Origin of the sequence: Streptomyces sp. NBC_01485, assembly GCF_036227125.1 — a bacterium.
Taxonomy (GTDB): Bacteria; Actinomycetota; Actinomycetes; order Streptomycetales; family Streptomycetaceae; genus Streptomyces.
Map to the genome: position 1 here is coordinate 6,692,943 of NZ_CP109435.1, position 230,686 is coordinate 6,923,628.

Consider the following 230,686-nt stretch of genomic DNA (forward strand, 5'->3'; position numbering starts at 1 on the left):
ACCGGCTGCGCTTGTTCCCGCCGGGGGCGGGGGACGGGGTGGTCGCGCGATAATGGCCGTGCCACCAGCCATGGAGGAGCCGCGTGTACCGGATCGAGTTCACCGAGCGCGCCGCGACCCAACGCGACGCACTCCCCGAGGCCAGCCGCAGGCTGCTCGGCCGTGGCATGGCGAAGTTTGCCGAAGCCCCCTTCACGCCGGTGTCACAGGCGGTCGGCGGCGAGGACATCCGCGTGGTGTCCGTCGTGCCCGGGCTGACCGTCCGCTACCTGGTGCACCGGGCCTTCCTGATCCCGCTCTCGCTCGCGTTGCTCGATCAGTCACTCATCGACGAATGGACGAACGGTCGCCCGGCGCGACGCGGCCCGGAAAAGGGAGAACGATGTTCAACGCCTTCGAGGACCTCTTCGCGCCGGGCCGCAAGCACACCCGGGACGAGCAGAACCGGCTGGAGCTGACCCGGGAGGACGTCGGGGACGGTGATCCCGGGCGAGGGCCGATAGACCTCACGTCCGGGAAGGTCGTCGTACGGCCGCCCGAGGCCGAGGAGGAGGCGGAGGCGGCGGAGGAGGAAGCGGAGGACGGGTGACGGGGTTCAGGTCACCTGTAGCTCCAGGATCCGGTCGTCCTCCTTCTCCGGGTCGCCGCGGCCGTCCGTGTTGCTGGTCGTGACCCACAGTTTGTCGCCGCCCGCCGACACCACCGTGCGCAGCCGGCCGTACTCGCCGTCGAGGAAGGCCTGCGGGTCCGCCGAGGCCACCGTGCCCTTCAGCGGGACGCGCCACAGGCGCTGCCCCTTCAGCCCCGCCATCCAGATCGAGCCCTCGGCGTAGGCGATGCCGCTGGGAGAGGCGTCGTCGGTGTGCCACTGGGCTATCGGGTTCTGGAACTTCGTGTCCCCGGACTTGCCCTCCGCCGTCGGCCAGCCGTAGTCGCCGCCGGGCGCGATCGCGTTCAGCTCGTCCCACGTGTCCTGGCCGAACTCCGAGGCGAACAGGCGCTGTTCGGAGTCCCAGGCCAGCCCCTGCACATTGCGATGGCCGTACGAGTACACGGGGGAGTCCGGGAACGGGTTGCCGGCGGCCGGTTCGCCCTCCGGGGTCAGCCGCAGGATCTTGCCGCCGAGGGACTTCTTGTCCTGGGCCAGCCCCCGGTCGCCGCTCTCGCCCGTGCCGACGTAGAGCATCCCGTCCGGGCCGAACGCGATCCGGCCACCGTTGTGGATCATGCCCTTGGGGATGCCCTTGAACACTGTGTCGGGCGCCCCCAGTTGGTCCCCGGCGGGCCGCTTCGCGTCGTAGAGCATGCGGACGATCCGGTTGTCCGAGGCCGAGGTGAAGTAGGCGTAGACCATGTGGTCCGAGGCGTAGTCGGGGGAGAGCGCGAGGCCCAGCAGACCGCCCTCGCCGGCGGCGGAGACGCCCGGCACCTCGCCCAGCTCGGTCTTGCCGCCCGTCTTCTCGTCCACCCGCGTGATCGTCCCCTCGTCACGCGAGGCCACCAGCAGGCCGCCCTCGGGGAGCGGGGCGAGGCCCCAGGGGCTGTCCAGGCCCTCGGCGACCGTACGCACCACCTTGACCGTGCCCTTCGCGGGCGGGGTCTTCTCGGCGGCCGGTGAGGTCTGCGCGGCCGTACCGCCCGGAGACGCGCTGACGGACGCGCCCGGCGACTCCCCGGCGCCGGAGGAACCGGCGGAACAACCTGCCGTCACCAGCAGAGCACTCGCGCCCACGACGGCCAAGACGGCCGACACAGTTCGACGTTGCACGATCACGGTCCCTTCGAAGCGGCGGTCACGGCGGCCAAGTTGATCAAGGTGGCACCTGCAGCAGCAGGCTCGTTCGTTCCACCTGTCCTACGCCCCGCACGCCTCACGGGTTCCCGATCCGGCTCGATCCGACCCGAAAGCGGGACGCGGAGGCGAGAGACGGAAGCGGGACGCGAAGGCAGCGCTCGGAAGCGGGACCCGACAGCGGCGCTCGACAGCGGCGCTCACTCCCACGATCCCCGGGCCCCCGGCAGTTCCGCCACCTCCGTCAGGTCCTGCGGCGTCAGGCGCAGACCGGGCGCCTCCGCGTTCTCCGCCACCCAGCGCTCCTGCTTGGCGCCCGGGACCGGGACCACGTGCGGGCCCTGTGCCAGCACCCAGGCCAGGGCCACCTGCGCGGCCGTCACGGACTCGCCGTGCCGGGCGGCGACCCGACGCAGTCCGGCCACGATCGGCTGGTTCGCGGCCATCATCTCGGCGGTGAAACGGGGGTGCCGGGCCCGCATGTCGTCCGGCTCGAAGCCCTCGCCCGGGGTCAGCGTGCCGGTGAGGAAACCGTTGCCGAGCGGCATCGCCGCCACGAAGCCGACCCCGCGCGCCTCGCACCACGGCAGCAGCGCGTCCAGCGCCTCCGGAGACCACACCGACAGCTCCGCCTCCACCGCGCTCACCGGGAAGACCTGCTGGACCCGCCGCAACTGCCGAATCGTTCCGTCGTGCAGCCGCCCCCCGGCCCGGCGACCACCCCGCGCCCCCACCGCGCACAGCCCCAACGCCCGCACCTTGCCCGCCCGGACGAGCTCGGCCATCGCGCCCCAGGTCTCCTCGACCGGGACCTCGGGGTCCGCGCGGTGCAACTGGTAGAGGTCGATGACATCCGTCTGCAGGCGCCGCAGGGAAGCGTCGCAGGCCCGTTTCACGTACCCGGGGCGGCCGTTGGCCACGATGTGCTGCTCGCCGACGAGCAGCCCGACCTTCGTCGACACGAACACGTCCGCGCGCCGCTCCTTCAACACCCGCCCGAGCAACAGCTCGTTGGTGAACGGGCCGTACATGTCGGCGGTGTCCAGCAGGGACGAACCCGCGTCCAGCGCCCGGTGCACCGCCCTGAGCGACTCGTCGCCCCGCTGCCGCGACCCGCTGTACGCCCAGCTCATCGGCATGCACCCGAGACCGACGGCCCCCACTTCGAGCGTCCCCGCGCCGATCGTCCTGCGCTCCACCTGGCCGTGACCCTCCCTTTCCGACCCCCCAACCTAACCTCTGTCTCGACGCGCACCTGACATAGCCTCCGACCATGAACGCTGCTGACGCATGGCTCCCCCTCCCTCCGGAGGAGATCGAGGGTCTCCCCGAGGGGCTGAACTACCGCTTCTGGAACGGTGCGGCGGACTTTCCGGCGGATCCGGCCGACTGCGTCTTCTACGTCGTCCCCTACATGAAGCCGGCCGAGGTCGTACTGCGGCCCCTGTCCCACCTGAGCTCCGTCCAGGTCGTGCAGACGCTGTCGGCCGGCACCGACAGCGTGGAGCCGGGGCTTCGGCACCTGCGTCCCGGAGTGCGGCTCTGCAACGCGCGCGGGGTGCACGAGGCCAGCACCGCCGAGCTGACGCTCACCCTGGTCCTCGCGTCGCTGCGCGGGGTTCCCGACTTCGTGCGGGCCCAGGACCGGGGGGAGTGGCTCGGCGGGTTCCGGCCCGCGCTCGCCGACAAGAACGTGCTCATCGTCGGGTACGGATCGATCGGCGCCGCCATCGAGGACCGGCTCGTACCGTTCGAGGTGGCGCGGGTGGCGCGCGTCGCGCGCTCCTGGCGCACGACGGCGCGCGGCCCCGTGCATCCGATCACCGAACTGCCCGCCCTGCTCCCCGAGGCGGACGTCGTGATCGTGTCCACGCCCCTGAACGAGCACACGCTCGGCCTGGTGGACGCCGAGTTCCTGGCCCGCATGAAGGACGGCGCGCTGCTCGTCAACGTGGCCCGCGGTCCGGTCGTCGACACCAAGGCGCTGCTCGCCGAACTGGAGGGCGGCCGCCTCACCGCCGCCCTGGACGTCACCGACCCCGAACCCCTGCCCCAGGGGCACCCGTTGTGGACCGCGCCGGGCGTCCTCGTCAGCCCCCACGTCGGCGGACCCACCTCCGCCTTCCGGCCCCGAGCCGAACGACTGCTGGTGGACCAGTTGGGCCGATTCGTGAACCGGCGACCGCTGCGCAACGTGATCCTTACGACGGGCACGGCGAACGGCTCATGACGGCGGCCATGGCAGTCCTGTAGTCCGATTCGGGCACCCTCCGCAGTCCTCCGGACGCGCTCCGTACCTCGCCCGGGCGCATATGCCGATGATCGTCACGCAGCGTAGAGGAACTATGTCCCTGAGTGACGAGACTGGTGTATCGTCCCGACAGGGGCTGCGCCGTGCACGTTCGGCGTCAGGGATGGACATTGCAGACTTGTGAGGGGGGCGACGGGCGATGCACGGCCTATGGACGAACGATCCGACGCGGTGGAGCCGCCGACGGCGACCCTGGCACCCGGCCGCGTGCGGACACGGTCACGACACCCGCCACAGCCATCACCACCACAGGCGCGGCGGCCACCGCGGGCACGCGCGGCCGGTGCCCCGGGACCCGAGGAATCCGGGAGTGACGCGGACCGGGAGGAACCGGTGAGCTCGCCGCCGACCTCCACGACCCTCCTCGACGGAGCCCTGCGCACGCAGCCTCCGACGGGGACACCGCGCACCGCGCCGCCGTCCACCGGCGGCCTCGGATCGAACCTGGTCCACCAACTGCTGCTCGCCCTCGTGTGCGCCGGATACGCCGTCGGTTCCGCGCTCGGCTGGGGCTCCGACCAACTCGCGCTGATCATGGGCGACTTCGGGCTCGCCGGCGCGGCAGGCACCGCCGCCGTGTCGTGCTTCCTCTACGGGCGCACCCGACGCGTCCGCTTTCGACCCGCCTGGCTGCTGTTCTCGCTGTCCTCGGCGATGGCGGCCCTCGGCAACCTGGTCTGGGGGTGGTACGAGGTGGTCCTGGGGCGGCCCGTGCCCAGCCCCAGCTTCGCCGACCTGTTCTTCCTGTGCTTCGCGCCCCCCGCCATCGTGGGGCTGCTCGTGCTCGCCGCCCGGCCCATGACGAAGGCCGGCTGGGTCTGCCTGGCGCTGGACGCCTGGCTGATCGCCGGCTCACTGCTCACCCTCTCCTGGAGCCTCGCGCTCGCCCAGGCGGCGAAGTTCGACGGGCCGAGCGTGGCCCACGCGGCGCTGTCACTGGCGTACCCGATGCTCGACATCGCCCTGGTGAGCATGGTGCTCGTGCTGCACTTCAGGCGGTCGCCCATGAACCGCACGGCGGTCAACACGGCCGTCGGCGCGCTCGCGCTGACCGTGATGTGCGACGCCCTGTTCACCTCACCGCTGCTGCACAACAACTACCGCTCGGGGCAGCTCCTCGACGCGGGCTGGTTCGCCGGCTCGCTGCTCCTGGCGTACGCGCCCTGGGCCGCCTCCCGCCAGCAGCGGGCGGCGGCGGACGACGGGCACACGCGTGTGGTGCACGAGCACGTACCCGGCCAGCAGCGCACCGCAGGCCGCCCGCACGGGCCGTCGCAGCCCCCTGCCCACCCGTCCGCACAGACGGCAGGGCAGACGGGCGCCCAGGCGCCTCCCCAGGGAGGCGATCTCAGCCGGTATCCGGTCACCAGGCCCATCACCGGCTCCCTGGCCGCGCTCACGCCCTATCTCGCGGCCGCCGTCTGCACCCTGGGGATCCTCTACAACGTCCTCAACGGCCGCAGCGTCGACCGCGTGGTGCTGCTGACCGGCGGCGCGGTCGTGCTCGCCCTCGTGGTGCGGCAGGGGATCATGCTGCTCGACAACATCACCCTCACCCAGGAACTGGCGCAGAAGGAGAACCACTTCCGCTCCCTGGTGCAGGGCTCCAGCGACGTCATCATGATCGCCGCCCCCAGCGGCGTCCTGCGCTACGTCTCCCCGGCCGCCGCCGGCGTCTACGGACGGCCCGCCGAGGAGCTGGTGGGCACCGAGCTGGCCCAGCTCATCCACCCGGAGGACCTGGGCTGCGTGGTGCACGAGGTGCGCCGCTTCCTCGCCGCCAGCCCCCAGGACGAACCCACCACGCGCATCGAGTGCCGCTTCCGCTCCGGCGACGGGGGCACCTCCCGCTCGAGCGAAGCCGAGAGCGGGGGAGGCTGGCTCAACGTCGAGTCGACCGTCAACCGCCACCACGGCGGCCTGATCTTCAACAGCCGGGACGTGACGGAACGGGTGCGCCTCCAAGCGCAGCTCCAGCACAACGCCGAGCACGACCCGCTCACCGACCTGCCCAACCGCGCCCTGTTCACCCGGCGCGTCCAGCAGGCCCTGTCCGGCCGCCGCAGCTCCGACCGGGGCCCCGCCCTGCGCAACACGGCGGTCCTCTTCATCGACCTGGACGGCTTCAAGGCCGTCAACGACACCATCGGCCACGCCGCCGGGGACGAGCTGCTGGTGCAGGCCGCCCGCCGGCTCCAGGACGCGGTCCGGCAGGGCGACACCGCCTCCCGGCTGGGCGGCGACGAGTTCGCGGCCCTGATCGTCGGCGACGGCACCCGCGACCGGGCCGCCCGGGAACGCCACATACTGGACCTCGCCGACCGGCTCAGGCTCACCCTCTCCCAGCCGTACCTCATCGACGGCAACGAGGTGCGCGTCGCCGCGTCCATCGGCGTCGCCTTCGCCGAACCGGGCCTCGGCGCCGGCGAACTGCTGCGCAACGCCGACCTCGCCATGTACCGCGCCAAGGCGGGCGGCAAGGGCCGGGTCGAGCTGTACAAGCCGCAGATGCAGCAGGACGTCGTACGCAAGGCGGAGCTGGCCACGCGGCTGCGTGCCGCGCTGCACGACGGCGAGTTCGCGCTGCTGCACCAGCCGGTGGTGCGCCTGGAGGACGGCCGGATCTCGTCGGTCGCCGCGCACGCCCGCTGGCGCTCCTCCCAAGGGGTGCTCTTCACGCCCGCCGAGTTCCTGCGGGTCGCCGAGGACAGCGACAAGACGGCCGAGCTGGGCCGCTGGGTGCTGGAGGAGGCCGTCGAACAGGCCGCCGACCGGACCGCGAGCGGGCTGACCGTGCCGGTCGTCGTACGGGTCAGCGCCCGGCGGCTGCTGGACCGGTCGATGCCGCTGGGCTCCGTCGAGGCGCTGCTGACGCGGCACGGGCTGCCGTCCGGGTCGCTGGTGGTCGAACTGTCGGACACCGACCCCAGGGTGCCGCTGGACGAGCTGGAACGCCGTCTGGGGGCCTTGAAGCGCCTAGGCGTCCGTATCGTCCTCGACGGCTTCGGCAGCGGCTACGCGACGCTCACGGCGCTGCGCCGGCTCCCCGTCGACGTACTCAAACTCGACCGCTCGCTGGTCGAGGGGGTCGTCGAGTCCGCGCGGCTGCACAAGATCACCAGCGGGCTGCTGCGGATCGCCGGCGACCTCGGGCTCCAGTCCGTCGCCGAGGGGGTGGACCTGCCCGAGCAGGTCGTGGCGCTGCGCGCGATGGGCTGTACGCACGGGCAGGGCATGGCGTTCTCCGGGCCGCTCGACGAGTACCGGCTGCGCCGGGCCCTCGCGACCGGCCGCTACCCGATGCCGCACGGGCCCGCCGAGCCCGCGTTCGCGGGCGGCGGCGCGGGGGTGTACACCAGTGGTGTCACCGCCGTCCTGGGGAGCGGAAGCGCCCTTCGCTCACATAATGAGACGCCCGTCCCACCCGCTTGACAGCCGGTGCGCGCCAGAGGGAGGGTCAATGCCATGCGCACCCGAATTCTCGTACTTGGAAAGCGCGTCGGCTGACGCTGGTGACGTCCGGACGGACCCGGAACGCACAGCGACCCCACCCGGCGCGCTCCCCTCGCTTGCCTTTTGGCACGAGGGGTTTTTTGTTGCACAAAACCCGCACCACACCGCTGTAAGACCCCCGTACAACTCCCAGTACAACCCCCAGTACAACCCTCAGTAAAACCCTCAGCATCGAGAAGAGAATGACGATGACCGAGCAGGCCACCGGGGCCCATCCGCAGCCGCGGCCCCGATCCGGAGGACAGCACTCCGCGTCCGTCGAGCACGTGACGGGTGCGCAGTCCCTCATCCGTTCTCTCGAGGAGGTCGGCGCCGACACGGTATTCGGCATTCCCGGCGGTGCGATCCTTCCCGCCTACGACCCGCTGATGGACTCGACGCGGGTCCGGCACGTCCTGGTCCGGCACGAGCAGGGCGCGGGCCACGCGGCCACCGGCTACGCGCAGGCCACCGGCAGAGTCGGCGTCTGCATGGCGACGAGCGGCCCCGGCGCCACCAACCTGGTGACCCCGATCGCCGACGCCCACATGGACTCGGTGCCGCTCGTGGCGATCACCGGGCAGGTGGCGTCGAAGGCGATCGGCACGGACGCCTTCCAGGAGGCGGACATCGTCGGCATCACGATGCCGATCACCAAGCACAACTTCCTGGTCACCAAGGCCGAGGACATCCCGCGGGTCATCGCGCAGGCCTTCCACATCGCCTCCACCGGCCGTCCGGGACCGGTCCTGGTCGACATCGCCAAGGACGCCCTCCAGGCGAAGACCACGTTCTCCTGGCCGCCCACCATGGACCTGCCCGGCTACCGCCCGGTGACCAAGCCGCACGCCAAGCAGATCCGTGAGGCCGCCAAGCTGATCACCGCCGCCAAGCGGCCGATCCTGTACGTCGGCGGCGGTGTGATCAAGGCCGGCGCGACCGCCGAGCTGAAGGTGCTCGCCGAGCTGACCGGCGCGCCCGTCACCACCACGCTGATGGCGCTGGGCGCGTTCCCCGACAGCCACCCGCAGCACCTGGGCATGCCCGGCATGCACGGCTCGGTCGCCGCCGTCACCGGACTGCAGAAGGCCGACCTGATCATCGCCCTCGGCGCCCGCTTCGACGACCGCGTCACCGGCAGGCTCGACAGCTTCGCCCCGTACGCCAAGATCGTCCACGCGGACATCGACCCGGCGGAGATCGGCAAGAACCGCGCCGCCGACGTCCCGATCGTCGGGGACGCGCGCGAGGTCATCGCCGACCTGGTCCAGGCGGTCCAGAAGGAGCACAGCGAGGGCCAGCAGGGCGACTACAGCGCCTGGTGGAAGGACCTGTCCCGCTGGCGCGAGACCTACCCGCTCGGCTACGACCAGCCCGCCGACGGCTCGCTCGCCCCGCAGCAGGTCATCGAACGCATCGGACAGCTCGCCCCCGAAGGCACGATCTTCGCCGCGGGCGTCGGCCAGCACCAGATGTGGGCCGCGCACTTCGTCCAGTACGAGAAGCCCGCCACCTGGCTGAACTCCGGCGGCGCGGGCACGATGGGCTATGCGGTCCCGGCCGCGATGGGCGCCAAGGCCGGCCGCCCGGAGCGGACGGTCTGGGCGATCGACGGCGACGGCTGCTTCCAGATGACCAACCAGGAGCTCACCACCTGCTCCCTGAACAACATCCCGATCAAGGTCGCCATCATCAACAACGGCGCCCTGGGCATGGTCCGCCAGTGGCAGACCCTGTTCTACAACCAGCGCTACTCCAACACCGTGCTGCACAGCGGCCCCGAGGCCGACGGCAAGCAGCCGAGCGCCGGCACGCGCGTCCCCGACTTCGTGAAGCTGTCGGAGGCCATGGGCTGCCACGCGATCCGCTGCGAGTCCCCGGACGACCTCGACAAGGCCATCGAAGAGGCGAACTCGATCAACGACCGCCCGGTCGTCATCGACTTCATCGTCCACGAGGACGCGATGGTGTGGCCGATGGTCGCCGCAGGCACCTCCAACGACGAGATCCTGGCCGCCCGGGACGTCCGCCCCGACTTCGGCGACAACGAAGACGACTGAGCGAGAGAGACGTAAAGAAGACATGTCCAAGCACACGCTCTCCGTCCTGGTGGAGAACAAGCCGGGCATCCTGGCCCGGATCGCCGCCCTGTTCTCCCGCCGGGGCTTCAACATCGACTCGCTCGCCGTGGGCGTCACCGAGCACGCCGACATCTCCCGCATCACGATCGTGGTGAGCGTCGACGCCCTCCCGCTGGAGCAGGTCACCAAGCAGCTCAACAAGCTCGTCGAGGTGCTCAAGATCGTCGAACTGGAGCCGGGACAGGCCGTTCACCGCGAACTCGTTCTGGTGAAGGTGCGCGCCGACAACGAGACGCGCTCGCAGATCGTCGAGATCGTCCAGCTGTTCCGCGCCAAGACCGTCGACGTCTCCCCGGAGGCCGTGACCATCGAGGCCACCGGCGGCACCGACAAGCTCGCCGCCATGCTCAAGATGCTGGAGCCGTACGGGATCAAGGAACTGGTCCAGTCCGGCACGATCGCGATCGGCCGTGGCTCCCGTTCGATCACGGACCGGTCGCTGCGCGCGCTGGACCGGTCGGCGTAAGGATGGACGCGGGCGGTCGGGACGACACCGGCCGCCCGCGCACCGAGTACCACCCGTAGGCCGGGTACCGCCCGTATACCGAGACCGCGAGACTTCCCTTCCGCCCGCCGTCATACGGTGGGACGCAACACCTGCACCCCAAGGAGAGAACCCAAAGTGGCCGAGCTGTTCTACGACGCCGACGCCGACCTGTCCATCATCCAGGGCCGCAAGGTCGCGGTCATCGGATACGGCAGCCAGGGCCACGCCCACGCCCTGTCGCTCCGTGACTCCGGTGTCGACGTGCGGGTCGGTCTGCACGAGGGCTCCAAGTCCAAGGCCAAGGCCGAGGAGCAGGGCCTGCGCGTGGTGACCCCGGCCGAGGCCGCCGCCGAGGCCGACGTCATCATGATCCTCATCCCGGACCCGATCCAGGCCCAGGTCTACGAGGAGTCCATCGCCCCGAACCTCAGCGACGGCGACGCGCTGTTCTTCGCGCACGGCTTCAACGTCCGCTTCGGCTTCATCAAGGCCCCGGCCGGCGTCGACGTCGCCCTGGTCGCCCCGAAGGGCCCGGGCCACCTGGTCCGCCGCCAGTACGAGGAGGGCCGCGGCGTCCCCGCGATCGCCGCCGTCGAGCAGGACGCCACCGGCAACGCCTTCGCGCTCGCCCTGTCGTACGCGAAGGGCATCGGCGGCACCCGCGCCGGTGTCATCAAGACGACCTTCACCGAGGAGACCGAGACCGACCTGTTCGGTGAGCAGGCCGTGCTCTGCGGCGGTACGTCCGCGCTGGTCAAGGCGGGCTTCGAGACCTTGGTCGAGGCCGGCTACCAGCCGGAGATCGCCTACTTCGAGTGCCTGCACGAGCTGAAGCTGATCGTGGACCTCATGTACGAGGGCGGCCTGGAGAAGATGCGCTGGAGCGTCTCCGAGACCGCCGAGTGGGGCGACTACATCACCGGCCCGCGCATCATCACCGACGCCACCAAGGCCGAGATGAAGCAGATCCTCGCCGAGATCCAGGACGGCACCTTCGCCCAGAACTGGATGGACGAGTACCACGGCGGCCTGAAGAAGTACAACGAGTACAAGACGGCCGACTCCGAGCACCTGCTCGAGACCACCGGCAAGCAGCTCCGCAAGCTGATGAGCTGGGTGAACGACGAGGCGTAGGCCTTGCGGCCAGGGGGCCGGAGCACACCGCTCCGGCCCCCGGGTCATTCCGCCCGGCCACGTCCGGGTGATCCTTCCGCAGAGGCGTAAGGCGACCTCCGGTGCAGCACTACACTGCTGCACTACATACGCGTTCAGGCCCACAGCGTCGTGCGTCTTCCACGCGGCTAGCCCCTCCACCGCCTGCGGCCGTCGGGACGGCCGTCCGCACGCAATGGACTTGTGAGGACTCACGTGAGCTCGAAACCTGTCGTACTCATCGCTGAAGAGCTGTCGCCCGCGACCGTGGACGCGCTCGGCCCGGACTTCGAGATCCGGCACTGCAACGGCGCGGACCGGGCCGAACTGCTCCCCGCCATCGCCGACGTCGACGCGATCCTGATCCGCTCGGCCACCAAGGTCGACGCCGAGGCGATCGCCGCCGCGAAGAAGCTGAGGGTCGTCGCACGAGCCGGCGTCGGCCTGGACAACGTCGACGTCTCCGCCGCCACCAAGGCCGGCGTGATGGTCGTCAACGCCCCCACCTCGAACATCGTGACCGCCGCCGAGCTGGCCTGCGGTCTGCTGCTCGCCACCGCCCGCCACATCCCGCAGGCCAACGCGGCGCTGAAGAACGGCGAGTGGAAGCGCAGCAAGTACACGGGCGTGGAGCTGGCCGAGAAGACCCTCGGTGTCGTGGGTCTGGGCCGCATCGGCGCGCTCGTCGCGCAGCGCATGTCCGGCTTCGGCATGAAGGTCGTCGCCTACGACCCCTACGTGCAGCCCGCGCGCGCCGCGCAGATGGGCGTCAAGGTGCTGTCGCTGGACGAGCTGCTCGAGGTCGCCGACTTCATCACCGTCCACCTGCCGAAGACCCCCGAGACGGTCGGTCTGATCGGTGACGAGGCGCTGCGCAAGGTCAAGCCGAGCGTGCGGATCGTCAACGCGGCGCGCGGCGGGATCGTCGACGAGGAGGCGCTGTACTCGGCGCTGAAGGAGGGCCGGGTCGCCGGCGCTGGTCTCGACGTGTACACGAAGGAGCCCTGTACGGACTCCCCGCTGTTCGAGTTCGACCAGGTCGTCGCCACCCCGCACCTCGGCGCCTCGACCGACGAGGCGCAGGAGAAGGCCGGTATCGCGGTCGCGCGTTCCGTGCGGCTCGCCCTCGCCGGTGAGCTCGTGCCGGACGCGGTGAACGTCCAGGGCGGTGTCATCGCCGAGGACGTCAAGCCCGGTCTGCCGCTCGCCGAGCGCCTCGGCCGGATCTTCACCGCGCTCGCCGGTGAGGTCGCGGTCCGCCTCGACGTCGAGGTGTACGGCGAGATCACCCAGCACGATGTGAAGGTGCTGGAGCTGTCGGCCCTCAAGGGTGTCTTCGAGGACGTCGTCGACGAGACCGTGTCCTACGTCAACGCGCCGCTGTTCGCGCAGGAGCGCGGGGTCGAGGTGCGGCTGACGACCAGCTCGGAGTCGGCCGACCACCGGAACGTCGTGACCGTGCGCGGCACGCTCTCGGACGGCGAGGAGGTGTCGGTGTCCGGCACGCTGGCCGGTCCGAAGAACGTTCAGAAGATCGTCGCGGTCGGCGAGTACGACGTCGATCTCGCGCTCGCCGATCACATGGTCGTCCTCAAGTACGAGGACCGTCCGGGTGTCGTCGGCACCGTGGGGCGGGTCTTCGGTGAGGCGGGGATCAACATCGCCGGTATGCAGGTCGCACGCGCGGTCGCGGGTGGCGAGGCGCTGGCCGTGCTGACCGTCGACGACACGGTGCCGGTGGGTGTGCTGGCGGAGGTCGCCGAGGAGATCGGCGCGACGTCCGCTCGTGCGGTGAACCTCGTCTGAGGTCGCCGCCGTTCTGGGGGCTGCCGCCCCCAGGCCCCCGCTTCGGCCCTGAAGGGGCCTCGTCCTCGAACTCCCCCAGAGGGGGGACCCCCGGACGGGCTGAGTTTCTCAGCCCGTCCGCCGTTTGCGCGTTCCGTTTCTTCACGACCGTGCGGGCTGCCGGTGTAGGGACCGCCGCTTCGTGAGCACGGACTCCTGCGGAATCGTCGAATTCCGCGCGTGGTGAGCACTGCTCGTGGCCGCGGATCATGAGCAGAACGTCTCGCTGGGATTCCTCCGCGGTCGCTCTGAGTAGCGCCTGCCGTCATCGGCCTTCCGCCCGAGGTTCTGCGGCCGCCGGTGGAGGCATTCGCCGATTTCGTGCTGCACTCGCGCGAACGGGCCCGGAGGGCCGGGACTCGGCCTCGCAGCGATGCGACCATCGAGGGGCGCCGGCCATCGTGCGTGGCCTTGCCCTCTTCCTTGCCGACGAACGTGGCATGCCGGACTGGGCACTTGCCGACCTCCAAGACGTCGAAGCCTTCCCCGCCGGTCAGCCCAAGGACCGGCAGCGTCGACCGGTCGTGCTCGGACGACAAGGCAGCCCCCTCCGGCGACGTCGAACAGATGGCTCTGGGCAGCCAGACCTCCGAGAACACCGTTCCCGGGGCGACGAGACCCTCGCCGAGGCAGGTGGGAGCACAGCATCGACGGCCGCTGCATCCACTGGTGAGCCCCGGGACAACGGCAAGATCCGCTACAGCTGCCACCTCGCAGACTCATCTCCTCACCTCCTCCGCCTCAGGTACCGACTCCGCGTACCTGAGGCGGAGGCGGCGCGGGCAAGGGATCGGGACAGTGGAAGCCTCCTCAGCCGCACCGTGTCCGACGGGCGGCGGGACGTCATTGCCGATCGCTGCAGAAGGGCTGGCCCCGACATGTTCGCCACACAGAGGCGCGAGGTCGCACCGCTCTCGCCGGACCGTTTCGCGCCGAGAAGGGTCGCGGGATGTCTCGGCGCCGGACTCGCGCTGGGTGTCCTGACGAATCTGGCGCAGGGCTGGCTGCCGGGCAGCTGGAATCAGATCGCCAACTCGGGGGCGGTCTGGTCGGCGGTCGCCTTCGTCGCCGGCGCCCTGCTGGCGGACCGGGGCGTGCGGGTGGCGGTGGCCGGAGGGCTGGCCGCGGAGGTGGGGCTGGTCACCGGCTACTACGGGTTCGCCGAATTCGGCCGTGACGGCATGGGTACGCTGACCTACGTGCTGGTGTGGCTGGTCATGGCGGTCGTGGCCGGACCGCTGTTCGGCGCCGCCGGGGCCTGGTGGCGGCGCGGCAGCCTCAACCGCCGTATCGTCGGGGGCGCCGCATTGGCCGGAGCGATCGGCACGGAGGCCGCCCACTACGCCTTCGTGCTGAAGTACATGCCGCAGGCCTGGGTGTGTGCGGCGCTCATGGTGGCGTTGCCTCTGGCGATGGGGCGCGGCAACCGTGAGCGGGCGCTGACGCTGGCGGCAACCGTGTCACTGGCACTGTGCGCCTACGCGGTCGTCTACCAGGGTTTCCTCGGGTCGGTTGTGGGCTGACCGGCCCCGGCACGGGTGGAGAAACGGTGTGAGTGTCTCTTGGTTCCGGCGTGCTTGGGCTCCGGACGCGGCCGTCGGCCTCGCTGTCCTTCTCCTGGGGCTCCTGGAGGTGGCCTGGCGCGCTCCGTCCACGGTCGACGGCCGACAGCTCCTGCTGGTCGTGAGCGCCGCGACGGTGGTCGGCGGGAGCCGGCGCGCACCGGGTGCGGCGCTCGCGCTGGCCGCGCTGGTGAGCGTGGCCCAGGTGCTGGCCGCCGCCCCGTTCCTGCTCGTCCAGGTCGGCGAGGCGAGCGTGCTCTTTGGTTGTGTCCGGTGGGGGAACCGGGCGACGCTGTGGCTGAGCGGCCTGGCCGCCCCCCTCGCCGCCGGCCTGGTCCTGCTGCACGCCGCCGCGGGTGGCCCGCTGCCGATCACGGGGCCCCTCGGCGGGCTGAGTATCTGGCTCAGCCAATCCGGGGCGAACTGGGCGTACGTCGTGCTGGTCACCGCCGTGACGCTTCTGGGGCTGCCCTGGCTGGCCGGGCTGACGGTCCGCTTCGCGGAGCGCGCCCGAGCCGCGAAGCGGTCGCAGGAAGCCGCCGAGGCGGACACGGAACGCGCGCACGCCGAACGCTCCCAGGCCCAGGAGATCGCCGCGCTCCAGGAGGAGCAGGCGCGCCTGGCCAGGGATGTCCACGATGTCGTCGGCCACTCGCTGGCGGTGATCCTCGCGCAGGCCGAGTCGGCCCAGTACCTTCCCGACGACGAGGACGCACGGGACAACACGAAGAGGATCATGCAGAACATCGCGACATCGGCCCGTAGCTCCCTGCAGGACGTACGGCATGTGCTGACCGACGCCCCGGCGGACGCGGGCGGACGGGCGGGGCGCCTGGACGACATCCTGACCGGGGTGCGCGCGGGCGGCCAGGAAGTCATCCACACCGAGCACGGCACCGAACGTCCCCTGGCGCCCGATGTGCGGAACGTAGCGCTGCGCGTGCTGCAGGAATCGCTCACCAACGCCGTCAAGCACGGCCGCAGAAGTGTTCCGGTCCGTCTGGACCGCCACTGGCCGCAGCGGCCCGGGGAGCACGAACTGCGCATCCAGGTGCGGAACGCGATCGCCGCCGAGCCGAGGTCCGTCCCGTCCGCCGGGCTGGGGCTGGCGGGCATGCGGCAGCGCCTCGCCCTGGTGGGCGGCAGGCTCGACATCCAGCGGGGAACCGGCAGCGAAGGCGAGGAATTCCAGGTCACAGCGTGGATTCCGGTACGGACGGAGTCCCGATGAACCGGCTCGACGACTCCACCCGCGACATCCGGGTCCTGATCGTCGACGACCAGCGGCTCTTCCGCGAGGGCGTGCAGGTGATGGTGCAGGCCCAGCCGGACATGACCGTCGTCGGCACCGCCGCCGACGGACACGAAGCGGTCAGCCTCGTCGACGAGCGCCGGCCCGACGTGGTCCTCATGGACATTCGCATGCCGGGCATGGACGGCGTCGAGGCCACCCGGCAGATCTTCCTGCCCTCCCCCACCACCGGCCTCATCCGCCCGCTCCGGGTGGTGGTGCTGACCACGTTCAACCTCGACGACCGGGCCGCCACCGCCATCCGCCACGGCGCCAGTGGTTTCCTCCTCAAGGAAGCCACCCCGCAGCAGTTGTGCAACGCCATTCGCACCGTGCACGCGGGGCACGCGGTGCTCGCCCCCGCCGACCTCATCACCCTCATGGAACAGCAGGTCCGCGCCACGACCCCGGCACCGGCCGCCTTCGGCGCCCTGACGGACAAGGAGCGGGAGGTCTTCGTCGCCGTCGCCCAGGGACTGAGCAACGCCGAGATCGCACGCAGCGTCTTCGCCGGAGAGTCGACGGTCAAGACCCACGTCGGATCCATCCTGCGCAAGCTCGGCCTGCGCGACCGGGTGCAGATCGTGGTGTTCGCCCACGAGCACGGCCTCGTCTGACGACCCGAACCGGCCCAGCTCACTTCCGACCTTCCGACCTTCTGCACGGAGAGACGATGTGGATCGAATGGATGGAGAGCATCCTGGACGACATCCGATGCGCACGTCCCGCCACACGCGGAGCTGGACGAGGCGGCCCGTACGCTCGGCGGGCCCCTTCCCGACAGCGGGGCTGAACCCTTGATCGCCATGCGGAGGACGGTGGTTACTGAGAGCGGTCAGTGACCGCGGACCCGTGAAATTCCTCATCCATCAAACCGCGGAACCTAGAACCGTGCGGGCTGCCGGGGGAGTCGGGCCGCCTTCAGGGTCATGTGCAGCAGCAGGCGGTCCTCGCCGTCGTCCAGGTCCAGTCCCGTCAGTTGCTCGACGCGTGAGAGCCGGTAGTACAGCGTCTGCCGGTGGATCCCCAACTCCGCTGCCGTACGGCCCGCTTGGCCCGCACAGTCGAGGTACACCTCGGCCGTGCGGGCGAGTTCGCGGTGGGCGGGGGACAACAGCGTTCCCGCGGCGGGGTCTTGAGCGGCCTCCGGGGGCAGGGCGGTCAGCAGGCGGTACGGGCCGATGGACGCCCACCGGGCGACCGGGCCGAGCCGGGGCTCCGCCAGCGCCGCCCGCGCCGACGCCGACGCCTCCTCCCAGGCCGCGCCGACCTCCGCCAGACCGACCCGCCCGGCCGCGACTCCTGCGGCGATCCGTCCCGCCGCCGTCACTTGTGTCGACACCTCTCCCGCCGCCGTCTCCCCTGCCCGCTCCAGCAGCCGGGCCGCCGCCGACGTCGCCGGGGTGAGGGTGTCCGCCGCGCGCAGCCGGACCAGCAGGGCCAGGGACTGGGACGCCGTGCCCCACGGCACCGTGCACAGCGCCGTCGCGCCCGGCAGCGTACGGAGCGAGGGGGCGTCGTCCGGGTCGGCGGACGGCCATGGCGTCACGCACACCACCGTGTGCGGGCCGTCCGCGCGGGCGCCGAGCGCGGTGCGCAGCTCCGCCACCGCCATGTCCCGCTGCCAGCCGGGCTGCGCGGTCAGCACCGCCCGCAGCTCCCGGGTGAGGTCCGCGCCGTGCTGCGCCTCGTCGGCGAGCAGCGCGCCGATCCGGCCTGCCACCTCCATCGCCGCCGCCAGTCGGGCGTCCGACGGTCCGGGATCGTCGACGAGCAGCCAGACGTAGCCCAGGACCACCCCCCGATGGCGTACCGGCAGGCAGACGCGCCCCGTGTACACCCCGGCCTCGGGCGTCGGCGGGATCCGGACCGGGCCGCTCGCGCGTGTGATGCCGAAGCCCTCGAACCAGGTGCGGACGGCGGCCGTGGAACGCCGGGTCAGGATCGAGCGGGTGCGCACCGGGTCCAGCGCCGACGCGTCGAGCTCGCCCTCGCTGTCGTACACGGCGAAGGCGATCAGCTCGAAGTCGCGGTTCTCCAGGGTCGCGGGGGCGCCGAGCAGCTCGGAGAGCTCGTCGACCAGCTCCTGGTAGTCACCCCGGTGTTCCCTGTATTCGGACGTCACCGGGGCATTCTCCCCCATCCCCGCTGCCCTTCATACATCTGTCTGAGATCTGCGGCACGGATGCGTGACAGGTGTCGATGGCCGACGATCGGAGGGATCCTTAGGTTTCACGGTGGTTCTATCTGCTGGTTTGTGGAGGTGCCCCGTGCTGGGTCCCGTGATTCTCGCCGCGTCGCGCAGCGACCGGATGCGACGCCTGATCTCGGCGGCCCCGGTGACGAAACAGGTCGTCGACCGCTTCATCCCCGGTGAGTCGGTCGACGACGTCGTGCCGATCATCGAGCAGCTCACCGGGCAGGGGCTGGAGCTGACGATGGACGTCGTCGGCGAGGACATCACCACCCCCGAGCAGGCCGCCGCCGCCCGCGACGCCTATCTGGCGCTGATCGCCCGGCTCAAGGGGCTGGAGCTGGGCGAGCGGGTCGAGATGTCCGTCAAGCTGTCGATGTTCGGGCAGGTCCTCCCGTCGCCCACCACCGCCCTGTTCGAAGGGCCCTCCGGGCCCACCCCTACATTCCACGGCGGTCACGAGCTGGCTCTCGCCAACGTCCGCCCGGTCGTCGAGGCCGCCGCCGCCATCGGGACGACCGTCACGCTCGACGCCGAGGGCCACACCACCCTCGACTCGATGTTCGCCATCCACGAGGAACTGCGCCGGGACTTCCCGCAGACCGGCTGCGTCATCCAGGCCTACCTGTTCCGCACCGAGGCCGACGCCCGACGCCTCGCCGCGGCCGGCAGCCGGGTACGGCTCGTGAAGGGCGCGTACAAGGAGCCCGCCGAGGTCGCGTACCAGCAGAAACACGAGATCGACAAGGCGTACGTCCGGGTCCTGAGGACTCTGATGGAGGGCCTCGGGTACCCGATGATCGGGTCCCACGACCCGCGCCTCATCTCCATCGCCCAGGAACTCGCCCGGCGCGCCGGCCGCAAGCCCGACGAGTACGAGTTCCAGATGCTGTACGGCATCCGCAGCGACGAGCACCTCCGCCTCGCCGCCGAAGGCCACCGCATGCGCGTCTACACCGCCTACGGCACCGACTGGTACGGCTACTTCATGCGCCGTCTGGCCGAGAAGCCGGCGAACCTGCGCTTTTTCGCCCGCAGCATGCTCACCCGAGGTTGAAAGATGGCGCACGCACGGAGTCTCGGCCGGGGGTCCGGGGGGTGTCCCCCGGGAAGGCGCAGCATGCGCCGCCTGGCGGAGAAGCCGGCGAACCCGCGCTTCTTCGCACGCTCGACCCTCAGCAAGGGCTGAAGCCCGAACACCCGCTCAAGCACAAGGAGTTACGGACATCATGGACGCTGTGACCCAGGTCCCCACCCCCGTCAACGAGCCGGTGCACGGCTACGCGCCCGGCTCGCCCGAGCGGGCCCGGCTGGAGGTCAGGCTCAAGGAACTGGCCGAGAACCCGGTCGACCTGCCGATGACCATCGGCGGCGAGCGGCGCATGGGCGGCGGCGAGCGCTTCGACGTCGTACAGCCGCACAACCGCACGGCCCGCCTCGGCACGTACGCCGACGCGACGCAGGCCGACGCCCAGGACGCGATCGACGCGGCCCTCGCCGCCGCGCCCGCCTGGCGCGCCATGTCCTTCGACGACCGCGCCGCGATCATCCTGCGCGCCGCCGAACTGCTCGCCGGCCCCTGGCGCGAGACCCTCGCCGCGTCCACCATGCTCGGCCAGTCGAAGACCGCCCAGCAGGCCGAGATCGACTGCCCTTGCGAGCTGGTCGACTTCTGGCGTTTCAACGTCGCCTACGCCCGCCAGATCCTGGCCGAGCAGCCCCCGGCCAACTCCCCGGGCGTCTGGAACCGCCTCGACCACCGCCCGCTGGAAGGCTTCGTCTACGCGATCACGCCGTTCAACTTCACGGCGATCGCGGGCAACCTGCCGACCGCGCCCGCGCTGATGGGCAACGTGGTGGTCTGGAAGCCGTCCCCGACGCAGACCCACGCCGCCGTGCTGCTCATGCGGCTGCTGGAGGAGGCGGGGCTGCCCAAGGGCGTCATCAACCTGGTCACGGGTGACGGCATCGAGGTGTCGAAGGTCGCCCTCGAGCACCGCGACCTCGCCGGCATCCACTTCACCGGCTCGACGAAGACCTTCCAGTACCTGTGGAAGACGGTCGGCGCCAACATCGAGAAGTACCGCTCCTACCCGCGCCTGGTCGGCGAGACCGGCGGCAAGGACTTCGTCGTGGCCCACCCGAGCGCCGACCGGGCCGTACTGAAGACCGCCCTGACCAGGGGCGCCTTCGAGTACCAGGGCCAGAAGTGCTCCGCGACCTCCCGCGCCTACATCCCGGCGTCGATCTGGAACTCCGGCTTCAAGGAGGAGTTCGCGGCCGAGGTCGACCACCTGACCATGGGTGACGTCACCGACTTCGCCAACTTCATCGGCGCGGTCATCGACGAGCGCTCGTTCGCCAAGAACAAGGCGGCCATCGACCGCGCCAAGTCGGACCCGACCTGCACGATCGTCGCGGGCGGCTCCTACGACGACTCGGTCGGCTACTTCGTCCGCCCGACCGTCGTCGAGTGCACCGACCCGGGGAACGAGGTTTTCACCACCGAGTACTTCGGCCCGTTCCTCGCCGTGCACGTCTACGAGGACGAGCGGTACGACGAGATGCTGACGCAGATGGAGTCGGTGTCGGACTACGCGCTCACCGGTTCGGTCATCTCCCACGACCGTGCCGCCGCCGCGTACACGATGGAGAAACTGCGCTACGCGGCCGGCAACTTCTACATCAACGACAAGTCGACCGGCGCCGTCGTCGGCCAGCAGCCCTTCGGCGGCGGCCGTGCCTCCGGCACCGACGACAAGGCCGGTGCCCCGCAGAACCTGATGCGCTGGACCCTGACCCGCGCCATCAAGGAGACGCTGGTCCCGCCGACCGACTACACGTACCCGCACATGGGCTGACGGCTGACACCGCCTCACGCGCACAGCACCGCACCGAACGGGCCAGGTCTTCCGGACCTGGCCCGTCCGCATGTCCCCTGGGCAGACTCGCCCCAGGTGGACGGAGGACCGTGGACGGAGGACCCGGAGGGCTTCCGGGAAGCGGTGATCACGGCCCTCGGCGGGGGCGGTCGGCAACGCGCCGTCTCAGATAGTAGGAAGTCCGACTAACTGTAGAGACAGGCGCGCGCTCCTCCCTTACTTTTGTAGGAGCCGAACGTCTCGCTCGATCAAGCGAATGGCGGTCGTGAGCCGGACCCCGTGCAGGCAACCCCTGTGGCCCGCTCCCCGCCCCTTCCGGCGTCTCGCACCCCCTGTGTGCTCCCTCCGCACGCTCTCCGTGCTCCCTGACTTCGAAGGAGTCGATTCCCATGGCCGAGACGACCGCCCGCCGCCGAGTCCGTCACACCTCCCGCACCAGCGAGTCCGACCGCAAGAACGCCGCCGCCGCCCTCCAGCGGGCCCTGGACCGCCGCGACAACGGCGGCGAGACCGGCCACTGAGCCGCCCGCCCCGTGTGACGCCTGCCGTCCGCATGACACCTGACCGTCCGTCCGTATGGCGGACGGTCTGTGTCATCCCATGGGACGAGGAGTAGGGTTCCCGCATGTCTCGCAGCCTCAATCTCGCAGTGATCCCCGGTGACGGCATCGGCCAGGAGGTCGTGGCCGAAGGTCTCAAGGTCCTCTCCGCCGTCCTCCCGCAGGATGTGAAACTGGAGACCAAGGAGTACGACTTCGGCGCCCGGCGCTACCACGCCACCGGTGAGACCCTCACCGACGCCGACGCCGAGGCGCTCAGGCAGCACGACGCGATCCTGCTCGGCGCGATCGGCGACCCGAGCGTCCCGTCCGGTGTCCTGGAGCGGGGCTTCCTGCTCAAGCTGCGTTTCCTCTTCGACCACCACGTGAACCTGCGTCCGTCGAAGCTCCTCCCGGGTGTCGCCACCCCGCTGGCCGGCCAGCCCGAGATCGACTTCATCGTCGTCCGCGAGGGCACCGAGGGCCCGTACACCGGCAACGGCGGCACGATCCGCAAGGGCACCCCGCACGAGGTCGCCACCGAGGTCTCCGTGAACACGGCCTTCGGCGTCGAGCGCGTGGTCCGGGACGCCTTCGCCCGTGCCCAGGCCCGCCCCCGCAAGAAGCTCACGCTGGTCCACAAGAACAACGTGCTGGCCTTCGCCGGTCACCTGTGGACGAACGTCTTCAACAAGGTGGCCGAGGAGTTCCCCGACGTCACCACGGACTACATCCACGTGGACGCCGCGACGATCTACCTGGTCACGGACCCGGCCCGCTTCGACGTGATCGTCACCGACAACCTCTTCGGCGACATCATCACCGACCTCGCCGCGGCCGTCTCCGGCGGCATCGGCGTCGCCGCGAGCGGGAACATCAACCCGTCCGGCGAGTTCCCGTCCATGTTCGAGCCGGTGCACGGCTCGGCCCCGGACATCGCCGGCCAGGGCAAGGCCGACCCCACCGCCACGGTCCTGTCCGTCGCCCTGCTCCTGCGCCACCTCGGCTACGAGGCCGAGGCGGTCCGCATCGAGGACGCCGTCTCGGTCGACCTCGCGGAGCGCGGCTCGCTGCCCGCCCGCACCACCTCCGAGATCGGCGACGCGCTCTCCGTACGAGTAGCCCGCTGACCCGAGCTGCCAGAAGCCGTCGGGTCGCATCCGCGCCCGGCGGCTTCCGCATGTCCGCCACCGGGTGACACCATCATCCCCGGGTCGCATTCACGCCGTTTTCCTTCCCCCTGCCCCGCTTGCGATAATCGAACGCGGAGCCGCGGTATGAGGGAATGCTCGGACGTCCCAGGCACCGGCCATCGGCCACGGACCGTACGGACGTGAGCGCGGCCCGTCACTACACAACGGTGAAGGACAACCACTCATGACGACGCCCACGATCGAGCTCAAGCCATCCGCCAGCCCGCTCGCCGCCGCCGAGCGCGACGCGATCCTGGCGAACCCCGGCTTCGGCCGCCACTTCACCGACCACATGGTGACGATCAAGTGGACCGAGGGCCGCGGCTGGCACGACGGCCAGCTCGTCCCGTACGCGGCGATCCCGCTCGACCCGGCCACCAACGTCCTGCACTACGCGCAGGAGATCTTCGAGGGCCTGAAGGCCTACCGCCGTCCCGACGGCTCCGTCGCCACCTTCCGCCCCGACAAGAACGCCCTGCGCTTCCAGGCCTCCGCCCGCCGGCTGGCCATGCCCGAGCTGCCGGTCGAGACGTTCATCGAGGCCTGCGACGCGCTCGTCGGCCAGGACCAGGACTGGGTGCCCGCGCACGGCGGCGAGGAGTCCCTCTACCTGCGGCCCTTCATGATCGCGACCGAGGTCGGACTGGGCGTGAAGCCGGCCAACGAGTACCTGTTCATCGTCATCGCCTCCCCGGCTGGCGCCTACTTCCCGGGCGGGGTGAAGCCCGTCTCCATCTGGGTCTCCGAGGACCACGTCCGCGCCGTCCCCGGCGGCATGGGCGACGCCAAGACGGGCGGCAACTACGCGGCCTCCCTGCTCGCCCAGGCCGAGGCCGCCGCCCAGGGCTGTGCCCAGGTCTGCTACCTCGACGCGGTCGAGCGCACCTGGGTCGAGGAACTCGGCGGCATGAACCTGTACTTCGTGTACGGCGACAGGATCGTCACGCCCTCGCTGTCGGGCTCCATCCTGGAGGGCGTCACCCGCGACAGCCTCCTCACCGTCGCCCGCGACCTCGGCTACGAGGCCGAGGAGGGCCGCGTCTCCGTCGACCAGTGGCAGCGCGACTCCGAGAACGGCACGCTGACGGAGGTCTTCGCCTGCGGCACCGCCGCCGTGATCACCCCCGTCGGCACGGTCAAGCGCACCGGCGTCGAGTGGCGGCAGTCGGGCGGCGAGCCCGGCGAGGTCACCCTCAGGCTCCGCCGCGCCCTGCTGGACATCCAGCGCGGCACGGCCGAGGACAAGCACGGCTGGATGCACAAGCTGGGCTGAGCCCGGGTAACCCGGTACCTCGCCATCGGTGAGGGCCGTGGTCGTGGACCGGGTGTCCACGACCACGGCCCTCACCGCCCGCATCCTGAGACGCCCGGTTCGGTTCGTGGCGGCTTGTGCCAGACTGCCTCCGTGCTCTCGTTCGCCATGATTATTGGCAGCAGGCGCGCCGGTCCGCAGTGACCGCTCCGTACGACCAGGTACGAGCGGCCATCGTCGTCCTCGACCCGCGCGCAGACCTCTCGCACCCGCGAGAGGTTTTTCGCATTTCTGGCCCACCCACAGCCGGGAGCGAGAGCGCGAGGGACATGGGGGGATGGTGGAGCCGGTCATTCCGGTAACGACCGAGATCCGACACAGGAGCCTTCAGACCATGACCGCAACCAGCGAACCCGACGACTCGTTCCACGTCTTCGACACCACCCTGCGCGACGGTGCGCAGCGCGAGGGCATCAACCTCACCGTCGCCGACAAGCTGGCCATCGCCCGGCACCTGGACGACTTCGGGGTGGGCTTCATCGAGGGCGGCTGGCCCGGCGCCAACCCGCGCGACACCGAGTTCTTCGCCCGCGCCCGGCAGGAGATCGACTTCAAGCACGCCCGACTGGTCGCCTTCGGCGCGACCCGCCGGGCGGGCGCGCAGGCCGCGCAGGACCCGCAGGTCAAGGCGCTGCTGGACTCGGGTGCGGACGTGATCACCCTGGTCGCGAAGTCCCACGACCGGCATGTGGAGCTCGCCCTGCGCACGACGCTGGACGAGAACCTGGCGATGGTCAGCGACACCGTGTCCTTCCTCAAGGGCCAGGGCCGCCGGGTCTTCGTCGACTGCGAGCACTTCTTCGACGGCTACCGCGCGAACCCCGAGTACGCGAAGGCGGTCGTCCGGGCGGCGTCCGAGGCCGGCGCGGACGTGGTCATCCTGTGCGACACCAACGGCGGCATGCTCCCGGCGCAGATCCAGGCGGTCGTCTCCACGGTCCTCGCCGACACCGGCGCCCGCCTCGGCATCCACGCCCAGGACGACACCGGCTGCGCGGTGGCGAACACCCTGGCCGCGGTGGACGCGGGCGCCACGCACGTCCAGTGCACGGCGAACGGCTACGGCGAGCGGGTCGGCAACGCCAACCTGTTCCCGGTGGTCGCGGCCCTGGAGCTGAAGTACGGCATGAAGGTCCTGCCCGAGGGCCGGCTGCGGGAGATGACCCGGATCTCGCACGCGATCGCCGAGGTCGTCAACCTCACGCCGTCCACGCATCAGCCGTACGTGGGAGTCTCGGCCTTCGCCCACAAGGCGGGCCTGCACGCCTCGGCGATCAAGGTGGACCCCGACCTCTACCAGCACATCGACCCCGAGCAGGTCGGCAACACCATGCGGATGCTGGTCTCCGACATGGCCGGCCGCGCGTCCATCGAGCTCAAGGGCAAGGAACTCGGCGTCGATCTCGGCGACGACCGCGAGGTGGTCGGCCGGGTCGTGGCGCGGGTCAAGGAGCGCGAGCTCAAGGGCTACACGTACGAGGCGGCCGACGCCTCCTTCGAGCTCCTGCTGCGCGCCGAGGTCGAGGGCAGGCCGCTGAAGTACTTCGAGGTCGAGTCCTGGCGCGCCATCGTCGAGGACCGCCCCGACGGCACCCACGCCAACGAGGCCACGGTCAAACTGTGGGCCAAGGGCGAGCGCATCGTCGCTACGGCGGAGGGCAACGGCCCGGTCAACGCCCTGGACCGGTCCCTGCGGGTGGCCCTGGAGAAGATCTACCCGCAGCTGGCCAAGCTCGACCTGGTCGACTACAAGGTCCGCATCCTGGAGGGCGTCCACGGCACCCAGTCCACCACCCGCGTCCTGATCTCCACGACGGACGGCACGGGCGAGTGGTCCACGGTGGGCGTCGCCGAGAACGTCATCGCCGCGTCGTGGCAGGCCCTTGAGGACGCGTACACGTACGGCCTGCTGCGGGCGGGGGTGAACCCGGCGGAGTAGAAGCCGGGACTCGCCGTATGTCCCATTTGGTAGTGATTCAGGTAGCTTCGAGGTATGAAGGTCGTACTGCCGACCCGTCCTCCCCGAGGCCTCACCGGACCGCTGCTCGCGCTGGGGCTCGCACTGGCGCTCGCCGCCCTGACGGTCCTCACCGTCCTGACGTCGGCGGGCGCCCCGCGCGCCACCGCGGCCACTGCGGCCACCGTTGAGCTGACCAGCGTCTCGACCATCGCCGAGGCGCTGCGCAAGAGCCCGGTCTACGTCGACCCGGGGGTGAGCGCCCAACTGTCCCAGGCGGACGCGCACGCGCTCCAGCGGCAGATCGAGAGCGCCGACAAACCCCTGTTCATCGCCGTCCTGCCGGCCGGCTACCCCACGGCGAACCTGTTCCCGGACCTGCGCACGGCCACCGGCGTCACCGGCCTGTACGCGATCCGCCTCGGCGACCGTTTCGACGCCCGCGCCGACTCCTCCGTCATGCCGCGCACGGCTGTCCAGAATCTGGTCGGCAGCGTCCGCGGCGAGAGCGACGCCAAGACCCAGCTCTCCGACTTCACCGACCGCGCCCTGGCCAACCTGGGCGGCTCGGCCCCCGGGAGCTGGAGTTCCGCGGGCGGCGGCGACGGGATCTCGTCCACCGCGCTGATCGCCGCGGGCGCGGTCCTGGTGGCCGGCGGGGCGGGCGCGTACACCGTGGTACGGCGCAACCGCCGGCGTCACGTGGAGGAACAGCGCGCCGCCCTCGACCGGCTGCGGGTCGTCGTCGACGAGGACATCACGGCCTTCGGCGAGGAACTCGACCGCCTGGACTTCCACCCGGCCGAGCCGCGCGCCGACGACGCCATGCGCGCCGACTACGAACGCGCCCTGGACGCCTACGAACAGGCCAAGTCGTCGATGGCGGCGGCGACGCGACCGGAGGACGTCCGCGCCGTCACCGAGGCGCTGGAGGACGGCCGCTTCTCCCTTGCCCAGCTCGCCGCCCGCCGCGCGGCAACGCCGCTGCCCGAGCGCCGTCCGCCCTGCTTCTTCGACCCCCGCCACGGCCCCTCGACCACCGACGCCACCTGGACGCCGTCCGGCGGGGCCACGCGCGAGGTCCCGGTCTGCGCGGCGGACGCGACCCGCCTCGCCGACGGCCGCGACCCCGTCATCCGCGAGGTCGACAGCGACTACGGCCGCCGCCCCTACTGGGAGGCGGGCCCGGCCTACGGCCCCTGGGCGGGCGGGTACTTCGGCGGTGGCATCCTGCCCGGCCTCCTCGTCGGCACGATGCTCGGCTCCCTGATGGCCACCCCGTCCTACGCCTCCGACTACGGCACCGGCTACGGCGAGTTCGGCGGCGGCTACCAGGGCGGCGACGTCTCCGGCGCCGACTTCGACACCGGCGACTTCGGCGGCGGCTTCGGCGGAGGAGGGGACTTCGGCGGGGGTGGCGGGGGCGGGGACTTCGGCGGAGGGTTCTGAAACAGGCGGGGGCACGGGGTACGGGTACGGGCCCGGCGCTTGGCGGCGCCGGGCCCGTGGACGTCGTACGAGGTGGCTCGCGTGGCCTGTATGTCGTGCGGAGGTGGCCTACGCGGCGGCCGAGGCGCGCGTCAGAGTGAGGCCGCCGCCGAGGCTATGGCCGAGGCGAAGGTGGACACCTCGGAGTAGACGCCGGGGGCGTTGGCGCGGGCGCAGCCGATGCCCCAGCTCACGATGCCGACCTGGATCCACTCGTTGTTCGCGTCCCGGCGGAACATCGGGCCGCCCGAGTCGCCCTGGCAGGTGTCGGTGCCGCCGGCCGTGTACCCGGCGCAGATCTCGTCGTCGGCGACGAGGTCGCTGTAGCCGCTGAAGGCACGGCAGGCCGCGTCACTCACGAAGGGAACGGTGGCCTTGAGCAGGTAGCGCTGCTGGGCGCCGCCCTCGGTCGCGGAGCCCCAGCCGGCGATGGTGAAGGTGCCGGTGTTGTACTCCGTGGTCGTGGCGAGCTTCAGGGTGGACTGGGTGGTGATCGGCGAGGCGAGCTTGATGAGCGCCCAGTCCTTGCCGTTGCCGTTGTAGCCGGGCGCCCGGTACACGTACGTGGACTTGACCTGGACCCGGCCGCTGGTGGAGTTCAGGTCCACGACGCCGGCGGTGGCGGTGATGCTGGTGTTGGCGCCGGTCCCGCTGACGCAGTGCGCGGCGGTGAGCACGATCTGCTGCGTGTAGAGCGCACCGCCACAGCCCATGGACAAGCGGACCATGAACGGGAACTCGCCCTGCGCGGCACGGGTTCCGCCGACGACGGGCGAGGGCGCGGCCTGCGCGGCCGAGACGGGCTGGAGGCTGGCGACCGCGAGGGCGGCCGCGCCGACGACGGCGAATCTCTTGAGGGCGGTGAGGAGCTTCTTCAAGGCGCTGCCTTCCGTGGGGGGGATGGCTATGGCGTGTGCATGCCAACGCACACCGTGCACGCAAAGAAATACCCATGCGCTGGCATGGTCAGGTCAAGCCGGTTGCAGGATTATGGGAACGCCGCAGCCCCTCACACAAGGGTGCTGATTCAGCCACGCTGCTCGGCAAGCCGCCTCGCCTTCGCCGCCTCCTCCTCGGAACCGGCGTATGCGAAGCAGGCGGCGGCGGTTCTCAGGACGATCAACACCGGTTCGCGGCGGGCGAGTTCGGCCCGGTAGCGGCCGTAGAGGTCCTCGCCGCGCGGCTCGTCGCCGCCGAGCGCCCGCAGCAGCGACAGTACGGCGTGCTCGGAGGTCGCCGGGACGTCGTCGTACCCGCGCAGGTCCACGAAGAGCGCCCCGCCGGGGAACCAGCCCCGCTCCCGTGCCGTGTGCGCCACGTGCAGGGCGAGGGCGGTCTTGCCCACTCCGCCCAGACCCGCGACGGCGACGGCGACGACACCGGCACTGACGCCGACGCCGATGGATCTGCCGGGTCCGGCGGCCGGATCCAGTGCGTCCAGCAGTCGTCCGGCCTCGGTGTCGCGGCCCGTGAAGACGGCGGGCGCGCCCAGCAGGCTGGACACGGCACCACCGGATGACGGCGGGGGAGCGGCTCCCGACCTGGTCCCCGGCACGACTCCCAACCCGGTGACCGGCCCGAGGAACACGTTCCCCCGGAACTCGACGCGATCCCCGTCGCCCACCAGCCACCACCCCTCCCGCCGCCCGACTGTAGGACAGCGACTGACCTACTTCGCGTCTACGGTCGTCGTATGACCCCGGCAGCCGACCCCGAGACGCCCGCACCCCTTTCCTTCCCCTCCGCCCCCGCCCTCGACGCCTGGCTCGCCGCCCATCCGGCCCCGCACCCCGGTCTCTGGGTCGAGGTCGCCAGGAAGGGTTCCGGTCTGCAGTCCGTCACCGCCGGGGAGGTCAACGACGTCGCCCTGTGCCACGGCTGGATCACCGGGCAGCGCAAGGGGCTCGACGGGACCCGTTATATCCAGCGGATCACGCCCCGGCGGCCGGGCAGTCTCTGGTCGATGGTCAACGTGCGGCGGGTCGCGGAGCTGACCGCCGAGGGACGGATGCGTCCCGGCGGCCTCGCCGAGGTGGCGGCCGCGCGGGCGGACGGACGGTGGTCGGCGGCGTACGCCTCGCAGAAGGACGCCGCCGTCCCGGAGGAACTCGGGGCCGCGCTGGACGACAACCCGCGCGCCAAGGCGGTGTTCGACGCGCTGGGCAGGACGGACCGGTACCTCGTCATGCTCGACCTGCTGCGGGCCCGCACCCCACGGAGCCGTACGGCTCGACTGGCCGCCGCGATCGCCAAGTTGGAGGCGGCGGCCGGCGGCGCCGAGTGAGCGGCCGGTACTGCGTGAACCGCCGGTATTTCGTGGAATGACTGCCGGTACTTCGTGAACCGTCGGCGTTGCCTGAACCGATGTCAGTCCTGGACCGCTGCCTTCGCGAAGTCGAGCAGGGCCTCGAAGGCGAGCGCGCCGGGGTCGCCGTGCGCGTTCTCGGGCACGTGCATGTGTCCGCACACCCCCTTGAACGCGTTCCAGCGCTCCCCGCTCATCCGCTGACCGCCCCCGTTCCCCGCCGACTTCGGATACGCGGGCCACAGCGTCGGCCCGCGCAGCGGTACGTCGTGGTGGAGGTGCATCCACGCCAGGTACTGGGCGACGGCGCGCAGCGCCCACTCGGGGGCCTTCGGCCAGTAGATGTGGGCCTGGTCGCGGGCCTTCCACTTGGCGTGGATCCCGGGGTCGCAGGTGCCGACGAGTTCCGCCTGGCAGACGTTCAGGGTGTTCGTCTCGACGCCGCCGCGCAGGTTGGCCAGCGCGCGGGAGGAGACGTCGATGTCGAAGTGCTGGTACCACTTCAGCCGCCGGGCGGCGAAGTCCGGCACCGCCGTCAGGTTGGGCGCGACGGAGCCGCCCTGGTAGTCGGGCAGCGAGCGGCCCTCCGTCGTGTGCAGGACGACGACGTTGACCTCCATGCGGTCACCGCCGAAGTCGTCCTGGTACCAGTGGTCGCGGTTCGCGCCCGGGTAGGCCTGGGGTCCGGTCCTGGTGCTCATGCCTCGTGACTGTGACACAGGGCACAGCGCGGGGCCGGGAGCTGTTCGCTTCCGGCCCCTATCCGCCGCTTTCTTCCGTATTCGCCAACGTGTTTACGCGTTCTTGATCGCCGAGATGTCGAAGTTCAGCTTGATCTTGTCGGAGACCAGGACGCCGCCCGTCTCCAGCGCCGCGTTCCAGGTCAGGCCCCACTCCGAGCGCAGGATCTCCGCCCTGCCCTCGAAGCCGACGCGCTCGTTGCCGTACGGGTCCGTGGCGCTGCCGTTGAACTCCAGGTCGATGGTGAGCGGCTTGGTGACGCCGAGGATGCTCAGGTCGCCGGTGACGCGGTAGCCGTCGTCGCCGAGGGCCTGCGCCGAGGTGGAGCGGAAGGTCATCGCCGGGAACTCGTCGGTCTTGAAGAAGTCCGCGCTCTTCAGGTGGCCGTCACGGTCGGCGGACCCGGTGTCGACGCTGTCCATCCTGACGTCGATGGAGGCGGTGGACCGCGCCGGGTCGGTGCCGTCCAGGTGCAGTGAGCCGGTGAAGTCGCTGAACTTGCCCTTGACGTTCGTGACCATCGCGTGGCGGGCGACGAAGCCGATCGTCGAGTGCACCGGGTCGATCGAGTAGTCGCCGGTCAGGGTGGCGAGGCCGGGGGCCGCCGTGCCGGCATCGGTACCGGCGGTGGTCTCGGCGGTGGTCTCGTCCACGGTCTCGTCGGTGGTCCTGCGGCCGAAGATGCCCATGGTGTGCTCCTTGGGGAGGAGGAAGATCGCTGATGTTTAATATTCAACGACGTCAACACGGGCGACTGTGAATCCATTCCGTTCAATCTTCAACATCATCCGGAGCGTGTTCACCCCATTGCTCCACGCGATCACCGTCCTGCATGCTGTCGAACTGTGGAGGCAGCGACAGGACGCACACCGACGGTCTTCCATCTCTTCACCGTGCCCGTCCGCAAGGAGACCGAGGCGGCGCAGGAGGTACTGCGCGCCGCGGGCGTGGACCACACCGCTCTGCATCCCTCGGGCGGCACGTCCCAGGCCGAGGTGGTGCTGACGGGGACCGCCACGACCGACACCCTCGCCGAGGTCGTCGCGACGCTGCGGCACCGGCTGCGCCACGGCGTGGTGGTGCGCAGGGCGGGGCCTCGCGACCTCGTCGTCCGCTCCGACCCGGCCGTCGCGCACGGCCTGATCCTGGTCCGACGGCCGCACCGGGACGTGGAGATACGGGACGCCGCCGGACTGCGCCGCGCGCTGAACATCGTCCTCGCGGACGGACCGGACCAGTCGGGCACCGCGACGCCTGGCCCCGACCCCGAGGGAAGCCCCAGCCCCGACTCCAACACCAGCCCCGACCCCGGTCCCTTCGCGCCGAGCATCCTCTTCCGGGCGGCGCAGAACACGGCGCTGGCCGCCGACGCGATCCGGCTGTCGCGCGTCTTCGCCGACCCGGACTTCGTCCGCGGCGCACACCCCGACCGTGACCGTGACCTGCTCGACGACCCGGCCGCGCTGGTGGAGATCGCCTCCCGGCCGCGCGTCCTCCTCGACCTGCTCCTCTTCGCCCACGCCTTCTCCCGGACCGACGACGGCGACCCCCACGCGAGCGAACTGCGGGTGCCGGGTCTCGGCGAGGTCGAGCAGCTCGCCTCGACCGTGGAGGTCTTCGTCCAGCCGTCGACCGACCCGGAGACCAGGACGCTGGTCCGGCCGCTGCCGGACGGCGGCCGGGGATTCCTCATCGGCGTGCCGCCCCAGACCGCCGAGTTGATGGCCAACCTGTCCTGGGTCCTGCCCGCCCTCTTCCTCGCCGTCGAGGGCGGGGGAGAGGAAGGAGAAGGGGGGCGGGGACGGGGTGTGGGCGGCATCGGATCCGCCGCGCCGGACCGGGAACGGATCTGGACCGACGTGGACGGCTCGATCGCCTCGTACCTGAGATCCTGGCGCCCCGGACGCGGAGCCACCCTGCTGCCGCCCCGGCCGCTCATCCCGATGGCCATGCCGGAGGGGGAGGCCCGCCACGGCCCCGGCGACCCCTTCATGGTCTTCGACGCCTGCACCCTCTTTCTGATGGCCCGCGAACTCGGCCCGATCCTCTACGGCAGGCTGGACGACGAGACCGGTCCCGGCTTCCCGCTGCCGCCCTTCACCGCCGGACTTCCGCGCGAGGTGCGCCGCGAACTGGCGGCGGACTGCGGGGCGTACGTACTCACGATGAACGCGCTCCTCATCGGCGCGGGCGAGGACGGGCCGAGCGTGCCGGACATCGGCAACGTCAAGCGCCACTTCCACACCGGGCGGCTCAGCCGCTTCGGACGCACCCGGCGGCTGGAGGAACAGGCGCGCCGCGACGGCGGCCTGCTCCTGCGCTGTGTGCACCGCACCACGGAGGCCGTGCTCTGCTACTACGCCGTCGTGGACATGTTCGCCGCGCTCGCCCGAGTCCGCCGCGACGGCCCGCTCGCCCGCCACCTGGAGGGGATCGCCGACCGGCGCGAGGCGGTCTGCGCGTACATGCTCTGGGTCAAGCGGCACGCACTCCCGCAGGACTGGGGCGTACGCACCTGGCGCGACGGGGAGGAGGAGTGCTGGGACCGCCTCCAGGAGTACGTACGACACGTCCAGCAGCACCTGATCCCCCCGCTCGTCGAGGAGATCGAGGAGACCGACGAGTGAGCCACTCCATGAGCCGGCCACCGCGCCCGTCAATCCCTGTGTCCCACGGGAGTCGAGCCGTTACCGTGGGTGCATGGACGACATCACGGTCGGGGACGCGATCGACCACCTGCGCGCCGAGCTCACCGCCGCCCGGGACCGCGCGGCAGCGGACGGGATGCGGTTCGAACTCGGTGATATCTCACTGGAGTTCACCGTCGAGCTGCGCCGCGAGGACTCCGGGAAGGGTTCCGTCAAGGCCTGGGTGGTGTCGGGCGAGGCGGGCGTCACCCGGTCCGAGACGGCGACCCACCGGCTCGCGTTCACCCTGCGCGCGGTGGACCCGGACGGCCAAGGCGTCAGGATCGCCAACTCGGCCGCCACGACAGGGGGTTTGACGGGCGTCGGGGGCGCGCTGACACGCTGACATTCTGACGGGGTTCGCGCGCTGACATCTGACGGGGGTTCGCGCATGGAACTGGGGCGGATCGTTGCGGTCCTGCTGCCCGGCAATTCGGGGCACACCGGCAGCACTTCGGAATACACCGGTAACGGAAGCGGCTATCTGCTGGGCCCGCGACTGGTGTTGACGGCACGTCATGTTCTGGACGGCCGTGACTCCTGCGAGGTCCAGGTGCCCGGCGGCGGCACCGGACCCGTGCGGTGCGCGGTGGTCTGGCGGGGCGGGACGATCGGCGGCGCCGACGTCGACGCGGCCCTGCTGCTCGCCGAGACGGACGTGCGCGAGCCCGTGGCCCCGGTCCGCTGGGGCCGCCTCGTCACCGCCCGGCACCAGCCCTGCGACGTGGCCGGCTACCCCGAGGTGGGCCGGCGGGCCGACGGCAGCCTCGAACTCCAGCAGCCGCGCGCCACGCTCGCCCCCGGCACCGGCGCGCTCTCGCACCGCTACACCGTGGAACTTGCCAGCAGCCCGCCCCCCGACCCCGGCAGACGTACGCCGTCCCCCTGGAGCGGCCAGTCGGGCGCCGCCCTGTTCTGCGGCGCCCCGGCCCACGGGCTGCCGCTGCTGACCGGCGTGGTCGTGACCGACGTGACCGGCTGGGGACTGCCGCGCTGGGAGGCCGTGCCGGTGTACGCGCTGCTGGCCGACCCGGCGTTCACCGACCTGGTGACCCGGCACACGGCGGCCGCCCCCGTGTGGGAGCCGGTCGACCTCCAGGGCCTGGTCACTCCCGCCACCGGCTGGCAGGTCCGCTCCCCGGCGACGCTGCTGGATCAGCGCGCCGAGGTGGTCCGCTTCCACGGCCGCGAGGAACTCCTGCGGGAACTCGCCGACGAGTGGTGCGCCGCCGCCGAAGACGGCAGTCACGGTGACGGTGACAATGACGGCGGTGGAGTGCGGCTCGCCGTGGTCACCGGTCCGGGCGGTGCGGGCAAGTCCCGGCTGGCCCGGGAGCTGGCCGCCCGGATGCGTGACCGGCACGGCTGGGTCTGCGGCTGGCTCGACGACCGGGGTCCGGACGGCGACCACGGAGTGCTGGCCGAGGTCGACCGCCCCCTGATCCTGGTGGCCGACTACGCAGAACTGCGGATTCCCCAACTGACCGCCCTGCTCACGGTCTTGGACCGGCGCCCCGAGGGGCGCCCGCCGGTACGCCTGCTGCTGACCGCCCGTGGCCTCGGCGACGACACGGGCGGCTGGTGGGACCAGCTCAGGACCCGCACCCGCGAGACCCGCGCCCTCACCTACGACGCCGTCCACCGCGAACTGCCGCCGTTGACGGAGTTACCGGACCGCGCCGCCCACTACCGGGACGCGCTGGCCGACCTCGCCCGACGGCTCCCGCAGGCCCTGCCCCGGGCGCTGCGCGAAACCACCGGCGACTGGTCGGCCCGCGTCGGGCTCGTCGCCCCGAGGGATGTGAGCGCGCCCGGATACGGCTCCGCCCTCACCCTGCACATGACAGCCCTCACCGACCTTCTGGCGACGCATCCGGCGACCCGCCCGCCCGACCCGGACCTCCGCGTGGAGGAGCAACTCCTGCTGCACGAGCGCGCCTATTGGGAGGACAGCGCGGCGGGCCGCCCCGCGCTGACGGCCGCGGGGCCCGTGGCGCTGGCCGACGCGGTCGGCACGGCCGTCCTCACCGCCGGGGCCGAACCCGCCCTGGCCCGCCCGCTGTTGCGCACCTCGCCGGGGTTCCGTACGGCGGACGAGACCGTGGTGGGAGAGGGCGCCGGCTGGCTGGCCGAGATGTACCCGGCGCCCGCAGGCAGTTGCTGGGGCGCCCTCCAGCCGGACCGCCTCGGCGAGTACCACGTAGGCGAACGCACCAGAGCCGACCCGAACCTCATCGCCTCCCCCCTGGCCACACTGGCCGCCGACCATGCCGCACCAGGCCCGCCTGCCGGACCCGGCGCGTCCACTGCACCGGGAACGTCCGCCGGGCAGGCAACGCCCGCCGGACAGGGCGCGTCCGCCACACCGGCAACGCTCACCGCACCGGCAACGCCCACCCCACCGCAAACGCGCACCGCACCCGAAACCCCCACCCCACCTGGCCCGCCCACCGGCACCGACACCCTGCTCGCCGCCCTCGTCACCGTCTCCCGTACGGGCGAACTGCCCCGTCACTGGGAGCCGGTGGCCCGCGCCCTCGACATCGCCGTCACCCGCGCGCCGTCCCTCGCCGCGCGGGTCATGCAGGCCGCGACCCTGACGGACTGCCCGGACCCCCTGGTGGAAGCCCTCCACCGGCTCACCGACGCCCCCTCCACCGACCCCGGGCTCCTGCTGGAACTCCTCGACCGGCTCGGCGCGGGCCGCAGCCGGGTGCTGGCCGACTGGGCCACCCGCACCGCCGCCAGCGCCGCGCGGGCCCTGCCACCGGAACGCCGGGTCGGCGCGCTCGTCCACGAGGCCGTCTGGCGTCAGACGGCCGGAGACCACCTGGCGGCCGCCCGCCGCTGTGAGGAGGCCCTGCGGCTGCTGGAGTCCGGGCAGGCCCCCGCCACGCCCGCGGCCCTCGTCGAGGTCCTGACCCTGAAGGCCCGCTCGCAGCGCTGGACGAGCGACTTCGACCCGGCCCTCGTCACCCTGCGCGCGGCCGAGGACCTCGTGGAGAGCCTGCCGTCCGCGCCCGACCGGGCCCGGGCGAGCGCGGAGCTCCTCGGCGAACGCGCCCGGGTCCACGCCGGACGCGGCGAACTCGACGCCGCGCGACCCCTCCAGGAGCGCAGAGTGGCCCTCCTCGGCTCCCTCGCCGCCGCCACCGGCGACACCGCCCTCCTCGAACGCCTCGCGGACGCGGAGGCCGACCTCGCCCTCACCCTCAACCACCTCGGCAGGTTCCGGGAGGCCGCCGACGTCCTCTCGGAGACGACGGCCCAGTCGCTGCACCGGCTCACCGAGGAGAGCCCCGACGCCGTGGACCTCGACGCCCTGGGCAGCCTCGTGGGCCGCGCCAACCGGCTCAGGGCCATGGACCGCATGGAGGACTCCCTCAAGGTCGCGCGCGCCGCCCTCACCGTGGCCGACCGCCCGGAGAGCCTGGACACCCCCGTCGGCGCGGCCGGTCTGGCGGTCGTCCTGAACAACCTCGGCGCGACGCTGCTGGCCATGGACCGGCCGCAGGAGGCGCTGGAACCGCTCAGCCGCGGCCTCGCCATCCGCCGCGAACAGGCCGCGGACGCCGGCGAACCCACCGAGGCGCTGTGGAGCTCGCTGCTCCAGTACTCCGGCGTACTACAGGAGTTGGGGCGCTACGACGAGGCACTCGAGGTCGCCGAGGAGTGCCTCGCCGTCAGCACGGACCTGGTCCGCCGGAAACTGGTCGACCGGCGGCTGGAGGCACGGACCCAGCTCGTCCTGGCGGAGATGCTGTACGCGCCCGCCGCCGGGGGACAGATGGCCGACCACCGCGAGAACCTGCGCCGGGCGCTGAAGCTGATGAGCCGCGCCCTCTCGTACTACCGCCGCCCGCTGAAGAACCTGCCCGGAGACCATCTCACCGAGTACGCCGCGGCGTTGATGGCCGCGGTGAACCTGCACGCGATGCTCGGCCAGGACCGCACCCGGCGTCACCTGTCCCGCATCCTGCTCGCCGCACGACGGATCCTGACCCGCCACGACCCCGAGCAGCACGGCGACGACCTGGCGGACGCCCTGACCGACATCGCCCGCCGGGACCAGCAGGACGGCCGCACGGCCCACGCGGAGCGCGGCTACGCCGAGGCCGTCGCCGTCCGGCGCATGCTGCTGTCCCTGCGCGACGGCGCCGACGACCGGCTTCGCCTCGCCTCCGCCCTCGCCGGGTACGGCGGTCTGCTCTCCGTCGACGGCCGGCAGCGCGAGGCCCTGCCCCACCTGCGCGAGGCGCTCGCGCTGACCCTGGAGGCCGAGCCGGACGCCGAGCCCGGACAGTACGCGTTCACGCTCGCAACCTGCCACTACAATCTCGCGGACACTCTCCCGTGGACCGGGGCCTTCGACGAGGCGCTGCGGGAGGTCGAGGCGTCCCGGACCTCCCTGGCCCCGCTCGCCGCCCTCGAACCCGAGCTGTACGCCCGGGAGACGGCGGACTGCGACAACCTGCGGGCGGAGATCGTCAAGGCGGCACGGCACGGCCTGCCGGAGAGGCCCGGAAGGCGCCGACGGCGGTCCGGACGGAGGCGATGACGGCTCGGACGAAGGCGGTGACGGCCCGGACGGAGGCGATGACGGCACCGACATCGGGACTGCCGGACCGCCGTCCGGCCCTCCCGTTCACCCCGGGGAGGGCATATGCCAGCCCCGAATGTGAGCGGGGTCTCAGCCCCTCGCTTTGTCCGACCTCTACAAGCCCCAGGCCCTCTGAGCAGTCGGAACGCCTGCATGCCGACCTGGTTCTGTTCAGTGGTACCAGGAAAACGCGCCGGAGACTGTACGGAGTCGACGTCCCTCTTTCCTTGGCGGGCTTCGTAAGGTCGCTACATGACCGTTTTGGAAGAGACGACGGGTGAGCCGACCGGGGAACCCACGGACGCGCGCGGCCGCGTGGCCGAGCTGCACGAGATCCGTGCCCAGGCGCTGGCCGGCCCGAGCGAGAAGGCGACCCAGGCGCAGCACGCCAAGGGCAAGCTGACCGCCCGGGAGCGGATCGAGCTGCTGGTGGACCCGGGCTCCTTCCAGGAGGTCGAGCAACTGCGCAGGCACCGGGCGACCGGGTTCGGCCTGGAGACCAAGAAGCCGTTCACCGACGGCGTCATCACCGGCTGGGGCACGGTGGAGGGCCGTACGGTCTTCGTCTACGCCCATGACTTCCGCATCTTCGGCGGCGCGCTGGGCGAGGCCCACGCCACGAAGATCCACAAGATCATGGACATGGCCATCGCGGCCGGCGCCCCGCTGGTGTCGCTGAACGACGGCGCCGGCGCACGCATCCAGGAGGGCGTCAGCGCCCTCGCCGGGTACGGCGGCATCTTCCAGCGCAACACCAAGGCGTCCGGCGTCATCCCGCAGATCAGCGTGATGCTCGGCCCGTGCGCGGGCGGCGCGGCCTACAGCCCCGCCCTCACCGACTTCGTCTTCATGGTCCGCGAGACCTCGCAGATGTTCATCACCGGCCCGGACGTCGTCAAGGCGGTCACCGGCGAGGAGATCACCCAGAACGGCCTCGGCGGCGCCGACGTGCACGCCGAGACCTCCGGCGTCTGCCACTTCGCGTACGACGACGAGGAGACCTGCATCGCCGAGGTCCGCTACCTCCTCTCGCTGCTCCCGCAGAACAACCGCGAGAACCCCCCGCGCGTCGAGTCCACCGACCCGGCCGACCGCCGCAGCGACGTCCTGCTCGACCTGGTCCCGGCCGACGGCAACCGCCCGTACGACATGACCAAGGTCATCGAGGAGATCGTCGACGACGGCGAGTACGTCGAGATCCACGAGCGCTGGGCCCGCAACATCATCTGCGCGATGGCCCGCCTCGGCGGCCAGGTCGTCGGCATCGTGGCCAACCAGCCGCAGTCCCTCGCCGGTGTCCTGGACATCGAGGCCTCGGAAAAAGCTGCGCGCTTTGTCCAGATGTGTGACGCTTTCAATATCCCGATCGTCACCTTCCTGGACGTCCCCGGATTCCTCCCGGGCGTCGACCAGGAGCACGGCGGAATCATCCGCCACGGCGCGAAGCTCCTCTACGCCTACTGCAACGCGACCGTCCCCCGGATCTCCCTGATCCTCCGCAAGGCGTACGGAGGCGCTTACATCGTCATGGACAGCCAGTCCATCGGCGCCGACCTCACCTATGCCTGGCCGACGAACGAGATCGCCGTGATGGGCGCCGAAGGTGCCGCCAACGTCATCTTCCGGCGACAGATCGCCGAGGCCGAGGACCCCGAGGCCATGCGGGCCCGCATGGTCAAGGAGTACAAGTCCGAGCTGATGCACCCGTACTACGCGGCGGAGCGCGGCCTCGTCGACGACGTCATCGACCCCGCCGAGACCCGCGAGATCCTCATCCGGTCCCTCGCCATGCTCCACTCCAAGCACGCGGACCTGCCCTCGCGCAAGCACGGCAACCCCCCGCAGTAGTAACCCGGCGGATCCCTCGCGGTACCCCTGCGGAAACCTCATCCACGGAGACTGACACCCATGAACACTCCCGACATCCGCGTCGAGAAGGGCCACGCCGAGCCCGAGGAAGTCGCCGCCATCACGGCGATCCTCCTGGCCCGCGCCGCCGCCCGCTCCTCCGAGCCCACCCCGGCGCGCCACGGCCGCCCCAAGGCCGGCTGGCGCCGCCTGGAGCGCGAGGGCGGCTTCCGAGCCCCCCACAGCTGGCACTGAGCCTGCTTGTCCAATCGCCGGACGGACTCCGCGAGGAGCCCGTCCGGCGATTGCTGTCTTCGGACCGCTCGCGCGGCCAGGGCGGCAGGCTCGGCGGGTCTTCGAAGCTGAGCGGCGCGCGCGAGCCTCCGGGGACGGGTGGACGTGGCGCGAAAATGTGACACTCCAGCACCGAAGTGTCACATTTCTACAGGGAAGCCCCCCGGCCTTGGCGACCGATCCCCCGGCTCGGGGCGAACCCGGGCGGCACGGCCGGAGGTTCCGAAGTACGTTGACTCGCATCCGTTGCAGGCCACGTCGCGACCGTAGGACGGACTGATGTGGAAGGTGCTGGGGCGGGCACCTGTCAGTTACCGGCAGGTACTTTCTTGATCGCAGACAACAGTGCGGAGAGGCTCGCTCGGTTCACGGCCAGTATTTGGTCAGGGGCGTCGCTTTCGCGCAGGCGGAGGGTGTCGTCGGGGGCGGTGGCGAGGTTGAGGCAGTTTGCGCCCTCGGTGCTGTACGAGGACGTCTGCCAGATGTAGGCGTGCACAGGTATCCCTCACAAGTCCTTGGCGAGACAGCGGATGAAGTCGCGGCTCTTCTGGGGCGTGAGCGCGCACTCCTCCATGCGGTCGAGTACGGAGCGGTATCGATGCAACTGGGCTTCAGCATCGAGGAATTCGCAGCCGTGGTCGAAGTCGAGGAGGACTGTGTCCAGATGTGGGACAGGTCCTGACGCATAACTGATGGGCTGCCCCGAGGCCGGAAAGTGGACCTGCTCGAAGGGGACGACGAGGATACGGATGTTGTCGCGCTCTCCCATCTCGTTCAGGTGCAGAAGCTGGTCGCGCATCACGTCAGGGGAGCCCGCTCGGATCCGCAGGGCGGCTTCGTGGACGATCGCGGTGTAGAGGAGTGGCGACGCCCCGAAGAGGATCGCTTGACGCTTGATGCGGAACGAGACCCGGTGCTCGATCTCGTGTGGTCGCAGCGCGGGAACGCTCTGCCGGAAGGCCGCGCGCGCATGGTCGAGGGTCTGCACCAGCCCAGGCATGGTGACGACCACGCCAACCCGCATCCCGGTGGCGTCGGCCTCGAACTCGGCGACCTCGACAAGTGAGGGCGGGAGCAGTTCTCGGTACTCGTCCCACCAGCCCCGACCGCGACGCCCGGTCATCGCTGTCAACGCCTCGACCAGGTCGCTGTCGTCGCAGGAGTAGGCGAGTGCCAGTGTCCGTACGCGATCCTCGCTGACGCCGTGCCGTCCGGCTTCCATCATGCTCATTCGGGCCTGCTGCACGCCGATGCGCGCGGCACCTGCCGTAGAGCTCAGCCCAGCCCGCTCGCGGAGCTTGCGCAGCTCGGTTCCCAGGCGTCGCTGTCTCAGCGTGGGTGGGCCACTCGCTGCCACTACCTTCTCCTCTCCCTGCACGTGCGGGAGCGATGCACGTCCCTCACACGAGTGAAACGCATAGAACATACAAGGTTTTCGGCATAGGTCTATGCGCTTACGTCTATCGTTCTAATGCAGCAACTCCCGCAACGGACAGGAGAATTGCCATGACCACCGTATCCCCGGGCCTCCCGAAACCTGACCGCCTCGATGCCTTCACCGCCGAGATCCACGCCCTGGTCAACGCCACCGCCCCCCGCCTCTTCGCCGTGGTCGAGGAGTACGCCACCGAGGACGGTGACCGTGACGCCCACGTCGCCGCCTGGGGCCTCGCGCACGACGACGGAACCGCTCAAGTCGCCGCACTGGACGGCGGGTTCCGCATGTCCCTGCGCACCCCCGAGCGGGCCGCGCAGCTCATTTCCTTGCGCCCCGGCAGCGTAGGCAGCCTCGTGCGGCCGCAGGCGGAGTCGGGCACGGACGGCCTCTTTGCGTGACGTTCCGGACGGAGGTGGCCGTCGGCGTTCGCGCTCCGACTCGAACGCCGTCATCGCGCGTCCGGGGTGCGGGGCCCGGCCCGACCCCTCTAGCGTGGGCAGTCACTCACCCGCTCCTCGCCGGAGGTTGCCGATCATGGCCCGCGAAGTCGATCCGAACGCCTGCGAGAGAACGCCTGATGCCATTCGCGCGGCGCTTGAGCGGCGACCGGACTGGCTTCAGGGGTTCGAGCAGGAATGGCTCAGCGCCGCTGCCGACTTCGATCAGGGTGCCCTGGACGGCGTACTCGACAAGTGGTTGCCGTTTGCCTGCGCCTGCACGACCCCTGGCTATCTGGACGAGGTCGAGCAGGCCGTCAAGCGCATGACCGAAGATGACACCGAGGGGCTGGTCTTCCGGGACGAGGAGGGGCACCCCTTCGATGCCGCCGGCAACCCCCTCGATACGGGCAGGTGGGCGTGAGCGCGTACACGATCAGGTACGTGGACCGAGCCGCTCGGCGCAAGGCGGCCATGTCCGCACCTCAGCGGGCGGCGCTTGAGGGCCTGGAGAAGAGGATCAGCGTCAATCCGTTCGAACCGCCTGCCCAGAGCAACCGGGACAGCAGTTGGTCGGCGTCCTTTGCCGGGGGATTCATCACGTACGTGGTGTCGAACCGTCACGTAGTGATCAATGTGATCGACCTGGTCGCGATCTGAGCGCATGGTTTGAGACGCGAAGAGTGACCGATATCAACCCACGGTGACGTCCGGGCTGGACCAGAGCACCGCGCCGTTGGCACGATTCAGAGCAGTACACGAAATATCGCGCATATGACTGCGCAGACCCTGTGGCCGCCCTTTCGGGGGCGGCCACAGATGTGTTTCCGGGGAGGTTCGGTGCATCTCTGCACAGACGCAGACGCAGATGGGGGCGGCAGCCGGTGAATGGCTGCCGCCCCCATCTGATGCTCGGGGGAACCCGACTACCGCAGGCGCGCCATCAGCGCGTGCTCCACAAGAGTGATCAGCGCCGACTTCGCGTCGGCGCGGTGCCGGGCGTCCGTGGTGATGATCGGGGTGTCCGGGCCGATCTGCAGCGCCTCGCGCACCTCGTCCGGGTTGTACGGCTGGCTGCCGTCGAAGCCGTTGAGGGCGATCACGAAGGGCAGACCGCTGTTCTCGAAGTAGTCGACCGCGGGGAAGCAGTCGGCGAGACGACGGGTGTCCACCAGGACGATCGCGCCGATCGCGCCGCGCACCAGGTCGTCCCACATGAACCAGAAGCGGTCCTGGCCGGGCGTACCGAAGAGGTACAGGATCAGGTCCTGGTCCAGGGTGATACGGCCGAAGTCCATGGCGACCGTCGTGGTCGTCTTGTCCCCGGTGTGGGTGAGGTCGTCGATACCCGCCGACGCGGACGTCATGACGGCCTCGGTGCGCAGCGGATTGATCTCCGAAACAGCCCCGACGAACGTGGTCTTGCCCACGCCGAAGCCGCCCGCCACCACGATCTTCGCGGAAGTGGTGGAGCGGGACGGACCCCCGCTAGAGCTTGCGAAGTCCACTGAGCACCCTTTCGAGCAGTGTCACGGCTGGCTGGCCGCCGGCGCTCTCGTCGCCGCCGGGCTGATGAATGGCGACCAGGCCCGCCTCCGCCAAGTCGGCGACGAGGATCCTGGCCACGCCGAGAGGGATGGTCAGCAGCGCCGAGATCTCGGCGACCGACTTGATCTCACGGCAGAGGTTGCAGATCCGCTGATGCTCGGGCAGTTGGCCCTGCATCTGATGCGGCTGCGCGGTGGTGTGCACCAGCGCCTCGATGGCGAGCTGGTAACGCGGGCGGGTCCGGCCACCGGTCATGGCGTACGGACGCACCAGCGGGTTGTTCGCCGCCCCCGCGGGCGCCGGCTCGGGGCTGCGGCGATGCGGCTGAACGGGCTGGATACGCGGGGCGTACGGCTGGTCGTACGGCGACGGACCGGGGCCCTGCGGCGCGTACGGCCGCTGCTGGCTGGGCGCGGAGGGGAAGTTGTAACGGTTCGGGTTCTGGGAACCGTCGCCCTGGCCCTGGGCAGGGCCGTACGACCAGTTGCCCGAATGGGAACCGCCTGGGGGTGTTGCCACTTTCTCTCCTCCTCCGACTGTGCCTGGCACCCATAACGTGGAGCCGCGTCCCGAAACCCTACGGCCTCAGGACGCCAAAACGCACCGTCCGTCTGTTAGTTGAGAAGGCTGCCCTGGAGCTCCGCACGAAGGTCGGGCGTCAGCACCGAACCCGCGCGGTCCACCAGAAGGGCCATCTCGTACCCGATGAGACCGATGTCCGCCTCGGGGTGAGCGAGAACCGCGAGCGAGGAGCCGTCGGAGATGGACATGAGGAAGAGGAACCCCCGCTCCATCTCCACAACCGTCTGGTTCACGTGGCCTCCCTCGAAGATCCGGGAGGCGCCTGCCGTCAGGGACGTCAGACCGGAGGCGACGGCCGCGAGCTGGTCGGCACGGTCGCGCGGAAAGCCTTCGGACATGGCCAGCAGGAGTCCGTCGGCGGAGACCACCACCGTGTGGGACACCCCCGGGGTGTTGTCCACGAAGTTGGTGATCACCCAGTTCAGGTTCTGTGCCGCCTGGCTCATCGGGCTCACACTAACGCTCCTGGTTGTAGGTGCTGTCGGGACCGAGGCCCTGACCGTTCGTTTCACTGCTTCCTGCGTTGCGTCCCCGCTGGACGCCCCGACGCAGGTTGCTCAACCTGCCTCGGACGTCCTCCGGGGCGCGGGAGACCTGAGGGCCTCCCTGGGGGGTGCTCTCGGCGGCGCCCTCGACCAGATTGGCCTTGGGCACCCGCCGCGGCAGACCGGAGGAGGTGACCCCGCCCGCCTTGGGCTTCTTCAGAGCGGAGGCCTGCTGCCAGCGCTCGTCGTTCGACGAGCGCCAGGAGTCGCCGCCGCCGTTGCCATTGCTCTCCGCAGCGGGGGCCGGCGCCTCCTGCTTCGCGGGTCCCGAGCCGTTCGCACCGCTCGCGGCGGAGCCACGGCGGGGGAGACCGGCGTCGGTCAGCGCGTGGGAGGCGGAAGGGGTCGGTCCCGGACGGTCGAAGCCTACGCCGTTCCGCTCACCCGCGTCAGCGGCCTGCGCGGATTCCGCTTCCGGAGCGTACTGGTCCGGGTAACCGTTGCGGTAACCGTTGGTGTGGCCGTTCTGCTGGGGCCAGTCGTCCTGGTAGGGCTGCTGCTCCTGGTACGGCTGGAAGCCCTCGGGGGCGGCGGCGGGCGGCGCCGTCCGCTCCTCCTGGACGGGCTCCGCATACGCGGGGTCCGGGTAGCCGCCGTTCGACGGGAAGCCCTCGTTCTGCGGCAGTCCGCCGCCCGCGGAGTACCCGTCGGCCTGCGGCACACCGCCGTTCGGCGCGAAGTACTGATCGTCGTACGCCGGGCGCTGCTGCTCCTCGTACGCCGTCTGCTGGTCGTACGCCGCGGGCTGCCCGGCGTAGCCGGTCGCGTTGTTGTCGTATCCGTTGTGGCCCGCGTCGTACGACGGCTGCTGCGGCTGTTGCGGCTGCTGACGGGACGCGTCGAAGCCCTCGGCGGGCTGCTGCTGCACGGGCGGCTGACCGGGCTGACCCGGGGCCTCCAGGGCCGTACGGCGCTCCTCGCGCATCAGGGAGCGGCCCACCGGGTCCAGCTCGCGGATGTCGTCGGGGACCGCGTACTGGCTGTCGTCGAAGCCCAGCTCGGCGGCGGTGCGCATCGGCAGGCCGTTGCTGAAGTCCTCGCCGGCACCGCCGAAGTTCTGCTCCGGGATGATCTGCGAGACGGTGAACTCGTCGCGGTTGGGCTGGTGTTCGCCGCCACCGCCGCCGTGCGTGATCGCGTCGGGCAGCATGACCAGCGAGGTCGTGCCGGCCTGCTCGCCCGACGGGCGGAGCTGGACGCGGATGCCGTGCCGGTCGGACAGCCGGCCGACCACGAAGAGGCCCATGCGCTGCGAGATCGCGGCGTCCACCGTCGGCGGGTTGGCCAGCTTGTGGTTGATGTCCGCGAAGTCCTCGGGGGTGAGGCCGATGCCCTTGTCGTGGATCTCGATCATGACCCGGCCGTCGGGGAGACGGGTGGCCGTCACCCGGACCTTGGTCTGCGGGGAGGAGAACGTCGTGGCGTTCTCCAGCAGCTCGGCGAGCAGGTGCACGAGGTCGGTCACCGCGCGGCCGTGGATCTCGGCCTCCGGGACGCCCGACAGCTCGATGCGCTCGTACTGCTCCACCTCGGAGGAGGCGGCGCGCAGCACGTCGACCAGCGGGACCGGCTGGTCCCAGCGGCGGCCGGGCTCCTCGCCGGCGAGGACCAGGAGGTTCTCGCCGTTGCGGCGCATACGGGTCGCGAGGTGGTCCAGGCGGAAGAGGTTCTCCAACTGGTCCGGGTCGGCCTCGTTGTTCTCCAGGTCGGTGATCAGGGTCAGCTGGCCCTCGATCAGCGACTGGTTGCGGCGCGACAGGTTGGTGAAGATCGCGTTGATGTTGCCCCGCAGCAGGGCCTGCTCGGCGGCCAGCCGGACGGCCTCGCGGTGGACCTGGTCGAAGGCGCGGGCGACCTCGCCGATCTCGTCCGTGGTCGTGATCGGGATGGCCTGTACGCGGGTGTCGACCCGGCCCGGGTCGGTGCGGGAGAGCTGGTCGACCAGCATCGGCAGCCGCTGTTCGGCGATGCCGAAGGCCGCGTTGCGCAGTTGGCGCATCGCGCGGCTCATCTGGCGGGCCACGGCCCCGGCGAGGATGAACGCCAGCAGCAGGGCGACGACGACGGCCGCACCGGTGATGATCGCGGAGGTCTTGGCGTCAGCGGCGATGTCCGAGGCCTCGGTCACGGCCTTGTCGGCCATGTCCGACTCGATCTGCCGGTAGGCGTCGTACTTCAGCGTGGTGACCGCCCACCAGTTCTCCTTGCTGATGCCCTTCTCGGCGAGCGCGGCACGCTCGGCGCCCTCGGTCGTCTCCATCGTGGAGATGGCGCCGACCATCGTGATCGGGTCGGAGGGCGGCGGAACGTACTCCGGGTCCTGCAGCTTGGCCGCGGTGGCCTGCGCGGCGCCGTCGGCCTTGATCTTCGCCTCGGCGTCGTCCAGCTTCTTCGCGTCGGCCGCGGTGCCACCGCCGATGTACTCCTCGACGGCGATGCCCTCGAGGTAGGCGTACGAGGAGAGGGAGACCTTCTGCTTCGCGAAGTCGGCCTCCTCCGGACCCGGCTTGATCAGCAGGTGCATGCCGATCGAGCGCTCCAGGGACAGCGCGGCCTTCGTCAGCGAGATGGCGTAGACGGTACGGCCGTAGGAGGTGATGTTTCCGGTGCCCAGACCGAGCTCGTTGGAGAACTCCATCAGGGGGTGCGCGACCTGGGTGTAGCCCTCTTCGGTCTGCACGCCGTTGAGCTTGGCGGTGTAGGCGGCCGCCCGCAGCGGCGCCAGCTTGGTCTCCGCGGTGCGGAAGATCTGGAGCCGGCGCTGCAGACCGGCCTTCGCCGGCATGTCCTGCGCGGCCGCGTCGAAGGCGTTGGCGGCGGTGTCCGTGGCCTTGCGGGCCGAGGTGACCGTCGCGTCGTTCTGCTTGCCCGCGAGGAGGGGCGCGGCGGAGATGTCGCGCTCCTTGTAGATGGCGTCGCCGTAGCTCAGGGCGGCCCGCACCAGACGCGCGGTGTTCTCCGCGTCCTCGGCCTCCTGCCAGGTGTCGATCGAGCTCTTCACCTGGAAGCCGCCCATGACCAGGCCGACCATCACGGGTATGAGCAGGATCGCGTTCAGCCGGGTCGGCACCCGCCAGTTGCGCGGGGCGAGACGGCTGCCGCTCTTGGCGGGTGGTTCCGTCGGCTCCGAGCCGGGCGCGGTGGCGGTCGCCGCCCCGCGCGGCGGCGGGGTGAAGTTGCCCCGGGCCGCCGGCTCGGGACTTTTCTTGCTTCGCCTCACTCGACCAACAACCTCTCGGCGGTCGGCACCTTCGTCGTGCCGCAGTGTCTCAGAGCCCGGTCAGCACTCGACCATGAGTACGTCATTGACTATTGGGCAGTTCAGGCATTCCAGCACGCCGAGCAGCGCTCTTCCAAACATGCGAAACAGTTGGTTGGGCGTGATGTAAACCCCAGATAAAACGGTCAAACAGAACGAGCCCCACCATAAGGCGGGGCCTTCGTATGCACAGTGAGACCAAGTGACCGCGACGCGTGGCGGTGCGGGGAGATTCCTCTGCCGAAACGTTATGAACACCGGAGCCGACCGTGTCTAAGCCCACAGCCGGCTCCGAAGCGTCTACGACAACTGTCGTATGCGACAGACTACTTGAAAGTTACCGCAGCCGTGCCATCAGCGCATGCTCGACCAGCGTGATCAGCGCGCTCTTGGCATCCGAGCGGTGCCGGGCGTCCGTCGTGATGATCGGGGTGTCCGGGCCGATCTGCAGCGCCTCGCGCACCTCTTCGGGCTGGTACGGCTGCGAGCCGTCGAAGCCGTTGAGGGCGACGACGAACGGCAGACCGCTGTTCTCGAAGTAGTCGACCGCGGGGAAGCAGTCGGCCAGCCGCCGCGTGTCCACCAGGACGATCGCGCCGATCGCGCCGCGCACCAGGTCGTCCCACATGAACCAGAACCGGTCCTGACCCGGCGTACCGAACAGGTAGAGGATCAGGTCCTGGTCGAGCGTGATACGGCCGAAGTCCATGGCCACCGTGGTGGTGGTCTTGTCCCCGGTGTGCGTGAGGTCGTCGATGCCCGCGCTCGCGGACGTCATGACGGCCTCCGTACGCAGCGGGTTGATCTCGGAGACCGCTCCCACGAACGTGGTCTTGCCCACGCCGAAGCCGCCCGCCACCACGATCTTCGCCGAGGTGGTGGCACGGCCACCGTCAGAGCTTGCGAAGTCCACTGAGCACCCTTTCGAGCAGCGTCACGTCCGGAGCGCCGCCGTTGTTCTCGTCGCCACCCGGCTGGTGGATGGCCACCATTCCGGCCTCGGCGAGGTCCGCGACGAGGATCCGCGCCACACCCAGCGGCAGAGCCAGAAGAGCCGAGACCTCCGCGACCGACTTCACCTCACGGCACAGGTGGCAGATGCGCTGGTGCTCGGGGAGCAGGCCCATGAGCGCTGCCGGGTCGGCCGTGGTGCTGATCAGCGCCTCGATGGCGAGCTGATAGCGCGGCCTGGTCCGGCCACCGGTCATCGCGTACGGGCGCACCAGCGGCTGGTCACCCTCGTCCCCGTACGGCTCCGCGTACGGATCATGATGGGCGGTGGGCGGGGTCATGGATCCTCCGGGCGGGACAGCATTCTCGGTCAGTCGTGCCGCGCGTCGAGCCGGTGGGGGAGTGTGTCGGCCGGACGGTGATTTCGTGAGGTGGGTGGTACCGGGGCGGGTCAGTGGAGCAGACTGCCCTGGAGCTCGGCGCGCAGGTCGGGCGTGAGCACCGCGCCCGCACGGTCGACAAGGAGCGCCATCTCGTAGCCCACGAGGCCGATGTCGCACTCGGGGTGCGCGAGGACGGCGAGGGACGAGCCGTCCGAGACGGACATGAGGAAGAGGAAACCCCGCTCCATCTCGACGACGGTCTGCGCCACGCTGCCGCCCTCGAAGATCCGGGAGGCCCCGGCCGTCAGCGAGGTCAGCCCGGACGCGACGGCCGCCAACTGGTCGGCACGGTCGCGGGGGAAGCCCTCGGACATCGCGAGCAGGAGCCCGTCGGCGGACACCACGACGGTGTGGGACACCCCGGGGGTGTTGTCCACGAAGTTGGTGATCAACCAGTTCAGGTTCTGTGCCGCCTGGCTCATCTGGCTCAACTAGTGCTCCTGCTGGTGAGTGGGGTTCGGGAAGCTGCCGGTCTGGCCGTTGCCGACCTGACGACCCTGCGCGATACCCCGACGGAGATTGGTCAGCCGGCCGCGTACGTCGTCAGGCGCACGCGAGACCTGCGGACCGGTTTGGTGCTGTTGCTGCTGAGCCGTGCCCGGGACGAGGTTCGCCCGGGGCACCCGGCGCGGCAGGCCGGAGGTGGTGACGCCGCCCGCGGCGGGCTGCCTGACCCGCTCGGCCTGCCGGACGAGTTCGTCGTTCGGCGAGGTGCGCCAGGAGGAACTGGCGGCGGCGGGGCGCTGGGGAGCGGCCGGAGCCGGAGCCTGAGGCTGCTGCGGTGAAGCAGGAACCGGAGCCGGACCCGACGCCGACGGATCGCCCGGCTGCTGACCGTGGAACCAGTTGGTCTCCAGCGTGTCGTACAGCGGCGTACGGCCGTCACCGGGACCGGCCGGCGGCAGTGCCTCCAGGTCCGGACGCCCGGCCGGACGCGGCGGGATCGCCGGCTGCGGCGGATTGCCGTAGCCGTTCGGCTGCGCGGTGGGGAACTGGCCCGTGGACGAGGGGTCCTGGCGGCCGGGCAGCGCGTGCTGGCCGGTCGAGGAGCCGTCGTAGCCGGGCGTGGGGAACTGGCCTGTGGAGCCGTTGTCGTAGGCCTGCGGAGCGAACCGGTCCGGGCCCGTCGGAGCGTTCTGCCCGCCTGGGGCGCCGAAGACGTCGGAGCGGGTGAACCCGTTGTCGTCCGTCCGGCCGTTGGTGCCGGGGCGCTCGAACTGACCGGGGTCCGGGCGGCCGTTGGTGCCCGGACGCTGGAACTGGCCGGTGTCCTGACGTCCGTTGAGGCCCGCCTGGCCGTTGCCGTTGCCGTTGCCGTTGCTCACGGCCGGGAACTGGCTCGTGCTCTGCAGACCGTTGGCCGCGGGGCGGCCGAAGTCGGCGGGGCCCGAGGGACCCTGGCGCTGGTCGGGCCGGGGGATCGCCGGTATCTCGGCGGTGGCTCCGGGACCCTGCCGGTCGTCGATGCGCGGCATGCGCGACGTCTGGGCGACGTCCGGCTCGTCGTGGCCGCGCGGGGCGTCCAGCGGGGGCCGCGGTACCGGCGGCTGGGCGTTCTCGGCGCCCCAGCTCGCCGCGCGCGGCTGCGGGTTGCCGCCGGGCAGCTCGGCGCGCGGACCACCGCGCGGCGGCAACTGCGGCTGACGGCCGCGGCCGCCCTGCTCGGGCTGGTTGCCCCGCTGCTGCGGCGGACGTCCGCCGCCGAACATGTCCGTGCCCTGCTGGCCCGTACCGGCCGCCTGCATCCCCTGCGGCGCGCCCGGCGCCTGGCCGCCGAAGCCGGAGCCCGCGCCGGCCGGAGCCGGCCGGCCCCGCTGCTGCGGGGGAGAGGCCGGAGGCTGCTGCGGACCGCGCGGCGGCGGGCCGCCGGGACGGCCACCGCCGTCCCGGCCGGGCAGCGCGGCCCGGGGGCCCTGACCGGAGGAGAGCAGACCGCCGCCGCCGGGACCGGCGCCGAGGGGACCGCCCTGCGAGCCGTTCTGCGAGCCGTTCTGGCGACGCGCGGCGGCGACGCCCGCGGCGGCCTGCGCGGCGGCGGGACCGCCCACGCCGCCGCCCTGACCGGGCTGGGGCTTCTTGCCGCCCTGGGCGACGTCCACCGGCAGCATGACCAGCGCGGTCGTACCACCGGAGTCGGACGGGCGGAGCTGGATGCGGATGCCGTGGCGCTGCGACAGCCGGCCGACCACGAACAGACCCATGCGGCGGGAGACCGACACGTCCACGGTGGGCGGCGAGGCGAGCCGCTCGTTGATCGCGGCGAGGTCCTCGGGGGAGAGGCCGATGCCGGTGTCGTGGATCTCGATCAGCACGCGGCCGTCGGGCAGCGCGTGACCGGTGACCTTGACCTTGGTCTGGGGCGAGGAGAACGAGGTGGCGTTCTCCAGCAGCTCGGCGAGCAGGTGCACGAGGTCGTTGACGACCCGGCCGGCGACTTCGGTGGTCGGCACGGAGGACAGCTCGATGCGCTCGTACTGCTCCACCTCGGAGGCGGCGGCGCGCAGCACGTCGACCAGCGGGACCGGACGGGTCCAGCGGCGGCCGGGCTCCTCACCCGCGAGGACGAGGAGGTTCTCGCCGTTACGGCGCATGCGGGTCGCGAGATGGTCGAGCTTGAAGAGCGAGGACAGCTGGTCCGGGTCGGCCTCGCGGGACTCCAGTTCGGAGATGAGCGAGAGCTGACGCTGGATGAGGCCCTGGGAGCGGCGCGAGAGGTTGGTGAACATCGCGTTGACGTTGCCCCGCAGCAGGGCCTGCTCGGCGGCCAGTCGTACGGCCTCGCGGTGCACGTCGTCGAAGGCCGCGGCCACCCGGCCGATCTCGTCCTTGGAGTGCACACCGACCGACTCCACGGACGTGTCGACGTCCTGCGGGTCGGACTCGGAGAGCTGCTTGACCAGCTCGGGCAGCCGGTCCTGGGCGACCTTGGTGGCGGTCTCCTGGAGGCGGCGCAGTGAGCGGATCATGGACCGGGCGACGACGAACGCGCCGACCAGGGACACACCGAGCACGAGCAGGATGAGCGCACCGGAGATGATCGCCTCGCGCTCCGACTCGGCGCGCAGCTCACGCGCCTTCTGCTCCATGTCCTCGAGCAGCGTGTGCTCGATGTTGTTCATCTGAGTGATCTTGGTGGTGCTGTCGTCGATCCAGTCCTGGTACGACCGCTTGTCCAGCGACTGCAGACCGGTGGGGGAGCTCAGCGCACGGGTGGCGTAGGTGTTCGCCTCCTCGATGACCGGGTTGCCCTTGTCGATGGGCTGCAGCAGTTCCTCGGCGCCGTCGTCGCCGTAGATGCTGCGGAAACTCGCGAGTTCGGAGTCCTGGTTCTCGAGCGCGGCCTCGGCGTACTGCCGGTCGTTCTCCTTGAGGTCGCCGTAGACGGTGTTGCCGACGGGCAGCGCGGCCGCGAGCACGGCGCGCTGGACGGAGGCGTACTCCTTGGCGGAGGAGAAGGCGGCCAGGGCACGCGTGCGCTGGATCATCTCCGGGTTGTTCGTGGCCTGCGCCATGTCCTGCGAGAGGTCGAGCAGGCCGGTGATGAGGCGGTGGTAGGCCTCGACCGTCTGGGTGGAGTTGCCCTTGTCCGCGTAGGCCGTGGTGCGGACCTTGGCGAGGCTGCCCAGGTCGCTGAGGAGGCCGACGAGGCTGTCGCGGACACCCTGGAGGTTGCCGTCCCTGCTGGCGCCGTCGATCTCCTCCGAGGCGTCCTGGAAGGCGATGACGGCCTTGTCGGTCTTGTCCCGGTAGCCCTTGACGGCGAAGTCGGTCGCCTTCGCGCCGTGCGCCAGCGGGCCCGCGGAGCGGTCGCGCTCGTTCTGGAGCTGCACGGCCAGTTCGGTGGCCTGCTTGGTCATGTCCGTCAGCAGCTTCATGTTGTCGAGCTGCTGGATGTCGTCCATCGACTGGTTGATGCGCAGTCCGCCCAGCGTGGTGGCCGCGACCACGGGCAGGGTCAGCAGTGCCACCAGACGCGTGGAGATACGCCAGTTGCGCAGCGCGACGCGTGGACCGGGGCTGGGGGCGCTGGTCGGCGGCTTGGCCGTCGGAGTCGCGGTGAGAGGACTCGACGACGCGGACACGCCGGGGCGCCCTGGGCGCTCACCGCCGTCGCCGGACGGTGCCGGGCCCGGGTTCTGGGCGTGCTGGGGCGAGGAGCCGACTGCCATCGGGCCGGTCCCGCCGCGCGGCTCCGGCTTGGCCGAAGCGCTGCCATCCCTCTTGAAACGTCCCTGCACTAGCGTCGCAACCTCTGGACCAGGCGCCCCTCCGCGTGAACGGAAGGACGGTGTCGGCGTGTTGAGGGGCGCCCTGAAATGCGCCCCCCGAATGGTCGTGAGTGACCGGCGCTGGCTCCCCCTGCTCTCGCCGCCACCAGGCGCGCTGTGCGCCCCATGTGCGCCGGCTCGATCCCGCGGCGGTCCGAGGAATTCCAGCACAGTGCAGGATCTCCAACAAGGCCCGTCCGTCAGGCTGTGACAACCGTGACACCACGTAAGGGTCAAGTTACGGGATGTGGAGGGGGATGCTACGTAAGGGGGACATAAGCGGGCGAAGTGAGAGGGTGCGGGGGGTGTCCCAGTCGCCATGATCAGGAGCGGAATGCACGCTTCAGGGGTGCAATGTCCGTTTCTTAATGGTCGGTTCAAGGCCTGAATTGACCCATTTGCCCATGGAGTCGTGAGTAAACTCACACGCCGATCATGCGACCTTCACGCGTTCACCGGGAATCGCGTGTTTAGCCTGACGCTTTACAGGGATGGCAAACCCGACAAGCCGCGCTTGTGCGAAGGCCCTTGACGGCTTCCCCGGCGCCCCGAAACGACAGGGTCAAGTACAACAGTGAAGACGACGACGATGTTCCACAAGATCGCCAACCCGCGGCGCACGACGCTGGCGCACCTCAAGGACGCCGACGAACTGCAACTCCCGGAGCAGCGGGAGCACTCCGTCGAACTGCCCGCCCAGACCGCCAACCCCAAGCGCACCATCCTCATGGAGATCCCGGTCGCGGCCGCCGTCGCGGAGTAGATCTTCACGCGCAGAAGTAGATCTTCACGCGAAGAGTAGATCTTCAAACGGAGATACGGGTACCGGCCGCCGAATGCTCAAGGCGCCGGCCCACGGATGTACGGATGGCAAGGGCGTCCCCGGCCGGGGACGCCCTTCCGCGTTAGCCTGGGGCGTCACACCAGCCAGCTCAGTGTCAGTCTCCGTATTCAGTTTCAGTCAAGGGGCCAACCAACCCGTGCGCATCGCCAGGTTCTCCATCGACGGGAACGTCGCCTTCGGCGCGGTCGAGGGCGACAAGCCGGACGAGCTCGTCCTCGACATCATCAAGGGCATCCCGTTCGCGGACTTCGAGCTCTCCGGCACCAGGGTGCCGCTGAGCAAGGTCCGACTGCTCCCGCCCGTGCTGCCCAACAAGGTCGTGGCCTTCGGCCGCAACTACGCCGAGCACGCGCGCGAGCTGGGCAACGAGGTGCCCGACGCCCCGTTCGCCTTCTTCAAGCCGTCCACCTCGGTGATCGGCCCCGGCGACGCCATCCAGTACCCCTCCTTCTCCGAGGAGCTCCACCACGAGGCCGAGCTCGCCGTGGTCATCGGCCGCATGTGCCGCGAGGTCCCGCGCGACCGCGTCGCGGACGTCATCCTCGGCTACACCTGCGCCAACGACGTCACCGCGCGGGACGTGCAGAAGCGCGAGAAGCAGTGGGCCCGGGCCAAGGGCTTCGACACGTCCTGCCCGCTCGGCCCCTGGGTGGAGACGGACCTCGACCTCGCCACCGCGTCCGACCTCACCGTCCAGCTCACGGTCAACGGCGAACAACGCCAGCTCGGCCGCACCAGCGAGATGATCCACTCCATCGAGGATCTGATCGTCAACATCTCCGAGGCCATGACGCTGCTCCCCGGCGACGTGATCCTCACGGGCACCCCGGCAGGGGTCGGCCCCCTGGCTGTCGGCGACGAGGTCGCCGTCACCATCGAAGGCATCGGCACTCTCACCAACAAGGTTGTCAAGCGTGGCTAGCGCACCCGGCTCCCCCGTACGCGTCCGTTTCTGTCCCTCGCCCACCGGTAACCCCCACGTGGGCCTGGTCCGCACCGCCCTGTTCAACTGGGCGTTCGCCAAGCACCACCAGGGCACACTGGTCTTCCGCATCGAGGACACCGACGCGGCCCGCGACTCCGAGGAGTCCTACCACCAGCTCCTGGACTCCCTGCGCTGGCTCGGCTTCGACTGGGACGAGGGCCCCGAGATCGGCGGCCCGCACGCGCCCTACCGCCAGTCGCAGCGCATGGACGTCTACAAGGACGTCGCCGAGAAGCTCCTCGCCGCCGGCCACGCCTACCGCTGCTACTGCTCCCAGGAGGAGCTGGACACCCGCCGCGACGCCGCCCGCGCCGCCGGCAAGCCCTCCGGCTACGACGGCCACTGCCGCGACCTGAGCACCGGGCAGGTGACGGAGTACGAGGCCCAGGGCCGCACCCCGATCGTCCGCTTCCGCATGCCCGACGAGACGATCACCTTCACGGACCTGGTCCGCGGCGAGCTGACGTTCACCCCGGAGAACGTCCCGGACTTCGGCATCGTCCGCGCGAACGGCGCCCCGCTGTACACACTGGTCAACCCGGTGGACGACGCGCTGATGGAGATCACGCACGTCCTGCGCGGCGAGGACCTGCTGTCCTCCACCCCGCGCCAGATCGCCCTGTACAAGGCGCTGACCGAGCTGGGCATCGCCAAGTACACCCCGCAGTTCGGCCACCTGCCGTACGTGATGGGCGAGGGCAACAAGAAGCTGTCGAAGCGGGACCCGGAGTCCTCGCTCAACCTCTACCGCGAGCGCGGCTTCCTCCCCGAGGGCCTGCTCAACTACCTCTCCCTGCTGGGCTGGTCGCTCTCGGCCGACCAGGACATCTTCACGATGGACGAGATGGTCGCCGCCTTCGAGATCGCGGACGTCAACCCCAACCCGGCGCGCTTCGACCTGAAGAAGTGCGAGGCGATCAACGCCGACCACATCCGCCTGCTCGACGTGAAGGACTTCACGGAGCGCTGCGCACCCTGGCTGAAGGCCCCCTTCGCCCCCTGGGCCCCGGCGGACTTCGACGAGGCCAAGTGGCACGCGATCGCCCCGCACGCCCAGACCCGCCTGAAGGTCCTCTCGGAGATCACCGACAACGTCGACTTCCTCTTCCTCCCCGAGCCCGTCCTCGACGAGGCTTCGTGGACGAAGGCGATGAAGGAGGGCAGCGACGCGCTGCTCACGACGGCCCGCGAAAAGCTGGAGTCGGCCGACTGGACCTCCGCCGAGTCCCTCAAGGAGGCCGTCCTTGCCGCCGGCGAGACCCACGGCCTCAAACTCGGCAAGGCCCAGGCCCCCGTCCGCGTAGCCGTCACGGGCCGCACGGTAGGCCTCCCCCTCTTCGAGTCCCTGGAGACCCTGGGCAAGGAGAAGACACTGACCCGCATCGACGCGGCCCTGGCCAAGCTGGCGGCGTAACCCCGCAACACGCGTGAGGGGCGGCACCCGGAACTCCGGGTGCCGCCCCTCACGCGATTGTTCAGACGGCGTCGTTCTCATCGATGAGGTAGTGGTTCTCATCGAAGAGCCACACCACGACCACGACCATGATCGCGCCGGCCACCACGTACTCCAGCATCACGCCGGGGGCCACGTAGGCCTTGCGTAGATTCTCGTCCGGGCCCAGTGGCGCGGTCGAGGTCTTGCGGAACGGGTCGCGGGCCAGTATCCGCACGGCCTTGTCCAGCTGAGCCTGGCGTGAACCGGGCAGCGTGTCATAGGCCGCACGGGCCTCGACTGTGAACTGGATTCGGTACTCGGTCATGCCCCCAGTGTGCCAGCCCGCGATACGGTCAAGGACATGAGCATCCTCGCCGTCGTCTGGGACGTTGACGACACTCTCTTCGACTACACGACCGCCGACCGGGAGGGCATGCGGGCGCATCTCGTGGCCGAGGGGCTGATGGCCGGGTACGGCGGTGCCGAGGAGGCGCTCGACCGGTGGCGGGAGGTCACCGACCAGCAGTGGGCGCGGTTCTCGGCGGGCGGGATCACCTTCGAGGACCAGCGCCGCGACCGGGTACGGGTGTTCCTGGGGCGCCCGGAGCTGACCGACGCGGAGGTCGACGTCTGGTTCCGGCGCTACCTCGGTCACTACGAGGCCGCCTGGTCCCTCTTCCCCGACGTCCTGCCCGCCCTGGACGTGCTCGCCGCCAGTCACCGCCACGCGGTGCTCTCCAACTCCAGCATCCACGTCCAGGACCACAAGCTGCGCGTCCTCGGCGTCCACGACCGCTTCGAGGCCATCCTGTGCGCCGCGGAGCTCGGCGTCTCCAAGCCGGAGGCCGGCGCGTTCCTCGCGGCCTGCGAGGCACTGTCCCTGCCTCCGCACCAGGTGGCCTACGTCGGCGACCATCCGGAGATCGACGGACGGGGCGCGGCCGACGCCGGACTGCTCTCCGTATGGATCGACCGCTACGGCGGCACGGCGACCGTGGAGGTGCCTGAGGGACGGCATCGGATCGCCACCCTCGCCGAACTCCCCGCGCTCCTCGGCGCGGATACCCGTTTTGGAGCGCAGTCCACCTTCGGGTAATGTTCTTCCTGCGCCGCCGGAGTGCGGGCCGAAAGGCCGGAGCCGGGGGAGCGAAACTAGAACAAGATCCCCAGCGGGGCTTGAGTTCCAGTGGCCTATGGTGTAATTGGCAGCACGACTGATTCTGGTTCAGTTAGTCTTGGTTCGAGTCCAGGTAGGCCAGCTCGCAGAGCTCATCTGCGCACGTGGAGGCCAACTCCACAAAGCCCCCGTTGTGTAGCGGCCTAGCACGCTGCCCTCTCAAGGCAGTAGCGCCGGTTCGAATCCGGTCGGGGGTACTGGTTCCGATCATCTCGGGACTGCTAGGGCCCCCGTTGTGTAGCGGCCTAGCACGCCGCCCTCTCAAGGCGGTAGCGCCGGTTCGAATCCGGTCGGGGGTACGCATTGGTTTAAACCACATTGGTCTATGGTGTAATTGGCAACACTACGGTTTCTGGTACCGTCATTCTTGGTTCGAGTCCAGGTAGACCAGCTCCAACCTGCGGAAACGCAGTGTTCAGGCCCCCGTTGTGTAGCGGCCTAGCACGCCGCCCTCTCAAGGCGGTAGCGCCGGTTCGAATCCGGTCGGGGGTACGTGATCGGAAAGCCTCTCGCTTCGGCGGGAGGCTTTCCGCGTTTCAACCGGACGTAGGACAGGGGTAGTTCGGCGTCCCTGCGTGGCTGAGTCATGCGTAGCCGAGTGGGGGAGAAGGCTGCCGCGGCGTTGAGGCTGCCCTGTTCCCTCGTCCCTCGGTGTGCGTCAGCCCGTGCGGCGCAGTGCCTCCGACAGGCGGCCCGCCGCGTCGATGACCGCCTGCGCGTGCATGCGGCCCGGATGACGGGTCAGCCGCTCGATGGGGCCCGACACGGAGACGGCGGCCACCACGCGGTTGGAGGGACCTCGCACAGGAGCCGAGACGGACGCGACGCCCGGCTCGCGCTCGCCGATGGACTGCGCCCAGCCCCGGCGTCGTACGCCCGACAGGGCCGTCGCCGTGAAGCGGGCGCCCTGGAGGCCGCGGTGCAGGCGCTCCGGCTCCTCCCAGGCCATCAGGATCTGCGCGGAGGAGCCCGCCTTCATCGTGAGCGTGGAGCCGACCGGGACCGTGTCCCGAAGGCCGGACAGGCGTTCCGCCGCGGCCACGCAGATACGCATGTCGCCCTGGCGGCGGTAGAGCTGCGCGCTCTCACCCGTGATGTCACGAAGGTGCGTGAGCACCGGGCCCGCGGTGGCCAGGAGGCGGTCCTCGCCGGCGGCCGCGGCCAGCTCGGCCAGCCGGGGGCCCAGGATGAAACGGCCCTGCATGTCGCGCGCCACCAAACGGTGATGTTCCAAAGCCACGGCCAGACGGTGGGCCGTGGGTCGTGCGAGTCCGGTGGCAGCGACCAAGCCTGCGAGGGTGGCCGGACCGGACTCCAGGGCGCTCAGGACAAGGGCTGCCTTGTCCAGGACGCCGACGCCGCTACTGTTGTCCATGAAACGATACTCCCGTCTCACTCTGTGAAACGCAAGTTCAATTTCCCGTGAGACGCGCAACCCTTGGATACATGGCGGCCCGAAGACCGACGGGCCTGGCGGCGGGTGCCCGGACACGGGGCGTGGGCGTCGCCTCCACAAGATCTCTAGTTGGGCCGGTGCGCCATTTGCCGGCCGGAGGGAAAGCGATGGGTAGGACACTCGCGGAGAAGGTCTGGGACGACCACGTCGTCCGGCGCGCGGAGGGCGAGCCCGACCTCCTCTTCATCGATCTGCACCTGCTGCACGAGGTGACCAGCCCGCAGGCCTTCGACGGTCTCCGTCAGGCGGGCCGCCCGGTGCGCCGTCTCGACCTCACCATCGCCACCGAGGATCACAACACCCCGACCCTCGACATCGACAAGCCCATCGCGGACCCGGTCTCCCGCGCGCAGCTGGAGACCCTGCGCAAGAACTGCGCCGAGTTCGGGGTGCGGCTGCATCCCCTCGGCGACGTCGAGCAGGGCGTCGTGCACGTCGTCGGTCCGCAGCTGGGTCTGACCCAGCCCGGCATGACCGTCGTCTGCGGCGACTCCCACACCTCCACGCACGGCGCGTTCGGCGCGCTGGCGTTCGGCATCGGCACCTCGCAGGTCGAGCACGTGCTGGCCACCCAGACGCTGCCGCTGGCCCGCCCCAAGACCATGGCGATCACGGTCGACGGCGAGCTGCCCGACGCCGTCACCGCCAAGGACCTGATCCTCGCGATCATCGCCAGGATCGGCACCGGCGGCGGCCAGGGGTACATCCTGGAATACCGCGGCCCCGCCATCGAGAAGCTCTCGATGGAGGCCCGGATGACCATCTGCAACATGTCGATCGAGGCCGGCGCCCGCGCGGGCATGATCGCCCCCGACGAGACGACCTTCGAATACATCAAGGGCCGCGCCCACGCCCCCGAGGGCGATGACTGGGACGCCGCGGTCGCGTACTGGAAGACGCTGAAGACGGACGACGACGCCGAGTTCGACGCCGAGGTCGTCATCGACGGCGCCGCGCTCTCGCCGTTCGTCACCTGGGGCACCAACCCCGGCCAGGGCGCGCCGCTTTCGGCGGACGTCCCCGACCCCGCATCGTACGAAGACGCATCGGAGCGCCACGCCGCCGAAAAGGCCCTGGAATACATGGGGTTGACGGCCGGGCAGCCGCTGCGCTCCATCAACGTGGACACCGTCTTCGTAGGTTCGTGCACCAACGGCCGCATCGAGGACCTGCGCGCCGCCGCCGCGATCGTCGAGGGCCGCAAAGTCGCCGACGGCGTGCGGATGCTGGTCGTCCCCGGCTCGGTCCGGGTCGGGCTCCAGGCCGTCTCCGAAGGCCTGGACGTCGTCTTCAAGGACGCCGGCGCCGAATGGCGGCACGCGGGCTGCTCGATGTGCCTGGGCATGAACCCCGACCAGCTGGCCCCGGGCGAGCGCTCCGCGTCCACCTCCAACCGCAACTTCGAGGGCCGCCAGGGCAAGGGCGGTCGTACGCACCTGGTGTCGCCGCAGGTCGCGGCCGCCACGGCCGTCCTGGGCCACCTCGCCTCCCCGGCCGACCTGTCCGACGCCGAGACCCGTACGCCCGCTGGAGTCTGAGAAGCCATGGAAGCATTCACCACGCACACCGGCCGGGCCGTCCCGCTGCGCCGCTCCAACGTCGACACCGACCAGATCATCCCTGCTCACTGGCTCAAGAAGGTCACGCGGGACGGGTTCGAGGACGGGCTGTTCGAGGCCTGGCGCAAGGACGGGACGTTCATCCTCAACCGGCCCGAGCGGCAGGGGGCCACGGTCCTGGTCGCCGGCCCCGACTTCGGCACCGGCTCCTCCCGTGAACACGCCGTCTGGGCGCTGCAGAACTACGGCTTCAAGACCGTGATCTCGTCCCGCTTCGCCGACATCTTCCGCGGCAACTCGCTGAAGAACGGCCTGCTCACGGTGGTGATCGAGCAGAAGATCGTGGACGCGCTGTGGGAGCTTACGGAGAAGGACCCGCAGGCCGAGATTACCGTCGACCTCCACGCCCGCGAGGTGCGCGCCGAGGGCATCACCGCGTCCTTCGAGCTGGACGAGAACTCCCGCTGGCGGCTGCTGAACGGGCTGGACGACATCTCCATCACCCTCCAGAACGAGGGCGACATCTCCACGTACGAGGCCAAGCGGCCGTCGTACAAGCCGAGGACGCTCCAGGCCTGACCCCGGGGCCTGCGAGCAGGCCCCGGGCAAGTCGAGTTTCGGCCAGCGCGACACCCCCGCCGTACCCCCGATCGGACCGATCGGGGGTACGGCTGTTTCTGCACCCGTTCGGCCCCGGGAACCTTCGCCGTTTCTCCCAACTTCCCACGTTAGGAAGGGTGTTGCCTGGGTACGCGCACTGTGTGGGGATGACCGCCGGAAGTGCCCGGACGGCCGTTCGGGGCGGCAGTTGCCCCCTGGGCGGGCGACAACTCGCCCCAGATGGCACAATCTGTGCATGGAACACGACGGCCAACTCGAGCTCTATACGGCGGTCGCGAACCAACTCAAGGAAGCGCACACAACGGTGCGCGCACTGCAAGTCCCGGAGGGCGTACGGATGGCGCTGACCCGGAAGCTGCTGGTCATTACGGCCGCGGCCAAGCACGATCTCGCCGATGCGGCAAGGCGTCTGGAGCGGTTCATGGCGGACCTGGACGACGGGCGAATGCCCGAAGAAGAACGCTGATCGCCTCCGGAGCAGCCGATTTCGTTGCGGCACAAGGGTGATTAGCCCGTTTCGTGTTTGATTTGCGGTATATATCTGCCTAACGTGCGAAAAAGCTTGAACAGTTTCGTTCTGGCTAATGTCTCCGAAGGGGAAGACGTGAACAAGGCGCAGCTCGTAGAAGCGATTGCCGACAAGGTGGGCGGCCGTCAGCAGGCCGCCGAGGCGGTCGACGCGGTCCTGGACGCCATCGTCCGCGCGACCGTCGCCGGAGACCGGGTCTCGGTCACCGGCTTCGGTTCGTTCGAGAAGGTCGACCGGCCGGCCCGTTACGCCCGCAACCCGCAGACGGGTGAGCGGGTTCGGGTCAAGAAGACGTCCGTGCCGCGTTTCCGTGCGGGCCAGGGTTTCAAGGACCTGGTGAGCGGCTCGAAGAAGCTCCCGCGCGGTGGCGAGGTCGCCGTCAAGAAGGCCCCCAAGGGCAGCCTGACCGGCGGTGCTTCCGCGACGGTCAAGAAGGCCGTCGCGAAGAAGGCCGCCCCGTCGACGAGGGCCGCCGCCGCGAAGCGGACCACCGCCGCCGCCAAGAAGACGACCGCGACCGCGAAGAAGACCACGGCCACGGCCAAGAAGGTCACCGCGAAGAAGGCCACCAGCAAGACGGCGGCGGCGAAGAAGACGACCACCGCGAAGTCGGCCGCCGCCAAGAAGACGGCGGCCAAGAAGGCCCCGGCGCAGAAGGCGACGGCCAAGAAGGCCCCGGCCAAGAAGTCGACCGCGCGCAAGACCACCGCCAAGAAGGCCACCGCCGCCCGCTAGACACCAGGCAGCGGGGGCACTCACGCGCCGGGCCGGACTCCCTCAGGAGTCCGGCCCGCGGCGTTCTCAGAACGTCTGCAGCGTCACGAGGGTGATCCGGGGGCCGTCCTTCGCATCCTCGGCCGCCGCCACCTCGATCCGTACCCGTTGTCCGGGCCGCAGCAGCCGCAGCCCGCCCGCGTCGAAGGCCGGCGCGTCGAAGGGCAGCGGGGTGCCGTCGTCCAACAGCACCTGTCCGCTGCGCGTGTCGGGGTCGTACGTGTATGCGGTCGCCTGCATGGCGGCAGCCTACTGCTCCGCGATCAGCAGGCGCGCGGCCGCCGCGGCCGTTCGGGGACCCACGCCGAGGGAGAGGGCCGTGCGCAGATCTTCGCCGGTGTCCACGTCCTGGCGTACGGAATCCACCGCGTCGAGAAGGAGTTCCACCGCTCCGGAAGCGCGGTGGCGGGCGCGGGAATCCGTACCGAATGCGGGGAGCAATTCACGGCCGGGGGCCACAGTGAGAAGCGTGGTGCCGATTGCGGCCGCGTCCGCGAGAAAAGCGCGGGGGAATTCCGCGGCCGCGTCCAGGACCCGGGCCAATTCCGCCGGACGCAGCGCCGGCAGATCCGCGTTGAGGGCCGCGAGCGCGGAATCGGGACGGAGTGCGCGTACGGCCGCCGCGCCGTGCGTCAGGGCGGAGTTCAGGCCCGTGCGCGGCTCGTCGGCGACGATGCGGGCGCCCAGGGCGGCCAGGGTGCGTCCGGCCAGGGCGTCGTCCGTGACGACGGCCACATCCCGCACCGCGGGCGAGGCCAGCGCGGCCGCCACGGTGTCCTCGGCGAAAGCGAGGGCGAGGCCGGGGCGCAGCCCGTCGGCGGCGGTGTCCGCGAGTCTGCTCTTGGCCAGCGCCAAGGGCTTCAGGGGTATGACCAAGGTCCACTGCACCGGAGTACCGTTCCTCTCTTGTCGCGGCCATTGTCACCCGGCCCATTCGCCGCTCGGGCGGGCGGGCGTACCGTGTTCTCGACAGACCGGCGGCCCGGGGCGACACTTGTGCGGCCCCAGGCCCGGGAGCAGGCCTTGGGAAGTCCTAGAGGAAGGTGTTCGGGTGCCCCGCCGCAGAATCGGCTTCTGGTACCGCTTCGCAGCGGTCCTCTGCAAACCCTGGCTGGTGGTTCTGATCAAGCGGGACTGGCACGGAATGGAGCACATTCCGGCCGAGGGCGGATTTATCACCGCGGTGAACCACAATTCACACGTCGACCCCTTCGCGTACGCGCACTTCCAGTACAACACCGGACGGGTGCCGCGATTCCTGGCGAAGAGCGCCCTGTTCAGGGACGGGTTCGTCGGCGCCGCGATGCGCGGCACCGGGCAGATCCCCGTCTACCGCGAGTCCACGGACGCGCTGAGCGCCTTCCGCGCCGCGATCGAGGCCGTGGAGCGCGGCGAGTGCGTCGCGTTCTACCCCGAGGGCACCCTCACCCGCGACCCCGACGGCTGGCCCATGACCGCCAAGACCGGTGCCGCGCGCGTCGCCCTGCAGACCAGGTGCCCGGTGATCCCGGTCGCCCAGTGGGGCGTCAACGAACTGCTCCCGCCCTACGCAAAGAAGCCCGACGTCCTGCCGCGCAAGACCCATCATGTACTCGCGGGGCCGCCGGTGGACCTCTCGCGGTTCTACGGCAGGGAGATGACCCCGGAGCTCCTGAAGGAGGCGACGGAGGTCATCATGGCGACCGTCACCGCGCTGCTGGAGGAGATCCGGGGCGAGAAGGCACCCGAGACGCCCTACGACCCGCGCCTGGAGCGGATCGAGCAGCGCCGCCGCACCCGCGCGGAGACCAGCGCGGAGACCAGTGCGGAGCACGGCGCGGGGACGGGTGCGGAGATCAGTCACGAGGGGGAGAACAGCAAGTGAGCAAGTCCGTGAAGGCGGCCGTCTTCGGTACCGGATCCTGGGGGACCGCCTTCGGCACGGTCCTCGCCGACGCGGGCTGCGAGGTGACGCTGTGGGCGCGCCGCCCCGAGCTGGCCGACGCGGTCAACTCCACGCGCAGCAACCCCGACTACCTCCCCGGCATCGAACTCCCGCGCAACCTGCGCGCCACCGCCGACCCGGCCGAGGCGGCCCGCGACGCCGACTTCACCGTCCTCGCGATCCCCTCGCAGACCCTGCGCGCCAACCTCGCCGACTGGACGCCGCTGCTCGCCCCGGACACGGTTCTGGTGTCGCTGATGAAGGGCGTCGAGCTGGGTACGACCATGCGGATGAGCGAGGTCATCGAGGACGTCGCCAAGGTGGGCCATGACCGCATCGCCGTGGTCACCGGGCCCAACCTCGCCAAGGAGATCGCCTCCCGCAGGCCGGCCGCGGCCGTGGTCGCCTGCACCGACGAGGCCGTCGCGCGCAAGCTCCAGGCGGCCTGCCACACGCCGTACTTCCGCCCGTACACCAACACCGACGTGGTGGGCTGCGAGCTGGGCGGCGCGGTGAAGAACGTCATCGGCCTCGCGGTCGGCATCGCGGACGGCATGGGGCTCGGCGACAACGCCAAGGGCTCGCTGATCACGCGCGGCCTCGCCGAGACCACCCGGCTGGGCCTGGCGATGGGCGCGGACCCGCTCACCTTCGCCGGCCTCGCCGGCCTCGGCGACCTGGTGGCGACCTGCTCCTCGCCGCTGTCGCGCAACCACACCTTCGGCACCAACCTCGGCAAGGGCATGACCCTTCAGGAGACCATCGCGGTCACCCGGCAGACCGCCGAGGGCGTCAAGTCCTGCGAGTCCGTGCTGGATCTGGCCCGCCGGCACGGCGTCGACATGCCGATCACCGAGACGGTCGTCGGCATCGTCCACGAGGGCAAGCCTCCGGTGGTCGCTCTCAAGGAGCTGATGTCGCGCAGCGCGAAGCCGGAACGACGCTGAGCGAACCCGCCGCAGCCCGGGAGACAGGCGGGTGGACAGACGCTGACTCCCGGCCCTACCACCGGGTACTCTCAAGCCGATATGAGCACCGAGAACCTCCCCCAGAGCCCTCAGCAGCCCATCCGCAAGCCGCGGGTGGCCGTCGTCTTCGGCGGCCGCAGCTCCGAGCACGGGATCTCCGTGGTCACCGCGGGCGCGGTCCTCAGGGCCATCGACCGGACCAAGTACGAGGTCCTGCCGATCGGCATCACGCGCGAGGGCCGCTGGTTCCTCACCGCCGACGAGCCCGACCGGATGGCGATCACCGACCGCCGTACGCCCGACGTCGAGGAACTCGCCGAGTCGCGGGACGGCGGCGTGGTGCTCCCCGTCGACCCCGCGAACCGTGAAGTCGTCTACTACGAGGCCGGATCGGTGCCGAAGGCGCTCGGCGAGGTCGACGTCGTCTTCCCGGTGCTGCACGGCCCCTACGGCGAGGACGGCACCCTGCAGGGCCTGCTGGAGCTCTCCGGTGTGCCGTACGTGGGGTCGGGTGTGCTCGCCTCGGCCGTCGGCCAGGACAAGGAGTACATGAAGCGGGTGTTCACCTCCTTCGGGCTCAAGGTCGGCCCGTACGTGGTGATCCGGCCGCGCGAGTGGGAGCGGGACGAGTCGGCCGCCCGCAGGAAGATCGTCGACTTCGCGGGCGAGCACGGCTGGCCGCTCTTCGTGAAGCCCGCGCGCGCGGGTTCGTCCATCGGCATCACCAAGGTCGACGGCCTCGCCGGGCTCGACGAGGCGATCGCCGAGGCCCAGCGGCACGACCCGAAGATCCTGGTGGAGGCGGCGCTGCGGGGCCGCGAGATCGAGTGCGGCGTCCTGGAGTTCGAGGACGGCCCGCGCGCCTCCGTCCCGGCCGAGATCCCGCCGCCGGACGCGCACGCGTACTACGACTTCGACGCCAAGTACATCGACTCGACCCCGGGGATCGTCCCGGCGCCGCTCACGCCCGAGGAGACGGCGGACGTACGGCGTCTCGCGGTGGACGCCTTCGAGGCGGCGTCCTGCGAGGGCCTGGTGCGCGCGGACTTCTTCCTCACGGAGGACGGCGAGTTCGTCATCAACGAGATCAACACGATGCCCGGCTTCACGCCGATCTCGATGTACCCGCAGATGTGGCAGGCGGCCGGGATCGCCTACCCGGAGCTGGTGGACCGCCTGGTGCAGGCGGCGCTGCGCAGGTCGACGGGGCTGCGTTGATCCTGGGCTGATCCGGGGCGGATCCGGTGTTGATCTTGATCCGCCGTTGCTCAGGTGTTGATCGGGTGTCGGTCTAGTCGGCGATCCCTTCGGGGATCGCCTTCTTGACGGCGGGGGCCAGGTCGACGAGCGGCGCCATGCCGTTTGCCGTGCGGTCCTTGGGGATCGTCACCTCGACGTACGCCCGGCGCAGGGTCGTGGTGAACCGGAACGACCCGCCGTCCTGCTTCTCCAGCAGCCACCCCACCCCGTTCACCTCGACTCCGTCGGCCTCCGGGTCGAGCATCTTCTCGGGTTGTTCGACACCGCAGCGCAGTATGATCGCCGGGTTCCCCCAGCCCGAGGTCAGCGCGGACGCGGGCGAGGGATCCCGGCGGCCGAGATCGTCCACGGTGGACGGCAGCGCCTTGTCCAGGTTCCGGCACAGCTCGGTGACCGCCGCCGACGGACTGGGAACCGCCGCCGACGTGTCACCGTCTGCTGAGGAGCAGCCCGCCGCGGCGAGCAGCAGGGCGAGCGCGGGCAGGCCGATGGGCCGGTGACGGAAAAGGTTCACCGGCCAAGGTTAGACGGGGGCTACAGATGCACGACCGGGCAGGTCAGGGTGCGGGTGATCCCGTCCACCTGCTGGACCTTGGCGACCACCATGCGGCCGAGGTCGTCCACCGTGTCGGCCTGGGCCCGCACGATCACGTCGTAGGGTCCCGTCACGTCCTCGGCCTGGACGACGCCAGGAATCTTGCCGATCTCCTCGGCGACGGTCGACGCTTTGCCGACCTCGGTCTGGATCAGGATGTACGCCTGTACCACGGAACCTCCAGGGCGGCCACGAGGATCATGTGGGGAAAAGGAACGCCACGGTATCGCGTCGCCGCTCGCCACGGGGAGACCCGCGCGGCCCACGACTCGCGCGCCGGGGTGCAGGCACGACAGAAGTTGACGGCTCTCTCGACCGTATCGAGGACACTGGTTATGCGCGACCGGGCACGGACAGGTACAGAAGGGGCCAAAGGGCAATGAAGGGCACTGTTGGTGAGCTCGGCGAGTTCGGGCTCATCAGGGAGCTCACCTCCCGTCTCACCACCACCCCCGCGGTCCGGGTCGGCCCCGGCGACGACGCCGCGGTGGTCGCCGCGCCCGACCGGCGGGTCGTGGCCAGCACCGACATCCTGCTGGAGGGCCGGCACTTCCGCCGCGACTGGTCCACGGCCTACGACGTCGGCCGCAAGGCCGCCGCGCAGAACCTCGCCGACATCGCCGCCATGGGCGCGGTGCCGACGGCCCTGCTGCTCGGCCTCGTCGTGCCCGCCGAACTGCCGGTCACCTGGCCGTCCGAGCTGATGGACGGGCTGCGGGACGAGTGTCATGTCGCCGGCGCCTCCGTGGTCGGCGGCGACGTCGTACGCGGCGACACGATCATGGTGTCGATCACCGCGCTCGGCGATCTGCGCAACCAGGAACCGGTCACCCGGGGCGGCGCCCAGCCCGGCGACCTCGTCGCGGTGACCGGCTGGCTGGGCTGGTCGGCGGCCGGGTACGCGGTCCTCTCCCGCGGCTTCCGCTCGCCCCGCGCCTTCGTCGAGGCCCACCGCCGCCCCGAGCCGCCGTACCACGCGGGTCCGGCGGCGGCCGGGCTCGGCGCGACGGCGATGTGCGACGTCAGCGACGGGCTCATCGCCGACCTCGGGCACATCGCCGAGGCCAGCAAGGTCCGCATCGACATCCGTTCCGGCGCGATCGACATCCCGACGCAGATGTACGACATCGGGCAGGCCGTCGGCGTCGACCCCATCCAGTGGGTGCTCACCGGGGGAGAGGACCACGCGATCGTGGCGACGTTCCCGCCGGACGTGAAGCTGCCCGCCCGCTGGAAGGTGATCGGCGAGGTCCTCAACCCGTCCGCCCTGCCTCAGGTGACGGTCGACGGGGCGCCCTGGACCGCCAAGGGCGGCTGGGACCACTTCGGAGACATGGAGCAGTGACTCCCAGGGTCTTGACGGTGGCCGGCTCCGACTCCGGTGGCGGGGCCGGGATCCAGGCCGACCTGAAGACGATGCTCGCGCTCGGCGTGCACGGCATGAGCGTGCTCACTGCGGTCACCGCGCAGAACTCCCTTGGTGTACAGGGGGCTTGGGAGCTGCCGGTGGAGGCGGTGCGGGCCCAGTACCGCAGTGTCGTCGACGACATCGGCGTCCAGGCGGTGAAGACGGGCATGCTCGCCTCCGCCGAACTCGTGGAGGCGGTCGCCGAGTTGATCGCCGGCATGGACGCTCCCGTGGTCGTCGACCCGGTCGGCGTCTCCAAGCACGGTGACCCGCTGCTGGCGGCCTCCGCGCTGGACTCCGTACGCACGAAGCTGCTGCCGGCCGCGACCGTCGCCACCCCGAACCTCGACGAGGTCGCCCAACTGACGGGCGTACGGGTCGAGTCGGAGGAACAGTTGCGGGACGCGGCGTCCGCGGTGCTGGCCTACGGGCCACGGTGGGTGCTGGTCAAGGGCGGCCATCTCCCCGGTGACGCCGTGGACCTGCTGACGGACGGCGCCGAGGAGCACTGGCTGCGGGCCCCGAGGTACGACAACCGTCACACGCACGGCACGGGCTGCACCCTCGCGTCCGCGATCGCGTCGCACCTGGCGAAGGGGCGGTCCGTCCCGGAGGCGGTGAGGGCGGCCAAAGCGTACGTCACCGGGGCGATCGCCGCCGGGTTCGCACTCGGCGCGGGGATCGGCCCCGTGGATCATGGGTGGGATCTCACGCGGGGTACGTCCTGAGCCACGGGGTACGCCTCAACGAGAAACGGGCACAGCAGAAAGCCGGTCCACACGAGGTGGACCGGCTCTATGCAGCGAACCAGCAGTGGCCGCGCACTTAGCTGTGCGTCAGCGCGAGACCTTGCCGGCCTTGATGCACGAGGTACAAGCGTTCACGCGCTTCGGCGTCCCACTGACCACGGTACGGACGCGCTGGATGTTCGGGTTCCAGCGACGGGACGTACGGCGGTGCGAGTGCGAGATGCTGTTGCCGAAGCCCGGCCCCTTGCCGCAGACGTCGCAGTTGGCAGCCACGGGTCACTCCAAAGACTTCAGATGCACTTACGGTTGATCCCGGCACGCCGGGATCAGGATCGTAGGATCTGAAGTGACGGTGCCAGGGGGAGAGCCCGATGGGATCGGGCAACCGGAGCAGCATACAACGACTGCGCCAGTAGAACGAAACTACCATGGCTGCTCAGGGCCCCCGGACCGGCCCCCACCCCACGTGACCCCACCTGACCACTCCTGTTTCCGGTGGACACCGCCCCGGGGTCTACGCTGCGACCAGTCCAGCCGCTCAAGGAGGCGCAGGTGGCGCAGGTGCCGCAGACATTCTTCGATGCTCTCGCGGTGCGCACCTGGTGCGGCCTCGCGCTCACGGCGCTGGGCCGGGCGCGCGAGGAGATCGACGCGATCAACGTCTACCCGGTCGCGGACGGGGACACCGGCACCAACCTGTACCTGACCGTCGAGTCGGCGGCGGCCGCCGTCGAGGCCGTGTTCGCCGGGTACGAGGGCTACGGGGCCCATGAGGGCTACGAGGCTTACGAGGGCGGTTCCGTGCCCGCCGGGAAGCCCTCCCTCGCCGACGCCGCGCGCGCGATGGCGCACGGTGCGCTCATAGGGGCGCGCGGGAACTCGGGGACGATCCTCGCGCAGTTGCTGCGCGGCATGGCCCAGGTGCTCGCCGCCGAGGGTGAGGCCCCTCACGCCGGCGGGGACGGGCTGCGGCTGGCCCTTCGGCGCGCGGCCGACTCCGCCCGCCAGGCCGTCGCGCACCCCGTGGAGGGCACCGTCCTGTCGGTCGCCTCGGCCGCCGCCGACGCGGCCGGGGGAGCGGAGGGCGACTGCGGGACGGTGGCTCGGGCGGCCTACCAAGGGGCGTGCGCGGCGCTCGCCGCGACCCCGGGGCAGTTGGCCGTCCTGGAGCAGGCCGGCGTCGTGGACGCGGGCGGGCGGGGGCTGGTGGCGGTTCTCGGGGCACTGGTGGAGACGTTCACGGGGGAGGCGCCGGGGCTTTCCGGCTCCCATGCGGGCCCCCACGCGCGCGTGCAGGTCGTTCAGGGGCTCGGCCTGGCGGCGGACCGCGTCGAGGACTGCGTCGACGGGCCGGACGGCGAGGGCGGTCCCGCGTTCGAGGTGATCTACCTCCTGGAGGCGGGGGACGCGGCCGTCGCGCGGCTGCGGCAGCGGCTGGACGCCCTGGGCGACTCGCTCGTCGTGGTCGGCGGCGACGGCCTGTGGAACGTCCATGTGCACGTGGACGACGCGGGCGCCGCCGTCGAGGCGGGCGTCGAGGCCGGCCGGCCCTACCGGATCCGCATCACGCACTTCGGCGTCGGCGACGCGCACGCGCGCGGGGGTGAGCGGCCGCCCCGTGAACGCGTCCAGCGCGCGGTCGTCGCCGTCGTGCCCGGCGAGGGCCTGGCCGGGCTGTACGCCGAGGCCGGCGCCACCACCGTGCTCGCGCGCCCGGGGGAGCCGCCCGCCAGCGGGGAGCTCGTGGAGGCCGTACGACGGGCCCACGCGCGCGAGGTCGTGCTCCTGCCCAACGACGCCGATCTGCGGCACACCGCCGCCGCGGCCGCCGAGCAGGCCCGCACGGAGGGCATCCGGGTGGCGCTGATCCCGACCCGCTCCGCGGTCCAGGGGATCGCCGCGCTCGCCGTGCACGAACCGGACCGCCGCTTCGACGAGGACGTCGTCTCGATGACCTCGGCGGCCGGCGCCACCCGCTACGCCGAGGTCGTCGTCGCCGAGCGCCAGTCGTGGACCATGGCCGGCATCTGCCAGGCCGGCGACGTCCTCGGGCTCATCGACGGCGACGTGGCCGTCATCGGCTCCGACGTCACCGCCACCGCCGAGGTCGTCCTGAACCGCATGCTGGCGGCGGGCGGCGAACTCGTCACCCTCGTGCTCGGCGACGAGGCCCCCGAAGGCGTCGCCGAGCGCCTGGAGGCACGGGTGCGGGAGGCGTATCTCGCCGTGGACACGGTGGTGTACCGGGGCGGGCGGCAGGGGGCGCTGGTGCTGGTCGGGGTGGAGTAGGCCGGGGGCGGAGTCCCGGATGGAGTAGGTAGAGGGCGGGCGGAGCGGGGTTCGGGAGGATCGTTCAACAATCCCTCCGCCCGCTCCAACCCTCATAGGGACCGTTCAGCGATCCTTTTGCTCCTCCGTCGCCTGCAACAACTGCTCCGCCTCGGCCCGCCGCGCCCGAGCCGTCTCGCCGTCCCCCTCGTCGCCCTCCTCGGCGTCGGGAGCGGCGTCCGCGTAGGCCCTCAGCACCGCACGCGCGCGTGCCGCCGCTTCCCTGGGGCGTCCGAGGTCGGTCTCCAGCCAGCCCGCGGCCAGCTCGGCGCCGGTCCGGGCGGGCAGGGCGCTGTCGCCCAGGGCGACGAACACCGCGACGGCCTCGGACATCTGGGACAGCGCCTCGTCCAGGGCGGCCCGGATCGAGTCGTCGTCGGCGTCGTCGGCGGCGGAACGGGCGAGCAGGTCCCCGAACTGGCGGTGAGTGTGGCCGAGTTCGGCGACGAGCCGCAGGCGCGCCTCGTCGTCGTCCGCCGCGTCGAACGCGTCCGCGCACTGCTCCACGGCGCTCGTCATCAGGTCGCGCGCCGCCTGCGTACCGTCCTCGGTGCGCAACGCGAGCCACGCGCGGGCGCGCAGGGAGCGGACCAGCCCGTGGACGTTGCCGAGGCCGCGCCACAGCTCGCCCGCGCGGGCGTAGGCCTGGTCCGCCTCGGTGTGCAGGCCGGCCTGGCCGAGCGACTCGGCGGCCAGGTGGGCGAGGGTCGCGTGGTCGTGCTGCTCGGGCCAGTGCCGGGCGAGCTCGGCGGCCTGCAGCCGGCGTTCGGCGGCGTCCCGGTGTTCCCCGAGCTCGCTCAGACAGTCACCGAGCCACCACTGCGTCTGGACGACCGCGCCGTCGCCGTGCGTCTCGGCCGTCAGGTCCGCGAGCGCCGACTCCAGCACCTCCGCGGCCTCGGCCCAGCGGCCCAGCCGCACCAGGAACCCGCCGAGCTGGTGCCGCGCCCACGCGCCGAACGTCGGGCCCACGCCCGCCTCGTCGGCCCAGTGAGCCGCCTCCAGGGCGTGTTCCGCGGCCTCCTCGGCCTGTCCCCGGCCCCCGACGACCTCGGCGAGCTGGAGGTGCAGCTGGGCCCGCCCGACCGCCTCCAGGAACGGCCCGCCGTGCTCCAGGGCCGCCCGCAGCGCCCGCTCCGCCTCCGCCATGTCGCCCAGTTGATGGGCGAGACCGGCCAACCGGGCCTCGTACTCCACGGCGAACCACGGCAGACCCGCCTCGACGAACTCCGCAGCGGCCCGCGCGAACCGCTCCGCGCCCGCCTCCGGATCCCCGGAGCACGTCGCGAGCTCGGCGAGCATCGCGTGGCCCTCGGCGACCCGGGCGGCCAGCCGTACGTCGTTGCCGGTCCGCCCGTCCACCAGCGCCAGCAGCTCCCGTACGGCCGCCTCCGCCTGGGTCAGAACCGTGTCCGCCAGCGGGCCGTCGGCCTCGTGGACGCGCCGCATCAGGATGCGCGCCCGTCCCATCAGCACGCCCGCCGCCTGCGGCACCTCCGTACCGCCGTCGGCGTACAGCGCGAGGACCTCGTCGTACGGGTCGGCGACCGCCGCGAGCGCCTCGTCGACCTCACCGGCCAGCGCACGGACGTACGCCGCACGCGCGCGTGCCGCCAGCGCCTCGCCGGGGTCACCGGCCTCCGCGTACAGCCCGGCGGCCCGCTCGAACGTTTCCGCGCCCTCCGGGCCCAGCCCGATCGCCTCGTGGTCGGCGATCTCCGCGCGGTCACGCGCCGCCAGCTCCACGCCTTCCGACTCTTCGGCCAGCCGCGCCACCCGCGCCCACGCCTCGACGGCGTGCGGCTGCAGGGTGTCCGACAGCCGCCGGGCCTCGACGAGCAGAGCCGCCAGGTCCGGTTCGGCGGCCTCCGGGGCCGGAGCCGGTGCCGGTGCCGGAGACGCCGTGGCGGCCGCGGCGGAGGCCGGGCGGGCCGCCCGTACCCCCAGGGGCAACCGCTCCACCAGGGGCCGCTGCGTCATACGCGCGCGTGCCCGCTCGCTGACGTGCGCCGTGCCGTTGCGCTCGTCGAAGCGCGCGGCCAGCGCGAGGGCCTCCACGCGCGCGTGCGCCGCGAGTTCGTCGGCCGTCCACTCCCGCCCGGCTGCCCCGGGCACCCGCTGACCGCCGAGCCCGAGCTCCGACAGGCGGTCCATGAGCAGCACCACGACGCTCAGGAACTCCAGCCTGCTGCGCGGCTGCCCCTCGTCCGTGAAGAACGCCGGCCGCTCCGCCAGCAGCTCCAGGCCGCGCGCCTCGTTGCCGGTCAGCGCGCAGAACTCGACGTGGTCGGCGTAGGCGCCCCGCATGCTCTCCATGGGCCGCACCAGCCGGAAACCCCGCAGATGGTGCGCGCGGGCCTCCTCCAGGCGGCCCAGCCGCAACAGCGGCAGCAGGGACGACGCGAGCACCGTGTGCGGCTCGTGCGCGCACGTGTACTCGCCCTCCAGGACCGGCGCCCACACCTCCAGCGCCACCGCGTCCCGGCCCCGCTCCGCCTGCCACCAGCCCTGCCCGTGCAGTTCGCACGCGTGGCAGTCGGCCATGGTGTCCCGGTCCGCCGCCAGCCAGGCGGCGAACGCCCGCTCGGCCCGCTCCACGTCCCCCACGTGCGCCGCTACGCTGAACTCGGCGCTGCGCACCGCCCGTTCGGAGTGCCCGGCGAGCCGGTAGCGGTGCTCCATCTCGCCGAGCCACTTCTCCACCGCCGCCAGCGGCACGTGCGGCTGGTCGAGCATGCCGGCCGACACCCACTTGAAGACCCAGTGCAGCGAGTGCGTCTCGTACTCGTCGAAGTCCCCGGGCCGCTCGTCCCACAGGCGCAGCAGCCGCGCGAACGGGACGAACATCTTCGCCTTCTCGGAGCTGTAGTTGTAGACCTTCAGCTGGTGCCCGAGCGCCTCGATCACGGCGAGCGGGACGCCCATCTTCTCCGCCTCCAGCAGCAACTGCTCCGCGCGCGCGTTGCGGGCCGGCCCCTCCGGCTGCTCGCCGTTCTCCGCCATCGCCCGGCGGAGGGAGTCGAAATCCGTGATCTCACTCATCAGTGGCCCCCTGCTGCCCCTCTGTCGACTCCCCGTGCCCCGACCGCCCGTGTGCGGACTCCCCGTGCGTCGCCCACTCCAGGAGGCCGATGAACGCCCGGTTCAGCAGCGCCGAGTCCGCGGGCCGCAGCGGGCGTTGCGCCATCAGCAGCGCCTGCCCGTACAGCGACTCCGTGGCGGTGCCGATCAGTTCGGGATCGTTCAACCCACTGATCCGCCGGATCAGCGGGTTGAGATGGTTGAGCACCAGACGCGCGCGCGGGGCGCTCCCGCGCAGCGAGCCCAGGATGCCCGCCCACAGGTCGTCGGCCTCCTCGGCGGCCTGCGCGCGCGCCTGCTCGTGCCGGGCCGCCCGGTCGTCGAGATGCAGCGCGGGCACCGACAACGGATGGAAGGCCCGAAGGGCGACGTCACAGCCCAGCGGTTCGAGCTTCGCCCGCGCGGCCGCCAGGAAGCCCGCCAGCGCCAGTTCGTCGGCCGGGTCGACGCCGTCCAGGTGGGCGGTCACGGTGTCCGCGTCCAGCTCGGCGACCACCGTCCCAGGCCGCACCGACGGCAGCGCCTCGACCAGCTCGCTGTCGTACGTGTAACCGCCGTTGATCACCCCGACGCCCTGCGCGGACGCGATCGGCGCGACCTGCCGGTACTCCTCCACGGTCCGCGTGAAGTGCACCACCGGGTGCCGCTGCGCGAACTCCTCCAGCGACAGCCGCCCGTCGGTCGTCTCGAAGGGCAGCCACGGCAGCATCGTGCGCAGCATCTCCTTGTCGTGCCGCGCCAGCGACTTCACGCCCAGGTGGTGCACCGCCAGGAAGGCCGCGAGCCGCTCGGGATCACCGGCGGCCAGACCCGTCAGCCACGACCGGATCCTCTCCCCGAGCGCCTCCCGCACCGCGGCCAGCGTCTCGTCCTCGTACAGCGACTCCCGCGAGGCCGTCGGCCGCAGACTGTCGGTGTCCAGGACGCAGCGCACGAAGAACGCCCAGTCGGGCAGCAGTTGTTCGCCCCGCTCGGTCAGCAGCATGCCCTTGAGATGCACCCGGTGACCGGCGCGCTGGGCCGGGCTGACCGCCGACGGCAGCACGTACGCCACCCCGCGGATCCCCGCCAGCGGCACGTTCAGCTCGACCGAGTCCAACGGCGTGAAACCGAACAGCTCATGACAGTGCCGGGCCAGCGCCACCCGCCGGTTCGCGGGGGAGGCGTACGCCCGGTCCCAGGGCGCGGGCAGATCGGTGACCGCCTCCTCCCCGACCCGGACGTCGTACGGCAGCAGCGACCCGAACTCCCGGGCCAGCGCCAGCACCCGCGACTCGGCGAGCCACTCCCCGGCACCGGCCCGCGCCACCAGATGCACGGTGGTGCCCGGCTCGGGCCGCGCCTCGTGGGGCAGCGTCCGCACGGTGTACGAACCGTCGTCGCGCGCCGTCCACTCCACGGGCGGCGCGTCCGGCGTACGGGCGCTGCGGCTGACCACACGGATCCGCTCGGCGACCACGAAACAGGCCAGCAGCCCGATGCCGAACTGGCCGAGGAAGTCCGAACGGACGTCCTGGAGCCCCTCAGCACGCTTGGAACTGCGCCCGATCGTGGCCAGCAGGCTGTGCACGTCGGCCTCGGTGAGCCCGACGCCGGAGTCCTCCACCCGCAGCCGGCCGTCCGCCGCGAACAGCCGCACCCGCGTCGGGGCGTCGGGTTCCTCGGTCCGCCGGGCGGTGATGGCGTCCACGGCGTTCTGCAGCAGTTCGCGCAGGTAGACCCGGGGACTGGAGTAGAGGTGATGGGACAGCAGGTCCACGAGACCACGCAGGTCGACCTGGAACGTGTGAGGTGACGGAGATGCCTGGGATGCCTGTGAGGTCTGGGAGTCCATCGCTGCAGCGCCGCGGGCTGGGGGAGGAGCACGGCGCGGGGTCGGGCGGTCCCGGTGGGGCGGTGACCGCGGATGATGGCCGGAGCGCGTCATCCTAGAGCCCGAACGAGCCGTCTGACCAGGTCTTTCAGGACACATATGCGGCAATGTCAGTGGCGTGGTGTGCAATGGATCTCGTGCCCGCACTGGAAGAAGCGCTGAAGCAACCACTCAAGTCGGTGCTCGGCCCCGCCACCGCGAAGGTGATGGCCGAGCACCTCGGCCTGCACACCGTCGGCGACCTCCTGCACCACTACCCCCGCAGATACGAGGAGCGCGGCCAGCTCACCCACCTCGCCGACCTCCCCATGGACGAGCACGTCACCGTGGTCGCCCAGGTCGCCGACGCCCGCCTGCACAGCTTCGCCTCCGCCAAGGCCCCCAGAGGCAAGGGCCAGCGCCTGGAGGTGACGATCACCGACGGCAGTGGCCGACTACAGCTGGTCTTCTTCGGCAGCGGTGTCCACAAGCCCCACAAGGACCTTCTGCCGGGCACCCGCGCGATGTTCTCGGGCAAGGTCTCGGTCTTCAACCGCCGCCTCCAACTGGCCCACCCGGCCTACGAACTGCTGCGCGCGGACACCGCGGACACCGAGGACGCCGAGGATTCCGTCGAGACCTGGGCCGGCGCCCTCATCCCGATCTACCCCGCCACCGCCAAACTGGAGTCCTGGAAGATCGGCAAGGCCGTCCAGACGGTCCTGCCCAGCGCCCAGGAGGCCGTCGACCCCCTCCCGGACTCACTGCGCGACGGCCGCGGCCTGGTCTCCCTCCCCGAGGCCCTCCTCAAGATCCACCGCCCGCACACCAAGGCCGACATCGCCGACGCCCGCACCCGCCTGAAGTGGGACGAGGCCTTCGTCCTCCAGGTCGCCCTGGCCCGCCGACGCCACGCCGACACCCAACTCCCGGCCGTACCGCGCAGACCCGCCCCCGACGGCCTCCTCACCGCCTTCGACGCCCGGCTGCCCTTCACCCTCACGGATGGCCAGCGGAAGGTCTCCAGGGAGATCTTCGACGACCTGGCGACGGACCACCCGATGCACCGCCTCCTTCAGGGCGAGGTCGGATCGGGCAAGACCCTGGTGGCCCTGCGCGCCATGCTCGCCGTCGTCGACGCCGGGGGCCAGGCCGCCATGCTCGCCCCCACCGAGGTCCTCGCCCAGCAGCACCACCGCTCCGTCGTCGAGATGATGGGCGAGCTGGCCGAGGGCGGGATGCTCGGCGGATCCGACCAGGCCACCAAGGTCGTGCTGCTGACCGGTTCCATGGGCATGGCCGCACGGCGGCAGGCACTGCTCGACCTGGTCACCGGAGAGGCCGGCATCGTGATCGGCACGCACGCGTTGATCGAGGACAAGGTCCAGTTCCACGACCTCGGACTGGTCGTGGTCGACGAACAGCACCGCTTCGGCGTCGAGCAGCGCGACGCCCTGCGCGGCAAGGGCAAACAGCCCCCGCACCTGCTCGTCATGACCGCCACCCCCATCCCGCGCACGGTCGCCATGACCGTCTTCGGCGACCTGGAGACGTCCGTCCTCGACCAGCTCCCGGCCGGCCGCTCGCCCATCGCCAGCCATGTCGTCCCGGCCGCCGACAAGCCCCACTTCCTGGCCCGCGCCTGGGAGCGCGTCCGCGAGGAGGTGTCCAACGGCCATCAGGCGTACGTCGTCTGCCCCCGCATCGGCGACGAGGAGGACGACCCGAAGAAGGCCGCCAAGACCAAGAAGAAGCCCGCAGAGGCAGAATCCGAGGCCGGGGCCGACAAGCGTCCCCCGCTCGCCGTCCTCGACGTGGCCGACCAACTCGTGCAAGGCCCGCTCCAGGGCCTCAGGGTCGAGGTCCTCTACGGCCGTATGCCCCCCGACGACAAGGACGCCGCCATGCGCCGCTTCGCCGCGGGCGACACCGACGTCCTGGTCGCCACGACCGTCATCGAGGTCGGCGTCAACGTCCCGAACGCCACCGCGATGGTGATCATGGACGCCGACCGCTTCGGCGTCTCCCAGTTGCACCAACTCCGGGGCCGGGTGGGGCGCGGCTCCGCCCCCGGCCTCTGCCTGCTGGTCACGGAGATGCCCGAGGCCTCCCCCGCCCGCCAGCGCCTCAACGCGGTCGCCGCCACCCTCGACGGCTTCGAGCTCTCCCGCATCGACCTCGAACAACGCCGCGAGGGCGACGTCCTGGGCCAGGCCCAGTCCGGCGCCCGCACGTCGCTGCGCGTGCTCGCCGTCATCGAGGACGAGGAGGTCATCGCGGAGGCGAGGCAGGAGGCGGCGCGGGTGGTCGCGTCCGACCCGGAGCTGGCCGCCTACCCGGGCCTGCGCACAGCCCTGGACGCCCTCCTGGACGAGGAAAGGGAGCAGTACCTGGAAAAGGGGTGAGCGGACCTGCCCACGGGCGCGACAGGCCACAATGGACCTGAAACGCACCCCACGACCAAGGACCCGAGATGACCCGCGTGATCGCCGGCGCAGCCGGTGGGCGCCGCCTGGCGGTCCCGCCGGGCAACGGAACCCGTCCCACCTCCGACCGCGCCCGCGAGGGCCTCTTCTCCACCTGGCAGTCCCTGCTGGGCGGCGGCCCCCTTGCAGGCGAACGCGTCCTGGACCTGTACGCGGGCTCCGGCGCCGTAGGCCTGGAGGCCCTCTCCCGAGGCGCGAGCCACACCCTGCTGGTCGAGGCCGACGCCCGCGCGGCCCGCACCATCCGGGAGAACGTGAAGAGCCTCGCCCTCCCCGGCGCCGAGGTCCGCGCGGGCAAGGCCCGACAGGTCATCCAGGCGGAGCCCACCGCACCGTACGACCTCGTCTTCCTCGACCCCCCGTACGCCGTCTCGGACGACGATCTTCGGGAGATTCTGCTCACACTCCGCGCGGGGGGCTGGCTCACGGCCGAAGCACTCGTCACCGTGGAGCGCAGCACCAGGGGCGGAGAGTTCCACTGGCCGGACGGTTTCGAAGGCCTCAGGGCCCGTCGCTACGGCGAGGGAACGTTTTGGTACGGTCGCGCCGCCGCTACGTGCGAAGCCGCACGATGACCGGACCGGAGAGCGAGGGATCACCAGTGCGCCGCGCCGTCTGTCCCGGGTCGTTCGACCCGATCACCAACGGACACCTCGACATCATTTCCCGTGCCTCCCGTCTGTACGACGAGGTCTATGTCGCGGTCATGATCAACAAGTCCAAGAAGGGCCTGTTCGAGATCGACGAGCGGATCGACCTGATCCGCCAGGTCACCGCCGAGTACGGCAACGTCCGGGTCGAGGCCTTTCACGGCCTCCTCGTCGACTTCTGCAAGCAGCGCGAGATCCCCGCCATCGTCAAGGGCCTGCGCGCGGTCAGCGACTTCGACTACGAACTGCAGATGGCCCAGATGAACAACGGGCTGTCCGGCGTCGAGACGCTGTTCGTGCCCACCAACCCCACCTACAGCTTCCTCTCCTCCTCCCTGGTGAAGGAGGTCGCCACCTGGGGCGGAGACGTCTCCCACCTCGTTCCGGCGATCGTCCTGGAGGCGCTCAACGAGCGCCTGCGCGAGGACTGATGGGGCTACAGTCGTTCCGTCCGTCTCCAACACAGGTGTAGAGAGTGGCGAGCAACCGGTGGACGTGCAGAAGAAGCTCGACGAGATCGTCACGGCGGTCTCCAGTGCCCGGTCGATGCCGATGTCGGCCTCGTGCGTGGTCAACCGCGCGGATCTGCTCGCCCTGCTCGAAGAGGTCCGCGCGGCCCTGCCCGACTCGCTCGCCCAGGCCCAGGAACTGATCGGCGGCCGCGAGCAGATGGTCGAGCAGGCCCGCCAGGAGGCCGAGCGGATCATCTCCACCGCGCACACCGAGCGCGGCTCCCTGATCTCCGACACCGAGATCGCCCGCCGCTCCCAGTCCGAGGCCGACCGCATCCTCGCCGAGGCCCGCAAGGAGGCCGACGACGTCCGCGCGGAGGCCGACGAGTACGTCGACTCCAAGCTCGCCAACTTCGAGGTCGTCCTCACCAAGACGCTCGGCTCCGTCGGCCGCGGCCGCGAGAAGCTCCTCGGCACCGGTCCCGGCGTCGACGAGAACGGCTACGAGGACGAGGACGCCCCCGAGCGCAGCCACGACCCGGAGACCCTGCGCCGCGACGCCGACTCCTACGTCGACACCAAGCTGGGCGCCTTCGAGGCGGTCCTCGCCAAGACCCTGGACGCGGTCGGCCGCGGCCGCCAGAAGCTGCACGGCCGCCTCGCCTCGGACGACCTCGGCGCCCTCGCCGACGACACCACGACCTTCCAGCACTCCTCCGACGCCGACTACCTCGCCGACCTGACCGCCCTCGCCGAGCGGGACGCGGCGGCCGGACAGCCCGTCCAGCAGCCGTACGAGCAGCCGCAGGAGGCCTACGCCTTCCAGCAGCAGCCGGACCCGTACGCCGGCGGCTACGGGCAGCAGCAGGGCTACGGCCGGCAGGACGCGTACGGCTACCAGCAGCAGGCCGACCCCTACGCGTACCAGGGCTACGACACCCAGCAGGCCCCCTACGACCCCCACCAGGCCGCGCAACAGCCTCAGCAGTCCCAGCAGGACCAGCAGCCCCAACAGGCCCAGCAGGGGTACGCCCTCGACGAGACCAGTCTCTTCGACACGGGCATGATCAGCGCCGAACAACTGCGCGCCTACGAGCAGGGACGCGGTCTGTAGCGACCTGCCGGAACGGGGTTGTCCACACCCGATTGGGCTGTGGGCGCAAGCTCCAGTATCCTGGCTCTTCGGTCGTGTGTACGTCCGCGATCACCGCTGCCCGGGAACACCGAAGGGCGGCGTCCCCCGAGCTCAGCAGATCGAAAGCAGGAATGGCCCTGAACGCCCGCCTCGACCACCGCAAGCCTCTCGTGTTCGACACGCACGAGCTGGGGCGGCGTCCTGGTGCGCAGCAGCGCCTGACCCGCGAGATCGACGCACCCCGGGATCTCGGGATCCAGGGAGTCGTCGGAGTGCCGGAAGGCGCCCCGCTGGAACTCGAGCTCCGACTCGAGTCGGTCATGGAAGGGGTGCTCGTCACGGGCACCGCCCGTGCATCGGCGGAGGGGGAGTGCGTAAGGTGTCTGGAGCCGCTGGAGCTGGAGCTCGAAGCGGACTTCCAGGAGATGTTCTCGTACCCTGACGCCGACGACCGGGGCCGCCCCAAAGCGGAGCCGGTCGACGACGCCGAGGAAGACGAGGACAGGCTCTTCATCGAGGACGGCCTGTTCGACCTCGAACCCGTGCTGCGCGATGCGGTGGTGCTCGCACTGCCGATGCAGCCGGTGTGCCAGGACGACTGCCTGGGCCTGTGCTCCGAGTGCGGAGAGCGGCTCACGGACGCCCCGGACCACCACCACGACGCCGTCGACATCCGATGGGCGGCACTGCAGGGACTCGCCGGTTCACCTGAAGACGGCGAGAAGGACGAGATGAGCGGCGAAGCGCAAAGAGCAGCACGCGCCGCCGAGAAGCAGGAGAAGTAGCCGTGGCTGTTCCGAAGCGGAAGATGTCGCGCAGCAACACGCGCCACCGCCGGTCGCAGTGGAAGGCTGCGGTCCCCACCCTGGTTGCGTGCGAGCGCTGCCACGAGCCCAAGCTGCAGCACATCGCGTGCCCGTCTTGCGGCACCTATAACAAGCGCCAGGTCCTCGAGGTCTGAGCGGCTGGTGAGAGGCTCCATGTCTGACGCCAAAGAAGTTGGTCCCCGCCTTCGCGGGGGTGGTCCGGCGGACACGGCCTCGTCCCACACGCTTCTGGAAGGGCGGCTCGGCTATCAGCTCGAGTCCGCCCTTCTGGTGCGTGCGCTGACCCACCGTTCCTTCGCGTACGAGAACGGCGGCCTGCCGACGAACGAGCGGCTGGAGTTCCTCGGGGACTCCGTGCTCGGCCTCGTCGTCACGGACACGCTGTACCGCACCCACCCCGACCTGCCCGAAGGCCAACTGGCCAAGCTGCGGGCCGCGGTGGTCAACTCACGTGCGCTGGCGGAGGTCGGTCGTGGCCTCGACCTGGGCTCCTTCATCCGGCTCGGCCGCGGTGAAGAGGGCACGGGCGGCCGGGACAAGGCGTCCATCCTCGCCGACACCCTTGAAGCGGTGATCGGCGCGGTCTATCTCGATCAGGGCCTCGACGCGGCCTCCGAACTGGTGCACCGCCTGTTCGACCCGCTGATCGAGAAGTCCTCGAACCTCGGTGCCGGCCTGGACTGGAAGACCAGTCTCCAGGAGCTCACCGCGACCGAAGGCCTCGGTGTCCCCGAGTACCTGGTCACGGAGACCGGCCCCGACCACGAGAAGACCTTCACTGCTGCCGCCCGCGTCGGAGGCGTCTCGTACGGCACCGGCACCGGCCGCAGCAAGAAGGAGGCGGAGCAACAGGCCGCCGAGTCCGCATGGCGGTCCATCCGGGCCGCGGCGGACGAGCGAGCCGAGGCGGCAGAGGCGGCCCCGGCCGTCGAGCCCGCCGAAGCCAGCCCGGACCCCGAGTCCGCCTCCGCCTGACCAACAGCAGTAGCAAGTAGCACATCGGTACGAGACGAACGCCCGCCTCCACTGGGAGGCGGGCGTTCCGTACGGGGGATCCCATGCCCGAGTTGCCCGAGGTCGAGGTCGTCCGGCGCGGTCTGGAGCGGTGGGTCGCCCATCGCACCGTCGCCGACGCCGAAGTGCTGCACCCGCGCGCCGTACGCCGTCACATAGCCGGCGCCGACGACTTCGCGCACCGCCTCAAGGGCCACCGCATCGGCATCCCGAGCCGCCGCGGCAAGTACCTGTGGCTGCCGCTGGAGGACACGCACCAGGCGGTCCTGGCCCACCTCGGCATGAGCGGCCAGCTCCTGGTCCAGCCGCACGAGGCCCCCGACGAGAAGCACCTGCGCATCCGCGTCCGCTTCGCCGACGAGGTGGACACCGAACTGCGCTTCGTCGACCAGCGCACCTTCGGCGGCCTGTCCCTGCACGACACCACCCCGGACGGCCTGCCGGACGTCATCGGGCACATCGCCCGCGACCCCCTCGACCCGCTGTTCGACGACGAGGCCTTCCACCAGGCACTCCGCCGCAAGCGCACCACCATCAAGCGGGCCCTGCTCGACCAGTCGCTGATCAGCGGCGTCGGCAACATCTACGCGGACGAGGCCCTGTGGCGCGCCCGCCTGCACTACGAACGCCCGACCGCGAACTTCACCCGCCCGCGCACCCTCGAACTCCTCGGCCATGTCCGGGACGTGATGAACGCGGCCCTCGCCGTCGGCGGCACCAGCTTCGACAGCCTGTACGTCAACGTCAACGGCGAGTCGGGCTACTTCGACCGGTCCCTGGACGCTTACGGCCGGGAGGGCCTGCCCTGCAAGCGATGTGCCACGCCGATGCGCCGCCGCCCGTGGATGAACCGGTCCAGCTACTTCTGCCCGAAGTGTCAGCGGACGCCGCGCGTCCCGTCGTAGCGCTCGCGGGCGGCCAGGACGTCGTCCATACGACCCTCCAGGCAGTGGATGAGGGACAGCAGCCGCTCGGCGACCTCACGGCCGAGCGGGGTCAGCTCGTAGTCCACGCGGGGCGGGTTGGTCGGCTGCGCCTCGCGGTGCACCAGGCCGTCGCGCTCCAGGGCGTGCAGCGTCTGGGACAGCATCTTCTCGCTCACGCCGTCGACCCGGCGGCGCAGCTCGTTGAAGCGCAGCGAGCCCTCGTGCAGCGCCCCGAGCGTGAGTCCGCCCCAGCGGCCCGTGATGTGCTCGAGCGTGCCACGCGAGGGGCAGGCCTTGGCGAACACGTCGTACGGGAGGTCCATGTCCTCCGTGGGCTCCTGGGTGCTGGTCATGACACAAGCGTACGCGAAGGCAGCGCTAACCAACAGGTTGCACTAACTATAAGTTAGTGCTTTCCTTTGGTGGTCGTACTTGAGCTGCCCATTTCAAGGAGTTCGCATGTCCACCGCTGTTGTCTCCGTCGCCTTCCACTCCGGCTACGGCCACACCGCCGTCCTCGCCGAGGCGGTCCGCGCCGGTGCCGCCGACGCCGGTGCCGAGGTGCACCTGATCGACGTCGCGGAGATCACCGAGGAGCAGTGGACGCTGCTCGACGGCTCGGACGCGATCGTGTTCGGCTCGCCGACCTACATGGGTACCGCCTCCGGCGCCTTCCATGTCTTCGCGGAGGCGACCTCCGCGCGCTGGGCCACCCAGGCGTGGCAGGACAAGCTCGCCGCCGGCTTCACCAACTCCGGCTCCAAGAACGGCGACAAGCTGCACACGCTGCAGTTCTTCCAGATCCTGGCCGGGCAGCTCGGCATGCACTGGGTCAACCTCGGCCTGATGCCCGGCTGGAACAGCAGCACCGGCTCCGAGCACGACCTCAACCGGCTCGGCGTGTCCCTCGGCGCGGCCGCGCAGACCGACGTCGACGCGGGCCCGGAGGGCGTTCACAAGGCCGACGCGGCGACGGCGGAGCACCTGGGCCGGCGGGTCGCCGAGACCGCGAAGGTCTTCGTGGCCGGCCGGACCCAGGCTGCATGATCGTTTCTGCGGAGTCTTCTCCGCAGGCCTAGTAGCCGAAGTCCTGCGTCCACCAGGGTCCGCCGGACCCGAAGTGGACACCGACGCCCAGCGTCTTGAAGTCGCAGTTCAGGATGTTCGCCTTGTGGCCGGGGCTGTTCATCCAGGCCTCCATGACCGCGGCCGCGTCGGACTGGCCCCGGGCTATGTTCTCGCCGCCGAGGTCGGATATCCCGGCCTTGGCCGCCCGGTCCCAGGGGCTCGCCCCGTCCGGGTCGGTGTGGTCGAAGAAGCCCCGCGCGGCCATGTCGTCGCTGAACCTCTCGGCCAGCTCCGACAGCGCGCTGTTCGCGGAGAGGGCGCTGCAGCCGACCTTGGACCGCTCCGCGTTGACGAGCTTCAGCACCTCGGCCGCGGCCTGCGCCTCGGCCGAGACCGTCACCGGCGCCGGCGCCGCGGCCCGCTCCGGAGCCTTGGTGGCCGTCCTCGACTTGGACGGAGTGACCGCAGGGGCCGCCTTCCGCTCCTTCGAAGGCGTGGGCTTCGGCTTCTGGGGCGCCGCCGTCTTGGACGGCGACGCCGACGGCGATGGTGACGCCGACGGGGTGGAGGTGGAGGGCGTGGGCGAGGCGGACGGTGAGGCCGAGCGGCCGGCGTCGCGGCTGGTCGACGTGGAGCCGCGCTCGTCGTCGGCGGAGCCGGACGTGCCGCCCTGCTCGGCGGGCGAGTTGGTCGGCGAGTCTGCGGCCTGCACCTTTTCGCCGGGGCCGCTGCCGCCGCCGAGCCGGTAGCTGTCGAGACCGGGCACCACGCCCGTGGCCACCGCGACGGTGCCGAGGGCGACCGCCGCGGACACGCCGAGCAGGCCCGTCTTGACCGGCGTGACGACTCTCCTCTTCCGGCGGCGGTTCGCACCGGCCTGGCCGGACGCCGTCCGCGGGGCGCCGCCGCCGGGCGTGAACCCGTCGGCCGCGAACACCATGGTGTCGGCGCGGTTCCCGTCCCGCGTCGAGAACAGGTACTCCTGGCTCTTCGTGACGGAGTCGGCGTACGCCTCCGGGTTCAGATACGGCGCGATCCCCGCCGTGGGGTGGTCTCCCGCGTACGAGTCCTGCGGGTTGTGGCTGTCCGCGTGCGAGCCGTGCGTCTGTGTGACCCCCGTGGCGCGGCTCTTGGCGGCGCGGCCGGCGGCGGAGCGTCGGTGGCGTCCCATGTCCTTGCCTTCCTCGTCACAAGCGGTGTTCCCACGGTCGGCCCGGGACCTGGGGCGACGCGCGCCTCCTGGTCCGTCTGGTCAACCCAACTCACCCGATCGAGTGAGTTTCATATGAGAATCATTGGGTGGGGACGGTACCCCATGGTTCTGAGGGGGGAAGGGCTCCGAGCGACTTTGCCCGGTTAGGTTGCACCCATGAACGAGGATGTACGACTGGTGGCCTGGGTGCGCGGACACGTGCAGGGCGTGGGATTCCGCTGGTTCACGCGGGCGAAGGCGCTGGAGATCGGCGGCCTGAGTGGCTTTGCTCTCAATTTGGCCGACGGACGGGTCCAGGTGGTCGCGGAAGGGGCCCGCGAGGGCTGCGAGGGGCTGCTCGGCTGGCTCCTGGGTGACGACACGCCCGGGTACGTGGACGGAGTCACCGAGATCTGGGACACACCGCGCGGCGGTTACGACGGCTTCGCGATCCGCTGAGGACTCCGCGTGAAGCAGCCGTCGCCGGGCCCGGGGACATGCCGCCGGCACCTGCCCGCAGTGGAAAGGGCCAGGTGGTTGCCAAGAACTGCTTGCGGTGGGAGGCTCCGCACGCAAGGATGATCGCCACGCCTCGAGGTCCCCGCAGGAGTCGCAGCGCCGCCGTTTCGGCCGCGTGCCACCGGGATGCCCGCCAATACGGGGCGTGATCGTGTTGACCGTCAAACTTTTTGGTGAGACGCTGAAAGCACCCCGCGCACCTTAGCTGTTTGGCATGGATGAACGTCAGCACCAACAAAGATCCTGCCAACACCGCGGGTGCGAATCCCTCACGACCCACACCGCTTCGGTCGGTCACTCAGTGTGGAGGACCATCCATCATGGCAAAGGCGCTTCTCGGTTACGTCGGCGGCTCCGACCCGCGACTCCTCTCCGAGATGCGACGGCTCCAGCAGCGCGTACAGGATCTGGAATCCGAGCTCGGACGGATCCAGGCCGAGAACGACGCGCTGACGGCTGCCGCTTCTCACGAATCGCTTCTGGAGAGCATCGACGCACGCCAGGCGGAGCCTGCGCTCACCTGATCGCTGCACCGCCGCACAACGGCACGCAGTGGTCGGGCGGCACGCATCAGCCGCGTCGAAACCGCTAAGTTCTAAGAGTTTGCAAGGGACGCTTCGGCGTCCCTTCTTTCTTTCTCGCTCTTCGATGCTCTTACTTGATCTTTCCTGCCCTGTTTCCCCGCCAGTTCCCCGCCAAGTCTTTCGTTCGGCTTTCGCTCCCCCGCGCACCCTTTCAGTCTCTTAACGTTTGGTGTGCCCTGCGCGTTCATGGGTGAAACCGCGGCTTCATGGAGTGAGACATTCCCGGAAGGTAGAGTCCAGCGCCGTGCACCTCAAGGCCCTGACCCTCCGGGGGTTCAAGTCGTTCGCTTCCGCGACCACGCTCCGGTTCGAACCGGGGATCACGTGCGTCGTCGGACCGAACGGCTCGGGCAAGTCCAACGTCGTCGACGCGCTCAGCTGGGTCATGGGCGAGCAGGGCGCCAAGTCGCTGCGCGGCGGCAAGATGGAGGACGTCATCTTCGCCGGCACCACCGGGCGCCCCCCGCTGGGCCGCGCCGAGGTGTCCCTGACCATCGACAACTCCGACGGGGCGCTGCCCATCGAGTACGCCGAGGTCACCATCACGCGGATCATGTTCCGCAACGGCGGCAGCGAGTACCAGATCAACGGCGACACCTGTCGCCTCCTCGACATCCAGGACCTGCTGTCCGACTCCGGCATCGGCCGCGAGATGCACGTCATCGTCGGCCAGGGCCAGCTCGACTCCGTCCTGCACGCCGACCCCATGGGCCGCCGCGCCTTCATCGAGGAGGCCGCGGGCGTCCTCAAGCATCGCAAACGCAAGGAGAAGGCGCTCCGCAAGCTGGACGCGATGCAGGCCAACCTCGCACGCGTGCAGGACCTGACGGACGAACTCCGGCGCCAGCTCAAGCCCCTGGGCCGCCAGGCCGCCGTCGCCCGCCGGGCCGCCGTCATCCAGGCGGACCTGAGGGACGCCCGGCTCCGAATGCTGGCCGACGATCTCGTACGGCTGCGGGAGGCGCTCCAGACCGAGGTGGCCGACGAGGCCGCCCTCAAGGGGCGCAAGGAAGCCGCCGAGCAGGAGCTGAGGAAGGCCCTCCAGCGCGAAGCGCTTCTGGAGGACGAGGTCCGGCAGCTCACGCCACGCCTCCAGCAGGCCCAGCAGACCTGGTACGAGCTGTCCCAGCTCGCCGAACGCGTCCGGGGCACGATCTCGCTCGCCGACGCGCGCGTGAAGAGCGCCACCTCCACGCCCCCGGAGGAGCGGCGCGGCCGTGACCCCGAGGACATGGAGCGGGAGGCCGCCCGGGTCCGCGAGCAGGAGGCCGAGTTGGAGGCCGCTCTCGAAGCGGCCCAGCACGCCCTGGACGACACCGTCGCCCACCGCGCCGACCTGGAGCGGGAACTCGCCGTCGAGGAACGACGACTGAAGGACGTCGCCCGGGCCATCGCCGACCGCCGCGAGGGCCTGGCCCGGCTGAACGGCCAGGTCAACGCGGCCCGTTCGCGCGCTGCCTCCGCCCAGGCCGAGATCGACCGCCTGGCCGCCGCCCGCGACGAGGCCCAGGAACGGGCCGGCACCGCGCAGGAGGAGTACGAGGCCCTGAAGGCGGAGGTCGACGGCCTCGACGCCGGTGACCAGGAGCTGGGCGAACAGCACGAGACGGCCAAGCGGCGGCTCACCGAGGCGGAGGCCGCCCTCACCGCCGCCCGGGAGGCGGCCACGGCGGCCGAACGCAGCCGCGCCGCGACCCAGGCCCGCCACGAGACCCTGGCGCTGGGCCTGCGCCGCAAGGACGGCACGGGCGCGCTGCTCGGCGCCCGCGATCGCCTGAACGGCCTGCTGGGCCCGGCCGCCGAACTGCTGACGGTGACCCCGGGATACGAGCTCCCGCTCGCGGCGGCCTTCGGAGCCGCGGCCGACGCGATCGCGGTGACGACACCCGCGTCAGCGGCCGAAGCCATCCGCCTGCTCCGCAAACAGGACGCGGGCCGAGCCGCACTGCTGCTGGCGGGAGCTCCGGAGGACCGGGACCCCGGTTCCACCATGCTCACGCCCACGTCACCCGGTGCCGACGGGACTCGCTTCGCCGCCGCCGATCTCGTTCGAGGCCCCGCTGAGCTGATGCCCGCCGTGCGGCGGCTGTTGCGGGGGATCGTCGTCGTCGGGACGCTGGAGGACGCCGAGGAACTGGTGTACGCCCGACCGGAGTTGACCGCCGTCACCGCCGAAGGCGACCTGCTCGGGGCGCACTTCGCGCACGGCGGGTCGGCCGGGGCGCCCAGTCTCCTTGAGGTGCAGGCGTCCGTCGACGAGGCCGCCGTCGCACTCGAGGAACTGGCCGTGCGGTGCGAGGAGTTGACTCGGGCGCAGCAGGTGGCGGGGGAGCGGCGCAAGGAAAGTGCCGCGCTCGTCGAGGAGTTGGGGGAGCGGCGGCGGGCCGCCGACCGGGAGAAGTCGGCCGTGGCCCAGCAGCTCGGGCGGCTCGCGGGACAGGCGAGGGGCGCGGCCGGCGAGGCCGAGCGGTCCACAGCGGCGGCGGTGCGGGCGCAGGAAGCGCTCGATGGAGCCGTGGAAGAGGCGGAGGAGCTGGCTGAGCGGCTGGCCGTCGCCGAGGAGTTGCCGGTCGAGGAGGAGCCCGACACCTCCGTGCGGGACCGGCTCGCCGCCGACGGGGCCAACGCGCGGCAGACCGAGATGGAGGCGCGGCTCCAGGCCCGTACGCACGAGGAGCGGGTCAGGGGGCTGGCCGGACGGGCCGACTCGCTGGACCGGGCCGCGCGGGCGGAACGCGAGGCACGCGCGCGTGCCGAGCAGCGGCGGGCGCGGCTGCGGCACGAGGCGGCCGTCGCGGAGGCCGTGGGCTCCGGCGCACGGCAGTTGCTCGCGCACGTCGAGGTGTCCCTCGGGCGGGCCGAGGGGGAGCGGGTCGCCGCCGACGCCGCCAAGGCGCGGCGCGAACGGGAACTGGCCGCCGCCCGCACCGGCGGACGCGAACTCAAGGCCGAGCTCGACAAGTTGACCGACTCGGTGCACCGGGGCGAGGTGCTCGGCGCCGAGAAGCGGATGCGGATCGAGCAGTTGGAGACCAAGGCGCTGGAGGAGCTGGGCGTGGAGCCCGCGGGGCTGGTCTCCGAGTACGGGCCGCATCAGCTCGTGCCGCCCTCCCCGCCCGCCGAGGGCGAGGTGCTGCCGGAGGACCCCGAGGATCCGCGCAACCAGCCGAGGCCGTTCGTGCGGGCCGAGCAGGAGAAGCGGCTGAAGACGGCCGAGCGGGCGTATCAGCAGCTCGGCAAGGTGAACCCGCTCGCCCTGGAGGAGTTCTCCGCGCTGGAGGAACGTCACAAGTTCCTCAGTGAGCAGTTGGAGGACCTCAAGAAGACCCGAACCGACCTGCTTCAGGTGGTGAAGGAGGTCGACGAGCGCGTCGAGCAGGTCTTCACCGAGGCGTTCCGGGACACGGCGAGGCAGTTCGAGGGGGTCTTCAGCCGGCTCTTCCCGGGTGGGGAGGGGCGGCTCGTCCTGACCGATCCCGACAACATGCTCACCACGGGCGTGGACGTGGAGGCCCGGCCCCCGGGCAAGAAGGTCAAGCGGCTCAGCCTGCTCTCCGGCGGCGAGCGGTCGCTGACCGCCGTCGCGATGCTGGTGGCGATCTTCAAGGCCCGGCCCAGCCCGTTCTACGTCATGGACGAGGTCGAGGCCGCCCTCGACGACGCCAACCTCCAGCGGCTCATCCGGATCATGGAGGAGCTCCAGGAGTCCTCGCAGCTCATCGTGATCACGCACCAGAAGCGCACGATGGAGGTCGCCGACGCGCTGTACGGCGTGTCCATGCAGGGCGACGGTGTCTCGAAGGTGATCAGCCAGCGACTGCGCTGAGGCATATCACTTCAAGAAGTGAACGAATGTGGCACTTCTGTGTCTGAGATCTCACTTTTCCTCACGTTTGACTTTGAGACTTGAAGGCATAGTCTCGGCAACGTTGTTTTTACCTTCAGGTACCACGTATCTGGCAGGTCGACCCCCGTCGGCAGCGTTGCCGGCGGCCCGAGGAGTTGAACGTGACCAGCGCGGAGCAGGCACAAACGTCAGGAGCCGGGACGGCTCACCCCCCGAGCCGGGGCAGCACGTCGTCGCAGAACAGCCGCAGACTCCGCCACCCCTCATCCACCGGCATCCCGCCCGCGAGCGGATGCAGTACGAGGTTGTCGAGCTCCTGCGCCACACACTCGTCCGGCGTGAGAATCCGGTACACGCCCTCCTCCCGGAGTTCCCCGACCGTCGTCGCCCCCGACTTCACCGCCGAGCGGATGTCGCCGGACTGCCAGGAGGCGTACGTCCGTGCCTCGTGCAGGAAGTGGCCGCCGTACTCGGCCCACGCCCGGTCCGGATCCTCGGCGAGGTGCAGCAGCGGCGTCTCGGCGCCCGGCATCATCGTCCAGCCGTCCGTCCCGTACTCCACCAGCCGCTCCTTGTAGTACGCCTCCAGCTCCGGAAGGTGCGCGCTCGGGAAGAACGGCAGGCCGAACCGGGCGGCCCGACGGGCGGCGGCCCTGGAGGAACCGCCGACCAGGAGCAGGGGGTGCGGATCGGACCCGGGGCGCGGGGTGACCCGTACCGTACGGCCCCGGTACTCGAACTCCTCGCCGGTCCAGGCCTTGAGCAGGGTGTCCAGGAGCTCGTCCTGAAGGCGCCCGCGGCGCTTCCAGTCCACCCCGGCCCACGCGTACTCCTCGGGCCGGTACCCGATCCCGGCGACCGTGACCAGCCGCCCGCCGCTGAGCAGATCGAGCACGGCGATGTCCTCGGCGAGCCGCAGCGGGTCGTGCAACGGGCCGATCGCCGCCGAGACGGTCACCGCCAGCCGGCGGGTCGCCCCGAGCACCGCGCCCGCGAAGGCGAACGGCGACGGCAGCCAGTTGTTCTCGACGCCGTGATGCTCCTCGGTCTGCGCGACGGCGACCCCGCGCTCGTCGGCGTACCGGGCCATCTCCAGCGCGGCCCGGTACCGGACGCCGAGCTCGGCGGGGCTCGCGCCGGGGGCGACGAGGTTGAAACGGACGACGCTGACGGGCATGGGAGGCCCCCTTCGCCGGGCGGGTCGGGTGCTGACGCAGGGGGACGTTAGCTGACGAGGCGTCAGGTCACCAGAGGCGGGGAACGCCCGCACGAGGGGGAGCGGCATGCCGCCGTTCGGACGTGTGGCCACCCGCCCCGCCGGAGAGGGGTCACGCATACTGGGACGCGTTATGGAAATCGTCATCCTTGCTGTAGTCATCGCCGTGGTCGTGCTCGGTGTGCTGGGCGGGCTCGTCGTCGGCAGCCGACGGAAGAAGTCGCTGCCCCCGCCGCCCCCCACCGCGCCCGACATCACCGCCCCGCCGGCCGAGCCGCACGTCGGCGACGAGGCCGAGACGCCGCGCGACGAACCGCGCCGCACGATCGAGGAGGTGGATCTCCCCGACGGCGGCCCGACCGGCGTCGCCGTCGAGGAACCGCCCACCGCCGAGGCCCCCGGGATCGAGATCCCGGAGCCCACCGAGGGGCGGCTGATCCGCCTCCGCGCCCGTCTCTCCCGCTCGCAGAACGCCCTCGGCAAGGGCCTGCTCACGCTGCTCTCGCGCGAGCACCTCGACGAGGACACCTGGGAGGAGATCGAGGACACGCTGCTCACCGCCGACGTCGGCGTGACCCCCACCCAGGAACTGGTCGAGCGGCTGCGCGCGCGCGTCAAGGTGCTCGGCACCCGCACCCCCGACGAACTGCGCGCACTGCTGCGCGAGGAGCTGCTCAAGCTCGTCGGCACCGACGTCGACCGCACGGTGAAGACCGAGCCCGAGGAGCGCAAGCCGGGCATCGTGATGGTCGTCGGGGTCAACGGCACCGGCAAGACCACCACCACCGGCAAGCTCGCGCGCGTGCTCGTCGCCGACGGCCGGACCGTCGTCCTGGGCGCCGCCGACACCTTCCGCGCCGCCGCCGCCGACCAGCTCCAGACCTGGGGCGACCGGGTCGGCGCCCACACCGTGCGCGGCCCCGAGGCCGGCGACCCCGCCTCCGTCGCGTTCGACGCGGTGAAGGAGGGCAAGGCGATGGGCGTCGACGTCGTCCTCATCGACACCGCCGGCCGCCTGCACACCAAGACCGGGCTCATGGACGAGCTCGGCAAGGTCAAGCGCGTCGTCGAGAAGCACGCCCCGCTCGACGAGATCCTGCTCGTCCTCGACGCCACCACCGGGCAGAACGGCCTCGTCCAGGCCCGGGTGTTCGCCGAGGTCGTCGACATCACCGGCATCGTCCTGACCAAGCTGGACGGTACGGCGAAGGGCGGCATCGTGGTCGCGGTCCAGCGCGAGCTGGGCGTACCGGTCAAGCTCATCGGACTCGGCGAGGGCGCGGACGACCTGGCGCCGTTCGACCCGGAGGCGTTCGTCGACGCCCTGATCGGCGACTGACACAGGTACTGGTTCCGGCATCCGCCCGAATCCGGTGTCTGCCGCGAGGAAGCGCCCGCCCCCAGGTGCAGTGGGGAGCGGGCGCTTCGCCGTGTACGACCCCGAGGCCGGCGCGACCTACGCGCGTGAGCGGTGCGCCAGATACGCCAGCGTGCCCAGCAGCAGCCGGGCCTCCGGCGGGCGGGTCGCCGAGTCCAGGGCCGGTGGGCGCAGCCAGCGGGCCGGGCCGAGGCCGCCGCGGTCGGAGGGCGGGGCCGTGAGGTACGTACCGGGGCCGAGGCCGCGCAGATCGAGGGCGGCCGGGTCGTCCCAGCCCATGCGGTAGAGGAGGCCGGTGAGCCCGGCGGCGGCGCCGGGGGCGACGAAGAACTGGGTGCGGCCCTCGGGGGTGGCGGTGACCGGGCCGAGGGGCAGGCCCATGCGCTCCAGGCGGACCAGGGCGCGACGGCCGGCGGGCTCGGCGACCTCGATCACGTCGAACGCGCGCCCCACGGGCAGCATGATCGCGGCGCCCGGGAACTCCGACCAGGTCCTCGTCACGTCGTCGAGGGTGGCGCCGGCGGGGACCCGCGGGGCGAACTCCAGGGGGTGCGCGCCGGGTTCGCGGCAGGTGGGGCGTCCGCACGAGCAGACGCCCGCCGCGGCCCGTGCGCCCGGCACCGCGTCCCAGCCCCACAGCCCCGTGAACTCGGCGACGGCGGTGCACTCGGACGAGCGACCGCGCCTGCGCGCGCCGGAGCGGATCTCGCGAATGCCGCCGATCGTGAAGCCCATGCCCCCTCCAACGGGTCCGGCGCGCCGATGGTTACGCAGCGGTGACAATCATGACTCTCCGTACTTCCGCTGCCCGGTGGGCGCCCGATCCAGGCAGCGCCCTGAAGTGCTCCGGGTGGTGTGTCCGGCTGCGCGCGCCCCCGAGTGCTTCGCTCCGCTCACTCGCGGCCATCTCCTGTCAAGTGAATCGCGTGCAGGTCATCGGGAGTTCATTCGAAGGGGTGGCGAATGGTGGCGTTTCAGGGATCGCCGTGGCTGGAGCCGTGATCGTAGGATTACTTTGAGTGTGCGGGTCCTGGAGGCACATGCGCTTGCGGGTATGCCGGAGGCAAGTCGGCTTTCCGTTCGAAGGGTGACAAGTCCCGGACGGCGGGCTCTATTTACCGGCATTCTGATAGGGCTTGGCGCACTCAGTGACAAGTGGTCTCAGGGATGGGGGCGTTCCAGTGAGCGGCAACGACGGAAGCGGAAACAACGCTACGGGCGCGGACAAGCGTCCGAACGAGCTGCTCACGTCGTGGTTCGTGCGCAGCGGCTGGTCGAAGGGCGAACTGGCCCGTCAAGTCAACCGCCGGGCCCGTCAGTTGGGCGCCAACCACATCTCCACCGACACCTCACGCGTGCGCCGCTGGCTGGACGGCGAGAACCCCCGCGAGCCCATCCCCAGGATCCTGTCCGAGCTGTTCTCCGAGCGGTTCGGCTGCGTCGTCTCCGTCGAGGACCTCGGGCTGCGCGCGGCGCGCCAGGCACCCTCCGTGACCGGCGTCGACCTGCCGTGGACCGCCCCGCAGACGGTGGCCCAGCTCAGCGAGTTCTCGCGCAGCGACCTCATGCTGGCGCGGCGCGGCTTCCTCGGGACCTCGCTCGCCCTGTGCGCGGGGCCGACCCTCATCGAGCCCATGCAGCGCTGGCTCGTCCCCTCCCCGCCCGCCCCGCGCGAGGACCCGGACTCGGTGCCCACCAGCCGGGCGCGCGGCCGGCTCTCCGGGCCCGAGCTGGACCTGCTGGAGTCCACCACCACGATGTTCCGGCAGTGGGACGCGCAGTGCGGCGGCGGACTGCGCCGCAAGGCGGTCGTCGGACAACTGCACGAGGTGACCGACCTCCTCCAGGAGCCCCACCCCGAGTCCACCGCGAGGAGGCTCTTCAAGGTCGCCGCAGAGCTGGCGGAGCTCGCCGGCTGGATGAGTTACGACGTCGGGCTCCAGCCGACCGCGCAGAAGTACTTCGTCCTCGCCCTGCACGCCGCCAAGGAGGCCGGCGACCGGCCGCTCGGCTCGTACGTGCTGTCCAACATGAGCCGCCAGATGATCCACCTCGGCCGGCCCGAGGACGCGCTGGAGCTGATCCACCTCGCGCAGTACGGCAGCCGCGACTGCGCCAGCCCGCGCACCCAGTCCATGCTGTATGCGATGGAGGCCCGCGCCTTCGCCAACATGGGGCAGCCCGGGCGGTGCAAGCGGGCTGTGCGGATGGCCGAGGACACCTTCGCCGAGGCGGACGAGTGGGACGAGCCGGACCCCGACTGGATCCGCTTCTTCTCCGAGGCCGAGCTGTACGGCGAGAACAGCCACTCCTTCCGCGACCTCGCCTACGTCGCCGGCCGCAGCCCCACGTACGCCTCGCTGGCCGAGCCCCTGATGCGCAAGGCCGTGCGGTTGTTCACCGACGACGCCGACCACCAGCGGTCGTACGTGCTGAACCTGATCGGCATGGCCACCGTCCATCTGCTCCAGCGCGAGCCCGAGCAGAGCGCCGCCCTCGCCACCAAGGCCATGCAGGAGGCCAAGAAGGTGCGCTCCGAGCGCGTCAACACTCGTATTCGAAAGACCGTGGACAGCGCCGTCCGCGAGTTCGGGGATCTCTCCGAGGTCATCGACCTCACCGAGCGGCTCACCATCGAGCTGCCGGAGACGGCCGAAGCGGTCTGAGCCGGCCGATCCACCGAGCGAAACCCCAGAACCCCGGCCGCGGCCGGCCCTCCCGAACTGCCCGACTCGGCTCCCCCATGCCAGGTCATCGGAAGGCCGGCCGCGGCCGGTCCGCGTGGCGCCCACCCGAAGGTTGCGCCACGATAACGATCGATTCCGCCGGTATCCGGCAGTTCATCGACGCGTAACACACGAGGCGCCTTCGTCACGGCGGCGAAACAATGAGGGGCCTCCACCGAAACCGCGCTGCGCCAATCTCAGGGCGCATAACCGGCCCACCCCTCACAACCCGCTCTGGCTTCGCCCGCACGGGGCCGTACTACGACGAGGAGACGCCGATGGCACCAGCCATCACGCTTGCCGCGGAGGCACCCAAGCTGTCCTCCGCGAACACAGGCTTCATGCTCATCTGTTCCGCCCTGGTGCTGATCATGACCCCGGGCCTCGCCTTCTTCTACGGCGGCATGGTCCGCGTCAAGAGCACGCTGAACATGCTGATGATGAGCTTCATCAGCATCGGGATCGTCACCATCCTGTGGGTGCTGTACGGCTTCTCCCTCGCCTTCGGTACCGACTCCGGCAGCCTCATCGGCTGGAACTCCGACTGGGTCGGCCTCAGCGACATCGGCCTGACGGACCTCTGGCCCGGATACACCATCCCGGTCTTCGTCTTCATGGTCTTCCAGATGATGTTCGCCATCATCACGCCCGCCCTGATCAGCGGTGCCCTCGCGGACCGCGTCAAGTTCTCGGCCTGGGCGCTGTTCGTCGCCCTGTGGGTCACGGTCGTCTACTTCCCGGTCGCGCACTGGGTCTGGGGCACCGGCGGCTGGGCCTTCGAGCTGGGCGTCATCGACTTCGCCGGCGGTACGGCGGTCCACATCAACGCCGGTGCCGCGGCCCTCGGCGTGATCCTGGTCATCGGCAAGCGCGTCGGCTTCAAGAAGGACCCGATGCGCCCGCACAGCCTGCCGCTGGTCATGCTCGGCGCCGGTCTGCTGTGGTTCGGCTGGTTCGGCTTCAACGCCGGCTCGTGGCTCGGCAACGACGACGGCGTCGGCGCGCTGATGTTCGTCAACACGCAGGTCGCCACGGCCGCCGCCATGCTCGCCTGGCTCGTCTACGAGAAGATCCGCCACGGCGCGTTCACCACGCTGGGCGCGGCCTCCGGCGCGGTCGCCGGTCTGGTCGCCATCACCCCCTCGGGCGGTGCGGTCTCCCCGCTCGGCGCGATCGCCGTCGGCGCCATCGCCGGTGTGCTGTGCGCCATGGCCGTCGGCCTGAAGTACAAGTTCGGCTACGACGACTCGCTCGACGTCGTCGGCGTCCACCTCGTCGGCGGTGTCGTCGGCTCCCTGCTGATCGGCCTCTTCGCCAGCGGCAAGGGCCAGTCCGCGGTGGAGGGCCTCTTCTACGGCGGAGGCATGACCCAGTTCTGGAAGCAGTGCGCCGGCGTCTTCGCGGTCCTCGGCTACTCCCTGATCGCCTCCGCGATCCTCGCCTTCCTCCTCGACAAGACCATCGGCATGCGGGTCTCCGAGGACGACGAGGTGGCCGGCATCGACCAGGCCGAGCACGCCGAGACCGCATACGACTTCAGCGGAGCGGGCGGCGGCATCGTAGGCGGCTCGATCTCCTCCCACACCGCAACGGCGAGCAAGAAGGTGGACGCATGAAGCTCATCACCGCCGTCGTGAAGCCCCACCGGCTCGACGAGATCAAGGAGGCCCTCCAGGCCTTCGGCGTCCACGGTCTGACGGTCACCGAAGCGAGCGGCTACGGTCGTCAGCGGGGACACACCGAGGTCTACCGCGGTGCCGAGTACACCGTGGACCTCGTCCCCAAGATCCGCATCGAGGTGCTGGCCGAGGACGACGACGCCGAAGGACTGATCGACGTCATCGTCAAGGCGGCCCGCACCGGCAAGATCGGTGACGGCAAGGTCTGGTCCCTCCCGGTCGAGACCGCCGTCCGGGTCCGCACCGGCGAGCGCGGCCCGGACGCGCTCTGACGGCAGAACAGAACAGGAGTCGCTGGGTGACGAGTACGGACGTGCGCATGGATGCAGAGGACTCGGGACCCAGCGGCTACGCGGCGGCCCGGCTGCGCCTCCTCACCGAGGGGGCGCGGTCCGGGCCGCCGCGCCGTGCCGCTCTCGCCGAACTGACCGACGACTGGCTGACCGGCCTCTTCACGGCGGGCACCGAAGACCTGAAGGGCGTCTCCCTGGTCGCCGTCGGCGGCTACGGCCGCGGCGAGCTGTCCCCGCGCAGCGACCTCGACCTCCTCCTGTTGCACGACGGCGCCGAGGCCAAGGCGGTCGCCGCCCTCGCCGACCGCCTCTGGTACCCGGTCTGGGACCTCGGCCTCGCCCTCGACCACTCCGTCCGCACCCCGGCCGAGGCCCGCAGGACGTCCGCGGAGGACCTGAAAGTCCAACTCGGCCTCCTGGACGCCCGCCACCTCGCCGGCGACCCGGCCCTGACGGCCGGACTGCGTACGGCCGTCCTCGCCGACTGGCGCAACCAGGCCCCCAAGCGCCTCCCCGAACTGCTCGAACTGTGCACCGAGCGCGCCGAACGCCAGGGCGAGCTGCAGTACCTCCTGGAACCCGACCTGAAGGAGGCGCGCGGCGGGCTCAGGGACGCCACCGCGCTGCGCGCCGTCGCCGCCTCCTGGCTCGCCGACGCGCCCCGCGAGGGCCTCGACGACGCCCGCCGCCGCCTCCTCGACGTCCGGGACGCCCTGCACCTGGCCACCGGCCGCGCCACCGACCGGCTCGCGCTCCAGGAACAGGACCAGGTCGCCGCCGAACTCGGCCTCCTCGACGCCGACACGCTGCTGCGGCAGGTGTACGAAGCGGCGCGGGTCATCTCGTACGCCAGTGACGTCACCTGGCGTGAGGTGGGGCGCGTCCTGCGCTCGCGCGCCGTCAGGCCGCGCCTGCGCGCCATGCTGGGCGGCGGCGCCAAGCCCGCCACCGAGCGGTCCCCGCTGGCCGAAGGCGTGGTGGAGCAGGACGGCGAGGTGGTACTCGCCCGCGCCGCACGCCCCGAACGCGACCCCGTGCTCCCCCTGCGCGCAGCAGCCGCCGCCGCGCAGGCCGGCCTCCCGCTCTCCCTGCACGCCGTACGCCGTCTCGCGGCCACCGTGCGCCCCCTGCCCACGCCCTGGCCCGCCGAGGCCCGCGAACAGCTCGTGACCCTGCTCGGCTCCGGCCGGCCCACCATCGAGGTCTGGGAGGCCCTGGAGGCCGAAGGCCTGATCACGCGCCTGCTGCCCGACTGGGAGCGGGTACGCTGCCGGCCGCAGCGCAACGCCGTGCACATCTGGACCGTCGACCGGCACCTCATCGAGACCGCCGTCCGCGCCTCCGAGTTCACCCGCCGCGTCAGCCGCCCCGACCTCCTCCTCGTCGCCGCGCTGCTGCACGACATCGGCAAGGGCTGGCCCGGCGACCACTCGGTCGCGGGCGAGATCATCGCCAAGGACGTCGCCGCCCGCATCGGCTTCGACCGCGCCGACGTCGCGGTCCTCTCCACGCTCGTACGGCAGCACCTGCTGCTCATCGAGACGGCCACCCGGCGCGACCTGGAGGACCCGGCCACGGTCCGCTCGGTCGCCGAGGCGGTCGGCTCGCAGAGCACCCTGGAGCTGCTGCACGCGCTCACCGAGGCGGACGCGCTGGCCACCGGGCCCGCCGCCTGGTCCTCCTGGCGGGGTTCGCTCGTGGCGGACCTGGTCAAGCGGGTCGCGGCGGTCCTCGCCGGGGACGCGCCCGAGGAACCCGCCGCCGCCGCGCCCACCGCCGAACAGGAACGGCTGGCCATCGAGGCGATGGCCACCGGCAGCCCGGTGCTGTCCCTGCGCGCGCAGACCGAGCCGCCCGCCGACTCCGTCGGCGACCAGCCGGCCGGCGACCCCGAGCCGCTCGGCGTGGAACTCCTCATCGCGGTGCCCGACCAGGAGGGCGTGCTGCCCGCCGTGGCCGGCGTGCTCGCCATGCACCGGCTGACCGTCCGCACGGCCGAACTGCGCGCCCTGGACCTCCCGGCCGGAGTCGAGGGCACCGTCCTGCTGCTGAACTGGCGGGTCGCCGCCGAGTACGGCTCCCTGCCCCAGGCCGCCCGGCTGCGCGCCGACCTCGTCCGCGCCCTGGACGGCTCGCTGGACATCGCCGGCCGGCTCGCCGAGCGCGACGCGGCCTACCCGCGCCGCCGGGGCGTGGTCGCACCGCCGCCGCGCGTCACGGTCGCCTCCGCGGCCTCCCGGCACGCCACGGTCATCGAGGTCCGCGCGCAGGACGCCCCGGGCCTCCTGTTCCGGATCGGCCGCGCCCTGGAGGACGAGGGCCTGCGGGTCCGCAGCATGCACGTCTCCACCCTGGGCGCGAACGCCGTCGACGCCTTCTACGTGACCGGTGGCAAGGGCCTGCCCTTGCCGGGTGAGGAGGCGACGGCCACGGCGCGGAAGCTGGAGGAGCTCCTGCGGGCGTGACCTCGCGGTCGCGTTATGCGTTGAGCGGATGTGCTCCCCGCTGGTGCGGGGGTGGTCCGGTGGCTGCCAGCCGGTCGGACAGCGTATCCATTTTGTCCCCGCCGACGCGGGGTTCCGTCCCCGTCCGCTGAATACAGCGGGCGGGGACGATTTGCTTGTGGGGCCGGATACCCTGGAGGGCAGCCCAAACTGTCGCCGACCCCAAGGACCGACGCCGCCGTGTTCGATACTCTCTCCGACCGCCTCAGCAATACTTTCAAGTCCCTCCGGGGCAAAGGCAGGCTGTCCGAGGCGGACATCGACGCCACGGCCCGTGAAATCCGCATCGCGCTCCTCGAAGCGGACGTCGCCCTGCCGGTCGTGCGCACGTTCATCAAGAACGTCAAGGAGCGCTCCCTCGGCTCCGACGTCTCCAAGGCGCTGAATCCGGCCCAGCAGGTCCTGAAGATCGTCAACGACGAACTCGTCACGATCCTCGGCGGCGAGACCCGCCGTCTCCGCTTCGCCAAGCAGCCCCCCACCGTGCTCATGCTGGCCGGTCTCCAGGGTGCCGGTAAGACCACCCTCGCGGGCAAGCTCGGCCTCTGGCTGAAGGAGCAGGGCCACTCGCCGCTCCTGGTCGCCGCCGACCTCCAGCGCCCCAACGCCGTCAACCAGCTCAGCGTCGTCGCGCAGCGCGCCGGCGTGGCCGTGTACGCCCCGCAGCCCGGTAACGGCGTCGGTGACCCGGTCCAGGTCGCCAGGGACTCGATCGAGTTCGCGAAGACCAAGGTCCACGACATCGTCATCGTGGACACCGCAGGCCGCCTCGGCATCGACGCCGAGCTGATGCAGCAGGCAGCCGACATCAGGGACGCGGTCAGCCCCGACGAGATCCTCTTCGTCGTCGACGCGATGATCGGCCAGGACGCCGTGAACACGGCCGAGGCCTTCCGGGACGGCGTCGGGTTCGACGGTGTCGTGCTGTCGAAGCTCGACGGCGACGCCCGTGGTGGCGCGGCCCTGTCGATCGCCTCCGTGACCGGCAAGCCGATCATGTTCGCCTCGAACGGCGAGAAGCTCGACGAGTTCGACGCCTTCCACCCCGACCGGATGGCCTCCCGCATCCTCGACATGGGTGACCTGCTCACCCTGATCGAGCAGGCGGAGAAGACGTTCAGTCAGGAAGAGGCCGAGAAGATGGCCTCCAAGCTGGCGTCCAAGAAGGGCCAGGACTTCACCCTGGACGACTTCCTGGCCCAGATGGAGCAGGTCCGCAAGATGGGCTCGATCTCCAAGCTGCTCGGCATGCTGCCCGGCATGGGCCAGATCAAGGACCAGATCGCCAACCTCGACGAGCGGGACGTCGACCGCACGGCCGCGATCATCAAGTCGATGACCCCGGCCGAGCGCCACGAGCCGACGATCATCAACGGCTCCCGCCGCGCCCGTATCGCCAAGGGCTCCGGCGTCGAGGTCAGCGCGGTGAAGGGCCTGGTCGAGCGGTTCTTCGAGGCCCGCAAGATGATGTCCCGAATGGCCCAGGGCGGCGGCATGCCCGGCATGCCGGGGATCCCGGGCATGGGCGGCGGCCCCGGCCGGCAGAAGAAGCAGCCCAAGCAGGCCAAGGGCAAGCAGCGCTCCGGCAACCCGATGAAGCGCAAGCAGCAGGAGCTGGAGGACGCCCAGCGCCGCGAGGCCCAGGCCCAGGGCGGCAACGCGCTCGGGCTGCCGCAGCAGGGCGCCCAGGACTTCGAGCTGCCGGACGAGTTCAAGAAGTTCATGGGCTGAGTGCTCGAGCGCCTCAGCGCGTGAGTACGTCGTCGAGGGCGCCCTTCCCCGGAAGGGCGCCCTCCGCGTCTCCGCTGGTCTTTCTGCGCGTGCCGGTGCTCGAAGGGTGTCGTAACGTCCCGATATGACCAACCCTGCGCCGCCGCGGAAGTCGCCGGACAAGCCCTGGCGTACCGAGGGCACTCCCGAGGAGCCGCCGAAGCCGTCCCAGGGCGGGCGGCGGATACGCGGTGGCTGGTGGGGCCTGATCCTCACCGCGGTGCTCGTGTTCCTGGTCGCCAACCTGGCCCTGTGGCTCTTCAACGAGGGCGACGAGCCGACGATCTCGTACACCGAGTTCAGCAAGCAGGTCGACGCGGGCAACGTCAGCAAGATCTACGCCAAGGGCGACGCGATCCAGGGGCAGCTGAAGAAGTCGCGCAAGAACCCCGACGGCGGCGACTCGTACACCAAGTTCAACACCCAGCGGCCGTCCTTCGCGGACGACCAGATCTGGCAGGAGCTGACCAGGAACAACGTCACGGTCACGGCCGAGCCGGTCGTCCAGCACCGCAGTGTTCTGGCCAACCTGCTGATCTCGCTGGCGCCGATGGTGCTGCTCGTCGTGGTGTGGGTGGTCGTCGCGCGGCGGATGCGGGCGGGCGGACTGGGCGGCGCGGGCGGCATGCTCGGCCGCAAGGCGCCGCCCAAGCCGGTCGAGCTGGAGCCGGGACAGCCCCGGACGACGTTCGACGACGTGGCCGGCATCGACGAGGTCCAGGGCGAGCTGCACGACGTCGTCGACTTCCTGAAGAACCCCGACGCCTATCGCAGGATGGGCGCCAAGATGCCCCGGGGCGTGCTGCTGGCGGGCCCGCCGGGCACCGGCAAGACACTGCTCGCGCGGGCGGTGGCCGGGGAGGCGGGGGTGCCCTTCTTCTCGGCCTCGGCGTCCGAGTTCATCGAGATGATCGTGGGCGTGGGCGCGTCCCGCGTGCGCGAGCTGTTCGCGGAGGCCCGCAAGGTGGCGCCGTCGATCATCTTCATCGACGAGATCGACACCATCGGACGGGCCCGGGGCGGGGGAGGGACCGTGGGCGGCCACGACGAGCGCGAGCAGACCCTCAACCAGATCCTCACCGAGATGGACGGCTTCTCCGGCTCGGAGGGCGTCATCGTCGTCGCGGCGACGAACCGCGCCGACGTCCTGGACCCGGCCCTGACCCGGCCGGGCCGCTTCGACCGGGTGGTCATGGTCTCGCCCCCGGACCGCCGCGGCCGGAAGGCGATCCTGGAGATCCACACCCGCGAGATCCCGCTCGCCGGTGACGTCGACCTGGCCCAGGTGGCCCGTACGACACCGGGCATGACCGGCGCCGAGCTGGCCAACCTCGCCAACGAGGCCGCCCTCCTCGCCGTCAAGCGCCAGCAGGACCAGGTGACCCGGGCCGACCTCTCCGAGGCCCTGGAGAAGGTCCAGCTCGGCGCGGAACGGCCGCTGGTGATGCCCGAGGAGGAGCGCCGCAGGACCGCCTACCACGAGAGCGGCCACGCCCTGCTGGGCATGCTCCAGCCCGGCGCCGACCCCGTCCGCAAGATCACCATCGTGCCGCGCGGGCGGGCCCTCGGCGTGACGCTGTCGACGCCGGACGCGGAGCGGTACGCGTACACGGAGGAGTACCTGCGCGGCCGGATCATCGGCGCGCTCGGCGGGATGGCGGCCGAGCACGTGGTCTACGGGGTCGTCACGACCGGCGCGGAGAACGACCTGGAGCAGGTCACCAACATCGTGCGCGGGATGGTCGCCCGCTGGGGCATGAGCGAGCGCGTCGGCCGTCTGTCGGCGCTGCCGGGCGACGTCCAGCAGGCCTACGGGCTCGCCGCCGCGCCCGCGACCCTCGACGTCATCGACCACGAGATGCGGCGCATCGTCGACGAGTGCTACGAGGAGGCCTGCCGCAAACTCCGCGACCACCGCGGCCAGTTGGACGACCTGGCCCAGGCCCTCCTGGCGAACGAGACGCTGGAGGAGGCGGACGCCTACCGGATCGCGGGCATCCCGCGGACGAGCAAGGACGACACGTGACTCCTCGGGCGCGCCCACGTGTTGGAGGACTACGCGTTGGCGGACTACGCGTTGGGGAACTTCCAGACGAACGGCTCCCCGTCCTCCTCCGACCAGTGCACCTCGATGCTCTTGGCGGTGGCCGGCACCAGGTACGACTCGCAGAAGACGTGGCTCTCGCCCTGCTTCCAGCTCTCGACGTCGTAGGGGTCCTCGCAGCCGGCGACACCGTCCTCCGAGGCGCCGATCAGGATCGAGCCGCGCTGACCGTCGGCCCAGACGGTCGTGCCGTCGTTCGCGTCGGAGGAGTCGCTGAGCGCCGGACCGGCCTGGTGCGTGAACTTCACGTGCGCGATCGCGAGCACCATGCCCTTGGCGTCCTTCGGGTCCGACACCACCTTCTGCGCCTCGGCCTCGGTGCCGACGTCGACCTTCTGCGCCGCGATCTCGTACGTCACGTCGCCCGGCTCCTCCGCGACCTTCCCCGTGACGCTCTCGCCGGTCGCCACCTCGCCGCCGCCGGCGGACGTCGACGCGGAGGCGGAGGCCGAGGCCGACCCGCCGGCCGACGGCGAGGAGTCGGCCGCTGCGGTGGCGGCGCCCTTCGCGTCGGCGTCGTCGCTCCCGTTGCACGCGCTGAGGGTGAGGGCGAGAACGGCGACGGGCGCGACGAGACGCAGCGCGGTCTTGCGGTGCAGCACAACAGCTCCTGTATGCAGATGTGAGGTCTCCCCCGGACGGTTCGACAGGCTATGGGGGCGGTGTGCTGGTCAGCGAAGCGAGAGGCACCCCGCTTCGCTTTCTTCACACCATTCACACGTGCATTTCCAGGAACTTCCTTACCTGTTGTCAGGGCGTGCGCGCGATCAGGTAACGGAAGACGTTCGGCATCCACACCGTCCCGTCCGCTCGTCGGTAGGGGTGCAGTGCCTCCGTCAGCTCCTTGTCGACCTGGGCCTGGTCGGTCGCCGTGACCGCCGCGTCGAACAGGCCCGTGGACAGCAGGCCCTTGAGGGCGCTCTCCACGTCGGCGTACCCGAAGGGGCAGGCCACCCGCCCCGATCCGTCCGGCTTCAGCCCGGCCCGCCGGGCGACCTCCTCCAGGTCGTCGCGCAGGGCGGGGCGCAGCCGGACCGGGCCGCTGCGCAGCGGATCGGCGAGCTTGGCCGCGACCCGCAACACCGCGGACGTGGCGCAGCGTTCGGGGGGACCCCAGCCGACCAGCACCACGGGCGCCCCGCGCGCGGCGAGCGGCGTCGAGGCCGTGAGCAGCCCGGCGAGCCCGTCCGCGTCGCCCGCGAGACACCCGATCGGCTCGAAGGCGGTCACCAGGTCGTACGCGGGCGTCTCCGCGTCGGCCGCGTCCTGCGGTGACCGGCGGATGAGCCGGATACGGCCATGATCTGCGCCGGTTCCGCCGCCTCGGGTGTCTGCACGCGCGTGTGCGGGGCGCTCGTTCGCCCGCTCCTCCCTGGGCAGCAGCCGCTCGCGGGCGAGGGCCAGCCGTTCGGGGGAGGAGGTCTCGACGCCCGTGAGCGTGGCCGCGCCCCTGGAGGCAGCCATCAGCAGGGCGAGTCCGGAGCCGCAGCCGAGTGCCAGGAGCCGGGTGCCGCCCCCCACATCCAGCCGTTCGTAGACGGCCTCGTAGAGCGGGACCAGCATCCGCTCCTGGATCTCCGACCAGTCACGCGCGCGTGCGCCCGGGTCCGCGCGGGGTGTCGACCCCGCATGAGGCAGGTGCTGCCGCACGAGCACAGGTGTCATGGATAAGCGCCCCAATCCGCCGAGAGTTGCCGCAGTAACCGATCAGGTGGCCCCCGTGCAGTGCGCTCGCACTTCCCCCGTATGCCAGGTAACTCCCCGTTCGCGACCGCGTCCAGGGGTCTCGGGCCGCTGCTTGTGGGCTGGCTCTGCCTGTGGCCAGAATTCACATTCCGGCAACGTGGAGCCGTACCATCACGCCATGGAAAAGGCTCCCGTTCTCACCCCACGGGTGCGCGGCACGACGGTGATCCGGGTGTACGGCCGCTGTCCGTCCGATGTCTCGCCGCCGAGGACGGGTCGGTGCCCGACCACGGGGACGCTCCCGGTAACGTCGCGATCGTCGCGCGCGCTGACCGAGACGGCGCCCCGCGCCTGAGAGCGCGGCTGAAACGCCTCTTGCGCCCCCGCGGAACATCCGTGCCCCGGCGCGCCGGACATGGTCTACGCGCCGGGTCGTACCGAGGACTACGTAGGACTACGCACCAGCTTGGTACGAGCTGTGAGGCTTCTCCGCAGATCAGCGCACCCGCCCTCGTCCGGACGCATCAGTGCCAACTGACGGGTACGTGCAAATTATTTGGGATGCCCCGGAATAGGAACACAGGGGCACTCCCGCTCGTTGTCATTACGTGAGCACGACACAGACACCACCAGTTCTCGCCGCAGAGCTGGCAGAGGCGTGGGCCGACATTCAGCGGTACCACCCCGAACTGCCGGATCTCGCCGCGCCAGAGTCCCTGATCGGGGAGTCGTCGTCCGCCTGCGGTCACGAGCTCTCCTTCGAGCGACTGCTTCACGAGGCAGTCCATGGCATCGCCGCCGCCCGAGGCGTCCGCGACACCTCCCGTGCCGGCCGCTACCACAACCGCAGATTCCTCGCGATCGCCGAGGAAATGGGCCTGGACCACCCCGAGGAACCCCACCCCAGCAGTGGCTTCTCGCTGGTCACGCTCAACCCCGAGGCCAAGCGTCGCTACCGGCCGACCATCGAGCGCCTCCAGCGGGCCCTCAAGGCCCACCTGGCGGCCACCTCCTCCGACACCACCCGCAGCTTCCGCGGCCCCGCGGCCCGGCACGGCTCCTCCGGCGGAGGCGTCCGCGTCAAGGCCGTGTGCGACTGCGGACGCAATGTGCGGGTCGTGCCGTCGGTCCTGGCCCAGGCGCCGATCGTGTGCGGGGGCTGCGGCAAGCCGTTCCGGATCCCGGAGATCGCCGGCGCGGCCTAGTCACGGCGGTCGTGCACCGGCATCTCGTGGCTGCCGGTTCAGCGTGGTGCGGGGCGCCGTCGGTCGACGGCTCCCCGCAGGCGCCGGGCGCCCCTCACGCATGCCCGGAAACCACCCGCGGCCGGAAGGGCCCCGTGCGGTGTGGCACAATGGCTAGCTGTACTCGACAGTCGCACAGGACCCCTCTCTCCTCCGGCTGACGCGTCCATCGGGCACTCGGGTACCGCAACCCCACGCGGCAATCTCGCCGTGCCCAATCACGTCAAAATCAGGAGAGTTTCACTCCCGTGGCAGTCAAGATCAAGCTGAAGCGTCTGGGCAAGATCCGTGCGCCTCACTACCGCATCGTCATCGCCGACTCCCGCACCCGTCGTGACGGCCGTGCGATCGAGGAGATCGGCAAGTACCAGCCGACGTACCACCCGTCGATCATCGAGGTCGACGCCGACCGTGTGGCGTACTGGCTGGGTGTCGGCGCGCAGCCGACCGAGCCGGTTCTCGCCATTCTGAAGAAGACCGGCGACTGGCAGAAGTTCAAGGGCGAGCCCGCCCCGGCGCCGCTGCTCGTCGCCGAGCCGAAGAAGGCCCGCCCGCTGTTCGAGGCCCTCGGTGGCGACGACTCGGGCAAGGGTGAGGCCATCACCCAGAAGAAGAAGGCTGAGAAGAAGGACGAGGCTGCGGCTGAGTCCTCTGAGCCGACCGAGGCCTGAGCAGCATGCTCGAAGAGGCGCTTGAGCACCTCGTGAAGGGCATCGTCGACAACCCCGACGATGTGCAGGTCGCCTCGCGCGACCTGCGCCGCGGTCGCGTGCTCGAGGTCCGGGTCCACCCGGACGACCTCGGCAAGGTGATCGGCCGCAACGGCCGCACCGCACGCGCTCTGCGCACCGTCGTGGGCGCCATCGGCGGCCGGGGCGTCCGCGTCGACCTCGTCGACGTGGACCACGTCCGCTGACGCGTTTCGCAGCACCGGCTCGGGCCGGGGAGGGCCACTGGGCCGTCCCCGGCCCGTAGTCGTTACGACAGGAGATCCAGAGAAGTGCAGTTGGTTGTCGCTCGCATCGGCCGCGCCCATGGCATCAAGGGCGAGGTCACCGTCGAGGTCCGTACGGACGAGCCGGAACTCCGGCTCGGCCCCGGTGCCGTGCTGGCCACCGATCCGGCCGCCACCGGCCCGCTCACCATCGAGACCGGCCGCGTCCATAGCGGCCGCCTCCTGCTGCGCTTCGAGGGCGTACGCGACCGCACCGCCGCCGAGGCCCTGCGCAACACCCTCCTGATCGCCGACGTCGATCCGGAGGAGCTGCCGGAGGACGAGGACGAGTACTACGACCACCAGCTGATGGACCTGGACGTGGTCACCAAGGACGGCGCCGAGGTCGGCCGGATCACCGAGATCTCGCACCTGCCCTCCCAGGACCTGTTCATCGTCGAGCGGCCCGACGGCACCGAGGTGATGATCCCGTTCGTCGAGGCGATCGTCGTCGAGATCGACCTCGAGGAGCAGCGGGCCGTCATCGACCCGCCGCCGGGACTGATCGACGACCAGGCGGAGGTCGCCTCCGAACGGGACGCGGCCGAAGGCGAGGGCACGGCGTGATGCGCCTCGACGTCGTCACGATCTTCCCCGAGTACCTCGACCCGCTGAACGTCTCCCTCGTCGGCAAGGCACGCGCGCGTGGCCGGCTGGACGTGCGGGTGCACGACCTTCGGGAGTGGACGTACGACCGGCACAACACGGTCGACGACACCCCGTACGGCGGCGGACCCGGCATGGTCATGAAGACCGACCCCTGGGGCGATGCCCTCGACTCCGTCCTCGCCGACGGCTACGAGCGGGGCGCGCACGCCCCCGCGATCGTCGTGCCGACGCCCAGCGGCCGCCCCTTCACCCAGGAGCTGGCCGTCGAGCTCTCCGAGCGCCCCTGGCTGATCTTCACGCCGGCCCGCTACGAGGGCATCGACCGGCGTGTCATCGACGAGTACGCCACCCGGATCCCCGTCTACGAGGTCTCCATCGGCGACTACGTCCTGGCCGGCGGCGAGGCCGCCGTCCTGGTCGTCACCGAGGCCGTGGCGCGGCTGCTGCCCGGGGTGCTCGGCAACGCCGAGTCCCACCGCGACGACTCCTTCGCCCCCGGCGCCATGGCCAACCTCCTGGAGGGCCCCGTCTACACCAAGCCGCCCGCCTGGCGCGACCGGGAGATCCCCGAGGTGCTGCTGAGCGGCCACCACGGGAAGATCGCCCGCTGGCGGCGCGACGAGGCGCTGCGCCGCACGACGGCCAACCGGCCCGACCTGATCGCGCGCTGCGAGCCCAGGACCTTCGACAAGAAGGACCGCGAGATGCTCTCCATCCTGGGCTGGGCGCCCGACCCGGAGGGTGAGCCGTACGGCCGATTTTGGCGCAGGACCGAGGGCATGGAAGAATAGGTCGCTGTTGTGCGCCGTCCGGTGTGCGCCCCTGCCGCAGGGGGACACGACGCCCGCCTCGACGGGCACACGGCACTCAATCCCCGAACTTCTAGTTCCGTTGATGACCTGTGGCATCAGCGAAGAAAGCAGACGAAATGTCTCACCTGCTCGACTCCGTCGACGCCGCGTCGCTGCGCACCGACGTCCCGGCCTTCCGCCCGGGCGACACCGTCAACGTCCACGTGCGCGTCATCGAGGGCAACCGCTCCCGTGTGCAGCAGTTCAAGGGCGTTGTGATCCGCCGCCAGGGCTCCGGTGTCCGCGAGACCTTCTCGGTCCGCAAGGTCTCCTTCTCCGTCGGCGTCGAGCGCACCTTCCCGGTGCACACCCCGATCGTCGAGAAGATCGAGCTCGTCACCCGCGGTGACGTGCGTCGCGCGAAGCTGTACTACCTCCGTGAGCTGCGCGGCAAGGCCGCGAAGATCAAGGAGAAGCGCGACAACTGAGCGCCCTGAGGGGTTCATGACGGGGCCGGATAACATCTGGCCCCGATGGACACCGAAGCTCAGCAGCCGACGGAGCGCGACCGCTCCTCCAGCCCTTCCGTTTCCGCGGACGCCTCCCAGGAGGCCCCGGACACCGAAGGACCGGAGGGACGGTCGCGTTTCGCGTTGGCGGGGCGCTTCACCCAGTGGCTCCCGGGCGGCCGGATCAGCCTCTCCCTGCTGGTCTGCCTGCTGTTCTTGCTGCTCCTGAACGCCTTCGTGGCGCAACCGTTCCAGATTCCCAGCGGATCCATGGAGAACGGATTGAGGATCGGCGACCGGGTTCTCGTAAATAAGTTGGCGTACCGTTTCGGTGCCGAGCCGCGGCGCGGCGACGTCATTGTGTTCGACGGCACCGGGTACTTCGGGAACTCCGACTACATCAAGCGCGTAGTGGGTGTAGGGGGAGATCACGTGGTCTGCTGCGACAAGGAGGGGAGGATCCAGGTGAACGGGCGGTCGGTCGACGAGTCGACGTTCCTGTATCCCGGTGACGGTCCGTCCACGGTGGACTTCGACGTGGTCGTGCCCCCGGGCACCCTCTTCGTCCTCGGTGACCACCGCAGTCACTCCAGCGACTCCCGGGACCACCTGGGCTCACCGGGCGGCGGCATGATCCCCGTCGACGACGTGATCGGCCGCGCCGACTGGATCGTCTGGCCCTCTGCGCATCTCACCGGCCTGACCCGCCCGAGCGCCTACGCGCGCGTGCCCGGCGCGGAGGGGGTCCATGGGTAACCGCGGCAAACCGCGCGGCGTTCCCGACTCCGCCGCGGAGCAGCTTCTGCCCACCGGCGTCCGGCGCACGGCCGGCTCGTCGTCCGGCGCCGGCCGTTCGCGCGCGGAGCGGCGCAAGCTGCAGCGCAAGGTCAAGCGCAAGCGCAGGCGCTCGGCCGTCCGGGAGATACCGCTCCTGGTCGGTGTCGCCGTGCTGATAGCGCTGGTCCTGAAGACGTTCCTGGTGCAGGCCTTCGTGATCCCGTCCGGGTCCATGGAGCAGACGATCCGGATCGGCGACCGGGTCCTGGTCGACAAGTTCACCCCGTGGTTCGGCTCCAAGCCCACGCGGGGGGACGTCGTCGTCTTCAAGGACCCCGGCGGCTGGCTCGCCGACGAGCAGACCGGCACCAAGAAGGAGGACCCGGTCGTCGTCAAGCAGGTCAAGGAAGGGCTCACCTTCATCGGTCTGCTGCCGTCGGACAACGAGAAGGACCTCATCAAGCGGGTGGTCGGGGTCGGCGGTGACCGTGTCGTGTGTTGTGACACACAGGGGCGGGTGACCGTCAACGGGGCCCCCCTCGAAGAGGGGGCCTATCTGTACCCCGGCAACGAGCCCTCCAGCACGGCGTTCGACATCACCGTCCCGCAGGGGCGGCTGTGGGTGATGGGCGACCACCGGGCCAACTCCGCGGACTCCAGGGCCCATCAGAACACCGACTACGGGGGCACCGTCTCGGAGAGCGAGGTGGTGGGCCGGGCCATGGTCATCGCCTGGCCGGTGGGGCACGTGGTCCGTCTCAAGGAACCGCAAACTTTCTCTTCCGTGACCGGCTCGACCGCCACGGCGACCGCGTCCGCCCGGCAGTCGCATAGGGTTGCACCCGGCGATCCGAACGGATCGATTCGACAACTCCCGAGCCCTGCGGAACTCCCGCTCGTTATGGGAGTGGTGGGTCTGCGTCGTATGTGGGGCAGGCAGCGGCACGGAGTAAGGAGTTGGCGTGGGGGATGTGGCGGTTGGCGCACGGTCCGGGCACGACGGCGAGGATCACCGCGGGCGGTCCGTGGAAGCAGCCGACCCGGCCGCGGACGGCGCCGTGACCTCAGGGAATGACCCGGTGGCAGGCGGCGAGGGTCCGCCGGCGGACGAGCCGCCCCGTTCCGGTGGTGAGGGTTCGGGCGGCGACTCGACCCCGAAGGCGAAGAAGCCGCGCTCCTTCTGGAAGGAGCTGCCGATCCTGATCGGCATCGCGCTCGTCCTCGCGTTGCTGATCAAGACGTTCCTGGTGCAGGCGTTCTCCATTCCGTCGGCCTCCATGGAGAACACGCTCAAGGTGGGCGACCGGGTCCTCGTCGACAAACTGACCCCGTGGTTCGGCTCCGAGCCGGAGCGCGGCGAGGTCATCGTCTTCCACGACCCCGCCGACTGGCTGGCCGGCGAGAACACCGCCGATCCGAACGCCTTCCAGACCTTCCTCAGCTGGATCGGCCTGATGCCGTCCGCGGAGGAGAAGGACCTGATCAAGCGGGTCGTCGGCGTCGGCGGCGACACCGTCTCCTGCAAGGGCACCGGCCCGCTCACGGTCAACGGCAAGGCGCTCAACGAGCCGTACGTGTACCCCGGCAACACCCCGTGCAGCCAGGACGACCAGGGCGGCCAGTTCACGGTGAAGGTCCCCAAGGGCTCCGTCTGGGTCATGGGCGACCACCGCCAGAACTCGCGCGACTCGCGCTACAACCAGTCGGACAAGAACCACGGCATGGTGCCCGTCAACCAGGTCGTCGGGCGCGCCATCGTCAAGGCGTGGCCGCTCAACCACTGGGGCACGCTGCCCGTGCCGGACACCTTCGACCAGACCGGCCTGGGCAACCAGTCCTCGGCATCCGCGGCCCTGACGGTCGCCCCGCAGGGCCTCGCCCTCGCCGGGGTCGTGCCGGTGGTCCTGTGGCGCCGTCGGCGCACCGAGGACTCCGAGGTCCGCTGACCTTCCGGCCTTCACTCGGCAAACCCTTTCCCAAGCTTGTGACCACGCTCGGGCACATGATCGGCGAAGACGGCCGAAGCCCGGGCAAGTCCGGGGAAGAGGGGCTGACCCGGTTCGGTACCGCCGGGTAGGGTGCGGACCCATGGGTGGCGAGAGCACGACGCGTACGGCCCCGCACAGTGGCGGTGGCACCAGCAGTGGCCCGGTGGGCAGCCGGACCGGACAGCGACTGTCCGGCCTGGCCGTCGCACTGGGCCTCGTGCTGTTCCTCGGCGGGTTCGCCTGGGGGGCCCTCATCTACCGGCCGTACACCGTGCCCACCAGCTCCATGAGTCCGACGATCGGCTCCGGCGACCGGGTGCTGGCGCAGCGGATCGACGGCGGCGAGGTGCGCCGCGGGGACGTCGTCGTCTTCAGCGACAAGACGTGGGTGAGCAACGCGCTCGTCGTCAAGCGGGTGGTCGCGGTCGGCGGCGACACCGTCTCCTGCTGCACCGACGGCAAGCTGACCGTCAACGGCAAGCAGATCGCAGAACCGTATCTGCCCGCGGGCAGCCTGGCCGAGATCAAGAACTTCCCGACCGTGAAGGTCCCCGAGGGCAGGCTCTTCCTGCTCGGCGACGAGCGGCAGGGCTCCCTGGACTCCACCGCCCACCTCACGGACGCGGCCCAGGGAACCGTCGCGCGCAGCGCCGTCACGGCCCGCGTCGACGCCGTCGTCTATCCCATGAACGGCATGCTGAAACGCCCCACGGGCTTCGAGGCGCTCGGCGCCCTCTCCGAGCCGGGTCCGCTGCGGACGATCGGCTGGCTGATCGTCGCCGGTGTCGTGCTGATCCTCGGCGGCGCCGCGTACGGCCCGGTCGCCAAGCGGACGTCCGGCCGTCGTACCCGCCCCCAGCCGGAGCCGGCCGGTGTCGGCTGAGCCGGCGGACGGGCCGGCGGGCGGGAGCGTCGACTCGTACGAGGGCGGGCTGCGCAAGGTCGCCCGGGTCGTCCTCCTCGACCCGCAGGACCGCATCCTGCTGCTGCACGGCCACGAGCCGGACGACCCGGCCGACGACTGGTGGTTCACGCCGGGCGGCGGGGTGGAGGGCGACGAGACCCGTGCGCAGGCCGCGCTGCGGGAACTCGCCGAGGAGACCGGCATCACCGAGGTCGAACTCGGGCCGGTGCTGTGGCGGCGGACGTGCTCCTTCCCGTTCGCGGGCCGCCGCTGGGACCAGGACGAGTGGTACTACCTGGCCCGTACCACCGTGACCGCGACCCGGGCCACGGCCTTGACCGAGCTGGAGCGGCGCACTGTCGCCGGAGCGCGTTGGTGGACGTGTCGGGAACTGACCCAGGCACATGAGACGGTGTATCCGACCAGACTCGCCGAGCTGCTGCGCACGCTGCTCGACGAAGGTCCCCCGGCAGGACCCGTAACCCTTGACACGGAAATCGTCTAGAGGCGCACGGGACTGGCGCACAATGGGTGGATCGCACGGCTGAAGGGGAACATGCCATGAGCGCCGAGGACCTCGAGAAGTACGAGACCGAGATGGAGCTGAAGCTCTACCGGGAGTACCGCGATGTCGTCGGTCTGTTCAAATACGTGATCGAGACCGAGCGGCGCTTCTACCTCACCAACGACTACGAGATGCAGGTGCACTCGGTCCAGGGAGAGGTGTTCTTCGAGGTGTCGATGGCCGATGCCTGGGTGTGGGACATGTACCGGCCGGCCCGGTTCGTGAAGCAGGTGCGGGTGCTCACGTTCAAGGACGTGAACATCGAGGAGCTGAACAAGAGCGATCTGGAGCTTCCGGGGAGCTGAGGCCCGTAGCCGTGCGCTCGTGCGGGTGACGGAGTTTTCCACAGCCGCCGAGTTCTCCACCAAGATCCTTTTCGTGGCGGCGGATGCGTGAACGTGGGTGCCGGAGGTGGTGCCCGCATGAGCACGAACACGAACCCGAACACGGATCTGGCCCGAGGCGCACTCGGCAGGTACGGCGAGGAGCTGGCCGCACGACGGCTGGCCGAGGCCGGGATGACGGTCCTGGAGCGCAACTGGCGCTGTGGCAGGACCGGTGAGATCGACATCGTCGCGAGGGACGGCGACGTCCTGGTCGTCTGCGAGGTGAAGACCCGCAGGGGCGGCGGATTCCAGCACCCGATGGCGGCGGTGACACCGGAGAAGGCCGAACGTCTGCGCGGCCTCGCCGGGCGGTGGATCCAGGCGCACGGGGGAGCCCCGCCGGGCGGTGTCCGCATCGACCTGATCGGTGTCGTCCTGCCCCGCCGCGGCGCGGCCGTCGTCGAGCACGCGCGGGGGGTGGCCTGAGATGGGGTTCGCGCGTACGTGCTCGGTGGCGCTGGTGGGCGTCGAGGGGGTCGTCGTCGAGGTGCAGGCCGACCTCGAACCGGGCGTGGCGGCCTTCACGCTGGTGGGGCTGCCGGACAAGAGCCTGAGCGAGAGCCGGGACCGGGTGCGGGCGGCGGTGGTGAACTCGGGCGGCGAGTGGCCGCAGAAGAAACTCACCGTGGGACTCAGCCCGGCCTCGGTGCCGAAGAGTGGAAGCGGCTTCGATCTGGCCATCGCCAGCGCCGTGCTCGGCGCGGCCGAACGGATCGACCCACGGGTGCTCGCCGACATCGTGATGATCGGGGAACTGGGCCTGGACGGGCGGGTGCGCCCGGTCCGGGGCATCCTCCCCGCGGTGCTGGCCGCCGCCGAGGCCGGATACGAACAGGTGGTCGTGCCCGAGTGCGCCGCGGCCGAGGCGTCGCTCGTGCCGGGCATCTCCGTGCTCGGGGTGCGCAGCCTGCGGCAGCTGATCGCCGTCCTCGCCGACGAGCCCGTCCCCGAGGAGGAGCCGGACGAGGCGGGCCGCCCGGATCCGCTCCTGGCCGGCCTGCGGATGCCCGGCACCGGCGCGGCCACCGGCATGCACAGCATGGGCGCCGCCCAGCAGGACCAGGGGCACGACCTCGCGGACGTGGTCGGGCAGAGCGCGGCGCGGACCGCGGTGGAGGTCGCCGCGGCGGGCGGACACCACCTGTTCCTGGAGGGACCGCCCGGCGCGGGCAAGACGATGCTCGCGGAGCGGCTTCCGGCCGTGCTGCCCCGGCTGAGCCGGGAGGAGTCGCTCGAGGTCACGGCCGTCCACTCGGTGGCCGGGCTGCTGCCACCCGGCAAGCCCCTCATCGACGTGCCCCCGTACTGCGCCCCGCACCACTCGGCCACCATGCAGTCGCTGGTCGGGGGCGGGGCGGGGTTCGCCCGACCCGGAGCCGTCTCGCTGGCCCATCGGGGCGTGCTCTTCCTCGACGAGACCCCCGAGTTCGGCAGCCACGCCCTCGACGCCCTGCGGCAGCCGCTGGAAGCGGGGCACGTGGTGATCGCGCGCAGTGCGGGGGTGGTGCGGTTCCCGGCGCGGTTCCTGATGGTGCTGGCGGCCAACCCGTGCCCCTGCGGCCGGTTCTCGCAGCGGGACGCCGCCTGCGAGTGTCCGACCTCGGTGGTCCGCCGCTATCAGGCGCGGCTCTCCGGCCCGCTGCTCGACCGGGTCGACCTGCGGGTCGTGGTCGATCCGGTCGGCCGGGCCGAGCTGGCGCACCGCGGTCCCGGGGGCGACTCCACGGCGACCGTCGCCGACCGGGTCCGGGACGCCCGGGAACGCGCGGCGGCCCGGCTGGCGGGCACCGGGTGGCGGACCAACAGCGAGATCCCCGGCCGTGAGCTGCGCAACCGCTGGCATGCCGCGATCGGCGCCATGGACGAGGCGGAGCGGAACCTCGAGCGAGGGATGCTGACCGCCCGGGGGCTCGATCGGGTGCTGCGCGTCGCCTGGACCGTCGCCGACCTGGCCGGTCACGACCGGCCCGACGTCAGGGACGTGACCCTGGCCCTGCAACTGCGCACGGGGGTGCCGCACGGGGTGCCGATGGCCATCGGGGCCCGGACGTGAACGGCGGCGGCGACCCGGCCGACGAGCGGCTCGCCCGGGTCTTTCTCGGGCGGGTCATCGAGCCCGGCGACGAGGTGGGCGGGTATTGGGTGCGGGAGCGGGGCGTCCTGGAGGTGGTGCGGCGGTTGCGGGGTGACGGCGAGATGTTGCCCGGGGTGACCGCGCGGCGGTGGGCCGGGTTGCGGGCGCGCGCCGGGCGGGCCGAGCCGGAACGGGACCTGGCCGTCGCGGAGGAGGCCGGGGTGCGGTTCGTGTGCCCGGGGGACACCGAGTGGCCGGGCCCGCTGGACGAGCTCGGGGACGCCCGGCCGCTGGGACTCTGGGTGCGGGGGCGGCCCAGTCTGCGGATGTGGGCGCTGCGGTCGGTCGCGGTCGTCGGCGCCCGCGCCTGCACCCAGTACGGCGCCCACATGGCCACCACGCTCGCCTGCGGCCTCGCCGAACGCGGGTGGGTGGTCGTCTCCGGCGGGGCCTACGGCATCGACGGGGCCGCCCACCGGGGCGCCCTCGGCACGGGCGGCGCCACCGTCGCCGTCCTCGCCTGCGGAGTCGACCAGCCCTACCCGCGAGGCCACACCCAGTTGATCAACCGGATCGCGGAACAGGGCCTGGTGGTCGGGGAGTTGCCGCCCGGCGACCATCCGACGCCGAGCCGGTTCATCCTGCGGAACCGGGTGATCGCCGCCCTCACCCGGGGCACGGTCGTCGTCGAGGCGGCGTACCGCAGCGGCTCGCTGGTCACCGCGCGGGCGGCGCAGCGGTTGGGGCGGCACACGATGGGGGTGCCGGGGCCGGCGACCAGTGGCCTCTCCGCAGGCGTGCACGAGCTGCTGCGGGGCGAAGCCGTGCTGGTCACCGACGCCGCGGAGGTCGTCGAACTGGTCGGTGACATGGGCGAGCTGGCCCCGGACCGGCGCGGGCCGGTGCTGCCGCGCGACCTGCTGGAGCCGGCCGCCCGGCGCGTCCTGGCCGCGCTCCCCGCCCGCAGACCCGCGGCGGTCGACGAGATCGCCCGCGAGGCCCGCACCACACCGGACGACGCGATCGCGAGACTGTACGAACTCAGAGCGCTCGGCTACGTCGAACGACACGGCGACGGCTGGAAGTTGACACGCCAGGCGATGGTCTCCGTTCGAGAAGGCCGGCGCCCGTGTTGACCCAGGGTGTTCGGCCGTCCGGGGGAACGCCGAAAGCCTTGGGAATCCCGGCAGTTGACCCATCCCGGTGATCACCCACAGCGACTGGTGTGACCCTGGAGTGCGTCCAGCGGAACGTATCTGCGTACCCGCCCCGCCACGCCCTTCGCGCACCGCGACACTCCAGTCACGCTACGCTCACGAGGATTCCGGCACAGACCGGCACCTCTGCACCACGCGGTACCCACCTCGCACACTTCACGGCAGAACGGCACAAGGCGACGAATGCCCCAGCACACCTCCGGGTCCGACCGGGCGGCGATCCCCCCAGCCGCCCGCGACGGTGGCAGCGTGCGGCCGCCCGCTCCCTCGACGCTCGACGAGCTGTGGCGGTCGTACAAGGCGACGGGGGACGAGCGGCTGCGGGAGCAGCTGATCCTGCACTACTCGCCGCTGGTGAAGTACGTGGCGGGACGGGTGAGCGTCGGTCTGCCGCCCAACGTGGAGCAGGCCGACTTCGTGTCCTCCGGGGTCTTCGGGCTGATCGACGCGATCGAGAAGTTCGACATCGACCGGGAGATCAAGTTCGAGACGTACGCGATCACCCGGATCCGGGGCGCGATGATCGACGAACTGCGGGCGCTGGACTGGATCCCGCGGTCGGTGCGGCAGAAGGCGCGCAACGTCGAGCGGGCCTACGCCACGCTGGAGGCGCGGTTGCGGCGGACGCCGTCGGAGTGCGAGGTGGCCGCCGAACTGGGCATCGCGGTGGACGAACTGCACGCCGTGTTCAGCCAGTTGTCGCTGGCCAACGTGGTGGCGCTGGAGGAGCTGCTGCACGTCGGGGGTGAGGGCGGCGACCGGCTGAGCCTGATGGACACCCTCGAGGACACCGCCGCGGACAACCCCGTGGAGGTGGCCGAGGACCGGGAGCTCAGGCGGTTCCTCGCGCGGGCGATCAACACGCTGCCCGACCGGGAGAAGACGGTCGTCACGCTGTACTACTACGAGGGCCTGACGCTCGCCGAGATCGGGAACGTGCTGGGCGTGACCGAGAGCAGGGTCAGTCAGATCCACACCAAGTCCGTGCTCCAGTTGCGCGCGAAACTCGCGAGCTTCGGCCGCTGACCGGCCGGATGCGGGCCGGATGTGGGCCCGATGAGGGCGGGACGGGGCACGGATAGGGGCCGGTCCCTCCCACTGGGGCTGGCGCGTCCGTAGAGTGGTTGACGTGCCAAGGATTCGAGCGGCCTCCGTGGCCGAGCACCGGTCGATGCAGCGTGCCGCCCTGCTGGACGCGGCACGCTCCCTGTTGTCCGAGGGCGGTACGGAGGCGTTGACCTTCCCGGCCCTCGCCGAGCGGACGGGCCTCGCGCGCTCGTCCGTGTACGAGTACTTCAGGTCGCGGGCCGCCGTGGTCGAGGAACTGTGCGAGGTCGACTTTCCCGTCTGGGCGGCGGAGGTCGAGACGGCCATGGCCGCCGCCGACGGGGCGGAGGCCAAGGTCGAGGCGTATGTGCGGCGGCAGCTCGCGTTGGTGGGCGACCGCCGGCACCGGGCCGTCGTGGCGATCTCGGCGAGCGAGCTGGACGCGGGCGCCCGGGAGAAGATCCGGGCGGCGCACGGCGGGCTCGTGACGATGATCGGGGAGGCGCTGGCGGAGCTGGGACACACCGAGCCCCGGCTCGCGGCGATGCTGTTGCAGGGCGTCGTGGACGCGGCGGTACGGCGGATCGAGCTGGGAGCGGCGGAGGACCCTTCGGCGATCACGGACGCGGCGGTGGGGATGGTGCTGCGGGGAGTCCGCGGCTGAGTCAGGGCAGGGACACGGGCAGGGGCAGAGGCACGCCGAGCACCGGCAGCAGTCGGGACGGGCCCCTCCGCAGGAGCCACGGGGGCAGCAGCGACAGCGGGTCCAGGTAGGCCTCGCCTCTCAGCAGCCCCCAGTGCACACAGGTCCCCGCGCAGTGCCCGCCCATCCCTTCCACCGTGCCGACGATCTGGCCCGGGGCCACCTCGTCGCCCTTGCGCACCGACGCCCGTACCGGCTCGTAGGTCGTCCGCAGGGGTGGCAGGCCCGTCGCCGTCAGTTCCACCGACACGACGCCCCTGCCCGCCACCCGGCCCGCGAAGGACACGCGGCCGGCCGCCACCGACCGGACCGGGGCGCCCGGCGGCGCCGCCAGGTCGACGCCCCGGTGGCCGCGGGCGTACGCCGTCGCCGGCGGTTCCCAGCCGCGGACCACCGCCGGACGCGTGCCCACCGGCCACGCCCGGCCGATCGCCGGGACGGGAGAGACGGACGAAGAGGGAGACGGAGGGGGCGTGAGGGCGCGCGGTGGGGCCTGCGGGTCCGCCCACGCCACGGACGTCAGGATCGCGGTCAGCGTGATCAATGTGATCAGCGTGATCGACAGGAGCAGCGCCAGGCCGCCGAGGCGGCGCTGCGCGTGCAGGTATCGCTTCGCATACTTCGCATACATGGGAAGACCGTTCCGCGCCTCGCCGATCACCGCCGGGGCCTGTGGACAACTCACCGGTTGTGGACAGCGGCGTCACCCGGTGCCTCGCGGGTCCCGTACACTTCTTCTGGCGATCCGGGTCACCGGGTCGACTTCGCACGCCCCGGTATCGGGGTCCGGCCACGGTCGGTCTCCCGGTATCCGCGCCCCTCGGTCCTTCGTGGCTCGGCGCACAGTGGGCGTCAGGCGCGGGAGCCGTCCGGTTCCCGCGGTACAACCGAGAACCCGAGGAGAACGGCCATGGCCGTCGTCACGATGCGGGAGCTGCTGGAAAGCGGCGTCCACTTCGGTCACCAGACCCGTCGCTGGAACCCGAAGATGAAGCGCTTCATCTTCACCGAGCGCAACGGCATCTACATCATCGACCTGCTCCAGTCGCTGTCGTACATCGACCGCGCCTTCGAGTTCGTCAAGGAGACCGTCGCCCACGGCGGCACGGTCATGTTCGTCGGCACGAAGAAGCAGGCGCAGGAGGCCATCGCCGAGCAGGCCACCCGCGTCGGCATGCCCTACGTCAACCAGCGCTGGCTGGGCGGCATGCTCACCAACTTCTCCACCGTCTACAAGCGTCTGCAGCGCCTCAAGGAGCTCGAGCTCATCGACTTCGAGGACGTCGCCGCCTCGGGTCTGACGAAGAAGGAGCTCCTGGTCCTCTCCCGCGAGAAGGCCAAGCTGGAGAAGACCCTCGGTGGTATCCGCGAGATGTCCAAGGTGCCCAGCGCCGTCTGGATCGTGGACACCAAGAAGGAGCACATCGCGGTCGGTGAGGCCCGGAAGCTCAACATCCCGGTCGTCGCCATCCTCGACACCAACTGCGACCCCGACGAGGTCGACTACAAGATCCCGGGCAACGACGACGCGATCCGCTCCGTCACCCTGCTCACCCGCGTGATCGCCGACGCCGTCGCGGAGGGCCTCATCTCCCGTTCCCGCGTCGCCACCGGTGACAAGGGCGAGAAGGCCGCCGCCGAGCCGCTCGCCGAGTGGGAGCGCGACCTGCTCGAGGGCGAGAAGAAGGCGGACTCCGGCGAGGCCGCCGAGACCGTCGAGGCCGCTGAGAAGCCGGCCGACGCCGAGGCCGCCGCTGTCGAGGCTCCGGCCGAGGAAGCCCCCGCCGCCGAGGAAGCCCCCGCCGCCGAGGAAGCCCCCGCTGCTGAGGCTCCCGCCGCCGAGGAAGCCCCCGTCGCCGAGGCCGCTCCGGCCGCCGAGGGCGAGCAGGCCTGAGTCAGGCCGTGGGCCGTGCGGACGCCTCGGCGACCGTACGGCCGTAGGGACGAAGTGACGGCGGGAGGCGTCGAGTACGCCGCCCGCCGTTCACCCACAGCCCCCAGATCTTCGTAGATCTTCGAGACTTCGAACTCCGAGAGAGATTCACAGATCATGGCGAACTACACCGCCGCCGACGTCAAGAAGCTCCGTGAGCTCACCGGCGCCGGCATGATGGACTGCAAGAAGGCGCTGGACGAGGCCGAGGGCAACGTCGAGAAGGCCGTCGAGGCGCTCCGGATCAAGGGCCAGAAGGGCGTCGCCAAGCGCGAGGGCCGCTCCGCCGAGAACGGCGCTGTCGTCTCGATCATCGCCGACGACAACTCCTCCGGTGTCATCGTCGAGCTGAAGTGCGAGACGGACTTCGTCGCCAAGGGTGACAAGTTCCAGGCCGTCGCCAACACGATCGCCGAGCACGTCGCCAAGTCCTCCCCGGCCGACATCGAGGCGCTCCTCGCCTCCGAGATCGAGCCCGGCAAGACCGTCCAGGCGTTCGTGGACGAGGCCAACGCCAACCTCGGCGAGAAGATCGTGCTGGACCGCTTCGCGCAGTTCACCGACGGCTTCGTGACCGCGTACATGCACCGCACGATGCCCGACCTGCCGCCGCAGATCGGTGTCCTCGTGGAGCTGGACAAGCAGACCGACGAGGCCGCTGCCGTCGCCAAGGGCATCGCCCAGCACATCGCCGCCTTCGCGCCGAAGTACCTCTCCAAGGAGGACGTGCCGGCCGACGTCGTCGAGTCCGAGCGCCGCGTCGCCGAGGAGACCACCCGCGCCGAGGGCAAGCCCGAGGCCGCCCTGCCGAAGATCGTCGAGGGTCGCCTCAACGGCTTCTTCAAGGACGCCACGCTGCTCGGTCAGCCGTACGCGCTCGACAACAAGAAGTCCGTCCAGAAGGTTCTGGACGAGGCCGGTGTCACCCTGAAGCGCTTCTCGCGCATCAAGGTCGGCATCTGAGTCCGTACCGCGACGGACGCCCGGTCCCGATAGGGTCGGTAGCAGTCGTCCGGGTACGCCGTCACGCGGGTGACGGACGACAGCAGATCTGACGAGGAGGCCATTGCCGCGCATGGGATGCGTTCGACACCCCACCGGCAATGGCCTTCTCGTATGTGCACCATGAGGAGAACGCCATGACCACCAAGGACCAGAAGAGCGACGACGGCAAGGTGAGCGGCCGGTTTCTGCTGAAGCTGTCCGGAGAGGCCTTCGCCGGTGGCGGCGGCCTGGGCGTCGACCCCAACGTGGTGCACAAGATCGCCCGTGAGATCGCCGCCGTCGTCCGGGACGGCGCCGAGATCGCGGTCGTCATCGGCGGCGGCAACTTCTTCCGCGGCGCCGAGTTGCAGGTGCGCGGCATGGACCGGGCCCGCTCGGACTACATGGGCATGCTCGGCACGGTCATGAACTGCCTCGCCCTCCAGGACTTCCTGGAGAAGGAGGGCATCGACAGCCGGGTGCAGACCGCCATCACCATGGGCCAGGTCGCCGAGCCGTACATCCCGCTGCGCGCCGTGCGCCACCTGGAGAAGGGCCGCGTCGTCATCTTCGGCGCCGGCATGGGCATGCCGTACTTCTCCACCGACACCACCGCCGCCCAGCGCGCCCTGGAGATCGACGCCGAGGCGCTGCTGATGGGCAAGAACGGCGTGGACGGCGTCTACGACTCCGACCCGAAGACCAACCCGACGGCCGTCAAGTACGACGCCCTCAGCTACGGCGAGGTCATCACGCGCGAGCTGAAGGTCGCCGACGCCACCGCCGTCACGCTGTGCCGCGACAACAAACTGCCGATCCTCGTCTTCGAGCTCCTGGCCGAGGGCAATATCGCTCGCGCCGTCAAGGGTGAGAAGATCGGCACGCTTGTGGGTGAGCAGGGCAGCCGGTCCTGACCGGCCAACCCCCGGTTCATCACCGGTAGAACCCCGGTTTCGTACGACAACACCTGACCGGGGGACGGACCCTGGTCGGGGGATGGACAATGTCCTGCCGGTCGGGAACCGTGCAGGAAGAAGACGCGACGCAGCCGGCCGCCGCCACCGACAGGGAACCGCAGCCGGGCCTACTCAAGACACGCAGGAGCAAGTGGTGATCGAAGAGACCCTCCTCGAGGCCGAGGAGAAGATGGAGAAGGCGGTCGTGGTCGCCAAGGAGGACTTCGCCGCGATCCGCACCGGTCGTGCGCACCCGGCGATGTTCAACAAGATCGTGGCCGACTACTACGGCGCGCTGACGCCGATCAACCAGCTGGCTTCGTTCTCCGTGCCGGAGCCGCGCATGGCGGTCGTGACGCCGTTCGACAAGAGCGCGCTGCGCAACATCGAGCAGGCGATCCGGGACTCGGACCTGGGCGTCAACCCGAGCAACGACGGCAACATCATCCGCGTGACGTTCCCGGAGCTGACCCAGGACCGCCGCAAGGAGTACATCAAGGTCGCCAAGACCAAGGCCGAGGACTCCAAGATCTCGATCCGGTCCATCCGCCGCAAGGCCAAGGAGACGATCGACAAGCTCGTCAAGGACGGCGAGGTCGGCGAGGACGAGGGCCGTCGTGCGGAGAAGGAGCTCGACGACACCACCGCGAAGTACGTCGCCCAGGTGGACGAGCTCCTGAAGCACAAGGAAGCGGAGCTGCTCGAGGTCTGATGAACGACTCTTCCTGGGGCTCACCGCCACACGCCGGGTCGCGGGCCGGGTACTGGGGGCCCGTCGACCAGGGGCCCGTACAGGGAGCCGCCCCGGCGGGTCCCGCGTACGATGCGCCTGAGGCGCAGCAGACTCGCCCCATGCCCATCGTCCCCGACGTACCCGCACACGGCGGTGACCAGGATGACGACCGGGGGGCCGCTCGGCTGGGCGGTCCCTTGTTCCCAGACGAGACCTACGGCGGCGCCGCCCACGCCGGCGCCGCCTACGGTGACGACACCCCGTCGGCACAGCCCGCTGCGGCAGTGCCGCAGAATCCGGAGCCCATGCCCGACGCCTCTCACCCGGCGCCCGCACCGCAGAAGAAGAGTGCGGGCCGAGACCTGGGCGCGGCCATAGGGGTCGGGGTCGGGCTCGGTGCGGTGATCGTGGCGTCGCTGTTCGTCGTCAAGGCCGTGTTCATCGGCGTGATAGCGGTCGCCGTCGTGGTGGGTCTGTGGGAACTGACCAGCAGGCTCCAGGAGCGCAAGGGCATCAAGGCGCCGCTCGTGCCGCTCGCGGTCGGCGGTGCGGCGATGGTCGTCGCCGGATACGTCCGGGGTCCCGAGGGCGCCTGGGTCGCGATGGCCCTCACCGCGCTGGCGGTGCTGGTCTGGCGGATGACGGAACCGCCCGAGGGCTACCTCAAGGACGTCACGGCCGGTGTCTTCGCCGCCTTCTACGTCCCGTTCCTGGCCACGTTCGTCGCCCTGATGCTCACCGCCGACGACGGGGCGTTGCGCGTCATGACGTTCCTGCTGCTGACGGTCGTCAGCGACACGGGCGCGTACGCCGTCGGCTGGCGCTTCGGCCGGACCAAGCTCGCCCCGCGCATCAGTCCCGGCAAGACCCGCGAGGGCCTGCTGGGCGCGGTGGCGTTCGCCATGGTCGCCGGTGCGCTGCTGATGGAGTTCGTGATCGACGACGGCACCTGGTGGCAGGGCCTGCTGCTGGGCCTCGCCGTCGCGGCCAGCGCCACGCTCGGCGACCTGGGCGAGTCCATGATCAAGCGGGACCTGGGCATCAAGGACATGGGCACGCTGCTCCCGGGCCACGGCGGCATCATGGACCGGCTGGACTCCCTGCTGCCGACGGCTCCCGTGGTGTGGCTGCTGCTCGTCCTGTTCGTGGGTTCCGGCTGACCTGCTCGTACACGCGCTGCGCGACGGCCCCCGTCCTTCCAGGGCGGGGGCCCGTCGCCGTTCGGTGAAGTCGCCGTATGGTGAAAGAGCGGGGAAATCCATTCGGGGGGACCCCTGGAAGGGGGCGGGCTTTCATGTCCGACTTCCGTGAAACGATCGACGTCGACCGCAGCCCCGAGGACGTCTGGGCGTATGTCATCGACCCCTCCCACCTGCCGGAATGGCAGCAGAGCGCGGTCTCGGCGGAGCCGCTCGACCCCGGGCCGACCGGCGTCGGCTCCCGGCTGCGGATCACCCGGCACGTCGGCCGCCGCCGGGACATGCCGATGACCATGAAGTACACCGAGTTCGACCCACCGCACGCCTGGGCCATGGAGGGCGTCGACGGTCCCATCCGCGGCCACTTCCGCGGCGAGATCACCCCGCTCGACGACGGCCGCCGCTCCCGCGTGACCATGGACCTCGACTTCGAGGGCCACGGCATCGGCAAGGTCCTCCTGCCCCTCGTCGTCCGCCCCCAGGTCCGCAAGGAGCTGCCGCACAACGAACGACTGCTGAAGGACCGGCTGGAGCACCGGGCCGCGTAGGCCTGTCGGCGGTAGGGTCCCGTCTCATGGGGCAGGCACGCTTGGGGGACGACGGCACGTACTACGGCGATCTGCCGTGCCGCTGGTGCGCAGCACTGCTGACGCAGGACGGCAGGCGCAAGCCTCGCCTGTACTGCGGCGGCTGGCATCGCACGAAGGCCTACGGCACCTGGGTTTTCGCGGTGATCGGCGGGCTGTTCTGAGGCGGCCGGGGCATCGGAGTGGATCTGCGACACTGGTGAAGCTATGCCTAAGCCCGGAGAACTCACCTTTGTCGCCCCCCGCGGAGCCCAGAAGCCGCCGCGGCACCTCGCCGACCTCTCGCCCGCCGAGCGGAAGGAGGTCGTGGCGGAGATCGGGGAGAAGCCGTTCCGTGCGAAGCAGCTCTCGCAGCACTACTTCGCTCGCTACGCGCACGACCCGGCCGAGTGGACGGACATTCCCGCCGGTGCGCGCGAGAAGCTGCGCGAGGCGTTGCTGCCGGACCTGATGTCGGTCGTACGGCATCTGTCGACGGACGAGGGAACCACCCGCAAGACGCTGTGGCGGCTGTTCGACGGCACGCTCGTGGAGTCGGTGCTGATGCGCTACCCGGACCGGGTGACGATGTGCATCAGCTCGCAGGCCGGATGCGGGATGAACTGCCCGTTCTGCGCGACCGGGCAGGCGGGGCTGGACCGGAATCTCTCGACCGCCGAGATCGTGCACCAGATCGTCGACGGGATGCGGGCGCTGCGGGACGGGGACGTGCCCGGCGGGCCCGCGCGGCTGTCCAACATCGTCTTCATGGGGATGGGCGAGCCGCTCGCCAACTACAAGCGCGTCGTGGGTGCGATTCGCGCGCTCACCGACCCGGCGCCGGACGGGGTCGGCCTCTCGCAGCGGGGCATCACGGTGTCGACGGTGGGGCTCGTGCCCGCCATCCACCGGTTCACCGACGAGGGCTTCAAGTGCCGGCTCGCGATCTCCCTGCACGCCCCCGACGACGAGCTGCGCGACACCCTCGTCCCCGTGAACACGCGGTGGAAGGTGCGCGAGGTGCTGGACGCCGGGTTCGCGTACACCGAGCGGTCCGGGCGCCGGCTGTCCATCGAGTACGCCCTGATCCGGGACATCAACGACCAGGCCTGGCGTGGCGACCGGCTCGGGCGACTGCTCCGCGGCAAGCCCGTGCACGTCAACCTCATCCCGCTCAACCCGACCCCGGGCTCGAAGTGGACGGCCTCCCGGCCCGAGGACGAGAAGGCGTTCGTCGAGGCGATCGCCGCGCACGGGGTCCCCGTCACCGTCCGCGACACCCGTGGTCAGGAGATCGACGGGGCGTGCGGTCAGCTCGCCGCCACCGAGCGGTAGTCTGAGAACCGTACACACGTACACACATCTTCATATTCCGACAGGGGAGCGCCACAGCGCTGAGAGTGCGGCATCCAGGCCCGCAGACCCTCTGAACCTCGCCCAGGTCATTCTGGGTAGGAAGTTCGGTCATCACTCGAGCTGTTGCGCCCTGCCCGGCGTCCGTCCCGTGCGGACGGACGCCGGGCAGGGCAGCGTCTCTTCCTGGTCGACCCAGGAGGAAAACCAAGTGCACAACAAGACCATCGCGGCCGTGGCCGGAGCCGTCGGGCTCGGTCTGGTCACGCTGTCCGCGTGCGGTTCGACGGACGGCAAGGAGGCGGCGGCGGAGTCCAAGACCGTCACCCTGGTCAGCCACGACTCGTGGGCCGTCTCCAAGAGCGTGCTCGCCGACTTCGAGAAGCAGTCCGGCTACCAGGTGAAGGTCCTCAAGGACGGCGACGCCGGCCAGGCCGTCAACAAGGCCATCCTCACCAAGGACAACCCGCAGGGCGACGTCTTCTTCGGCGTCGACAACACCCTGCTCTCCCGGGCGCTCGACAACGGGCTCTTCCAGCCGTACGAGGCGAAGGGCGCCGATCTGATCCTGCCGCAGTACCGGGTCGACCAGAGCAAGCACCGGGTCACGCCCATCGACTCCGGCGACATCTGCGTCAACTACGACAAGGCGTACTTCAGCGCGCACAAGCTGACCCCGCCCGCCTCCTTCGACGACCTCGTCAAGCCCGAGTACAAGAACCTCCTCGTCACCGAGAACGCCTCCACCTCCTCGCCCGGTCTCGGTTTCCTGCTCGGCACCGCCGCCAAGTACGGCGATGGGGGCACCTCCCGCTCGAGCGAAGCCGAGAGTGGGGGAGGCTGGCAGGGCTACTGGAAGAAGCTCAAGGCGAACGGCGTGAAGGTCGTCGACGGCTGGGAGCAGGCCTACAACGAGGAGTTCTCGGGGTCCGCCGGGGGCAAGAAGGCCAAGGCGGACCGGCCGCTCGTCGTGTCGTACGCCTCCTCGCCGCCCGCCGAGGTGATCTACGGCGACCCGAAGCCGGCCACCGCCCCGACCGGGGTCGCGACCGGCACCTGCTTCCGGCAGGTCGAGTTCGCGGGGCTGCTGAGCAACGCGGCCAACGGCAAGGGCGGCAAGGCGCTCATCGACTTCCTGATCACCAAGAAGTTCCAGGAGGACATGCCGCTCAACATGTTCGTGTACCCGGTGGTGAAGGGCGCGGCCGTGCCCGCCGAGTTCACGGCGTACGGGCCCGCCGCCAAGGATCCCGAGACCATGGACCCCGCGAAGATCGCCGACAACCGTGACGACTGGGTCAAGTCATGGACCTCGCTCGTACTGAAGTAGCCCCCGAGAAGGGTGCCAAGGGGAGTGCGGCGGCTCGGCTCGGTCTGCTGGTCGTGCCCGTCGCGTTCTTCGCGGTGTTCTTCGCCTACCCGGTCGCCGCGATCGTCGCCCGTGGACTGCGGACGGACGGCGGCTGGCAGTTCGGGCGGCTGTGGGACGTGCTCGGGCAGTCCGACATCCGGCACGTGCTGTGGTTCACCACCTGGCAGGCGTTCGCGTCCACCGCGCTCACGCTCCTGGTCGCGCTGCCCGGCGCGTACGTGTTCGCGCGGCTCGACTTCCCGGGCAAGCAGGTGCTGCGCGCCGTCGTCACCGTCCCGTTCGTGCTGCCGACTGTCGTCGTCGGTACGGCGTTCCTGGCGCTCGTCGGGCGTGGCGGACTGCTCGACGAGCTGTGGGGCGTACGGCTGGACACCACCGTGTGGGCGATCCTGCTCGCGCACGTCTTCTTCAACTACGCGGTCGTCGTACGGACCGTGGGCGGGCTGTGGTCGCAGCTCGACCCGCGGCAGGAGGAGGCGGCGCGGATGCTGGGCGCGTCCCGGCTGCGGGCCTGGCGCTCGGTCACGCTGCCGGCGCTCGGGCCCGCCGTGGCCGCCGCCGCGCTGATGGTGTTCCTCTTCACCTTCACCTCCTTCGGTGTGGTGCAGATCCTCGGCGGCCCCACCTTCTCCACCCTCGAAGTGGAGATCTACCGGCAGACCTCCGAGATCTTCGACCTGTCCACGGCCGCCGTCCTCACGATCGTCCAGTTCGCGGCCGTCGGCGCGATCCTCGCCGTGCACGCCCGGGCCGTACGGCGGCGGGAGACCGCGCTGCGGCTGGTGGACGCCTCCGTGACGGCGCGGCGGCCGCGCGGGGCCGGGCAGTGGGCGCTGCTCGCCGGGGTGCTCGCGAGCATCGCCGTGCTGCTGGTGCTGCCGCTCGCGGTGCTGGTGCAGCGGTCCCTCGACGCACCCGACTTCGCCTACTACCGGGCGCTGACCAGCGACGACGGCAACATCTTCCTCGTCCCGCCGATAGAGGCGATCGGCAACTCGCTGCAGTACGCGGTCGTCGCGACCGCGATCGCCGTGCTCGTCGGCGGGCTCGCCGCGGCCGCCCTCACCCGCCGGGACGCCGGGGCGCTGGTCCGTGGCTTCGACGCACTGCTGATGCTGCCGCTCGGCGTCTCCGCCGTGACCGTCGGCTTCGGGTTCCTGATCGCGCTGGACGAGCCTCCGCTGAACCTGCGCGGTACGTGGATCCTCGTTCCCCTCGCCCAGGCGCTGGTCGGGGTTCCCTTCGTCGTACGGACCATGCTGCCGGTGCTGCGGGCGGTCGACCAGCGGCTGCGCGAGGCGGCGGCGGTGCTCGGGGCGTCACCGTGGCGGGTGTGGCGGGAGGTGGACCTGCCGATGGTGCGGCGGGCGCTGCTGGTCGCGGCCGGGTTCGCGTTCGCGGTGTCGCTGGGGGAGTTCGGGGCGACCGTGTTCATCGCGCGGCCCGACAACCCGACGCTGCCGGTCGCAGTGGCGCGACTGCTCGGGCGGGCCGGTGAGCTCAACTACGGCCAGGCGATGGCCCTTTCGACGATTCTGATGGTGGTGTGCGCGGTGGCCCTGCTGGTGCTGGAGCGGCTGCGGACCGACCGGACGGGGGAGTTCTAGATGCTGCTGGAACTGGCGGGCGCGACCGTGCGGTTCGGTGGGCGGGCCGTGCTCGACGCCGTCGATCTGGCCGTCGCCGAGCACGAGGTGGTGTGTGTGCTCGGGCCCAGCGGCAGTGGCAAGTCGACGCTGCTGCGGGCGGTCGCCGGACTGCAACCCCTGGACTCCGGGCGGGTGTTGCTCGACGGGCGCGACCAGACGGGTGTGCCCGCGCACAAGCGGGAGCTCGGGCTGATGTTCCAGGACCATCAGCTCTTCCCGCAGCGGGACGTGGGCGGCAACGTGGCCTTCGGGCTGCGGATGCGGGCTGCCTCCGCACAGGAACAGGCGGCGCGGGTACGGGAGTTGCTCGACCTCGTCGGGCTGCCCGGCGCCGCTCGCCGGGCCGTGGCCGCGCTCTCCGGCGGGGAGCAGCAGCGGGTGGCGCTGGCCCGGGCGCTGGCGCCCCGGCCCCGGCTGCTGATGCTGGACGAGCCGCTCGGCCAGCTCGACCGGTCGCTGCGGGAGCGGCTGGTCGTCGAACTCCGGGAACTCTTCGGCCGGTTGGGGACCACCGTCCTCGCGGTCACGCACGACCAGGGCGAGGCGTTCGCGCTCGCCGACCGGGTCGTGGTGATGCGGGACGGGCGGATCGCCCAGTCCGGTACGCCACTTGAGGTGTGGCAGCGGCCGGCGGACGCGTTCGTGGCCCGCTTCCTCGGCTTCGACAACGTGGTCGAGGCGACCGTCACCGGGGAGGTCGCGGTCACGCCGTGGGGCAAGGTGCCGGTGCCGGCCGGGTCCGGGCAGGGGGCGCGCACACTGCTCGTCCGGCCCGCCGGTGTGCGCCTGGTGGGCGCGGAGGAGGGCCTGCGCTGCACGGTCGCCGCCCGCACCTTCCGGGGCACCCATGTCGCCGTGCACCTCCAGCCGGAGGGCGCACCGAGGCTCGAGGCGGCGTGCACGCTGCGGGACGCGCCGGAGGTCGGGGACACGGTCGGGGTGTCCTTCGACGCGGCCGAAATCGTCGTACTGGACTGACCGACCGCCCCTTACGGGAACGACGCCCTGCACGGGACGTGCGTGTGGCCCGCCCCTGTGGATGCTCTCCAGGGGACGGGCCACACGTGCGTACGTTTCGTTCTGCCGGTCAGCGGTTGCTGGATCCACGGCGACGTATGCCGAAGAACACCGCGCCACCGCCTACGACGACCAGGGCGCCCGCGATGCCGACGATCAGGCCGGTGTTGGAGTTGGCGCCGGTCTCGGCGAGGTTGGACTCCTGGGCCGCGGCCGAGGGGGCGTTGCTCGCGGAGGGCACGGGCGCGGCGCTGGCGCTCGCCGACTCCGTGCCCGAGTCCGAGACGGACGGGCTCGGGGCGGCGGTGTCGGCCGGCGGCGGAGCGGTGTCCGACGGGGTCGAGGAGGGGGTGCCGGACGGCGTGTTCGACGGTGTGCCGGACGGGGTGGTGGTGTCGTCGGCCGTGCAGGCCTTGGACGGGGTGGTCAGGTTCGGGCTGATGTCCTCGTCGACGGTCTTCTTGCCCACCGTGGCCTTGACGTGGATCCGGTAGATCGCGCCCGGCTCCCAGTCCTCGGCGAAGGAGATGGTGACGCCCTTCTTCGAGCCCTTGACGGTCTGGGCCTCGCCGACCTGCCGGAGGTCGGCGCCGTTGTTCTCGAGGAAGACCGTGACCTCGGCCGCGGTGTGCGAGCGGTCCTTGTCGGTGACGGTGATGAGGCCCTTCGCGCCGTCACAGGCGGCGGAGGCGGAGAAATCACTGATATCGCAGGCCAGCGCGGTGCCGGCGGCGCTGAACGCGAGGGCGGCGGAAGCGGCGGTGACGCCGAGCATGCGCACCGAACGAGCGGCGGTACGGCGGGAAAGGGACACGTTTGTCCTTTACGGGAAGCGCAACTGCGGGGGGTGGAGGGGAGGATGGCGTCCCCGGTGAGCGGGTGCGTCACCATCCCCAGCAGACTCACAGGTCTATAAGCGTTCCATAAGCAGTGTCAATGCGGGGACGCTTCTGACCGGTTGGCTTTGCCCGCTTATTAAGCACCGAGACGTTTCAACGCGTCCGGTGCCTCCTCGATCCGGTCAACGAGGGCGATACGGGACTCCAGTGACCGCTCCCGGGCGAGTGACCGCAAGAGCGGCCAGGCGGGGAGGCGTTGCGTCCAGTGCTCGCGGTCCACGAGGACCATCGGGGTCGGCTCGCCCCGCGACTCGTAGGAGTTGGGCGTCGCGTTGTCGAAGATCTCCTGGACGGTTCCGGCGGCGCCCGGCAGGAACACCACGCCTGCGGTGCAGCGGGCCAGCTGGCCGTCGAAGCGGGCCAGCTGGCCGTCGATGGGGGCACCTCCCCGCGCGAGCGAAGCCGAGCGTGGGGGAGAAGCCGAGAGTGGGTGAGGGTGAGGGTGCCGTGGTCGCGGACCACCTCGTCGAACTCGGCGAGGGACTCGATCTCACGGTCGTGGGAACCGTCGAACCGCTGGGCGGGTGTCGTCGGATGCATCCGCCCATGCCAGGCACCGCCGTGCGGTGAGCCGGTCCGGAGTCCTGATCAGCCTGCGATGGTAGCCGGGTCCATCCAGATGATCTCCCAGGTGTGGCCGTCGAGGTCGTCGAAGGAGCGGCCGTACATGAAGCCCATGTCCTGGGTCTCGCCGCTGGGCGTGCCGCCCAGCGTGAGCGCCTTGTCGACCAGCTCGTCGACCTTCTCGCGGCTCTCGGCGCTGAGGGCGACCAGGACCTCGCTGGTCGTCGTGGCGTCCGCGATCTCCTTCTTGGTGAAGGTCGAGTAGAACGGCTTGATGAGGAGCATCGCGACGATCGTGTCGCTGATCACCACGGAGGTCGCGTTGTCGTCGCTGAACTGCGGGTTGATCGTGTAGCCGAGCTCCGTGAAGAACTTCTTCGAGGCGTCGAGGTCGTTCACGGGCAGGTTCACGAAGATCATCTGCTGGTAGGCCGTGCTGGTCATCGGGTCTCTCCGAGGGGTTCGTGGTGCTGGTGTGCGCCGGTGTGTGCTGTTCGGTGGGGTAGACCCGGGGGTCGAGCGGAACTCATCGGTGGGCGGGAGATCTTTTCGAACGGGATCTCAGGGGGCCCTGGCGGGATCACCGCGGGGGCTCACCGGGTCAGGGGGAGTGCCGCCAGTTCGGCCACGACGAGGGTGAGCGGGACGAACAGGGTCAGGAGGGCGCCGGTGCGCAGGGCGGCGGCGCTGCGCAGCGTCCTGGCCGGGGCGCCGAGGCGCAGGAGGGCGGCGGTGGTGTCGGCGCGGGACTGCCGCGCCTCCACGGCCGCCGTCAGCAGCGTGGCGACGGTGCAGCCCGCGACGACCACGGCGCCGAGGGTGGTGAGCGGGCCGAAGGACGGGTCGGCCGGGTCGTACAGCGCGGCCATCGTGTACGCGCCGGAGGCCACCGCGCAGACCACGCCCAGCGGACGGCCGATGCGGGACGCCTCCTGCATCAGGCCGCGGCCGGCGAGGAGGCGGAGGGCACCGGGGCGGGCCGCTTGCAGCAGGCGGCCGCTGAGGTGGGTGAGGCCGGGGCCGGCCAGGGCGAGGCCCACGGCGGTGAGGGTCCAGCCGAGGAGGACCGCGGCGGGGCCGGTGAGGAGGCCGCCGGGGAGGGGGAAGGCGGTCGGGTGCGCCATGCGGTTCGCGTACGCCTCCACGGCCAGCCCGGCGGCGAGGAGGGCTGTGCCCCAGGGGAGCGCGAGGGGGTTGGGGAGGTGGGGCCGCGATTCCTGCGTGCCGTCGGCGGGGGCCTGGAGGCGGAGTGCGCCGGCCGGGGTCTCCTGCGTGCCGTCGGCCGGGTCTGAGGGGTGGGTCGCGCTGAGCGCCGCTTGCGGGGTGTCGTCCGTCTTCGTGCCGGGGGCCGCCCCGGCGGCAGGACCGCTCGCCGGCTCCGCCTGCTGCAGGCGGGCTCCGAACCTGCCGTACGCGCCGAACCGTTCTCCCGCCGCCCTCCTCCCGTACGCGCCGAAGCTGCCGAACATTCTCGGGGTCGCCCGGGCTGCCACCTGGGTGTCCCTGGGGCGGAGCATCAGGGCCACCGCGATCGACGACGTGGCCGGGACGAGGGCCAGGAGGGTCAGGGATCCCGGTAGCGGGAGGGGCTGGTCGGCGGCCAGGAAGTCGCGTGCCGCTCCGTCGAACGGCATGCCCGTGAGGTCGCCGCGCAGGTGGAGGAAGACGAGGAGGGCCAGCGCGGAGCCGAGGAGGGTGGAGAGGGCCGTCGTCGTCGCCGAGACGGCCATCAGGCGGGTCGGGCCCAGGCCGATCGCCGCCAGGCCGGGGCGGGGACGGGTGCCGGGGTCCGTGCGGGCGACCGCGAGGGCGAAGTAGACCGTCGCCGCCAGGGGGACCGTGCACCAGCCGAGGCGTAGGAGCGAGGCGGCGGGTGTGTCGGGGTGGGTCAGGGCGCGGCCGAGGGTGCACAGGAGGAGGAAGCCGGTGCCCGCCGAGGCCGTCGCCACCAGGAGGCGGCGGAGCTGGACGGCGGGGTGGGCGCTGCGCGTCAGACGGAGAGCGAGCACGCGGCCCCCCGGCCTTGCTGCTCCGTGACCGGGGGCAGGTGGAGCGTCCTCACCCGGCGCCCGTCCAGCAGCGGCACCGTGCGGTCGGCGAGGGCCGCGGTCTCCGGGTCGTGGGTGGCCAGCACCACGGTGATGCCGTGGGAGCGGGCCGCCGTCGTCAGGGTGCGCAGGACGTGGGACCGGTCCGCGCGGTGGAGGGGGGCCGTCGGCTCGTCCGCGAAGAGGACGGAGGGGGCGGGAGCGAGCGCCCGCGTGATGCAGACGCGCTGGCGTTCCGCCTGGGTGAGTTCGTGCGGGCGGCTGCGGGCCCGGTCGCCGATGTCGAGGCGCTCCAGCCACTCCAGGGCGGCGACCTTGGCCCGGCGGCGGCTGGTGCCGCGCAGCATCAGGGGGAGGGCCGCGTTCTCCCAGACGTTGAGTTCGGGGACGAGGACCGGTACCGGGTCGATCCAGCCGAAGCGGTCGCGGCGCAGCCGTTCGCGGGCCATCGGGCCCATCGTGTGCACGGGGACGCTGTTGAACCAGACCTCGCCGCGCTGGGCGGGCACCAGGCCGGACAGACAGTGCAGCAGGGTCGTCTTGCCGCTGCCGCGCGGCCCGCTGACGGCGAGGATCTCGCCCTCCCGCACGCCCAGCGAGACGCCGGCCAGGCCGGGCGAGCCGTCGCGGTGCGTGAAGTGCAGGGAGCGTGCCCAGAGCACGTCGTTGTCCGGCGGGGCCTCCATGGGCGAACACCTCGGTTCAGATCCGTAGTTCCCGTGCAGATCCCCCGTCCGGGGGAACGACGGGGGAACGAAGGCAGGGCCGATCGGTCACGAGCACGCTAAGGACGTCGTGGCGGGCATCCGGACAGCACACGGCCCCGGGCCGCCGTTTCTCACTCGAACGGCAGACACCGGGGCCGGTGTTGATCACAGAGTCAGTTGATCACAGCTTCGCGTCGCAGCTCCGTGTCACAGCTTCGTCCATGCCTCCGTGAGGGTGGCGCGGAGGATCTGCTCGATCTCGTCGAACGTCTCCTGGGTGGAGATCAGCGGCGGGGCGAGCTGGACGACCGGGTCGCCGCGGTCGTCGGCACGGCAGTACAGGCCGTTGTCGTAGAGCGCCTTGGAGAGGAAGCCGTACAGGACGCGCTCGGTCTCGGCGGCGTCGAAGGACTCCTTCGTCGCCTTGTCCTTGACGAGCTCGATGCCGTAGAAGAAGCCGTTGCCGCGGACGTCGCCGACGATCGGCAGGTCGTGCAGCTTCTGGAGGGTCGACAGGAACGCGCCCTCGTTGTCGAGGACGTGCTGGTTGAGGCCCTCGCGTTCGAACAGGTCGAGGTTGGCGAGGGCGACCGCCGCGGAGACCGGGTGGCCGCCGAAGGTGTAGCCGTGCAGGAAGGTGTTGTCGCCCTTGTAGAACGGCTCGGCCAGCCGGTCGCTGATGACGCAGGCGCCGATGGGGGAGTAGCCGGACGTCATGCCCTTGGCGCAGGTGATCATGTCCGGGACGTAGCCGAACTTGTCGCAGCCGAACATCGTGCCGAGGCGGCCGAAGGCGCAGATGACCTCGTCGGAGACGAGCAGGACGTCGTACTGGTCGCAGATCTCGCGCACGCGCCGGAAGTAGCCGGGCGGGGGCGGGAAGCAGCCGCCGGCGTTCTGGACCGGCTCCAGGAAGACCGCGGCGACCGTGTCCGGGCCCTCGAAGAGGATCTGCTGCTCGATCTGGTCGGCGGCCCAGCGGCCGTACGCCTCGGGGTCGTCGCCGTGGATCGGGGCGCGGTAGATGTTGGTGTTCGGGACCTTGTGCGCGCCCGGGACGAGCGGCTCGAAGGGGGCCTTGAGGGCCGGCAGGCCGGTGATGGACAGGGCGCCCTGCGGGGTGCCGTGGTAGGCGACCGCACGCGAGACGACCTTGTACTTGCCGGGCTTGCCGGTCAGCTTGAAGTACTGCTTGGCGAGCTTCCAGGCGGTCTCGACGGCCTCGCCGCCGCCGGTGGTGAAGAAGACCTTGTTGAGGTCGCCCGGCGCGTGGTGCGCGAGACGTTCCGCCAGCTCGACGGCCTTGGGGTGGGCGTAGGACCACACCGGGAAGAACGCCAGCTCCTGCGCCTGCTTGAAGGCGGCCTCGGCGAGCTCGACGCGGCCGTGACCGGCCTGGACCACGAACAGGCCCGCGAGACCGTCGAGGTAGCGCTTGCCCTTGTCGTCGTAGATGTAGGCGCCCTCGCCCCGGACGATCGTCGGAACCGGGGCGTTCTCGTACGAGGACATGCGGGTGAAGTGCATCCACAGGTGGTCGTACGCGGTGCGGCTGAGGTCCTTGCTCACGGTTATCGGGTCCTCAAGGTCGTCAGGTTGCCCAGGGTCATCGGGTTCCCCACATGTAGGTCTGCTTCTTCAGCTTCAGGTAGACGAAACTCTCGGTGGAGCGCACGCCGGGCAGGGCGCGGATGCGTCTGTTGATGACGTCCAGCAGGTGGTCGTCGTCCTCGCAGACGATCTCGGCGAGGACGTCGAACGAGCCCGCGGTCATCACCACGTACTCGACCTCCGCCATGTCGGTCAGGGCTTCCGCTATGGACTCGACGTCGCCCTCGACATGGATCCCGACCATCGCCTGCCGGCGGAAACCCACGGTGAGCGGGTCCGTGACGGCGACGATCTGCATCACGCCCTGGTCGAGCAGCTTCTGGACGCGCTGGCGCACGGCCGCCTCGGAGAGGCCGACGGCCTTGCCGATCGCGGCGTACGGCCGGCGGCCGTCCTCCTGGAGCTGCTCGATGATGGCGAGGCTGACGGCATCCAGCGGGGACGTGCTGCCGTTCCTGGACTCGCGGGAGTCCCTGTGCTCTGCGCTTCGACTGGCCACGGCCTCACTGTGCACGACGTCTCGACCGTTCCGCAAGGCTGGGGCGATGAAATTCGTTGTCTATGAGAGCTGTATCTGCGGAATCCGCAGTTCTGGTGCGGACGGGGGTGTTGAAAACGTGGGTGCGCGGATTAGGGTGGGTGTCTCAGTCAATGGACACCCCCCAACCGTCAGAAACTGACAGGAGGCCGGCAGTGAGCACCGAGCTGCGTCGTCTGCGCAACTACATCGCGGGTGAGTTCCGGGACGCCGCCGACGGGCGGACCACCGAGGTGGTCAACCCCGTGACGGGCGAGGCGTACGCGACCGCGCCGCTGTCCGGCCCGGCGGACGTCGACGCCGCGATGGCGGCCGCCGCCAAGGCCTTCCCGGGCTGGCGCGACACCACCCCGGCCGAGCGGCAGCGGGCCCTCCTCAAGATCGCGGACGCTTTCGAGGAGCGCGCCGAGGACCTCATCGCGGCCGAGGTGGAGAACACGGGCAAGCCGATCGGGCTGACCCGCTCCGAGGAGATCCCGCCGATGGTCGACCAGATCCGCTTCTTCGCGGGCGCGGCCCGGATGCTGGAGGGGCGCAGCGCCGGCGAGTACATGGACGGGATGACGTCCATCGTGCGCCGTGAGCCGGTCGGGGTCTGCGCGCAGGTCGCGCCGTGGAACTACCCGATGATGATGGCCGTGTGGAAGTTCGCCCCGGCGATCGCGGCGGGCAACACGGTGGTGCTGAAGCCGTCGGACACGACGCCCGCCTCCACCGTCCTGATCGCCGACATCGTCGGCTCGATCCTGCCCACGGGCGTCTTCAACGTCGTGACCGGCGACCGTGACACCGGCCGGCTGATGGTCGAGCACCCGACCCCGGCGATGGCCTCCATCACCGGCTCGGTGCGCGCGGGCATGTCGGTGGCCGAGTCGGCGTCCAGGGACCTCAAGCGCGTCCACCTGGAGCTGGGCGGCAAGGCGCCGGTCGTCGTGTTCGAGGACACCGACATCGCCAAGGCCGTCGAGGACATCTCCGTGGCGGGCTACTTCAACGCCGGCCAGGACTGTACGGCCGCCGCCCGGGTCCTCGTCCAGGAGTCGATCCACGACGAGTTCGTGGCCGCGCTGGCGAAGGCCGCGGCGGAGACGAAGACCGGGCAGCCGGACGACGAGGACGTGCTCTACGGCCCGCTCAACAACCCGAACCAGCTCGAGCAGGTCACCGGGTTCATCGAGCGGCTGCCCGCCCACGCCAAGGTCGAGGCGGGGGGCCAACGCGTCGGCGACAAGGGCTACTTCTACGCCGCGACCGTCGTCTCCGGGCTGAAGCAGGACGACGAGATCATCCAGAACGAGGTCTTCGGACCGGTCATCACCGTCCAGTCCTTCACGGACGAGGACCAGGCGGTGGAGTGGGCCAACGGCGTCGAGTACGCCCTCGCCTCCTCGGTGTGGACCAAGGACCACGGCCGCGCGATGCGCATGTCCAAGAAGCTCGACTTCGGCTGCGTGTGGATCAACACCCACATCCCGCTGGTCGCCGAGATGCCCCACGGCGGCTTCAAGAAGTCCGGCTACGGCAAGGACCTCTCGTCGTACGGCTTCGACGACTACACGCGCATCAAGCATGTGATGACGTCCCTGGACGCGTAGCGCTCCGCGCGTCATGCTCCCCGCGGAGCGCTCCCTGACCGGCGCTCCGCGGGCGGCCGTTCGACGCGTTCCCTGGCTTTGCCATCTCTTTACAACCTGTTGCGTCGCTGCGTCGTCTCTCCCCCCGATCCGTCAACGGACCGATGAAAGAGAGCGATTCATGCGACTCATATCCCGAACGGGCTTTGCCGCACTGGCAGTTGCGGGTGCCGCCCTGATGGTGGGCGCGAGCCCCGCGCTCGCCGACGGGACCCCGTCCGCCGTGCCCAGCGCCGCCCCCACGACGGACTCGGGCACGGACGCCACCCCCGCCACCAGCATGGCCCCGACCCCGGCCACGGACACCGAGCCCGGCCCGACCACCGCCCCGAGCCAGGTCGGCACCGTGCCGAGGGGTGCCGCCGACACCGGCGTCGGGGAGCCGTCCGACAGCAACGGCGCGGTGATCGGCGGCGGCGCGGTCGCGGCGTTCGCGGCGGCCGGCACGGCCTTCTACGTCGTACGGCGCCGGAGGGCGACCGGCGCATGATCTCGCTCTCCAGGCGCGCCGTGGCCCTCTCGGCCCTCGCGGTGCTGCTGCTCACGGGCTGCGCCGGCAACTCGGCCGACCCGGTCGCCACGACCGGCGCGGGTACGCCGGGCGCGTCCTCCGCTTCCTCGGGCTCCTCCGCTTCCTCGGCCCCCTCCGCCCAGGCGGCGCGGCCCCTAGCGCGGTCGGTGCCGGTCGGGCTGCGGATTCCGGTCATCGGGGTCGACACCTCGGTCATGCGGCTGGGGCTGGCCGCCGACGGCACTGTGCAGGTGCCTCCCGTCGAGCGGCACGACCGGGCGGGGTGGTACGAGCAGTCGCCGACCCCGGGGCAGACCGGGCCGTCGGTGATCCTCGCCCACGTCACGGTCGGCCAGTACGGCGACGGCGTGTTCCGGCACCTCGACCGGCTGCGCCGGGGCGACCGGATCACGGCGCGCCTGGAGAACGGCACGACGGCCGAGTTCGCCGTCACCGACGTGAGCACCGTCGACAAGGCGGAGTTCCCGACCGAGAAGGTCTACGGGAACGTGGACCGGCCGGAACTGCGTCTCATCACGTGCGGCGGACCCCGTACCGGCGACGGATACCGCGACAACGTGATCGTCTTCGCCGCGCTGAGCACCGGGTCGACCGCTGGTTCGGGCACCGGGTCCGGTGCCGCCTCGAGTTCCGCGGGAGAACGTTGAAACGGTCACACACGCGCGAGAGGGCGGCGTCCGAACTGTTCGCCGCCCTCTACCCACGTCTCGCCGGCTGGTGCCGCCGGCTCGTCGACGACGACGAGACGGCGCACGAGATCGCCTCGGAGGCGTTCACCCGCCTCTGGGCCCGCTGGACGACCGTGGCGGAGCCGCAGGGCTTCCTCTTCGTCACCGCCGCCAACCTGGTCCGCGACCACTGGCGCAAGCTCGAACGGGAGCGCCGGGCCGTGCGCCGGGCCACCGTCGAGGCCGCCGTCGCCCCGCACGCCGAGACGGCCGACCCCTCGGTGCGGATGCTCGTGCAGTCGCTGCCCGACCGGCTGCGCGTGCCGATCCTGCTGCACTACTACGCTGACATGCCGATCAGGGAGGTGTCCGTGCTGACCGGGCGCAAGGAAGGAACCGTCAAGGCCGACCTGCACGCGGCTCGCGAGATGCTCCGCGCCCAACTGAGGAGAAGCCTTGATCACACCCGCTGACGACTTCGACGACGGCCCGGACCTCGACCCGGACGACCCGCTCACCGTCGTCCTGCGGCCCGCCTCCGGCCACCTCGGCCCGCCGCCCGGCCGGTACGAGGAGATCCGCCGCGGCGCGGCCCGCCGCCGGCTGGTGCGCGTCGCGGCCGGGGTCGGCGCGACCTGCGCCGTCGCCGCGCTCGCCGTCCTGCTGCCGCTGCGCCTGACGGGGTCCGACGCACCCGCGGGCCCGGCGGTCCCACTCGCCCCGCCGCCGGCGAGCGGCCCGTCGAACGGGCCGTCGACCGTGCCGTCGACCGGGCCCGCGCCCACCCCCCCGGCCGGCACCGAGGGCTTTACGCGGGCCCCCACGCCGGACCCTTCGGAGGGGGTGGACACCACCGTCCCGGCCCCCGGTTCCTCGACTGCCCCCACCGGCACCGTTGCCCCCACCTTCGCGGAAACCCCCAGCGGGGAACCGACGCAGACCGCGCGGGACACGACCTCGACCCAGCCGGGTACGCCGTCGGCCGAGCCGAGTACGCCGTCGTCCACCCCGTGAAGTTCCGTTCCGCGTAGGGGAGTTGCCGACGGTTTCCCCTGCGGGAGACGAAAAAGTGTTATCCGGGAGCCGTCCAGGCCGTCCCCTCGGGTGTGATCTCCGACATTGCCAACAACGGGGGGTCGGCTGAGAGGGTGCGGGCATGAGGACGTACGTCGACGCAGAGGCCGCCCGGCACTGGCGTGCCACCGTCGCCGACGCGCAGGCCGGCGACCGGCAGGCGCTGGACGAGCTGGTCGCGGGCTGGCTGCCGCTGGTCTACAACATCGTCGGCCGCGCCCTGAACGGCCACGCCGACGTCGACGACGTCGTCCAGGAGACCATGCTGCGCGCCGTCGACAACCTCGGCTCGCTGCGCGACCCCGACAGCTTCCGCTCCTGGCTGGTCGCCATCGCCATGCGGCAGATACGCGACCGCGCCCGCCGCCGGACGACGCAGCGCCTCGACGAGAGCGTGCCGCAGGACGACGCCGCCGACTTCGCCGAACTCACCGTGCTCCGGCTCCAGTTGGAGGGCCAGCGGCGCGAGGTCGCGGAGGCGGTGCGCTGGCTGGACGACGAGGACCGGCAGTTGCTGTCCCTGTGGTGGCTGGAGGTCGCGGGCGAACTCACCCGCCGTGAGCTGGCCGCCGCCGTCGGCATCAGCCGGCAGCACGCCGCGGTGCGCGTCCAGCGGGTGAAGGAACGGCTGGAGGTCTCCCGGGGCATCGTGCGCGCCCTCGACGGCGCCTGCCCCGACCTGCGCGACCTGACCGCCCGCTGGAGTGGCCCCCCCGACTCCGTGTGGCGCAAGCGGCTGGCCCGGCACGTCCGTGCCTGCGGCTACTGCGGCGACACCGGCGAGTCCGTCGTCCCGGCGGAACGGCTGCTCGTCGGGATCGCGCTGGTGCCGGTCCCGGCCGGCTTCACGATCTCCCTGGCCCTCGGCGGCAAGACGGCCGCCGCGGCCACCGGCACCGCCTCCGCCGGCTGGTCCGCGAAGGTGCTGGCCGCGCTGACCAAGCCGGCCGTCGCGGTCACGGCCGGCGCGACCCTCGCCGCGGGCGGCGCCTACGTCGTCGTCAGGCCCCCCGACGACCGGCCCTCGCGGACGGCCGTCGTCCCCACGGCGGCGAGCGCGCCCGCGACCACGCCGTCGAGGTCCGCCGCTTCCCCCACGGCTTCTGCCACGGCCGCCGCCTCCGCCTCGCCGTCGCCGTCCCCCTCGCCGTCGGCGAGCGAGGCGAAGACGGGCCGGTACGGCAGTGTCGTCGACGCCGTCGACAGCGCGCCCGGCCGGGACGCGCCGCCCGCCGCCCTGCCGCAGCGGCCCGCGCCCGGCGTCACCAGCAGCGGCGGCGCGCACGCCACCATGAACCACCGCGGGGACAGCGTGACGCTCAGCGGCCGGGGCTATGTCCTGGTGCGCTGGCAGATATCGCCGCAGTACCGCGCCGGCGGCCTGGTCATGCCGGCCTGGACCGGCCTCAAGGGCAAGCTCTTCCACGTGGCCTCGGGCGGCGGCCGCCGCATGGACGACCCTGTCAGCGCCACCGACGCCACCGCCACCGGCATGGGCGGCACGGCCACCGGCTACACGGTCCTGCCGGCCGGCGCCCAGCAGATGTGGCAGAACGAGTACTTCTACCTCGCCGGCACCGTCACCCTCACCGTGAACGAGCGGGGCGCCGACTACGGCCTCAACGTCTTCCCGACCACCTGGGACGCCGTGGAGAAGGACCTCACGACCGGCCCCGACCGGGGCGCGACGCGCTACGGCCTCGTCCGCGACACCGGCGGCGACGACACCCCGGTCCCGCAGTACGCCACCCGCGAGACCCCGGCCGACCCGGCGACGGTGGCGCAGCGCTCACGCGTGTAGCAGGGCCGTCAGGACGTCGATGCGGTTGGTGGTGATCGAGTCGACGCCCAGGTCGACGAGCCGGCGCAGGGAACGGCGGGTGTCGGGGGTCCAGACGGAGAGCAGGTAGCCGTCGCGGTGGACACGGGCGGCCAGGTCGCGGTCGACGAGGGAGAAGCGGTAGTTCAGCCAGCGCGGCCGTACCGCCGCGAGGAGGGCGGGGCGCGGGGGCGCCAGGCTGGTGCGGGTCAGGGCGATCTCGGCGGACGGGTCGGCCGCGCGGACGGCGAGCATCTCGGCGGCGCCCGCACAGTAGTAGGCGCGGTCGGCCGCCCCCGCCTCCCGTACGACGTCCACGATCCGGCGCGCCGTCCGCACGTCCCGCGTGCCCGGCAGGTCCAGCATCACCCGGCTGCCGTCGGTCGCCGCGAGCGCCTCCGCGAGGGTCGGCACCGCGCCCGCCGTCAGCCCGCGCACCTCGGCGGCGGACAGCGAACGCAGCGGCCGGTCCAGTTCCCACAGCCGCTTCAGCGTCTCGTCGTGCAGCAGCACGGGCACGCCGTCCCGGGTGAGGCGTACGTCGAACTCGACGGCGTCCGCGCCCTGGTCGAGCGCGGAACGCAGCGAGTCGAGCGTGTTCTCACGGAAGCGGTACGGGTCGCCGCGATGGGCCACGGCAGTGAGCGTCTGCATGGGCCCATTGTGACGTCAGGGGGCGAGCCGTTCTGCTGCGGAGGTGTTCGGGTAGCCGCCGGTGCAGGTGTCCGTGTAGGTGTCGATCTCGTCCCTGATGCGGGCCTTGCCGGCCTCGTCCAGGAAGGACGCCTCGACGGCGTTCTTCGCGAGGCCGGCGACGCCGCGCTCGTCGAGGCCGAGGAGGCGGGCGGCGACGGCGTACTCGTTGTCGAGGTCGGTGCCGAACATCGGCGGGTCGTCGGAGTTGACCGTGACGAGGACGCCGGCCCGCACGAACTCCTTGATCGGGTGCTCGTCGAGGGTGCGGACCGCGCGCGTGGCGATGTTCGAGGTCGGGCACACCTCCAGGGCGATGCGGTGCTCGGCGAGATGCGCGAGCAGCTTCTCGTCCTGCGCGGAGCTGGTGCCGTGCCCGATGCGCTCGGCGCGCAGATGGGTCAGCGCGTCCCACACCGTCTGCGGGCCGGTGGTCTCGCCGGCGTGCGGCACCGACCGCAGGCCGGCGGCGATCGCCCGGTCGAAGTACGGCTTGAACTGCGGGCGCGGTACGCCGATCTCGGGGCCGCCGAGCCCGAACGAGACCAGCCCCTCGGGGCGGATCCGGTCGTCGGTGGCGAGCCGCGCCGTCTCCTCGGCGGCATCGAGGCCGGCCTCGCCGGGGATGTCGAAGCACCAGCGCAGCACGGTCCCGAACTCCGCCTCGGCCGCCTTGCGGGCGTCCTCGATCGCGTCCATGAAGGCGAGTTCGCCGATGCCGCGCCGGGTGGAGGAGAACGGGGTGATGGTCAGCTCGGCGTACCGCACCTGCTGGCGCGCCAGGTCCCGGGCGACCTCGTACGTCAGCAGCCGGACGTCCTCCGGGGTGCGGATCAGGTCGACGACGGACAGGTACACGTCGATGAAGTGGGCGAAGTCCGTGAACTGGAAGTAGTCGACCAGGGCCTCGGGGTCGGTGGGCACCTTGGAGTCGGGGTGCCGGGCGGCCAGCTCGGAGACGATGCGGGGGGAGGCGGAGCCGACGTGGTGGACGTGCAGTTCGGCCTTGGGCAGCCCCGCGATGAAGGCGTGCAGGTCACGGGCGCCGCTCGGATCGGCGGCGGCAGTCGCTGCCACTGCGGAGGCGTCGAGGCGGTCGGTCATGGGGTCCTCCCCGGGACGGCGCCCCGGGCCGAGCGGGCCTGACGGGACGCGGGTGATCGGCTGATCGATGAGTCGGGATCATCGTAGGCGGAGGCCTGGGAGGCGGAGGCCTGGGAGACCGCCGCCCGCCTCGAACGACACGGGCCGTAGCATGACGGAAGGCTTGGCAGAGGGTGACAGCCAGAGGGTGACAGAGGGGATCCACGCATGTCCGACGAGGCGACCGGCCCGCAGGACGCGGCTCCCAGGGTGCCGTTGGACAAGAACACGGGGGACACGGGCGCGGACAACACGGGCGCGGCGGATAGTGCTGCCGGTGCTGCCGGTGCTGCCGGTGCTGCCGGTGCTGCCGGTGCTGCCGGTGCTGCCGGTGCTGCCGGGACTGCCGGGGACGCCGGGACTGCCGGTTCGCCCGTCGCGTCGAACCCCTGGGCCGCCCCGGGCGACGGCGCGCGGAGTGGCAGCGGACCCGGCCACACCGTCGCCGCGAACGAACCGCCGGCCTCGCCGCACCAGGCACCCCCGTCCGTCCACGACCAGCGGACGGTCACCTCACTGCCCTGGGCCGACCCCTACGGCGGCCCGCTCGGCTCCTTCCCGCCTCCCGGCCAGGGCGGTGCGGTCCCTCCGCCGCCCATCGCCCCCGACGGTCCCGGGCAGATCCCGTACGGCTATCCCGGCGGCTACGGGTACGGCTCCCCGTCCCAGCCCCAGGCCCCCTACGGGAGCGGCGCTCCGGGCCCCTACGGCTGGCCCGGGTACGGGGCGGGGGACAGTAACGGGATGGGTGTCGCCGGGCTCGTGCTCGGGATCATCTCGGCCATCGTCTTCTGCCTGTGGCCGCTGGCGATCGTCCTCGGCATCCTGGGCGTCGTCTTCGGCGCGCTCGGCCGTGGCAGGGCCGGACGCGGTGAGGCCTCGAACCCCGGCCAGGCACTGGCCGGCATCATCTGCGGATGCGCGGGCATCGTGCTCGGCATCGGCATGGGCGTACTGGTGCTCGTGGCCCCCTGAGACCTGACCAACCCAGGCAGGTGCCGACCGGTCTCAGCCCCTCCGCTCAGGCCCCGTTCAGTCCCCGGCCCGGGCAACCCGCTCAGGCACCCGTCTCAAGCCCCCGTCTCCGTCTCAAGCCCCCGTCTCCGTCTCAAGCCCCCGTCTCCGCCCCCGTCCTCAACCGCTCCCGTGCCTCCATCAGGGCGAAGCCCAGCAGGTTCGCTCCCCGCCAGCGCTGCGGGTTCATCGCCGCCTCGTCGTCCGCCGCCATGCCGATGCCCCACACGCGGTCCATCGGGCTTGCCTCCACCAGTACACGCCGGCCCGTGCCCAGCAGGAACGCCCGCAGTGCGGGGTCCGAGGCGAATTTGTGGGTGCTGCCCTCGACCACGATCCGGAACCGTTCCCGCTCCCAGGTCGCCTCGTCGAAGCCGCGGACCAGGCGGCCCTCCTTCTTCGCCTGGGCGGGGGAACCGGCGGCCAGCGCCCGCCGCTCCGCCTCCGGGTCCGCGAAGAGCCGCGCCTTGCCGGCCATCATCCAGTGCTCGGCCGTCGCGTAGGCGACCCCGTCGACCACGAACGGTGACGGCCACCACTGGCTCAGACAGCTTGCGCCCACTTGGCCGTCGGGGCGCGGCCGGTGTCCCCAGAAGTGCAGATACTTGATCCGAGCCCCCGCCTGGACCTCCCTGACCAGGGCATCCCGCCCATCGATCTTCTCCATGCCCGCCAGCATGGCAGGCACCACTGACACCGCGTCCCGCCTTTTCCGCCCCCACTCGACACCCGGTCGCCCCTCGTCGACAGATTCCGTCGTGTAACCAAAAGGCAACAACGGAATCACTTGTTGGAGTGCCCTTGCTCTGTCAGGATCGTCAATCAAATCAGGCTGGAGCTACGTCACCCGCCCCCGCGCACAGCGGGGCGAAGGCGGAGGAGAGCGACATGCAGGACCGGTTCCCCGCGCAGGAACGTTTCACGGACGGCACCCGGTACATCGCGGGATCCCTGATCATCAGCGAGATGCCCCACGGCGGTTACCGGGCCTCCTGCTTCGGCAAGGACATGCCAGCGTATTCGTTCGAGGAGTACACCCAGGTAAAGCACGTTATGTTCGATAACACGGCGATGGCTCGCAAGCCCTGGCACCGCACCATCTTCGGAGACGCGTAAGCGACGACTCATCAGCGACGACGAATCGGCCGCCGACCACGGCCGGACCTCCCGAAGGGGCATCACGCGCATGAAGCAGTACGAGCCCGACCGTCTGAGCCCGGCCCAAGTGGCCGCCATACGGCGCAGCTTCCGCAGTGGCAGGGCGGCCCTGACCCGCCGTTCGCTGCTGCGTGCCTCCGCCGGCGGCGCGGTCACCCTGGGCGGCCTCGGCGCACTGAGCGGCTGCGGGATCCCCGCGGCCGGCAAGACCTCGGGCGGCACGTCCGCCGAGGACCACTCGGCGAAGGAGAAGACCGTCACCTTCTCCAACTGGACCGAGTACATGGACGTCGACGACAGCGGCAAGCACCACCCCACCCTCGACGCCTTCACCAAGCGCACCGGCATCAAGGTCAAGTACACCGAGGACATCAACGACAACAACGAGTTCTTCGGCAAGATCAAACCGCAGCTCGCCGCGGGCCAGGACACCGGCCGCGACCTCATCGTCCTCACCGACTGGCTGGCCGGCCGCCTCATCCGCCTGGGGTGGGTCCAGAAACTGGACGCGTCCAACCTCCCGCACGCCTACGCCAACCTCTCGGAGCAGTTCCGCAGCCCGGACTGGGACCCGGGCCGCGCCTACTCGTACCCCTGGCAGGGCATCTCCACGGTCATCGCCTACAACAAGAAGGCGCTGGACGGCGTAGAGGTGAAGTCGGTCTCCGACCTGCTCGACAACCCCAGGCTCAAGGGCCGCGTCGGCTTCCTCACCGAGATGCGCGACACCATGGGCATGACCCTGCTGGACATGGGCAAGGACCCGGCGAAGTTCACCGACGACGACTACGACGCGGCCGTCGCCCGCCTCCAGAAGGGCGTCGACGCCGGCCAGATCCGCCGCTTCACCGGCAACGACTACACCTCCGACCTGACCAGCGGCGACTTCGCGGCCTGCCTCGCCTGGGCCGGGGACGTCGTCCAGCTCAAGGCGGACAGTCCCGACGTCGACTTCGTCATCCCCGCCAGCGGCTATCTGACGTCCAGCGACAACATGCTGATCCCCAACAAGGCGCGTCACAAGACGAACGCAGAGCGGCTCATGGACTACTACTACGAGCCGGAGCCGGCCGCCCAGCTCGCCGCGTACATCAACTACGTCTGCCCCGTCGACGGCGTGAAGGACGCGCTTGCGAAGATCGACAAGGAGGCGGCGGACAACCCGCTGATCATCCCCGACAAGGCCATGCAGGCGAAGTCCCGCGCCTTCCGCTCCCTGAGCGCGGAGGAAGAGACCGCCTACGAGGCGAAGTTCGCGAAGCTCACTGGGGCGTGACGACGATGAAGACGACCGACAGCGGCAGTGGCGGCGGCGATGTCCGCCTCGCCGGCATCAGCAAGACCTACGGCTCCTTCACCGCCGTCCACCCGATGGACCTGACCGTCCCGCACGGCTCCTTCTTCGCCCTGCTGGGCGCCTCCGGCTGCGGCAAGACCACCACCCTGCGCATGATCGCCGGCCTGGAGGAACTCTCCTCCGGCACCGTGCACCTCGGCGACCAGGACGTCACGGCCCTCCCGCCGTACAAGCGCCCGGTGAACACCGTCTTCCAGTCGTACGCCCTCTTCCCGCACCTCGACGTCTTCGAGAACGTCGCCTTCGGCCTGCGCCGCCGTGGCATCAAGGGCGTGAAGAAGCAGGTCGAGGACATGCTGGAGCTCGTCCAGCTCGGCGAGCAGGCGCGCAAGAAACCGCACCAGCTCTCCGGCGGCCAGCAGCAGCGCGTCGCCGTGGCCCGCGCCCTCATCAACCAGCCCAAGGTGCTCCTCCTCGACGAGCCCCTCGGCGCCCTCGACCTCAAGCTGCGCCGCCAGATGCAGCTGGAGCTCAAGCGCATCCAGAACGAGGTCGGCATCACCTTCGTGCACGTCACGCACGACCAGGAGGAGGCCATGACGATGGCCGACACGGTCGCCGTGATGAACGCGGGCCGCGTCGAACAGCTCGGCTCGCCGACCGACCTCTACGAGAACCCGCACACCACGTTCGTCGCCAACTTCCTCGGCACGTCCAACCTGATCGAGGCCGAGGTCGACGCCAAGAGCGGCGACGACATCGTCCTGAAGGCGGGCGGCGGCAAGCTCGTCCTGCCCGAGGCCCGCTGCTCGGCGCCCACGCGGACCGGGGGCAAGGTGCTGGTCGGCGTCCGCCCGGAGAAGATCACCCTCACCCACGCCGACGACGCGGGCGGGATCCCCGAGGGCCGCAACCGCATCACCGGGCGGATCGCCCACTCGTCGTTCATCGGCGTCTCCACGCAGTACGTCATCGACAGCGCGGTCTGCCCCGAGTTCGAGGTCTACGCCCAGAACATCGACCGCGATGCCCGGCTGGTGCCCGGCGCCGACGTCGTCCTGCACTGGAACCCGGCCCACACCTTCGGCCTGGACGCGGCGCAGGACATCGACGCCGGCATCCAGGAAGAGGCGGCGGTCTGAGATGGCGACGCTCACCGAGGCACCCCCGCCGCTCTCCCCGACGGCCCCCGCGAAGGCGCCGCCGCGCAGGCGAGGGCGCTGGACGCCGTACTGGCTGCTGCTGCCCGGGCTGCTCTGGCTGATCGTGTTCTTCGCGCTGCCGATGCTCTACCAGGCCTCCACGTCCGTGCAGACGGGCTCCCTGGAGGAGGGCTACAAGGTCACCTGGCACTTCGCGACCTACTGGGACGCGCTGACCGAGTACTGGCCGCAGTTCCTGCGCTCGGTCCTCTACGCCGGTGCCGCCACGATCCTGTGCCTGGTCCTCGGCTACCCGCTGGCCTACCTGATCGCCTTCCGCGCGGGCCGCTGGCGCAACCTGATCATGATTCTGGTGATCGCGCCGTTCTTCACCAGCTTCCTGATCCGCACCCTCGCCTGGAAGACGATCCTCGCGGACGGCGGCCCGGTCGTCGAAGTGCTCAACACGCTGCACGTCCTGGACGTCACCAGCTGGCTCGGCTGGACCTCCGGCGACCGGGTCCTGGCGACGCCGCTCGCGGTGGTGTGCGGTCTGACGTACAACTTCCTGCCGTTCATGGTCCTGCCGCTGTACTCCTCGCTGGAGCGCATCGACGTGCGGCTGCACGAGGCGTCGGGCGACCTGTACGCGAGGCCGAGCACCACCTTCCGCAAGGTCACCTTCCCGCTGTCGATGCCCGGCGTGGTCGCCGGGACGCTCCTGACCTTCATCCCGGCGGCCGGCGACTACGTCAACGCCGAACTCCTCGGCTCGACCGACACCCGCATGATCGGAAACGTCATCCAGACGCAGTTCCTGCGCGTCCTGGACTATCCGACGGCGGCCGCCCTTTCCTTCATTCTCATGGCCGCGATCCTACTCATGGTCACTTTCTACATCCGCAGGTCCGGGACGGAGGAGCTGGTCTGAATGCCTTTCGTCAACGCACTTCTCAACTGGCTCAAGCGCTATTTCGTGGTCATCGCGGGACTTCTCACGCTCGGCTATCTCCTGCTGCCGAACATCGTCGTCACGGTGTTCTCCTTCAACAAACCGAAGGGCCGCTTCAACTACCAGTGGCAGCAGTTCTCCACGGACGCCTGGAAAGACCCGTGCGGGGTCTCCGGACTGTGCGGCTCGCTCTCGCTCAGCCTCCAGATCGCCATCTGGGCGACGATCGGCGCGACCCTCCTCGGCGCGATGATCGCCTTCGCGCTGGTCCGCTACCGCTTCCGCGCGCGGGGCGCCGTCAACTCGCTGATCTTCCTGCCGATGGCGATGCCCGAGGTCGTCATGGCGGCCTCGCTGCTCACTCTGTTCCTCAATCTGGGTGCACAGTTGGGATTCTGGACGATCCTCATCGCGCACATCATGTTCTGCCTCAGCTTCGTCGTGACGGCCGTCAAGGCCCGCGTCATGTCGATGGACCCGCGCCTGGAACAGGCCGCCCAGGACCTCTACGCCGGACCGGCGCAGACCTTCCTGCGCGTCACCCTGCCCATCGCCGCCCCCGGAATCGCCGCGGGCGCGCTGCTCGCCTTCGCGCTCTCCTTCGACGATTTCATCATCACCAATTTCAACGCGGGCTCGACCGTCACCTTTCCCATGTTCGTCTGGGGTTCGGCACAGCGCGGAACGCCCGTCCAGATCAACGTCATCGGCACGGCCATGTTCCTGGTCGCCGTCCTGCTGGTCCTGACCTCGATGGTCATCGGAAACCGCCGACACCGGTACAAGGCATAGGGCATAAGGCGGCGCCATGAACCGGTGGATCACCTCTCTCTCCGACGCCCAGCCGGTCCCGTACTGGCTGGAAGACCCGGACAAGCCCCACCCCGAGCCCGCGCTCACCGGCGCCGAGACCTGCGATCTGCTGGTCGTCGGCGGCGGCTACAGCGGGCTGTGGACCGCGCTCGTCGCCAAGGAGCGCGAACCGCTGCGGGACGTGGTGCTGGTGGAGGGCCGCGAGGTGGGCTGGGCCGCCTCGGGCCGCAACGGAGGCTTCTGCGCGGCCTCCCTCACCCACGGGCTGCCCAACGGACTGGCCCGCTGGCCGGACGAGATCCACCGGCTCCAGGAGCTGGGCGCGCGCAACCTCGACGAGATCGAGGCGGCGATCGCCCGGCACGGCATCGCCTGCGACTTCGAGCGCACCGGCGGGATCGACGTCGCCACCGAGACCTACCAGGCGTGGGAACTGCGCGACTGGTACGAGGAGCTCGACCGCAGGGGCCTTGCCGACGGCCTGGAGTTCCTCGACGCCGACGCGGTCCGCGCGCAGGTCGCCTCGCCCACCTTCGAGGCGGGACTGTACGACCGCGCGGGCGTGGCCATGCTGCACCCCGCCAAGCTGGCCTGGGGCCTGAAGCGGGCGTGCCTCCGGCTCGGCGTCCGCGTCCACGAGCACACGCCCGCGCTGGACCTGAAGCCGTACGGCGCCGGGATGGCCGTCCGCACCCCCTACGGGCAGGTCCGGGCCCGGCAGGTCGCGCTCGGCACGAACATCTTCCCCAGCCTGGTCAGACGGGTGCGGGCGTACACCGTCCCGGTCTACGACTACGCGCTGATGACCGAACCGCTGACCGCCGCCCAGCTCGACTCGGTCGGCTGGAAGAACCGGCAGGGCCTCGGGGACTCCGCCAACCGGTTCCACTACTTCCGGCTCTCCGCCGACCAACGGATCCTGTGGGGCGGCTACGACGCGGTCTACCCCTACGGGGGCCGGGTGCGCGCCGAGTACGACGACCGGCCGCAGACGTACGCCAAGCTCGCCGGGCACTTCTTCGGCTGCTTCCCGCAGTTGGAGGGCGTCCGCTTCACGCACGCGTGGGGCGGGGCGATCGACACCTGCTCGCGCTTCTCGGCGTTCTTCGGGACGGCGCACCACGGGAAGGTGGCGTACGCGGCCGGGTACACCGGCCTGGGTGTCGGGGCCACCCGGTTCGGCGCCGAGGTGATGCTGGACCTGCTGTCGGGAGAGCGCACCGAGCGGACGTCGCTGGAGATGGTCCGCAAGAAGCCGCTGCCCTTCCCGCCCGAGCCGTTCGCCTGGACCGGCATCGCCCTCACCAAGTGGTCGCTGGCCCGCGCCGACGCGCACGGCGGGCGGCGCAACCTGTGGCTGAAGACGATGGACCGGCTGGGGCTGGGCTTCGACAGCTGACGCGTCCGGTACCGCCGACAGTCGCGGTGTGACCTGGTTCACCCCTACGGGTCGCCCGAACCCGCGTAATGCTCGCCGTGCAGCGCCCTCTCCCCCTCGTGACGCGACCGCGTCCACGAGTGAAAGGGAGGACTTCACATGGCTGGGGCGAAGACGGCTGTCGAATGGCTGGCATCCGTCGCACCGGATCCCGAGGCATGCCGCCGGGAATGGGAGCGCAACCCCCTGGGGGTGGCGCTGCTGCCCGCGGGCAAGGCCTGGGACGTACTCATCCTGCCGGGCGAACTCGGCTATCCCACCCTCGACGTACTGACCCGGTTCCTCGATCAGCCGGGCCCCGTGCTCGTCGACTTCGGAGACAGCCGCATGGGCTTCTTCGTGGCGCCGGGCACGGCCGCCCGCTGGCTCGGCACCGGCATCCGCACGGCCGGGGCCGGCACCTGGATCGTCGTGCCGTACCCGGGCCGCTCGACCAGGGGCGTGCGCTGGCTGGTCCCGCCGGACGGCTCCGGCACCCTGACCGACCCGGCGCTCCTCGAACTGGCGATGCACGAGGCGGCGGCGGGACTCGCCGGGGGAGGGAACGGCTGACCGACCGGAACAGCCCGTTACCGTCCCCGGCCACCGACCTGGTCGGGGCCAGCGCGGTAACGCCGTAGATCCCTTCGCAGGTCCCTTTCACGTCGGCCGTCCGTGCGGCCGACGCGGACCTCCGCGGTCCCATCGGCCTGCCGTCCGTCCGGCATGCGGCCTGTTCAGCCGGGCAGTCCGTCAGTCCGTCGACGTGGCCTTCAACGCGAGCCACAGCTCCATCCGGACGTCCGGGTCGTCCAGCGAACGCCCGAGGATCTCCTCGACCCGCCGCATCCGGTAGCGCAGGGTGTGCCGGTGGACGCCCAGGTCGGCCGCCGCCGCGTCCCACTGCCCGTGCCGGGAGAGCCACGCCCGCAGGGAGGCCACCAGGTCGCCGCGGCCGGTCGCGTCGTGCTCGTGCAGGGCGCGCAGCAGGCCGTCCGCGAACGCCTTCACCGCGTCGTCCGCGAGGAGGGGCAGCACGGAGCCCGCCGCGAGCCGCTCGTGCTCCACGAGGACCCGGCCCCGGCGCCGCGCCACGGACAGCGCCTGCTCGGCCTGCTTGTACGCCGCTGCCGCCGCGATCGGCCCGGCCGGCGCCGACAGGCCGACGACCAGGTGGCTGTCGTTCGCCGCCTCGCCGTCCGCGCGCGTTCCCTCCAGCGACGTCGCGTACCGCGCGCCCGCCGCCACGGTCGCGCCCCCGTCCGTGGCCAGCACCACCAGCCGCGCGCCCTGGGGCACCACGAGCACGGCCTCCCCGGCCCGCGCGGCCGCCGACTCGACGACCTCGACGAGAGCGCCGAAGGGGTCACCGGCCGCGTCGGCCGGAGGCGAGGCTGATGCCGAGGCCGACTCGGCGACGATCACCCGGAACGGGGCGTCGAGCAGTTCGCCGTACAGGTCCCCGGCGACGGCGCGCGCGTGGTCCGGTTCGCCCGCCAGCAGCATGCGCAGCACCGCCGCGCCGATCCGCTGCTGCGCCTCCTGGAGGGAGCGGGAGCGTTCCGTGGCGAGGGTGAGCAGGGCGATCGCCGAGTGGACGGCGTACCGCTCGGCGGTGCCGAGCGCCGCCGCCGTGCCGACGGCGAGCGCGGCGCGGGGGCGGCGGCCGGTGCCCAGGGAGTGCAGTTCGACGCGGTCGTCATGGCGGTCGTCGGCCCCGGAGTGCTCGCTTCCGCCGCCGCCCCCGACGACCGCCGAGGCCGGGGCCGGCCGCTCCCGCAGCCGCTCCACGTCCGCAGTGAGCCGCGCGGCCCGCCGGCCCGCCCACTCCGGCGCGGCTCCCACGACGGCGCCCGAGGCGTCGTACAGCGCCGCCCACCCGTCGACCTGGGCGGCGAGCGCCCCGAGCAGCCCCTCGGGGCCGTCCGTCAGCGCCTGCTTCGTCAGCTCGCGCTGGGCCGCGAACCCGTCCGTCACCGCCCGGTACTGGTCGGCCGCGATCGCCGCCGACACCGCCTTGCTGATCGCGAGGAACGGCGTACGGCGCGGTACCTCCAGCAGCGGCAGGCCCTCCTCCTCGGCCGCGTCCACCAGCGCCTCCGGGATCTCCTCGTAGGTGACGCCGACGGCGAAGCCCAGCCCCACCACCCCCGCCTTGACCAGCCGCTTCACATAGCGCCGCATGGCCTCCGGGTCCTCCGCGTCCAGCTTCAGCGCGGTGATCAGCAGCAGCTCCCCGCCCTCCATGTACGGCACGGGGTCCGCGAGTTCGCTGACATGCGCCCAGCGCACCGGCACGTCCAGCCGGTCCCCGCCCGCCCGCACGGTCAGCTTCAGCGCGGAGTGGTGGAGCAGCGAGGCGAGCGTGGGAGGCATACGGCCTTCAGGTCTAAGAGTCGAGAAGAGAGGCGATCTGTGAGAGGCGATCTGCGGTGGTGATCTTTTGGCCGCCTCGTATGAACGGCCCGTGTCGATTCTGCCTCACTGGAGGAGAAGCCGGACGTGGCTTCAGCCCCGCAGATCCACCAGCAGCGGCGGCGCGTGTTCGCCCCGCACGCTCGTCAGGGACAGCACCGCGTGGCCGGGGGGCACCTCGTGCGCCAACCGGGACGCCGACCACCGCTCCCGTTCGACCTGGCGCACGGTCACCGCGTCCGTGGTCACCGCCTTGCCGGTCACCAGCTTGCGCAGGGCGTGGATGGCGCGGGTCATCGGCTGGTCGGCGAAGACGGTGTGCTTGGCGACCTCCGTGGTCTCCACCCACTCGGTGCCCCAGCTCTGCGCGAACCTGCTGCCGTCCCAGGTGGTGACGCCGGCGAACGCCATCCGGCAGCCGACGGCCCCGTACAGCGGCCCGTGCAGCGCCTCGGGGACGTCGCCGACCGTGCGCAGGGCGAGCACCACGCCCGCGTTCTGCGAGCGCAGCCGCTGGAGCCGGCGCACCGACCCGTCGGTGACCGTCCCCGTCGCGTCGTCCAGGACCAGACAGGCGAAGTGGCCGCGCCGCTCCCGTACGACGGTGTGGAACTGGGCGAGCACCAGCCGGGTGATCAGCCGGGCGGCCTCCTCGTGGCCCCGCTCGGGCAGGTCGATACGGACCCGCAGCGGGTGGTGGGCGACGGCGCGCAGCGAGAACGTCCGGTGCGCGTCGCCGCCACCGCCGAAGAACTCCGCGAACACCGGACGGCTGAGCAGCGCCAGCCGGTCGGCGAGGGCCCGGCCCGGGTCGCCCGGCGTCCCCGTCTGACGGACGCGCGCCTCCAGCTCGCGGCGCATCACCTCGTCACCGGCCACCGCCTCCCGCAGCGCGGCCAGCGCCGCCGGCTCGCCCTCCAGGAGTTCGCGCAGCTCGGGGAGGGTGGGGAAGCGGCCGTGCGCGGTCCGGTAGGGGCCGAGCAGTTGGGCGAGAGCGGTGGTGGCGCCCTGGCCGCTCACCGTGTCGAGGTCGCCGACCAGAGCCTCGGCGAGGATCGCGGCGGCCTCGTCCGGGTCGTCGGACTCTGCGTACGGGTCGAGGTCGTGCACGGACGACGGGTCGCCGATCCGGACGATCACGTCGAACGCGGAGTCGGCGCCCAGCGGGCCGCTGCCGGGCGACGACACCGCGACGACCGCGCACGCCCCGGTGAGCGCCTGCAGGGCCAGCGCCTCCGTCAGCGGTTCGAGCAGCGTCCGCGTCTTGCCCGAGCCGGACGGGCCGACGGCCAGCAGCGAGGTGCCCAGCACGTCCGGGCCGAGCGCGGCGCCCGCGTCGTGATAGGTCACCGGCGTGCGCTCGGCGGCCACCCAGCGGCCGATGCGCACCTGCCCGGCGAGCAGGTCGTGCCGGGCGGTGCGCCGGGGCAGGTCGCGGGCGCCGGACGGGTGGGTCCAGGCCGCCCCGCCCTGCCGCAGCACGGTGTCCCGGAAGTCGGGCAGCCCCGCCGTCCACGCCCGCCGCACCCGCGCGCAGTCCACGTCGTTCATCCGCCCGCCGGCCACCTCCCCGGTCAGCAGCTCGGCCGCCTCGTACTGCCCGGCGTCCCGCAGCTCGGGCCACTGGGCGAGGGGCCGCTCGGCGGCGGTGCCGGCGGCCGCCGCAGGGTTGCGACGGGCGGCGAGTCGTTCCTTCACGTACGGCCACCAGCCGCCGACCTTCGCGAACGGCCACACCACGAGCAGGGCCATGACCGCGTAGAGGGCGTTCACGAACAGGGGGGAGCGGAAGAGGTCGTAGCCGCCGGAGACCAGGGCGACGAGGGCGAAGACCGGTTGCTCGACCGGCAGCGGGTCCCAGCCGAGACCGAGGGCCTCGGGGAAGACGAAGCTCAGGGCGGCAAGCGCGCACAGCAGGGCGAGCGCGGCGCGGGCGGGCTGCGTCCGGCGGCCGACGAAGTGCCGTACGGTGTCCGGCCAACTGCCCAGCCGGCCCATGCCGCAGACGAGGACGGCGAAGAAGACGCCGTCGTAGAGGATGCGGGCCTCCTCGCCCTGCCAGCTCTTCGCGGAGGCGATCGTGCCGCCCCACCACCAGTCGCCCGGGGTGAACAGCCGCAGCAGCGTGAACTGGTACGGCACCGCGCCCTGCCGCCACAGCGACCACAGCACGAGCGCCACCACCAGCGGCACCAGCATGCCCACCACCGTCACCGGCGCCAGCCGCTCCGCCGGCCGGGCGCCCTTCGGCAGGCGGTAGCCGAAGCGCCAGATGCCGGGCTTCGCGGCGGGCCGCTCCTCGTTCAGCCACTCGGCGGCGGCGGAGGAGAAGGGTTTCGCGGCCGGGGCGTGCGCCGGCCGTGGCGGCACCTGTGCGGGCCCCGCCGGGCGCGGCACCGGATTCGCCTGCGTGCCCCGGACGTCCCGCGTCCCGTCGCTGTCCATCGCCCCTGCCCCCTGAGCAGCCGTTCCGTCCACCATCAGCGAGTCAATCTAACGCGCCCGCAAGGGGAGTTCACCGCTTACGCGGCCGGGCCCGCGACGAGCACCGGCCGGCCCGCACTGTCCACGGCGGACAACCGGCTTCGCCGACACCGCCCACATGGAGCATGCCCACCTTCCGTCCCCGGTCCTAGCCTGCGACAAAAGAGGTAAGAGTCCGCAAGGCCGTACACCCCCAGGAGCCCCTCATGACCGCCCTTCCGCAGGAGCGCCGCGTCGTCACCGCCATCCCCGGCCCGAAGTCGCAGGAACTGCAGGCCCGCCGTCTCGCCGCGGTCGCGGCCGGGGTGGGCTCGGTGCTCCCCGTCTTCACCACGCGCGCGGGCGGCGGCATCATCGAGGACGTCGACGGCAACCGCCTGATCGACTTCGGCTCCGGCATCGCGGTGACGTCCGTCGGCGCGTCCGCCGAGGCCGTCGTCCGCCGGGCCACCGCCCAGCTCGCCGACTTCACCCACACCTGCTTCATGGTCACGCCCTACGAGGGCTACGTCGAGGTCGCCGAGGCGCTCGCCGAACTCACCCCGGGCGACCACGCCAAGAAGTCCGCGCTGTTCAACAGCGGCGCCGAGGCCGTCGAGAACGCCGTCAAGATCGCCCGTTCGTACACCAAGCGCCAGGCGGTCGTCGTCTTCGACCACGGCTACCACGGCCGGACGAACCTCACGATGGCCCTGACGGCGAAGAACATGCCGTACAAGCACGGCTTCGGCCCGTTCGCCCCCGAGGTCTACCGCGTCCCGGTGGCATACGGCTACCGCTGGCTGACCGGCCCCGAGAACGCCGGCGCCGAGGCCTCCGCCCAGGCGATCGACATGATCAACAAGCAGATCGGCGCCGACAACGTGGCCGCGATCATCATCGAGCCGCTGCTCGGCGAGGGCGGCTTCATCGAGCCCGCCAAGGGCTTCCTTCCGGCCATCAGCAAGTTCGCGTCCGACAACGGCATCGTCTTCGTCGCCGACGAGATCCAGTCGGGCTTCTGCCGCACCGGCCAGTGGTTCGCCTGCGAGGACGAGGGCATCGTCCCGGACCTGATCACGACGGCCAAGGGCATCGCGGGCGGTCTGCCCCTCGCCGCGGTGACCGGCCGCGCCGAGATCATGGACGCCGCGCACGCGGGCGGCCTGGGCGGCACCTACGGCGGAAACCCGGTGGCCTGCGCGGGCGCGCTCGGCGCGATCGAGACGATGAAGGAGCTGGACCTCAACGCCCGGGCGAAGGCGATCGAGGCGACGATGAAGGCCCGGCTGACCGCCATGGCCGAGAAGTTCGACGTCATCGGCGATGTGCGCGGACGCGGCGCGATGATCGCCATCGAGCTGGTCAAGGACCGTACGACGAAGGAGCCGAACGCCGAGGCGACGGCCGCGCTCGCCAAGGCCTGCCACCAGGAAGGCCTGCTGGTCCTGACCTGCGGCACCTACGGCAACGTGCTGCGCTTCCTGCCGCCGCTGGTCATCGGCGAGGACCTCCTGAACGAGGGCCTCGACATCATCGAGCAGGCCTTCACCCGCATCTGAGCCGTGACGGCGGCTGTGTGAAGAAGGTGTGCGGGGTGGATGGGGGGACGGGATTCCACCTGTCGCCCCGCCTGCCACTGCCGTACGTTCTACCCAGATGAGAGATACACCCCGCCCGCAGGAAACCGCGGACGGAACCCAGGCCGGGGCCTCCCCAGCTTCGACCTGGTCGTGCCCTCGCGCACACAACCGGAGCTCCGGCTCCGGATCTCCACACCGATCGGACGGTCGCCCGCCCCAAACCCCCCGGGGCGGCCGACGTTTCCGGTCTGGACGGCCACCCCGGAACCACCCCCCCTGTTCCGGGGTGGCCGACCTCCTCCTCGGGCACAGCCCACGGAAACCAGACCTCGGACCCAGTCCGGGGTCTTTTTTCCACCCGGCATACAATACGATACGTCTCGTCTCGCTCCCCCTCGCCTGGTTCTCGGAGGACCCATGGAACGCTTCGTCGACGCCGCACCCGGCATCCGCCTCTGGGCTCAGGCCGAAGGCCCCGCCGACGCACCCCCACTCCTGCTGATCATGGGCGCACAGGCGTCCGGGCTCGGCTGGCCGGACGAGTTCGTGGACCTCCTGGCCGCCCGCCATCATGTGATCCGCTACGACCACCGCGACACCGGCCGCTCCACCTGGGCGTACGACGAGCACCCGTACCCGATCGCCGCGCTCGCCGAGGACGCGGTCAAGGTCCTGGACGCCTTCGGGGCCGACCGGGCGCACGTCGTCGGCATGTCGCTGGGCGGCATGCTCGCCCAACTCCTCCTCGCCGACCACCCCGAACGGCTGCGCACCGCCACCCTGATCGGCACCGGCGCCCTCAGCGACACCGCCTACCGGGCGCCGGACGGCACCGAAGTCCCCGCGTCCGACCTCCCCGGCCCCGCGCCCCAACTGCTGGAACTGTGGGCCCGACCGGCGCAGGACACCCCGGACCCGGAGGCGGACCCGGAAGCCGAACTGGACCGGCGGGTCGAGCACTGGCGGCTGCTCGGCGGCGACGGGATCCCCTTCGACGCCGAGTACACCCGCGCCCTCGAACGCCGGATCGTCGCGCACACCGGACACCACCGCACCAGCACCGCGCACGTACGCGCGGACACCTCGGGTCTGCTCCGCAGCGAGCGGCTCGCCCGCAACGACGTTCCGACGCTCGTCGTCCACGCCCCGGCCGAGCCCGTCTACCCGCCGCCGCACGCCCAGCACCTCGCCCAGGTGATCCGGAACGCCCGGTCGGTCGAGATCCCCGGCATGGGCCACGCCCTGCCGCGCCCGGTGCACGCCCCACTGGCCGCCGCGATCCTGGACCACACGGCCCAGGCCCCGAGCACCCGGACCCCGGTTCGCGGGGGCGGCCGCTGCTGACAAGCTGGGCCCATGTCGTCCCGCCCCGGCCGCCCCTTCCGCACGCTCCTCACCCTCCTGCTGGGCCTGCCCGCACTGCTCTTCGTGCTGATCACCTGGCAGGTCGCCGTCGACGGGCCGCTGCTGCGCCCGGACGAGCGCCTCAGCAGCGCCCTCGTCCACCCCGGCCGGGCCTGCGAACTGCTGGCCGACCTGGGCGATGTGCAGGTCGCGGTGCCCGCCCTGGTGCTGGTCGCGGGGTATACGGCCTGGCGGGGGAGGGCGGCGGGCGGGGCGCGGTGGTGGGTGCCGTCAGTCGCCGCGCTCGGACTGATGGCGCTGGTGCCGCTGATCGTCGTCCCCCTGAAGGAGTGGACCGACCGGCCCGGTACGCCCGCCGTGCCGCCGGCCACCGGCTACTACCCCTCCGGGCACACGGCCACGGCGGCCGTCGCCTACGGATCGGCGGTGCTGGTCCTGCTGCCGTGGCTGCGCACGGCGTACGCCCGCCGGGCGGCCGTCGCCACCGGCGCGCTCCTTGTCCTGGCCGTGTCGTTCGGGCTGGTCCGGCGGGGCTACCACTGGCCGCTGGACGTGGTGGCGAGCTGGTGTCTGTGCACAACGCTGCTGGGGGCACTGTGGCTCTTCCTCAACCGGAACCCGGAGCGGGAGCGGCTGCGGACGGCAGCGGGGCGACCGTGCCAAACCGGCGCACCCCCGCCACCCACCCGTACGACACGGACAAGCGACCCTTCGGCTTCCCGCCCCTACCGTGGAGCACGGAAAACTCAGGACACCCCCTAAGCGGAAGGGCCGGGACTCGCCAAATGACTTCCACCCATGCCTTCTGGCTCGCCGGCCGCCAGGTCACCGGCGAGGACAGCTTCGACGTCACGTCCCCGTGGGACGGCCGGCTCGTCGGCAAGGTCAGTGTGCCGACGGACGCGCAGGTCGAGGAGGCCGTGGCCGCCGCGTACGCCGTACGGGACGAGTTCGCCGCCACCCCCGCCCACGTCCGCGCCGCCGCTCTCGACCACGTGAGCCGTCGCCTCGTCGAGCGCACGGAGGAGATCGCGCAGCTCATCTCCGCCGAGAACGGCAAGCCGGTCAAGTGGGCGCGGGGCGAGGTCGGGCGCGCGGTCTCCGTGTTCCGGTTCGCCGCCGAGGAGGCCCGGCGGTTCAACGGCGGCGAGGCCCAGCGACTCGACACCGACCTCGGCGGTCAGGGCCGGCTCGCGCTCACCCGGCGCTTCCCCAAGGGTGTCGTCCTCGGCATCGCGCCCTTCAACTTCCCCCTCAACCTGTGCGCCCACAAGATCGCCCCGGCGATCGCGGCCGGTGCGCCGATCATCCTGAAGCCCGCCCCGGCGACCCCGCTCTCCGGCCTGGTCATCGGTGACCTGCTCGCCGAGACCGAGCTGCCCGCCGGCTCCTGGAGCATCCTGCCGGTCGCCAACGACCGCATGCCCGCCCTCGTCCAGGACGAGCGGCTGCCGGTCATCTCCTTCACGGGCTCCGAGAAGGTCGGCTACGCGATCATGGACTCGGTGCCGCGCAAGCACTGCACCCTGGAGCTGGGCGGCAACGGCGCGGCCGTCGTCCTCGGCGACTGGGCGAGCGACGCCGACCTCGACTGGGCCGCGACCCGCATCGCGACCTTCTCCAACTACCAGGGCGGCCAGTCCTGCATCTCCGTGCAGCGGGTCGTCGCGGACGCCACCGTGTACGACCGGCTGCTGCCGCGCATCGTCGCCGCCGTCGAGGCCCAGGTCACCGGAGACCCCGCCGACGGCGCGACCGACGTCGGGCCACTGGTCAGCGAGGACGCGGCCAAGCGCGTCGAGACGTGGGTGGACGAGGCCGTCGCGGCCGGCGCGGCCCTCCTCGCCGGAGGCAAGCGCGACGGCGCCTCCTACGCGCCGACCGTCCTCACCGACGTGCCGGCGGACACCAAGGTCGCCTGCGAGGAGGTCTTCGGGCCGGTCCTCACCGTGACGAAGGTGAACGGCGAGGCCGAGGCCTTCGCGGCCGTCAACTCCTCCAAGTACGGCCTCCAGGCAGGCGTGTTCACGCACGACGTCCAGGTCGCCTTCCGCGCCCACCGCGCGCTGGAGGTCGGCGGTGTCGTCGTCGGCGACGTCCCCTCCTACCGCGCCGACCAGATGCCGTACGGCGGCGCGAAGCAGTCGGGCGTGGGCCGCGAGGGCGTGAAGTTCGCGATGGACGACTACACGTACGAGCGGGTGCTGGTCCTGACCGGCCTCGCACTCTGATCGGGCTCGCGCTCTTCCTGGACCAACCCTCTAGCTAATGGGAACCGTTTTCATATAGGCTTTCTCGAAGAGGCCCGGCACCGATGCCTTCCGGTGCCGGGCTCCTTCATGCCGGCCGCCTCCAGCCCCTCAACCGGAGAAGCCGACGCGCGCGAGCCGCAGCGGTCCGCGCAGCCTGAGGCGCAGGTCGTGGACGCCGTCGGCGGCGAAGGGCGCGTCGAGGTCGACGTAGTCGTACGGCCCCGGGGTGGGCGTGGCGACGGTCAGCGTGGCCAGGGTCGGGCCGCCGCCGAGCGACAACTCGACCGTGCCCGATCCGGCCACGGTCACCCTCACGCCCATCGTGGCCGCGCCGAAGTCGCAGGCCCGGTAGACCAGTTCGCCCGTCCCGCCCGCCACCGGCGTCACCGAGTCGCCCGACACCTTCGTACGGTCGACGATCTCCGTGCCGCTCTGCTCGTCGAAGTCGGCGGCCCCCAGACCGCGCCGGCGGACCGGGCGCGGGGCCGACGGCTCGCCCTCCAGGGTGACGGTCGTCCGCAGCCGGACGTCCGTGCTGGACGCGCCGACCAGCAGGTCGTACGGGCCGGACTCCAGACGCCACCGGCCGTGCGCCACGTCCCAGAACGCGAAGGCGGACAGCGGGACCTCGAAGGACAGCTCCGCCCGCGCGCCGGGGGCGAGCCGCACCCGGCGGTGGTCGAGCAGCTCGCGGCGCGGCCGGGTGACCGACGGATCCACGGCGCGGGTGTAGAGCTGGGCGACCTCGTCGGCCGTCACGTCCCCGGTGTTGGTGACCGTGAAGGAGACGTGCGCCGCGTCGCCCTCGACGCGCACCGCAAGGTCGGCGTAGGAGAACGACGCGTACGACAGGCCGTGCCCGAACGGGAACAGCGGGGTGCCCTCGAAGTAGAGGTACGTCTGACGGGCGCCGATCACGTCGTAGTCGAGGAGGCCGGGCAGGTCGGCGTCGTCGGCGTACCAGGTCTGGGGGAGACGTCCGGCGGGGGAGACGTCACCGGCCAGGACGCGTGCGAGGGCGGTGCCCGCGGCCTGGCCGCCGTGCGCCGTCCACAGCGCGGCGGCCGGCGGACCCGGCTCGATCGCGTACGGGTACGCCGACACCAGCGCCAGCACCGTGTGCGGGTTCGCCGCCCGGGCCGCCGCGAGCAGCCGCTCCTGCTGGGACGGCAGCCGCAGCGTCGTACGGTCTTCGGTCTCCCGGCCGTTGAGGTGCGGGTCGTTGCCCGCCACGACCACGACCACGTCGGCCTCGGCGGCGACCCTGGCCACGGCGTCCTCACCGCGCTCGGTGACGACGACCTCGAAGACCTCGGGATTCTCGTTCTCCTCGTTCTCGGCGGCAACCCGCACGCCGTCGGCGGCGACACGGACATGGCGGCCCGTTCCCAAGTGCCGCAGGAGGTGACCGTGTTCACGGGGTTCGAGACGGAACGTCTCCTGGACGATCCAGCCGCCGGGCTGGTCGGCGGAGGCGCGCAGGAAGCCGTCCTCGGCGACGGAGAGATAGCGGCCGTCGGGCGCGCGCAGCGTCAGCACGTCCTCACCCCAGTCGACGAGCGCGAACTCCGTGCCGGCGACGTCGTCCGTGGTGAGCGGGGGAAGGTCCGTACGGCCGGCGAGCAGCGCCGGATCCAAGGCACCCTCCGTCCCACGCACCCCGCCCTCCTCCTCAGAGCCGGCGAGGACCTTCAGGAACGCTCCCGTGGAGGTCTTCACCACCACCCGGTCCACGCCCTCCGCGAACTCGACCCGCTCGGCGCCGAACCGCTCGTACAGCCCCTCCAGGGGAGTGGAGCGGTGGATCAGCGTGCCGCTGTACCAGTCGAGCTTGCACTCGTCGGCGAGCAGCCCGACCACCGCGATCCGGGTGTCCGCCGCCAGCGGCAGCACACCGTCGTTGCGCAGCAGCACGATCGCCTGCTCGGCGGCCTCCCCGGCGAGGGCGCGGTGCGCCGGGGTGTCGAACTCGCCGGTGCCCGCGTACGGGTCGTAGTGCGGGTCGAACTCGCCCAGCCGGAACCGGACCGAGAGCTGACGGCGCACCGCCGCGTCGACGTCGGCCTCGGTCAGCAGCCCCTGTTCCAGGGCGCCTTGGACCCGGGCGACGATCTTCGAGCCGTCGGTGCCGTGGTCGGTGAAGCTGTCCACGCCGGCGATCAGCGAGGCCGCCGTCGCCTCCTCGTGGGTGTCGAAGTAGTGCTCGGAGTCGGCCAGGTTGGAGGGCGCGCCCGCATCCGAGCAGACGAACAGATCCTCGTCCGTCCAGGTCCGCAGGTGCTCGCGCAGATACGGCGAGACGTGGTTGGGGCGGCCGTTGACCAGGTTGTACGCGGGCATCACCCCGGCCACCGCGCCCGCCTCGACCGCGCCGCGGAAGGCGCGCAGATCGTACTCGTGCAGCACGCGCGGGCGGACCGAGGACGAGGTGACGTCCCGGCCCGTCTCGTTGTTGTGGGCCAGCCAGTGCTTGAGGACCGGGGCCGTGCGCCAGTACGTCGGATGATCGCCGCGCAGCCCGTGCGTGTAGGCGGTGGCGATGGCGGAGGTCAGCCGGGGGTCCTCGGAGTAGCCCTCCTCGTTACGTCCCCACAGCGGGTGGCGCAGCAGGTTGACCGTGGGGGACCAGACGTTGAGGCCGACGCGTTCGTCGCGGGCGCGCATCGCCCGGACCTCCTTGGACACCGCCTCGCCGACCCGGCGCACGAGCTCGGTGTTCCAGGTCGCGCCCAGCCCCACGGCCTGCGGGAACACCGTGGCCGGACCCATCCAGGCGACGCCGTGCAGCGCCTCCTGGCCGGTGCGGAACGCGGCGATGCCGAGCCGCTCGACGGCGGGTGCGAACTGGTGGAGGAAGGAGACCTTCTCGTCCGGGGTCAGCCGCGACAGCAGATCGTCGATGCGCTTCGCGAAGGGCAGTTGCGGATCGCGGAAAGGCGGCGTGGGCGTCGTGTGTGCGGTCACTTGGAGATCCCTTTGCGGTGGAGCGAGAAGGTCCTTTCGAAGCGCTTCGATGCTCATTCGACACATGGGTGGGTGTCAAGAGGACTTCACCGCAATTTCAGGCAGTACATGCGAACACGTCACCCTCCATACCTCGGAGGAATCTTGGAAGCGGCCCTTGTGCACCCCAGGGCGTTCACTTAGCCTCGCAGCAACATCGAAGCGCTTCGACTGAAAAGGGACGACACCCGGCGCCGACACCGAGGGGGCTGCGCGTTGTGGTCGACTGCGGGCCCGTCGTGGCTGTTCGCGCAGTTCCCCGCGCCCCTGGGGGACGCAGTCCCGGGCCCGTCGAGGCACCGCTGTTCTCCGGCCGGCCCGGCGCGGCACCCCACCACGCCCGCGGTCGCCAGTACCCACCCACAAGCCGTAGCCGCAGGGCACCCGCCGAGCCCGGCAAACCCAGGCCCACGAACCCCACCGGGGAGTCCGTCTGATGCCGAACCGGAAACCGACCCCGAACCCTGCCCCGAACCTGGGCGATGCCACGCGCGGCCGCATCCTCTTCGGCGGCGACTACAACCCCGAGCAGTGGCCCGAGGAGACCTGGCACGAGGACGTCCGCCTCATGAAGGACGCCGGCGTCAACTCCGTCACGCTCGGCGTCTTCTCCTGGACGAAGCTCGAACCCGAGCCGGGCGCACGGGAGTTCGGCTGGCTGGACCGGCTGATGGACCTCATGCACGCGAACGGCATCGGCGTCGTCCTCGCCACCCCCACCTCCGCCCCGCCCCCGTGGCTGGGCCGACTGCACCCGGACACCCTGCCCCGCGACGAGAACGGCGACGTCGAGTGGTGGGGCGGCAGGCAGCACTTCTCGCACTCCAGCGCCACCTACCGCCGCTACGCCGCCGCCATCACCGAGGACCTGGCCGCCCGCTACGGCGGCCACCCCGCGCTCACGATGTGGCACATCAACAACGAGTACTGCACCGCCGACCACGGCGACGAGGCGGCTGCCGCCTTCCGCCGCTGGCTGCGCGCGAAGTACGGCACCCTCGACGCCCTCAACACCGCCTGGGGCACGGCGTTCTGGAGCCAGGGCTACGACAGTTGGGACGGCATCCTGCCCGCCCGCCGCCCCCACTACCTGAAGAACCCCACCCAGGTGCTCGACTTCCGGCGCTTCACCTCCGACGCGCTCCTGGAGTGCTACGTCGCCGAACGCGACATCGTCGCCCGGCACACCCCGCACATCCCGGTCACCACCAACTTCATGCCGCTCTTCATAGGCCAGGACGCCTGGCGCTGGGCCGAGGAGGAGGACGTCGTCTCCGTCGACCTCTACCCCGACCCACGCGACCCCCTCGGCACCCTCGGTTCCCAACACGGCGCTCTCGTCCAGGACTTGACCCGCTCCCAGGCCCGCGGCGGCCCCTGGATGCTGATGGAACAGGCGGCCGGCCCGGTCAACTGGCGCGGGGTGAACCACCCCAAGCCGCGCGGCCTCAACCGCCTCTGGTCCCTCCAGGCCGTGGCCCGCGGCGCGGACGCCGTCTGCTACTTCCAGTGGCGCCAGTCCCGGCAGGGAGCGGAGAAGTTCCACTCCGGGATGGTCGGCCACGCGGGCGAACAGGGCCGCAGCTACCAGGAGGTGAAGCGGCTGGGAGCCGAACTGGCTCGCATCAGCAGCGAGGTGACGAACAGTCACATCATCGCGGACATCGCGATCCTGCACGACTGGCACGCCTGGTGGGCCGGTGCCCAGGACGGCCGCCCCTCCACCCACGTCGACCACGCGGCCGTCCTGCACGCCTGGCACCGCGCCCTGTGGGAGGCCCGCCACACCACCGACTTCGCCCACCCCGAACACGACCTCACCGGCTACAAGCTGGTCGTCGTCCCGCAGTTGTACGCGATGACGGACGCGGCGATCGACAACCTCCTCGCCTACGTCCACGGCGGCGGCACCCTCGTGGCCGGCTTCCTGACCGGGGTTGCCGACGAGGACGACCGGGTCCGCCCCGGCGGCATGGACGCCCGGCTGCGCGACCTGTTCGGCATCCGCACCCTGCACGAATGGTGGCCGCTGGAGGCGGGGGAGAGCATCGAGACCGACGGCTTCCGCGCGACCCTGTGGTCGGAGGAGCTGGAAGCGGCCGAACCGGACGCGGTGGAAACCGTCTACAAAGGCGGCGAACTCGACGGACTGCCGGCCGTCCTGCGCAAGGACCGCGCCTGGTACGTCTCCACCCTCCCCGAGCCCGACGCCTTCCGCGCGCTGCTCGCCCGCATCGCCGCCGACGCGGGCGCCCGCCCCGTCCTCGAAGGCCTCCCGCCCGGCGTCGAGGCCGTACGCCGGGGCGACCTCCTCTTCCTGCTCCACCACGGCCGGGACCCGATCACCGTCCAACTCCCCGGAGCCCACCACGACTTGCTGACCGGGACGACCATCACCGACGAAGTCACCCTCGGCCGCTACGGCGTGGTGGTGTTGCGCGCATGACCAACGCCGCGTCACCCGCGCCCCCCGCACACCCCGTGCACGGAACCTTCGAGTACCAGCCCGCCGTCCGCTGGGAGGACGCCTTCCTCAGCGGCAACGGCCACCACGGCACCCTCACGTTCGGCGACCCGTACGACGACCGGGTCATCGTCACCCACCACACCCTGGTCCGCCCCAACGGCGCCGAACACGCCCGCCCGCCCGAGCTCGCGGCCGAACTCCCCGCCCTCCAGGACAAGTTGCTGGCCGGCGAGTGGGAGGCGGCCGAAGCCTTCACCGACCACCGGCCCCTGCAGTGGGTCCAGCCCTTCCACCCGGCCTTCCAGATCCGGCTGACCCGGGCACCCTCGGACGAGCCGCGCCGCTACCGCCACTACCGCCGCTCCGTCGACTTCGCCACCGGCGAGACCAGCGCCGCCTGCGTGGACGTCACCAGCCGGCTCTTCGTCTCGCGCGCCGACGACGTGATCGTCCAGCAGGTCACCGGCCTCGACCTGGACGTATCGCTCGACCACCGGCTCCCGGGCGCGCCCGCCGACCTCGCCGTCGGCCACGGCTCCGTCCGTACCCCGGACGGCGCCCTGCTCACCCTGCGCGCCCGCTACCCCGACAGCGACCGCGCCTACACGGGCGTGACCCTCGTCGTCGCCACCGGCGGCCGCACCCAGCTCATCCAGTCAGGTGTGCGGGTCACCGGCGCGGAGTCCGTACTGCTGCTCACCCGCGTGCGCCGCCACACCGGCGAACTCGACGTCACCGCGGAGCAGCGCGCCCTGGGCGGCGACCTGCCGCACTGCTACGACGACCTGCTCGACCGCCACCTCCCCCTGCACCGCGCCGCCTACGACCGCGTCACGCTCGACCTGCACGCCGACCCGGGCGAACGCGGCCTCCCCGGCTCCGAGCTGCTGGAACGCCCCCGCGGCACCGCCCTCCTGGAGCGCCTCTTCGCCGCCGGCCGCTACCACCTCCTGTCCTCCTCCGGCCTCAACCCGCCCCGCCTGCCCGGCCTGTGGACCGGCGACTGGGACACCGCCTGGGCCGGGGCCTTCACCCACGACGCCAACCTCAACCTCCAGACCGCCTCGGCCACCTCCGCCGCACTCCCCGAAGTGACCGACGCCCTGGCCTCCCTGATCCACCGTCAGTTCGACGACTGGCGGGAGAACGCCCGCGCGGTCTTCGGCGCCCGGGGCGCGGTCGCGTCCGCGCACAGCGACGGCGAGTCCGGGCTGACGTACCACTTCAGCCGCGAGTACCCGCTGCACCTGTGGACCGCCGGCGCCGACTGGCTGCTCAAACCCCTCGTCGACCACGACGAGACACGAGGCGCACGCGACCCGCGCACCGCCGCCGCCCTCGCCGAAGTAGCCCGTTTCTACGAGGACTTCCTCACCCGCACCGACCCGGGAGACCCCGACGACCCCGACGACCCGGACGACCCCGACGGCCGGCTCGTCGTCGTCCCCTCCTACTCGCCCGAGAACCGCCCGGCGGGCGCGAGCTGGGGCGCCCTCAACGCGGCGATGGACCTCTCGGCCGCCCGCCACGCCCTGCTCACAGCCGCCGCCTACCACCCGGACCACCCGGACCACCCCGACGATCCCGCACCGGCCGACCGCTGGCGCGCCCTCGCCGACCGCCTCCCGCCCCACCGGATCAACGCGGACGGCGCCCTCGCCGAATGGGCGTGGCCCGGCCTCGACGACACCTACGACCACCGCCACCTCAGTCACCTCTACGGCGTCTGGCCCCTCGACGAGATCAACCCCTACGACACCCCGCGCCTCGCGGCCGCCGCCCACCGCGCCCTCGAACTGCGCGGCGCCGAGAACGACTCCGCGCACGGCCACCTCCACCACGCGCTGATCGCGGCCCGCCTGCGCGACGGCCACCGGGTCGCCCACGCCCTCGGCGCAGTCCTGGACGGCGACTTCTTCCACGCCTCCCTGATGAGCGCCCACTACCCCCGCCGCGACGTCTACAACGCCGACGCCGCCCACACCCTGCCCGCCGTGCTGATCGAGGCGCTCGTCCAGTCGACCCCCCACCGGCTGGTCCTGCTCCCCGCGCTCCCGTCCGCCCTCCCCACGGGCGAACTCCGGGGCGTACGCACCCGGTTCGGCGCCGAACTCGACCTCGCCTGGGGCCCCGACGGCGTCCGCGCCGTCCTGAAGCCGCACCGCAGCCACCGCATCGAAGTCCGGACTTCCCCCGGCGACGGAGACGGCGACAGCGACGCACAGTCGCTCGACCTCGTCGCCGGAGAAGACCACGTCCTCACCCTGGGGACGTGGTAACTCCCCCCGAAACAAAGCACAGTTCCCCCCACCCATGGAAGGACCCCCACACCCATGGCAACACGCACCCCCACCCCCACCCCCACCGTCACCCCCACCCTCGGCAGGATCGCCAAGGTCCTGCTCGCCCCCACCCTCGCCCTCGGCGCCACCGTCGGCCTCGCCGCGGCCCCCGCCCAGGCCGCCGTCTGGAACTCCTGCGACCAGTGGGGCAACACCAGCCTGAACGGCTACACGCTGTACAACAACATCTGGGGCTCCGGTGCCGGCAGCCAGTGCACCTGGGCCAACTCCGGTACCAACTGGGGGGTCTGGGCCAACCACCCGGGCACCGGCGGCATCAAGTCGTACCCCAACTCCAAGAAGGTGATCAACAAGACGATCACCTCGCTCGGTTCGCTGTCCAGCAGCTACAACGTCACGGTCCCGTCGTCCGGCGCCTACAACACGTCGTACGACATCTGGGACACGGACTACGACTACGAGATCATGCTCTGGGTGAACTACAACGGCGCAGTCGGCCCCCTCGGCACCTCCCAGGGAACCGTCACCCTCGGCGGCCACACGTGGACCGTCTACAAGGGGAACAACGGCGCGAACGAGGTGTTCTCGTTCCTGCGCACGTCCGACTCGTCGTCCGGCACCGTCGCCATCCTGCCGATCCTCAAGTGGATCAAGGACACGAAGGGCTGGTTCGGCAACGAGACCATCGGCGACGTGCAGTTCGGATACGAGATCACCTCGTCCTCGGGCGGGCTGGACTTCGTGACCAACAACCTCACCGTCAGCAGCAGTTGACTCGGGGCCGAGGCCGGCCGGCGTTCCTACGCCCGGTCGACCTCGGCCCGCAGCGCGTTGTAGTCGGCGAACGCCGAGTCGACGTCGGCGCGGGTCAGGCCGTACCGGGCCAGGTCGTAGCTGTGCGGCCGGGTGCCCTTGGGGCGGGCGGCGACCTGCGGGAGCCGCGCCGCGTCGGCGTCGGTCCAGCGGGCGCCGATGGCGTCGTAGAGCTTCGGGGCGCCGGTGGCCGGGTCGGAGCCTAGCCAGGAGTACGGGACGTCCACGAGCGCCTCGCGGGGCACGGCGGCCCGGGCCGCGAGGCCGCGCCGCACGGAGCGGCTCAGCAGGTCCAGCCAGGTGGCCCCGAGGCCGGGCAGGTCGACGGGGCGCAGGGTGATGGCCATCCCGTGCTCGATCAGGCTGCAGAAGGACGCCACGACGGCGGCCGGGTCGCGGTGCGTCCACACGAGCGTGGCGTCGGGGAAGACCTTGAGCAGCGCGTCGAGGTTCTCGGTGTGCAGCGGGGACTTCAGCACCCAGCGGCGGCGCGGCCGGCCGTACTGGAGCACCTGGTACATCTGCCTGAGGTACGCGTAGTCGGGGACGAAGTCCCGCTCGTCCAGCGCGGCCCGGTACGCGGGGACACGGGCCTGGGACAGCGGCATGATGGTGTGCGGGAGGGCGAAGGTGCACTCCTCGGGGCCCTCGGCGGTCATCGGGTGGATGTCGCGGTAGCGCGGCGAGAACAGGTTGATGCCGCCGACCAGCATGCGCGCGGCGGTGACCGCCTTCTTGCGCTGCTCGGGCGTGCCGTCCAGATCCGGTGTCAGCAACTCCCACAAGCGGGGACATCGGTGCTGCTCCGAGAGGGACAGCACGCCGTGGGTGAGGGTGGTCGCGGTGCGCGGCAGCCCCACCACGAACACCGGCCGCTCGATGGGCTCCTGGGCGATCCCGGGGTGCTCGGCGATCAGCCGCCGGACCCGGGCGCGGTTGGCGAGATGCCTGCGGACATGGCCCTGCGCGGACCACCAGCCGACCGGCGTGAGGTTCTCGTCCCGGGCCCAGTGGCGCAGCAGCAGCCGGAAGTCGTCGACGAACCTCCCGTCCCCGTCCCCGTCTGCGTCCGCAGCTCCGGCCTCCGCGAGGAGACGGTCGAAGACGCGGTCGGGGGTGTGCCGGGAGCGGTGGCCCGGCCGGAGCAGCACGTTGGCCAGGGTGAGGGCGAGCGGGGGTGAGGACATGGGCGGAACACCCTTCGCGAGGGGCGGGCAGTGGACGGGTGGTCCTTACCCAGCCAACTGCCGTTCCGCTCACGGGAGTTCACATGAAACCCAGCCGTTACGCCCGAGCCGTCACACCCCAGGCGTTACGCCCGAGCCGTCACACCCCAGGCGTTACGCCCGAGCCGTCACACCCCAGGCGTTACGCCCGAGCCGTCACACCCCGGCCGTCACGCCCGAGCCACTACTTCCCTGCCTGACCGCTTCCCGGCGCGGCGGGCGCCGGTCCCGTGCTCGCCCGGACCGTCAACTCGGGTGCGATCAGCACGACTTCGTCGCTGCCACGCCCCTCCAGCTTGGCGACGAGGCGGTCCACCGCGTGCCGGCCCATCTCCTGGGCGGGAATGGCGACAGACGTCAGCCGTACCGAGGCCTGGACGGCGACCTGGTCGGGGCAGATCGCCACCACCGACACGTCTTCCGGCACGGCCCGGCCCTGCTGCCGCAGCAGCGCGAGCAGCGGCTCCACCGCCGCCTCGTTCTGCACGACGAACCCGGTGGTGCCCGGCCGCTCGTCGAGGATCCGGGCCAGCGTCACGGCCATCGCGTCGTACCCGCCCTCGCACGGACGGTGCAGCATGCTGAGGCCCAACTCCCCGGCCCGGTACCGGAGTCCGTCGAGCGTGCGCTCGGCGAAGCCGGTGTGCCGTTCGTAGACCGCCGACGCCTCGCCGATGACCGCTATGTCGCGGTGCCCCAGCGCCGCCAGGTGCTCCACGCACAGCGCGCCGGTCGCCGCGAAGTCGAGGTCGACACAGGTCAGCCCGGAGGTGTCGGCGGGCAGCCCGATCAGCACCGACGGCTGATGGGTGGAGCGCAGCAGCGGCAGCCGCTCGTCGTCCAGTTCGACGTCCATCACGATCATCGCGTCGGCGAGCCCGCTGCCGGTGACACGCCGGACGGCGTCGGAACCCTCCTCGCCGGTGAGCAGCAGGACGTCGTACCCGTGCGTGCGCGCCGTGGTGGCGACCGCGATGGCGATCTCCATCATCACCGGCACGTACATGTCGGTGCGCAGCGGGATCATCAGCGCGATGATGTTCGACTTGCTGCTGGCCAGGGCGCGGGCGCCCGCGTTCGGGTGGTAGCCCAGGTCCCGGATGCTCTGCTCGACCCGCTGCCGGGTGGACGTGGAGATGGACCGCTTGCCACTGAGGACATAGCTCACCGTGCTCGCCGAGACTCCGGCGTGCTGGGCGACCTCGGCAAGGGTGACCATCCAGCTCTCCAAGTTTTTGTGAAGCGCTTCGACAGTGCGCGAGGCGAACGGGGGCGGGTGAGGTGGTTCGACAGTAGTCCCAGCGGGGATGGGTGTCCATAGGTTGTCGAAGCGCTTCGACAGCGGTCGGGCAGCCAGTTGTGGGGGATTGGTGGAGAAGGTTACGGCAACTTTTTCCGGCCCGGCGGCCACTGGAGTCACGTAAACACCGTTCGCCCCCGGAAGGACCCCCATGCAACACCGTCGACCCCGCCTGTCGAAGAAGGCCAGGACGCTGACCGCCGCCGCGGTCGCCCTCGCGGCAGCCGCAGGCGTCACCGTCGCCCAGGCGGGCGAACCGGGCGGGCCGGGCGAGCCGGAGAAGAAGTGCGCGGCCTTCGACACGGTCACGCTCGGCAAGTACTACGTCAACAACAACCTCTGGGGTCAGGACAAGGGCACCGGCAGCCAGTGCGTCTGGGGCGCCTCCCGGCCGGGGTCGACGATCTCCTGGGGCACCGGCTACACCTGGGCCGACAGCGCCCAGGGCACCGACGCGGACGTGAAGTCGTACGCCTCCACCGTGCTCGGCTGGCACTGGGGCTGGAAGATCGACAAGGCGAAGTCGGGCCTGCCGGTCAAGGTCGGCGACCACAGGAAGGTGACCGCGAGCTGGGACTTCTCGCTCCCCTCCCACCCCGGCACCCTGAACGTCGCCTACGACCTGTGGCTGCACGCCAAGAGCACCGCGGACTGGCAGGACCAGCCCACCGACGAGATCATGATCTGGCTCAACCGGCAGGGCGGCGCGGGCCCGCTGGGCACCAAGTACGGCAGCGTCAGCCTCAACGGCGCGATGTGGGACATCTACCAGGGCGACGTCGGCTGGAAGGTGTACTCCTTCGTCCGCCGCGCCAACACCACCAAGGCCACGCTCAACCTGGACGACTTCACCCAGGCACTCGTTCGGCGCAAACTGCTCAGCGACGACAAGTACGTCTCCGGCATCGAGTCCGGCACCGAGGTCTTCAAGGGAACCGGCCGCCTGGACACCAGGTCGTACTCCGTCACCATCGGCTGAACCGGCCGAACCGGCCCGCGAGGGGTGGCGGGGGCACCCCGGATCGGGTACCAACGATCGGGTAGCACCCATCGGTAACCAAATGTGGTCCGAGATCCCGATTCGCGGCGAGGTGAGCCTCATGTCCGCACCACCCCTCAAGAAACCCACCGTCACCGAACGCGAGGCCCGCCAGGTGGCGGAGGCCGCCCGGGAGCAGGACTGGCGCAAGCCCAGCTTCGCCAAGGAACTGTTCCTGGGCCGCTTCCGCCTCGACCTCATCCACCCCCACCCGCTCCCCTCCGACGAGGCCGTCCGGCGCGGCGAGCAGTTCCTGGCCAAACTCCGCGACTTCTGCGAGACGAAGGTGGACGCGGCCCGCATCGAGCGCGAGGCCCGCATCCCCGACGAGGTGATCAACGGGCTCAAGGAGCTCGGCGCCCTCGGCATGAAGATCGACCCCAAGTACGGCGGCCTCGGCCTCACCCAGGTGTACTACAACAAGGCGCTGGCCCTGGTCGGCTCGGCCAGCCCGGCGATCGGAGTGCTGCTGTCGGCGCACCAGTCGATCGGCGTACCGCAGCCGCTGAAGATGTTCGGCACCGACGAGCAGAAGCAGCGGTTCCTGCCGCGCTGCGCCACCACCGCCATCAGCGCCTTCCTCCTCACCGAGCCCGACGTCGGCTCCGACCCGGCCCGCCTCGCGACGAGCGCGGTGCCGGACGGGGACGACTACGTCCTCGACGGGGTCAAGCTGTGGACGACCAACGGCGTGGTCGCCGACCTGCTGGTGGTCATGGCCCGGGTTCCGAAGAGCGAGGGCCACAAGGGCGGCATCACCGCGTTCGTCGTGGAGACGGACTCGCCCGGCATCACCGTCGAGAACCGCAACGCCTTCATGGGCCTGCGCGGCATCGAGAACGGCGTCACCCGCCTCCACCAGGTGCGGGTCCCGGCCGCGCACCGCATCGGCCCCGAGGGCGCCGGCCTGAAGATCGCCCTCACCACCCTCAACACCGGCCGGCTCTCACTGCCCGCGTCCTGCGTGGCCGCCGGCAAGTGGAGCCTGAAGATCGCCCGCGAGTGGTCGGCGGCCCGTGAGCAGTGGGGCAAGCCGATCGCCCACCACGAGGCGGTCGGCGCGAAGATCAGCTTCATCGCGGCGACGACCTTCGCCCTGGAGGCGGTGCTCGACCTCTCCTCGCAGATGGCCGACGAGGACCGCAACGACATCCGCATCGAGGGCGCGCTGGCCAAGCTCATCGCCTCCGAGATGGGCTGGCGCATGGCCGACGAACTCGTCCAGATCCGCGGCGGCCGGGGCTTCGAGACGGCGGAGTCGCTCGCGGCGCGGGGCGAGAAGGCCGTCCCCGCCGAACAGCTCCTGCGCGATCTGCGGATCAACCGCATCTTCGAGGGCTCGACGGAGATCATGCACCTCCTGATCGCCCGCGAGGCCGTCGACGCCCACCTCACGGTCGCCGGCGACCTCATCGACCCCGACAAGTCCCTCCAGGACAAGGCGAAGGCGGGCGCGAACGCCGGCGTCTTCTACGCCAAGTGGCTCCCGAAACTGGTCGCGGGACCAGGCCAACTGCCCTCCTCGTACAGCGAGTTCAAACAGGGCGGCGTCGACCTCTCGCCGCACCTGCGCTACGTCGAACGGCACGCCCGCAAACTCGCCCGCTCCACCTTCTACGCCATGTCCCGCTGGCAGGGCCGGATGGAGACCAAGCAGGGCTTCCTCGGCCGGATCGTCGACATCGGCGCCGAACTGTTCGCGATGAGCGCCGCCTGCGTCCGCGCGGAACTGCTGCGCTCGCGCGGCGAGCACGGCCGCGAGGCCTACCAGCTCGCCGACACGTTCTGCCACCAGTCCCGCATCCGCGTCGACGAGCTCTTCACCCGCCTCTGGAGCAACACCGACGACCTGGACCGCAAGGTCGTCAAGGGCGTCATGGCCGGCAGCTACGAGTGGCTGGAACAGGGCATCGTCGACCCGTCCGGCGACGGCCCCTGGATCGCCGACGCCACACCGGGCCCGAGCGAGAAGGAGAACCTCCACCGCCCGATCAGGTGAGACACCGCACATGCGCCCGAAGGGTGCCCCGTACTCCGAGCCCCTCGTGAGGGGGACGAGGAGGGGGCACCCTGTCCGGCCGCCCGGCCGGTGCGGCAACAATGGGGGGATGAGCGACAGTCCAGCCTCCCGAGGATTCCCGGCCCGTGCCCTCGCCGACCCCCACCTCGTCTACGACCCCGTCGTGCGCGACGGCCCCAAAGACGTGGTGATCCTCGGCTCCACCGGGTCGATCGGCACCCAGGCCATCGACCTCGTGCTGCGCAACCCGGACCGCTTCCGGGTGACCGGCCTGTCCGCCAACGGCGGCCGGGTCGCCCTCCTCGCCGAGCAGGCGCACCGCCTGCGGGTGCGGACCGTCGCCGTCGCCCGCGAGGACGTCGTACCGGCCCTGCGCGAGGCGCTCGCCGCAGAGTACGGCCCTCGCGAGCCGCTCCCCGAGCTCCTCGCGGGCCCGGAGGCCGCCGCCCACCTCGCCGCCTCCGACTGCCACACCGTGCTGAACGGCATCACCGGCTCCATCGGCCTCGCGCCCACCCTCGCCGCCCTGGAGGCGGGCCGCACCCTCGCGCTCGCCAACAAGGAGTCGCTCATCGTCGGCGGCCCGCTGGTGAAGGCGCTGGCCGCGCCCGGCCAGATCATCCCGGTGGACTCCGAGCACGCGGCCCTCTTCCAGGCTCTGGCCGCGGGCACCCGCGCGGACGTCCGCAAGCTGGTCGTCACCGCCTCCGGCGGCCCCTTCCGCGGCCGTACGAAGCAGCAGCTCGCGCACGTCACGGTCGAGGAGGCCCTCGCCCACCCCACCTGGTCCATGGGCCCGGTGATCACGATCAACTCCGCGACCCTGGTCAACAAGGGCCTGGAGGTCATCGAGGCGCACCTGCTCTACGACATTCCCTTCGACCGCATTGAGGTCGTCGTACACCCCCAGTCGTATGTCCACTCGATGGTTGAGTTCACGGACGGATCGACACTGGCGCAGGCGACGCCCCCCGACATGCGCGGGCCCATCGCCATCGGCCTCGGCTGGCCCGGGCGCGTGCCCGACGCGGCACCCGCCTTCGACTGGAGCACGGCGTCGACGTGGGAGTTCTTCCCGCTCGACAACGAGGCCTTCCCCTCGGTCGGCCTCGCCCGGCACGTGGGCGAGCTCGCGGGCACGGCCCCGGCGGTGTTCAATGCCGCCAACGAGGAGTGCGTGGAGGCGTTCCGCAAGGGCGCGCTGCCGTTCAACGGGATCATGGAGACCGTCACCAAGGTCGTGGAGGAACACGACACGCCGGTGACGGGAACTTCACTCACCGTGTCGGACGTCCTCCAAGCGGAGACCTGGGCACGGGCCCGGGTCCAGGAACTGACGGTTACCGCGGAGGCGCGTGCATGACAGCCCTGATGATGATCCTCGGCATAGTCGTCTTCGCGGTCGGCCTGCTGTTCTCGATCGCCTGGCACGAGCTGGGGCACCTGTCCACGGCCAAGCTCTTCGGCATCCGCGTGCCGCAGTACATGGTCGGCTTCGGCCCGACGATCTTCTCGCGCAACAAGGGCGAGACCGAGTACGGCATCAAGGCCATCCCCTTCGGCGGCTACATCCGCATGATCGGCATGTTCCCGCCGGGTGAGGACGGCCGGATCTCGGCCCGCTCCACCTCCCCCTGGCGCGGCATGATCGAGGACGCCCGCTCGGCCGCGTACGAGGAACTCCAGCCGGGCGACGAGACCCGCATGTTCTACACGCGCAAGCCGTGGAAGCGCGTCATCGTGATGTTCGCGGGCCCCTTCATGAACCTGGTGCTCGCGGCCGTCCTGTTCCTCACGGTCCTGATGGGCTTCGGCATCTCGCAGCAGACCAACACGGTCAGCTCGGTCTCCCCCTGCGTCATCGCGCAGAGCCAGAAGCGCGACGCGTGCAAGTCGACCGACCCGGCCTCCCCGGCCGCGGCCGCCGGCATGAAGCCCGGCGACAAGATCGTCGCCTTCGCCGGCCAGCGGACGGACGACTGGAACAAGCTCTCCGACCTGATCCGGGTCAGCGCCGGCAAGGACGTGGCCATCGTCGTCGACCGCAAGGGCCAGGAACTGACCCTGCACACGACCATCGCCACCAACCTGGTGGCCAAGAAGGACTCCAGCGGGGCGTACGTCCAGGGCGAGTACGTCAAGGCGGGCTTCCTCGGCTTCAGCGCGGCCACCGGCGTCGTCAAGCAGGACTTCGGCGACTCCGTGTCCTGGATGACCGACCGGGTCGGCGACGCCGTCGACTCCATCGCCGCCCTCCCCGGCAAGATCCCGGCCCTGTGGAACGCGGCCTTCGACGGCGCGCCCCGCGAGCCGGACTCGCCGATGGGCGTGGTCGGCGCGGCCCGTGTCGGCGGTGAGATCTTCACCCTGGACATTCCGGCCTCGCAGCAGTTGGCCATGGCCGTGATGCTCGTCGCGGGCTTCAACCTCTCCCTGTTCCTCTTCAACATGCTCCCGCTGCTGCCCCTGGACGGCGGGCATGTCGCGGGCGCCCTGTGGGAGTCGCTGCGCCGCAACCTGGCGAAGCTCCTGAAGCGCCCGGACCCGGGCCCGTTCGACGTGGCGAAGCTGATGCCGGTGGCCTATGTGGTGGCGGGGGTCTTCATCTGCTTCACGATCTTGGTCTTGATCGCAGATGTAGTAAATCCGGTGCGGATCTCATAGCCACCTCGCCCTCACACACAGTTCACGGCGGCCCGGGACGATCTGTCCCGGGCCGCCTTCGATCGAGTGGGTTTTCACGGCCGTGATGTGCTCGCGTCGGGGCGGGTGCCGTAATCTCGAAGCCTGGAACCCGCCTCCGACGGGACCGGGCCTTGATCCACGACTTGGGGTTGCACAGCAGATGACTGCGATTTCTCTCGGCATGCCGTCCGTTCCGACCAGGCTCGCCGAGCGCCGCAAGAGCCGGCAGATCCAGGTCGGCTCAGTGGCGGTGGGCGGAGACGCGCCGGTGTCGGTGCAGTCGATGACCACGACCCGCACGTCGGACATCGGCGCGACCTTGCAGCAGATCGCGGAACTCACCGCGTCCGGCTGCCAGATCGTCCGGGTGGCCTGCCCGACCCAGGACGACGCGGACGCGCTGTCGACGATCGCCCGCAAGTCGCAGATCCCGGTGATCGCGGACATCCACTTCCAGCCGAAGTACGTCTTCTCCGCGATCGAGGCGGGCTGCGCGGCGGTCCGGGTCAACCCCGGCAACATCAAGCAGTTCGACGACAAGGTCAAGGAGATCGCCAAGGCGGCGAAGGACCACGGCACCCCGATCCGCATCGGCGTCAACGCCGGTTCGCTGGACCGCCGCCTTCTCCAGAAGTACGGCAAAGCGACCCCGGAGGCCCTGGCCGAGTCGGCGCTCTGGGAGGCGTCCCTCTTCGAGGAGCACGACTTCCGCGACATCAAGATCTCGGTCAAGCACAACGACCCGGTGATCATGGTCGAGGCGTACCGCCAGCTCGCCGCCCAGTGCGACTACCCCCTCCACCTCGGCGTCACGGAGGCCGGCCCCGCCTTCCAGGGCACGATCAAGTCGGCGGTGGCCTTCGGCGCGCTCCTGTCCCAGGGCATCGGCGACACGATCCGGGTCTCCCTGTCGGCCCCGCCGGTCGAGGAGGTCAAGGTCGGCAACCAGATCCTGGAGTCCCTGAACCTCAGGCAGCGCGGCCTGGAAATCGTCTCCTGCCCGTCCTGCGGCCGCGCCCAGGTGGACGTGTACAAACTGGCCGAGGAAGTCACAGCGGGCCTTGAGGGCATGGAGGTCCCGCTGCGCGTCGCCGTCATGGGCTGCGTGGTGAACGGCCCCGGCGAGGCCCGGGAAGCCGACCTGGGCGTGGCCTCCGGCAACGGCAAGGGCCAGATCTTCGTCAAGGGCGAGGTCATCAAGACCGTCCCCGAGTCCAAGATCGTGGAAACCCTGATCGAAGAGGCCATGAAACTGGCCGAACAAATGGAAGCAGCCGGCATCGCCTCCGGCGAACCGTCGGTATCGGTCGCGGGCTGAGGGCTCATCGGCCCTGGGGAACGTCCCAGAGCCGGCCAGGTGGTCTGTCTTTCTTCAGCCTGGCCGGCGCCTGAGGCCGAGGACCGTCCAGCCCGTCCGGCGTTTGAGGACGAAGCGGATGCCGTCCCAATCTCCCACCCGCCCGACGAGCCGGGAACATCTCAGCGTCGGCCGGGCGCATCCAGCCCGTCCGGCGTTTGAGGACGAGGCCCCTTCAGGGCCGACAGCGGGGGTCTGGGGGCGCAGCCCTCAGGGGGCAGGGCCGGCAAGCCGACGGCCGCGGGCAAACGGGCGGCACCAACCACAGGGCGGCACGGCAAAGCTTCCGCAGGTACAGTGCGGGGATCAGCAGCCCGAAGTGTGAGGCCCCGCGCGTGTTGACCCAGACCACCTCCCGGGTCCTCGAACCGAGCGACCTGGACGCCGCGCTCGCCGTCCTCGACCGCGAGCCGGTCGCCAACGCCTTCGTCACCTCCCGCGTACAGGTCGCGGGCCTCGACCCCTGGCGGCTCGGCGGCGAGATGTGGGGCTGGTACGAGGACGGCATGCTGACGTCCCTCTGCTACGCGGGCGCGAACCTGGTCCCGATCTGCGCCACCCCCCGCGCGGTCCGCGCCTTCGCCGACCGCGCCCGCCGAGCGGGCCGCCGCTGCTCCTCGATCGTCGGCCCCACCGAGCCGACGACCCAGCTCTGGCGCCTCCTCGAACCCCACTGGGGCCCGGCCCGAGAGGTCCGCACCCGCCAGCCCCTGATGGTCACCGACCGCATGCCCACCGACATCGCCCCCGACCCCTACGTCCGCCGCATCCGCAAGGACGAGATGGAAACGATCATGCCGGCCTGCGTGGCGATGTTCACCGAGGAGGTCGGCGTCTCCCCGATGGCCGGCGACGGCGGCCTGATCTACCAGGCCCGCGTCGCCGAACTCGTCGCCTCCGGCCGCTCGTTCGCCCGCCTCGACGACCGGGGCAGGGTCGCCTTCAAGGCGGAGATCGGCGCGGCGACGCCCCACGCCTGCCAGATCCAGGGCGTGTGGGTGGCCCCCGAGCACCGGGGCCAGGGCGTGGCCGCCTCCGGCATGGCGGCGGTCCTGCGCTATGCCCTGACGGACGTCGCCCCGGTCGTCAGCCTCTACGTGAACGACTTCAACACCCCGGCCCGGCGCACCTACCGCAGGGTCGGCTTCCAAGAGGTCGGCGCCTTCACGAGCGTGCTCTTTTGACGCCCCTGTAGGCTCCCGCCATGGACCTCGTGATCGGCCCCTTGGACCTTCCCGCCCACGTGGACGAGGCCTTGGAAGTCCAGGCCGTAGCCTTCGGACTGGGCCCCGACGAGGTGGCCGTCCGCCGCCAGATCGTCCTGCGCCACATGATGAACCCCGGTGCGAGAGCCTTCGGCGCGACCGTCGGCGACCGACTGGTCGGCTTCGTCTACGGCATGCCCAACGACCGCACCCACTGGTGGTCCACCGTCGTACAGCCCTACCTCCGCGCGCAGGGCAACGAACACTGGCTGGACGACTCCTTCGTGATCACGGAGCTCCACGTCCACCCCGCCCACCAGAACCGCGGCGCGGGCCGGGCCCTGATCACCACGATCACCGACACCGCGGCCGAACCCCGCTCGATCCTCTCCGCGATCGACACGGAGAGCCCCGCCCGCGCCCTCTACCGCGCCCTCGGCTACCAGGACCTGGCCCGCCGCGTCCTCTTCCCCAGCGCCCCCCGCCCGTACGCGGTGATGGGCGCCCCGCTCCCGCTCCTGCGCGGCCCGCACCGCGGTTAACGGATTACCGGCCGCACCCGGCTCCCGGCTAACCTCCTAGCCATCACCCTTTCCCGGCAGGAGTACGAGAACATGGCGAACGCACCGGTCCAGCGCATGTCCCAGTTGATGGCGAAGACGCTGCGCGACGACCCGGCGGACGCCGAGGTGCTCAGCCACAAGCTCCTCGTCCGCGCCGGCTACGTCCGCCGCACCGCCGCCGGCATCTGGTCCTGGCTGCCCCTCGGCAAGAAGGTCCTCGCCAACGTGGAGCGGATCGTCCGCGAGGAGATGGACGCGATCGGCGCCCAGGAGGTGCTGCTCCCCGCCATCCTGCCGCGTGAGCCCTACGAGGCGACCGGCCGCTGGGAGGAGTACGGCCCCGAGCTGTTCCGCCTTCAGGACCGCAGGGGCGGCGACTACCTGCTCGGCCCCACCCACGAGGAGATCTTCACGCTGATCGTGAAGGACCAGGCGTCCTCCTACAAGGACCTGCCGGTCATCCTCTACCAGATCCAGAACAAGTACCGCGACGAGGCCCGCCCGCGGGCCGGCGTCCTGCGCGGCCGCGAGTTCCTGATGAAGGACTCGTACTCCTTCGACACCGAGGACGAGGGCCTCGCCCAGTCCTACGCCCTGCACCGCCAGGCGTACCAGAAGGTCTTCGCGCGCCTGGGCCTCGACTACCGCATCTGCGCCGCCACCGCGGGTGCGATGGGCGGCTCCAAGTCGGAGGAGTTCCTCGCCCCCGCCGAGGCCGGCGAGGACACCTTCGCGGACTGTCCCAACTGCGACTTCGCGGCCAACACCGAGGCGATCACGTACGAGTTGAAGCCGGTGGACGCCGAGGGCGTGGCCGCCCTCGAAGAGATTCCGACCCCCGACACCCCCACCATCGAGACCCTCGCCGCCTCGCTCGGCGTCCCGGCCTCCGCGACCCTGAAGAACCTGCTGGTGAAGGTGGGCGGCGAGATCGTCGCCGTCGGCGTGCCCGGCGACCGTGAGGTCGACCTCGGCAAGGTCGAGGCGCACTTCGCGCCCGCCGCCGTCGAACTGGTCACCGCCGAGGACTTCACCGGTCGCCCGGACCTGGTCCGCGGTTACGTCGGCCCGCAGGGTCTGGGCGAGAAGGTCACCTACATCGCCGACCCGCGCGTGGCCCCCGGCACCGCCTGGATCACGGGCGCCAACAAGGAGGGCCTGCACGCGAAGAACGTCGTGGCGGGCCGCGACTTCGAGGTCGGCGAGTACGTCGACGTCGTGGTCGTCCAGGAAGGCGACCCCTGCCCCAACTGCGGCACCGGCCTCAGGCTGGACCGCGCCATCGAGATCGGCCACATCTTCCAGCTCGGCCGCAAGTACGCCGACGCCCTCAAGCTCGACGTCCTCGGCCGGCACGGCAAGCCGGTCCGCGTCACCATGGGCTCCTACGGCATCGGCGTCTCCCGCGCGGTCGCCGCCCTCGCCGAGCAGACCGCCGACGACAAGGGCCTGTGCTGGCCCGCCGAGGTCGCCCCGGCCGACGTGCACGTCGTCGCCGCGGGCAAGGCCCTGCAGACCGAGCTGGCGCTCGACGTCTCCGAGAAGCTGCGCGCGGCCGGTCTGCGCGTCCTGGTCGACGACCGGCCCGGAGTCTCCCCGGGCGTGAAGTTCACCGACTCCGAGCTGATGGGCGTACCGAAGATCCTGGTGGCGGGCCGCCGCTCCGCCGAAGGCGTCCTGGAGCTGAAGGACCGCAGGACCGGCGAGCGCGAGGAGCTCACGGTGGACGAGGCGATCGCCCGCCTCACCACGACCGCCACCGCTTAAAGAAACCTCTCAGAGAGTTCTGTGGAGGCGTATGGCCGCCTCACAGACTTCTCTCAGGCCGTTCCCCGACCGTAGGACGTGACAGAGCGTCACTACGGAGGGGAACGGTCATGGCGACGAGAGAAGTGGAACGGGGGGCCGCGTCAGCGGTCCGCAGAGGGGCACGACGTACGGCGGCCTTCGCCGCGGCCGTCACACTCGCCGCGGCGGCCGGGGTGTTCGCCCTGGTCGGCACGATGCAGGCGGACGCCACCACGGCGGCGAGCAGCACGAGCACGAGCAGCAGCGACTCCAGCTCCAACTCCAGCTCCAGCGACTCCAACTCCGGCTCGTCGGACACCAGCACCACGGACAGCGGCACCACAGACACCAGCACCAGCACCACAGACACCAGCACCACCGACAGCAGTACGGACTCCTCGTCGAGCAGCTCGTCGTCCACGGACAGCAGCAGCTCCTCCTCCTCCTCGGACAGCTCCTCCTCCTCGGAGAGCAGCTCTTCCTCGGACAGCGGTCTCAGCTCCTCGTCCTCTTCCTCCTCCGGTGGCTCCACCGACGCCACCTCGGGAGCGTCGTGATGAGCACCTCTCTCACGTCCCGGTCCCGCACCACGGCCGCCGCGGAGTGGCGGGCCCTCGGCACCACGGTCCGCGTGGTCGTCACCGAGCCGGCCCTGCTGGATTCCTGCGACCTGCTCCTCGCCCGGCACCTCGCCGAGGTCGACGCGGCCTGCAGCCGCTTCCGCGCCGACTCCGAACTGACCGCCCTCGACGCCACCGCGGGCCGCCCGGTCCGGGTCAGCCCCCTGCTCGCCGAGGCCCTCGACACCGCCCTGCGCGCGGCCGAGGCCACCGACGGAGCCGTGGACCCCACCGTCGGCTCCGCGATGGACGCGATCGGCTACGACCGCGACTTCACCCTCGTCCGCGAGGACGACCGTCCGGTCCGGCTCACGGTCCGGCGCACCCCCGGCTGGCGCACGGTGCTCCTCGACCGGGCGACCGGCACGGTCACCGTCCCCGAGGGCGTCCGCCTCGACCTGGGCGCCACCGCCAAGGCCTGGGCCGCCGACCGCGCCGCGCAGACGCTCGCCGACGCGGCCGGCTGCGGGGTCCTGGTGAGCCTGGGCGGCGACACGGCCGTCGCGGGGGAGCCCCCGGCGGGCGGCTGGCAGATCCGCGTCCAGGACGTCACCGGTCCCGTGGACGAGACGCCCGCCGAAGGGCCGTACGCCACCGTCGGGCTGCACAGCGGAGGCCTGGCCACCTCCGGCACCTCGGCCCGCCGCTGGCGGCGCGGCGGCCACGACCTGCACCACATCGTCGACCCGCGCACCGGCCTGCCGGTCCGCTCCCCGTGGCGCACGGTCTCCGTCGCCGCCGCGACCTGCGCCGACGCCAACGCCGCGAGCACGGCGGCCCTGGTGAAGGGCGCGGGCGCGCACCGCTGGCTGACCCGCCAAGGCCTCCCCGCCCGCCTGGTCGCGCAGAACGGCACCGTCGTCACCACGCCCGGCTGGCCCACCACGGCCGTGGAGGCGGCCGCGTGACCTCCGAGACCCTCTGGTACGCCAACCGGGCCACCGGCGCCGTATGCCTCGTCCTCTTCACGGTCGTCGTCCTGCTCGGGATCGCGGTGCGACTGCGGGCCCGCGTCCCCGGGCTGCCCCGGTTCGGCACGATGAGCCTGCACCGCACGCTGTCCCTCTCCGCGACCGCCTTCCTGGCCCTGCACATCACGACGGCGATCGTGGACAGCTACGTGAACATCACGGTCGTGGACGTCGTCGTCCCCTTCGTCGGCGACTACCAGCCGCTCTGGCTCGGCCTCGGCACGGTCTCCCTCGACCTGATGCTCGCCGTCCTGGTCACCAGCCTGCTGCGGGAACGCCTCGGGCACCGCACCTGGCGGACCGTGCACTGGCTGGCGTACGCCTCCTGGCCGGTCGCCCTCGTGCACGGCATCGGCATCGGCACGGACACCGGCGCCGACTGGATGACCTGGCTGACCGTCGCCTGCGTGGCCACGGTGGTCGCCGCCTTCGCCGCCCGCCTCGCCCACTCCGTCCGCGCCGCCCGCCACACCCCCGCAGCCCTCCTGCGCACCGCCGAAGGAGCCCGACCGTGACCGCGACCTTCCCGGACCTCTACATGCCCCCGCGCCTCCTCGCCCCGGGCGCCACCCCCGCCGACCTCGCCACCCACCACCAGCGCTACGGCCCCCTCGCCCACGGCGATCCCGAGAGCATGCTCCGTACGGTCGCCGAGTCCGGCCTCACCGGGCGCGGCGGCGCCGGCTTCCCGACGTACCGCAAGCTCGTCTCCGTCGCCGAGGCCGGCCGGCGCACCGGTCGCGCACCCGTGGTCGTGGCCAACGGCGCCGAAGGCGAACCGGCCAGCCACAAGGACAAGACCCTGCTGCGCCTGTCGCCCCACCTCGTCCTGGACGGACTCCAGTCGGCGGCCCACATGGTCGGCGCGGGCGAGGCCTACCTCGCCGTGGAGGACGGCGCGACCTGGCTGGAGTCCGCCCTCGCCCAGCGCACCGGGGACCCGCTGCCCGTCAAGGTCGTCCGCCTGCCGAAGTCGTTCCTCTCGGGCCAGGCCTCGGCCCTCGCCCAGTACGTCTCCGGCGGCGCGGCCCTGCCCACCCACCCGCGCCCGCCGGTCCGCGAACGCGGAGTGCACCGGGCCCCGACCCTCGTGCAGAACGTCGAGACCCTGGCCCACCTCGCGCTGGTCGCCCGCTACGGCGCCGACTGGTACCGCACGGCCGGCACCCCGACCCAGCCCGGCAGCGTCCTGTGCACGGTCCACGTGCCGGGCCGCGAACCCCGGGTCGTGGAGGCCCCCTACGGTCTGCCCATCGGCCGGCTGCTGCCCCTGGAGGGCGCTCAGTCGGTCCTCTTCGGCGGCTACCACGGCACCTGGATCCCGGCCCCGGAGGCCGCTCAACTCACCCTCGACACAAGCTACTTGGGTGCCGGAGTCCTCGCCGCGCTCCCCGCCGACCGCTGCGGCCTCGCCGAGACCGCCCGCATCCTCCGCTACCTCGCCCTGCAGTCGGCCGGCCAGTGCGGCCCCTGCCGGAGCGGCCTGCCCCGCATCGCCACCGCCTTCCGCACCCTCGCCACCCCCGGCCCCCAGGGCACCACCCGCACGGACCTCGCCCGCTGGTCGGGCCTGGTCGAGGGCCGAGGCGCCTGCCACCACCCCGACGGCACGATCCGCCTGGTCCGCAGCGCCCTGACCACCTTCGCCGCCGAAGCAGACACCCACGCCCACGGCCACTGCACGGCGACCGACCACACACCTTTGCTGCCGATCCCCCAGGAGGCCTGAAATGAACCAGCCCATGAAAATAGACATCAACTGGACGTCCTGCCAGGCCCACGGCCTCTGCGCAGAACTCCTCCCGGACCACATCACCCTGGACGAGTGGGGCTACCCCCTGGTGGACAACACCCCCGTCCCAACCCGCACGCTGAAACGGGCGAGCAGAGCAGCGTCCGACTGTCCCGCCCTGGCTTTGAAACTAACGCCAAGATGAGCACCCAAGGGGCGCGGGGCTGTATCGATTTGAGGCTCCGCCGCGTGGGCGCGACCAGCCCCCACGCACCCGCAGACAAAACACAACCCCTAAAGCCACCCAGCAAACTCCAGCAACAACTCGGCATCCCGCCCCCGCCCAACCCGAAGCGCCCGCACCCCGGACTCCACAGCCCGAAAGAGACTCCACCCCCGCACCCGCTCCGCATCCAGCTCCAACGACTCCGCCAACTTCCGAACCCGCCGCCGAGTAGTCCCCGCCCCCGAGGGCGAGGCGATCAGATCCTCCACCCGATCCCGCACCAGCCGAGCCAGATCGAACGCACACTCACCCACCACCGGATCCGGCCCCACGGCCAGCCACGGCGCCCGCTCACCCGCCAGCACCTTGCTCTGCCGAAACGTCCCGTGCAACAACCGCACCTCGGGCGGCGCGGCCACCAACTCCTCCCGGGCGGCGAGAGCGGCGTCCACCAGCGCACCCACCTCGGGCACCGCGGAGCCGACGGCAGTCTCCCGCATCGCCTCGGCCTGCCGCCCGGTCCGCTCGGCCACCGTCTCGAAGACCTGCCCGGCAGGCGGCTCCACCCACAGCCGCCGCAACGTCCCCGCCGCCTCCAGCAGCGCCTTCGCCTCCGCCAGCGACCGCACCGACACATCGGGATGCAGCCGCTCCAGCAGCAGCACCCCGGCCGTCTCCTGCCCCTCCAGCAGCTGTACGGCGCCCTGGCCGCCCCAGTGCGCCAGCGCGGCCCGCTCGGCCTCGGGCCGGAACCGGGGCGGGGCCAGCTTCAGCACGGCCGGTGTCCCGTCCGCACGGCGCACGAGCACGACCAGGCTGGAACGGCCACCCGGCACCTGGACCCGGTCGACGGTCAACCCGCGTAGATCTACGGCCTGTTGAGCCGCCTCCGGCAGCTTCTCCAACCAGCCGTCACCGTCCGGTGCCGTCTCACCGAGAGCCCTGACCAGACGCTGCGGCGGTTCGAAAGCCATACGCGAGCCGTTCCCTTCCCTCTCCCGGTCAAGCGGTCGGTGTCCCCGAAGCTCCGGCTCCTGCTTCCGCCCCGGCCGCGGCCGTGGCCGGATCCGTGGCCGGATCCGCACCGGTCCGCTCCGCGAGACCAGGGAAGGGTACGCTGCCGCCGCGCCAGCGCACCGCACGGACCGCCGCCTCCCGCAGCGCCGCCGCGGCATCCCGGCGACGCGTCCGCGTGGCCGCCCGCACCAGGTCGGAGTAGACCCCGGCCACGCGCTCCTCCAGCTCGGCGGCGAGCCGGACCGCCGCCGTCGAGTCCGGCACCGGGAACGGCAGCGCGTACCCGGCGCTCGCGGCGACCGGCTCCGCGCCCAGGCCCCGCACCTCACGCGCCAGCGCGTCCCGGCGAGCCCGGTGCGCGTCGTACGCGGCCAGTGCCTCGGTGCGCCGCTCCTGCGAAAGACGCCCGCCGACGACCCCGTACCCGTACACCGCGGCATGCTCGGCGGCCAGGGCCGCCTGGAGCGCCGTCAGCTCCGCGCTCGTCGCCCCACTCATCGGGCACCCTCCGTCAGCAGATACGCGTGCGCCGCGCCGGCCGCCGCCACCGAGGCCAGCAGCCGGGCCAACTCACCGGGGACGTCCAGCAGTTGCGTGGCCCTGCGGTCGGCGAGCGCCCGCTCGGCGGCGGCCAGCCCGGAGAGGGCGTCCTTCTCGGTCACGGGCGCGGCGGGCACGACTGCCGCCGGGGCCGAGCCGGACGCGCTGGGGGAGACGGTGGGGGAGGGGGTGGGCGCGGCGGGTGCTTTCCGCACGCCGCCGAACGCCTCCACGTGCCGTACGGCCTCCGCCCGCAGCGGTGCCAGCCGCACCGCCAGCGCGGGATGGCCGGCGAGGACGGCGTCGTACCGCGCCACCAGCCCGTTGCTCTCCTGGGCCGCACGCGCGCGTGCCCGCTCGGCGACCGACGGGCTGCCGCTCGCGCTCCCCTCGCCCTCCTCGCGCTCTCCGGCGCCGGACGAGCAGCCCACGAGCAGCGCGGCCCCCGCGGCCGACGCGAGCAGGGATCTTCTGCGCGGCCCCGACGGGGTGCGCGAGGGGAGGGGGAACGGCACGGCAGACGTCCTCGGGGAACTCGTACGAAAGAAACACCAAGAAGGGCGGCAGGCCCGTGATCACCGTACCCGCGCACCCGGCCCCCATCACTCAGCGGCACCGTTTCGCCGCATGCCCGGCCACCCTCCGTGCACAGGTGGACGGCAACACACCCTGCGACCGGATACCCTTTGACCAGACACGCGATCCAAACCACAACAGCACACGCGGCCGAGGAGTCACCCGGATGAGCACCACCCAGAGCGAGAGGCTGCGAGAGCTCCTGGAACCGCTCGTCGCCTCCCAGGGGCTGGACCTCGAAGAGATCACGGTGGACTCCGTCGGACGCAAGCGGGTGCTGAGCGTCGTCGTCGACTCCGACACCGGGGCGGACCTGGACCAGATCGCCGATGTGAGCCGCGCGCTCTCGGCGAAGCTCGACGAGACGGACGCGATGGGCGAGGGCGAGTACACCCTCGAGGTCGGCACCCCGGGCGCGGAGCGCGCCCTCACCGAGCACCGGCACTACGTGCGCGCCGTCGACCGGCTGGTCAGGTTCCAGCTCACCGAGGGCCGCGACGAACTGGTCGCGCGGATCCTGGAGGTCGACGACGAGGGACTCGGTCTGGAGGTACCCGGCGTGAAGGGCCGCAAGGCCACCGCCCGCAGACTCGCCTTCGGCGACATCGACAAGGCACGCGTGCAGGTCGAGTTCAACCGCAAGGACAAGAGCGACAAGCACGACGACAACGACAAGCGCGACGACAACGACGAGAACGAGAAGGAAGAGGAGGCGTAGCCGTGGACATCGACATGAGTGCCCTGCGGGGCTTGGTGCGGGAGAAGGAGATCTCCTTCGACCTGCTGGTCGGGGCGATCGAGTCGGCCCTCCTCATCGCCTACCACCGCACCGAGGGAAGCCGCCGTCACGCGCGCGTGGAGCTCAACCGGGAGACCGGACATGTGACCGTGTGGGCGAAGGAGGACCCCGACGACATCGAGGAGGGGCAGGAGCCCCGCACGTTCGACGACACCCCGTCCGACTTCGGCCGGATCGCCGCCACCACGGCCAAGCAGGTCATCCTGCAGCGCCTGCGCGACGCCGAGGACGACGCGACGCTCGGCGAGTACGCCGGCCGTGAGGGCGACATCGTCACCGGCGTGGTCCAGCAGGGCCGCGACCCGAAGAACGTCCTCGTGGACATCGGCAAGATGGAGGCCATCCTGCCGGTGCAGGAGCAGGTCCCCGGCGAGACGTACACGCACGGCCTGCGCCTGCGGTCGTACGTCGTCCGGGTGGCGAAGGGCGTGCGCGGCCCGTCCGTGACGCTCTCGCGGACGCACCCCAACCTGGTGAAGAAGCTCTTCGCCCTGGAGGTGCCGGAGATCGCCGACGGTTCCGTCGAGATCTCCGCCATCGCCCGCGAGGCCGGTCACCGCACGAAGATCGCCGTCAGGTCCACCCGTTCGGGTCTGAACGCCAAGGGCGCCTGCATCGGCCCCATGGGCGGCCGGGTGCGCAACGTGATGGGCGAACTGAACGGCGAGAAGATCGACATCGTCGACTGGTCGGACGACCCGGCGGAGATGGTCGCGAACGCGCTGTCCCCGGCCCGGGTCTCCAAGGTCGAGGTCGTCGACTTCGCGGCCCGCTCCGCGCGCGTGACGGTGCCGGACTACCAGCTGTCCCTGGCGATCGGCAAGGAAGGGCAGAACGCCCGGCTCGCCGCCCGCCTGACCGGCTGGCGGATCGACATCCGTCCGGACACCGAACAGACCGAACAGCCTGCCGAGTAGCGGGGGAACAGATCTCGGCCTGCGGAGGCTCAGATCACGACAGATGTAACGCGGCAACTGTTCGAATCCTGACCCAAAGGGGTGAGGCTGCCGCGGGGAGGTAGACTTAACAGTGTCTGGCCGGACGCACGCCGGAGCATGCCCTGAACGCACCTGTGTGGGGTGCCGGGAGCGAGCGGCCAAGACGGAGCTGCTGCGCATCGTGGCGATCAAGGACGCATGCGTCCCCGATCCTCGCGGTACGCTGCCCGGCCGGGGTGCGTATCTGCATCCCGCCCCGGTCTGTCTCGACCAGGCGGTCCGCCGCCGGGCGTTCACGAGGGCGCTGCGTGCCCCAGGAGCGCTCGACACAAAGGCGTTGCGCCAATACGTCGAGCAGACGAACGTTGCCGAGGAGGCAACACAGTAAGAAGGCGTCGTACGGAACCTCCGTGCGGCTCTGGTACCCCGCGAGTTGGAAGTAGGTCGAGATTGCGATGAGCACTCGATGAGCACGCGATGAGTACGCCCATGAAGTAGCGACGGTCCGGACGCACCCGGACCTAAAAGGAGCGAAGTGGCTAAGGTCCGGGTATACGAACTCGCCAAGGAGTTCGGGGTTGAGAGCAAGGTCGTCATGGCCAAGCTCCAGGAACTCGGTGAATTCGTCCGTTCGGCGTCTTCGACCATCGAAGCGCCCGTTGTACGCAAACTGACTGACGCCTTCCAGAGCGGCGGCAAGCCCGCCCCCCGCAAGGCTGCTCCCAGGCCCGGCGCGCCTTCCCCGGCGCAGGCGGCCCGTCCGGGTCCGGCCGCTCCGCGGCCGGCCGCCCCCAAGCCCGCCGCGGCCCAGACGCCCGCGGCTCCGGCTGCCCCGGTGGCTCCGGCCGCCTCGTCGGCCCCCGCGCCGGCTGCCTCCGGCCCGCGTCCGGGCCCCAAGCCCGCGCCGCGTCCGGCCCCGGCCGCCCCGGAGTTCACCGCTCCGCCGGCTGCCCCGGCCCCCGCCCCCGCGCAGTCCGCCGCCCCGGCCCAGTCCGGTCAGCGTCCGGCCGCAGCGCAGGGTCCGCGCCCCGGCGCGCCCCGCCCCGCCGGCCGTCCCGCGCCCGCTCAGGGTCAGGGTCAGCAGGACCGTGGCGAGCGCACCGACCGCGGTGATCGCGGTGACCGTGGTCAGCGTCCCGCCGCAGCGCAGGGTCAGCGCCCCGGTGGCGCCGGCGCCCCGCGTCCGGGCGGTGCCCGTCCGTCGGGTCCGCGTCCGGGCAACAACCCCTTCACCTCCGGCGGCAACGCCGGTATGGCACGCCCGCAGGCGCCCCGTCCGCAGGGCGCTCCGCGCCCCAGCGGCCCCGGCGGCGCTCCCGGTGCCGGTCCCCGTCCGCAGGGTGCCGGCGGCCAGGGCGGCGGTCCCCGTCCGCAGTCTCCGGGCGGCGCCCGTCCGAGCCCGGGCGGCATGCCCCGCCCGCAGGGCGCAGGCCCCGGCGGTCCGCGTCCCGGCGGCGGTCCGCGTCCCAACCCCGGCATGATGCCGCAGCGTCCCGCTGCCGGCCCGCGTCCCGGCGGCGGCCCCGGCGGCCGCGGTCCGGGTGGCGGCGGCGGTGCCGGTCGTCCCGGCGGCGCTCGTCCCGGTGGCGGCGGCGGCTTCGCCGGCCGTCCGGCCGGTCCCGGCGGCGGTGCCCGTCCGGGTGGCGGCGGCGGTTTCGCCGGTCGTCCCGGTGGCGGTGGCCCCGGCGGCGGTGGCGGCGGCTTCGGTGGCGGCGGTGGCCGTCCCGGTTTCGGCGGTCGTCCCGGCGGTCCCGGTGGCCGTGGTGGCACGCAGGGCGCCTTCGGTCGCCCCGGCGGTCCCGCGCGTCGCGGTCGCAAGTCGAAGCGGCAGAGGCGCCAGGAGTACGAGGCCATGCAGGCCCCGTCGGTCGGCGGCGTGATGCTGCCTCGCGGCAACGGCGAGACCATTCGCCTGTCGCGCGGTGCGTCCCTCACCGACTTCGCCGAGAAGATCAACGCCAACCCGGCGTCGCTCGTCGCGGTGATGATGAACCTCGGCGAGATGGTCACGGCCACGCAGTCCGTCTCCGACGAGACGCTGCACCTCCTCGCCGGCGAGATGAACTACCTGGTTCAGATCGTCAGCCCCGAGGAGGAGGACCGCGAGCTGCTCGAGTCCTTCGACATCGAGTTCGGCGAGGACGAGGGCGACGAGGACGACCTGGTGGTCCGTCCCCCGGTCGTCACCGTCATGGGTCACGTCGACCACGGTAAGACCCGACTGCTCGACGCCATCCGCAAGACGAACGTCATCGCGGGCGAGGCCGGCGGCATCACCCAGCACATCGGTGCCTACCAGGTCTCGACCGACGTCAACGGCGAGGACCGCGCGATCACCTTCATCGACACCCCGGGTCACGAGGCGTTCACCGCCATGCGTGCCCGTGGTGCCCGGTCGACGGACATCGCGATCCTGGTCGTCGCGGCCAACGACGGCGTCATGCCGCAGACGGTCGAGGCGCTCAACCACGCCAAGGCGGCCGACGTCCCGATCGTCGTCGCGGTCAACAAGATCGACGTCGAGGGCGCCGACCCGACCAAGGTGCGCGGTCAGCTCACCGAGTTCGGGCTGGTGGCCGAGGAGTACGGCGGCGACACCATGTTCGTCGACATCTCCGCCAAGCAGGGGTTGAACATCGACTCCCTGCTGGAGGCCGTGGTCCTCACCGCGGACGCCTCGCTCGACCTGCGTGCCAACCCGCACCAGGACGCGCAGGGCATCTCGATCGAGTCCCGTCTCGACCGCGGCCGCGGTGCCGTGGCGACGGTCCTCGTCCAGCGAGGCACGCTGCGGGTCGGCGACACGATGGTCGTGGGCGACGCCTACGGCCGGGTGCGCGCCATGCTCGACGACAACGGCAACAACGTCGCCGAGGCCGGCCCGTCGACGCCGGTCCAGGTCCTGGGCCTGACCAACGTCCCGGGTGCGGGCGACAACTTCCTCGTCGTCGACGAGGACCGCACCGCCCGCCAGATCGCCGAGAAGCGCGCCGCACGTGAGCGCAACGCCGCCTTCGCCAAGCGCACGCGCAGGTTCTCCCTGGAGAACCTGGACGCCGCCCTGAAGGCCGGCGAGGTCCAGCAGCTGAACCTGATCATCAAGGGTGACGCTTCCGGTTCGGTGGAGGCCCTCGAGTCCTCCCTGCTCCAGCTGGACGTCGGCGAAGAGGTCGACATCCGCGTCCTGCACCGCGGCGTCGGTGCGGTCACGGAGTCCGACATCGACCTGGCCATGGGCTCCGAGGCCATCGTCATCGGCTTCAACGTCCGTGCGGCCGGCCGCGCGGCGCAGATGGCCGAGCGCGAAGGCGTGGACGTCCGGTACTACTCGGTCATCTACCAGGCGATCGAGGAGATCGAGGCGGCCCTGAAGGGCATGCTGAAGCCGGAGTACGAAGAGGTCGAGCTCGGCACGGCGGAGATCCGCGAGATCTTCAAGTCGTCCAAGCTGGGCAACATCGCCGGTGTCCTGGTCCGCTCGGGCGAGGTCAAGCGCAACACCAAGGCCCGACTCATCCGCGACGGCAAGGTCATCGCGGAGAGCCTCAACATCGAGGGCCTGCGTCGCTTCAAGGACGACGTCACCGAGATCCGCGAAGGCTACGAGGGCGGTATCAACCTCGGAAACTTCAACGACATCAAGATCGACGACGTCATCGCGACATACGAGATGCGGGAGAAGCCGCGGTCGTAACCAGCCGTGGTTCGCACCGGCCGACGGGGATCGCTCCCCGTCGGCCGGTGCGGCGTCCGGCGCACGCATGGGCGGGGTAAAAACCCTGTCGAGCAGCCGCCCGGATCGTTGTACCGTTCTTGATGTCCCTGTCCCATGGACGGCAGGGCCATCGATCCCGTACCGGCGGGTGAACCGGTTACACACATGTACGTGGGGACTCTGTCCTTCGACCTCCTCCTCGGCGACGTACGGTCGCTGAAGGAGAAGCGCTCCGTCGTCCGTCCGATCGTCGCCGAGCTCCAGCGCAAGTACGCGGTGAGCGCGGCCGAGGTGGACAACCAGGACCTCCATCGCAGGGCCCGGATCGGCCTCGCCGTGGTCTCCGGTGACGCGGAGCACCTGACCGATGTGCTGGACCGGTGTGAACGGCTGGTCGCCGGCCGCCCCGAGGTGGAGCTGCTGTCGGTCAGACGCCGCTTCCACGGCGAAGACGACTGACCGACCAGACAAGAACGCAAGAAGAAGAAAGAACGGGAGACGGACCAGTGGCCGACAACGCGCGCGCCAAGAGGCTGGCGGACCTCATCCAGCAGGTGGTGGCCCAGAAGCTGCAGCGCGGGATCAAGGACCCGCGGCTCGGCTCCCACGTCACCATCACGGACACCCGCGTCACGGGTGACCTCAGGGAAGCGACCGTCTTCTACACCGTGTACGGGGACGACGAGGAGCGTGCGGCCGCGGCCGCCGGCCTGGAGAGCGCCAAGGGCATCCTGCGCTCCGAGGTCGGCCGCGCGGCCGGCGTGAAGTTCACGCCGACGCTCGCCTTCGTCGCCGACGCCCTGCCGGACAACGCCCGCACCATCGACGACCTCCTCGACAAGGCGCACGCCGCCGACGAGAAGGTCCGCGAGGCGTCCGCGGGCGCCGGGTACGCGGGCGAGGCCGACCCGTACAAGAAGCCCGGTGACGAGGACGAGACGGACGACTCCGCCTGATGAACGGCAAGCAGACCCCGCCCGACGGCCTTGTCATCGTCGACAAGCCGTCGGGCTTCACCTCGCACGACGTCGTGGCCAAGATGCGGGGCATCGCCAAGACCCGCCGCGTCGGCCACGCCGGCACGCTCGACCCGATGGCGACGGGCGTCCTCGTCCTCGGCATCGAGAAGGCGACCAAACTCCTCGGGCACCTCGCGCTCACCGAGAAGGAGTACCTGGGCACGATCCGGCTCGGCCAGACGACCCTGACGGACGACGCGGAGGGCGAGATCACGGGGCGTGCAGACGCCTCGAAGGTCACCCGGGACGCGATCGACGCCGGCATCGCCAAGCTCAGCGGCCACATCATGCAGGTGCCGTCCAAGGTCAGCGCCATCAAGATCAACGGCGTCCGCTCCTACAAGCGGGCCCGTGACGGCGAGGACTTCGAGATCCCGGCCCGCCCGGTCACCATCTCCGCCTTCTCGGTGTACGACGTCCGCGACGCCGTCGCCGAGGACGGCACCCCGGTGCTGGACCTGGTCGTGTCCGTCGTCTGCTCCTCCGGCACCTACATCCGCGCCATCGCCCGCGACCTGGGTGCCGACCTCGGCGTCGGCGGCCATCTCACCGCCCTGCGCCGCACCCGCGTCGGCCCCTACAAGCTGGACTCGGCGAAGACCCTCGACCAGCTCCAGCAGGAGCTGACCGTGATGCCGATCGCCGACGCCGCGGCCGCCGCGTTCCCCCGCTGGAACGTGGACGACAAGCGGGCCCGGCTGCTCCTCAACGGCGTACGCCTGGAGATGCCCGACGAATACGTCGGCGTGGGCACCGTGGCCGTCTTCGACCCCGAGGGCCGTTTCCTGGCCCTGGTGGAGGAGCAGAAGGGGAAGGCGAAGAGCCTGGCCGTGCTGGCCTGAGCCGCTCTTCGCCCTGCCCGCTCTGTTCGCCTGTCCGTTCCGTCCACCTGTTGGCTCGGTGCACCTGCCGGCTCGGTCCAACTGGTCTGCCTGCTCTGTCCGCTCCGCCCGTGGAGCGGCGAGCACGGGGTTGTGCTGCGCCGCCGCTCCACGGTCCCCCTCGGTTCCCCCACCCCTAAGGTGTGTCCAACAGCCCCCGTTCATTCACCCGTCCGGGCAGGCGCTCGGAGTGAACCGAGGGAGTGCAGGGGGGCGCGTTCGCTCTGCGATCTGTCCCGCTGATCATCCCGCCCCTACCGTCGAACCGAAGGTACGCGGGCGCGGCGGGGAGGTACGACGATGGCGGGACGGGGCCCGCGGACCGGCGGCGGCCACCGCGCACACACCGAACCCACGGGCGCTTCCACACACGTCTCCACTGGAGCATCCACAGGCGTGTCCACGGGAGCTGCCTCCGGCCCTGCCCCCGTCCCCTCCGCAGACGCTTCGCTCGTCCGCGTCCGGGACCTCGCCGGGCGCCCCCGCGGCACCGGCTTCGTCGCCGACCACCACGGCACGGTGATCACCAGTCACGAGGCCGTCGACGGCCTGTCCCGGCTCGTCCTGCACGCCGCGGACGACAGCAGTTGCGTGGTGAGCGCCGACGCGGTGACCCCTCTCCCGGAGCTGGACCTGGCCATCGTTCGCACCGAGGGCCTCGGCGTGGAACCCCTGCCGGTGACCGTGCGGGAGGGCGTCGAGCCCGGCAGGTACGTCCGGCTGGCCGCCGGCTGCTGGCGCGAGGCGCGGGCGCTGGCCGAGACGCCGGTGACGTACACGGCCGGCGACCGTTGTCATCTCCTCGGCGGTGCCCTGGAGTTGGCGATCGGCACGGCGGGGCGGGACGCGCTGCGGCCGGGTGGCGGCGCGGCCGGCGGGCCGGTCCTCGACGCCGAGACGGGCACCGTCGTCGCCGTCCTCGGCACGGCGCTCCGGTCCGACCACCGCGACACCGGCTTCGCGGTGCTGCTCCGTCCGCGCACCCGGGTTGCGGACGAGACCGACGCGACCGCGGGGGGCGGTGGGGCGTCAGAGGTGGGGGTGGGGGCTTCGGCGTCGGCTCCGGGCGGCGGCCCCCTCGCCGAGCTGCTCGCCCGCAACGCGGCGACCGTCCCCGCGTACGGGGCCGACCTCAACCTGGCGGGCGTCCTGGAACTCACGGCCACGTCGGTCGGCTCGGACGGGCCGCCCGGTGCGTTGTCCGGCGCGCTGTCCGGGGACCTCGGCCGCACCGGAGCCGGTTCCCGGGCCGTCCCACCGGAACCGGTCGAACGGGCGCTGCCGGCAAGGGAGTTCGCCGGGTTCGCGACGAGCCCGGCGGCCGTCCTCGGCCTCGTCGGCACACCGGGCAGCGGCCGTACGACGGAACTCGCGGCCCTCGCCGCCCGCCGCAACCGGGGCGCGCGGCCGGCCCCCACCCTGTGGCTGCGCGGCGCCGACCTGAGCGACGAGGACGACTCACTCGCCGACGCGGCCCGCCGCACCCTGACCCGGGCGGCGCGCATCGTGGCGGCTTCGGGATCGGGATCGGGATCGGGGCCGGTATCGGCTGCGGCTTCGGGGCGAGCAGAGGGTTCTGCCTGGGTCGGGCCTGCCGACCCCGCCGTTCTCGGGGACGTCACCCCCGAGCGGCTCGCCCGTTTCGCGCGGGCCGTCGGGCGGCCCCTGCTGCTCGTGCTCGACGGTCCCGAGGAGATGCCCCCGGTCCTCGCGCACCGGCTCGCCGAGTGGACCGAGGGCACGGCTGACTGGCTGCGGGAGACGGGGGCGCGGCTGGTGGTGGCGTGCCGGGGGGAGTACTGGGAGCGGGCGGGCGCGGAGTTCCCGCCGGAGATGCTGTACGGCGTCGCGGCGGCCGGGGACCCGCTCCCGCCCTGCGTCCGCCTCGGCGACCTCACCCCCGACGAGGCGCGCGAGGCCCGCGCCCGCTACGGCCTCCCCGAGGACGCGCTCGCCGCCCCCGACGCCCGGCACCCGCTCACCCTCCGCCTCCTCTCGGAGATCCGCGCCGCCCTCCCCGGCCCGCCGGCCCAGGACCCCGTCGACCGGGACGACGTCCTCGCCGCTCACCTCGACCTGATGTGCCTGCGCATCGCGGTCCGCCTCGCCGCCGAGAACGGGCTGCGCGGCACGGCCGTACGACGCCTCGCGGCGAAGGTCTCCGGGCAGGTGCACGAAGCCGCCCGCCGCAGTCTCGGGCCGGGACAGGGCGAGCTGGACCGGGCGTCGTTCGAGGCGGTGTTCCCCTGGGGACCCGCGCCCGCCCGGCTCGGCGGCGGCACCGGCTGGGCGTCCGCCGTCCTCACCGAGGGCCTCCTCGTGCCCGCCGGCACCGGCTACCGCTTCGCCCACGAGGAACTCGCCGACTGGATCCAGGGCGTCCACCTCGACCTGGACGAGGCCCTGCGCGCCCTGGTCCACCGCCGCCGCATCCCGGAGGAGGGCGGCCACCGGCTGCCCGTCCCGCACCACCGCATCGGCCCCGTCGTCCAGGCCCTGCTGCTGGTCGCCCGGCAACAGGGAGCACACCAACTCGCCGCCCGGCTGCGGGAGTTGACCCATGCCCTGGAAGCCGACCCGGACTCGTGGTGGGCCGCCCGACTGCTCACCGAGACCCTCTCGCGGCTCCCCGACGCGACGCCGTACACGGGCGTCCTGCGCCTGCTGGCGGACCGCATCGGCGCGGGCATGGAGACGGGGGTGGGGATGGGCGAGGGGATGGGCGAGGGGATGGAGATGGTTGAAGGGATGGGGGCGGGGATGGGTGCGGGTGCCGGAGAGGGCAGTCGGGGTGCGGAGTTCGGGCCCTCCTTCTGGACGGAGCTCGCGCTTCCGCCCGACGCCCGGCTCGACCTCCTGCGCCGTCTGGTCCTCGCCGACGGCGCCCCGCACGACGCGGACCCGCCCCGCTACCTCGACGCCGTGGCCCGGCTCCTCGCCGTCGACCCCGTCGCCGTACAGCCGTACCTCACGCACTGGTTCGACGACGAGCGGCCGTTGCCCGCGACGCCGCACGCCACCGTGGCGACGGCCGCGCAGGCGCTGCTGCACACCCACCGGCAACGGGCGCCGGACGACCTCACGGAGGTCCTCGTCGACTGCGCGCACCACCGTGCCGACGAGCTGCTCGGCGTGCTGGCGGAGGAGGAGCCGTCCGCGCTGTGCCGGGCCGTCGACCGGTGGGCGCACGACGAGCGGCCGGCCCGGCGGGCCGCGGCGGTGACGTACGGACTGCGCGTCGCCCCGCACGCGACGACCGAAGCCGACCGCCGACTGCTGCGCGATGCGGCCCTCGCCCTGCTCACCCGCCCCTCCGACCACACCCTGCACAGCGGTGCGCTCGCCCTCCTCGTCCGGGACCCCGAGACCCGGCCCCGGCATCTCCCGCAGGCGCTGCGACGGTTCGCGGCGGGCGACGAGCACCTGCCGCCGAGCGCGTTGCTCGCCGCCCTGGGCACCCACCCCGAGCCGGTCCTGGACGCCTTCCGGGCGCGGCTGTGCGGCGGTCCCGACCGCGCCGAAGCGGGCAGGATCCTGCGCGCGCTCGCCGACGTCACCACGCCCGCGCTGGCCCACCGGGTCGCCGTCCTCGTCCGGGAGGCGCTGGAGCGGCGGCCGGAGACCGCCGGGCACGTGGCCGCGTACGTCGACCGGCGCCTCGACCACGGCCCGTCCGCCCGTCCCGTCCTTCTCCCGCTGGTCACGGGCCTGTTGGAGGCCGGTGGCCCGGAGCAGGTACGGGCCGCGCTGGCCGGCGTACTGGCCGCGCCCGGCACCCCGGACTCACGTCCGCTGCGTCGCGAACTCCTTGAACTCCTCCTCGCGCACGAACACACCCCCGCCGTCCTGGACGCCGTCCTGTACGGGGCCGCCGGGCGCACCGGCGACGACCTGCGCGACCTCGTCCACCGCACCGGCCTGCTCCTCGTCCGCACCCCGGACGGCGCGACCCGCTTCGACCGCGGGCTGGTCGACCTGGGGCGACATGTGCCGGGCTTCGCCGCGCAGGTGGTGCACTGGCTCACGGACGCGCCGGGGGAGTGGGCCGGGGTGGTCGGCCCCAGCACCCGCCGGATGATCGAGAACCTGGCGGGGGTGCGGGTGCCGGCCTGAGACGCGCACGGACGCGCCGGCTCGTCGGGGTCGACTTACGTGGCTCGACTTACGTGGGTCGGCTCACTTGGTCGACCTACGTGGGGTGACATACGTGGGTCGACTCACAGCCTTGATGCCGATGCGGGCCGGGGGCACCCGGCATGGCACTCTTAGACCTGCGTAAGAGGCAATGAAAGATACGGACACGGGTTCGAGGAGCGGTCACAGTGCAGCGCTGGCGTGGCTTGGAGGACATCCCCGAGGACTGGGGACGCAGCGTCGTCACCATCGGTTCTTACGACGGGGTCCACCGCGGGCACCAGCTGATCATCCGGCACGCCGTGGAGCGCGCCCGTGAACTCGGTGTTCCCTCCGTCATCGTCACCTTCGACCCGCACCCCAGCGAGGTCGTCCGCCCCGGCAGCCACCCGCCGCTGCTCGCCCCGCACCACCGCCGCGCCGAACTCATGGCCGAACTGGGCGTGGACGCGCTGCTGATCCTCCCCTTCACGGCCGAGTTCTCGAAGCTGTCCCCGGCGGACTTCGTGGTCAAGGTCCTGGTCGACAAGCTGCACGCCAAGGCGGTCGTCGAGGGCCCGAACTTCCGCTTCGGCCACAAGGCGGCGGGCAACGTCGAGGTCCTCGCCGAACAGGGCAAGGTCTACGACTTCGAGGTCGAGGTCGTCGACCTGGTGCTGTGCGGTGAGGCGGGCGGCGGCCGGCCGTTCTCCTCGACCCTGACCCGGGGACTGGTCGCCGAGGGCGACGTCGAGGGCGCGGCGGAGATCCTCGGCCGCCCGCACCGGGTGGAGGGAATCGTGGTGCGCGGGGCGCAGCGGGGGCGTGAACTCGGCTTCCCGACCGCCAACGTCGAGACGCTGCCGCACACCGCGATCCCGGCGGACGGCGTCTACGCGGGCTGGCTGCACGTCAACGGCGAGGCGATGCCGGCCGCGATCTCCGTCGGCACGAACCCGCAGTTCGACGGCACCGAGCGCACGGTGGAGGCGTACGCCATCGACCGCGTCGGCCTCGACCTCTACGGCCTGCACGTCGCCGTCGACTTCCTCGCCTTCGTGCGCGGCCAGGCGAAGTTCGACTCGCTGGACGGGCTGCTGGTGCAGATGGCGGAGGACGTGAAGCGCTGCCGGGAGTTGGTGGCGGCGGCGCAGTGACGCGATAGCGCGGCAGCGCAGTAACGCGGTAGCGCAGTAACGCGGTAGCGCAGTAACGCGGTAGCGCAGTAACGACGGAAGGGCGGCCGGTGTCCTGGGACGCCGGCCGCCCTTCGTTTTGCCCTTAGGGGTTACTGCTGGGGAGGCTGGGGCTGGGGTTGGGGCTGGGGCGCCTGAGGGTGCTGCGGGTAGCCGTAACCGGCCGGGGGATACCCGGGGTGCGGCTGCTGTGGCTGTTGCGGCTGCTGGGGGTAGGGCTGACCGGGGTGTTGAGGGTACGGCTGGGCCGGGGGCTGCTGTCCCTGCGGGGGGTACGGCTGGCCGGGCTGGGGTGCCTGGGGCTGCTGAGGGTACGGCTGTCCCGGCATCGGTTGCCCGGGCACGTGCTGGCCAGGAACCGGCTGTCCGGGCATGGGCTGTCCGGGCATCTGCTGGCCCGGCATGGGCGGGGCGGCGACCGGCGGCGGGTTGCCGTCGCTGGTCCACAGCCCCTGGCGCTGCTGGTGGCGGATGAAGTCCTCCGCGACCATCGCCGTGAGGTTGAAGTACGCCTCCCGTACCTTCGGCCGCATCATGTCGAGGTCGACCTCGGCGCCGGCGGCCAGGTGCTCGTCGAACGGTACGACGACGACACCACGGCAGCGGGTCTCGAAGTGCGACACGATGTCGTCGACCTTGATCATCTTGCCGGTCTCGCGCACCCCGGAGATGACGGTGATGGACCGTGAGACGAGCTCGGCGTACCCGTGCGCGGACAGCCAGTCCAGCGTCGTACTGGCGCTGCTCGCACCGTCCACGGACGGCGTGGAGATGATGATGAGCTGGTCGGCGAGGTCGAGCACACCGCGCATGGCGCTGTAGAGAAGACCGGTGCCGGAGTCGGTGAGGATGATCGGGTACTGGTTGCCCAGCACGTCGATGGCCCGCCGGTAGTCCTCGTCGTTGAAGGCCGTGGAGACGGCCGGGTCGACGTCGTTGGCGATGATCTCCAGCCCCGACGGCGCCTGGGACGTGAACCGCCGGATGTCCATGTACGAGTTGAGGTACGGGATCGCCTGGACGAGGTCACGGATCGTCGCCCCGGTCTCCCGGCGCACCCGGCGGCCGAGCGTGCCGGCGTCCGGGTTGGCGTCGATCGCGAGGATCTTGTCCTGGCGCTCGGTGGCGAGGGTGGAACCGAGCGCGGTGGTCGTCGTGGTCTTGCCGACACCGCCCTTGAGACTGATGACCGCGATCCGGTAGCAGGACAGCACGGGGGTGCGGATGAGCTCCAACTTCCGCTGCCGCTCGGCCTCTTCCTTCTTCCCACCCAGCTTGAAACGGGACGACGCGGCGGACGGCCGCCCGCTCTTCGCCTTCTGCTTCTTGTTGTTCAGCAGCCGGTCGGAGGACAGCTCCACGGCGGCCGTGTAACCCAACGGCGCCATACCGGGGTTGACCGGCTGCCGCTGATCATGCTGAATCGGCTGCGGCCAAGCGGCCCCGGCGCGGGGGTCGACGGGTTGCTGGGGGATCTGCGGGACGTGGGATGCGTCGGGGGTGGGGGCGGTGCCGGGGGCCGGGGCAGGGGTGGCGACGGGTTCCTGCGGGGCATGTGGTGCTGGCTGCTGCGCCTGCGGGAACTGCCCGGGGAAACCCTGAGGGGCACCTTGAGGGAACCCCTGAGCAGCGGCGCCCGGCGCCTGGCCGTCCGGCTGCTGTGGGATACCGGGGTGCGGGAAGCCGGGGTGCGGTTGGGGGTTGTGGGGGGCCTGCGGGGCGTGCGGGGCCTGCTGGCCCTGGGGAGGCTGGGCTTGGGTCTGGGGGTGGGGCTGCGGTGCCGGGGGTTGGGGGAAGCCGTAGCCGCTGGGGGCGGGCGGTGGAGCGGGGACCGGGCCGTCACCGGGGTACGGGAAGCCGTAGCCGCCGGGGGTGTTGGGTGCGGGGGCCGGGGGCTGGGGGAAGCCGTAGCCGCTGGGGGCGGGTGGTGGGGTGGGGGCCGGGGCGTCACCGGGGTACGGGAAGCCGTAGCCGCCGGGGGTGTTGGGTGCGGGGGCCGGGGGCTGGGGGAACCCGTAGCCGCCGGGTGCGTGGGTGTCGGTGGGGGGTTGGGGGGCTGGGGGTGCCGGTTGCGGGGCGGCGGGGGGAGTCGCCGGGGCGGCGTGCTGTTGGGGGAAGCCGTAGCCGCTGGGGGCGGGTGGTGGGGTGGGGGCCGGGGCGTCACCGGGGTGCGGGAAGCCGTAGCTCGGCTGCGGGGCAGGCTGCTGCTGCGCCGCGGGCGCGGGAACCGGGGGCTGCGGGAAGCCGTAGCCGGGCTGCGGCGCGGGCAGGTTCCAGCCGTCCTGCGCGGGCGGGGGTGCCTGCGGTTGGACGGGCGGCTGCGGAGCAGGCGCGGGCGGCCCCGCATCGGCCGGCTGCGGCTGCGGCTGTGCCGGCCACTGGGCCGCCGGTGAGGGCACCGCGGGCTGGTACGACGGCGGCAGCGGAGGCATCTCGCTCTGCGGGGCAGGCGGGGGAGTCCAGGCGGGCGGTGCGGTGGGGACGGCGTCCTGGGGCACGTGGGGCACGCTGTCCTGCGGCTCGACGGCGTCCGCGGGGATGGCGTCCGAAGGTTCGCCGACGGCGGTGTCTTCAGGTGCGGATGCGGATGCGGGCGCTGGTGCTGGTGCTGGTACTACGTCCGTCACGGCATCGGAGTCTGGAACCGCAATCTCCTCGTCCACGGCAGTCTCGGAGACGGCCTCCCCGACCTCCGCCTCGGGAGCGGTGTCGCCTTCGAAGGACGTAGCGTCGGCACCGGTGTTGACGTCGGCGTCCGTGGCCGCCGCGACGGCTTCGCTTCCGTCCGATACATCCGAACCGGCAGTCGTCTCCACGCCCTCCGTGGGCAGAGAGGCCTCGGGCGTGGGCGCCACGGCGTCGGCGGCAGCCGCCTCGGCACCCTCGGGCTCGGGCTGCACCGCGGCGGCATGCTCCGCGATCTCCCGCTTGAGGGCGGCCGCGGAGAAGCGCATGGTGGCGTCGCTCTCCAGGTCCCCGTTACCGGAACCGCTGTCCTCGGCTTCCTGGGAAGGGGCTGCGGCCGCCCACGGCGCCTCGGACTGCTGCTGCTGTTGTTGTGGTGGCTGAGGGTGCGGCTCGAACCCGCTCCCCGCCGGAAGGCCGGGCACCGCGACGGGAGGCCCGACCGGAGCAGCCGGCACGCCCGGACTGACCGGCACGTCCGGAGCAGGCGGCGCGACCGGCACGAACGGCCCCTCAGGCGCTGGCGCAGACTCAGGCGGCGCGGCCGGAACGACTGGCGCTTCCGGCGCGGGCGGGTCGACCGGTACCTCTGGAGCAACCGGCGCGGCCGGCGCGGCCGGAACAACTGGCACACCTGGTGCGGGCGGCGCGACCGGAACCCCCGGAGTGACTGGCATCCCCGGCGCAGGCGGAGCAACCGGCGCACCCGGCGCAGGCGGAGCGACAGGCACTCCCAGAGCGGGCGGCGCAGGCGGCGCGACAGGCGCAAACGGCAACCCCGGCCCAGGCGGAGCGACCGGCACAGCCGGAGTAACCGGCGCACCAGGGCGGCCCACCCCGGCTCCACCGACCCCCGTGTCACGGAGTCCCGTGTCCCCGAGGCCCGCTCCACCGACCCCCGCGCCGCCGACCCCCGGTCCCTGCGCCGCCCCGCCGCCCGTGTTCTGCGTGTACCAAGCCGGCGGCGCGTAGTCGATGGTGAACTCGCCCGTCGCCTCGACGGCCGTCTCCGCGTCGGGCTGGTCATCGCCGGGTGTGGCCCAGCCCCCGCGGATCCCGTCCCGATCGCTGCTCACAATTCCTCCTGGTGTGGTCGAGCACCCTCATGCCGTGCCGTGGCGACCATTTGCTTGTCCTGCTTTTCCTGCGTGTCTTGTTTGTCACCCGAAGGGGTTTCGAGGCCGTCTGACGTCGTCCGATACGGCCCTCCCCGCGGAGACGCCGACGCCCACCCACTGGATTCCGGCATCGCGCCCCGTACCAGCCTAATCATCGGACGGCCCACCTCGGCAGGCCCGCCCACCCCTCAGCGCCAGTCCACCACGTCAGGCACTCCGAAGGCACTCCGAGAAAGAGCGGCGCACGCACTCCGGGCCACACGATAAAGCGGCCATAGTTGCTCAAGTGCCGCACAGGCGAAGGGAGAAGCCGGCTCAGCCGGCTTCAGCCGCTTCAGTCCATCCGTCTCGGTGTGCCCAGCAACCCGATCTCCGCGTCCGTGGGCTGTGTCATCACATACTGCCGGTCCCGGTCGGCGCACCACAGGGTGAGGCCGTCGGCGAGGGTGGGCAGGGTCTCCACGTCGTGCCGGGGCAGAGTCAGCGCCCGGCCCAGTTCCGCGGCCTCGTCCGGAGAGATCCGCTGCACGCCGACGAGCCGCGCCTGCCCGATCAGCCGTGGGGCGACGGGACTGAGGTACGGCAGCAGCGTCAGCACGGACTGCCAGGGCCCGGAGGTGACCCGCCCGCGCGGCGGGCGCATCCCGCAGTCCCGCACCACCAGCACGGGCGTGCCCGCCGAGGCGCCCTGCGGGGGCACCCGGCCCACCTCGTACACCGCCAGCCCGTTCTGCCCGCCGCCCATCGCGTGCACCATCTGGACCCAGGCCTGCGGCCGCCCCGTCTCCACGGCCACCCGCGCTCCGGTCGCCGCCGCCCTCAGCGCGAGCACCTGCGCCGTCCACAGCCCGCCGATGAGGACGACGTCGTACGGCGTGGGCCGGTTGATCCCCAGCACGGCGGGCCGCCCCTCCCCACCGACCCCGATGACGACACCGTCGTCCCCGATGGGCAGCGCGAGCGCCGCCAGTTGGTCCACGGACACCGAGTGCCGTCCGTGACGCGGCCCGATCAGGCCGAAGCCGCTGCGCGGCGAGCGGCGTCCTGGCCGGCCGGACCGGGCGGGTCGGCCCGACCGGTCGGCGGACGGTTCCGGTTCGCCGGAAGCGGTGGTTCCGTGTGGCGTCGTCGCCGTCACCGGGCACCTCCGAGGGGCAGCGTCGCGAGCATGCCGGGCACCTGCTCCCGGTCGAGCCGGGTGAGCCCGGCGCCGGTGTGCCGGGCCGCGCCCTGCACCGCGCGCCGGGCAGCCACCAGTTCGTCGTCGCTGCGTCCGGTCACCCGGACGTGCCCGGTCAGGGACACCTCCTGCCGGTCACCGCGCGCGAGCGTGACACTGAACGTCGTGGCGAGCGCGGGCACGGCCGTGACCAGGGCGACGAACTGTGGCAGCGACGGAGCGTCGCCCCCGCCCAACGCGGGCCACCGGCGCAGCCAGTACGTGGTGTGGCGGCGGTTGTCGCAACGCCAGCTCCGGCTGGTCTCCTCGGTACGCCGCTCCACCGTCCCGGTCCGCCCGGCCTCCGCCGTCACCAGCGGGTTGGCGCAGGCCGACGTGGCGATAGCGGCCGTCAACTCCTCCTCGTCGAGGACGGTCGCCCGGAACCCGGCGCCTGTCAGCCGGCTCGCGAGGTGATCCGCCGCCCGCACGACACACTTCTGCGCCCCCGTCAGACCGCCCCCGCGGACGGCCACGGCCTCCGGACACAACTCCGGATCCAGCTTCAACGCGATCCAGGTGATGCGTACCGCCGGCGCTCCGGTCTGCTCCTGCAGGGGCGCGTAGTTGGCCACGGCCACGGACTGCCGGGGCAGATGCAGCGCGGGCGCGGGCTGTGTGTGCAGCACGATCTGCGCGGACTCCAGACGGATGCCGTCCACCTCCAGGGCGCCCTGCACCAGGGCGAGCGGCAGCGGCTGCCGGCCACGCTCGGCGCGCAACGCGGTCGAATCCGCCTCCACCTGAAGGACGACGCTGACGAACGTGCCGTCCCCGACGAGCCCGACGGGCCGCCGGTCCCGGCCGCCGTAGGAGTACGTCCGCAGCCCGGGATCGCACTCCAGGGCCGGGCCGAACCCCGGTTCCGTGCCGGGCGGTATCTCCAGCCGGGCGGCCACGCGCCGACGGGCCTTCAACTCCCGTGCCGTGGCGAGCCACTCCGGCAGCGAGCGGCCACGACGACAAGCGAAGGCGAGGACCACCAGCACGGCGGCGACCACCCCCGCCGCCGCCAGCACCACGGGCCCGCTCACCCAGCCGACGAGCAGGACGGCCGCCCCGATCTCCAGCACGACGAGGCGTTGCAACCGGAACGCCCCGCCCTGCCCGGCGCGTGCCCTGAGGGGGAGCGTGCCCGGCGCCGACGACCGGTCGGACCGCCGGGACCGCTCGGGCGGCTGTGGACCCGCTGCCGAGGAGCCCCGGTTCCGCGACCGGCCGACGGAGCGCACGCCTGTTCCCGAAGCCCTCACTCCATCTCCCCGTTCCGCTCACGACTCGACCGTGTTCCAGCACCGCGCACGGCACTCGACGGCCCAGGAACCCTACCCGCTCCCCAAGCCCCCACGGTTACCGGGCATAGTAGGTGGCCGCTCTGACATCGGCGACGGGGAACCGGGTCCACCGGCGCCGCTGAGCACGCGGACCGGCCGGAAAACGGGGAGAGACAGGCACAGATGGCATCTCGGCGCGACCAGCTCAACGCCTACACCTTCGCGAAGCGCCGGATGCTCGCGGCCTTTCTGCAGCCGTCGCCCGACGGCTCGGAGGAGGGGGCGCCGCGCCCGCTGCGCGCGATCCTGCCCGGCATCGTCGTCGGGGTGATCGTCATGGCCGTCTTCGGGGCATGGGGCATGTTCAAGCCGACCGCGCCGAAGGGCTGGGATCTGCCCAACGCCAAGGTGATCGTCGCGAGCAAGTCGACCACGCGCTACGTCGTCCTGCGGACCGGCGAAGAGGTCCAACTGCACCCGGTCCTCAACATGGCCTCCGCCAAACTGCTCCTCGACGAGGGACAGGGCGACGTGGTGACCGTCTCGGAGTCCGTCCTCGACAGCGGCAAGATCCCGCACGGCGTGACCGTCGGCATTCCGTACGCCCCCGACCGGCTGCCGTCGGCGTCCGAGGCCGGTACCGGGAAGCGCTGGGTGGTCTGCGAGCGGCCGAGCGCGGGGGGCGGGGACTCCGTCCAGAAGGCCGCGCTGGTCCTGGCCGCCCGGGAGAAGAAGGCGACCGAGGGCGCGGAGCGGCTGCACGGTGGCCAACTGCTCTACGTGGCGGACCCGGACGGCAAGCGCTACGTCGTCGACGCGAACGGTACGGCGTACCCCGTCGGCAAGAGCGACGAGTTGCTGCTGCGCGCGGTGGTCGGTTCCGGCCGGGAGCCCCAGCGGGTGTCCGCGGAATGGCTGGCGACCCTGCACCGGGGCGACCCGATCGCCTTCCCGGACGTTCCCGGGCAGCCGGGCGCATCGGCCGACGTGCCCGGCTCGCTCGACGAGTCGGCCGACAGGGTCGGCACGGTGCTCAAGGCGTTCGACAACAACAAGGAGCAGTACTACGTGGTGTTGAGCGGCCGGGTCGCCCCCGTGTCCGCGTTCGTCGCCCAACTTCTGCTGTTCAGCAAGGAACTGGCCCCGCTCGGCCAGGCCGGTCACGCCCGGGAGACGAGCCCCGGCGCGATCGTCCCGGGCCAGGCCTTCGGCACCGAGCGCCGCTGGCCGACCGGGGATCCTTTGCCGGTCAACGAGGCGTCGTCGGCCGCCGGGAGCCGCAGCACGATCTGCACCGTCCTGCGCGGCGTGAACGCCGGGTCGGGCGCCACGACCCTGAGCACCTGGGCGGGCACGGAGTTCCCGGCCCAGTTCCCCACCGGCTCCTCCAGTGCCTACGTCACACCGGGCTCCGGCCAGCTCTACCGCCAGTTCCAGGGCGAGGAGACCAAGGCCGGCCCGGTCTTCCTGGTCACCGACACGGGCCTGCGCTACGTGCTGCAGTCCAACGGCGACAGCGCGACGGACGACGCGGGCATCGGCACCACCGCGAAGAAGCGCGAGCAACTCCAGCAGGAGGCGAAGCAGGCCCAGACCCTGCTGGGCTACAAGGACGTCGACCCGGCGCCGATCCCGGCCGCCTGGTCGGAGTTCCTGCCCACCGGCCCGCGCCTGTCGACGGCGGCGGCACGCCAGCCGCAGGGCTCGTGAGGAGGCGGACGAGGGTGCTGCGTACGACCATGGCGACGCGTACGACGGTGCTGCGTACGACGCTGGTGGCGGCCGCGACCCTCCTAGCCACGGCGACGGTCCTCGCGCCCCCCGCGGCGGCGGCACCGGCCGCGCCGGCCGCGGGCGAACTGCCGTACTCGGACCAGTGCACGTTCCCCAACGGCGAGTACCCGGGCCGCCCCTGGGCGCTGCAGCGCGTCCTTCTGGACGAACTGTGGAGCCGGTCCCAGGGCAAGGGTGCCCGAGTGGCCGTCATCGACACGGGCGTGGACGTCAAGAACCCGCAGCTCACTCACGCTGTGGACGTGAAGGCGGGACGCAACCTCCTGCCTAGGAACCTCAAGGACGACGACGGTGACCCGATCGAGCGGGGCGACGAGAACGGCACGACGGACACCGTCGGCCACGGCACCAAGGTCGCAGGCATCATCGCGGCCCGACCCCTCGACGGCACCGGCTTCGTGGGCCTCGCCCCCGAGGCGACGATCATCCCCGTCCAGCAGAACGACGCCGAGGGCCACGGCACCACCGAGACCCTGGCCGCCGCGATCCAGTACGCCATCGATGCCAAGGCCGACGTCGTCAATATCTCCCAGGACACGTCGAACGCGGTCAAGCCCACCTCCGACCTGGAGCGGGTGATCGACACGGCACTGGACGCCGGGATCGTGGTCGTGGCCTCGGCCGGAAACGACGGCCTCGGCGGCAACGTCAAGGAGACGTATCCCGCCTCCTACGACGGTGTCCTGGCGGTGGCCGCCTCCGACCGCAACAACGAACGCGCCTCCTTCTCCCAGTCCGGTGACTTCGTGGGCGTGGCGGCCCCCGGCGTCGACATGATCTCCACGGTTCCCCAGGGCGGCCACTGCTCCGACAACGGGACGAGCTTCGCGGCGCCGTACGTGGCGGGTGTGGCCGCGCTGCTCAAGGCGAGGCACCCGGACTGGACCGCACGCGAGATCGTCGCCCAGATCGAACAGACCGCGGAACGCACGATCGCTGGCCACGACCGACTGGTCGGCTGGGGCGTCGTCGACCCGGTCCGGGCCCTGACCGAGGACGACCGTCCCATCGAGTCCCCGAGCCCCGAGGACGGCCTGGGCAAGGCAGAGGCCCCGTCCGCCGCGAGGTTCCAGATCGGCGAGACCCCTGACGAACGCAACACGCGCCTCGCCACCTACGTGGTTGTGGCAGCGGCGGTCCTGGCCGCGGGCCTGGGCGGCACAGCGGTCGCGATCCGGGACGCGCGGCGTCGGGCGCGGAGGGTCGCGGGGGCGGAGTAGAAGACAGCGGCCATCGCACCGTGCATCGGGGCGGGTTGAAGCGTGCGGTGGCCACCGATTTATAGAATCGTCGCAACGGCAAGCGACTTGTGATGCCGATGCGACGGGGGACGGAGGTACACCATGGGCGTGCCCGGAGCAGGCTCAGGGCCGGGAGGCGGCCCCGATCTACGGGCGTCCGCGACGGACCTCACCAAACTCGCCGGCGACCTCGACGACATGCAGGTTCACCTGGACAAGCAGGTGCAGCGCATGGACGCGATCGTCGACGGCGTCGAGGCGGGCTGGCGCGGCCCTGCGGCGTCGGCCTACCGCGACTTCCACCGGGCGGCGGCCGAGGACGCCGTACGCATCCGTGAAGTGATGAAACTGCTGGAGGAGGCGGTACGGCTGAGCCGCGACGGCTTCTCCCGGGACGACCTCGAGGTGCTCGCCCGGATGCGGCGGATCCAGGTGGACGTCGACAGCGAGGTCGACCGACTGTCGACGCCGAACACCGAGGCGCCGGCGTCGGCGCCGCGTAGCAGCCTCGACTCGTTCTGACGCAGGTCAAGTAGCTCTCTCACGACCGTAGTCGCCGACCCAAAGGGGGATCATGTCGAACGGCGCCGCACCCGACGACCACATAACCGTCTCCTTCGCCACGCTCCACGAGCTGGCCGTCGACCTGGAGGACATCCTCAAGAAGCTCAACGAGAAGCTGGACGGCCTCTACGAACGCGTCGTCCCGGTCGTCGAGGCCTGGGAGGGCGAGACGCGCGAGGTGTTCGTCGACAAGCTCGACGAGTGGGACCGCTCGGCGCAGGACCTTCAGGCCGCCCAGAAGTGGCTGCACGCGTACGTGACCACCGGCCACACCAACTACGCGGCGGCGCACCTGGCAGTGCTGCGGGGCTGGGGAGCGCACTGATGGGAACGCCGACCCCTTCCTCCAGCGGCACCATCGATGTGAAGCCGTCCCACCTGCACTATGTGGCAGGCGGCTTCGCCGGGCAACAGACACCCTTCGACAAAGCCGCCAAGGACCTGCTCACCGAGCTCAACAAATACCCGGACGCCGGAGGCTTCGGAACTGCCGCCGAGGACCTGGCGAAGGCGTACGTCGAGGTCGGCACGCTTTACCTCACGGCGTGGGCCAGATCCGTGGAGAGCATCGGCGGCGCCGGTGTCGGCTTCGCCACAACCGCCAACAACTACGCGAAGGCCGAGGCGGCGAACGACGCGTCCGGCAAGACCAAACCCCAGACGCAGCCGCCGCCCCAGGTCATCGATAAGGCCCCGGACTACGGTTCCGTGCCCGATCTCAAATGGGGTGACGACGACGGCGGCGACGATTTCATCCGCTCACTTCTGGAATGCATTCCCGATGTCGTCTGGCACATCATCCGGCCCCTCCTGGAGCACGCGTTCCGCTGGGGCAAGGTGGCGGAGGTCTACCCCTATCCGCAGCAGCACTACCTGAACTCCCTCTCCCAGGCCTGGGCGGACATGACCATCTCGCTCTCCATGGCGGAGGGCACACTGACCGGCCTGGTGAGCGGTATCACGCAGCAGAGCAACAGCGAGTGGTACGACGCCATGCGCCAGTTCTGCAGCTCCCTGTGGGGAACCAGCGCATGGGGGAAGAATCCTCCGAACCGTCCCTACAAGTGGAAGCACGACAGCGCTTCCAGCCCTACCGCCACGCATCCGGTCATGTCGGTCCTCTTCGACAGCGCGAAGAAGATCAGTGATCTGCTGCGCGAGTTCGCCGAGGCAGCGGTCGAACTGAACGGCAAGGTCTGGGACATCTACTTCGAAGCGGTGAAGCAGGCCGTCGGTAACATCGACCTCAGTGACGGCCTCGACATGGACGACGTCAAGGAGGGAGCCAAGACGGTCGGCCGGGTCATGAAGGGACTCTTCTCAGCGGGCGCGGAACTCGGTGCCGAGATCACGCTCAACATCGACACCGCGGCGCTGAACGCGGTGGTGGAGCACTACAACAGGCGGGTCAACGCCCTGACGCCCCAATTCCGCGCCCTCAAGGCGGACCTGGATGAAGCAGAGCTCAGTGCGCCCCGGTATGCCGCCGAGGAGGCCCGGGCCGAGGCATTCGGTGCACGTGCGCTCAACGAATTCAGGAAAGAGCACCAGTGGACGAATCCGGAGGACGCCAAGAACGGCGTCTACAAGATCGACCTGGCGGGCAGTGAATGGCTCGACGGCGGACACACTCTCGACAAGCATGTCGGGAAAACCCCTGAGCAGTTGGCCCAGCGTCTGCGTGACCAATCGGACGGTCCGACGCTGTCGTGGCCGCACAACAAGCCCAAGATCGCTGGCGCCTCCAGCTTCAAGGACATCGAGAGCGCCCAGCGGTTCACGCAGTACAACATCGACACGCATTCGCCTCAGATCAAGGCGTGGTTGGAGGGTCCGCCTCCGCCCTCGGACGGAGACGTCCTGAAGTTCGTCGGCGCGGGGCCCAACGGAGAGGTCACGGGCACGAGCGTGACGAAGCAGCCCTACGACCAGCACGACCCCATGACCGGGTACAAGGACGGCGGAATGAATGCGAAGCCGACCGACGTGAAGAACATCGATACACGTGTGAAGTACGATTCCAACCTCAAACCTCCCTTCGTCGTCATCACTTCCATGCCTGCGCGCTGATCGATTCCATCCGGGATGAGAATGGAAACTGTTACCCAAACTGCCTGGGAGGCGGCCGCCCTGCGCCTCCTGGAGGACGTGTACACCCTCGCGGCGACCGGCCCGAGGAGTCACTCCGGCTGGCAGAACGACGTACTGGCCGTGATGAACCGAGAGGTCGGCGACCCGCGCGGCTGGAGCACGCTCGACTGGGACGAGGACAATGACGAGGCGAGGGCGGCGGGCGGTCCGTCCTACCCGTTTCTCCCTTTGTCTCGCGAGGCATTGACCGAGCGGCTGCACCCCATCACGGCCGAGACGGCCGTTCGGCTCCTGGTGACGATGACGTACGACTGGGGACCGGTCGAATCCGAGGAGAACGCGACAGACGTGCTCGCCGATGCCCGGACTCTCCTCGACCGGTACGGCGACGAGATCTTCTGCTACAGCAACATCACCGACGCCCGTATCTCCCCGTCGCCCGATCTTTCGGCCGGCGTCAACGGGTGGACGCCCCTCACGCAGTACGACGGCGACTTCGGATTCGTCGTCGTCTCGCCCGAAGAGGTTGGCGTCTTCTGGTCGTTCAACCCCGTCTGACGGAGCCCAGCACTGTGCGTACCCGAAGTTCCACGTACCCCGACCGCGAAACCGCCCAATGGGCCACCCAGCAGGTCGTCACCGCCAACGAACAGCTCATCCATCGCTGGCTGGCCGAGTCCACACGCGGCCGTCTGACCATTGAGGCGTTCTGGCCGTCGCGCCCCGAGGCGGTGGGCAGGGTGCTGCTGCAGGCGATGATGCTGGCCGGCCGGGAGCCCGTTGACGTGCGCGCGGCCCGGGTGATCCTCAAGCGGGAGGCAAGCCGCCCACACGGCTTCGCCGTTCACGCCACCTTCCCCGTTTACCTGTAGAAACCCTGTAGAGGCTGCCCACCGTGCCCCTGAGCCCCCTCGAACACGACCGCCGCTACGGCGAGTTGGACCAGGTGATCCGTGCCTACGCCGGCCAGTCGGCGGACGACACCCCCGACGAGCCGAGCCATGCCCTGACGGCCTACCTGCGCCAGACCTGGCACACCCGCCCCTGGGCCCTCGCCGTAGCCGAGCGGCAACTGCGGGAGTACGCCGACAGCCCGCCGGGCCGCCTCCGCCTCCGACTGGGCGAGTTCTACGCGATCCCGGACGTCGGCCTGCCCGAGGGTGAGATCCAGCAGTGGCTGTACTGCCTGGCCGGCCACCTCAAGCACAGCATCGAACACGGCGAGGTTCCGCCTCCGGCCGCCCCCGCCACCCACTGGGAATGGCACGCCCGCTTCCCGGAGCTGGGCCAGTTCCTCGGCGGCTGGTTCTCCCAGGACATGCCGGACGAGTTCGACGACCACGACGCGGCCGTCGACGACTACCGCACCACCACCGACCCGCACCTCGTGGCGCGCCTCGTCGGCGAACTGCACGAACTGCTCGCCCTCGACCTGGACGAGTCCGACTACGCCTTGGCCGTCGCCGAGTTGGGCATGGAGGTCGACCCGCCGGCCCCGTACTCACCCAGCGGCTGGCTCTCGCTCGCCGCAGGCCGACTGAGCGCTCCGCGCGCCGAGTACGGGCCCGGCGCGCAGGCGGACGCGCCCTGACCACCTGACCGGAAGCCGGGTCATCCTGCGGTCAAGTGCTGATCTGGCCACGGCCAAACACGTGTATGGGTTCCGCATGCCCCAGCCCCGTCAACCTGAAATAGCAGGACTTGCCCGAAAATTCCCTGGCTACGGTGGTGCCGCCACATCATCCGCAGGTCACACGGGGAACAGGAGACGGCGGTGGGCACACCAATACGTTCACGCCTCCTCGACTACATCGAGGCAGAGCCGCCCGCAAGGGCGGTCCCGGCGTTTCCGTCGACGCCGGAGCCGGGTAGATCACGCCTTCTCGAATACGCCGAAGCCGCGGGGACCGAAGCGACCCCGTCAGCGCCCTCGTCCGCGCGCCCGGGCCCCAAGCCCGGCGTCCCCGCCTACCACACACCCGTGTTCGTACCGGCCCATCCCCGGTACGCCGACGTCACGGACGCGGACGGCCGCCCGACCCGCGTGCCCTTCATCGCGTACGAACTCTTCGAGCACCCGACGGCTGGAACCGGGACCGGAACCCGGACCGAAACCGGGGCCGGGACAGTGGCCTTCGCCTTCACCACGTGCGACCGGCTCGTGGCCGCGCTCGGCGAGGCCCAGCCCTGGGTCGCCACCTCGATCGGCCCCCTGGCCGAGGCCGTCGGCGAGTACGACGGCACGGTCCTCCTCGACCCTCGGGTGGCCCCTGGCCGGCACAACTGGGAGCCGGACGACCTGGCCGCCTACGCGCGGGAGACGCGCTGATGCCGCCCGACTTCAAGGCCGTCCTCGGTGACCTCACCGCGATGTCCAAGACCTTCCACGACGAGGCCGTCAACTACCGCAAGCTGCACGCCGACGTCGCCCCGCCCCTCGTCGGCGGCGGCGACGCCGGCCTCGACCACGCCCTCAAGGAGGTCGCCGACCTCATCGTCGCCCTGCACATCGGCTTCGCCGACCGGCTGGACGACCACGGCGACAAGGTGACGTACGCCCGCGACTCCTTCCAACGGCGCGACATCGACGTACACGGACTCTTCGACGACCTGATGGCGGGTGACGGCTGATGGCCGACAGTTGGGTCGGCGGCGACATCGGCGGACTGCGCACGATGGCCGAGACGTACAAGAACGCCAAGGACAAGCTCGACGACGTCATCACCCCGGTCAGCCGCGCCGTCGAGGCGCTGGTCGGCGACGCGGCCTGGAAGGGCGAGGCGGCCGAGACCTTCCGCGCGACCTGGAGCGAGGACGCGCTGACGGCGGGCGCCTTCGCCAACCTCGTGCACGACGCGGGGGACATCCTCTCCGACCTCGCCGACGCGCTCACCACCTGCGAGACGGCCCTGCAGAACGCCGAACACGTGGCGACCCGCAAGGGCGTGCCGATGGGCGCGTCGGGCGTGCCCCAGACGATCGTCACCGCGAACCCGCCGAGCGCGGAGGACCAGAAGACGATTTCCGCGATGGGTGAGTACGACAAGGCGCGCCAGGAGGTGCTGCACACGGCGCAGCACGCCAGGCTGGTGGCGGCGGACAAACTGCGGGGGCTCTACGCGCAGGTGACGGCGCCTGCATCCACCGGCGACAAGGTCACCATTGCCGACTACCTGCGCGGGCTGTACGCCTACGACGCCGAGGACGCCCGGGCCGGCGGAGCGAACGCCCGCACCAAGATCGACGACGCGAAGGCCGAGGAGCGGGCCGCCAAGAAGGAACTCCGCGCGGAGCGCAAGGCGTTCCAGAAAGCGGGCCGCGCACTGCCCGACGACCTTCCGGCCAAGGGCGCGTACGCCGACGCGGTCATGAAGGTGGACTCGCTCGAAGAGGCCATGGCCCGCGCCGACCACGGAAGCACCGCACTGCCGTACGACCGGGCTCTCAACGTCAAGCTGACCGACGCGGCGGACGCGCTCCGCGCAGGCAAGAGCCTGGAGAAGATGCCGGACTTCCTCAAGGAGGTCCCGGTCCTGGACGTCGCGGCGGCCGGCGCCTGCGGGATACTCGAAGCCTCCGACGACCACGACAAGGGCTGGTCGTGGCAGAAGTCGGTTGCCGTCGACGGTGGCGCGAACGTCGCCGGTCTGGTGGCCGGTACGGCCATCACGGCGGGCGTCGTAGCCGCCCTGCCCTTTGAGGTGCCCGCCGCCGCCGTGGCCGTGGGCGGCGGACTGGTGGTGATCGGTGCCACCGGCATCATCGACCACTCCCTCCACGAGCACTGGAGTGAGGACATCCACGACCACGGCGTGGTCGGCGGTGTGCTGCACGGCACCGGCGACGTCCTGTCGGACACAGGGCACGACTTCGTACGACTGGGGAAGGACGTTTGGCATGGCGTCACGAGCATCTTCTGAGATCCCCGCTTCGATGGCGCATGTCCGGATCCCGGCCCTTCAAGGACTCGGCACCACCTGGTACCAGCGCGGTGCGCGCTACTGGCTGCGCCGGGTCTGGACAGCCGTACTTCTGCTCACCGTCCTTGCCTTCTTGTGCTTCGCCTCGATCAGCCTCTACCAGGGATTTCGAACTGTGTTGCCGCCGACCGTGCGCACGGCGTGGGACTGGGCTCAGGTTGTCGCTGCCTGCATTGCCGTGGTCTGGGGGTGGTTGGTGCAGCGTCGGCGCCACCACAAGGACCTCCTGGATCCGCCCGACCCCGACGAGTTCCGCGCGCGCAAGCGCGACGAGACCCGCCGCTCCACGGGGCTGGCCGTCGTCGGCCGCGCTCTCGTGCTGATCGCCGCTCCGGTCATGCCTGCGCTCGCCGCGTTCGCCCTGGGGTGGAGCGTGGCGATGCTCACCGTCCGCGAGTACCCCAGTGAGGTCGGGGCTCGGCGCTGGCTGGAGGGGCACGGGTCCCGACCATGACGACGCAGGCACGCTCCGACGCGATCCCGTCCCTGCCAGGACTGGGCACCACCTGGTACGAGCGGGGTGCACGCTACTGGTCACGCCGGGTCTGGACGGCCGTCCTGTTTCTCCTCGTCCTGGCCTTCTTCTGTTACATCGCGCTCATGCTCTACCTGGGTGTGCCCCGCAGCGATCTGCCACCGACGGTGCGCACCGTGTGGGACTGGACGCAGGCGGTCGCGTCCGCTGTGGCTGTCGTGCGGGGGTGGGTGAGGCAGCGTCGGGATCACCACAAGAAGCTCCTCGCCCCTCCCACTCCCCAGCAGATGTGGGAGGCCAAGCGCGGCGAGGGCGGACGTGCCCCGGGACTGGCCCGTGCCGCTGTCCTCCCCTTGCTGATCGCAGCGCCTGTCCTGCCGGCGATCGTCGCGTGGGGCGTCGGCTGGTTGGTGGCCACGCTCACCGTCCACGAGTATCCGAGCGAGGCCGGGGCCCGGCTCTGGCTGGAGGCTCAGCGAACCGCGTGAGCGCAACGGCGGGCCGTGAAGAATCGGTGAAGCTTCGACCGGCGGTAGCACAGGTGCTGCATATGGCAGTTGGGGCTGTCGGAGGAAGTCATTACAGTGGTCATGTTGCGGTCATGAACACTTGAGGGGCGTGGGCTGCTCAGGACAGCAGCGGACAACGGGGAGGGAAAGCTTCGTGCTTCCTGCAGACATGGGCGGTGGCGGCGCCGACGTACGGCGTGGATTGATGGCGCTCTCGACGTTCAAGAAGCGGGTGGACGACCTGCTGACCGCTTTCGAGGACTCGGCGGGCGGCTCGTCCAAGGTGGCGCACAACCGGCTGTCGGAGTCCGCGTTCGGGATGGGGAACTTCCCGGAAGCGAAGGCGCTCCACCTGGAGTACGAGCGCGTCCACGAGCGCATCACGACGCTCTCCAAGTCGCTCGGCCTCCAGTTGGAGGCGATGCAGATCGCCGTGCACGGCGTGGACGTCACCTTCGACAACCTCGAAGAGGACCTTCGTTACCGGTTCCACGAGATCCGGACCGAGGTCAACCGGGACCGGGACGAGACGCTGAACAAGCAGATCCAGCGGACCAACGACGCCGACCACACCGACGCGGGGTACTGATGAGCGGCGACAAGAAGAAGCCGGACCACTACCAGGCGGAACGCCAGGACGCCGCCCAGCAGAACACCGGCGTGGACAATGCCGTGAACAAGGCCGCGGTGATCAGCCCGCCGGCATCCGGCAGTCCTGGAGGCTTCGGCAAGACTAGCTTCGAGGGCTACGACCTCAACGCCATGATCGACATCGTCGAGTCGGCGAGCCCGGAGACCCTGGAGAGCGCGGCCACGGCTCTCGTCGACGCCCGGGACGCCATCAACGACGCCGCCAACGAACTCAGCCGCAACCTGGGCAACGTCGACTGGGAGGGCGAGGCCCACACCGCCTTCTACACCTGGGGCATGAACCTGACGACCACCGCCCTCGCACTCGCCGGTTACGCCGACGAGGTAGGCACACAGGTCCTGGCGGCAAGCTCCGGCCTCGCCTCCGTACGCAAGTCGATGCCTCCACGCGACGCTCGCTCCGACCCCAAGACGGTCGACGACATTCCGACGCCTCAGCGGGTCGACGGCAACAAGGACTACACGGCGGCCGTCAAGGCCGAGCAGGACCGCCAGGAGGCGATCAACCAGATGTACCGGCTGGCGTCGTTCTACACGGTGTCGAGCGGGATGATGCAGCTGGCGGAGGAGCCGGTGTTTCCGGAGATGCCGAGTGTGGGGGTGCCTCAGCCGCCGCCGTCCTATGGAGATCCGTACGATCCGAAGACGGGTCACGGTTCGCTTTCCCCCATTTCTGATTCCGGAACCACCCGCCACCACTTTGTGAACACAGGGGCAGAGCGACCACGCGCGGAGGATTCGCAGTCACCGCACAAGAGCGGGGACGAGACCGTCAGGCTTCCCGAACAGCACGTGGGCACGGAGATTGACAGCGTCGGCACATTGCCGCCGCAGGACACAGCGAAGCCGACGATTGCCACCCCGCCCTCGACGGCAGGTCCCAACGCGACTCCAGCGGGGACGGTCCCTCACTTCGCACCCACTGGCGTACCTCCCACTTCCCGAGGGTCGGCCGGGCGGACCTCATCGTTCGGCGGCGCGCCGGGAAGCAGGGTTCCCACTTCAGGGCAGGGGCGCGTAGGCGGTATGCCGGGCGGCAACGCGGCAGGGCGTACGGGCACCGGTCCCATGGGGCCGACGGGACGTACCGCCGCAGCAGGGAAAACAGGCGGTCGCACCACTGGTCCCATGGGGCGAGGTGTGGTTGGTGGAGTACCGAAGGTGAGTGGGCAGGCGGCAGGACGTACTGGCAGTGTCCAACGAGGTCCCGTCACCGGCATGGGGGCCATGAACCCCGGACGTCCGGGCGCTGGGCGCACCGCAGCCGGACGTGCGGGCGATGGCGTCGTCGGCGGGAGGCCTGTCGCCGGGGGCGCCCCCGGGACCAACGGTTCCAGGCTGCCGCGGGGCACGGTCGTCGGCGGTGAGGGCACACCTACGTCGCGTGTCGCGGGCGAGAGGCCCGGCCAGCGTGGGGTGATCGGGGCACCCGGATCGACGGGTGCGGGACAGCCGGCTCGCCGCCCCACCGGTAGCCCAGACGGCGTGATCGGAATGCCGAAGGGGCGAGTGTCGGGAAGCACGAACAACGGAAACACACCCGGCGGCCCGGGCGCGGCGCGTGGTTCTGAGCGCAATCGGGGTTCAGGCGAGACACGTTCGCGCCGTGATGAGCGGCGCGACGACGCGTCGGCGACCGACTGACCGGACAAGAGCGAGGACAGACAGAGGCATGGTGGCAGGGATCAACCAACGCGGCAGGCGGAGCGCGTCTTTCGCGGGACGAAATCGGAAGCGTATTTCCGCCGTCTGTTCAACACTCGGTGCCCTTGCCGTCCTGTCGGCAGGTCTGGCTCCGAGTGCGGCGGCTGATGTTCAGTCCCGGCAGTGGTACCTGTCAGCGATGAAGGCTGACGAGATGTGGAAGGTGAGCACCGGCAAGGGCGTCAAGGTGGCCGTTGTCGATACAGGAGTCAACCCCGACACCTCTTCGCTGAAGGGGCAGGTGCTCGTCGATGAGGTGCCGAAAGCTGTGGGCTACAAGGCGACTGAGGACTACCTGGGCCACGGGACGAGTATGGCGGAAATCATCGCCGGCACTGGGACCGGTGGTGGTCTCAAGGGACTCGCTCCCGGAGCGAAGATCGTTCCTTATCGGATCGCCCTCAAGGGGCTGAAGAGCGAGGCCGAAGAGAAAAAGGCTCCTCTTGCAGCGGCAGTTATCAGAGCTGTCGCTGACAGCGACGCCAAAATCATTAACCTGTCCTTTGGTATTGACGTCAACGAACCTGTAATGGAGGCGGCGATCAAGTACGCCCAATCCAAGGGGAAGTTGATGATCGCCGGTACAGGCAATGATGCAGAACAGAAGAACTTCATCGGATACCCAGCCGCCTACCCCTATGTAGTCGGTGTTGCTGCCGCGGACAAGTCCGGAAAAGTCGGCAAGTTCTCGGAGCACGGCAACTATGTTGACCTGGCAGCCCCCGGTCTTGACATGCCGACCTGGTGTGACGCCACCTTCCGTTCGTACTGCGACGGCGTGGGAACGAGTATGGCGACTGCCATCGCCTCCGCCTCTGCCGCCCTGATCTGGTCCGCCCACCCCAACTGGACGGCAAACCAGGTCCTCGCCAGCCTGATCGACACCGCCGGACGCGACTGGGCGAAGGACGACCCGAGCACCTACCTCGGATACGGACTGATCCGCCCCCGTATGGTGCTGGAGAAAAGCGACTTCAACCCGGGACCGGCCAACACCGACCCGCTGGCCAAGGAAAACGCGACAGGCGTCACAGATGAGGCGGGCAACTCACCCTCCGCTTCCGCATCAGCCTCGTCGCAGCCCTCGAAGGGCACTTCAGACGGCCAGACTTCGGCGGCAGGATCAACCTCCGCCACCTCCGACAACGCAGTGATGTGGGTGGTGCTCGGAGGCGCAGCGGCTGTCCTGGTGCTCGGGGGCGGCGCCTTCGCGGTGATTCGCTCACGGCGAGGCGTTTGACGCCCCCCACGCACACAACGACCGGTCACACGCAACGGTTCTGGCGCAATGACACACGCAGAAACGAACCACAGCTCACGAAAGGGAGTGTCGAAATGGTCGACCGCAAGCTCAACGACGGTGATGTACAGAAGCTCCAGAAGGAAGTCATCGATCGATACGACAACATCAGGGGCTCCCTCGCGAAACTGCAAGGCACGATCGACATGATCGAGAGGGCATGGACGGGCCAGGGTGCCAACGCGTTCAACGCCAAGCAGACTGAAATCAACGGTCACATGGTCGGGATCGGCAAGATGCTCGACGACTTCCTCGAGGGCATCCACATGACAAAGACCGACAAGCAGAACCTCGAAGACCAGATCACGGCGGACATGACCAAGATCTCGGTCGAGGATCTCGGTGGAAAGACTTCGGCGCTCAACAGCTACTGACGAGCCGCTGTTCGCGCTGAACCACACCGTTGTCCGGACTGTGAAGTCCGGCTGAAGTCTTCAGAGAAACGAGGGAAAGATGTCCGGAGCCCATTACGAGGAACTCGCCGTCACCTACGGCACCATGGACGCGCTCGCCACCGAGCTCGGCAACCAGGCCACGAAGCTCGAGGAAGACCTCGAGGCGCTGAGGCAGGCCGTGCTCAACGTGTCCGCGGGCTGGGGCGGCGAGGCGTTCCAGCAGTTCCAGAGCAAGAGCGAAGAGTGGAACAAGCACGCCAGGGGCATCCACGCGGCACTGCTCCAGATCTCGCACCAGGTCCACGGCGCCGGCGGTGACTACCGGGGCGGCGACCTGAAGGGCGCCAGCTACTTCATGTAGCAGCACACACTTCGCAACACCAGGGTGGGCACGCACGGGAGGTGCCCACCCTGTGTCTTGTCGCGTCGTACGGAACGTTCACGCTCGACTGGGCGCAAGGGGCGGCGGAGGCGATGGCAGAGCCGCAGGAAGCCAGGTACACACTCCGCCGTACCGGTCCCGCTCGCATCCCCGAGAGGCCCGGCGCCGTGGTCGTATGGCCCCCGTCCCTCGTTCCCTGACACGGCGTCGTGTGGCGCTGGTCCTGGCGGCGGACTTCGGTGTCGATCTCGACCGGCATGTCATCGGTGCGGACAGGGTGGCGTGATGGCCTACGCTCCACCCGAGCCAGGCGCCTACCGCCCGACGCTGAGCATCTACTGAATGGACCTGAACGGCCGACGCGTCGGCCCGACCCAGACCTGTGTCCATTGCGGTGGCGCCGATCCGACAGCGCTGCGGGACGTTCTGCCGTGGTCGCCCGGCCGCTGTTTCCGCTGCGGGAAGGGCAGGGGATCGGCGGGCCCGATAGGCCAGGGATGTCCGGGACACGGGAGCAAATAGTCAAGACCTGTGGATCGGTGAAGTTATCGCCTGATGTTCCTGTGCCATCGAATCTCGCCTTCGCGCCATATGTCGGTGGGCATGAGCCCGGCGGCGGTGGCGACAGCGGCGGATGCCCGATGGGCGGGGTGGATGTGGGCGATGATGGTCTGCACCGGCTCCTGGATGAGCCGGTCGACGAGGCTTCGGGCCGCCTCGGTAGCGATGCCTCTTCCCTGCCACGGAATCCCTACCACCCAGGCGATCTCAGCGATAGGACCGTGGCTGGAGGGGCTGATCGTCGCCTGGAAGGTGCCTGTCAAGCATGCCTCGTCACGGAGCCGGATCACCCAGTTCAGCTAGGAGACGGCCGGGTCGGGAGAGCCTGCGGTCATGCGCTGGTAGCGCGAGCGCAGGGCTTGCGGGGTGTCCGGAGTGCCGCCGATGAAGGTGTGAAGGGCCGGGTCGGACAGCACCGCGGCCATCTCCTCGGAGTGCTCGGGGAGAAGTGGCAGCAGGTCCACCCGCCCGGTGCTGCAGGCCTGGCCGCGACGGTGTTCACGCCGTGACCGCCTCGGGGTGTTTCGACGAGCCGGCCGGGTTCGAAGCGGGCTCCGGCGCGGACGAGGGGGAAGTGTTCGACCGGCTCAGGCCGGTACTCAAGCGGCCGGAGGGGCGGGAGGCAGGGGCGGAAAGGGTGGCCGGGGCGGAACCCTCGGCCGGGCCGGACCCACGACGGGTGGCGTGGGAGGCGGGCCCTCGGGTACCTGGAACCGCTGCCGGGGCGGGGGCGGTGGCCCGGCTGGGGGCGGCGGGTTCGGGGGCGGGGGCGGCGCCGTCTCACTCTCCGGCAGCACTGGGCCGCCCGCGCGTAGCCGTTCGATGGTCTGCTCGGCACGGCGTCGGGCGTCGGGGGCGTCGTCACGTTCGTAGAAGCGGGGGAATTCTCTGCGGCCGAGAGTGCCGGTGAACAGCGGCTTGTAGCCGAGTGCGTGGGCGATCGCCATCATGCGGCCACATCGCTCGGCACTCGTGGTGTGGGGAAACTGCAGATGTACGCGGCCGCGTCCGTCGAAGTGCCTGATGATCTCCTCGTCCGTCATGAACCGTCCTCGTAGCGGGGCAGTTCCTCGGGGAGGGTGCGAGAGCCCTGGCATTCGGCCAGTTCGTAGGTGCGCTTGGTGAGTTGATAGGCGAAGTCGCTCACCGCTTGGCGCAGTGCCGCTCCTGAGACCCTGCTGTCCCCGACCACGCCGGCCTCGGCCGTGATCGCGTAGGACTCGTTCGCATCCTCAGCCCGGACTCCGCGGGGGACGCAGGGGACGTAGATGGAGGAGCTGCCGCTTTCCGAGTCGAGTTTGGCCAACGCTTCGATGCCGTCGACGGAGACGCGTACGGCATCGCTGCCCGTACTGGCCCCGTAGTGGTCGAGCCATTGCTGCAGGGAGGCGTCTTCGACTCGTGTCATGCCGGAGAGAATCGAATCCGCGCTGGTGTATATGTGGCAGGAGAACATGAGGTCTTTGCCCTCGCGCCGTCGGCTGGCCCCCTCCTCCGCCGTTCGCGTACGCGGCAGCGTCCGGATCACCACACCACGTTCGACGGCCCCGTCGCAGACCTTCGACGGCAGGCGTTCGAGGCCCGTGGTCAACCCGAACCAGGCGGCAGCGCCAGCAAGACTGAGCACCGTCAGGCAGATGAGGAACCCTTTCCCACTCGCCTTGGTCGCAGCCCATTTTCTTGTTCGAGTATCCTCAGCCATGCGGACGCTCCTTTGAATTCGTCAGGAATTCACTGGCGTCGTCCCAGCCCTCATTGACGGATACGCGGACGGCATCGCCTGCCCCGTCCTTGGGGAGATCCACGTGATGCTGCTCAAGGGCGTCCTCGACCGACCATTGTGTTTGCTGGTTGACCGAATCCCGCATTGCGTAGAGGTCCTTGGCGCTCGCATAAAGGGCCCCGTCCTTGGCGCCTTCCAGCTCTTGGTCCTCGATGAGACGGTCAACGGCCAAGCCGACAACTCCCCCGGCGAATCCTCCGACTGCGGCACCGGCGGCTGCGTGGCTACCAGGGAAAAGAGAGACGGATCCGTATCCCAAACCGGTCGAGATCCACGTCTTGACGAAATCTCCCTTCTTCTGCAGCGCTTCGTTGTAGTCCTTCTCGCCATCGACGGCGGCTTGAACGCTTTCGTCCGCCACGGAATGTCCGACGATTCCCTCGATGATTCCTGCGTTCCTGCCGATGTTTTCAAGGACTTTGTCGCGCGGACCGTCGAACAGGGACGGGTCCGAAAGATGCGCGTCGAGGAGCCCGCTGGTGTAAACACTTTCTCCCACGATGATCCCGGCCCTTCCCTCGGGATCCAGGGAGACCGCAGACAGGAACCGGGTCACGTCCGCTGTTTCCAGCCCGTTCGGAAGATCGCTGTTGGTGAGGAGCACCTGTGCGTGGGGGCCTGCGAAGGCTCGGCCGATCTCCGGCATGTAAGAAGCGGCCATGTTCCCGAAGCTTTCCCCCAGCCCCTTGCTCACGAGATCCGCGCCCCCGCCGGGCTGAGCCACCGCATTCATGACGTTGGCCATGATCTGCACCTGCGCGGCGCTGTGCGGCGGAGCCGCGGATGAGTAGTCACCGATGGAAACCCCGGTGACCGCGGCCTCCAGCGCGTGCCCGAGAGACTCTCCCCGTTCCGTGTACACGGTGGTGCCCAGCATGTGGTCCAGGTCCGACTTGGACTCGAACGCGTGCGTTGCCGCCTCGGGGTTGTGGGAGAGGCCCTCGAAGAGGCCCTCCAGCGGATCCCGTCCGTTGCCGTCGCCGAAGACGAGGTCCAGGGCGTCGTAGCCCTTGACCCACAGGTCGCGGGTGCCCGCGTCACCCGCCCCCTTGTCCGCCTTGAACACCTTCTCCCGGTAGTCGTCCAGGAACTCGGTGTCGTACTGCCCCTCCCGCATCAGGCTGCTGATGACCTGGGAGCCCAGAGCCCCGATCGGGCTGGACGAGTCGGCGGCACGGAAGTTGGTGTTCCGTTCGGCGATGAGGTCCTTCTTCCAGTCCTGCATGGCGTCCGAGTCCGAGAAGGATGCCGTGGCCAGGGTGAGACTCAGGTTGTTCTGGAGGCTCTTCATCGTCTCGAGTTCCGAGCCCCTGGCGCCGGCGTGCGCCGAGGTCATCTCGGTCCAGAACTGGAGCGTCCCCTTGGGCCCAAGGCGCGTGGCGAACTGCTCCGCGAACAGGGAGTCGCCGTTGTACTTCTCCATCGTGCGGTTGAAGTCGGCGATGTCGTCGAGGCTCATGTCGGCCGGGTTCTTGGCCATCTTGGCCAACTTCTCCGCAGCCGCGACGGTTTCGGCCGCCTCGTCCCGGTTCGCGTAGGCGGCATCGGCGAAACCGTACTTGGCCTGGTCGACGAGCAGCCGCAGGACCTTCGCGGCGCTGTTGTCGCTCTGCGTCGCCCTGGTCAGGATGCCCTGGATCTCGTCGCGGAAGGCGTCCACCACCTTCTGATCCGTCACGCCGGTCTTTCCGCTGGGGTCGGACGCCCAGTCGGGCCGGGTGTTCCCGGCGACGGTGAACGTGCCCTCACCGGTGTCGATCACGGTCAGGTGCTGCTCCGTGGCCCGCCTGATCGCGTCGTTCAACTGAGTCCGACAACCGATGAGTTCACCGCGGGTGTCGCTGAGGATCTTGGTGATGGAGTCGGCCTGAGTGTGCGCGTCGGCGAACTCGGCGGCGGTCTTGGTGATGAACTCGCGGGAGACGGTGGCGTTGACCCCGGCCCACTTGGCCTTGTCGGCCTTGGCCTTGAGGTTGCTCTCCGCGTCCTTCTGCAGGTCCGCGAGCTTCTTCGTCATCTGCTCCCAGTCGGTGACCGCTTCACCGAGCTTGGAGAAATCGCCGTGGCGCAGGGCGTCGAGGTCCATCGGAGTCAGTGGCCCTTCCGGTCGTCGAAGCCCTCGTCCAGCGTGGCGATGCTGCTGACCGCCCCGGCGATGTACGAGTCGTCGGCGGCGTGCTGGTTCTTGGTGAACCGCAGGTGGTTGGAGATGTGGGCGCAGGCGTCCAGCAGGGTCTTCGTCTGCTCGCCCCAGCGCTCCGTCACGTGGTCCAGCGCGGCGCCCAGCGCGAA

At 71.1% G+C, this 230,686-nt stretch carries 203 protein-coding genes, 5 tRNA genes and 5 pseudogenes (2 of these 213 only partly in view); 154 read left to right on the plus strand and 59 right to left on the minus strand.

Features of this window, described 5'->3' with window-relative positions:
• Both OG352_RS30395 and OG352_RS30400 read left to right on the plus strand, forming a co-directional pair.
• Window positions 1-53 carry the 3' portion of a helix-turn-helix transcriptional regulator gene (locus tag OG352_RS30395; RefSeq protein ID WP_329221327.1) on the plus strand. Its footprint begins 3,037 nt before the window's first position, so only the last 53 of its 3,090 coding nucleotides appear in the window; its start codon lies off the left edge, out of view; it ends in the stop codon at window positions 51-53.
• A 329-nt stretch (window positions 54-382) separates the two neighbouring features.
• Complete coding sequence (locus OG352_RS30400) at window positions 383-589, plus strand: DUF6191 domain-containing protein (RefSeq protein WP_329221328.1); 207 nt, start codon at window positions 383-385, stop codon at window positions 587-589.
• 6 nt (window positions 590-595) lie between these two features.
• On the opposite strand, the gene OG352_RS30405 is transcribed toward OG352_RS30400, so the two are convergent.
• A complete protein-coding gene (locus tag OG352_RS30405) occupies window positions 596-1,774 on the minus strand; it encodes a PQQ-dependent sugar dehydrogenase (protein WP_329221330.1) in 1,179 nt (392 codons plus the stop codon).
• Window positions 1,775-1,992: 218 nt separating this feature from the next.
• Window positions 1,993-2,991, minus strand: coding sequence for an aldo/keto reductase (locus OG352_RS30410; protein WP_329221332.1), 999 nt, complete (start codon window positions 2,989-2,991; stop codon window positions 1,993-1,995).
• Window positions 2,992-3,065: 74 nt separating this feature from the next.
• Between OG352_RS30410 and OG352_RS30415 the strand changes: the two genes are divergently transcribed.
• The 9 genes from OG352_RS30415 to OG352_RS30455 all read left to right on the plus strand — a co-directional run bounded on the left by OG352_RS30415 (window position 3,066) and on the right by OG352_RS30455 (window position 16,690).
• Window positions 3,066-4,022, plus strand: coding sequence for a 2-hydroxyacid dehydrogenase (locus tag OG352_RS30415; RefSeq protein WP_329221334.1), 957 nt, complete (start codon window positions 3,066-3,068; stop codon window positions 4,020-4,022).
• A gap of 414 nt (window positions 4,023-4,436) precedes the next feature.
• Window positions 4,437-7,535 (plus strand): putative bifunctional diguanylate cyclase/phosphodiesterase, encoded by a 3,099-nt coding sequence (locus OG352_RS30420; protein ID WP_329221336.1) that lies wholly within the window; start codon window positions 4,437-4,439, stop codon window positions 7,533-7,535.
• 263 nt (window positions 7,536-7,798) lie between these two features.
• Window positions 7,799-9,655 (plus strand): acetolactate synthase large subunit, encoded by a 1,857-nt coding sequence (locus tag OG352_RS30425; RefSeq protein ID WP_329221337.1) that lies wholly within the window; start codon window positions 7,799-7,801, stop codon window positions 9,653-9,655.
• 22 nt (window positions 9,656-9,677) lie between these two features.
• On the plus strand, window positions 9,678-10,202 hold the full coding sequence (gene ilvN / locus OG352_RS30430) for an acetolactate synthase small subunit (protein WP_329221339.1): 525 nt from the start codon (window positions 9,678-9,680) through the stop codon (window positions 10,200-10,202).
• Between the two features lie 156 nt (window positions 10,203-10,358).
• A complete protein-coding gene (gene ilvC / locus OG352_RS30435; RefSeq protein ID WP_329221341.1) occupies window positions 10,359-11,357 on the plus strand; it encodes a ketol-acid reductoisomerase in 999 nt (332 codons plus the stop codon).
• A 234-nt stretch (window positions 11,358-11,591) separates the two neighbouring features.
• Window positions 11,592-13,181: a phosphoglycerate dehydrogenase gene (serA, locus tag OG352_RS30440; RefSeq protein ID WP_329221343.1), complete on the plus strand. Its 1,590-nt coding sequence runs from the start codon at window positions 11,592-11,594 to the stop codon at window positions 13,179-13,181.
• A 917-nt stretch (window positions 13,182-14,098) separates the two neighbouring features.
• Window positions 14,099-14,743, plus strand: a complete 645-nt coding sequence (locus tag OG352_RS30445) for a DUF6518 family protein (RefSeq protein WP_329221344.1) — start codon at window positions 14,099-14,101, stop codon at window positions 14,741-14,743.
• 28 nt (window positions 14,744-14,771) lie between these two features.
• Entirely contained in the window at window positions 14,772-16,013 is a 1,242-nt protein-coding gene (locus OG352_RS30450; RefSeq protein ID WP_329221345.1) for a sensor histidine kinase, read from the plus strand.
• The gene (locus tag OG352_RS30455; RefSeq protein WP_329221347.1) at window positions 16,010-16,690 is read left to right on the plus strand and encodes a response regulator transcription factor; all 681 of its coding nucleotides are present in this window, start codon (window positions 16,010-16,012) and stop codon (window positions 16,688-16,690) included. Before OG352_RS30450 ends, OG352_RS30455 begins: the two co-directional genes overlap by 4 nt.
• 266 nt (window positions 16,691-16,956) lie before the next feature.
• On the opposite strand, the gene OG352_RS30460 is transcribed toward OG352_RS30455, so the two are convergent.
• Complete coding sequence (locus OG352_RS30460; RefSeq protein WP_329221348.1) at window positions 16,957-18,216, minus strand: PucR family transcriptional regulator; 1,260 nt, start codon at window positions 18,214-18,216, stop codon at window positions 16,957-16,959.
• A 127-nt stretch (window positions 18,217-18,343) separates the two neighbouring features.
• Between OG352_RS30460 and OG352_RS30465 the strand changes: the two genes are divergently transcribed.
• The 7 genes from OG352_RS30465 (at window position 18,344) to OG352_RS30495 (ending at window position 27,599) form a co-directional block, all read left to right on the plus strand.
• Complete coding sequence (locus OG352_RS30465) at window positions 18,344-19,324, plus strand: proline dehydrogenase family protein (RefSeq protein WP_329221349.1); 981 nt, start codon at window positions 18,344-18,346, stop codon at window positions 19,322-19,324.
• A gap of 172 nt (window positions 19,325-19,496) precedes the next feature.
• A complete protein-coding gene (gene pruA, locus OG352_RS30470; protein ID WP_329221351.1) occupies window positions 19,497-21,128 on the plus strand; it encodes an L-glutamate gamma-semialdehyde dehydrogenase in 1,632 nt (543 codons plus the stop codon).
• A gap of 410 nt (window positions 21,129-21,538) precedes the next feature.
• Window positions 21,539-21,670, plus strand: a complete 132-nt coding sequence (locus tag OG352_RS30475) for a hypothetical protein (protein WP_123997543.1) — start codon at window positions 21,539-21,541, stop codon at window positions 21,668-21,670.
• Between the two features lie 104 nt (window positions 21,671-21,774).
• Complete coding sequence (locus OG352_RS30480) at window positions 21,775-22,818, plus strand: 3-isopropylmalate dehydrogenase (RefSeq protein WP_329221353.1); 1,044 nt, start codon at window positions 21,775-21,777, stop codon at window positions 22,816-22,818.
• A 247-nt stretch (window positions 22,819-23,065) separates the two neighbouring features.
• On the plus strand, window positions 23,066-24,154 hold the full coding sequence (locus tag OG352_RS30485) for a branched-chain amino acid aminotransferase (RefSeq protein ID WP_329221355.1): 1,089 nt from the start codon (window positions 23,066-23,068) through the stop codon (window positions 24,152-24,154).
• Between the two features lie 373 nt (window positions 24,155-24,527).
• Entirely contained in the window at window positions 24,528-26,132 is a 1,605-nt protein-coding gene (gene cimA, locus OG352_RS30490) for a citramalate synthase (protein ID WP_329221357.1), read from the plus strand.
• A 54-nt stretch (window positions 26,133-26,186) separates the two neighbouring features.
• A complete protein-coding gene (locus OG352_RS30495; protein ID WP_329221359.1) occupies window positions 26,187-27,599 on the plus strand; it encodes a hypothetical protein in 1,413 nt (470 codons plus the stop codon).
• 131 nt (window positions 27,600-27,730) lie between these two features.
• On the opposite strand, the gene OG352_RS30500 is transcribed toward OG352_RS30495, so the two are convergent.
• Both OG352_RS30500 and OG352_RS30505 read right to left on the minus strand, forming a co-directional pair.
• Window positions 27,731-28,516: a S1 family peptidase gene (locus OG352_RS30500; protein ID WP_329221361.1), complete on the minus strand. Its 786-nt coding sequence runs from the start codon at window positions 28,514-28,516 to the stop codon at window positions 27,731-27,733.
• 149 nt (window positions 28,517-28,665) lie between these two features.
• Window positions 28,666-29,142, minus strand: coding sequence for a hypothetical protein (locus OG352_RS30505; protein WP_329221362.1), 477 nt, complete (start codon window positions 29,140-29,142; stop codon window positions 28,666-28,668).
• A 189-nt stretch (window positions 29,143-29,331) separates the two neighbouring features.
• Between OG352_RS30505 and OG352_RS30510 the strand changes: the two genes are divergently transcribed.
• On the plus strand, window positions 29,332-29,922 hold the full coding sequence (locus tag OG352_RS30510) for a YdeI/OmpD-associated family protein (protein WP_329221363.1): 591 nt from the start codon (window positions 29,332-29,334) through the stop codon (window positions 29,920-29,922).
• An 83-nt stretch (window positions 29,923-30,005) separates the two neighbouring features.
• Here OG352_RS30510 and OG352_RS30515 read toward each other — a convergent pair whose 3' ends face one another.
• Together OG352_RS30515 and OG352_RS30520 are read right to left on the minus strand one after the other, a co-directional pair.
• Entirely contained in the window at window positions 30,006-30,644 is a 639-nt protein-coding gene (locus OG352_RS30515) for a hypothetical protein (protein WP_329221364.1), read from the minus strand.
• A 93-nt stretch (window positions 30,645-30,737) separates the two neighbouring features.
• Window positions 30,738-31,373, minus strand: a complete 636-nt coding sequence (locus OG352_RS30520) for a YceI family protein (protein WP_329221365.1) — start codon at window positions 31,371-31,373, stop codon at window positions 30,738-30,740.
• Window positions 31,374-31,529: 156 nt separating this feature from the next.
• Between OG352_RS30520 and OG352_RS30525 the strand changes: the two genes are divergently transcribed.
• The 5 genes from OG352_RS30525 (at window position 31,530) to OG352_RS30545 (ending at window position 40,074) form a co-directional block, all read left to right on the plus strand.
• A complete protein-coding gene (locus OG352_RS30525) occupies window positions 31,530-33,311 on the plus strand; it encodes a hypothetical protein (RefSeq protein WP_329221366.1) in 1,782 nt (593 codons plus the stop codon).
• Between the two features lie 73 nt (window positions 33,312-33,384).
• A complete protein-coding gene (locus tag OG352_RS30530) occupies window positions 33,385-33,717 on the plus strand; it encodes a trypco2 family protein (RefSeq protein WP_329221368.1) in 333 nt (110 codons plus the stop codon).
• Between the two features lie 45 nt (window positions 33,718-33,762).
• Window positions 33,763-37,929, plus strand: coding sequence for a tetratricopeptide repeat protein (locus tag OG352_RS30535; protein ID WP_329221369.1), 4,167 nt, complete (start codon window positions 33,763-33,765; stop codon window positions 37,927-37,929).
• Window positions 37,930-38,286: 357 nt separating this feature from the next.
• Window positions 38,287-39,819, plus strand: a complete 1,533-nt coding sequence (locus OG352_RS30540) for an acyl-CoA carboxylase subunit beta (protein WP_329224024.1) — start codon at window positions 38,287-38,289, stop codon at window positions 39,817-39,819.
• Between the two features lie 60 nt (window positions 39,820-39,879).
• On the plus strand, window positions 39,880-40,074 hold the full coding sequence (locus OG352_RS30545; RefSeq protein WP_329221370.1) for an acyl-CoA carboxylase subunit epsilon: 195 nt from the start codon (window positions 39,880-39,882) through the stop codon (window positions 40,072-40,074).
• Between the two features lie 346 nt (window positions 40,075-40,420).
• Here the strand turns inward: OG352_RS30545 and OG352_RS30550 are convergent, their stop codons facing one another.
• Both OG352_RS30550 and OG352_RS30555 read right to left on the minus strand, forming a co-directional pair.
• Window positions 40,421-40,609: a DUF397 domain-containing protein gene (locus tag OG352_RS30550; protein ID WP_329221371.1), complete on the minus strand. Its 189-nt coding sequence runs from the start codon at window positions 40,607-40,609 to the stop codon at window positions 40,421-40,423.
• A gap of 9 nt (window positions 40,610-40,618) precedes the next feature.
• Window positions 40,619-41,539: a helix-turn-helix domain-containing protein gene (locus OG352_RS30555; protein ID WP_443072385.1), complete on the minus strand. Its 921-nt coding sequence runs from the start codon at window positions 41,537-41,539 to the stop codon at window positions 40,619-40,621.
• A gap of 80 nt (window positions 41,540-41,619) precedes the next feature.
• Here OG352_RS30555 and OG352_RS30560 point away from each other — a divergent pair, with 80 nt between their 5' ends.
• The 3 genes from OG352_RS30560 to OG352_RS30570 all read left to right on the plus strand — a co-directional run bounded on the left by OG352_RS30560 (window position 41,620) and on the right by OG352_RS30570 (window position 42,648).
• Window positions 41,620-41,949, plus strand: coding sequence for a hypothetical protein (locus OG352_RS30560; RefSeq protein WP_329221373.1), 330 nt, complete (start codon window positions 41,620-41,622; stop codon window positions 41,947-41,949).
• 136 nt (window positions 41,950-42,085) lie between these two features.
• Window positions 42,086-42,412: a DUF6247 family protein gene (locus tag OG352_RS30565; RefSeq protein ID WP_329221374.1), complete on the plus strand. Its 327-nt coding sequence runs from the start codon at window positions 42,086-42,088 to the stop codon at window positions 42,410-42,412.
• A 20-nt stretch (window positions 42,413-42,432) separates the two neighbouring features.
• Complete coding sequence (locus tag OG352_RS30570) at window positions 42,433-42,648, plus strand: hypothetical protein (protein ID WP_329221375.1); 216 nt, start codon at window positions 42,433-42,435, stop codon at window positions 42,646-42,648.
• 266 nt (window positions 42,649-42,914) lie between these two features.
• On the opposite strand, the gene OG352_RS30575 is transcribed toward OG352_RS30570, so the two are convergent.
• The 8 genes from OG352_RS30575 to OG352_RS30610 form a co-directional block, all read right to left on the minus strand.
• Window positions 42,915-43,496: a GTP-binding protein gene (locus tag OG352_RS30575; RefSeq protein WP_006375305.1), complete on the minus strand. Its 582-nt coding sequence runs from the start codon at window positions 43,494-43,496 to the stop codon at window positions 42,915-42,917.
• Window positions 43,477-44,055 (minus strand): DUF742 domain-containing protein, encoded by a 579-nt coding sequence (locus OG352_RS30580; RefSeq protein ID WP_329221377.1) that lies wholly within the window; start codon window positions 44,053-44,055, stop codon window positions 43,477-43,479. The genes OG352_RS30575 and OG352_RS30580 overlap by 20 nt, the downstream gene beginning before the upstream one ends.
• A 95-nt stretch (window positions 44,056-44,150) precedes the next feature.
• Entirely contained in the window at window positions 44,151-44,564 is a 414-nt protein-coding gene (locus OG352_RS30585) for a roadblock/LC7 domain-containing protein (protein WP_329221379.1), read from the minus strand.
• A 10-nt stretch (window positions 44,565-44,574) separates the two neighbouring features.
• The gene (locus OG352_RS30590; protein WP_329221380.1) at window positions 44,575-47,883 is read right to left on the minus strand and encodes a sensor histidine kinase; all 3,309 of its coding nucleotides are present in this window, start codon (window positions 47,881-47,883) and stop codon (window positions 44,575-44,577) included.
• A 376-nt stretch (window positions 47,884-48,259) separates the two neighbouring features.
• Window positions 48,260-48,835, minus strand: coding sequence for a GTP-binding protein (locus tag OG352_RS30595; RefSeq protein WP_054239771.1), 576 nt, complete (start codon window positions 48,833-48,835; stop codon window positions 48,260-48,262).
• Window positions 48,816-49,214 (minus strand): DUF742 domain-containing protein, encoded by a 399-nt coding sequence (locus OG352_RS30600; protein ID WP_329221381.1) that lies wholly within the window; start codon window positions 49,212-49,214, stop codon window positions 48,816-48,818. Before OG352_RS30600 ends, OG352_RS30595 begins: the two co-directional genes overlap by 20 nt.
• A gap of 110 nt (window positions 49,215-49,324) precedes the next feature.
• A complete protein-coding gene (locus OG352_RS30605; protein ID WP_003993189.1) occupies window positions 49,325-49,738 on the minus strand; it encodes a roadblock/LC7 domain-containing protein in 414 nt (137 codons plus the stop codon).
• A gap of 9 nt (window positions 49,739-49,747) precedes the next feature.
• Window positions 49,748-53,554 carry a sensor histidine kinase gene (locus OG352_RS30610; protein ID WP_329221383.1) on the minus strand — a complete coding sequence of 1,269 codons (3,807 nt, stop codon included), beginning with the start codon at window positions 53,552-53,554 and terminating at the stop codon, window positions 49,748-49,750.
• 604 nt (window positions 53,555-54,158) lie between these two features.
• Here OG352_RS30610 and OG352_RS30615 point away from each other — a divergent pair.
• The 3 genes from OG352_RS30615 to gltX all read left to right on the plus strand — a co-directional run bounded on the left by OG352_RS30615 (window position 54,159) and on the right by gltX (window position 56,827).
• On the plus strand, window positions 54,159-54,347 hold the full coding sequence (locus tag OG352_RS30615) for a hypothetical protein (protein ID WP_329221384.1): 189 nt from the start codon (window positions 54,159-54,161) through the stop codon (window positions 54,345-54,347).
• Window positions 54,348-54,564: 217 nt separating this feature from the next.
• A complete protein-coding gene (locus OG352_RS30620; RefSeq protein WP_329221387.1) occupies window positions 54,565-55,350 on the plus strand; it encodes a fumarylacetoacetate hydrolase family protein in 786 nt (261 codons plus the stop codon).
• Complete coding sequence (gene gltX / locus OG352_RS30625; RefSeq protein ID WP_329221389.1) at window positions 55,343-56,827, plus strand: glutamate--tRNA ligase; 1,485 nt, start codon at window positions 55,343-55,345, stop codon at window positions 56,825-56,827. Before OG352_RS30620 ends, gltX begins: the two co-directional genes overlap by 8 nt.
• Before the next feature lie 61 nt (window positions 56,828-56,888).
• On the opposite strand, the gene OG352_RS30630 is transcribed toward gltX, so the two are convergent.
• On the minus strand, window positions 56,889-57,173 hold the full coding sequence (locus tag OG352_RS30630; RefSeq protein ID WP_329221391.1) for a type II toxin-antitoxin system RelE family toxin: 285 nt from the start codon (window positions 57,171-57,173) through the stop codon (window positions 56,889-56,891).
• 36 nt (window positions 57,174-57,209) lie between these two features.
• Here OG352_RS30630 and OG352_RS30635 point away from each other — a divergent pair, with 36 nt between their 5' ends.
• From OG352_RS30635 to OG352_RS30660, 6 genes are all read left to right on the plus strand, one after another.
• On the plus strand, window positions 57,210-57,944 hold the full coding sequence (locus tag OG352_RS30635; RefSeq protein WP_329221392.1) for an HAD family hydrolase: 735 nt from the start codon (window positions 57,210-57,212) through the stop codon (window positions 57,942-57,944).
• A 91-nt stretch (window positions 57,945-58,035) separates the two neighbouring features.
• A tRNA-Gln gene (locus tag OG352_RS30640) sits at window positions 58,036-58,107 on the plus strand.
• 42 nt (window positions 58,108-58,149) lie between these two features.
• A tRNA-Glu gene (locus OG352_RS30645) sits at window positions 58,150-58,222 on the plus strand.
• Between the two features lie 29 nt (window positions 58,223-58,251).
• Window positions 58,252-58,324 (plus strand) — tRNA-Glu (locus OG352_RS30650).
• A gap of 20 nt (window positions 58,325-58,344) precedes the next feature.
• A tRNA-Gln gene (locus tag OG352_RS30655) sits at window positions 58,345-58,416 on the plus strand.
• Between the two features lie 28 nt (window positions 58,417-58,444).
• Window positions 58,445-58,517, plus strand: a tRNA-Glu gene (locus tag OG352_RS30660).
• 166 nt (window positions 58,518-58,683) lie between these two features.
• On the opposite strand, the gene ndgR is transcribed toward OG352_RS30660, so the two are convergent.
• Window positions 58,684-59,400 (minus strand): IclR family transcriptional regulator NdgR, encoded by a 717-nt coding sequence (ndgR, locus tag OG352_RS30665; RefSeq protein ID WP_329221393.1) that lies wholly within the window; start codon window positions 59,398-59,400, stop codon window positions 58,684-58,686.
• Window positions 59,401-59,588: 188 nt separating this feature from the next.
• Between ndgR and leuC the strand changes: the two genes are divergently transcribed.
• The 4 genes from leuC (at window position 59,589) to OG352_RS30685 (ending at window position 62,925) form a co-directional block, all read left to right on the plus strand.
• The gene (gene leuC / locus OG352_RS30670) at window positions 59,589-61,019 is read left to right on the plus strand and encodes a 3-isopropylmalate dehydratase large subunit (RefSeq protein ID WP_329221395.1); all 1,431 of its coding nucleotides are present in this window, start codon (window positions 59,589-59,591) and stop codon (window positions 61,017-61,019) included.
• A gap of 6 nt (window positions 61,020-61,025) precedes the next feature.
• Window positions 61,026-61,619, plus strand: a complete 594-nt coding sequence (gene leuD, locus OG352_RS30675) for a 3-isopropylmalate dehydratase small subunit (protein ID WP_329221396.1) — start codon at window positions 61,026-61,028, stop codon at window positions 61,617-61,619.
• Between the two features lie 277 nt (window positions 61,620-61,896).
• Complete coding sequence (locus OG352_RS30680; RefSeq protein ID WP_329221397.1) at window positions 61,897-62,127, plus strand: hypothetical protein; 231 nt, start codon at window positions 61,897-61,899, stop codon at window positions 62,125-62,127.
• Window positions 62,128-62,265: 138 nt separating this feature from the next.
• Complete coding sequence (locus OG352_RS30685; protein ID WP_329221399.1) at window positions 62,266-62,925, plus strand: HU family DNA-binding protein; 660 nt, start codon at window positions 62,266-62,268, stop codon at window positions 62,923-62,925.
• A 66-nt stretch (window positions 62,926-62,991) separates the two neighbouring features.
• Here OG352_RS30685 and OG352_RS30690 read toward each other — a convergent pair whose 3' ends face one another.
• Entirely contained in the window at window positions 62,992-63,204 is a 213-nt protein-coding gene (locus tag OG352_RS30690) for a hypothetical protein (protein WP_329221400.1), read from the minus strand.
• 9 nt (window positions 63,205-63,213) lie between these two features.
• The gene (gene cofC / locus OG352_RS30695; protein ID WP_329221401.1) at window positions 63,214-63,852 is read right to left on the minus strand and encodes a 2-phospho-L-lactate guanylyltransferase; all 639 of its coding nucleotides are present in this window, start codon (window positions 63,850-63,852) and stop codon (window positions 63,214-63,216) included.
• Window positions 63,853-64,015: 163 nt separating this feature from the next.
• On the opposite strand from cofC, the gene OG352_RS30700 reads away from it, so the two are divergent.
• The 3 genes from OG352_RS30700 (at window position 64,016) to OG352_RS30710 (ending at window position 67,074) form a co-directional block, all read left to right on the plus strand.
• Window positions 64,016-64,828: a lysophospholipid acyltransferase family protein gene (locus OG352_RS30700; RefSeq protein ID WP_329221402.1), complete on the plus strand. Its 813-nt coding sequence runs from the start codon at window positions 64,016-64,018 to the stop codon at window positions 64,826-64,828.
• Complete coding sequence (locus tag OG352_RS30705; protein ID WP_329221403.1) at window positions 64,825-65,835, plus strand: NAD(P)H-dependent glycerol-3-phosphate dehydrogenase; 1,011 nt, start codon at window positions 64,825-64,827, stop codon at window positions 65,833-65,835. The genes OG352_RS30700 and OG352_RS30705 overlap by 4 nt, the downstream gene beginning before the upstream one ends.
• 81 nt (window positions 65,836-65,916) lie before the next feature.
• Window positions 65,917-67,074 carry a D-alanine--D-alanine ligase family protein gene (locus tag OG352_RS30710; RefSeq protein WP_329221405.1) on the plus strand — a complete coding sequence of 386 codons (1,158 nt, stop codon included), beginning with the start codon at window positions 65,917-65,919 and terminating at the stop codon, window positions 67,072-67,074.
• A gap of 73 nt (window positions 67,075-67,147) precedes the next feature.
• Here the strand turns inward: OG352_RS30710 and OG352_RS30715 are convergent, their stop codons facing one another.
• Both OG352_RS30715 and OG352_RS30720 read right to left on the minus strand, forming a co-directional pair.
• On the minus strand, window positions 67,148-67,630 hold the full coding sequence (locus OG352_RS30715; protein WP_329221406.1) for a DUF3515 domain-containing protein: 483 nt from the start codon (window positions 67,628-67,630) through the stop codon (window positions 67,148-67,150).
• 20 nt (window positions 67,631-67,650) lie between these two features.
• On the minus strand, window positions 67,651-67,884 hold the full coding sequence (locus OG352_RS30720) for an Lrp/AsnC family transcriptional regulator (RefSeq protein WP_020128743.1): 234 nt from the start codon (window positions 67,882-67,884) through the stop codon (window positions 67,651-67,653).
• A gap of 206 nt (window positions 67,885-68,090) precedes the next feature.
• Here OG352_RS30720 and OG352_RS30725 point away from each other — a divergent pair, with 206 nt between their 5' ends.
• Together OG352_RS30725 and thiD are read left to right on the plus strand one after the other, a co-directional pair.
• Window positions 68,091-69,056 carry a thiamine-phosphate kinase gene (locus tag OG352_RS30725; RefSeq protein WP_329221408.1) on the plus strand — a complete coding sequence of 322 codons (966 nt, stop codon included), beginning with the start codon at window positions 68,091-68,093 and terminating at the stop codon, window positions 69,054-69,056.
• Window positions 69,053-69,847 (plus strand): bifunctional hydroxymethylpyrimidine kinase/phosphomethylpyrimidine kinase, encoded by a 795-nt coding sequence (gene thiD, locus OG352_RS30730; protein ID WP_329221410.1) that lies wholly within the window; start codon window positions 69,053-69,055, stop codon window positions 69,845-69,847. The genes OG352_RS30725 and thiD overlap by 4 nt, the downstream gene beginning before the upstream one ends.
• 108 nt (window positions 69,848-69,955) lie before the next feature.
• On the opposite strand, the gene rpmB is transcribed toward thiD, so the two are convergent.
• Window positions 69,956-70,141, minus strand: coding sequence for a 50S ribosomal protein L28 (gene rpmB / locus OG352_RS30735; RefSeq protein WP_005479864.1), 186 nt, complete (start codon window positions 70,139-70,141; stop codon window positions 69,956-69,958).
• Window positions 70,142-70,420: 279 nt separating this feature from the next.
• Here rpmB and OG352_RS30740 point away from each other — a divergent pair, with 279 nt between their 5' ends.
• Complete coding sequence (locus OG352_RS30740; protein WP_329221411.1) at window positions 70,421-72,157, plus strand: DAK2 domain-containing protein; 1,737 nt, start codon at window positions 70,421-70,423, stop codon at window positions 72,155-72,157.
• Window positions 72,158-72,262: 105 nt separating this feature from the next.
• On the opposite strand, the gene OG352_RS30745 is transcribed toward OG352_RS30740, so the two are convergent.
• Together OG352_RS30745 and OG352_RS30750 are read right to left on the minus strand one after the other, a co-directional pair.
• Window positions 72,263-75,238 (minus strand): tetratricopeptide repeat protein, encoded by a 2,976-nt coding sequence (locus OG352_RS30745; protein WP_329221412.1) that lies wholly within the window; start codon window positions 75,236-75,238, stop codon window positions 72,263-72,265.
• A complete protein-coding gene (locus OG352_RS30750) occupies window positions 75,231-77,111 on the minus strand; it encodes an HSP90 family protein (RefSeq protein WP_329221413.1) in 1,881 nt (626 codons plus the stop codon). Before OG352_RS30750 ends, OG352_RS30745 begins: the two co-directional genes overlap by 8 nt.
• A 167-nt stretch (window positions 77,112-77,278) precedes the next feature.
• Between OG352_RS30750 and recG the strand changes: the two genes are divergently transcribed.
• The 8 genes from recG to mutM all read left to right on the plus strand — a co-directional run bounded on the left by recG (window position 77,279) and on the right by mutM (window position 84,598).
• The gene (gene recG, locus OG352_RS30755; protein WP_329221415.1) at window positions 77,279-79,534 is read left to right on the plus strand and encodes an ATP-dependent DNA helicase RecG; all 2,256 of its coding nucleotides are present in this window, start codon (window positions 77,279-77,281) and stop codon (window positions 79,532-79,534) included.
• A 68-nt stretch (window positions 79,535-79,602) separates the two neighbouring features.
• Complete coding sequence (gene rsmD / locus OG352_RS30760) at window positions 79,603-80,190, plus strand: 16S rRNA (guanine(966)-N(2))-methyltransferase RsmD (RefSeq protein ID WP_329221416.1); 588 nt, start codon at window positions 79,603-79,605, stop codon at window positions 80,188-80,190.
• 26 nt (window positions 80,191-80,216) lie between these two features.
• Window positions 80,217-80,696, plus strand: a complete 480-nt coding sequence (coaD, locus tag OG352_RS30765; RefSeq protein ID WP_329224026.1) for a pantetheine-phosphate adenylyltransferase — start codon at window positions 80,217-80,219, stop codon at window positions 80,694-80,696.
• 58 nt (window positions 80,697-80,754) lie between these two features.
• The gene (locus tag OG352_RS30770; protein ID WP_329221417.1) at window positions 80,755-81,831 is read left to right on the plus strand and encodes a cell division initiation protein; all 1,077 of its coding nucleotides are present in this window, start codon (window positions 80,755-80,757) and stop codon (window positions 81,829-81,831) included.
• Window positions 81,832-81,983: 152 nt separating this feature from the next.
• A complete protein-coding gene (locus OG352_RS30775; protein ID WP_329221419.1) occupies window positions 81,984-82,637 on the plus strand; it encodes a YceD family protein in 654 nt (217 codons plus the stop codon).
• A gap of 2 nt (window positions 82,638-82,639) precedes the next feature.
• Entirely contained in the window at window positions 82,640-82,813 is a 174-nt protein-coding gene (rpmF, locus tag OG352_RS30780; RefSeq protein WP_007493396.1) for a 50S ribosomal protein L32, read from the plus strand.
• A gap of 7 nt (window positions 82,814-82,820) precedes the next feature.
• On the plus strand, window positions 82,821-83,654 hold the full coding sequence (gene rnc, locus OG352_RS30785; protein ID WP_443072387.1) for a ribonuclease III: 834 nt from the start codon (window positions 82,821-82,823) through the stop codon (window positions 83,652-83,654).
• Window positions 83,655-83,737: 83 nt separating this feature from the next.
• Window positions 83,738-84,598: a bifunctional DNA-formamidopyrimidine glycosylase/DNA-(apurinic or apyrimidinic site) lyase gene (gene mutM, locus OG352_RS30790; RefSeq protein ID WP_329221421.1), complete on the plus strand. Its 861-nt coding sequence runs from the start codon at window positions 83,738-83,740 to the stop codon at window positions 84,596-84,598.
• Here mutM and OG352_RS30795 read toward each other — a convergent pair.
• On the minus strand, window positions 84,571-84,972 hold the full coding sequence (locus tag OG352_RS30795) for a winged helix-turn-helix transcriptional regulator (protein WP_329221423.1): 402 nt from the start codon (window positions 84,970-84,972) through the stop codon (window positions 84,571-84,573). The two genes, mutM and OG352_RS30795, sit on opposite strands and share 28 nt — an antisense overlap.
• Window positions 84,973-85,078: 106 nt before the next feature.
• Here OG352_RS30795 and OG352_RS30800 point away from each other — a divergent pair, with 106 nt between their 5' ends.
• Complete coding sequence (locus tag OG352_RS30800; protein WP_329221425.1) at window positions 85,079-85,666, plus strand: flavodoxin family protein; 588 nt, start codon at window positions 85,079-85,081, stop codon at window positions 85,664-85,666.
• A 28-nt stretch (window positions 85,667-85,694) separates the two neighbouring features.
• On the opposite strand, the gene OG352_RS30805 is transcribed toward OG352_RS30800, so the two are convergent.
• Window positions 85,695-86,858, minus strand: coding sequence for a CAP domain-containing protein (locus OG352_RS30805; protein WP_329221426.1), 1,164 nt, complete (start codon window positions 86,856-86,858; stop codon window positions 85,695-85,697).
• Between the two features lie 198 nt (window positions 86,859-87,056).
• On the opposite strand from OG352_RS30805, the gene OG352_RS30810 reads away from it, so the two are divergent.
• From OG352_RS30810 to smc, 3 genes are all read left to right on the plus strand, one after another.
• On the plus strand, window positions 87,057-87,338 hold the full coding sequence (locus OG352_RS30810) for an acylphosphatase (protein ID WP_329221427.1): 282 nt from the start codon (window positions 87,057-87,059) through the stop codon (window positions 87,336-87,338).
• A 380-nt stretch (window positions 87,339-87,718) separates the two neighbouring features.
• Window positions 87,719-87,922: a hypothetical protein gene (locus OG352_RS30815; protein ID WP_093780026.1), complete on the plus strand. Its 204-nt coding sequence runs from the start codon at window positions 87,719-87,721 to the stop codon at window positions 87,920-87,922.
• A gap of 304 nt (window positions 87,923-88,226) precedes the next feature.
• Complete coding sequence (gene smc, locus OG352_RS30820; RefSeq protein ID WP_329221428.1) at window positions 88,227-91,808, plus strand: chromosome segregation protein SMC; 3,582 nt, start codon at window positions 88,227-88,229, stop codon at window positions 91,806-91,808.
• 226 nt (window positions 91,809-92,034) lie between these two features.
• Here smc and OG352_RS30825 read toward each other — a convergent pair whose 3' ends face one another.
• Window positions 92,035-93,006: an LLM class flavin-dependent oxidoreductase gene (locus OG352_RS30825; protein ID WP_329221429.1), complete on the minus strand. Its 972-nt coding sequence runs from the start codon at window positions 93,004-93,006 to the stop codon at window positions 92,035-92,037.
• Window positions 93,007-93,178: 172 nt separating this feature from the next.
• On the opposite strand from OG352_RS30825, the gene ftsY reads away from it, so the two are divergent.
• Entirely contained in the window at window positions 93,179-94,384 is a 1,206-nt protein-coding gene (gene ftsY, locus OG352_RS30830; RefSeq protein ID WP_329221431.1) for a signal recognition particle-docking protein FtsY, read from the plus strand.
• Window positions 94,385-94,501: 117 nt separating this feature from the next.
• On the opposite strand, the gene OG352_RS30835 is transcribed toward ftsY, so the two are convergent.
• The gene (locus OG352_RS30835; RefSeq protein ID WP_329221432.1) at window positions 94,502-95,158 is read right to left on the minus strand and encodes a bifunctional DNA primase/polymerase; all 657 of its coding nucleotides are present in this window, start codon (window positions 95,156-95,158) and stop codon (window positions 94,502-94,504) included.
• A 446-nt stretch (window positions 95,159-95,604) separates the two neighbouring features.
• Between OG352_RS30835 and nsdA the strand changes: the two genes are divergently transcribed.
• From nsdA to ftsH, 6 genes are all read left to right on the plus strand, one after another.
• Entirely contained in the window at window positions 95,605-97,089 is a 1,485-nt protein-coding gene (gene nsdA, locus OG352_RS30840; protein WP_329221434.1) for a transcriptional repressor NsdA, read from the plus strand.
• Window positions 97,090-97,427: 338 nt separating this feature from the next.
• Window positions 97,428-98,765: an ammonium transporter gene (locus tag OG352_RS30845; RefSeq protein WP_329221436.1), complete on the plus strand. Its 1,338-nt coding sequence runs from the start codon at window positions 97,428-97,430 to the stop codon at window positions 98,763-98,765.
• Window positions 98,762-99,100: a P-II family nitrogen regulator gene (locus OG352_RS30850; protein ID WP_006379495.1), complete on the plus strand. Its 339-nt coding sequence runs from the start codon at window positions 98,762-98,764 to the stop codon at window positions 99,098-99,100. The genes OG352_RS30845 and OG352_RS30850 overlap by 4 nt, the downstream gene beginning before the upstream one ends.
• A gap of 26 nt (window positions 99,101-99,126) precedes the next feature.
• Window positions 99,127-101,586 (plus strand): [protein-PII] uridylyltransferase, encoded by a 2,460-nt coding sequence (locus OG352_RS30855; protein ID WP_329221438.1) that lies wholly within the window; start codon window positions 99,127-99,129, stop codon window positions 101,584-101,586.
• 219 nt (window positions 101,587-101,805) lie between these two features.
• The gene (gene ffh / locus OG352_RS30860) at window positions 101,806-103,356 is read left to right on the plus strand and encodes a signal recognition particle protein (protein WP_329221440.1); all 1,551 of its coding nucleotides are present in this window, start codon (window positions 101,806-101,808) and stop codon (window positions 103,354-103,356) included.
• Between the two features lie 124 nt (window positions 103,357-103,480).
• Window positions 103,481-105,421, plus strand: coding sequence for an ATP-dependent zinc metalloprotease FtsH (gene ftsH, locus OG352_RS30865; protein ID WP_329221441.1), 1,941 nt, complete (start codon window positions 103,481-103,483; stop codon window positions 105,419-105,421).
• Between the two features lie 44 nt (window positions 105,422-105,465).
• Here the strand turns inward: ftsH and OG352_RS30870 are convergent, their stop codons facing one another.
• Together OG352_RS30870 and OG352_RS30875 are read right to left on the minus strand one after the other, a co-directional pair.
• Entirely contained in the window at window positions 105,466-106,101 is a 636-nt protein-coding gene (locus OG352_RS30870; protein ID WP_329221442.1) for a hypothetical protein, read from the minus strand.
• A gap of 148 nt (window positions 106,102-106,249) precedes the next feature.
• A complete protein-coding gene (locus OG352_RS30875) occupies window positions 106,250-107,164 on the minus strand; it encodes an SAM-dependent methyltransferase (protein ID WP_329221443.1) in 915 nt (304 codons plus the stop codon).
• Window positions 107,165-107,793: 629 nt separating this feature from the next.
• On the opposite strand from OG352_RS30875, the gene OG352_RS30880 reads away from it, so the two are divergent.
• The 17 genes from OG352_RS30880 (at window position 107,794) to OG352_RS30960 (ending at window position 120,954) form a co-directional block, all read left to right on the plus strand.
• Window positions 107,794-108,390: a hypothetical protein gene (locus OG352_RS30880; RefSeq protein WP_327318127.1), complete on the plus strand. Its 597-nt coding sequence runs from the start codon at window positions 107,794-107,796 to the stop codon at window positions 108,388-108,390.
• A 287-nt stretch (window positions 108,391-108,677) separates the two neighbouring features.
• Window positions 108,678-109,100 (plus strand): 30S ribosomal protein S16, encoded by a 423-nt coding sequence (rpsP, locus tag OG352_RS30885; RefSeq protein WP_329221446.1) that lies wholly within the window; start codon window positions 108,678-108,680, stop codon window positions 109,098-109,100.
• A 5-nt stretch (window positions 109,101-109,105) separates the two neighbouring features.
• Window positions 109,106-109,345, plus strand: coding sequence for an RNA-binding protein (locus tag OG352_RS30890; RefSeq protein ID WP_005479813.1), 240 nt, complete (start codon window positions 109,106-109,108; stop codon window positions 109,343-109,345).
• An 84-nt stretch (window positions 109,346-109,429) separates the two neighbouring features.
• Entirely contained in the window at window positions 109,430-109,990 is a 561-nt protein-coding gene (gene rimM, locus OG352_RS30895; RefSeq protein ID WP_329221447.1) for a ribosome maturation factor RimM, read from the plus strand.
• Complete coding sequence (gene trmD, locus OG352_RS30900) at window positions 109,990-110,823, plus strand: tRNA (guanosine(37)-N1)-methyltransferase TrmD (RefSeq protein WP_329224027.1); 834 nt, start codon at window positions 109,990-109,992, stop codon at window positions 110,821-110,823. The genes rimM and trmD overlap by 1 nt, the downstream gene beginning before the upstream one ends.
• 137 nt (window positions 110,824-110,960) lie before the next feature.
• Window positions 110,961-111,311 (plus strand): 50S ribosomal protein L19, encoded by a 351-nt coding sequence (rplS, locus tag OG352_RS30905; protein ID WP_329221449.1) that lies wholly within the window; start codon window positions 110,961-110,963, stop codon window positions 111,309-111,311.
• 45 nt (window positions 111,312-111,356) lie between these two features.
• Window positions 111,357-112,088, plus strand: coding sequence for a signal peptidase I (gene lepB / locus OG352_RS30910; RefSeq protein WP_329221451.1), 732 nt, complete (start codon window positions 111,357-111,359; stop codon window positions 112,086-112,088).
• A complete protein-coding gene (gene lepB, locus OG352_RS30915) occupies window positions 112,081-113,184 on the plus strand; it encodes a signal peptidase I (RefSeq protein WP_329221452.1) in 1,104 nt (367 codons plus the stop codon). Before lepB (OG352_RS30910) ends, lepB (OG352_RS30915) begins: the two co-directional genes overlap by 8 nt.
• Complete coding sequence (gene lepB, locus OG352_RS30920) at window positions 113,072-114,055, plus strand: signal peptidase I (protein ID WP_329221453.1); 984 nt, start codon at window positions 113,072-113,074, stop codon at window positions 114,053-114,055. Before lepB (OG352_RS30915) ends, lepB (OG352_RS30920) begins: the two co-directional genes overlap by 113 nt.
• 142 nt (window positions 114,056-114,197) lie before the next feature.
• Window positions 114,198-114,980, plus strand: coding sequence for a signal peptidase I (gene lepB / locus OG352_RS30925; RefSeq protein WP_329221455.1), 783 nt, complete (start codon window positions 114,198-114,200; stop codon window positions 114,978-114,980).
• Window positions 114,970-115,506 (plus strand): NUDIX hydrolase, encoded by a 537-nt coding sequence (locus OG352_RS30930; protein WP_329221456.1) that lies wholly within the window; start codon window positions 114,970-114,972, stop codon window positions 115,504-115,506. Before lepB (OG352_RS30925) ends, OG352_RS30930 begins: the two co-directional genes overlap by 11 nt.
• A gap of 56 nt (window positions 115,507-115,562) precedes the next feature.
• Entirely contained in the window at window positions 115,563-115,871 is a 309-nt protein-coding gene (locus OG352_RS30935) for a DUF2469 domain-containing protein (protein ID WP_005311352.1), read from the plus strand.
• Between the two features lie 117 nt (window positions 115,872-115,988).
• Window positions 115,989-116,378, plus strand: a complete 390-nt coding sequence (locus tag OG352_RS30940) for a YraN family protein (protein WP_329221457.1) — start codon at window positions 115,989-115,991, stop codon at window positions 116,376-116,378.
• A gap of 1 nt (window position 116,379) precedes the next feature.
• Window positions 116,380-118,005: a YifB family Mg chelatase-like AAA ATPase gene (locus OG352_RS30945; RefSeq protein WP_329221459.1), complete on the plus strand. Its 1,626-nt coding sequence runs from the start codon at window positions 116,380-116,382 to the stop codon at window positions 118,003-118,005.
• A complete protein-coding gene (gene dprA / locus OG352_RS30950; RefSeq protein WP_329221460.1) occupies window positions 118,002-119,162 on the plus strand; it encodes a DNA-processing protein DprA in 1,161 nt (386 codons plus the stop codon). The genes OG352_RS30945 and dprA overlap by 4 nt, the downstream gene beginning before the upstream one ends.
• A gap of 264 nt (window positions 119,163-119,426) precedes the next feature.
• Entirely contained in the window at window positions 119,427-120,269 is an 843-nt protein-coding gene (whiG, locus tag OG352_RS30955) for an RNA polymerase sigma factor WhiG (protein ID WP_327318138.1), read from the plus strand.
• A 127-nt stretch (window positions 120,270-120,396) separates the two neighbouring features.
• Complete coding sequence (locus OG352_RS30960) at window positions 120,397-120,954, plus strand: TetR/AcrR family transcriptional regulator (RefSeq protein WP_329224028.1); 558 nt, start codon at window positions 120,397-120,399, stop codon at window positions 120,952-120,954.
• A 1-nt stretch (window position 120,955) separates the two neighbouring features.
• Here OG352_RS30960 and OG352_RS30965 read toward each other — a convergent pair whose 3' ends face one another.
• Entirely contained in the window at window positions 120,956-121,624 is a 669-nt protein-coding gene (locus tag OG352_RS30965; RefSeq protein ID WP_329221461.1) for a M23 family metallopeptidase, read from the minus strand.
• A gap of 279 nt (window positions 121,625-121,903) precedes the next feature.
• Here OG352_RS30965 and rpsB point away from each other — a divergent pair, with 279 nt between their 5' ends.
• From rpsB to OG352_RS31020, 11 genes are all read left to right on the plus strand, one after another.
• The gene (gene rpsB / locus OG352_RS30970; RefSeq protein ID WP_329221462.1) at window positions 121,904-122,887 is read left to right on the plus strand and encodes a 30S ribosomal protein S2; all 984 of its coding nucleotides are present in this window, start codon (window positions 121,904-121,906) and stop codon (window positions 122,885-122,887) included.
• 156 nt (window positions 122,888-123,043) lie between these two features.
• Window positions 123,044-123,889: a translation elongation factor Ts gene (gene tsf / locus OG352_RS30975; RefSeq protein WP_329221463.1), complete on the plus strand. Its 846-nt coding sequence runs from the start codon at window positions 123,044-123,046 to the stop codon at window positions 123,887-123,889.
• A 176-nt stretch (window positions 123,890-124,065) separates the two neighbouring features.
• Window positions 124,066-124,824, plus strand: a complete 759-nt coding sequence (gene pyrH, locus OG352_RS30980; protein WP_329221464.1) for a UMP kinase — start codon at window positions 124,066-124,068, stop codon at window positions 124,822-124,824.
• A gap of 196 nt (window positions 124,825-125,020) precedes the next feature.
• On the plus strand, window positions 125,021-125,578 hold the full coding sequence (gene frr, locus OG352_RS30985) for a ribosome recycling factor (protein ID WP_093780078.1): 558 nt from the start codon (window positions 125,021-125,023) through the stop codon (window positions 125,576-125,578).
• Window positions 125,578-126,759: a phosphatidate cytidylyltransferase gene (locus tag OG352_RS30990; RefSeq protein WP_329221466.1), complete on the plus strand. Its 1,182-nt coding sequence runs from the start codon at window positions 125,578-125,580 to the stop codon at window positions 126,757-126,759. Before frr ends, OG352_RS30990 begins: the two co-directional genes overlap by 1 nt.
• 134 nt (window positions 126,760-126,893) lie before the next feature.
• Window positions 126,894-127,346 (plus strand): SRPBCC family protein, encoded by a 453-nt coding sequence (locus tag OG352_RS30995; protein WP_329221467.1) that lies wholly within the window; start codon window positions 126,894-126,896, stop codon window positions 127,344-127,346.
• Between the two features lie 26 nt (window positions 127,347-127,372).
• Window positions 127,373-127,549 (plus strand): hypothetical protein, encoded by a 177-nt coding sequence (locus OG352_RS31000; protein WP_329221468.1) that lies wholly within the window; start codon window positions 127,373-127,375, stop codon window positions 127,547-127,549.
• A 43-nt stretch (window positions 127,550-127,592) separates the two neighbouring features.
• Window positions 127,593-128,699: a 23S rRNA (adenine(2503)-C(2))-methyltransferase RlmN gene (gene rlmN / locus OG352_RS31005; RefSeq protein ID WP_329221470.1), complete on the plus strand. Its 1,107-nt coding sequence runs from the start codon at window positions 127,593-127,595 to the stop codon at window positions 128,697-128,699.
• 229 nt (window positions 128,700-128,928) lie between these two features.
• Window positions 128,929-130,047, plus strand: a complete 1,119-nt coding sequence (locus OG352_RS31010) for a thiamine ABC transporter substrate-binding protein (protein ID WP_329221472.1) — start codon at window positions 128,929-128,931, stop codon at window positions 130,045-130,047.
• Window positions 130,023-131,696 carry an ABC transporter permease gene (locus tag OG352_RS31015; protein ID WP_329221474.1) on the plus strand — a complete coding sequence of 558 codons (1,674 nt, stop codon included), beginning with the start codon at window positions 130,023-130,025 and terminating at the stop codon, window positions 131,694-131,696. Before OG352_RS31010 ends, OG352_RS31015 begins: the two co-directional genes overlap by 25 nt.
• Window positions 131,697-132,716, plus strand: a complete 1,020-nt coding sequence (locus OG352_RS31020; protein WP_329221476.1) for an ABC transporter ATP-binding protein — start codon at window positions 131,697-131,699, stop codon at window positions 132,714-132,716.
• 109 nt (window positions 132,717-132,825) lie between these two features.
• Here the strand turns inward: OG352_RS31020 and OG352_RS31025 are convergent, their stop codons facing one another.
• The 7 genes and pseudogenes from OG352_RS31025 to OG352_RS31055 all read right to left on the minus strand — a co-directional run bounded on the left by OG352_RS31025 (window position 132,826) and on the right by OG352_RS31055 (window position 139,098).
• Window positions 132,826-133,569, minus strand: a complete 744-nt coding sequence (locus OG352_RS31025) for an LAETG motif-containing sortase-dependent surface protein (RefSeq protein ID WP_329221479.1) — start codon at window positions 133,567-133,569, stop codon at window positions 132,826-132,828.
• A gap of 161 nt (window positions 133,570-133,730) precedes the next feature.
• Window positions 133,731-134,012, minus strand: a pseudogene (locus tag OG352_RS31030) (LOG family protein); the annotation flags it as partial.
• A 230-nt stretch (window positions 134,013-134,242) separates the two neighbouring features.
• Window positions 134,243-134,662, minus strand: coding sequence for a VOC family protein (locus OG352_RS31035; protein WP_329221481.1), 420 nt, complete (start codon window positions 134,660-134,662; stop codon window positions 134,243-134,245).
• 149 nt (window positions 134,663-134,811) lie between these two features.
• Window positions 134,812-136,227, minus strand: coding sequence for a hypothetical protein (locus OG352_RS31040; protein ID WP_329221483.1), 1,416 nt, complete (start codon window positions 136,225-136,227; stop codon window positions 134,812-134,814).
• Entirely contained in the window at window positions 136,209-136,952 is a 744-nt protein-coding gene (locus tag OG352_RS31045) for an ABC transporter ATP-binding protein (protein ID WP_329221485.1), read from the minus strand. Before OG352_RS31045 ends, OG352_RS31040 begins: the two co-directional genes overlap by 19 nt.
• 228 nt (window positions 136,953-137,180) lie before the next feature.
• Window positions 137,181-138,542: an aspartate aminotransferase family protein gene (locus tag OG352_RS31050; RefSeq protein WP_329221486.1), complete on the minus strand. Its 1,362-nt coding sequence runs from the start codon at window positions 138,540-138,542 to the stop codon at window positions 137,181-137,183.
• A 37-nt stretch (window positions 138,543-138,579) separates the two neighbouring features.
• On the minus strand, window positions 138,580-139,098 hold the full coding sequence (locus OG352_RS31055; protein ID WP_329221489.1) for an Lrp/AsnC family transcriptional regulator: 519 nt from the start codon (window positions 139,096-139,098) through the stop codon (window positions 138,580-138,582).
• A gap of 179 nt (window positions 139,099-139,277) precedes the next feature.
• Here OG352_RS31055 and OG352_RS31060 point away from each other — a divergent pair, with 179 nt between their 5' ends.
• The 6 genes from OG352_RS31060 to OG352_RS31085 all read left to right on the plus strand — a co-directional run bounded on the left by OG352_RS31060 (window position 139,278) and on the right by OG352_RS31085 (window position 144,831).
• Window positions 139,278-140,717 (plus strand): gamma-aminobutyraldehyde dehydrogenase, encoded by a 1,440-nt coding sequence (locus OG352_RS31060; RefSeq protein ID WP_329221491.1) that lies wholly within the window; start codon window positions 139,278-139,280, stop codon window positions 140,715-140,717.
• Window positions 140,718-140,877: 160 nt separating this feature from the next.
• Window positions 140,878-141,246, plus strand: coding sequence for a sortase-dependent protein (locus tag OG352_RS31065; RefSeq protein ID WP_443072389.1), 369 nt, complete (start codon window positions 140,878-140,880; stop codon window positions 141,244-141,246).
• Window positions 141,243-141,935, plus strand: coding sequence for a class F sortase (locus tag OG352_RS31070; protein WP_329221493.1), 693 nt, complete (start codon window positions 141,243-141,245; stop codon window positions 141,933-141,935). Before OG352_RS31065 ends, OG352_RS31070 begins: the two co-directional genes overlap by 4 nt.
• On the plus strand, window positions 141,932-142,429 hold the full coding sequence (locus OG352_RS31075; protein WP_329221495.1) for an RNA polymerase sigma factor: 498 nt from the start codon (window positions 141,932-141,934) through the stop codon (window positions 142,427-142,429). The genes OG352_RS31070 and OG352_RS31075 overlap by 4 nt, the downstream gene beginning before the upstream one ends.
• The gene (locus OG352_RS31080; protein WP_329221496.1) at window positions 142,413-142,970 is read left to right on the plus strand and encodes a hypothetical protein; all 558 of its coding nucleotides are present in this window, start codon (window positions 142,413-142,415) and stop codon (window positions 142,968-142,970) included. Before OG352_RS31075 ends, OG352_RS31080 begins: the two co-directional genes overlap by 17 nt.
• Before the next feature lie 142 nt (window positions 142,971-143,112).
• Window positions 143,113-144,831 carry an RNA polymerase sigma factor gene (locus tag OG352_RS31085; protein WP_329221497.1) on the plus strand — a complete coding sequence of 573 codons (1,719 nt, stop codon included), beginning with the start codon at window positions 143,113-143,115 and terminating at the stop codon, window positions 144,829-144,831.
• On the opposite strand, the gene OG352_RS31090 is transcribed toward OG352_RS31085, so the two are convergent.
• Both OG352_RS31090 and OG352_RS31095 read right to left on the minus strand, forming a co-directional pair.
• Entirely contained in the window at window positions 144,820-145,503 is a 684-nt protein-coding gene (locus OG352_RS31090) for a glycerophosphodiester phosphodiesterase (protein ID WP_329221499.1), read from the minus strand. The genes OG352_RS31085 and OG352_RS31090 overlap by 12 nt on opposite strands.
• A 15-nt stretch (window positions 145,504-145,518) precedes the next feature.
• Window positions 145,519-146,735, minus strand: a pseudogene (locus OG352_RS31095) (adenosine deaminase); the annotation flags it as partial.
• Window positions 146,736-146,853: 118 nt separating this feature from the next.
• Between OG352_RS31095 and OG352_RS31100 the strand changes: the two are divergent.
• Complete coding sequence (locus OG352_RS31100) at window positions 146,854-147,660, plus strand: DUF4190 domain-containing protein (protein WP_329221500.1); 807 nt, start codon at window positions 146,854-146,856, stop codon at window positions 147,658-147,660.
• 133 nt (window positions 147,661-147,793) lie between these two features.
• Here OG352_RS31100 and OG352_RS31105 read toward each other — a convergent pair whose 3' ends face one another.
• The gene (locus tag OG352_RS31105) at window positions 147,794-148,366 is read right to left on the minus strand and encodes an NADAR family protein (protein ID WP_329221502.1); all 573 of its coding nucleotides are present in this window, start codon (window positions 148,364-148,366) and stop codon (window positions 147,794-147,796) included.
• Between the two features lie 287 nt (window positions 148,367-148,653).
• On the opposite strand from OG352_RS31105, the pseudogene OG352_RS31110 reads away from it, so the two are divergent.
• From OG352_RS31110 to OG352_RS31140, 7 genes and pseudogenes are all read left to right on the plus strand, one after another.
• Window positions 148,654-148,815, plus strand: a pseudogene (locus tag OG352_RS31110) (gamma-aminobutyraldehyde dehydrogenase); the annotation flags it as partial.
• Between the two features lie 70 nt (window positions 148,816-148,885).
• Window positions 148,886-150,133, plus strand: coding sequence for a polyamine ABC transporter substrate-binding protein (locus OG352_RS31115; RefSeq protein ID WP_329221503.1), 1,248 nt, complete (start codon window positions 148,886-148,888; stop codon window positions 150,131-150,133).
• 5 nt (window positions 150,134-150,138) lie between these two features.
• A complete protein-coding gene (locus OG352_RS31120) occupies window positions 150,139-151,296 on the plus strand; it encodes an ABC transporter ATP-binding protein (protein WP_329221504.1) in 1,158 nt (385 codons plus the stop codon).
• 1 nt (window position 151,297) lies between these two features.
• Window positions 151,298-152,227 carry an ABC transporter permease gene (locus OG352_RS31125; RefSeq protein ID WP_329221505.1) on the plus strand — a complete coding sequence of 310 codons (930 nt, stop codon included), beginning with the start codon at window positions 151,298-151,300 and terminating at the stop codon, window positions 152,225-152,227.
• On the plus strand, window positions 152,228-153,040 hold the full coding sequence (locus tag OG352_RS31130) for an ABC transporter permease (protein WP_329221506.1): 813 nt from the start codon (window positions 152,228-152,230) through the stop codon (window positions 153,038-153,040).
• A 16-nt stretch (window positions 153,041-153,056) separates the two neighbouring features.
• Window positions 153,057-154,460 (plus strand): NAD(P)/FAD-dependent oxidoreductase, encoded by a 1,404-nt coding sequence (locus OG352_RS31135; protein WP_329221508.1) that lies wholly within the window; start codon window positions 153,057-153,059, stop codon window positions 154,458-154,460.
• Window positions 154,461-154,598: 138 nt separating this feature from the next.
• Window positions 154,599-155,051, plus strand: a complete 453-nt coding sequence (locus OG352_RS31140) for a hypothetical protein (RefSeq protein ID WP_329221510.1) — start codon at window positions 154,599-154,601, stop codon at window positions 155,049-155,051.
• A gap of 180 nt (window positions 155,052-155,231) precedes the next feature.
• Here the strand turns inward: OG352_RS31140 and OG352_RS31145 are convergent, their stop codons facing one another.
• The gene (locus OG352_RS31145; protein ID WP_329221511.1) at window positions 155,232-156,854 is read right to left on the minus strand and encodes a PucR family transcriptional regulator; all 1,623 of its coding nucleotides are present in this window, start codon (window positions 156,852-156,854) and stop codon (window positions 155,232-155,234) included.
• Window positions 156,855-156,986: 132 nt separating this feature from the next.
• Window positions 156,987-159,338: an ATP/GTP-binding protein gene (locus tag OG352_RS31150; protein WP_329221512.1), complete on the minus strand. Its 2,352-nt coding sequence runs from the start codon at window positions 159,336-159,338 to the stop codon at window positions 156,987-156,989.
• Between the two features lie 245 nt (window positions 159,339-159,583).
• Between OG352_RS31150 and gabT the strand changes: the two genes are divergently transcribed.
• The 5 genes and pseudogenes from gabT to OG352_RS31175 all read left to right on the plus strand — a co-directional run bounded on the left by gabT (window position 159,584) and on the right by OG352_RS31175 (window position 164,535).
• Window positions 159,584-160,918 (plus strand): 4-aminobutyrate--2-oxoglutarate transaminase, encoded by a 1,335-nt coding sequence (gabT, locus tag OG352_RS31155; RefSeq protein ID WP_329221514.1) that lies wholly within the window; start codon window positions 159,584-159,586, stop codon window positions 160,916-160,918.
• 97 nt (window positions 160,919-161,015) lie between these two features.
• Window positions 161,016-161,232: pseudogene (locus OG352_RS31160) on the plus strand (phosphatase PAP2 family protein); the annotation flags it as partial.
• Between the two features lie 124 nt (window positions 161,233-161,356).
• Window positions 161,357-162,283, plus strand: a complete 927-nt coding sequence (locus tag OG352_RS31165) for an alpha/beta hydrolase (RefSeq protein WP_329221516.1) — start codon at window positions 161,357-161,359, stop codon at window positions 162,281-162,283.
• A 12-nt stretch (window positions 162,284-162,295) separates the two neighbouring features.
• Entirely contained in the window at window positions 162,296-163,066 is a 771-nt protein-coding gene (locus OG352_RS31170; protein WP_329221518.1) for a phosphatase PAP2 family protein, read from the plus strand.
• A gap of 23 nt (window positions 163,067-163,089) precedes the next feature.
• Window positions 163,090-164,535 (plus strand): aldehyde dehydrogenase family protein, encoded by a 1,446-nt coding sequence (locus tag OG352_RS31175; RefSeq protein ID WP_329224030.1) that lies wholly within the window; start codon window positions 163,090-163,092, stop codon window positions 164,533-164,535.
• Between the two features lie 129 nt (window positions 164,536-164,664).
• Here the strand turns inward: OG352_RS31175 and OG352_RS31180 are convergent, their stop codons facing one another.
• A complete protein-coding gene (locus OG352_RS31180) occupies window positions 164,665-167,520 on the minus strand; it encodes a glycoside hydrolase family 3 C-terminal domain-containing protein (protein ID WP_329221519.1) in 2,856 nt (951 codons plus the stop codon).
• Window positions 167,521-167,995: 475 nt separating this feature from the next.
• Between OG352_RS31180 and OG352_RS31185 the strand changes: the two genes are divergently transcribed.
• Genes OG352_RS31185 through OG352_RS31195 form a run of 3 tightly spaced genes read left to right on the plus strand, consistent with a single transcriptional unit; the run spans window position 167,996 to window position 173,103 of the window.
• Window positions 167,996-170,005 carry a beta-galactosidase gene (locus OG352_RS31185; RefSeq protein ID WP_329221520.1) on the plus strand — a complete coding sequence of 670 codons (2,010 nt, stop codon included), beginning with the start codon at window positions 167,996-167,998 and terminating at the stop codon, window positions 170,003-170,005.
• Window positions 170,002-172,305 (plus strand): glycosyl hydrolase family 95 catalytic domain-containing protein, encoded by a 2,304-nt coding sequence (locus tag OG352_RS31190; RefSeq protein WP_329221521.1) that lies wholly within the window; start codon window positions 170,002-170,004, stop codon window positions 172,303-172,305. The genes OG352_RS31185 and OG352_RS31190 overlap by 4 nt, the downstream gene beginning before the upstream one ends.
• A gap of 54 nt (window positions 172,306-172,359) precedes the next feature.
• Entirely contained in the window at window positions 172,360-173,103 is a 744-nt protein-coding gene (locus OG352_RS31195; RefSeq protein WP_329221522.1) for a glycoside hydrolase family 12 protein, read from the plus strand.
• 26 nt (window positions 173,104-173,129) lie between these two features.
• Here the strand turns inward: OG352_RS31195 and OG352_RS31200 are convergent, their stop codons facing one another.
• Window positions 173,130-174,329 carry a sulfotransferase family protein gene (locus OG352_RS31200; RefSeq protein WP_329221524.1) on the minus strand — a complete coding sequence of 400 codons (1,200 nt, stop codon included), beginning with the start codon at window positions 174,327-174,329 and terminating at the stop codon, window positions 173,130-173,132.
• A 223-nt stretch (window positions 174,330-174,552) separates the two neighbouring features.
• On the minus strand, window positions 174,553-175,587 hold the full coding sequence (locus OG352_RS31205) for a LacI family DNA-binding transcriptional regulator (protein ID WP_329221525.1): 1,035 nt from the start codon (window positions 175,585-175,587) through the stop codon (window positions 174,553-174,555).
• 232 nt (window positions 175,588-175,819) lie between these two features.
• On the opposite strand from OG352_RS31205, the gene OG352_RS31210 reads away from it, so the two are divergent.
• From OG352_RS31210 to OG352_RS31245, 8 genes are all read left to right on the plus strand, one after another.
• On the plus strand, window positions 175,820-176,647 hold the full coding sequence (locus tag OG352_RS31210) for a GH12 family glycosyl hydrolase domain-containing protein (RefSeq protein WP_329221526.1): 828 nt from the start codon (window positions 175,820-175,822) through the stop codon (window positions 176,645-176,647).
• Between the two features lie 121 nt (window positions 176,648-176,768).
• Entirely contained in the window at window positions 176,769-178,706 is a 1,938-nt protein-coding gene (locus OG352_RS31215; RefSeq protein ID WP_329221527.1) for an acyl-CoA dehydrogenase family protein, read from the plus strand.
• Window positions 178,707-178,815: 109 nt separating this feature from the next.
• Window positions 178,816-180,090: a 1-deoxy-D-xylulose-5-phosphate reductoisomerase gene (dxr, locus tag OG352_RS31220; protein WP_329221529.1), complete on the plus strand. Its 1,275-nt coding sequence runs from the start codon at window positions 178,816-178,818 to the stop codon at window positions 180,088-180,090.
• Window positions 180,087-181,391, plus strand: a complete 1,305-nt coding sequence (locus OG352_RS31225) for a M50 family metallopeptidase (protein ID WP_329221531.1) — start codon at window positions 180,087-180,089, stop codon at window positions 181,389-181,391. Before dxr ends, OG352_RS31225 begins: the two co-directional genes overlap by 4 nt.
• 181 nt (window positions 181,392-181,572) lie before the next feature.
• On the plus strand, window positions 181,573-182,730 hold the full coding sequence (gene ispG / locus OG352_RS31230; protein ID WP_329221533.1) for a flavodoxin-dependent (E)-4-hydroxy-3-methylbut-2-enyl-diphosphate synthase: 1,158 nt from the start codon (window positions 181,573-181,575) through the stop codon (window positions 182,728-182,730).
• 374 nt (window positions 182,731-183,104) lie between these two features.
• Window positions 183,105-183,953, plus strand: a complete 849-nt coding sequence (locus tag OG352_RS31235) for a GNAT family N-acetyltransferase (protein WP_329221534.1) — start codon at window positions 183,105-183,107, stop codon at window positions 183,951-183,953.
• Window positions 183,954-183,973: 20 nt separating this feature from the next.
• Complete coding sequence (locus tag OG352_RS31240; RefSeq protein WP_329221536.1) at window positions 183,974-184,516, plus strand: GNAT family N-acetyltransferase; 543 nt, start codon at window positions 183,974-183,976, stop codon at window positions 184,514-184,516.
• A 72-nt stretch (window positions 184,517-184,588) separates the two neighbouring features.
• Window positions 184,589-186,304: a proline--tRNA ligase gene (locus OG352_RS31245; RefSeq protein ID WP_329221537.1), complete on the plus strand. Its 1,716-nt coding sequence runs from the start codon at window positions 184,589-184,591 to the stop codon at window positions 186,302-186,304.
• Window positions 186,305-186,344: 40 nt separating this feature from the next.
• On the opposite strand, the gene OG352_RS31250 is transcribed toward OG352_RS31245, so the two are convergent.
• Entirely contained in the window at window positions 186,345-186,857 is a 513-nt protein-coding gene (locus OG352_RS31250) for a hypothetical protein (RefSeq protein ID WP_329221539.1), read from the minus strand.
• Between the two features lie 24 nt (window positions 186,858-186,881).
• Here OG352_RS31250 and OG352_RS31255 point away from each other — a divergent pair, with 24 nt between their 5' ends.
• From OG352_RS31255 to OG352_RS31270, 4 genes are read left to right on the plus strand one after another with little or no spacing between them, the layout of a single operon-like run.
• A complete protein-coding gene (locus OG352_RS31255) occupies window positions 186,882-187,853 on the plus strand; it encodes an FAD:protein FMN transferase (RefSeq protein WP_329221540.1) in 972 nt (323 codons plus the stop codon).
• Entirely contained in the window at window positions 187,850-188,431 is a 582-nt protein-coding gene (locus OG352_RS31260) for a ferric reductase-like transmembrane domain-containing protein (RefSeq protein WP_329221541.1), read from the plus strand. Before OG352_RS31255 ends, OG352_RS31260 begins: the two co-directional genes overlap by 4 nt.
• Window positions 188,428-189,645, plus strand: a complete 1,218-nt coding sequence (locus tag OG352_RS31265) for an NADH-ubiquinone oxidoreductase-F iron-sulfur binding region domain-containing protein (protein WP_329221542.1) — start codon at window positions 188,428-188,430, stop codon at window positions 189,643-189,645. Before OG352_RS31260 ends, OG352_RS31265 begins: the two co-directional genes overlap by 4 nt.
• A gap of 13 nt (window positions 189,646-189,658) precedes the next feature.
• A complete protein-coding gene (locus tag OG352_RS31270) occupies window positions 189,659-189,853 on the plus strand; it encodes a ferredoxin (protein WP_329224031.1) in 195 nt (64 codons plus the stop codon).
• Window positions 189,854-189,942: 89 nt separating this feature from the next.
• Here the strand turns inward: OG352_RS31270 and OG352_RS31275 are convergent, their stop codons facing one another.
• The 3 genes from OG352_RS31275 to OG352_RS31285 are packed head-to-tail and all read right to left on the minus strand — an operon-like array spanning window position 189,943 to window position 191,946.
• Window positions 189,943-190,848 (minus strand): aminoglycoside phosphotransferase family protein, encoded by a 906-nt coding sequence (locus OG352_RS31275; RefSeq protein ID WP_329221543.1) that lies wholly within the window; start codon window positions 190,846-190,848, stop codon window positions 189,943-189,945.
• Between the two features lie 28 nt (window positions 190,849-190,876).
• Window positions 190,877-191,389 (minus strand): ferritin-like domain-containing protein, encoded by a 513-nt coding sequence (locus OG352_RS31280; protein ID WP_329221544.1) that lies wholly within the window; start codon window positions 191,387-191,389, stop codon window positions 190,877-190,879.
• The gene (locus OG352_RS31285) at window positions 191,386-191,946 is read right to left on the minus strand and encodes a hypothetical protein (RefSeq protein ID WP_329221545.1); all 561 of its coding nucleotides are present in this window, start codon (window positions 191,944-191,946) and stop codon (window positions 191,386-191,388) included. Before OG352_RS31285 ends, OG352_RS31280 begins: the two co-directional genes overlap by 4 nt.
• A 227-nt stretch (window positions 191,947-192,173) precedes the next feature.
• Between OG352_RS31285 and rimP the strand changes: the two genes are divergently transcribed.
• The 9 genes from rimP to OG352_RS31330 all read left to right on the plus strand — a co-directional run bounded on the left by rimP (window position 192,174) and on the right by OG352_RS31330 (window position 204,629).
• Window positions 192,174-192,725: a ribosome maturation factor RimP gene (rimP, locus tag OG352_RS31290; protein ID WP_329221546.1), complete on the plus strand. Its 552-nt coding sequence runs from the start codon at window positions 192,174-192,176 to the stop codon at window positions 192,723-192,725.
• Between the two features lie 2 nt (window positions 192,726-192,727).
• Complete coding sequence (gene nusA, locus OG352_RS31295; RefSeq protein WP_329221548.1) at window positions 192,728-193,723, plus strand: transcription termination factor NusA; 996 nt, start codon at window positions 192,728-192,730, stop codon at window positions 193,721-193,723.
• Window positions 193,724-193,835: 112 nt separating this feature from the next.
• Window positions 193,836-194,132: a YlxR family protein gene (locus OG352_RS31300; RefSeq protein ID WP_329221550.1), complete on the plus strand. Its 297-nt coding sequence runs from the start codon at window positions 193,836-193,838 to the stop codon at window positions 194,130-194,132.
• A gap of 147 nt (window positions 194,133-194,279) precedes the next feature.
• Window positions 194,280-197,438 carry a translation initiation factor IF-2 gene (gene infB / locus OG352_RS31305; protein ID WP_329221551.1) on the plus strand — a complete coding sequence of 1,053 codons (3,159 nt, stop codon included), beginning with the start codon at window positions 194,280-194,282 and terminating at the stop codon, window positions 197,436-197,438.
• A 186-nt stretch (window positions 197,439-197,624) separates the two neighbouring features.
• The gene (locus tag OG352_RS31310; RefSeq protein WP_329221552.1) at window positions 197,625-197,918 is read left to right on the plus strand and encodes a DUF503 domain-containing protein; all 294 of its coding nucleotides are present in this window, start codon (window positions 197,625-197,627) and stop codon (window positions 197,916-197,918) included.
• Between the two features lie 47 nt (window positions 197,919-197,965).
• A complete protein-coding gene (gene rbfA, locus OG352_RS31315) occupies window positions 197,966-198,415 on the plus strand; it encodes a 30S ribosome-binding factor RbfA (RefSeq protein ID WP_329221553.1) in 450 nt (149 codons plus the stop codon).
• The gene (truB, locus tag OG352_RS31320) at window positions 198,415-199,320 is read left to right on the plus strand and encodes a tRNA pseudouridine(55) synthase TruB (protein ID WP_329221555.1); all 906 of its coding nucleotides are present in this window, start codon (window positions 198,415-198,417) and stop codon (window positions 199,318-199,320) included. Before rbfA ends, truB begins: the two co-directional genes overlap by 1 nt.
• 339 nt (window positions 199,321-199,659) lie before the next feature.
• A complete protein-coding gene (locus OG352_RS31325; protein ID WP_329221557.1) occupies window positions 199,660-203,472 on the plus strand; it encodes a trypsin-like peptidase domain-containing protein in 3,813 nt (1,270 codons plus the stop codon).
• Between the two features lie 209 nt (window positions 203,473-203,681).
• Window positions 203,682-204,629: a bifunctional riboflavin kinase/FAD synthetase gene (locus OG352_RS31330; protein WP_329221560.1), complete on the plus strand. Its 948-nt coding sequence runs from the start codon at window positions 203,682-203,684 to the stop codon at window positions 204,627-204,629.
• 131 nt (window positions 204,630-204,760) lie between these two features.
• Here OG352_RS31330 and OG352_RS31335 read toward each other — a convergent pair whose 3' ends face one another.
• From OG352_RS31335 to eccE, 3 genes are all read right to left on the minus strand, one after another.
• Window positions 204,761-208,429 (minus strand): SCO5717 family growth-regulating ATPase, encoded by a 3,669-nt coding sequence (locus tag OG352_RS31335; RefSeq protein ID WP_329221561.1) that lies wholly within the window; start codon window positions 208,427-208,429, stop codon window positions 204,761-204,763.
• Window positions 208,430-208,805: 376 nt separating this feature from the next.
• Window positions 208,806-209,609 (minus strand): hypothetical protein, encoded by an 804-nt coding sequence (locus OG352_RS31340; RefSeq protein WP_329221562.1) that lies wholly within the window; start codon window positions 209,607-209,609, stop codon window positions 208,806-208,808.
• Window positions 209,606-210,922 carry a type VII secretion protein EccE gene (gene eccE, locus OG352_RS31345; protein WP_329221564.1) on the minus strand — a complete coding sequence of 439 codons (1,317 nt, stop codon included), beginning with the start codon at window positions 210,920-210,922 and terminating at the stop codon, window positions 209,606-209,608. The genes OG352_RS31340 and eccE overlap by 4 nt, the downstream gene beginning before the upstream one ends.
• A gap of 225 nt (window positions 210,923-211,147) precedes the next feature.
• On the opposite strand from eccE, the gene eccB reads away from it, so the two are divergent.
• The 18 genes from eccB (at window position 211,148) to OG352_RS31435 (ending at window position 226,029) form a co-directional block, all read left to right on the plus strand.
• Window positions 211,148-212,674 (plus strand): type VII secretion protein EccB, encoded by a 1,527-nt coding sequence (gene eccB / locus OG352_RS31350; protein WP_329221566.1) that lies wholly within the window; start codon window positions 211,148-211,150, stop codon window positions 212,672-212,674.
• A 29-nt stretch (window positions 212,675-212,703) separates the two neighbouring features.
• Entirely contained in the window at window positions 212,704-213,978 is a 1,275-nt protein-coding gene (gene mycP / locus OG352_RS31355) for a type VII secretion-associated serine protease mycosin (protein ID WP_329224032.1), read from the plus strand.
• A 123-nt stretch (window positions 213,979-214,101) separates the two neighbouring features.
• The gene (locus OG352_RS31360) at window positions 214,102-214,521 is read left to right on the plus strand and encodes a WXG100 family type VII secretion target (RefSeq protein WP_329221568.1); all 420 of its coding nucleotides are present in this window, start codon (window positions 214,102-214,104) and stop codon (window positions 214,519-214,521) included.
• A 52-nt stretch (window positions 214,522-214,573) separates the two neighbouring features.
• Window positions 214,574-214,888, plus strand: a complete 315-nt coding sequence (locus OG352_RS31365) for a WXG100 family type VII secretion target (protein WP_329221570.1) — start codon at window positions 214,574-214,576, stop codon at window positions 214,886-214,888.
• A complete protein-coding gene (locus OG352_RS31370; protein WP_329221572.1) occupies window positions 214,888-216,633 on the plus strand; it encodes an RNase A-like domain-containing protein in 1,746 nt (581 codons plus the stop codon). Before OG352_RS31365 ends, OG352_RS31370 begins: the two co-directional genes overlap by 1 nt.
• A gap of 21 nt (window positions 216,634-216,654) precedes the next feature.
• Entirely contained in the window at window positions 216,655-217,212 is a 558-nt protein-coding gene (locus tag OG352_RS31375; protein ID WP_329221573.1) for a hypothetical protein, read from the plus strand.
• 14 nt (window positions 217,213-217,226) lie between these two features.
• The gene (locus OG352_RS31380; RefSeq protein WP_329221574.1) at window positions 217,227-217,526 is read left to right on the plus strand and encodes an RNase A-like domain-containing protein; all 300 of its coding nucleotides are present in this window, start codon (window positions 217,227-217,229) and stop codon (window positions 217,524-217,526) included.
• Window positions 217,527-217,549: 23 nt separating this feature from the next.
• Window positions 217,550-218,245, plus strand: a complete 696-nt coding sequence (locus OG352_RS31385) for a contact-dependent growth inhibition system immunity protein (protein WP_329221575.1) — start codon at window positions 217,550-217,552, stop codon at window positions 218,243-218,245.
• A 390-nt stretch (window positions 218,246-218,635) separates the two neighbouring features.
• Window positions 218,636-218,983: an SAV_915 family protein gene (locus OG352_RS31390; protein ID WP_329221577.1), complete on the plus strand. Its 348-nt coding sequence runs from the start codon at window positions 218,636-218,638 to the stop codon at window positions 218,981-218,983.
• Window positions 218,983-219,285, plus strand: a complete 303-nt coding sequence (locus tag OG352_RS31395; RefSeq protein WP_329221579.1) for a DUF6317 family protein — start codon at window positions 218,983-218,985, stop codon at window positions 219,283-219,285. Before OG352_RS31390 ends, OG352_RS31395 begins: the two co-directional genes overlap by 1 nt.
• Window positions 219,285-220,574 (plus strand): WXG100 family type VII secretion target, encoded by a 1,290-nt coding sequence (locus OG352_RS31400; RefSeq protein WP_329221581.1) that lies wholly within the window; start codon window positions 219,285-219,287, stop codon window positions 220,572-220,574. Before OG352_RS31395 ends, OG352_RS31400 begins: the two co-directional genes overlap by 1 nt.
• Before the next feature lie 13 nt (window positions 220,575-220,587).
• Window positions 220,588-221,088: a hypothetical protein gene (locus OG352_RS31405; RefSeq protein WP_329221583.1), complete on the plus strand. Its 501-nt coding sequence runs from the start codon at window positions 220,588-220,590 to the stop codon at window positions 221,086-221,088.
• Window positions 221,085-221,597 carry a hypothetical protein gene (locus OG352_RS31410; protein WP_329221584.1) on the plus strand — a complete coding sequence of 171 codons (513 nt, stop codon included), beginning with the start codon at window positions 221,085-221,087 and terminating at the stop codon, window positions 221,595-221,597. The genes OG352_RS31405 and OG352_RS31410 overlap by 4 nt, the downstream gene beginning before the upstream one ends.
• A 175-nt stretch (window positions 221,598-221,772) precedes the next feature.
• Window positions 221,773-222,207 (plus strand): hypothetical protein, encoded by a 435-nt coding sequence (locus OG352_RS31415; RefSeq protein WP_329221586.1) that lies wholly within the window; start codon window positions 221,773-221,775, stop codon window positions 222,205-222,207.
• Window positions 222,207-223,913, plus strand: coding sequence for a hypothetical protein (locus OG352_RS31420; RefSeq protein WP_329221587.1), 1,707 nt, complete (start codon window positions 222,207-222,209; stop codon window positions 223,911-223,913). The genes OG352_RS31415 and OG352_RS31420 overlap by 1 nt, the downstream gene beginning before the upstream one ends.
• 199 nt (window positions 223,914-224,112) lie before the next feature.
• Window positions 224,113-225,213 (plus strand): S8 family serine peptidase, encoded by a 1,101-nt coding sequence (locus OG352_RS31425; RefSeq protein WP_329221588.1) that lies wholly within the window; start codon window positions 224,113-224,115, stop codon window positions 225,211-225,213.
• Between the two features lie 95 nt (window positions 225,214-225,308).
• Window positions 225,309-225,647, plus strand: coding sequence for a WXG100 family type VII secretion target (locus OG352_RS31430; protein ID WP_329221589.1), 339 nt, complete (start codon window positions 225,309-225,311; stop codon window positions 225,645-225,647).
• Between the two features lie 79 nt (window positions 225,648-225,726).
• Window positions 225,727-226,029 (plus strand): WXG100 family type VII secretion target, encoded by a 303-nt coding sequence (locus OG352_RS31435; RefSeq protein WP_329221590.1) that lies wholly within the window; start codon window positions 225,727-225,729, stop codon window positions 226,027-226,029.
• 566 nt (window positions 226,030-226,595) lie between these two features.
• On the opposite strand, the pseudogene OG352_RS31440 reads toward OG352_RS31435, so the two are convergent.
• The 4 genes and pseudogenes from OG352_RS31440 to OG352_RS31455 form a co-directional block, all read right to left on the minus strand.
• A pseudogene (locus OG352_RS31440) lies at window positions 226,596-227,075 on the minus strand (GNAT family N-acetyltransferase).
• Window positions 227,076-227,650: 575 nt separating this feature from the next.
• Window positions 227,651-228,313 carry a hypothetical protein gene (locus tag OG352_RS31445; protein WP_329221591.1) on the minus strand — a complete coding sequence of 221 codons (663 nt, stop codon included), beginning with the start codon at window positions 228,311-228,313 and terminating at the stop codon, window positions 227,651-227,653.
• On the minus strand, window positions 228,306-230,480 hold the full coding sequence (locus OG352_RS31450; protein ID WP_329221592.1) for a hypothetical protein: 2,175 nt from the start codon (window positions 230,478-230,480) through the stop codon (window positions 228,306-228,308). Before OG352_RS31450 ends, OG352_RS31445 begins: the two co-directional genes overlap by 8 nt.
• 5 nt (window positions 230,481-230,485) lie before the next feature.
• Window positions 230,486-230,686, minus strand: the final stretch of a protein-coding gene (locus OG352_RS31455) for a hypothetical protein (RefSeq protein ID WP_329221593.1). It continues 246 nt past the right edge of the window; 201 of the gene's 447 nt are visible here — the last part of the coding sequence; its start codon lies beyond the right edge, outside the window; the stop codon is at window positions 230,486-230,488.

What these genes read in the sequence shown, in the direction of transcription:
- OG352_RS31205 (WP_329221525.1), bottom strand. Translation starts at nt 175,587, where the DNA reads ATGGTCACCCTTGCCGAGGTCGCCCAGCACGCCGGAGTCTCGGCGAGC.
- leuC (WP_329221395.1), top strand. Translation starts at nt 59,589, where the DNA reads ATGGGTAGGACACTCGCGGAGAAGGTCTGGGACGACCACGTCGTCCGG.
- ftsY (WP_329221431.1), top strand. Translation starts at nt 93,179, where the DNA reads ATGGAAATCGTCATCCTTGCTGTAGTCATCGCCGTGGTCGTGCTCGGT.
- OG352_RS31435 (WP_329221590.1), top strand. Translation starts at nt 225,727, where the DNA reads ATGTCCGGAGCCCATTACGAGGAACTCGCCGTCACCTACGGCACCATG.
- OG352_RS31240 (WP_329221536.1), top strand. Translation starts at nt 183,974, where the DNA reads ATGGACCTCGTGATCGGCCCCTTGGACCTTCCCGCCCACGTGGACGAG.
- OG352_RS30835 (WP_329221432.1), bottom strand. Translation starts at nt 95,158, where the DNA reads ATGGGCTTCACGATCGGCGGCATTCGCGAGATCCGCTCCGGCGCGCGC.
- recG (WP_329221415.1), top strand. Translation starts at nt 77,279, where the DNA reads ATGGATCTCGTGCCCGCACTGGAAGAAGCGCTGAAGCAACCACTCAAG.
- OG352_RS31065 (WP_443072389.1), top strand. Translation starts at nt 140,878, where the DNA reads ATGCGACTCATATCCCGAACGGGCTTTGCCGCACTGGCAGTTGCGGGT.
- OG352_RS31245 (WP_329221537.1), top strand. Translation starts at nt 184,589, where the DNA reads ATGGCGAACGCACCGGTCCAGCGCATGTCCCAGTTGATGGCGAAGACG.
- OG352_RS31395 (WP_329221579.1), top strand. Translation starts at nt 218,983, where the DNA reads ATGCCGCCCGACTTCAAGGCCGTCCTCGGTGACCTCACCGCGATGTCC.
- OG352_RS30940 (WP_329221457.1), top strand. Translation starts at nt 115,989, where the DNA reads ATGAGCACGAACACGAACCCGAACACGGATCTGGCCCGAGGCGCACTC.
- OG352_RS30480 (WP_329221353.1), top strand. Translation starts at nt 21,775, where the DNA reads ATGTCTCGCAGCCTCAATCTCGCAGTGATCCCCGGTGACGGCATCGGC.
- OG352_RS31360 (WP_329221568.1), top strand. Translation starts at nt 214,102, where the DNA reads ATGGGCGTGCCCGGAGCAGGCTCAGGGCCGGGAGGCGGCCCCGATCTA.
- mutM (WP_329221421.1), top strand. Translation starts at nt 83,738, where the DNA reads ATGCCCGAGTTGCCCGAGGTCGAGGTCGTCCGGCGCGGTCTGGAGCGG.
- OG352_RS30510 (WP_329221363.1), top strand. Translation starts at nt 29,332, where the DNA reads ATGACCCCGGCAGCCGACCCCGAGACGCCCGCACCCCTTTCCTTCCCC.
- OG352_RS31420 (WP_329221587.1), top strand. Translation starts at nt 222,207, where the DNA reads ATGAGCGGCGACAAGAAGAAGCCGGACCACTACCAGGCGGAACGCCAG.
- OG352_RS30485 (WP_329221355.1), top strand. Translation starts at nt 23,066, where the DNA reads ATGACGACGCCCACGATCGAGCTCAAGCCATCCGCCAGCCCGCTCGCC.
- OG352_RS31090 (WP_329221499.1), bottom strand. Translation starts at nt 145,503, where the DNA reads ATGCAGACGCTCACTGCCGTGGCCCATCGCGGCGACCCGTACCGCTTC.
- OG352_RS31000 (WP_329221468.1), top strand. Translation starts at nt 127,373, where the DNA reads ATGGGGCAGGCACGCTTGGGGGACGACGGCACGTACTACGGCGATCTG.
- OG352_RS30800 (WP_329221425.1), top strand. Translation starts at nt 85,079, where the DNA reads ATGTCCACCGCTGTTGTCTCCGTCGCCTTCCACTCCGGCTACGGCCAC.
- lepB (WP_329221452.1), top strand. Translation starts at nt 112,081, where the DNA reads ATGGGTAACCGCGGCAAACCGCGCGGCGTTCCCGACTCCGCCGCGGAG.
- OG352_RS31070 (WP_329221493.1), top strand. Translation starts at nt 141,243, where the DNA reads ATGATCTCGCTCTCCAGGCGCGCCGTGGCCCTCTCGGCCCTCGCGGTG.
- OG352_RS31445 (WP_329221591.1), bottom strand. Translation starts at nt 228,313, where the DNA reads ATGGCTGAGGATACTCGAACAAGAAAATGGGCTGCGACCAAGGCGAGT.
- OG352_RS30460 (WP_329221348.1), bottom strand. Translation starts at nt 18,216, where the DNA reads ATGGGGGAGAATGCCCCGGTGACGTCCGAATACAGGGAACACCGGGGT.
- OG352_RS30775 (WP_329221419.1), top strand. Translation starts at nt 81,984, where the DNA reads ATGGCCCTGAACGCCCGCCTCGACCACCGCAAGCCTCTCGTGTTCGAC.
- OG352_RS30935 (WP_005311352.1), top strand. Translation starts at nt 115,563, where the DNA reads ATGAGCGCCGAGGACCTCGAGAAGTACGAGACCGAGATGGAGCTGAAG.
- OG352_RS31115 (WP_329221503.1), top strand. Translation starts at nt 148,886, where the DNA reads ATGAAGCAGTACGAGCCCGACCGTCTGAGCCCGGCCCAAGTGGCCGCC.
- OG352_RS30710 (WP_329221405.1), top strand. Translation starts at nt 65,917, where the DNA reads ATGAGCACCGAGAACCTCCCCCAGAGCCCTCAGCAGCCCATCCGCAAG.
- ilvN (WP_329221339.1), top strand. Translation starts at nt 9,678, where the DNA reads ATGTCCAAGCACACGCTCTCCGTCCTGGTGGAGAACAAGCCGGGCATC.
- OG352_RS30890 (WP_005479813.1), top strand. Translation starts at nt 109,106, where the DNA reads ATGCTCGAAGAGGCGCTTGAGCACCTCGTGAAGGGCATCGTCGACAAC.
- OG352_RS31400 (WP_329221581.1), top strand. Translation starts at nt 219,285, where the DNA reads ATGGCCGACAGTTGGGTCGGCGGCGACATCGGCGGACTGCGCACGATG.
- eccB (WP_329221566.1), top strand. Translation starts at nt 211,148, where the DNA reads ATGGCATCTCGGCGCGACCAGCTCAACGCCTACACCTTCGCGAAGCGC.
- OG352_RS31105 (WP_329221502.1), bottom strand. Translation starts at nt 148,366, where the DNA reads ATGGAGAAGATCGATGGGCGGGATGCCCTGGTCAGGGAGGTCCAGGCG.
- OG352_RS31035 (WP_329221481.1), bottom strand. Translation starts at nt 134,662, where the DNA reads ATGACCAGCACGGCCTACCAGCAGATGATCTTCGTGAACCTGCCCGTG.
- ispG (WP_329221533.1), top strand. Translation starts at nt 181,573, where the DNA reads ATGACTGCGATTTCTCTCGGCATGCCGTCCGTTCCGACCAGGCTCGCC.
- OG352_RS30605 (WP_003993189.1), bottom strand. Translation starts at nt 49,738, where the DNA reads ATGAGCCAGGCGGCACAGAACCTGAACTGGTTGATCACCAACTTCGTG.
- OG352_RS31125 (WP_329221505.1), top strand. Translation starts at nt 151,298, where the DNA reads ATGGCGACGCTCACCGAGGCACCCCCGCCGCTCTCCCCGACGGCCCCC.
- OG352_RS31225 (WP_329221531.1), top strand. Translation starts at nt 180,087, where the DNA reads ATGACAGCCCTGATGATGATCCTCGGCATAGTCGTCTTCGCGGTCGGC.
- OG352_RS30745 (WP_329221412.1), bottom strand. Translation starts at nt 75,238, where the DNA reads ATGAGTGAGATCACGGATTTCGACTCCCTCCGCCGGGCGATGGCGGAG.
- OG352_RS30415 (WP_329221334.1), top strand. Translation starts at nt 3,066, where the DNA reads ATGAACGCTGCTGACGCATGGCTCCCCCTCCCTCCGGAGGAGATCGAG.
- OG352_RS30845 (WP_329221436.1), top strand. Translation starts at nt 97,428, where the DNA reads ATGGCACCAGCCATCACGCTTGCCGCGGAGGCACCCAAGCTGTCCTCC.
- OG352_RS30805 (WP_329221426.1), bottom strand. Translation starts at nt 86,858, where the DNA reads ATGGGACGCCACCGACGCTCCGCCGCCGGCCGCGCCGCCAAGAGCCGC.
- OG352_RS31425 (WP_329221588.1), top strand. Translation starts at nt 224,113, where the DNA reads ATGAAGGCTGACGAGATGTGGAAGGTGAGCACCGGCAAGGGCGTCAAG.
- whiG (WP_327318138.1), top strand. Translation starts at nt 119,427, where the DNA reads ATGCCCCAGCACACCTCCGGGTCCGACCGGGCGGCGATCCCCCCAGCC.
- OG352_RS31165 (WP_329221516.1), top strand. Translation starts at nt 161,357, where the DNA reads ATGGAACGCTTCGTCGACGCCGCACCCGGCATCCGCCTCTGGGCTCAG.
- OG352_RS30555 (WP_443072385.1), bottom strand. Translation starts at nt 41,539, where the DNA reads ATGTTCTATGCGTTTCACTCGTGTGAGGGACGTGCATCGCTCCCGCAC.
- OG352_RS30825 (WP_329221429.1), bottom strand. Translation starts at nt 93,006, where the DNA reads ATGCCCGTCAGCGTCGTCCGTTTCAACCTCGTCGCCCCCGGCGCGAGC.
- OG352_RS31145 (WP_329221511.1), bottom strand. Translation starts at nt 156,854, where the DNA reads ATGCCTCCCACGCTCGCCTCGCTGCTCCACCACTCCGCGCTGAAGCTG.
- cimA (WP_329221357.1), top strand. Translation starts at nt 24,528, where the DNA reads ATGACCGCAACCAGCGAACCCGACGACTCGTTCCACGTCTTCGACACC.
- OG352_RS31405 (WP_329221583.1), top strand. Translation starts at nt 220,588, where the DNA reads ATGGCGCATGTCCGGATCCCGGCCCTTCAAGGACTCGGCACCACCTGG.
- OG352_RS31135 (WP_329221508.1), top strand. Translation starts at nt 153,057, where the DNA reads ATGAACCGGTGGATCACCTCTCTCTCCGACGCCCAGCCGGTCCCGTAC.
- OG352_RS31255 (WP_329221540.1), top strand. Translation starts at nt 186,882, where the DNA reads ATGAGCACCTCTCTCACGTCCCGGTCCCGCACCACGGCCGCCGCGGAG.
- OG352_RS31270 (WP_329224031.1), top strand. Translation starts at nt 189,659, where the DNA reads ATGAAAATAGACATCAACTGGACGTCCTGCCAGGCCCACGGCCTCTGC.
- OG352_RS30565 (WP_329221374.1), top strand. Translation starts at nt 42,086, where the DNA reads ATGGCCCGCGAAGTCGATCCGAACGCCTGCGAGAGAACGCCTGATGCC.
- OG352_RS31375 (WP_329221573.1), top strand. Translation starts at nt 216,655, where the DNA reads ATGGAAACTGTTACCCAAACTGCCTGGGAGGCGGCCGCCCTGCGCCTC.
- lepB (WP_329221451.1), top strand. Translation starts at nt 111,357, where the DNA reads ATGGACACCGAAGCTCAGCAGCCGACGGAGCGCGACCGCTCCTCCAGC.
- OG352_RS30495 (WP_329221359.1), top strand. Translation starts at nt 26,187, where the DNA reads ATGAAGGTCGTACTGCCGACCCGTCCTCCCCGAGGCCTCACCGGACCG.
- pyrH (WP_329221464.1), top strand. Translation starts at nt 124,066, where the DNA reads ATGACCACCAAGGACCAGAAGAGCGACGACGGCAAGGTGAGCGGCCGG.
- OG352_RS30990 (WP_329221466.1), top strand. Translation starts at nt 125,578, where the DNA reads ATGAACGACTCTTCCTGGGGCTCACCGCCACACGCCGGGTCGCGGGCC.
- OG352_RS31185 (WP_329221520.1), top strand. Translation starts at nt 167,996, where the DNA reads ATGCCGAACCGGAAACCGACCCCGAACCCTGCCCCGAACCTGGGCGAT.
- OG352_RS30515 (WP_329221364.1), bottom strand. Translation starts at nt 30,644, where the DNA reads ATGAGCACCAGGACCGGACCCCAGGCCTACCCGGGCGCGAACCGCGAC.
- rimP (WP_329221546.1), top strand. Translation starts at nt 192,174, where the DNA reads ATGAGCACCACCCAGAGCGAGAGGCTGCGAGAGCTCCTGGAACCGCTC.
- OG352_RS30810 (WP_329221427.1), top strand. Translation starts at nt 87,057, where the DNA reads ATGAACGAGGATGTACGACTGGTGGCCTGGGTGCGCGGACACGTGCAG.
- OG352_RS31170 (WP_329221518.1), top strand. Translation starts at nt 162,296, where the DNA reads ATGTCGTCCCGCCCCGGCCGCCCCTTCCGCACGCTCCTCACCCTCCTG.
- OG352_RS30690 (WP_329221400.1), bottom strand. Translation starts at nt 63,204, where the DNA reads ATGCAGGCGACCGCATACACGTACGACCCCGACACGCGCAGCGGACAG.
- OG352_RS31280 (WP_329221544.1), bottom strand. Translation starts at nt 191,389, where the DNA reads ATGAGTGGGGCGACGAGCGCGGAGCTGACGGCGCTCCAGGCGGCCCTG.
- OG352_RS30520 (WP_329221365.1), bottom strand. Translation starts at nt 31,373, where the DNA reads ATGGGCATCTTCGGCCGCAGGACCACCGACGAGACCGTGGACGAGACC.
- OG352_RS31195 (WP_329221522.1), top strand. Translation starts at nt 172,360, where the DNA reads ATGGCAACACGCACCCCCACCCCCACCCCCACCGTCACCCCCACCCTC.
- OG352_RS30995 (WP_329221467.1), top strand. Translation starts at nt 126,894, where the DNA reads ATGTCCGACTTCCGTGAAACGATCGACGTCGACCGCAGCCCCGAGGAC.
- OG352_RS30680 (WP_329221397.1), top strand. Translation starts at nt 61,897, where the DNA reads ATGGAACACGACGGCCAACTCGAGCTCTATACGGCGGTCGCGAACCAA.
- OG352_RS31015 (WP_329221474.1), top strand. Translation starts at nt 130,023, where the DNA reads ATGGACCTCGCTCGTACTGAAGTAGCCCCCGAGAAGGGTGCCAAGGGG.
- OG352_RS31175 (WP_329224030.1), top strand. Translation starts at nt 163,090, where the DNA reads ATGACTTCCACCCATGCCTTCTGGCTCGCCGGCCGCCAGGTCACCGGC.
- mycP (WP_329224032.1), top strand. Translation starts at nt 212,704, where the DNA reads ATGGCGACGCGTACGACGGTGCTGCGTACGACGCTGGTGGCGGCCGCG.
- OG352_RS31120 (WP_329221504.1), top strand. Translation starts at nt 150,139, where the DNA reads ATGAAGACGACCGACAGCGGCAGTGGCGGCGGCGATGTCCGCCTCGCC.
- OG352_RS30475 (WP_123997543.1), top strand. Translation starts at nt 21,539, where the DNA reads ATGGCCGAGACGACCGCCCGCCGCCGAGTCCGTCACACCTCCCGCACC.
- OG352_RS31275 (WP_329221543.1), bottom strand. Translation starts at nt 190,848, where the DNA reads ATGGCTTTCGAACCGCCGCAGCGTCTGGTCAGGGCTCTCGGTGAGACG.
- OG352_RS31410 (WP_329221584.1), top strand. Translation starts at nt 221,085, where the DNA reads ATGACGACGCAGGCACGCTCCGACGCGATCCCGTCCCTGCCAGGACTG.
- OG352_RS31215 (WP_329221527.1), top strand. Translation starts at nt 176,769, where the DNA reads ATGTCCGCACCACCCCTCAAGAAACCCACCGTCACCGAACGCGAGGCC.
- OG352_RS30545 (WP_329221370.1), top strand. Translation starts at nt 39,880, where the DNA reads ATGAACACTCCCGACATCCGCGTCGAGAAGGGCCACGCCGAGCCCGAG.
- tsf (WP_329221463.1), top strand. Translation starts at nt 123,044, where the DNA reads ATGGCGAACTACACCGCCGCCGACGTCAAGAAGCTCCGTGAGCTCACC.
- OG352_RS31325 (WP_329221557.1), top strand. Translation starts at nt 199,660, where the DNA reads ATGGCGGGACGGGGCCCGCGGACCGGCGGCGGCCACCGCGCACACACC.
- OG352_RS31100 (WP_329221500.1), top strand. Translation starts at nt 146,854, where the DNA reads ATGTCCGACGAGGCGACCGGCCCGCAGGACGCGGCTCCCAGGGTGCCG.
- OG352_RS31045 (WP_329221485.1), bottom strand. Translation starts at nt 136,952, where the DNA reads ATGGAGGCCCCGCCGGACAACGACGTGCTCTGGGCACGCTCCCTGCAC.
- OG352_RS30530 (WP_329221368.1), top strand. Translation starts at nt 33,385, where the DNA reads ATGGACGACATCACGGTCGGGGACGCGATCGACCACCTGCGCGCCGAG.
- OG352_RS30945 (WP_329221459.1), top strand. Translation starts at nt 116,380, where the DNA reads ATGGGGTTCGCGCGTACGTGCTCGGTGGCGCTGGTGGGCGTCGAGGGG.
- OG352_RS31450 (WP_329221592.1), bottom strand. Translation starts at nt 230,480, where the DNA reads ATGGACCTCGACGCCCTGCGCCACGGCGATTTCTCCAAGCTCGGTGAA.
- OG352_RS31370 (WP_329221572.1), top strand. Translation starts at nt 214,888, where the DNA reads ATGGGAACGCCGACCCCTTCCTCCAGCGGCACCATCGATGTGAAGCCG.
- OG352_RS30560 (WP_329221373.1), top strand. Translation starts at nt 41,620, where the DNA reads ATGACCACCGTATCCCCGGGCCTCCCGAAACCTGACCGCCTCGATGCC.
- OG352_RS30850 (WP_006379495.1), top strand. Translation starts at nt 98,762, where the DNA reads ATGAAGCTCATCACCGCCGTCGTGAAGCCCCACCGGCTCGACGAGATC.
- OG352_RS30455 (WP_329221347.1), top strand. Translation starts at nt 16,010, where the DNA reads ATGAACCGGCTCGACGACTCCACCCGCGACATCCGGGTCCTGATCGTC.
- OG352_RS31310 (WP_329221552.1), top strand. Translation starts at nt 197,625, where the DNA reads ATGTACGTGGGGACTCTGTCCTTCGACCTCCTCCTCGGCGACGTACGG.
- OG352_RS31130 (WP_329221506.1), top strand. Translation starts at nt 152,228, where the DNA reads ATGCCTTTCGTCAACGCACTTCTCAACTGGCTCAAGCGCTATTTCGTG.
- OG352_RS31430 (WP_329221589.1), top strand. Translation starts at nt 225,309, where the DNA reads ATGGTCGACCGCAAGCTCAACGACGGTGATGTACAGAAGCTCCAGAAG.
- OG352_RS31085 (WP_329221497.1), top strand. Translation starts at nt 143,113, where the DNA reads ATGAGGACGTACGTCGACGCAGAGGCCGCCCGGCACTGGCGTGCCACC.
- OG352_RS30750 (WP_329221413.1), bottom strand. Translation starts at nt 77,111, where the DNA reads ATGGACTCCCAGACCTCACAGGCATCCCAGGCATCTCCGTCACCTCAC.
- pruA (WP_329221351.1), top strand. Translation starts at nt 19,497, where the DNA reads ATGGACGCTGTGACCCAGGTCCCCACCCCCGTCAACGAGCCGGTGCAC.
- OG352_RS30585 (WP_329221379.1), bottom strand. Translation starts at nt 44,564, where the DNA reads ATGAGCCAGGCGGCACAGAACCTGAACTGGGTGATCACCAACTTCGTG.
- ftsH (WP_329221441.1), top strand. Translation starts at nt 103,481, where the DNA reads ATGACCAACCCTGCGCCGCCGCGGAAGTCGCCGGACAAGCCCTGGCGT.
- OG352_RS31190 (WP_329221521.1), top strand. Translation starts at nt 170,002, where the DNA reads ATGACCAACGCCGCGTCACCCGCGCCCCCCGCACACCCCGTGCACGGA.
- OG352_RS30600 (WP_329221381.1), bottom strand. Translation starts at nt 49,214, where the DNA reads ATGACCCCGCCCACCGCCCATCATGATCCGTACGCGGAGCCGTACGGG.
- OG352_RS30445 (WP_329221344.1), top strand. Translation starts at nt 14,099, where the DNA reads ATGTTCGCCACACAGAGGCGCGAGGTCGCACCGCTCTCGCCGGACCGT.
- rplS (WP_329221449.1), top strand. Translation starts at nt 110,961, where the DNA reads ATGTCTCACCTGCTCGACTCCGTCGACGCCGCGTCGCTGCGCACCGAC.
- ndgR (WP_329221393.1), bottom strand. Translation starts at nt 59,400, where the DNA reads ATGGACAACAGTAGCGGCGTCGGCGTCCTGGACAAGGCAGCCCTTGTC.
- rlmN (WP_329221470.1), top strand. Translation starts at nt 127,593, where the DNA reads ATGCCTAAGCCCGGAGAACTCACCTTTGTCGCCCCCCGCGGAGCCCAG.
- OG352_RS30815 (WP_093780026.1), top strand. Translation starts at nt 87,719, where the DNA reads ATGGCAAAGGCGCTTCTCGGTTACGTCGGCGGCTCCGACCCGCGACTC.
- OG352_RS30965 (WP_329221461.1), bottom strand. Translation starts at nt 121,624, where the DNA reads ATGTATGCGAAGTATGCGAAGCGATACCTGCACGCGCAGCGCCGCCTC.
- OG352_RS30535 (WP_329221369.1), top strand. Translation starts at nt 33,763, where the DNA reads ATGGAACTGGGGCGGATCGTTGCGGTCCTGCTGCCCGGCAATTCGGGG.
- dxr (WP_329221529.1), top strand. Translation starts at nt 178,816, where the DNA reads ATGAGCGACAGTCCAGCCTCCCGAGGATTCCCGGCCCGTGCCCTCGCC.
- truB (WP_329221555.1), top strand. Translation starts at nt 198,415, where the DNA reads ATGAACGGCAAGCAGACCCCGCCCGACGGCCTTGTCATCGTCGACAAG.
- rsmD (WP_329221416.1), top strand. Translation starts at nt 79,603, where the DNA reads ATGACCCGCGTGATCGCCGGCGCAGCCGGTGGGCGCCGCCTGGCGGTC.
- OG352_RS31210 (WP_329221526.1), top strand. Translation starts at nt 175,820, where the DNA reads ATGCAACACCGTCGACCCCGCCTGTCGAAGAAGGCCAGGACGCTGACC.
- OG352_RS30795 (WP_329221423.1), bottom strand. Translation starts at nt 84,972, where the DNA reads ATGACCAGCACCCAGGAGCCCACGGAGGACATGGACCTCCCGTACGAC.
- OG352_RS30875 (WP_329221443.1), bottom strand. Translation starts at nt 107,164, where the DNA reads ATGACACCTGTGCTCGTGCGGCAGCACCTGCCTCATGCGGGGTCGACA.
- OG352_RS31020 (WP_329221476.1), top strand. Translation starts at nt 131,697, where the DNA reads ATGCTGCTGGAACTGGCGGGCGCGACCGTGCGGTTCGGTGGGCGGGCC.
- rpsB (WP_329221462.1), top strand. Translation starts at nt 121,904, where the DNA reads ATGGCCGTCGTCACGATGCGGGAGCTGCTGGAAAGCGGCGTCCACTTC.
- OG352_RS31365 (WP_329221570.1), top strand. Translation starts at nt 214,574, where the DNA reads ATGTCGAACGGCGCCGCACCCGACGACCACATAACCGTCTCCTTCGCC.
- OG352_RS31200 (WP_329221524.1), bottom strand. Translation starts at nt 174,329, where the DNA reads ATGTCCTCACCCCCGCTCGCCCTCACCCTGGCCAACGTGCTGCTCCGG.
- OG352_RS31150 (WP_329221512.1), bottom strand. Translation starts at nt 159,338, where the DNA reads ATGGACAGCGACGGGACGCGGGACGTCCGGGGCACGCAGGCGAATCCG.
- OG352_RS30400 (WP_329221328.1), top strand. Translation starts at nt 383, where the DNA reads ATGTTCAACGCCTTCGAGGACCTCTTCGCGCCGGGCCGCAAGCACACC.
- leuD (WP_329221396.1), top strand. Translation starts at nt 61,026, where the DNA reads ATGGAAGCATTCACCACGCACACCGGCCGGGCCGTCCCGCTGCGCCGC.
- OG352_RS30725 (WP_329221408.1), top strand. Translation starts at nt 68,091, where the DNA reads ATGAAGGGCACTGTTGGTGAGCTCGGCGAGTTCGGGCTCATCAGGGAG.
- OG352_RS30425 (WP_329221337.1), top strand. Translation starts at nt 7,799, where the DNA reads ATGACGATGACCGAGCAGGCCACCGGGGCCCATCCGCAGCCGCGGCCC.
- gabT (WP_329221514.1), top strand. Translation starts at nt 159,584, where the DNA reads ATGACCGCCCTTCCGCAGGAGCGCCGCGTCGTCACCGCCATCCCCGGC.
- trmD (WP_329224027.1), top strand. Translation starts at nt 109,990, where the DNA reads ATGCGCCTCGACGTCGTCACGATCTTCCCCGAGTACCTCGACCCGCTG.
- OG352_RS31140 (WP_329221510.1), top strand. Translation starts at nt 154,599, where the DNA reads ATGGCTGGGGCGAAGACGGCTGTCGAATGGCTGGCATCCGTCGCACCG.
- OG352_RS30630 (WP_329221391.1), bottom strand. Translation starts at nt 57,173, where the DNA reads ATGACCGAGTACCGAATCCAGTTCACAGTCGAGGCCCGTGCGGCCTAT.
- lepB (WP_329221455.1), top strand. Translation starts at nt 114,198, where the DNA reads ATGGGTGGCGAGAGCACGACGCGTACGGCCCCGCACAGTGGCGGTGGC.
- OG352_RS30635 (WP_329221392.1), top strand. Translation starts at nt 57,210, where the DNA reads ATGAGCATCCTCGCCGTCGTCTGGGACGTTGACGACACTCTCTTCGAC.